This is a genomic window from Paraburkholderia sp. RL17-380-BIE-A (assembly GCF_046028085.1).
In the GTDB taxonomy this organism is placed as follows: domain Bacteria; phylum Pseudomonadota; class Gammaproteobacteria; order Burkholderiales; family Burkholderiaceae; genus Paraburkholderia.
In genome coordinates this window covers 1-170,649 of the sequence record NZ_JARESQ010000019.1, presented here as the reverse complement: position 1 = coordinate 170,649, position 170,649 = coordinate 1, and the positions used below count along the sequence as shown (strand labels likewise).

The window sequence follows — 170,649 nt, the reverse complement described above, 5'->3', positions numbered from 1 at the left end:
TTTTGATCGTTTTCTCGCCACGCTCGGCTATCCGAACTGGGAAGAGACGCAAAACCCGGTGTATCGCCTGTTTCTCGCATCGTAGAGCGGCTCGGGGTTTACCTTGACGTAGTGCGTGCCGCGCGACGAATGAGTCGTGCAGCGAATGCGCCACGAGCCCTGCCTGGACGGCGTTAGAGCCGAATTGTGCCCGCGGCCGTGTGCGGCCAATCAAGCCCTTTATCTCCAAACGCGATACGGCCTATCCACCGTATCGCGTTGCGCGATATAGCGCGTAGTCGCGAAACTGAGTGCAAATCTAACGCCGCATTCAGGAGACAATTCATGCGCACTCAAGTCGGCATCATCGGTGCCGGGCCTGCGGGGCTGCTGCTTTCCCATCTTCTTCAATTGCGTGGTATCGACTCCGTCGTGCTGGAGTCGCGTGCTCGCGATCAGATCGAATCCACCATCCGCGTCGGCGTGCTTGAACAAGGCACGATGGACCTGTTGACCGAAGCCGGTGTCGGCGCCCGCATGAAGGCCGAAGGCGCGCTGCATCACGGCTTCGAGCTGGCGTTCGAAGGCAAGCGGCGCCGCATCGATCTGACCGGACTCACAGGGCATTCGATTACGGTCTACGCACAGCACGAAGTGATCAAGGATCTCGTCGCGGCACGTATGGCCGACGACGGCAAGCTGCGTTTCAGCGTGTCGGACACGTCGATTTACGGCATCGATACCGACCAGCCGTCGATCCGTTATCGCCACGAGGGTGAAGCGTACGAATTGCAATGCGACTCCGTGATCGGCCGCGACGGTTCGCAGGGCGTGTCGCGCGCGTCGATTCCGCAGACATTGCGCAAGGATTTTGAACGTGTGTACCCGTTCGGTTGGTTCGGTATCCTGTGTGAAGCGCCGCCGTCATCGGATGAATTGATCTACGCGCGTCACGAACGCGGCTTCGCGCTGATCAGCACGCGCTCGCCGAACGTGCAGCGCATGTACTTCCAGTGCGACCCGAAAGACTCGGTGGAGAATTGGTCCGACGACCGGATCTGGGCGGAACTGCATGCACGAGTCGATTCGCACGATGGCCGACAAATCGTCGACGGCAAGATCTTTCAGAAGAACATCGTCGCCATGCGCAGTTTCGTGTCGAACACCATGCAACATGGCAGGCTCTTTCTGGCGGGCGACGCGGCGCATATCGTGCCGCCCACCGGCGCGAAGGGTATGAATCTGGCGGTGGCGCGCGCACAAAGCATCCGGCCGTCGCACACTCACGCATAGATGAAATCTTTCCCGGCGAATGCAGCGGGACGAAACGACAGCGGCTTATGTCCGCGCTGTCATTTTGCCGGGGTATGCTCTCCCTTTAGTGTGTTCTTCGAAAAAGGGGCAGAGGCAAATGCGGCGTGTCATATTCAACCAGAAGGGCGGGGTGGGCAAATCGACCATCGTGTGCAACCTGGCGGCCATCAACGCCAGCGAGAACCTGCGTACGCTGGTTATCGATCTCGACCCTCAAGGTAACTCCAGCCAGTATCTGCTTGGCAAAGAGGCCAGCGATCTCAAGCCCAACGTCGCGGACTTCTTCGAAACGGCCTTGAGTTTCAGCTTCAGACCGACGCCGGTCTCGACGTTCATTCACCGCACGCCGTTCGAAAACCTCGACGTGATGCCCTCTCATCCGGATCTCGACACGCTTCACGGCAAGCTGGAGTCGCGCTACAAGATCTACAAGCTGCGTGACGCGTTGAACGAACTGGACGAGTACGACGCGATTTACATCGATACGCCTCCGGCATTGAATTTCTATACCCGCTCCGCGCTGATTGCGGTCGAGCGCTGCCTGATTCCTTTCGACTGCGACGATTTTTCCCGCCGCGCCCTGTATACGCTGCTCGACAACGTCAAGGAGATTCAGCAGGACCATAACGCCGGCCTGGAAGTCGAAGGTATCGTGATCAACCAGTTTCAGCCGCGCGCAAGCCTGCCCCTTCAACTGGTCGAGGAGCTGATCAGCGAAGGCTTGCCTGTGCTGGCGTCGCGATTGTCGACTTCGGTGAAGATTCGCGAGTCGCATCAGTACGCGAAGCCGATGATTCACTTCGACCCGCGTCACAAACTCGCCCATGAATTCATGGCATTGCATCGGGAGCTGATTGGATAGTCTCAGGCATGCCTCGCTAGTCACGCGTGTCCGGATCGCTTTCGCGACTGAGGAATGAATCCGTTGATCATTCCGTTCGGCGGGCTCGTGAATGTGATAATCGGGCACGTTCACTCGCTAACGAGGTAATGCAATGCAGGTCTATGGCAGACGCAGTTCGATCAACGTACAAAAAGTGCTGTGGTGTCTCGCTGAACTGGGTTTCGCAGAAGGGCGGGAATTTTCGCGGATCGATGCCGGGCTCGAGTTCGGCGTGATCGACACGCCGCCGTATCGTGCGCTCAATCCGAACGGGTTGGTGCCCACGCTCGTGGATGGTGAGTGCGTGCTGTGGGAGTCGAATACGATCGTGCGCTATCTGGCCGCGAAATACGACGCGCAAACCTTGTTGCCGTCCGAACCCGCTGCGCGTGCCGATGTCGAGCGCTGGATGGACTGGCAACTCGGCACGCTCTGGGCAACGTTGCGCGTCGCGTTCCTCGGTCTGACGCGAGTGCCGGAGGAGCAACGCGACTATGACGCCATCGAGCGTTCATATCGCGAAGCAACGCGACTTCTAGGCATTGCCGACGCTGTCCTCGCGAAACACGACTATCTCGCGCAGGATCGCTTTACCGTGGCCGATATCGGAGTCGGCCTCGCGGCGCACCGCTGGGTGCATCTCGCTGAACGGTTTCCCAACGTGCTCCAGGCACCGCAGCCTTTGCCTTCGCTGGACCGCTGGCTTCAGGCGGTCAAAGGCAGGCCGGCTTTTTCCGTGGCGGTCGCTCCCTGATTTGGCGTGAGGCGTGGCGCATATGCGCCTCACTCGGTCAAAGCGTCGCGAAAAGGCGCGACCATAATCGCGCCGAACAGAATCCATTCGAATATGTAGTACGTTGGCCGATGCCATGCCTTTAGACGCTTTCTAACCCGTCGCACGGCATACAGATAGTTGAAAATGCGATTCAGAAACCCAATGCGATTTCCCGCTTCGTTCGGCGAGGCTGCCGTGCGAAGCTGAATGGCGGAAAACATCCGATTGAACGCGGCCGCCCAGCGAAAATACATTGTTCGGAGTGGAGAAGCGTTCGGAATGGAGACCGGGGCCGAGCCGCCGCACTCGCTGAAGCGACCGAGCCTGCGTGGTATAGCGCTCTGAATGACTGCTGCTCCGCAAAACAGGCACTGTGCGCGCCATGCAGAACAGTCCCCTCGTCCGAACAGAGAAAGCAGCGTTTTTTCAACAAATGCCTTTAGAAAACACCGGCTGCCCAACCGTTTTTCAATTGTAGTGGCAGCAGCAACAGTGAATTCAGGATTGTCGGATTTATCCGCCCGCGCCGGGCACCTACACTGTATTCACCGCTGCAACAACAGCCCCATCCGCAGCGCGTAGAAAGACAATCTCTGGAGGTGGTTTCATGAAGTCGCTCATTCAAGCTGTTGCTATCGCCGTTGTTCTTGCCGCGCCGGTAGCATCGTTCGCCCAGTCGTCCAATGACGCCGCGTCGCAAGCCGTGCAAGCGCAGGCCTCGGGCCAGCAACAATCGGCTCAAACGGACAAGAGCGGTTATGGCTCAGGCAGCCGTGGCACGTGGCAAGCGGGTTATGGTAACGACACGACGGTGAGTTCGTATTCGCCGCCGATCCGCAACATTCGTTAAGCAAACGACGAAGCGCGCGGCGAACACATCGCCGCGCGGGCGGATTGTTTTCTATGGCGCGCGCAACAGGGTCATTTCGTTGTGCAGCAGCGCCAGCAGATCATCATTACTAGGCCGCGTGCCCCAGTGCCGCGCGCCCGCTACTGACGCAATCGCGATCCACGAGTGAGGTGGAAACCATTCGCGCAGCAGTGTGCCATCCTGACGCAAACACAATTGGCCGGTCTGCTCGCTGTATTCGGCGCAGATCAGCGTGTCGTTGATTTGCGCGGTGACTCGGAGTGGATCGCTGCGTAGCACAATGTTGCTCCCGCGGATTAGGTGGCGCGCATGCGTGCGCGGCACGGTCGCGTCATCAACGCGACCGTGCCGCGTGCATCAATGATCGCCGTGACCGTGACCGTAGCCGCGATCGTCGCCATGGCCATGCCAGCCGTTATCGTGACCGCGCCAGTCGCCGTGCGGACCACGCGCCTCGTGCCATTCGCGTCCGTCGCGGTGACGCTCTTCCCACTCGCGCCGTTCCCAGTAGCGGTGGCCGTCGTAATAGCGCTCGCCGTACCAGCCCGGACTCACCACGACCACCGGCGGAGCCGGAGCATAAACCGGCGGCGGGGGCGGGGCATACACGGGTTCGGGCGCGTAAGCGACGCCGGGAATGCCGATGTTCACACCCACATCGACGTGGGCCAGCGCGACTGACGATGCGCCGATTCCGAGTCCCGCAACGATCGCCATGGACAGCCAGCGGTTTCGTGATTTGTTCATGTTGTATTTCCCGCTTCTACGATAGTGAGTGGAAAGTCTTGTGTGGCTCGCGCTCAATAGCGGTCGCGATCGTGATAGCGATAATGGTCATGATCGTGGTAACCGCCCTCGGGGACGACGATGCAACCGCTCAATGCACCGCCGAACGTGACGGCGAGAATGGCCAGCGCGAAAATTCTTTTCATGACGTTGCTCCTGTTTCCTTGTGACCCGAACTCTACTGACCGGCCGTATTTCCGGTGTGTTTGTGTGTAACAGGACGTGTCGATAGGCGCGTGTGGCGACAACGCGTGTACCGCGTAAGGGGCGCACGCCAGAGCCTGGTGAGAAGAGGGCGGATTATGCGGCGATCGGCGCGCAAGCCATTGAACGCACTGCAAATACAGCGTGATGGTCGACCCTCGCGCAAAGCGCTGCGGGCCGATCGGCGTGTGGATCGGCGGCACCCGGTCTCGTGGCGGGCAGGATTACCGCATCCATGCCGTACGGATACATTCAGTTGCAGACTAAGTTGCTGACCGGCGCTGTTGGCCGATTGAATCGCTCCGGTCGATTGATGATCCGCCGAAACATTGCGCGTGAGTGTCAGGACGTGGACAGTCGCCATTGGCGCCCGGCATGCGTAGCGACACGATTACGTCGATATCGACGCGGTGACGTCCGCGCGCGAACCTGGAACGTCGCGCGTGATAAGCACATGAAAAACAAGTCTTTTACGCGCGTCGCCAAGACTGGTTAGATCACGGGATCGACTGTCCGTCGGTCGATTCTGTTCAATCGCATTTCTTGCCGGTCAGCCATGAGCACACTTACCGAAGCGTTCACGCCGGATGCCGCGGCGCTCGCCGCGCGCCGGATGCCCTCGCGTGCTGTGCCATTGGAGTGGTCGCAGCGCGACGGCCGCAAGCTCGACGCCGATCTGCGCGAGGCGATCCACGCGGCCTTCACCGCGAACCCGTGCCTGAAGAGTTGGCCTGCCCAGGCGATCGACGCGCTGTGCGACGCCGGCCACCTTCGCACGTGGACCAATGGCGAGTTGATTTTCGCGCGCGACGAGCCGTGCGACGACATTCAGGTCGTACTGTCCGGCGCGATCGAAATGAGCTGGACCAACGCGGCCGGCGTCCGCGCGGTGGCGGTGTATATGTGGCCGAACGAGGTCATCAATTTCATTCCGGTTCTGGACCGGCGCGGTTCGATGCATGATCAGCGCGCGCACGGGTCGACCACGCTGTTCCACATTCCCGGTCAAGCGCTGTTCGATCTGTTCGCCCGCGAGCCGGTGCTGTTGCGTAACGTGCTGGATCTGATCTGCCTGCGCAGCCGCGCACTGCACGGCCGCATGAGCAGGGCTGCGCTGGCGGATTTTCGCGCGCGCATGGCGGACCAGTTGCTCGCGCTCGCCGAATGGCATGGCAGACAAACGGAGCGGGGCGTCGAGTTGACGATCAGACTCTCACAGGAGGATCTCGCGGCCTTGCTTGCCGCGTCACGGCAGAGCGTCAACAAGGAACTGCGCTGGCTGGTGCGCAACGGTATCGTCGACGTGCGTTATAGCCGCCTGACCGTGATCGACATGAAGGCGCTGCGCGAACTGAGCGAGGCCGCGTGAGAAGACTGATAACGATATAAAAAGCGCTTCTATCAAGTGTCCAAAGCGCGATAGATTCGCGGCGCCCACCCTGTCGATAATGACTCGTCGATTCAGACCTGTCCTGTCCTCAAACCGGGAGTTGCATCACATGTCGAACCTCAGTCTCGCGACGTCCAACGCACTGGACATTCATCCCGTCACTGGCCGCATCGGCGCGGAAGTTCGCGGCGTACGGCTGTCCGGCCAGCTCGAGCCCGCAACGCTCGAAGCCATTCGCGCGGCGTTGCTGCGTCACAAGGTGATCTTTTTCCGCGGCCAGACGCACTTGCAGGACGCCGACCAGGAAGCGTTCGCCAAGCTGCTCGGCGAGCCGGTTTCGCATCCCACGGTGCCGGTGGTGGACGGCACGGACTATCTGCTCGAACTCGACTCGCATCGCGGCGGCCGCGCGAATTCATGGCATACGGATGTGACCTTCGTCGATGCCTATCCGCAAGCGTCGATCCTGCGCGGCGTGACGATTCCGGAAGTGGGCGGCGACACGGTATGGGCCAACACGGCCACCGCCTATGACGATCTGCCGCCGCCACTCAAAGCGCTCGCCGAACAATTGTGGGCCGTGCACAGCAACGAATACGACTATGCGAACCACGCGAACGTCGGCGAGCGCGGGCGCGATACCGAGGCGTTGAAACGTTACCGCGAGGCGTTCGTGTCCACGCGCTACGAGACCGAGCATCCGGTCGTGCGCGTGCATCCGGAATCCGGCGAAAAGACCTTGATTCTCGGGCACTTCGTGAAGAGTTTCGTGGGCCTCACGCCGAGTGCGTCGGCGCATGTGCTCGAACTGCTGCAAGGCTACGTGACGCGGCTGGAGAACATCGTGCGCTGGCGCTGGCAGACTGGCGACGTGGCGATCTGGGACAACCGCGCGACCCAGCACTACGCGGTCAACGACTATGGCGACGCCCACCGGGTGGTGCGGCGCGTCACGCTGAAAGGCGATGTGCCGGTCAGCGTCGACGGCCGCCGCAGCTTCACGCGCAGTGTCGAACCGAGACCGGCGGCGAAGGCGGCCTGAGGGTCGCGCTCACCTCGATTGCTCGCGAGTGGTTTCGTTCAGCGCGCATGGCGCGGCTATTCAGTGGCGAGCTGCGCCGGCGCGGTTGTTTCCCGATAGCCGAGCCGCGTCGAGATCGCGAGGCCCGACTTTCTGAGCAGCGCGACGTAGTGCGACTTGGTGTCGGCGCCGCAACGCATGGTCGGAAATGAAATGGACAAACCGGCGATCACGCGGCCGAAGCGGTCGAACACCGGCACGGCGAGACACTGCAGGCCTTCTTCCTGTTCCTCGTTGTCCTCGCCGTAGCCTTGCTCGCGCACGCGCGGCAGGATGCTGAGCACGGCTTCGGCGGAGGCGAGCGTCTTTTGCGTCGACTTGCGGAATTCGACGTGGGAAAGCACTTCGCGCGCGTCGGCCGGTTCCATCCACGCGAGCAGCACCTTGCCGATCGCCGTGCTATGCAGCGGATTGCGCCGGCCGATGCGCGATTGCATGCGCAGCCCGTAATCGGCGTCGATCTTGTGAATGTAGATGATGGCGTCTTCGTCGAAAGCACCGAGGTGTACCGCCTCGCGCGTCGCCGCGCCGATACGGCGCATCTCGACGTCGGCCTCGCGGACCAGATCGACGCTTTCCAACGCTTTCGCGCCGAGTTCGAACAGACGGATGGTCAGCCGGTAGCGCTCGGTTTCCACTTCCTGCGTCACGTAGCCGAGCGACTTCAACGTCTGGATCACGCGATGCACGGTGGTCTTCGACATGCCGAGCCGCTGCGACAGTTCGCTAATGCCGATCTGTCCGCTGTCGCCGATCGCGCCGAGAATCGCGAAGACCCGGCCGATCGACGAGGCCGATTCGCCCTTGTCGCAAACCATGCCGCCCATGCCGCCGAAGTCGGCGTTCTCCGCGTCCTGTAGGTGGGCGGGGGCGTCGTCCTTGCGCTGTTTGCCTGTTGCTGCCATTGCCTTCTTCCCTGTCTATGCGTTGCCGCGCCGCCAACGCGCGTGTCGGCGACGCGCCGAGAGCATACCGCGTCCCGCGCGCGCTGCCGAGTCAACGCGCGAGCCAGCCGCCGTCCACCGCCAGTGTATGCCCGTGCACATAGTCCGAAGCGGATGACGCGAGGAACACGACCGGGCCCGCCAGGTCGTCCGGGGTGCCCCAACGGGCGGCCGGAATGCGGCCGAGAATCTCGTCGTTGCGCTGCGCATCGTGGCGCAAGGCCGCCGTGTTCGCGGTCGCCATGTAGCCTGGCGCGATCGCATTCACATTGATGCCTTGCGCCGCCCATTCGTTCGCGAGCAACCGCGTGAGCCCGAGCACGCCGCTTTTCGATGCCGTATAGGAGGCCACCCGTATGCCGCCCTGAAACGACAGCATCGACGCGACATTGATGATCTTGCCGCCGCTTCGCTGCTTGACGAACTGCCGCGCGGCGGCCTGCGAGAGGAAGAACAGGCTCTTCAGATTGACGTCCACGACCGCGTCCCAGTCGGCTTCGGTGAAATCGAGCGCGTTGTCGCGGCGGATGATGCCCGCGTTGTTCACCAGCACGTCGATGCGGCCGAAAGCCTCGACCGCGGCGCGCACGATGTCCTCGACCGGCGCGATCGAGCCGAGATCGGCGCGCACGTCCGCGAAGCGTCGGCCGGTTGCGGCCACGCGCGCGGGCGTGTCGCCGGCGTCGGCCCGGCTCACGCCGACAATGTCGCAGCCGGCGTTTGCCAGCGCGAGCGCCATGGCCGCGCCAAGGCCCGTGTTGCTGCCGGTGACGATGGCGACGCGGCCGGTGAGATCAAAGGTGTTCACGGTATTCATGCCCATGTCGTGCGCCGGGAGTTCCTGGCGCGAGAGAAGCAGTTAAGCGAGCAGCAAAGCGAGCAGTTGAAAATCGGGCGAAGAAAGCGACGAAGAAAGCGGCCCGTCAACGCAAGTCCCCAACGGCGATGTGATCCATGTCGCTGAACACCTGGTTTTCTCCGACCATGCCCCAGATGAACGTGTACGCCTGCGTGCCGACGCCGGAGTGAATCGACCAGCTCGGCGAAATCACCGCCTGCTCGTTGTGCACGAGAATGTGCCGCGTCTCGTTCGGCTCGCCCATCATGTGAAAGACGGCGGCGTCGGCGGCGACGTTGAAATAGAAATAGACCTCCATGCGGCGTTCATGCGTATGGCACGGCATGGTGTTCCACAGGCTGCCCGGTTCGAGCTTCGTCATGCCCATGGACAGCTGGCAGGTGGGCAGCACTTCGGGAACGATGAACTTGTAGATGGTGCGGCGGTTGCTCGTGGCGGGGTCGCCGAGCGTTTGCGGCGAGGCTTGCGCCAGCGTTATCGTGCGGGTCGGATACGACGTGTGCGCGGGGGCGCAGTTCAGGTAGAACTTCGCGGGGCGCGTGGCGTCGTCGCTGCCGAAGGCGACGGCCTGCGCGCCTTTGCCGATGTAGATCGCCTCTTCATTGCGCACCGTATGGCGCGTGCCGTCCACATCGACCCAGCCGTCGCCGCCGATGTTGATCGCGCCGAGTTCGCGCCGCTCCAGCAGATAACTCACGCCGATCGCCTTGCCGAGCGAGCCGGGCACTTCGACCGCGCGCGCCACCGGCGACACGCCGCCGACGATGATCCGGTCGATATGGCTATAGGTGAGTTTCAACGCATCGCGCTCGAACACCTGATCGACCAGAAACGCCTGGCGCAGCCCTGCGGTGTCGAGCGTCTTCGCGTATTCGCTGTTGATGGCCTGTCTCACTTCCATGGTGCTTTCTCCGCTCGGTTGGCGCGCCTTGCCGTCTCTCCAGGCAGGCGCCGTTCTGGGTTCGACTGTAGCGCAGAAATGCGGTCTCGGAACAGTGGTCCGAAAATAGTGCAATGCGTCACCATGACTGGCAAGGGTTTCAGAAGACGCACGGGTAAACGATAAACGCAAATTTCAATAGAAACGGAACGGCGTTCCTGAGGCGGTGCTATATTGCGCCGAAAGGGAGCAGCCCGGCTTAAGAACGGGACATTACCCCGGGTGATCCACCCGATAACTGGACGCAAAGTCCACGGAGGAGGCATGAAGCTCAAGAAGGCCATCGACCGCATTCCTGGCGGCCTGATGCTGGTGCCGTTGCTGCTCGGCGCCTGCGTCCACACGTTTGCGCCGGGCGCGGGCAAGTACTTCGGGTCGTTCACCAATGGGTTGATTACCGGCACCGTGCCGATTCTGGCGGTGTGGTTCTTCTGCATGGGCGCGACCATCGATCTGCGGGCGACCGGCACCGTACTGCGTAAATCCGGCACGCTGCTGGTGACGAAAATGATCGTGGCATGGATCGCGACGATCGTCGCCTCGCACTTCATTCCGATCGACGGCGTCAAGGCGGGGCTCTTCGCCGGACTTTCGGTGCTGGCGATCACGACCTCGATGGACATGACCAACGGCGGACTCTACGCGGCCGTGATGCAGCAATACGGAACCCGGGAAGAGGCGGGCGCGTTCGTGCTGATGTCGGTGGAATCCGGGCCGCTCGTCAGCATGATCATTCTCGGCGCGACCGGCGTGGCGTTCTTCGAACCGCGCCTGTTCGTCGGCGCGGTGCTGCCGTTTCTGATCGGCTTCGTGCTGGGTAATCTGGATGGCGAATTGCGCGAATTCTTCGGCCGTTGCGTGCATCCGCTGATCCCGTTTTTCGGCTTTGCGCTCGGTAACGGCATCGACCTCGGCGTGATTGCGAAAAGCGGCGTGCCGGGAATCGTGCTGGGTCTGGGCGTGATCGTGGTGACCGGTATTCCGCTGATTCTCGCGGACCGCTGGATCGCCGGCGGCAATGGAGCGGCGGGGCTGGCGGCTTCGTCGACGGCGGGGGCCGCGGTGGCCAATCCGGCGATCATCGGCGAGATGATTCCGAGCTTCAAGCCTCTGGTGCCTGCCGCAACCGCGATGGTGGCGACGGCCTGTCTCGTGACGGCGATTCTGGTGCCGATCCTCACGGCGCTGTGGGTGCGCCGGCATCATGCGCGCGACGCGTTGCGCGAGGAGTTCGCGGCCGCAAGCGCGCCGCCGCTCAATGAGCGGGACGTGCATGTGTAGGGCGGGTTGAAGCCGGCTCGCTTGCGTTCCTGATAGACGTAAGCGGGTTCAGGCGTCAGCAGGTCGCGCGATTGGCCTGTGGTTGCTTGCGCTTGCGGGTAGTGGCTGCGGGTTCGCCCGTGCTCATGACAATAAAAAAGGTCCGCGAGCGACGGCTCACGGACCCGGTGCAGTGTAACGAAGCGTTGGCGGAAGGCGGCGAAAACGCCGCCTGCGCGAACCTTAGACCGCCATCACAGATACGGCCTTGGTGACCAGGTAGCCTTCCATCGCTTCAGGGCCGCCTTCCGAGCCGTAGCCCGAATCCTTCACGCCGCCGAACGGCATTTCCGGCGACGGCGTAGCCGGCTGGTTGATCCACAGCATGCCGACTTCCAGTTGCTGCGACAGCAGATGCACATTGGCGAACGACTTGGTGAACGCGTAGCCGGCGAGACCGTACGGCAGACGGTTGGCTTCGGCGATCGCTTCTTCCAGTGTGTCGAAGCCGCGGATCGCGGCGATCGGGCCGAACGGCTCGTTGTTGAACACGTCGGCTTCGAGCGACACGTTGGTCAGCACGGTCGGTGCGAAGAAGTTGCCTTCCGAGCCCACGCGCTCGCCGCCCGTTTCCACCTTGGCGCCGGTTTTGCGGGCGTCGTCGAGCACCTTGCTCATTGCCGTCAGACGGCGCGCGTTGGCGAGCGGCCCGAGAGTCGTGCCCTCGGCAAGCCCGTCGCCCAGCTTGAGGCCTTCAGCGTGCTTGACGAGCGCCGCGGCGAATTCCTCGCGGATGCTGTTGTGCACGAGAAAGCGCGTGGGCGAGATGCATACCTGACCGGCATTGCGAAACTTCGCACCACCTGCGGCCTTCACGGCGAGCGCCACGTCGGCGTCTTCGGCCACGATGACCGGCGCGTGACCGCCCAATTCCATCGTCGCGCGCTTCATGTGTGCGCCGGCCAACGCCGCCAGTTGCTTGCCGACCGGCGTCGAGCCGGTGAACGTGACCTTGCGGATCACCGGATGCGGAATCAGATAGCTGGAGATTTCAGCCGGGTCGCCGAACACCAGGCCGACCGTACCCGCCGGCACGCCGGCTTCGACGAAGGCCTGCAGCAGCGCTGCCGGCGACGCCGGGGTTTCTTCCGGCGCCTTGACGAGGAACGAGCAGCCGCACGCGAGCGCGGCGCTCAGCTTGCGCACCACCTGGTTGACCGGGAAATTCCACGGCGTGAACGCCGCCACCGGGCCGATCGGCTCCTTGAGCACGAGTTGCTGCGCCGCAAGGTTGCGCGACGGCACGATGCGGCCGTAGACACGGCGGCCTTCGTCGGCGAACCATTCGATGATGTCCGCTGCCGCCAGCACTTCGACGCGCGCTTCGGCGAACGGCTTGCCCTGTTCCTGCGTCATCAGGCGGCCGATGTCCGACGCTCGCTCGCGCACCAGCGCGGCGGCGCGGCGCATGGTGTTGGCGCGCTCGTTGGCCGGCACTTTGCGCCAGGCTTCGAAGCCGCGCTGCGCGGCGGCCAGCGCCCGGTCCAGATCGGCAATGCCGGCGTGCGCCACTTTGCCGATGGCCTGGCCGGTGGCCGGGTTGATGACGTCGAGGGTCTTGCCGCTGGCGGCGTCGCACCACTCGCCGTTGATCAGAAGTCGGGTATCGGTATAGCTCGAAATGGCCATGCTGGGGTTCCTGTATAGGGGAAGACGACAGGCCGCGCGCGAGTGAAACATGGGGCTGAATCTGCGCGGGCCCTGGATGGACTGCCGATACCAATCATCTTATCTGATTGTGCAAAATCGCACCGACGGGCGGCCCGGCCGCGCCGCGCGGCACGCGTCTTGCGGCGCGGCTGGCGCGACAGCGGGAAACTGCCCAAAGCGGTGCCGCGCAAAGAAGCGTAGAGTCGAACAGCAGTGGCAGGAACCGGCGCGGACCCGCGGCCGTGGATGGTGCTGGAGGCCGGCTCGGGCAGGCAAAAGCAGAGAAAAGCAGGGAAAAAGCCGGCTCGAGCAGGCGAAAGCAGTACGCAAGGCGGTACGCGAAGCAGCGCGTTAGGCAACGTTCGCAGCGGCGAGCGAAACCCGGCGAATGCAGCCCAATCAACCCAGATGCACGAGGAATCGACATGCCAACCGGTACAGTGAAATGGTTCAATGACGCGAAAGGCTTTGGCTTCATCACCCCCGACGACGGCGGTGAAGATCTGTTCGCTCACTTCTCGGAAATTCGTTCCGAGGGTTTCAAGTCCTTGCAGGAAAACCAGAAGGTCAGCTTTGAAATCAAGCAGGGACCGAAGGGCAAGCAGGCGGCGGATATCAAGCCGGTCTGAACTGAAAGGCCGGTTCGCGCGTGACAGGCGCGCGGCCGGCCGGTATTTTCCTTAAGGTTTCCTTCAGCTTTGCTCCGTAGTATTTGCGCGATTACCCGCCGCCCGGCGGGCAAAATTTCTGATTTTTTGTCGTTACTGAACAGAAAGCGCCGATACGAGGCTTGCTGGAGCATCCATGAAAACCCTGTTCTTGCAGGCGCCGTCGTACGACGGCTTCGATGGTGGCGCGGGTTCGCGCTATCAGGCCAAACGCGAAGTCCGCTCGTTCTGGTATCCGACGTGGCTTGCGCAGCCCGCGGCACTCGTGCCCGATAGCCGAGTGCTCGATGCACCGGCAGATGGTCTGTCGGTGGATCAAACGCTCGACATTGCGCAGCAATACGATCTGGTGGTGATCCACACCAGCACGCCGTCCTTTCCCACCGACGCCCTGTTCGCCGAAGACCTGAAGAAGCGCAAGCCTTCCGTACTGATCGGCATGGTGGGCGCGAAGGTCGCCGTCGATCCTCACAATTCGCTGGTTGCCACCGAGGCGATCGATTTCCTCTGCCGCGAGGAATTCGACTTCACCTGTCAGGAAGTGGCCGAAGGCAAACCGTTCTCGCAGATCAAGGGCCTCAGCTATCGCGCCGCCGACGGTTCGATCGAGCACAACGAAGCGCGCCCGATCCTCGAAAACATGGACGAGCTGCCGTTCGTGGCGCCCATCTACAAGCGCGATCTGAAGATCGACAATTACTTCATCGGCTATCTGAAGCATCCGTACGTGTCGATTTACACGGGCCGCGGCTGCCGCTCGAAGTGCACGTTCTGCTTGTGGCCGCAAACCGTGGGCGGCCACCGCTACCGCACGCGCTCGGTCGAGAACGTGCTGGCCGAAGTGAAGTGGATTCGCGACAACATGCCCGAAGTGAAGGAGATCATGTTCGACGACGACACGTTCACCGATTTCAAGCCGCGCGTTGAGGAAATCGCCCGCGGTCTTGGGAAACTGGGCGTGACGTGGTCGTGCAACGCGAAGGCGAACGTGCCGTATTCGACGCTGAAGATCATGAAGGAAAACGGCCTGCGCCTGCTGCTGGTCGGCTACGAGTCCGGCGACGACCAGATTCTGCTGAACATCAAGAAGGGGCTGCGCACGGATATCGCGCGCCGTTTCAGCGACGACTGCCGCAAGCTCGGCATCAAGATTCACGGCACCTTCATTCTCGGTCTGCCCGGCGAGACGCAGGACACGATCCAGAAGACGATCGAATACGCCAAGGAGATCAATCCGCACACGATCCAGGTGTCGCTCGCCGCGCCGTATCCCGGCACCAGGCTTTACAACGAGGCCGTTGAAAACGGCTGGCTCGAAGAGAACAAGGTGATCAACCTCGTCAGCAAATCAGGCGTGCAGCTCGCGGCGATCGGCTATCCGCACCTGTCGCGCGACGAGATCTACCATCAGCTAGAAAACTTCTATAAGCGTTTCTATTTCCGGCCGTCGAAGATCTGGGAAATCCTGCGCGAGATGCTGACGAGCTGGGACATGATGAAGCGGCGCTTGCGTGAAGGCGTCGAATTCTTCCGTTTCCTGCGCGCCCGCCAGGCGTGAGCGCCGCGCATCTGGCCGCCGTCACGCTCGCCTGCGCGTGCGCGGCGGGCGCGGTCCTCGGCATCGGCTACACCGCGCTCGCCGGTGTGCTGATCGGACGGTTCTTCAAACGCGCGGTGTCCGAGCCGACCGACTTCGTGCCGGTTACCATAGTGAAACCGCTGCACGGTAACGAGTGGGCGCTGCTCGACAATCTCTCGAGCTTCTGCCGGCAGAACTATCCGGGGCCCGTGCAGTTTCTGTTCGGCGTGCACGACTCCGCCGATCCCGCGCTGCAAGCCGTCGACGAATTGCGGCGCCTGCATCCCGAAGCGGACATCACCGTAGTGGCCGATGCGCGCCTCTATGGGCCGAACCGCAAGATCAGCAACATCCTCAATATGCTGCCGCAAGCGCGGCACGACGTGCTCGTCTTCGCCGACAGCGACGTGAGCGTCGGAGCGGACTATCTGCGCCACGTGATAGGCGAATTGCAGAAGCCCGGCGTCGGACTCGTCACCTGTGCGTATCGCGGACAGCCCGATCCCGGTTTCTGGCCGCGCCTGTCGGCCAAGGCGACCAACTATCAGTTCCTGCCAGGCGTCGTGACGGGCCTCGCGCTCGGGCTCGCGCGCCCGTGCTTCGGCCAGACGATCGCGATGCGGCGCGATACGCTCGACAACATCGGCGGCCTGACGCCGTTCGTGCGGCATCTGGCGGAAGATCACGCAATCGGTGAAGCGGTGCGGCTGACCGGCGAGAAGGTGGTGATTCCGCCGTTCACCATCTCGCATGCCTGCGTCGAATCGAGCGCGGCACAGTTGATCGAGCACGAGTTGCGCTGGAGCCGCACGATCCGCCGCATCGATCCGCTCGGCCATCTTGGCTCGGCACTGGTTCATCCGTTCGCGTTCGCATTGCTCGCGGTTATCTTCTCGGCGGGCGGCTGGTGGGCGTGGTCGCTCGCGCTGGCCGCCGTCGGCGCGCGGCTTGCCCTGAAGCTGCTGTCCGATCGCGCGCTGAAGCAGGCGCATCGTGACCTGTGGCTGCTGCCAATATGGGATATCGTATCGTTTGCGATTTTCGTCGCGAGCTTCTGGTCGTCGCGCGTGATCTGGCGAGGCTTCAGCTTCAAGGTGGACGGCGACGGCCTGTTGTCGGCGGCGCAGGACGAATGACGGACGAAGGGCAGCCTGGATCGGCAATGATGAGTCGTATTTTCGAAGCAGATTTCAAACGCGAAGCAACGCGCCTGAAGCGCGCGCACGAGGTGGGCGCGTGATGAAACACCTCGGCCGCGTCGCCGCGCTAGTTGGCCTGCTGGTCTCGCTCTGGCTCGTCTGGCAGGATAATCCCGCCGCCGTGCTCGGCGCGCTGCGCGCCGCCGGCGTGGGACTGCTGCTGGCCGCGCTCGCCCACGTGCTGCCGATGCTCGCCAATGCCTGCGACTGGCGTTCGCTGATTCGCGGCGCGAACCGTCCGGGCGTGTTCCAGATGCTGCACCTCGTGTGGGTGCGCGAATCGGTCAACAGCATGCTGCCGGTGGCGCGCATCGGCGGCGAAGTAGTGTCGTTTCGCATGCTCAGGCGTTGGGGCGTGCGGCCGTCCACGGCGGTGGGCAGCATCATCGTCGACATGCAGCTCACTGTGATCAGCCAGTTGCTCTTCACGATGGTCGGCATCGGCTTCCTGTTCGCGCATGCGCATTCCGATACGCTGCGGCTCGCCGGACAACTGGCATGGGGCGTGGTGGTGCTCACGCCGCTCCTCGTGCTGTTCTCGCTCGTGCAGCACGCCAGTCCGTTCGAGCGCATCACGCGCACACTCAATCATATGACGAGCGGCAAGCTCGCCGCGCTGGTCGGACAGTCGGCGCAGATCGATCAGGCCATCAAGCTGATCTGGCGCAGGCGTGGCGTGGTGGTGCGTTATCTGTTCTTCTGGCAACCGTTGCAGTGTTTCCTCACGTCGCTGGAAATCTGGCTCGCGCTGTACTTTCTCGGCGTGCACGTCACGCTCGTCGAAGCGGTGGTGATCGAATCGCTGATCCAGGCGATCAGCAGCGCGGCCTTCTTCGTGCCGGGCGGGCTCGGCGTGCAGGAGGGCGGCTTCATTCTGATCGGCGGCGCGCTTGGCCTCGATCCCTCCACCTGTCTCGCGCTGGCCGGCGCACGGCGCGTTCGCGACCTCGTGATGTTCGTGCCGGGGCTGGTTGCGTGGCAGTTCGCGGAGTCGTCGAATCGGGCGCCGCAGCGAGCCTTCGAGCGCGCACCTTAGCGAGACGAACGGACAGGGCACGCGGACGGCGTGGCGCGTATAGCGAGCAACTGCGGGTGAGGGGGACGGCGCGCCGTCAGTTCGCGTCGCGATCTTCTCAGCTCACCTGAGCATAGGCGGGAAACGACACCTCGACCGTGAGGCCTCGTTCGCCAATGCCCGCACCCAGACGCAGGCTCGCGCCGAAGTGCTCCGCGATCCGCGCGACGATCGACAGTCCCAGCCCGCTGCCGGTGGCCTGATTGCCGGTCGCGCGAAAGAAACGATTCGTCAGACGGTCGAGATCGTCGGGCGCGACGCCGGGGCCGTCGTCGCGTACGCTCACCTGCACGCGGTCTTCGGCGTGCTGCACGGCTACTTCTATGCTGCCGCCGGCGCGGCCGTACTTGATCGCGTTATCGAGCAGATTGTCGAGCAGGATGCCGATTAGCACGGGCTCCGCGTTGATCTCGGCGCGCATGTCGCCCTTGAGCATGACGTGAATGTTTTTCTGCTGGGCGTTGCGCTCGTTGGCGAGCAGCGCGTCTTTTGCCACCACGGCGGGTTTGAGCGGCGCCGTCGACATGGTTTCATGCGCGTCCAGACGCGCGAGCAGCAGCAATTGCTCCGCGAGCCGCGCGCTGCGATCGACGCCTTGCACCACGCGTTCCATTGCCAGCCGTTGCCGCGCTTCGTCCGTTTCGGCCAGTGCGACCTGTGCCTGCACCTTGATCGCGGCCAGCGGCGTTTTCAGTTCATGAGAGGCGTCGGCGGTGAACGCGCGCTCGCGCTCCAGCGAGTGCAGCAAACGCGAGAGCAGCAGATTGATCGCATCGACGAGCGGTCGCACCTCGGTCGGCGCGCGGCCGATATCGACCGGTTCCAGCCGGTTCACGCCACGAGTACGGATCGCACCCGAGAGGACCCGGAGCGGCGCGAGGCTCCAGCCGATGCTGAACCACACCAGCACCGCCAGCACCGGCAGCGCGATCAACGTGGGGCGGGCGATGCGGCTCGCGACGCCGCTCACCAGGTCGCTGCGCGTGTTGGCCGGTTCGAAGACGCGCACAGTGTGCCCGAGCAGCGTGTCGCGCAAGGTGAACGAGTGATACATCTGGCCGCTGAGCGTGATGTCCCGCGCGCCGCTCGCAGCCGGCACCGGTAGATCCCATGCGTTGAGCGCGCGCAATTGCGGGCTGCCCGCCAGCACCTCGCCGTTCGCGCCGCGCACCTGAAAGAGGGCGTCGCGCGGCAGCGAATCGTCGTCGTCGCTGTCGTTGGCGCCGGGCTCACCGCCTCTTTCTTCTTCGCGCACGTCGATGCGGGCGTTGGCGAGCGTGGTCAGATTGCGCTCATCGAGCAGCGCGAGAATCTGCGCGAGTTCGGCGAGCCGCGCCCCTTCCCATTCGCTCACTTCGCGCACGGCCTGGCGATAGCTGGACACGAGCGCAATGCCCCACATCAGCACGATGCTCGCGAGAACCAGCAGCACGAGCCGCCGGCGGATCGACGCGCCCATCATTCTTTCTCCACCACGTAGCCGATATTGCGCACCGTCTTGATCAGCTTCGCGCCGAGCTTCTTGCGCAGATTGGACACGTGCACCTCGATCGCGTTGCTCTCGATTTCTTCCTGCCAGCCATACAGGCTTTCTTCAAGACGCGAGCGCGACTGCGGTATGCCCTGGTTGGTCAGCAACTGCATCAGGATGGCCCATTCGCGCGAGGTGAGCGGCACGCGTTTCGCGCCCACTTCGACGGTTTGAGCGGCCGGATTGACCGTCAGGTGCTGATAGCGGATCTGCTCGACGCTGCGGCCTTGCGCACGGCGCAGCAGAGCCCGGCAGCGCGCGATCAGCTCGGTCAGGTCGAAAGGCTTGCCCACGTAGTCGTCGGCACCCGCTTCGAGGCCATCGACCCGGTCGACCACCGTGCCCCGCGCGGTCAGGACCAGCACCGGCACGTGCTTGCCCGAATCGCGCAGCCGTTTGAGCAGATCCATGCCCGATACGCGCGGTAACCCGAGATCGAGCACCACCAGCGCGTACGCGGTCGTGTCGAGCGCGAGACCGGCCTTGTGGCCGTCGCGGGCCCAGTCGACCGTGAAGCCGGCTTGGCGCAGTCCTGCTTCGACACCGCAGCCGATCAGATCGTCGTCTTCTACGAGGAGTACGCGCATGGGTCCATTCGTTCCATTCGATGTTTTTTGCATGGCGGCCGGCAGGTCAGGTGTCGAACCGCAGCCCGAAGTTTAACCATGCTGTTCATAACACGCTTTATACGCCTTCTTCCTTAAGGTTTCCTTCAGCTTGAATCGCTACTATCGGCCATCAACAGAACCTTGCCGCGGCGCCATTGCAAGCACGCGGTCTCGCGTCTGTTGCAACGTCTTTGCAGTTCAATCGTAGGCATCTCGATGGAATGGACGGTCGGCCGTTTTTCGGGCCGACGGGTCGCGCCGAGGCAAGGCGCCAGGCATTTCGTCAGGCAACGAGACCGAGTCATGAAGCCAGTCACCCTCGATATGCTGCGCGCCCACCTGCTGGTGGCTTCGCTTACGGCCATGGGCGCGGAGTTGCTCGTGTGCCTCGGGCTGCTGGTGTGGCCGGTTTCGGAGCACGCCTTCGGTTCCACGCCGTTCCGGCTTTTGGCCGTGGCGGTGATTGTCAGCGGTGTGATCGTCACGCGCCAGTTCGCGCACGCCGCTTTCGACTTCGCTCTGCAGGGTCATTACGCCACAGGCGCCGGCCGGCCCGCACGGTCTGTCGCGGTCGCCTCGAACTGTCCGCGGCGCTGGCTCGTGATTCTTCATCTGCGCCTGACCGGCAGACCGTTCGTGCTCGCCGAGCATTGACGGAATGGGACGATGGCGGCGCACGCATTAACAGCATGCCAATGGGTCCTGCTCGGCGGATGCGTCGGCGCTTCGCTGTACGCGCTGCTGGCGGCGGTTGCGATGCCGTTTTTCGCCTCTCGCCGGCGCGTAACGGGTAGTCCTGCTCAAGGCGCTTCGCGCAACGCGCATCCGGTGTATCCCTTCAAACATGTCGGTGTCAGCGTGCTCAAGCCGCTGTGCGGCGCCGAGCCACGTCTCTACGAAAATCTGCGGACCTTCTGCGAGCAGCGCCATGGATACTTCCAGCTGGTGCTCGGCGTGTCCTCGCCCGACGACCCGGCCATTGCCGTGGTCCGACGGCTTCAGGCGGCCTATCCATTGCACGACATCGAACTCGCGATCGATACGCGCGTGCACGGCAGCAATCTCAAGGTCAGTAATCTGATCAACATGGCGGAGCGGGCCCGCCATGAGGTAATCGTGATCGCCGATAGCGACATTGCCGTCGAAGACCATTATCTCGACAGCGTGGCCGCGCCGCTCGCGGATCCGCGCGTGGGCGTGGTCACGTGTCTTTACGTGGCCCAAGGTGTCGGCGGTTTCTGGCCGCGCGTGGGCGCGCTCTTCATCAACGAATGGTTCGCGCCGTCGGTGCGTGTCGCGCACGCGGCCGGTTCGCGCAGTTTCGGCTTCGGTGCGACGCTCGCTTTGCGGCGCGCGACACTCGAGCGCATCGGCGGTTTCGAGGTGCTGAAAAACTGTCTCGCGGACGATTACTGGCTGGCCGAACACGTGCGCGCCCTCGGGCTGCAAACCGTACTCTCTCGCGTGATCGTGGCCACCGATGTGATCGAGCCGACGTTCTCCGCGCTGTGGCAGCGCGAAACGCGCTGGCTGCGCACGATCCGCTCGGTGAACCCGCTCGGCTTCGCGTTCCTCTTCATCACCTTTCCCACGCCCTGGCTGCTAACCGGCGCGTGGCTCACCGCCAGCCTTGCAGCGAATACGTCCCACGCGGCCCACGTGTGGGCCGAGCTCACGTGCGCAACCAGCACGACGATCGGCCTCGCTGCCCGTCTGCTGTTGCATTGGCGCTCCGCGCGCCATGGGCGTACTTTCTGGCGTGATCTGCCGCTCGTGCCCTTGCGCGATGCCTTGCTGGCGTTGCAGTGGCTGGCGGGCGCGTTCGGCTCGCACGTGGTGTGGCGCGGTGCGCGTGTGCCCGTCGAGACTTCCACGTCGAGGGCGGCGCGCGGCGGCGCGATGAACGTGATGGATGTCGCGGAGGCGTCCGATGGTCGCTAAGCCGCGCGGACTCATCGTGACCGCCGACGATTTCGGACTGCACGCGCGCGTGAACGAGGCGGTCGAGCGCGCGCATCGCGACGGTGTGCTGAGCGCCGCGAGCCTGATGGTCGGCGCGCCGGCCGCCTGCGACGCGGTGGCGCGCGCGCGTGCGTTGCCGCAACTGCGGGTCGGTCTGCATCTGGTGCTGGCTGACGGCGTCGCGAGCGCGCCGCGCGAGCGGATTGCGGCTTTGGTCGACGAACATGGCCGCTTTGGCAGCAACATGGCGTGGGACGGCGTGAGGTTCTTTTTCTTGCCGCACGTGCGCAAGCAGCTTGCACGGGAAATTCGCGCGCAGTTCGAGGCCTTCGCGAACACCGGTCTGACGCTCGATCATGTCAACACCCACAAACACTTTCATTTGCACCCGACGGTGCTTGGGCTGATTCTGGACATCGGCCGCGAATACGGAATGAAGGCCATGCGCTTGCCGTTCGAAGCGAATGCGCCGCTATGGTTGCGGCCGTGGATCGCGCGGGTCGAGGCGCGTCTGGATCGCGCGGGCATCGCGCATAACGATTATGTGGTTGGGATCGCGGATAGCGGGCGGATGGACGAGGTGGCGTGGCTTGCGGCGCTCGCCGATCTGCCGCATGGGGTGGGGGAGATTTATTGCCATCCGGCGGTGGCGGGCGAGCGGGCGTTGAGCGACGGCATGCGCGATTACCGGCACGAGGCGGAATTGCAAGCGCTGTTGTCGGCGAAGGTTGCCATGGCGATTCGCGCGGCGGGAGTGCGGGTCGGCGGTTTTGCGGATGTGCTGGCCGGGTAGTTTTGCGGTCGGCGCCGGCACTAGAGGGCCTAATGTTTCCCGGACGAAAGCGCCGGAGGTTTCCTGGCCGAAAGCGCCGGAGGTGGCTCGCTCGACGCATCTCCAGACGGGGGACTCAGCGTCGCGTCCAGTTCCGACGCGCTCGACACCTGGCGCAATTCATCGGCGATGATCGACACCAGCGCATCCGCCGCGGCGCTCAACGGGCGTCGCGGATGGGTCACGCACACGATATGCCGCACGATGCGCGGCGCGAGAATGGGGTAGGCGCGCAGGCTGCCATGGCGCACCCCGCGCTGCACGGCGATACGCGGCAGAATGGTCGCGAAGTGGGTACTCTCCACCAGTTTCACTATCGTGCTCAGCACGTCGATCTCGAAGCGCGGCGCGAGCAGCACGTCTTCATGCTGTGCAGCCGTATCGAGCACGCCCCGCAAGCCATGACGCTTGGTCGGCAGCACCAGTTCCAGTTCCGGCAGTTGCGCGAGTTCGATCGCGTGCGGCAACTCGGGTCCGTGCTCGGCGCTCGTCACCAGCACCATTTCCTCGTCGAGCAAGGGCTGCGCGTCGAGTGAGAGACGTGCGCGCGGTTTGTTGATCAGCGCCGCGTCGAGCTGGCCGCCCGCCACCCAGTCGATGAAAGTCGCGCTGTAGCCGTCCGCCACGGTCACTTCGACATGGGGGTAACGCGCGTGGAAACGCGACAGCGCATCGGCCAGCACGCTTTCCGTGACCGATGCGATCAGCCCGATCGACACATGCCCGGTCACCACCTCGTCGCGCTGCACGAGTTGCTGACGGGCGTGCGCGAGATCGCGCATGATCGGCAGAAACAGCCGGTACATCAGCCGGCCGGCCGCTGTCGGCGCCATGCCGTGCGCGTTGCGCTCGAAGAGCTGCTGATGCAGTTCGTCCTCGAGTTTGGCGATCTGCATGCTGAGCGCGGGCTGCACGATGTTCAGGCGTTTTGCCGCCCGCGTGACCGAACCGTCCTCGAAGAGCGCGATGAAATACTGGATTTGCCTGAGGTCCATGTTGGTATGAATAAAACATCAGCAAACGTAATGAGAACGGCGCGCCGTATCAGATGAAAACGGGAGCCGCGCGCCACCAATGCCTGCAAAGCGTGGCTGCGGCCCTCCGCCATGGTCGGCGACCCGCGCGGTGGCTCGCGGTCTCCATTGATATCCTGCCTACAATTGCCTGTCATTGGTGCTAACACGCATATCATCAGGAATGATCCAGCGCATCAATAATCAATATTAGAAGTTATAAGCCGATCTCGTTACGCTTCCGTCATCAACTGGCCGTCCGGTTCGGACATGAAGCCGGGGCACGGATGGAGACGTAAATGAATACTCGCGATGCCGCATCGCACGGTACTTTCCACCTGACGTGGGGCCGCCCGTCCGGCGTGCTCACGCTGCGTGACTGGCTGGCGCACCTGGCGCATACAGGCCGGCTGGCCACGATCGATCAACCGGTCGCGCTAGAACACGAACTCGCCGCGATTGCGAAGCGCCTCGACGGCACGCAAGCCGCGTTCTTCACGAAGCCGGGCGGTCACGACATGCCGGTGGTCAGCGGTTTCATGTCGCGCCGCGGCTGGATCGCCGAAGCAATGGGCGTGGCCGAGGCCGATCTGCTCGCGCGCTTTCGCGACGCGGCCGATCAGCCGGTTGCCTCGAAGGAAATTCCTCGCGCCGAGGCGCCCTGCCAGCAGGTCGTGCATACCAGCGGCATCGACCTTCACCAACTGCTGCCGATTCCCACGCACAGCGAACACGACAACGGGCCGTATATCACCGCCGGTCTCGTGATTGCGCGTAATCCGCGTACCGGCGTGCAGAACGTGTCGATCAACCGCATTCAGGTGCATGGGCCGGACCGCATGGCGATCCTGCTGCTGCCGCGCCACTTGTACGCCTTCCAGAAAGCCGCGGAAGAAGCGGGTGAGGCCCTCGACGTCGCCATCGCGATCGGCGTCGATCCGCTGACGATGCTCGCTTCGCAAGCCATCTCCCCAATCGATTCCGACGAGCTCGAAATCGCCGGCGCACTGCATGGCGCGCCGCTGCCGGTGGTCAAATGCGTGAGCAACGGCGTCGACGTGCCGGCCTACGCCGAGATCGTGATCGAAGGGCGCATTCTGCCCAACGTGCGCGAACTGGAAGGCCCATTCGGCGAATTCCCGAAGTACTACAGCGCGCAGGAAGCGCGCGAGGTGATCGAAGTCACCGCGGTGACGCATCGCGAGAAGCCGATTTTTCATACGATCGTGCCGGCGGAAATGGAGCATCTGCTGCTCGGCGCGATTCCACGCGAAGCGACGCTGCTCGCGCATCTGCAGCGTAGTCATCCCAACGTGAAGGACGTGCATCTGTCCGTGGGCGGCGTGTGCCGCTATCACCTGTGGGTGCAGTTCGAGAAGAAGCGCGAAGGCGAAGCGAAGAACGTGATTCTGTGCGCATTCGGCGCGCACTACGACATCAAGCAGGTCGTGGTGGTCGACACCGATGTGGACGTGCACGATCCGGCCGAAATCGAATGGGCCATCGCCACGCGCTTCCAGGCCGACCGCGACCTCGTCGTGATCGAAGGCGCGCAAGGCTCGCCGCTCGATCCGTCCACCACCGTCGGTCAGCCCGAGGACGCGCCGCCGCATCTGCAAGGCGTGAGCGCCAAGATGGGATTCGACGCCACGCGGCCCGTGGTGTATCCGTCGCACGTGTTCACGCGGGTGCGCATTCCGGGGCAGGACACGGTGAATCTGGAGACCCTCGTGGCCGCCGACAACGCCGCGTTCGACACGTATCTGGGTGGCGCACATGGCTGAGTACGGACACCAGCCTCAGCGCATCGTCGTCGGCATTTCCGGCGCGAGCGGCGCGCTGATCGCCGTGCGTCTGCTGGCGGCGTTGCGCCGCCTCGGCACGCACGAAACGCATCTGATCGTGTCGGCCTCCGGCGCGGTAACGGCGGCGCAGGAACTCGGCATGACGCGCGGCGACCTCGATCGTCTCGCCGACGTGGTCTACAACGTGCGCGACATTGGCGCGGCAGTGGCAAGCGGTTCGTTCATCACGGCGGGCATGGTGATCGCGCCGTGCTCGATGAAGACGCTCGCGGGCGTGGCCAACGGTTTCGCCGACAACCTGCTCACGCGCGCCGCCGATGTGATGCTCAAGGAGCGCCGCCGGCTCGTGCTGGTCGCACGCGAAACGCCGCTCAATCTCGCGCATCTGCGCAACATGACTTCCGTCACGGAGATGGGCGGGATCGTCATGCCGCCGGTGCCCGCTTTCTACGCTCATCCCAGGACGATCGAGGACGTGGTCGATCACACAGTAGGCCGTATTCTCGATCTGTTCGGGATCGAGCATCGGGAGATCGCGCAGCGTTGGAGCGGACTCGCGGACGAATTCGCGGCGCGCCGCTCGGGAGACGACGAATGAATCAGCGCGACTTGCTCCATTCAGGCGCCGGGTCGACCCACGAACGCCCCGCTGAGCCGGCGTTGGAGAACCGCCCGCAGCGTCATCTAGGCCGCCCGATGGAGCGTCTGGAGGATCCCGCGATTCTCACCGGCCGCGGCCGTTATGGCGACGACATCGGTATCCGGCCCGGCACGCTGCACGCCGCGATCCTGCGCTCGCCGCACGCGCATGCGGAACTGGTGTCGATCGATACCGATGCCGCGTCGAAACTGCCCGGTGTGCACGCAATTCTGACCCGCGACGACCTGCGCGCCTGGTCACGGCCCTTCGTGGTCGGCGTGAAATCGCCGATGGAACAGTGGGCGCTGGCCATGGACCGCGTGCGCTATGTCGGCGAACCGGTAGCGGTGGTGCTGGCGCAATCGCGCGCGCTGGCCGAAGACGGTCTGGATTTGCTCAAGGTCGAGTACGCGATGCTCGAGCCGGTCACGTCGATCGAACAGGCGGCGAGCGATCAGTCGCCGGTCTTGCACGAGAAAGTGGGCAGCAATGTGATCAGCGACCGGCACTTCCGCTACGGCGAGCCGGAAGCCGCGTTCGAGCAGGCGCCGCATCGCGTGAAACTGGTCGCGCATTATCCGCGCAATAGCTGCGCGCCGATCGAATGCGGCGTGGTGATCGCGGAGTATCTGGCAGGCGACGAAGGCTACGACGTCACATCGAATTTCATGGGGCCGTTCTCGCTGCACGCAGTGATGGCGATGGCGCTCAACATCCCGGCCAACCGTTTGCGTCACAAGGCGCCGCGCGATTCGGGCGGCAGCTTCGGCGTGAAGCAGGCCGTGTTTCCGTACGTCGTGCTGATGTGTCTCGCCTCGCGTAAAGCGGGCGCGCCGGTCAAGTGGGTCGAGGATCGACTCGAACATCTGAGCGCGGCGACCTCCGCGACCGCGCGCGTTTCGACGCTCGAAGCGGCCGTGGAAAGCGACGGCCGCATTACGGCGCTCGCCTACGACCAGCTCGAAGATTGCGGCGGCTATCTGCGCGCGCCCGAACCGGCCACGTTCTACCGCATGCATGGCTGCCTGACCGGTGCCTATGCGATCGACAATCTGCTGGTGCGCAACCGCGTCGTGCTGACCAACAAGACGCCGACGGGCCTGGTGCGCGGCTTCGGCGGACCGCAGGTGTACTTCGCGCTCGAACGGCTGATGCAGCGCATCGCGCTCGAACTGAAGCTCGATGTGCTCGACGTGTACCGCCGCAATTTCGTCGCCGCCGATGCGTTCCCGTATCGCGCCGCGGCCGGCGCGCTGCTCGACTCGGGCAATTATCAGGAAGCCTTGCGCCGCGCACTCGCCGAAGGTAACTACGAAGAACTGCGCGCCCGCCGCGACGCGGCACGCCGGCAAGGGCGGCTGTACGGTATCGGCTTTGCGGCGATCGTCGAGCCGTCGGTGTCGAACATGGGCTACATCACGACCGTGATGCCCGCCGAGGCGCGCAAGAAAGCCGGGCCGAAGAGCGGCGCGATCGCAAGCGCGACCGTGAGCGTCGATCTGCTCGGCGGCGTGGTGGTGACGATTGCATCGACGCCCGCGGGCCAGGGGCATATGACGGTGTGCGCGCAAGTGGTCGCGGACGTGCTCGGCGTGTCGCCGCATGACGTCGTCGTCAATGTCGAGTTCGATACGCACAAGGACGCGTGGTCGGTGGCGGCAGGCAATTATTCCAGCCGCTTCGCCGGCGCGGTGGCGGGCACGGTGCATCTCGCGGCCGTGCGCGTGCGTGACAAGATCGCGCGCATCGTGTCGAAGCAGTTGGGTTGCGCGCCGGACGAGATCCGCTTTGAAGAAGGCCGCATCTTTGCGAAGGGCGCAGAAGATCGCGCGCAGCCGTTCGGCCGTGTCGCCGCCAATGCACCCCATTGGGCGCCCGCGCTGTTGCCCGAAGGCGAAGAGCCGGGCTTGCGCGAGACGGTGTTCTGGAATCCGCCGAACATGGCCGCGCCGGACGAGAACGACCGCATCAATACGTCGGCGGCCTACGGTTTCGCTTTCGACATGTGTGGGATCGAAGTGGATCGCGCCACGGGCCGCGTGCGGATCGATCGCTACGTCACCGCGCATGACGCCGGCACGCTGCTCAATCCCGCGCTCGCCGACGGCCAGATTCGCGGCGCGTTCGCGCAAGGGCTCGGCGCGGCATTGATGGAAGAGTTTCGTTACGGCGCGGACGGCAGCTTCCAGTCGGGCACGCTCGCCGACTATCTGATGCCGACCACCTGTGAAGTGCCCGATCCGGTGATCGTGCATCTGGAAACGCCGAGTCCGTTCACGCCGCTCGGCGCGAAAGGACTCGGCGAAGGCAACAACATGAGTACGCCGCCATGCATCGCCAATGCGGTCGCGGATGCGCTCGGGGTCGACGACATTCGCTTGCCGCTGACGCCGTCGAAAGTGATGGCGCTGATCGGCATCGACGACCCGGAGCCGTCGCGTCCCGAGTTGCGTGAAGCGCGCGCGGCCAAACCGGCGACGCCGGGTGGCGGCAAGGCGCTCACCGCGCAAGGCAGCGTGGATTTGCCTGCATCGCCGGAAGCGATTTTTGCCGTGCTGCTCGATCCGAACGCGCTCGCCAAAGTGATACCCGGCTGCCATGCGCTCGAAGCCGAAGGCACGAACCAGTATCGCGCCGACGTGACGGTCGGCGTCGGGATGATCAAGGCGCGTTTCGAAGCGAAGATCGGCCTGTCGGAAATCGACGCGCCGCATCGGCTGCGTCTGGCGGGCGCGGGCATGTCGTCGCTCGGCAGCGCGCGCGGCAGCGGCCTCGTCGAACTGACGCCGATCGAAAACGGCACGCGTCTTTCCTACGACTACGAAGCCCAGGTGTCGGGCAAGGTCGCGGCAGTCGGCGGACGCATGCTCGAAGGCGCGGCCAAGGTCGTGTTGCGGCAACTGTTCGAATCGCTCGGCCGTCAGGCGGCGGGCAAACCGGTTCGCACCGGCGGCTCGTGGCTCTCGCGCCTCTTGGCCCGTTTCAGGAGACAGGCATGAAACCCGCACCGTTCGATTATCTGCGCGCCATAACGACGCAGCATGCGCTCGACACCCTCGCGCAAAGCGGCGAGGACGCTCGCGTGCTGGCCGGCGGCCAGTCGCTGATGGCGGTGCTGAACATGCGGCTCGCGCAACCGCGCGTGCTGATCGACATCTCGCGCACCGACGAGCTGAACTCGGTGCGCGTCGATCACAAGGCCGGCTTGCTGATCGTCGGCGCGGCGGCGACGCAAGGCAGCGTCGAATGGCGCGCGACGCTGCGCGACGAAGTGCCGTTGCTGGCCATGGCGTTCCCGCATATCTCGCACTTCCAGATCCGCAATCGCGGCACGGTATGCGGCTCGGTCGCCCATGCCGACCCGAGCGCGGAACTGCCGCTGGTGCTGGCCGCGCTCGGCGGCGACGTGTTGCTGCGCTCGAAAAGGAAACACCGTGTGCTGCCAGCCCACGAGTTTTTCCAGGGCATGTTGATGACCGCGCGTGAGCCCGATGAGCTGGTGGAAGCCGTGCGCTTTCCGCTCAAGCGGCCGGGCGAGCGCTACGGCTTCACGGAATTCTCCGCGCGCCACGGCGACTTCGCGATGCTCGCCTGCGCGGCGGTCGTCACGAGCGATTCGATCCGCCTCGCGGTCGGCGGCGTCGCGGACCGGCCAGTGGTCGAGCAATGGCCGCGTCTGCGCGACGACGATCTGCGCAGCGCATTGAACGATTTGAGCTGGAAGCTGGGCGCGCAGGACGACGCGCATATCAGTGCGGCGTATCGCCGGCATCTGGTCCGGCAACTGGGATGGCGCGTGATCGAGGAGGCGAAGTGAGCAACACATCGAACGGCAATGTCGTGCACGTGATGCGGCAGGGCGAACGGCAATGCGTCACGCTGACGCTCAATGGCCATGAACGTAGCGGCTATTGCGAGCCGCGTGAACTGCTGTCGGATTTCATCCGTCACGAACTGGGCGCGACCGGCACGCACGTTGGCTGCGAGCACGGCGTGTGCGGCGCGTGCACGGTGCACGTGGACGGCGTGGCGGGACGCTCGTGCCTGATGCTGGCGGTGCAGGCCGACGGCCGCCGCATCGACACGGTGGAGGGACTCGCGCCCGACCTGACACTCGGCGATCTGCAGCAGGCGTTCCAGCGTCATCACGCGTTGCAGTGCGGCTTCTGCACGGCCGGGATACTGATGTCGAGCGCCGACTATTTGCAGCGCGTGCCCGATCCGAGCGAAGCGCAAGTGCGCGACATGCTGTCGGGCCATCTGTGCCGCTGTACGGGCTATACGCCGATCGTCGCCGCAGTGCTCGACGTGGCGGCGCGGCGCCGGCAAGGCAACCCGGCTAGTGAAACCGTAGAGGCCGCTCATGCTTGACCTCGGCCGAACTTTTCTGCAAGCCGTGGAGCGCAGCCCCAACGCGCTCGCGTTGGTCGACGGCGAACTCGCCTTGACGTATGCGCAGTGGCACCGTCTCATCCTGAAGGTTGCCGAAGGCGTGCGCTCGCTCGGTCTCGCGCATGGCGACCGCTTGCTGGTAGTGCTGCAGAACCGCTGGGAAATGGCGACCCTGCATTGGGCCTGTCAGTTCACCGGTGTGGTGATCGTGCCGTTGAACTGGCGCGCCAAACCCGATGAACTCGAGTACTGCGTGATCGATGCCGGGGTGAAGGCCATCGTCTATGAGCCGGTTAGCGCCGAGGCCGTCGCGCAAAGTCCTGCCGCGCAAGCGCTGCCGCGCATCGGTCTCGACGGCGCGCAAGGCGGCACCGCGAGCTTCGAAACGCTGATGGCGCAGAGCACGCAGAACTCGCTGAACGCCGGCCGCACCTGCGCGAATGCCGACGACTATTCGCTGATTCTCTACACGTCGGGCACCACCGGCAAGGCCAAAGGCGTGCCGCGCCGTCATCGTCATGAACGCGCCGCGGCGCTCGCACATGTCGCGCAGAATCTGTACGGACACGGCGAACGCACGCTCGGCGTGATGCCGCTTTATCACACCATGGGCGTGCGCTCGCTGCTCTCGATGGCGCTGGTGGACGGCCTGTTCGTCTGCGTGCGCCGCTGGAATGCGCGCTTCGCACTCGATGCGATCGCGCGGCACGAGCTCACCTGCCTTTATCTGGTGCCGACGCTGTATCACGATCTGCTGGCCGATGCGGCTTTTGCCGCGACGGATACGTCGACGGTGAAGAAGCTGGGTTTCGCCGGCGCGCCGATGAACGACGGTTTGCTCAAGCGCCTCTCGGCGGCGTTTGAACCCGACCTGTTCGTCAATCACTACGGCTCGTCGGAGGTCTACACCTTCAGCATCGATCAGGACGCCACGCGCAAGCCGGGCAGTGCGGGGCGCGCGGGTATCAACACGCGTTTGCGCGTCGTCACGCTCGACGCCCACACGCCCGAAGACCTCGCGCAAGTGGGCGAAGAAGGCCAGATCATCGCCGACCTGCTAGGTGACGAAGCTTTCGAAGGCTACTGGAATCGTCCCGACGCGAACGCCAGGTCGCTGCGCGACGGCTGGTACTTCACCGGCGACACCGGGTTCTTCGACGCCGAAGGCGACCTGTACGTATCGGGCCGCGTCGACGACATGATCATCAGCGGCGGCGAGAACATCTCGCCGGTCGATATCGAGTCGGTGCTGTCGCTGCATCCCGCGGTCGACGAAGTCGCGGTGGCCGGCGTGAAGGACGAGCGGTGGGGCCAGCGCGTCGTCGCTTTCGTCAAACGCCGCGATTACGTCGACGCCGACACGCTCGACGCGCACTGTCGCACCTCCGAGCTCGTCAACTTCAAGCGTCCGCGCGAATACGTGTTCGTGGACGACATACCGAAGTCGCCGGTCGGCAAGATTTTGCGCCGCAAGCTGTCCGCGGGCGAATACCAGCGAGACACGCACGGCGAAGCCATTGCACCTCACACGCAAACCACCAAGGAGTAACTCATGACCGACCTGACCCACCGCGGCCAGAGCCTGCTGCAGGATCTCGACGGCTTTTCCATCGAGATCGACGCGCAACGCGAGCGGGCCGACATCATCCTGCACCGGCCGCCGCTGAATGTGATTTCGATGCACGCGCGCGACCAGTTGCGCGCCGCTTTCGAGGCGCTCGACGAAGATCCGCGCGTGCGTGTGATCGTGGTGCGCGCCAAAGGCGAACATTTTTCGAGCGGCGGCGATATCAAGGGCTTTCTCGAAGCATCGCCCGAAACCGTGTCGAAGCTCGCCTGGAATATTGCCGCGCCCGCACGCTGCTCGAAGCCGGTGATCGCGGCCAATCGCGGCTTTTGCTTCGGGGTGGGTTTCGAGCTGTCGCTCGCGTGCGATTTCCGCATTGCCACCGACACCACGTTCTACGCGCTGCCGGAACAGAAACTCGGCCAGATTCCGGGGTCGGGCGGCTCGGCCCGTTTGCAGCAGATGGTCGGCATCGGCCGCACCAAGGACATCGTAATGCGCTCGCGCCGGATTCCGGGCAAGCAGGCTTACGAGTGGGGCATCGCGGTCGAATGCGTGGCCGACTCCGAACTCGAAGCGACCACCGACGCGCTGGTGGATGAACTGCGCGCGTTCTCGCCGCTTGCGCAACGCACCGCGAAGAAGCTGCTGAACGATACAGAGGACGCGCCGTTGTCGATCGCGATCGAACTAGAAGGGCATTGCTATAGCCGTTTGCGCACCTCTGATGATTTCCGCGAGGGCGTTGAGGCGTTTCATGGCAAGCGCAAGCCGGTGTTTCGTGGGAGTTGAGGCGAACGGCGGGCGTGGTCGGATTCAAATATTGCTTTGCATGGGATCGGAGTAAGCGCTGAAGCGCTAACTCCGGTCGACAGCGTTGCATGGGATCGGAGTAAGCGCTAAAGCGCTAACTCCGGTCGACAGCTTTGCATGGGATCGGAGTAAGCGCTAAAGCGCTAACTCCGGTCGACAGCGTTGCATGGGACCGGAGTAAGCGCTAAAGCGCTAACTCCGGTCGACACAGGAGACAGTCGTATGGAGCGCTTCGATTACGTGATCGTCGGCGGTGGCTCGGCAGGATGCGTGCTCGCGCATCGCCTGTCGGCCAATGCGTCGTTGCGCGTCGCGCTGATCGAAGCGGGCGCGGATACGCCGCCGGGCAAAGTGCCTGCGGCCATCCTCGACAGCTATCCGATGCCCGTCTTCTGCGGCGACCGATACATCTGGCCGGAACTGAAGGCCAGCGCCACGCGCAACGCCGCGCCCCGCGTGTACGAGCAGGGCCGCGTGATGGGTGGCGGGTCGAGCATCAATGTGCAGTCGGCCAACCGCGGCCTGCCGCGCGACTACGACGGCTGGGTCGCCGAGGGTGCGAGCGGTTGGGCATGGCAGGACGTGCTGCCGTATTTCCGCAAACTCGAACGCGATGTGAATTTCCCAGCCGGCGAACTGCACGGCAGCGACGGCCCGGTGCCGATCCGCCGCATTCTCCCGGCCTACTGGCCGGCGTTCTGCGATGCTTTTGCCAGCGGCATGCGGAAAAACGGTTTCGCGGCCTTGCAGGATCAGAACGCCGAATTCGGCGACGGCTATTTTCCCGGCGCGTTTTCGAATCTCGACGACCGGCGCGTATCGACGGCAGCCGCGTATCTGGACGAGGCGACGCGCCGGCGCCGCAATCTGCACATCTATGCGGACTTGCGCGTCGAGTCGATCGTCATGGAAGGGCGTGTGGCTCGTGGCGTGGTCGCGGTGGAACGCAGTGGTGCGCGTATCCGTTTCGACGCCAATGAGGTGGTGGTCAGCGCGGGCGCATTGCAATCCCCCGCATTGCTGATGCGGGCCGGCGTCGGCTCGAAGGCGGAACTCGACGCGCTCGGAATCGGGTGCAAAGTCGATCTGCCGGGCGTGGGCCGCAATCTGCAGGATCATCCGTCGCTCACGTTCTGTCATTTTCTCGAGCGGCGTTTTCGCATGCCGCTTGCGCGCCGCCGCGCGAGTATGACGGCAGCGCGTTTTACCTCGGGTGTCGCGGACTGCGACGAATCCGATCTGTATCTCTCGAGTGCGACGCGTGCTGCATGGCACGCGCTCGGCAATCGGCTTGGATTGTTTTTTCTCTGGTGCAACCGGCCTTATTCGCGCGGCCGTGTGCAACTCGTATCCGCTGATCCGGCGGTGGCGCCGCGGGTCGATCTGAATCTGCTCGACGATCCGCGCGATCTCGCGCGCCTCGCATACGGCGTGCGGATGCTCGCGAAAATCGTCGAAGCTTCGGGTCTCGGCGACAACCCGCGCGACTTTTTTCCGGCCGCGTTCTCACCGCGGGTGAAAGCGCTGAGCCGCGTCAGCAAGGGTAATGCGATGCTGACTTCGCTGCTCGGCGCGTTGCTCGATACGCCCGCGCCAATGCGGCGTCTGTTGATAGAACGTTTCTTCACGCGCGGCCAGCGCATGTCCGCGCTGCTCGCCGAGCCAGCCGCGCTCGACGACTTCATCCGCGCCAACGTGTTCGGTGTCTGGCATGCGAGCGGGACTTGCCGGATGGGCAGCGCGCACGACGTCATGGCGGTCACCGACACGTCGGGCAGCGTGCACGGCGCGCAGGGACTGCGCGTCGTCGACGCCTCGCTGATGCCGCGGCTGCCCTCGGCGAACACGAATATCCCGACCATCATGATGGCCGAAAAAATCGCCGACGCGATGCTCGCGCGGCGCGAGGCCAGTGCTGGATCGAATACGGCGCCGCTTACCGCGGCCTCGTCATAAGGTTTCTCAACACCACCAAGAGCACGCGCATTAGAGCGTGCCTCAAACGCGGACGATCGAAAGACGGCCCGCAGATAGTCAAGGAGATGACGATGTCCGTAGCAGCGCAAAATGGCGCCGCCTTGCCCGCGGTAGATCAGCGGCAAGTGATGGGTGCGGTAATGGCCTCGTGCCTCGGCTGGGCACTGGATCTGTTCGATCTGTTCGTGTTGTTGTTCGTCGCGCCGGTGGTCGGCCGGCTGTTCTTCCCTTCCGAGCACGCGATGCTCTCGCTCGCCGCGGTCTATGCGTCGTTTGCCGTGACGCTGCTGATGCGCCCGCTCGGTTCGGCATGGTTCGGCTCGTACGCGGATCGCCATGGACGCAAGGGCGCGATGATCATCGCGGTGGTCGGCGTAGGGCTTTCCACCGCCGCCTTCGGCCTGCTGCCAACCGTTGCGCAGGTCGGCCTCGTCGCGCCGATCCTGTTCCTCGTGCTGCGGCTCGTGCAGGGCGTGTTCGTGGGCGGTGTGGTGGCCTCGACGCATACCATCGGCACCGAATCGGTCACGCCGAAGTATCGCGGCGCGGTGTCGGGGCTGATCGGCGGCGGGGGAGCCGGCCTCGGCGCGTTGCTCGCCTCGCTCACCTATCTGGCGATGTCGGCGCTGTTCCCCGGCGCGGCGTTCGAGGTATGGGGCTGGCGCTGCATGTTCTTCACCGGCATCATCAGCTCGGTGCTGGGCCTGTTCGTCTTCAGCAGTCTGGAAGAATCGCCGCTGTGGAAAAAGCTCGCCGCCGAAAAGGCCGCCAAGGCCGCGGCGCAGAAGCTCGACGCGCCGGTCGAAATCGTCCGCTCGCCGGTGCGCACGCTGTTTTCCCGCGACTATCGCTCGATCCTGTTCGTCAACCTGCTGCTCACCGTCGGCGGCGGCAGCGGCTATTACCTGACCTCGGGTTATCTGCCGACCTTTCTCAAGGTGGTGAGCCATGCGCCGAACGGCGCCGCGGCGGCGATCCTGCTGATTTGCAGCGTGGCGGTGGTGATCGCGTCGGTGGCGGCTGGGCATCTGAGCACGTTCATCGGCCGCAAGAGCGCTTTCATCTGGCTCGGCGTGATTCGCCTGTTCGCGTTGCCCGCGCTGTTCCTGCTGTTGCCCACGGCGCAAAGCATCACCATGATCGGCGTGTACGCGGTGATTCTCAGCGCGCTCGGCAGCGCGGGCTACGCGCCAATCCTGATCTTCCTGAACGAACGGTTCCCGACCGCGATTCGCGCGACCGGCACCGGGCTCTCGTGGAACATCGGCTTCGCCATTGGCGGGATGATGCCGACCGCCGTCTCGCTGGTCGCCAAAGACGCCAGCGAGTTGCCGATGACGCTGGCGATCTTCGTCGCGGCAATCAGCGTGATTTTCCTGATCGGCGCTTTCGTCGTGCCGGAGACGCTCGGCCGGCTCGAGCAGAGCGCGGTGCGCGACGCGGTCTAGCTCGCGGACGGGTCGGCCGGCACGCCCGTCGTCACGCGCCGGATCTCCTCGCCGATGATCTCGATCAGCGCGTGCGCCGCGGGCCCGATCGGCCGCTTCGGATGGCTCACGCGGATGATGTGCCGGATGATCGGCGGCGACGTGATGGTGCGCGCGCACAGCACGCCTTCGTCGACCTTGCGCTGAACCACCACGCGCGGCAGGATCGTCGCGACGCTGCTCTGTTCGACGAACTGCACGATGGTGTTCAGCAGATCGATCTCGAACTTCGGTTTGATGACCACGTCTTCGGCCAGCAACGCCGCGTCCAGCACGCCGCGCAGGCCGTTGCGACGGGTCGGCAGCACCAGTTCGATGCTGGCCAGCTGCGCGAGATCGACGGCCAGCGGCAGGTCGGGGCCGAGCGCGGCGCTCGTCACCAGCACCATTTCCTCGTCGACCAGCGGCACCACGTCGAGCGTGAGGCGCCCGCGCGGCTTGTTGATGATGGCCGCATCCAGCCGGCCGGCTTCGACCGCGTCGATCAACTGCGCGCTGAAGCCGTCGGCGACCGACACTTCGACCTGCGGGAACATCGCATTGAACCTGGCGAGCGACTCCGGCAGCACGCTTTCCGCCTCCGACGACACCATGCCGAGCGACACGCGCCCCGTCACGATCGCGTCCTGCCGGCTCAACTGGTCGCGCGCCCGTTCGATGTCGCGCATGATCGGCGTGTACAGGCGGTACATCTGGCGCGCGCCGTCGGTCGGCGTCATGCCGTGCGGGCCGCGTTCGAACAGTTTCTGGCGCAATTCGGTTTCGAGCTTCGAAATCTGCATGCTGAGCGCGGGTTGCACGATATTGAGCCGCTTCGCCGCGCGCGTGACGGAGCCGTCTTCGAAAAGCGCGATGAAATACTGGATTTGCTTGAGGTCCATGAAGCGCGGAGGCGGGAAGGGGCGAGATATTGGCGCAAAGCGATTGGCGCAAAGCGCCGCAAACATCGAGTTTAACCGCACCGCGCGGCGCGGCTCGCGGCATCGTCACGAAAGGCTTTCCTTACGCTGCTACAATCTCGTCTTTCTCGATCGATTGTGCGCTATGGGTTTCGAACAACTCGCTGAACTGAAGAAGCAATTGGCCGCGGCTCGCCGCGAGGCTGCGCCTGCCGCGAAATCCGGCGCCAAGCCTGCTTCGAAGGACGCTGCCAGGCCGGCTAAGGAGGCTTCCAAGCCCGCTGCCAAAGACGCGTCCAAGCCGGGCGCGAGGCCTGCCCGCAAGCCCGCGCCGCCGCGCCGTGCCGCGCCCGCAGCCGCTCCCGGCGACAGGCCGGCTGCAGAGGCCAGGCCGGCGGTGGACGCAAAGCCGGTGGACCCGGTGGTGAAATCGATCGGGCGGCTGCAGAAGCGCTTTCCCGTTGCTTTCCCCAAGAATCCGGCGCCCAAGCTGCCGCTCAAGGTCGGTATTTTTGAAGATCTGATGGTGCATGCGAAGGAACTGTCGCTGAGCGAAGCCGAATTGCGTGATGCGATCAAGACCTGGTGCCGTGGCAGCCGTTATTGGAAATGTCTCGTCGAAGGCGCGGCTCGCGTCGATCTGACGGGCGCCGAGGCAGGCAAGGTCACCGCGCAGGAAGCCTCCGGCGCGCAGCGTCTGCAGGCGCATCGGGCGGGCAAGGGCGCGCCGAAGGCGGCCGGCGCGGCGAGCCCGAATGCAAGCGAAACTGCAAACGCAACCGGCGAGGCCGCGGCGGAAGCGGGCGCGCAAGCCACTGCCGAGGCAGCAACCACGCAGGCCGCAGCAGCCTCGCAAGAAGGCGTTGCGGACAAGCCGCAGGCCGGCGCGGCGGATACGACGGCGGATGATCGTGAAGCCACTCACGAAGCAAGTCACGAAGCCGCTACGGAACCGGCCAGCACGCCGGCCACCCGCGAAGCGTAAAACCCGCCACCCCGCCTAGGGGTGGCTGCCTTGCCGCGACGCAGCCCCCAGCCGGCTGCGCACGAATCCGACGTGTTCGCGCAGCACATAGAACGCGTCGGCGTAGGCGAGCGGCATGCGCAGCCGGTTCAACGAGTCCTCGATCCGATCCAGTTCCGCGAAGAGCCGCTTGCGCTCCTCTTCGGTCGAATCGGCGAGCGCGCCGCGTTCGATCGCAATCAGCGAACCATAAAAACGATAGATGCGCGAGCGCACCCGCCAGCGGTAGAGCGCGGGAATCAGCCGCATGGCCGGAAACAGCAGCACCGCCACCGGCAGCAGCAGAACGAGCGTGCGGTCGCCGATGCTCGCCAGCCAGAACGGCAGCGTGCGGTAGAGAAAGCTTTTGCCCGTCCTGTAGTAACGCTGCGCGTCCTCGCTGATCTGATATTCACGCGCAACCGGACTCGGAAATTGCCCCGCGCGCTGCAATAAGCCCGGCATGCCGTGCACTTCCTGCGCTGCTTCGATCAGCAGATCGGAGATGGCTGGATGCAGCGTGTTGCGGGCCACGAGCTCGACAGTCGGACTGATCAGATGCACCGTTTCAGGCGGGATCGTGCGTTTCAGGTCCAGCACGCCCGGCGGCAGGTCGATCTCGTCCAGATAGGGAAAAAGGCGCGTATAGGCGCTCGCCTCGGCAAAATTCATGACCGACACACCGGGCACCTTGAGCAGGCGCAGCATCAGGCCGCGGGTCGCGGAATCGCCGTTCAGGATCGCCGCGTCCACTTCGCCCGTCACCAGTTGGGTGGCGGCCTGCAAGCCGTCGGTCGGCACCAGTACGGTGTCGCCGCCCGGCTCGATACCATTGGCATCCAATAGTTTGAGCGAGAGCAGCCGTGTGCCGCTGCCTTCACGTCCCACTGCGATCCGTTTGCCTTCCAGTTGCGAAAGCTGGCTCAACCCCGAGCCGCGATAAAACACCACCACCGGGATATAGAAGACGCTGCCGAGCGACATTAGCGACGCAGTGTTGAGACCATCGGCCACGCCACCTTGCACGAAGGCGATGTCGACGTGTTGCTTCGGGTCCAGCAGGCGCTGCAGGTTCTGAACGGAGCCGTCGGACTCCAGCACGTTCAGCTTGATGCCGTTGCGAGCAAGGATTTTCCTGTATTGTTCCGCGGCGACGAAAAACGAGCTGTCGTGCGGGCCGGCGCTCATGGTGATCGTCTTGGGCGGCGCCGGATCGACCAGCCAGACGATCAGTGTGACCATCAGCACGACGAGCGCGGCCACGACGATATAAGGCAACGTGTGATCGCGCCACTCGGCGTGGGGTTGAACGCCTGAAAAATGCGGAGGACGCGGGCGCTGCTCTCTCATGGGGACTCGGTGCCGGGGCCGGGATGATTGCATTGTCCACTGTCCGCGCCCTGTTTGCCGTCGGCAGTTTGCTCTATTGACGGGGCGTAGGCAAAGTTTGCACCAGACGTGAATGCAAACGGAATGGCCGGAGCGGGGCGGCCAACGCCAGACGTCCAACGAAGCGCCGCAGCCACGCAGCGGATCGGTGAAATGTCCGGCATAACGGGCGCGCCGGCAAGCGGAAGGCGCGGGTCGTCGTGGCATAATCCGCGACAGCTTCCCCTCGTGTCGCCGGGCGCATCGTGAGTCGTTTCTATCGGAAGATCGGCAGTTGGCTGGGATTGTTCGCGATCCTGATGGCGACGCTCGCCCCGACGATCTCGCACACGCTGGCCGCACGCAGCGCTGAAAGCGCCATGGCGGGCGAGCATTGCGATATGCCTTCGATGGCCTCCATGGGCTCCATGGACACGATGCAGGAAGACGTGCCGCACGCGTCACCAGTCGCATCCAGTACGCCTGACCACCCCGGCAACGACCACACCCAGCACTCCACCCTGTCCGACGGCGACGCCTGCGGCTATTGCAGCCTGCTCGCCCACATGCCCGTCGTGCCGAGCGTCGAGGGACTGTTCGTCGTTACCGTCCGTGCTTTACAGCACACCGTCGCGACCCGCTTCGACAACGTGCGCCGTGTCGAACCGCTCACCTTCGCGCAGCCCCGCGCCCCTCCGTTCGCATCCTGATTCGAGTCTTCACGCGCGATGCATCGAGTGCATCGCGGCTGCCGCCGCACGTCCATCGCGACTGCGCGCGCCGGCCTTGTCACGACCTAGAAACAGGATGAATCATGCTGAACCAGACAACGCGCAGCGGGAAACCGCCGCGCGCGGCGGCGCTTGTCGCTGCCGCCAGCGTTTTGTTGTGCGCGCCTTCGCTCGCCAGTGCCCACGCGATTGCGGGCAATCGCGTCTTTCCGTCGACGATGGCCGTCGACGACCCCGGCGTAGGCGACGAAGCCAACCTCCAGTTCGGCCATCAACGCGTGCCGGGCGACAACGGCGACCAGAGCATCAACACCTTCGACTTCGAGTACGACAAGCTGATCACGTCGCGGCTCGCGGTGTCCGTGGACGGCACCTATGCGATGCAGAACAATCCGCGGGCGCACGGCTTCGACAACTTCGGCGTCGGCCTGAAGTACCTGCTGTATGTCAATGACGCGCACGAGTTCATGACCTCGATCGGCGTGGATGCCGAACTCGGCGGCACGGGCAGCCGCGCGATCGCCGACAACTTCTCGACGATCTCGCCGACCGTGTACGTGGGCAAGGGCATGGGCGATCTGCCCGAGTCGCTCGCGTATCTGCGTCCGCTCGCCATTACCGGTGAAGCGGGACCGGCGCTGACCACTGGCGCGGGACAGCCGAACGCATTCAACTACGGCTTCACGGTGCAATACAGCTTGCCGTATCTGCAGCAGCACGTGCGCGATGTCGGCCTGCCGCAGCCGCTCGCGAACCTGATTCCGCTAGTGGAGATTCCGCTGTCACGCAGCCAGGGGCAGACGACCGGCACAGTCAATCCGGGTTTTATCTGGATCAACCGTTATGGGCAGTTCGGCGTGGAGGCGCAGATCCCGATCAATCATGCAAGCGGCTCGCACGTGGGCATTCTGGTCCAGGCGCACATCTTCTTCGACGATGTTGCGCCGACCACGATCGGCAAACCTTTGTTTCAGTAACGCGGGAGAGTCACGATGATCATGAATGGCACGATCGGCAACCATCGCGGTGACGCGAGGCTCGCTGCCGCGAAACTGGCGGTGTGGTTCGCCGGTCTCGCAGTCGCGAGCGCGGCTTTCGCGCACGTGTTCCCGCAGAAGCAGGAACCCGGAGCCGGTGCGACGGTTGCCTCACCCGCGCAGGTGCGGGTGATTTTTGACGGACCGCTCGAAGCGGCGTTCAGTTCGCTGACGGTGACCGACGCGAGCGGCAAGCAGGTCAACGCGCAGAAAGCCGCGGTCGACGAGCATCAACCGGCACTGATCGCCGTGCCGCTGCCGCCGCTCGAGGCGGGTCACTATACGGTGCACTGGGTGGCCGTGGCGTCGGATGGACATCGCACGCACGGCGACTATGCGTTCAATGTGAAATAGCGGCAAGCGGTGATGCGCTGCGTCATCCGTCGAGGTATGGCGCGCGGTCGGTCGCATCATTCTGTTGCAATGACGCCGACCGCATGCGCATGCCTGGGATATCGCTTGCGGTATCAATGAGACGCGCCCGTCGCTTCGGCCGGAATCCCCGGCGGCAGTCCCGGCGGTGGTCCGCTGTCGGTGAGGGTGAGCATCGGCATCGAACTCGGGCATTTGAACGTTTTCAGCACATCGCTCGTCAGCGGATTGGCAACGCTGCCCGCACCCGCGATATCGAGCACAGCCTTGCGGCCGTCGAAATCGAAGGCTACACGTGTGCGTCCCGGTGTCGCGGTCTCGGCAACCAGGCCTTTCTGAACCAGTCGCATCAGCGCCCACGGTCCGTCCGTTGCGAGCGTCGAAGTCTCCGGCCGGATGCGCGGCTCGGCCGTCACCTCCGCATGCACCCCGCCGCGTGTGCCCGGCCACGTCACCGGGAACGGCGTAACCGGTCCATGCTGATAGAGCGTCGTCTGACCGTCGATATCGATCATCAGTCCGGTAATCGTCGGATCGATCTCGGGAATCCGGATCTCCGCCTTCCATGACAGCTGTTTCCGATCCGGGTCGGCGAAGAAGATGTCGCGGATCGCCTTCGCATGCTGGAACGGTTCGAGCTCCGGCCCCTGGACGGGTTCCGTCGCGCCGGCCAACGTCTTGTAGCGCCACGGTGTTGCCGACGTATCCACGAAGGCCGAGAGTGTCTTCACGAAGAAGTCGTCGATCACACCACCTTGCGCGAAGACACGCGTGAAGTCGTCGATACGCACCTCGCGCTGGCTGCCCGCCGCGAACGGATAGTTGCCTTCGATCGTCAACCGGCAGGTGTCGCCGACTACCGCCTGCATCTGTCGCGAGAGTAACTGGCCGATGCCCTGATTCACCTCGCGCGAGCCGTCCGCCGCCAGCGCCAGCAACACGGCGCGAAGCGGAGGCGGCATGGTGTTGGCGGTCATCTTGAGTCTGGCCGCCGTGTCGCTCGCCGGCGGCATGCTGTTGTTGGCGAGCGCATTGTCGGCGACCGTCAACGTCGTGTAGTAGTCGTTCAGCAGGTTCCCCACGCCGTCGAGCCCCGTCTTGTCCACTTGCGCCGTGCCTGCCTGCACGGCGGCCTGTCCGTCCGCATTGCCCGTAACGACCTCGCGCAGCGCGGCGAAGTGACTATCGACCAGTTCGCGTTCGATGATTTCCGAGGCCCGGATGCCGAGCGCCTTATCCGTTTTCTGGCTCAGCCGGTCGGCGGCCTTTTGCAGCAGGGAGGCGTCCGCTGCCGCGACGGCTTGCGTCAGCGTGGTCTCGCGCACGGCCGCGCGCGCCAGCCGGGCAAGCGGGGAATCGGGTGCTGCGAAGCTGCGCAGCACCTGTAGATCGAACTGCAGACTGGTCCCGTTGACGGTGCGAATGTCGCCGAGAAACGCATCCCACTGTCGCGCGTATTCCGTCAGATATTGGCGGCGGATAGCCTCCGTGAGCGGGTCGTCGGCGCCGCTCGCCGCGCTGACGAACTCAGCCGTTTTTTTTTGAGCCTCGCCCAGATAGGTGCGGCCCATTACCCAGGCGTCGTCGTCGCGCGCGGCCTCGACGAACTCGGGCACACGCTTGTCGAACAGCTGCCGGTAGCCGTCGAAGGTGAAGAGTCCCGGCACGCCGCGCGACAGCGGCGCGCCGCTCGCCCGCGTGAAGACGAGTCCGGCTTGCGGGCCGACCGCGCGGATCAGGGTGAATTCGTCGGGCGCCTCTTTCTGCATCGCCGCTCTGGCCCGTTCATACAGACGCGCGGTTGCATTACTGCCATCGAGAAACGAGCGGGCCTGCTGCACCAGCGAATCGTTTCGGATCAGCGGTGACTGGACCACGCGGCTGCCTGAAAAGAGCTGCTGCACGTGCTCGATCATCGAGGCGCGGCCGCCGAACACCGCTGCGCTATCCGTGTTCGCCCAGTCGTCAAGCACCCAGGCTTTCACGTCGTCGGCGTGGAATTTTGGCTTGTCGTAGAGCATCAGGTAGACGCGTAGCGCGTCGTAGGCGGTCTTCGAATCCTCGTTCGTCACCGCTTGGGAGATGACGTTCTCCATACGCCGCACAATAGGCGGCAGCAGCAGGTTGTCTTCGAGCACGTCGAAGGTGCGGCGGCTCTCGGCGACCACCTCAGGCGCGGTATAAAGACCGAACCGGAACGCGCTATCCGGCTCCGCCATGTCTAGCCCCGGGAAGGTCGGCAGGTAGCGCGCTTCGGTGAGCGTATCGGGGACCGCGTCGGGTTTCGGCTCCTTGTAGAGTTGCGCGACCTTCGCGGCCAGCGCCTGCGACTTGCGGCCGATGAGGGAAAGATAGTCGCTGTTATGCGCGAAGCTGAGCCGCAGGCCGATTGCAAGCCATGCGAAGAGAAGCACGGCGAGCGCATGGCCGGTGAACCGCAGCAAACGGAAACGGAATTCCCAGCGCAGATTGGGACGCACCAGTTGCGCCTCGGCGAACACGACCTTGGTGAGCAGATCGTGCAGGAAGTAGCTTTGATTGCCCGCCGGCCTGGCACCGCGCGTACCGGGCACCCTATCGAGCGATGCCGACAGCCGCCGTGCGATAGTGCGCCGCCCGGCGACCAACGAGTCGCCTGCCTGAATCGCGCTCGTGAAGTAAACGCCGCGCAGGGTGGCGTGAAGTTGCGTGGCGTCGTAACGTGAGTCGAGGAACACGCGTTCGACCAGCTCGCCCAGCGGTTGCGACAGTGCCGCAAACTCTTCGGATAGCGCGACGAGCTGCCGGCGCCGGGCCGGATCGAATTCGTCCTGCAAACGCGTGTTGATGCCGTCGGCGAGGCGGTTTGTCAACAAGCCGAGTTCCTCGTCGCAGCGCGTCCGCATGCCTCGGGCGGCAAGCGACTCCTTGCCGTAGGGCAGCGTAAAGCCCCAAGGTTGGGCTCGTCCCTCGGCCGTCAATGAAGCGAAGTATTCGTTGAAGCCGCTCAGGCGGTCCATCTTGGTCACGACCAGATAGACCGGAAAGCGGATGCCGAGCGTTTCGCGCAATTCCCCAAGACGTGCGCGTAACGCCGCCGCTTCGGCCATGCGCGCGTTGTCGTCGAGACTCGTCAGCGCGGCAAGCTCGACTGTCACTATCGCGCCGTTGATCGGCGCGCGAGGCCGGTGTTTGCGCAGCATCGCAAGAAAGCCGAGCCATTCGTCCGCATCCGTTTTTTCGTGCAACCGGTTCGAGTCCGGATGATTAGCGGCGGGCGACGCGACCGTTTCGCTCGTGGCGGCCGCGTCTTCATGCCTTGATGTGGCCGTCGCCTTGTCGGCAGCCTTGCTCGTCACCGTAGCGAGCGTCGACGCCGGTCGCCCGTTTTGCGAGGTGCCATGACAGGTGTAGTGCCCCGCGGTATCGATCAGCACCGCTTCGTTGGTCAGCCACCATTCGACGGACTCAGTGCCAAGGAGAGCACCGGCAGTGCGCTGCATTTGCGCCGCGAGCGGAAACGGCAGTCCGGCATTGAGCAGGGCGGACGTCTTGCCGGAGCCTTGCGCGCCGAGCGTGATGTACCACGGCAGTTCATACAGGTAGCGTTTGCCCTGAAACAAACGCGCGATCCCACGCGCTCCCGTGCGCATGGCTTTCAAACGCGCGAGCGCCGCCGAGACGATCGCATGCACGTTTTCCAGTTGCGCCGCAGCCGGCGATGCCTCCTTCCTGCGGCCAAATTCGAGCAGGCTTTGGAGGAATTGCGGTTCGCTGCGCATTTTTTGCAAGAGCAGGAACGCCCAATACACGACGGAGATCGCCAGCAATATCGCAATGGCGATCATGCGCGCCGAGGCGGACACAAACGGTTGTTCGCGGCCGACCGTGACGAGTGGCGACGCGTGCCAGATCAGCAGGCACAGCAGCGCCACGAAAAACACACTGGCGGACCAGCCTGCCAGCCACAGCAGCACGCCTGCCAGCATGAGTGCTATCACCAGCACACGCATGCCGACGGGGGCGAGCGGTTTCAAGCCGCCGAACGCCACCAGCGGACCCACAAACCAGATCACCAACGCGATAACCAGCAGCGCGGCGAGAGCGAGGAACTGGCGCGATACCAGAAACGACAACTTCTTCATGCCTGAATTTCCCAAGTGTCCTGGTTGATCCGTCATTGCGCGACCGTGATCTCGACGCGGCGATTTTGCGCGCGGCCCTGTACGGTGGTGTTATCGCCCACTGGATCGGCGGCACCTTTTCCTACGGCTTCGAGGCGCGTCGCCGGTACGCCGGCTGTCTGAAGCAGTTGCATGATCTGCGTGGCGCGCTCCTCCGAGAGGGCTTGGTTCGAGGCGAACTGGCGGCTTCGGATCGGCAGATTGTCGGTGTAACCCAACACGGCGATCTTGCCCGGCACCTTGACGATTTCGCCCGCGAGCCTGGTGATGAGTGGCGTCATCGCGCTCTTCACCGCCGCGGCTCCCGGCGGGAACATGGAATCTCCGCGGAACGTTACCGAGCTGTGATGGTCGTCTTCGTCGACACTCACTGTGCCGGCGGCAATCTCGTTCTTCAACAGTTCCTTGAGGTGCAGTGCGCGCGGGGGAGGCGGGGGTGTCATGCGGCCAATGTCGGCGATCTGCTGTTGCACCTCCGCGCTGTGGTTCAGCAATTCGTATTTGAAGTAGCCGAACAGAGCGATCAGGATGACTGAAAGAACAAAAAGCGTGATCCATACCGGGAAGTCGAAAAACGACACCCGGTTGCCCTTCGCATCCGATTGCCAGTGTGGCGACAGCGCGACGGCCAGACTCCCGTGCCGCGGCATGATCTCGTTATAGATCCGTTGACGCACGGTTTCATGTTTGCGTCGTCCATCGGCCTCGTAGCGGTAGCGGCCTTCGAAGCCCAGACTAAGAATCCGGTAGATGAGTTCGAGCAGGTCGAGATGTTCCTGCGACTCGCTCATCAGCCGCCCGACCAGCAGATAGACCTTGGTGCCGCCTTGCCGATCTTCGTGGAAGAGCGTGGCAAGTCCATGGGTATTCCATTCGACGCCGGTTTCTCCGCCTTTGCCCCATACCGTTTGCATGGCGGCTTCGTCGAGTGCCGTGCACAGGCAATAGCGCGCACCGAGCATATGATCGCGCCGGATGTTGGTCTGATCGCAAAGCTTCTGGAAAGCCCGCACTTCCTGCTCAAGCAGCACTCGCAACTGTTCTATCCCGTCCTGCTGCAACGGGTCGGGCAGGTCCGCCAGCGCGCGCAACAAAGGGCGGGCCGCTTCGAGCAGCGGGTTGCGCGAGGCCCTGATCGCGACAAGGCGCTCCGCGGTCGATTCACCCGGCGGCGCGTCTCGATGAGGCGACGGGCCGGACGCCGCCGCGCTCGCGGCTCGGGAAGACACTTCTGGCTGCGCGAAATGTGAGGCGGCGGCCTGTATGCCGCCCTGATCGCCCGGCCATGGGTCACGCTCGCGCGAGCGGTTTGCTACGTCTGAATGCACTGACTGACCTTTTCTCTCTGGATTGTCGTCGCCCCTTGTTATTCGAGGCGCTAGCGTCTCACGCTGCCTTGTACCCGCTAATGCGTGCTAGCCGCGCACGCCCCACAGTTCGAGCTTCAGCGACGGGAATTCGCCGGCGACATGCAAGGCAAGTCCACCGTGTCGCGCGACTTCGTCCCACAACGGGCCGCCACGGGCGAACTCGTAATAGACAAAGCCCGCGTTAAACGGGATCTGTCGCGGCGGGACCGGCAACGCCTGTAGCGCGATGCCCGGCAGATGTCCCCGCACCAGATCGGGCAGCCGTTCAGAGGGGCCGGCTTTCGCCTGAGCGGCAAACTGTTGCTGGAGCAGGTCGGGCGGCATCGCGGCCTGCACCGCGAGCACCACTGCCGTGAAGCCGCGCATGTCGACGGGATCGACCACCGCGTTGCGCATTCCATGTCCCAGCTCTCTTAGTTCAATGTGCTGTGCGCTGCGCACCAGCACCGCATTGAGCAGTAGATGCGTGTCGTCCACCAACGGCTTCAGACAAAGGTGCGGCGTGGTGTGCTGGTAAGCCGGATGGGAATCGAGCGGCCGCCGGCTATCGGTGCGCACGTAGGTCGACAGTTCTCCCGCCATGCAGAGCAGCAGCGCATAAAGATCGGCCGGGGACGTGGCCGGCACCCGGCGTAGATGCTGGAGCAAGGGCTCGTAACGGTTGAGCGTTTGCAACAGCAGATAGTCGGAGACTTCCGCTGTGGTGCCGGCGTTGCCGTTAGCGCCGGTCAGACGGGTTGCGAGCGCGGTTGCACGCAGGCGCGTGAGTTCGTGAATCTTCGCGAGCCAGCTCGTGAGCAGTTCGCTCGCACCGAAGCCCGCCACCGGCGGAATCAAAGTCTCGTCCAGCGCGATGCTGCTGTCCGCGTGAATCGTCTTGACGCGAGTGAGCGCGAGGCCGATCCATGCATCGGTCAATTCCTTCTCCGGCACGAGCCGCAGGCGCAGATTCGACAACTGCACGGTCTTCGGACCTTGTCCGATCGAATTCGTGTCGCGCAACTCGGTGTCGAATACAGTGTTGCGCGCGAGCGAGTCGGCCGCGTTGTCGAAGGTTGTCTCTTCGCCGTTCGGCACACGCACGGGCACCGCGAGATAGATCACCTGATCCAGGTGCTCCGCGCGGATGGTGAGCGGCGCGGGCGGCGACGTGCTGGCGGGCATATCGAACGGCGTGCCGTCGGCGAACACGCCACTGGCCGACTTCACGATCACCTTGCCGAGCGCCAGCGCTTCGCTATCGAGACTGTAGTGACTGAAGCCGAAGAAAAACGGCGAGAGCGTCGCTGCGCGTTTGTGCGCATAGTGCTCGAGGTATCGCTCCTGTTGCTGAAAAAGCTGCGGGCGCAGAAAGAGCCCCTCGCTCCAGACCACCTTGTTATGCCAGCTCATGCTTTTATTCCACTATTTTCTTTCGGTGATCCTGATTGCGTTCGGTTCAAGATCGATGGTCAGTTTCAATTTCGGCGAGGCGCGATACCACGCCGCATCGGGCGCGGACGGTAGCGGATAGGCCGCGCGCCATACCGAGTTGGGCAGATCCCGATAGGCCGCGAGTATTCCGATCACGGTCGTGGCGGGATCGGTTTTGGTCCGGATAAATTTGCTCTCGCCTGGCCGCAACTGGAATTGCGCGCGCGTGACAAGGTCGTCCGCGAGGGCTGTCCTGTCTTTGTCCTGCAATGAAAAGAAGTCGGCGGAATTGAATGCCGCGTCGGTTTTCAATTCATAAACCCGTATGACGATCGGCGCCGCACGCTTCTGGTCGTCTGGATTGACACCCGACGACGCAACGACCGACAGTTCGAGCTTGACGGGTTCTTTCGCGGTGTTCGGATCGCGGCTGGCGCACGCGGTCAGCGCACATGCAAAGGCGAGGGCAATAACGGTGGCGAACGGGCGCATTGGGCAACGCAAAAATGAGGCACGATAGAAACGCAGCAAGGACGCAACCCGGCGAGGCCAGGGAACTCTAGGACCTACCGGGGACGGGGCTGCGCGTGAACCGGCAACGCGGCTCAAGTTTCCTTATTGCCCTTGATGTCGTAACCGGCTGTCACTGCGCCGCCGCTACCGCCCTGTGCGTTCTGAACGACATACTCCTGCTTGACCTTCGCAAACGAAAGGCGAACATGCTCGTGAATACCGTCGTCGGCGTTGCTGCCGGACGGATGAACCTGGGTGACGATCACATCGTTCATGGTGATCTTCAGATATTCGAGCGGGTTGCCGCCGGCTTTGCGCACAACCAGCACAGCCTGGTCGACGTGCTTACCGGTCAGGCAGTATTTCATCAGGTTCGGGCTCGCCCGATCCACGAGGTGTTCGAACTCGAGGTCGTCCACGGTCGCTTTTCCTGCGCCGCCGCCGGAGCCTGCATGCATATTCGCTTGCTGGGACACTCGCCAGCCCCAACTCCTGACCTCGATTTCGTTCTTGTGCGAAGCATCCGGCGACTCTCCATCAATGCCGTTGATCTTGAGAAAAATGTCTTGTGCCATTTAAAAAAAGCTCCTTGCGTGTTGAATATTGATAGTCTGGTTTTCACTACTTGCTGGCTACATCCGCAATCTCTGCCTGCAGTGCCTCACGAAGACTACGGCGATCGTCGGCGGCCCTGATATCGTCGATAAGCCATTTGCCACGAACCCAAACCAGATCGAACTCCACCTGGTGTGGCTCCTTGAAGTTTGTAAACGACACGACGGCCCTCGCCGTGTGACGCTTCGCGACCGTGACGTCGATGCCGGTCGTCGTGATGTCGAAATCCTGGCAGCGGCAAACCGGATCCATGTCCAGATAGCCGGCCTCTCCCTTCAATGCCCGCTGATCCTTCCTGATGACCCGCATGAGTGAGGGCGACGCAATGGCATGAGAGCCGGACGTATCGATGCCGGGAGGATCGCCGTTGAACGTGTAGGCGCCAAAGACGGTTTGCAGAAACCGCTTCGCCGAATCGACGCTCTGTGCAAGTGCCGGTTGCATGCCCAGAGCAGCCCACGCAACCGCCGCCAAAGTGCAGCTTCGCCATTGCCTCATTGCGCCCCCTGCCAGCGATACACCTTGTACGCCGGCTTCTTTTGACGATAGCCCGGACCGCCCCACATATCGTTCTGGCGAAAATCCGAGACCCACTGCAAGCCGTTGTACATGGTGATATGGCCGGCGATATTGCCGCCGGGATAAGGCTGAATAACGGCCGTGTCGCCTTTGCGCGGCGTAATCAGGTCGCCCACGGATACTTCGACAAACCCATGCGCGCGCAAAACGGGACCATAGTTCCTGGCGAACTCGACCGCCGGTCCCTGAGAAATGACGATTCCGCCGGCCGCAAGCGCTTGCCTCACATAGGTCGCGCATCGGCCATTGGAATCCGCATGGGCGTGAGTATTCAGATGCCTGACCGCCGCATCGACATCGTAATTTTCATCGGACATATCAACGTGTTGAATCGGATCGCAATCGGTTGAAATCACGAACGGAAAGCGGGGCGAGATGCGGACGCACACCTGTTTTCGTAGCGCTAACATGATCTGCATCCAGAAGCCTGCTTCCGGCCGTTTCAGTCAGGCGGCTTCCTTGATGGACGGCAACCGCGCGACGAGGCGCAAGGACACCGTCAGCCCTTCGAGCTGAAAGTGCGGGCGCAGAAAGAACTTCGCCTGGTAGTAGCCGGGGTCGCCTTCCACTTCCTCCACCACCACCTCCGCGGCGGCGAGCGGCCGCCGTGCCTTGGTTTCCTGCGATGAGTTGGCGGGATCCGCGTCGACGTAATGCATGACCCACTCGTTCAGCCAGCGCTGCATGTCTTCGCGCTCCTTGAATGCGCCAATCTTGTCGCGCACGATGCACTTGAGGTAATGCGCGAAGCGCGAACAGGCGAACAGATATGGCAGGCGCGCGGACAGATTCGCGTTCGCGGTGGCGTCCGCGTCGTAGTATTCAGCGGGCTTCTGCAATGACTGCGCACCGATGAAAGTGGCGTGATCGGTGTTCTTGCGGTGGATCAACGGGATGAAGCCGTTCTTCGACAATTCGGCTTCGCGCCGGTCCGAGATCGCGATTTCGGTTGGGCATTTCATGTCGATACCGCCGTCGTCGGTGGGAAACGAATGGCACGGCAGATTCTCGGCCGTGCCGCCCGATTCGACGCCGCGGATCAGCGAGCACCAGCCATACAGCTTGAACGAGCGATTGATGTTCACGCCCATCGCGTAGGCCGCGTTGGCCCATGCATAGCGATGGTGATCGGAGCCGTTGGTGTCCTCTTCGAAATCGAACTCGTCGACGGGGTGGGTTCTCGCGCCATAGGGCAGCCGGGCGAGGAAGCGGGGCATCGCAAGCCCGACATAGCGCGCGTCTTCGCCATTGCGCAACGAGTTCCATGGCGCGTACTCCAGGTTTTGCGTGAAGATCCTGGTCAGGTCGCGCGGGTTGGCGAGCTCCTGCCATGATTCCATTTGCAGGACCGCAGGCGACGCGCCGGAAATGAACGGCGTGTGCGCCGCTGCGGCCACCTTGGCGATCGAGCCGAGCAGATCGACGTCGGGCGGCGTATGGTCGAAATAGTAGTCGGCTACGAGGCACCCGTAAGGCTCGCCGCCAAGCTGGCCGTACTCCTGTTCATAGATCTGCTTGAAGAGCGGGCTCTGATCCCACGCAATGCCTTTGTAGCGTTTCATCGTGCGCCGCAACTCGTCTTTCGACACGTCCATGAAACGGATTTTCAGACGCTCGTCGGTCTCCGTGTTCGAGACCAGATGGTGCATACCGCGCCAGGCGGACTCCAGTTTCTGGAAGTCGTCATGGTGCAGAATCAGATTGATCTGTTCGGAAAGCTTGTGATCGATCTGCGCGATGATCGCCTCGATGCTTTTATACGCGTCGTCGCTGATCGTGGCCGACTGCAGCAGTGCCTGTTCGGCGAGCGTCTGCACCGCGTGTTCGACAGCCACGCGGGCCTGTTCCGTTTTCGGTCTGAATTCGCGGTTGAGCAACTGGGTAAAGTCGGACGGCGTATGCGCTTCCGCAGCCCCCGCGTGTATCTGTTGTGTTGCCATGTCTTGTCCTCCGGATATGTTCTGGCCACTCGGTCAGATGGTCGCGACCGTATCCACCGTGTCGTGGTTCGCGTCTGTCACGTGCGGTTTCGGTGTGGCCGCAAGCGATTTCAACAACGCCGGATCCTGTAGCAAACTGTTGACGAGTGATTCCGCACCGGATTTGCCATCCATATACGTTTGCAGATTCGCGAGTTGCGTGCGGGCTTCGAGCAGTTGGCGCAGCGAATCGACCTTGCGGGCAACGGCCGCTGGCGAGAAGTCTTCAATGCTCTCGAAGGTCATGTCGACCAGCAACTGTCCGTCGCCTGATAGCGTGTTCGGCACCGTGAATGCGACGCGCGGCTCGATCGCCTTCATCCGTTCGTCGAAGTTGTCGATATCGATGTCGAGGAAACCGCGCGCGGCTACCGGCGGCAGCGCCTCGACGGGCGAGCCGGAAAGGTCCGACAGCACGCCCATCACGAACGGCAATTCGACCTTTTTCTCGGAGCCGTAGACTTCGACGTCGTACTCGATCTGCACACGTGGCGCCCGATTGAGCGCGATGAATTTCTGCGAACTGCTGGGAACGGACATGGAGGTCTCCGTGGACGGTGGTGAAGAGTCGGCAGCGGTCAGTCAACCTGCTCGACGGAAAATGTGGGTGACATGGTGGCTGGTGAGGGCTTTTCCGGCGCTGGCGCAAGCGCATACGTGCATTGAAAAGCGAGCGCCGCGATGGGTAGCGCGCTCACGTCGACGAGGTCGATCTCGATGCGGGTGATCGTTTGTTTCGACGCAAAGGCGTCGAGCCAAATCGCGGAAAGGCGCGGCAGCACATGTTGTTCGATGAAGCCGATCAGCACGCGAGCCCCGGTTTCCTGAACAAGGCACCTGCCGACGATGTAGTCCACCACTTGCCGGCTGTACGCGAGCGCCATGTCGTGAACGTCAGCCATGCGTCTGGCAACGCGCTTCAGATGGAGCCGCACGATGCGCGCAAGCGATTCGTGCGCGAGAGGCCGGTACGGCACTACGGTGACGCGGCCGAGAAATGCCGCGGGAAATGCCTTGAGCAATTCGGGTCTGAGGGCTTCGCGCAATTGGTTTGCATCGGGTGAGCGCGACGCATCGGCGCACAGGGTGGCCGTGAGTTCCGAGCCCGTGTTGCTGGTGAGCAGAATCGTCGTATTGCGGAAATCGATGTAGCGGCCGTCTCCGTCTTCCATATAGCCCTTGTCGAAGACCTGGAAGAACACTTCATGCACGTCGCGATGAGCCTTCTCGATTTCGTCGAGCAAGACCACCGAATAAGGGCGGCGCCGCACGGCCTCGGTGAGCACGCCTCCCTCGCCGTAACCGACATAGCCGGGCGGGGCGCCTTTCAGTCCGGAAACGCTATGGGCCTCCTGATACTCGCTCATATTGACGGTGATCAGGTTCTGCTCGCCGCCGTAGAGCGCCTCGGCGAGGGCGAGCGCGGTTTCGGTCTTGCCCACACCGGAGGGTCCGGCAAGCAGGAAGATGCCCAGCGGTTTCTTCGGATCCGTAAGCCCGGCGCGCGCGGTTTGCACCTGTTCGCCGATCTGACGCAAGGCGTCGGACTGCCCGATCACGCGCGCTTCGAGCGTGGCTGGCAGCGACTGCACGGCGGCCACTTCGTCGGTGACCATGCGGCCGACGGGAATGCCCGTCCAGTCCGACACAACCTGGGCGACGATCGCCTCGCTCACGTCCGCGAACACCAGTGGCGCATCGCCCTGCAATTGCGTGAGGGCGTGCTCCAGATCTTTGAGCGTGTGAAGCGATGCGCGCGCCTCCATGCTCGTGTCCGCGCGTGGCACGCCGCTATCGACGCCGAACGCATCACGAGCGGTGAGCAAGGCCTGCGCCGCTGCGAGCTGCGCTTTCCAGCGGGCTTCGATGCTCCCTTCAACGGCGACGAACTCATCGACGCGCGTCTGGGCCGCCGTCAGTGCGCGGCCGGTGTCCAGCCCGATACGCGATTCCGCGGTGAGCAACTCGCTTTCGACGCGTGCCGCCCGTACGCGCTGACGCACGTCCTGCAACTCTCGCGGAGGCGCGTGCTGGGAAAGTGCGACACGCGCGCACGCGGTGTCGAGAAGACTGATGGCTTTGTCCGGCAGTTGCCGTGACGGGAGATAGCGATGCGACAGCGTCACTGCCGCGCGGATCGCCTCGTCGCGCACGACGACATCGTGATGCCGCGAGAAGGTCTTTGCGAGGCCGCGCACCATATCGATAGCGGCCGGTTCTTCCGGTTCCCGCACCTGCAGGACCTGGAAACGCCGGGTGAGCGCCGGATCTGTTTCGATGTGGCGCTTGTACTCCGCCCAGGTCGTGGCGCCGATCGTGCGAATCGCGCCGCGCGCAAGCGCGGGTTTCAGCAGATTGGCAGCGTCGCCAGTGCCTGTCTGACCGCCCGCACCGATCAGCGTGTGGATTTCGTCGATGAACAGGATCACGGGCACCGCCGACTTCAGCGCGGCCTCCAGCACGCCTCTCAAACGGGACTCGAATTCGCCCTTCATGCTCGCGCCGGCGAGCAGCGCGCCCACGTCGAGCGTCAGCAAGCGCACGCCCACCAGTTTGGGCGGCACGTCGCCGGTGGCGATGGCGCACGCAAGTCCCTCCACGACGGCAGTCTTGCCGACGCCCGTTTCGCCAGTCAGCAACGGATTGTTTTGCCGACGGCGCAGCAGCACGTCGATCATCGTGCGAATTTCCAGCTCGCGCCCGATGACCGGATCAATTTCGCCGTTGTGCGCAAGCGCGGTCAGGTCCGTGCAGAACTGTTCGAGCGGCGAAGCTTTTGATTGCGCGGCAATTGCATGCGAGGTCTCGCCTGGCACGGCCGGTGAGAAATCGCTGTTGTCGTAGGGTGCTTCAGCGGTTTCTGGGGATGCGTCTATGGATGCCAGCAGAGATGCGTTCAGACCTTCGGCGGTTAGCCTGGCGAACGCCGGTGAGATGCAAAGCAGCACACGCCGCAATTCCACCGTCTGTACGAGTGCCGCGACGAGCCATGCGCTGCGAATGCGCCGGTCATTGAAGCTGAGCGTGGCCAAGACCCAGGCTCGCTCGATCGCCATTTCGACGTGATGCGAGAAATCGCTGATCGAACTGGCACCTGCGGGTAGCGCGGCGAGCGCGCTCGCCATGTCACGATCGAGCGCTTCCCGGTCGATACCACAGTGCCGCGCAATCCGATGCAGGTCCGAGTCGGGCTGCTGCAGCAGTTGATGCAGCCAATGCACGAGTTCGATATACGGATTGCCGCGCAGCTTGCAGAAGACGGTGGCGGACTCGATGCTTTTGTATAGCGTAGTTCCGAGCTTGCCGAAGAGCGCCTGTCGCGTAGTCGTCATGGGGTTTCTCTGCGTCGCTGTCATGCGTTTTCGTGCTTTCGCTCGTTGTCGGGCGAAGCAATTGCGGATCGGCCAAAATCAATCTGGGATCAATCTGAAAATAGGGCTGCGGGCTATTCGATCCATTGCGGATCAATCAAATTGCCATTCTTAAGTCATGATATTTTTTTAAGTGAAATAAAATCGTCAGGATTGTATTAAGCACCTGACTTGATTCATCCGTCAATTGATGTCTGTCGAAATAGATTGAAAATGGATGACGTTGTGAAAATTCCGAGTCGGATTGGGATTGTTCTTCACGAAAGTGTTATTTTTTGATTCTATTGTGCATATAAGTGATTGTTTTTATGGGGATTGATGGATTTGCACCAATGTCTTGAAATTACGGGAGAGTCGTGAAAATATGTGAAATACCGTGCCCTGAAAGATTTTTATCCTAATTTTTATCAAAAAAATAAGAGGTAGCGGTGAAATAGAATTTCATTCTTTTTGAAATGGACTGATGCCCGGGATTCGTGTTTAGAATGAGACTCCCGCCAATCAGGAAAGCACGGGCAATGACATGTGGGTGAGAAGATTTATCAGGCATGAAGTGAGGGTGTCCCCGCGCGTTGAAGCGGGCCCGACACAAACGGAACGCAAACTGCCTGGAGACGGGCGCCTTGCACATCAGAGCGCCGACGATCATCTGCGCGCCCCCGAATACGATTCCGAGTACCGCAAAGACGAAGATCTGCTTGGAAGCAGCGCAATATTCGGCCTGATCGGCGCCGCCCTGGCGTCTGATACCGGCGAGTCGCGGCGAGATCGCAGCGAAGCAAGCAGCGGTATCAACGATCTGATCGAAACGTTGCACGAGCAGTACCTGCGCGTACTTTGCGATCCCCATGCGTCTCTGTCTGGAGGTTGGGAAGGGCAATCCGCCCTTTCAGCCGGCGTGTATCCGGCTTCGCACTACGAGGCGCAATCCGCTGCACGGACACAGCACATCGCGTCGATCGAAGCACTTCTGTCCGGGGCGCGTTTCATGGAAGACGCGTTCGGCCCGCTCGCCGCGGACCTGGAAGCCGACTTCGGCATGGCGGAGCCGGTGCCCGAAATCCTCGGTCTTTTCGCACCGGAGGCATCCCTCGCCGTGGCCGAACGGCGCGCGCGCGTGTTGCAGCCCGCGCTGGCACGACGGGACCACCATGCGTTGGGTCTGGACAGCCCGTTGCCGGCCCCACGTTCAATGACACACGAAGAGACTCGATGACCGCATATCTATCCCGCAGCAACAAGACAGAGTGGCAGCAAGGCGCCGCCGATGGACAGGCCTAAGGCGCCTGCTTCCGGGGCCGTGAAACGCGAGGCGCGTTCCGCGCGCGAAGGCGCCGCCACGCCCCGACGAGCGAGCGCGCATCTGTTGCCAACGTTGCTCGACCGTCTGCGTGACGATGCGCCGCGCAGGCACACGGAAGCGCCCAGTGAATACACGGTGACCCGTTCGCAGATGCGCGACATCGTGCAGCGCGATCTGGCATTCCTGCTCAATACGACCAGCATGGAGGATCTGATCGATCGCGAGCGATATCCGCATGTGGCTTCGTCGACGGTGAATTTCGGCGTGCCGCCGCTTGCGGGGGCCTTCACGGCAACGCGCAAATGGGAACACATCGAGAAGATCATCCGGTCCGCGATCAACGAGTTCGAGCCACGGCTTATCGCCGAATCACTCAGCATTGCGCCGCTCGCCGGTGTCGATGCCGAGGTTCACTACAACGTGCTGGCATTCGAGGTCCGCGGCATGATTCGCATGGATCCGTATCCGCTCGAATTCATGGTGCAGAGTTCGCTCGACCTGGAAACGAGTCAACTGAACGTCACTGGAATGCGCGCGGGCTGAGCGTGATCCTGTATCGCGGCGGACGCATGAAGAACAACCGCAAGTGCAGATGGGCAAGCCGGATGAAGGTCAATGATGAGCAAAAGCAGAAAACACCTTGTGCAGAGCGCGGGGACAACGAAAGCACCTGTGCCTCACAACTGGATGACCCCGGTCGACTCCGCGGCACCGTGCGGCATCGACCTCGAATACGACCCGGAATTCGTCGTTCTCGCGGCGAAAATCACCACGAGGCCGGACGCGCAATACGGCGATTTCGTGGGATCGCCGGAGCCCGTCAACTGGAGCGACGTCGATCGCGATTGCCGCCGTTTGATGATGCGCAGCAAGGACATGCGTCTCGCCGTGCTGTTCACGCGCTGCCGCACCCGGCTCACCGGTGCGGCGGGACTCGCCGAGGGCGTGGGCCTGCTCGCCGCGTGGCTCGCGGCTTTTGCGGATCAGATTCACCCGCAGCCCGGCGTCGACGCGGATCGCGAGGCCGCGCTCGAAATCCGCATGAACGCATTGCAGGCCCTGACCGACGTGGATGGTCTGCTTGCGGATGTGCGAGAAATCGCGTTGACGAAGTCGACTGCCACGCGCCTTCAGGTGCGCGACATTGAGCGTGCGTTTGCTTATCCCCGTCTAAACGATGCGCTTGCGCCGGAATCGGTGACGCGGCAACTCGACGATCTGCGCTCACAGCAGCAGGGCACGTTGACGGGCTTCGACGAGGCGCTCGTCAGCCTCGCCGCGATCGACGCATGGAGCCGCGAGCACCTTGGTGTCCACGCGCCGGATCTTTCGGCGCTGACCCGGTTGCTCCGGCATGTTGCGCGAGATGGCGCGTACGCGGACAAAAGGAAAGCGGACATCGCTATGAGTGACCCGCCGACCATCGAAGGCAGCGTGGGTGATGCGCATCACGATTCGTTGGCCGCGCACGAAGGGGAGTCGACGCGCGCGAACGTCGATGTGATGGAAGGCGAGAGCGGCGGCACGCCACTTACCGATCGCCAAACCGCTCGCGAACTAATCAGGCAGGCCCGTGAGTGGTTTGAGAAAAACGAACCGAGCAGTCCGGTTGCTTTGCTGCTCGCGCGTGCCGAGCAGCTTGTGGGTAAGCGCTATGCGGAGGTGGTCAAGGCCATTCCCGCTGAACTGCTTGTTCAATGGGAGAGCGAGGGGTGAGCGCCCCACGTGGGAGCGGCGGCGCAGGCCGCCTGAACAAATCAAATAGACATCGGTACGCTTCGCCACGAAGTAGTCGATACGCGAAGCGAATTGATGATAGGTCGCTCCCGTCATGCCCTTCACCGAGCTTCCTTTTGTATAGTCGTATGCGAGTCCGCACCGCCGCCGACACACCGCACGCAACCGTCCGCCCACTAGCATGAGCGGCCACGCCGCACCCATGAAGAAGGCGCGAATCATCGCGCCTTTTTTTCGCCCGTGCATCCGGTGCACTCGGGCCGACCCGTGATCTGTCAACTCCAGTGCGCATTGTCATGCGGCGCGCATCAGTCGCATTGCTTTTCCGACTTATCCCATGTACGCCGCTGCCGGCCTCCACAGATGATTTTGTGCCTGCAGTGGCTAAGCCGCTGCAGCAGCACCGGTGGCTTGGCTCGCCGGTCGCCTTCGTCTATTTCATGGAGTCGTGGAAATGTCGGATCAGGAACGTAAAGGCACGTTTTTATCACTTCGTCACTGTAGGCACGCTCACCGGGCACGGCGGGCGTGTCACCACCGGGCGGTCTATCACGCTGACCGGGCTGCCCCTTGCGTGTGTCGGAGATATCGTGACATACAGCGACGGCGCGCGTGCCGTGATCAACGACAGTCCGCATCGCCGTTGCACACATCCACCCTGTTCGTGCCGCTCGATGAGCATGGCAACCAGCTTCAACTTCAGTGAGGGTGTGCAGGTATGAAACGACGCATAGCAGTTGTGGGCGACACCTTGAGCGGGGGGGGCGAGGTTCTTGACTATGTGCAGGGCACCGGCTTTCGCTTTCACGGCCATAAGGCCGCACTACTCGGCAAGGAAGCATTCTGTCTGACGTGCAAAAGCACGGGGATACTCGCGAAAGCGGGCGGCCCGTATCGGCTTCAATACGAGACGACGCACCATGTGGCACTCGATGGAGATATCGTTTTGTGCCAGTGTTCAACCCCACCGCGCATCACTGCGAGCCTGGCAGGAGAGTCGTGGTGCGAGGACCGCGATTATGAATACGCGCGACGCGTGGAGCTTGATGGTGAGCACGCGTCCCAAGTCGAGTATGCACATCAACGCCACGATGAGCAGTTTGCGTTTGTTGACGCCGCACATAACGTAGTCCCTGACACGCCTTACACCGTGTTTCTGCCTTCGGGCGAACGGATTCACGGCATGACCGATTCGCGCGGACGAACCCGGCGCTATCAAACGGACAGTGCGCAATCCATCAAGATTTACCTTGGACACAGATAGGAGGCTCGATGCCGGATGCACTTGGGACAGCAATAACAAACACCAATCCTAATTCGTGTGTGATCGTACGCACGGATCGGCTTTGCAAGCCGTGGCGAATCTCTCAGGCGGGAATCGGTTTTATTGAAGCATGGGAGGCTTTCCGGCCACATCTATACGACAACGATGGCGGTGGGCGCGGTGGAAATACAACTATTGGCTTCGGGCACCTGGTTCATATGGGTCCGATATCGGGTGTATCCTCTGAAGCCCCTTTTTTGAGGGGTATATCGTTGGAGCGTGCGCACCAATTAATGCATCAGGATTTGATAGACCCTGAACGGATCGTGAATCAACGCATAAATGTTCCGCTCTTTCAATACGAGTACGATGCATTAGTCGATTTTGTTTATAATTTGCGCAGTCACAATGAGGGACTTTTGCATCTCGTAAACACCGGCCACTACGACCAGGTGCCAGCAAAGTTTTTGGAATATTCGTGGGCAGGCGACGTACAACCGCGTGGCATTTTAAGGCGGCGCCGTGCAGAGGGAAACATGTTCAAGGATGGGAATTACGATGCGAGCCATTAAAGCAATCATTGTAGCGACTGGCTTTGCCTTTGCCACGTCTGCATTTGCTGACGCGGCTTGTGAGAAACACGCTAAAAAGCGTAACGATTTTCTCGAATGTACAAAAGCTGACGCAGACAAGATGCTTTTTGACTCGAAAAGTCTATATCTTAGAATTAGAGAGCAAGCCAAAGGAGACAGGCGGGCCGCGATAGACCAAAATTATCAGATATGGAAAGACAAGCTTGAATCAGATTGCACAGTGTTAGGCTATTCATTCAATGGGTGGGGGGGAGACTACACGCCGGATACTGATTTCCAGATTGCAGAATGTCGAAAGACCATCGCGACTCAGGAATTTGAGTTTTATAAACGGCTCACATGCCCCGGCGATATGGAAACGTCTCCAGTTCCAAAGTGCGCGGCCATAAAAAAGGCGCTTGACGAGAGTCGATAGAAAAACACGATCCCCGCTACGGCGGGGATTTTTATTGGAACGAAGACCTGCGTGAAAACCGATGAGGCATGGCATCCCCTTGTCAAATGGAAGTAGTCTTTAGGAGTTCTCTGATGTCATACATGTCTGCCATGGGGATAAGTTTGCATTTGTAGTGAGAGCTACATTTGCAAACGGCGCAAGCCACTCAATCAGAGAAAAACGATGACAAGCAGACGGTTATTTTTGCGTAATAGCGCATTATCTCTCGTGGGAATCACATCGCAAATTGCCCGCGCCACCCCCGAGTCGCCCCAGCTCCCTGCCACGTCGCACCACGGCTATGCGCTAACCAATGGCGCGAGCGCACTGAAGCGCGACGATGGGTCATGGATTTTTTGGGTTCGTATTATCAATTATGATAATCCTGATGATGATATTAACGCAAGTCTAGAGCTGGCAACTGATAGGGCATTCTCGCAAATCATCGAAAACCTTCCTTTTACTCTTACGAATTCACGATCTTTCATTGCCCAGCCGGTATACACGCCAAAATCTGGAACTTCGCAACTCTTTTATCGCTATGTGATCGGATCGAATCCTTCGACTTCTCGTTCGGTAAGTTCGGTCGTTAACTCAATTTCCCCATGGGATACTGAATCAAAGGCTGAATAACAAATGGCAAAAGTAGAGTTGGTGTTGCAATGGGTCGAAACGGGGTCGAATTCGATGGGATCTTATCAGGCGTTCATGTCTGCAGGAAATAGTCCGAGCGACTCGCTGTCAATAATCCAGAACGGCAGCAATCTGATTGCGACCGTATCAAATGTCAGCAATATGCTGAAACCGATCCGCATCATTACTAACGGCTTGTCAGCCACGTCCGCACTAACCCGGATCGTGACTGACTGGAAAGACCCAAATAAAAGGGTTCAACCCGGGGATGTGCTAACTCTTGTCAGTGCGACTGGTACAATCGCCGTTACGCTACTTATATGGGCGGAAATTGGACCCGGCGCGGCAGCGGCAATTGGAGCACTCGCCCTTGCTGCCGACTTGCAGTCTTCGTTTCAACCGTATGTGAGTGCCGCTAAGGTATGGCTTGGAGCTGCATTGTCGAAGACGCTGCAGCTTTCAAAACCAGCATCCATTGCCAGCGCATCGCTTTATTGGGGAAGCGTCAACCACGGGAACGGGTATAACCTTTACACATATGATGAGATAATGTCCGGTAAAGGTCTATTCGTCTATCTGAGTGATAGCATGACAGCGCCGGGTTTGATAAGAATCTCTGGAACCCCAGTGCCGGGTAGTTTTACACCGGTAGCAGACTCCCTATATAAGCAGAGTTACTGCCGGGCGCTGTATGACGAGAGGGGAGGCTCGGACCTTACCAGCTGGATGAATTATTGTCAGAGTACTATGTTCCGATGAAGACGCCTGCAATGCCACTCAGTATTCGAGCTGCCATCGTCGCTTTTTTTCTTGCCTTTCTATGTGAGGTATCGGTAGAAGCTGTTTTGTTATGGAGTCTGCCTTTAAAGCCGACAGGATGGGTCGCTATAATCGCAGGCCTTATCGCTAATCCGTTGGCACTGGTGTTTGCAATGAAACGCAGAAAATGGGCCTTTGATCTTCTCAAGTGGATCGCAGCGTTTAGCATTGTATGGACCGTATCCGGCGGTCCCTATCTTTCGGTATTAGGCGTGTGGTCTATCGCTCTTATTGCGCTTTGCGTATGGCTTCGCGTTCTAGCGTTTATCATGCTACGGCGCGAGTCAGCGAGAGAGTGGATCGACTCCGCTATGGCGGCACTCCACCTGTAGCGCAGGACAAGCGACGAATCTACGCTGCGGATATTGACGCCCGTTTCGTGCGGGCGTCTTTACGCAGTCTCTCGGGGTCGCTTTCGCAGGAGCGGGAATCGATCCGCTCGACACTTAAGGCTTCAGCAGCCTGTAAACAGTCAGGGATTTACGCAACGACAGAAGTGACCACGCATTGAGCAGGCCGACTGAACAAATCCAGAAAATCATCCGGCCTGTACCCGTTTCAGCGCTTACCTGCCTGATGGACAGCAGCACTCCAAGCAGCACACTGAACACGCATAGCGCGATTTGGTGCCCAGGTGAATTGACGCCGCAAATCTCACCCGTTGCGTGATTAAGCCAGCCTACCAACGTTTGCCAGTTTTCCGTATCGCGCAGTACCGCAGTCACCACCATGCCGTTTTCGAGTCGGGGCGCACCGTCTATCTGTACAGCGTAGTGACGTTTTCCCTCGACCGTCACGTTAAAAGCCAGTCTCACTATTCTCGATCCATACCGATCTTTCTCTGCGACTATCCCGCTGATATTTTCAAGTGTGACTGTAATTGCGTGGTAGGTCATAGGCGGGTCATGCTTCAGGCGGATCAGAAGGACACCAAATATAACCCGCTCGCCATCCTGTATTTCCTTCTACTCATCCGCCAATGTCGGATCAAGATCTTCGCGCTAAAGATGTGTTCACCGGCTGGCACGTACAGCCGCACGCGCTCGCTTTGCGCTTCCGGCACCAAAAAATGAGCTATCACGCGTGGTGCCGCCCTGCATCAACAGGCCGCCGCGCGTTTGATGCGATGGAAGTTGCGATCGAAGTAGATCAGTCCGTCGCCATCCGTTCTCACGCTAATGCGCGTGGTCTTCACGAACATCACCGAATGCGAGCCGACTTCCTTCAGATCGACGATCTCGCCTTGCAGGCTGGCCAGCGCGTCACGCAAGACCGGCACACCATGTGCGCCTTCATCCCAGATCGGCCAGCCAAAGCGTTCTTCCATCGGCACCTGGGTCATGCCGGCGAAGTGGCGTGCCAGCAACTCGTGCTCGCCCGGCAGTACGTTGATGCAAACGTGCCGGTTGCGCTGGAAGGTCGCGTGCATCGCGCTCGATCGGTTCAGGCAGACGAGCAGCGTGGGCGGCGTATCGGTAACGGAGCACACGGCGCTCGCGGTCACGCCGCAACGTCCGTGCGGTCCGGCTGTCGTGACGACATGCACGGCCGCGCAGAGATGCGCCATGGCCTGACGGAATTGCTGTCTGGCGTGCAGGTGGGCGTCGGCGTCGGGAGTCGCTTGCTGAGTCGGCGTCATAGGTTGGCGTCCTGATGCGGTTGTCGAGTGATTGGATTCAAGCGTACTCAATCGCGTAGTGAAAAAGAATCCGCGCGAGCGGCAGGCGGACAGGCGTGTTTCCCAGGCTGTCTAAAGGTTTCCCCAGTGCGTCGACTAACGTTGATAACGTTGAGTGAACGGGCCATGATTCACCGGTCTTTTCAGGGTAACTATCGCTTTGCAGCGCCTTTTCCACTGGTTATGATGAACCCGCTTTTACGTGTCGAATCGCCTCCCTACGTCCACATGTCCCAGTCGCCGCAGTCCGCCACTTCACCCGCACCGATCGTCTATATTGTCGACGACGACAGTGGCATGCGCACGTCGCTCGCCTGGTTGCTCGAATCGGTTGGCGTGAAGTCGATGGGCTTCGCCAGTGCCGGCGAGTTTCTCGGTGCGTTCGATCCGGCGGTGCCGGCCTGTCTCGTGCTCGACGTGCGCATGCCGGAACACAGCGGCTTCGATGTGCAAGCGGAATTGAACCGTCGAGGTGCGACATTGCCGACCATTTTCGTCAGCGGTCACGGCGACATTCCGATGTCGGTGCGCGCGTTGCAAAACGGCGCGATCGATTTCGTCGAGAAGCCATATAACTCGCAGCAGATGCTCGATCGCGTGCAACGCGCGCTAAAGCTTGCCGCGCAACGTCATTTCGCCGGCCAGAAGCAGCGCGAACTGCGCAAGCGGATCGACTCGCTCACCGCGCGCGAAAAAGAAGTGCTGCGCGGCGTGATCGACGGCAAAGGCAGCAAGCGCATCGCCGGCGATCTGTCGATCAGCGTGAAGACCGTCGACGTGCATCGCGCGAGCATCAAGGATAAGCTCGGCGCGGCATCGATCGCCATGCTGGTGCGCGAGGTGATGGCAGTGTGGGATCAGGATGCGGCCGCTGTCGGCATGCCGCGTTGATGCATGCCGCTGCGGCGTGAATGGCCGTGAATGGCCGTGAATAGGCGTGAGAGTGTGGCTGAGCCTCAACGCATGAACAGCCCGCCATTCACGTCCCAGCACGCGCCGTTCGCGAAGTAAGCATTGTCCGCGGCGAGCAACACGGCAACGTCGGCGACGTAATCCGCCGAGCCCAGACGTCCTGCGGGAATAGTCGAGATCACCGCCTTCAGTTTGTCGGGCGCGACGCTTTCATGCACGATCGGCAGATCCATCGGTCCAGGCGAGATCGCGTTGACGGTCACACCCGCAGCGCCGAGATCGCGCGCGAAGACCTTGGTGAGCGTGATTACACCGCCTTTCGCAGCCGCATAGTGAGCACCGGTTGCCGAACCGCCATTCTGTCCCGCGAGCGACGCGATGTTGACAATACGGCCCGCGCCCGCGTCGGCGAAATGCTGGCCGAACACCTGGCAACCGAACAGCACGCTGCGCAAATTCACGTTGATGACCTGATCGAATTGCTCCGCGGTAATGTCCATCACAGGCACGACTTTGGAGGCGCCTGCGTTGTTGACCAGCGCGTCGATACGTCCCCAGCGCTCAAGAATCGCGTCGCGCGCCGTGGTGAAAGCGGCTTTCGCGGTGACGTCGAGATTCAACGCGATTGCGGTGGAACCGTCGGCGCTCAGATCGCGCGCAAGGGCTTGCGCTGCATCGAATGCGATATCGCCGATGGCGACCGCGTAGCCAGCAGAATGAAAACGCGTGGCGATCGCCGCGCCCAGACCGCGCGCGGCGCCGGTGACAAGGACAACTCTTTTCTGCATCGCTTCCACTCCTGATAAAACGGCCGCTACTGCAGCGGCCTGACGCTTCGCTCAGGCGGCGAGGGCGGCTTCGAAACGCGCCGCGATCGCGCACACCTGTTCATCCTGCCCCTTGCGTCCGATAATCTGCAATCCCGCCTTGAGTGGCGACCCTTTGACAGGCAGCGGCAGGCTCAACGCGGGATGGCCGCTCAGATTGAACGGCCGGATCAGTGACGACATGGCGATGACCGACTTCCCGCCGCGCGCTTCTTCGAGCGTGATAGGAAGCGCGGGCAGCGTCGGCAGAATCAGCACGTCGGCGTTGTCGAGCGCGCGGTCGACTGCCGCCGTGAACTGGCGGCGCACCTGTTCCGCTGCGTCGAGTTGCGCGGCGGTGGTGTGGGCTGCCGCACGCAGGCGCGCGTCGAGATCCGCGCCGATTTTTCCGGTTGCCACCAGGTGACCGAATGCGCGCGAGGTCTCGGCATTGATCACGGCTAGGCCCGCGTCGAATGCTGCTGCAAGGCCCGCGAGCTGCAGCGTGTGCGCAGTGCAGTTGGCCATATCGGCCGCGCGTGCGACGGCTGCGAGGATATCGGGCGCCGCGTCGACTTGCACGACGCCGACCTTGCACGGGCCTTGCCATGCGTGCGCGGCATTCGCATCGAAGTCCGCAGCGATAGCGAGCATCGCAGCAGCGAGCGTTCGCATGTCGCGTGCGAATGGCCCGACACAATCGAGCGTGGATTCACTCGGCGCGACGCCCAGCCGCGACACTCGCCCGAAGGTGGGCTTCAGACCGATCACGCCGCAACATGCGGCGGGCCCGCGAATCGAGCCGCCGGTATCGGTGCCGAGCGCGGCGTCGACAAGTTTCAGTCCTACCGCGGCGGCCGACCCGCTCGACGAGCCACCCGGAATGCGCGCAGCGTCTTGCGGATTCTGCGGCGTGCCGGTGTAGTCGTTAATGCCGGTCATGCCGAAGGCCAGCTCATGCATGTTTGCCTTGCCGACAATGTGCCAGCCGGCCGCGAGCAGGCGCTCGACCACTTCCGCGTGGCGCTGCGCGGGCGGCGTGTCCGCCAGTGCGCGGCTCGCAGCGGTGGTGCGGTAGCCGGCGATATCGATCGTGTCCTTGATCGCGATGCTGGGACCCGTGTCGCCTAGCGAGAGGGTCTGGATAAACTCGTTCATGGGTTCGGTTTCCTTGCATTGACTTGCCACGGCGCGTCGAACAGGCGCTCCGTGCGAAAGTGCGTGATGAGCCAGTCGCGGCCATTGCCGGCAGGCGCGAAATCCACTTCAAGGCGCGCGGAGATCAGTTCGGCTTGCGCATCGACATAGCCGGACGCTTGCAGCATGATCCAGCGGCCTTTTGCATTCGCGCCCCGCACGTCGATGGTTTCCGATGTGAGGAAGTGCACGTTCACCGAGAAATGCGGCGAGGGCGGCAGGTAGCGCGTGAGCATCGCGAGGATTTCGCCGTGGCCGCTCAGGCGGCCGAACTTGCTCGCATACTGTGGGCCGATGCCTTCCCAGATCGCATCGGCGCTAAAGAGGGCCGCGAGCGTCTCGCCTTCGATTGCGCCGGACGGCACGTCGCACAGCGCCATATAGCGTGTCATCGTGCGGCGTACCGCGGATTCGGCTTCGAGCGCGGCGAGCCGTTGGGTCAACACGGCGAGTGTTTCGGGAATGGCGCTCATCTCGTCACGCTCAGGCTGCATGGGCATGTTGCGGCGGCACCTGCAGCGCACGGCCGACACGCGCTTCGATCTTGCCGTAGCGCCACAGGTTGTATTCGCCCACCGGCGTAGTGCGATACAGATTGCACACTGCCACGGTGGTGTCGAAATCGCGCACGTCGGCCATGATGTAGAAGGTCCACGGCGAGTTGTCGGCATGACCCACGGTGAGGCGGTCGTCGTCCATGATGCCGAGCACCTTGACGCCTTCCATCGATTCGACCGCGGCCAGCATCTTGCCGTAGGCCTGCCAGACTTCACCGATCTGTTCGCGCGGCAGGTCGAAGAAATTCTGCGTGACGCCGCAGCAGAAGAGAACGCGCAGCGGCGGTGTTGAAGTATCGGACATGAGGTGTTGCTCCTTGTAATCGTAGTCGTCTGGATGCTGATCAAGCGGAAAGTGGCCTACAGGTAGCCCGGAATCGGCGGCACGCCCACGAACACCGCGCCGGCGCCGTCGTAGTTGCCTTCGCCGAGAAACGCGTGCTGGGTCACGACCATCGAGTCGCGCATCAGACGTTGCAGCGGATGTGAGCGATAGATCGCCATCGTGCCGCCGAGGCGGTAAGCGCGCTGCACGACCTCGGCGCCTTCGCGCGCGATCTGCGTGGCCGCGAGCCGCAGCAGGCTCACCTGATCCGCACTGACGGCGTTGCCCGCGAGGATCGATTGCCAGACCTGATCGGTCGTGTCGTAGAAGAAGGCGCGCGCCGAGCGCAATTGCGCCTCGGCTTTCGCGAGTTCGATGCGGTAGTAGGCGCGGTCCGCGAGTTGCGGCGCGCCGGTCGTGGTCTTGCGGCCGCCGGCCATGTGGTTGGCGACATCCAGCGCGGCGCGGGCGAGGCCGAGGTTGACCACGGCGAGCACCTGCGCGGCGTAGGCGATCGTCGGGTAGCGATACAGCGGTTCATCCACGCAGGGTGCGCCGCCGCGCACGAAGGTCCAGTCGTCGGCAACGAACTGGTCGACGACGCGCAGATCGTGACTGCCCGTGCCCTGCATGCCGACCACGTCCCAGTTCTCGACGATCTCCACCTGCTGCGGACGGAACACGGCGGTGCGCGGTTTGCCAGCCACGCCTGAGCCGGCCGCACCTAAGCCGGCCGCACCGATACCCACACCAAGCCAGTCGGCGCCCTTGCAGCCGCTCGCGAATTTCCAAGTACCGTTCACGCGCCAGCCGCCTTCAACGGGTTGCGCCGCTTGCACGGGAAAGAGGCCGCCCGCGAACACCTGATCGGGGCCGCCGGCATAGATCTGCGCCTGCGTGTGCAGCGGCAGCGCCGCCAGGTAGACGTTGGCCGAACCGAAGCTCGCGACCCATGCCGCCGAGCCGTCCGCTGCCGCGATGCGCTCGATCATGTCGAGAAACACGGCCGGCGCGAGCGCGTCGCCGCCAAAACGCCGCGGCGTGGCAGCGCGATAGACGCCCGCGCGCTTGAGTTTGGCGATCACATCGCGCGGCACGTGCGAGAGGCGGTCGAACTCGTCGCGGCGCGTGGCGATCTCGGCGATTACTTCGTCGAGCGGCAGCGGCGCGCTGGTCGAAGTGATCGCGTGGTCGGCGGCAAGGGCGGTGGCGGTGTCGGACATGTGGGGGCTTCTCCTTGATTCGTTATCGGCTGAAACTCGCGGTACGTTGGGCGCTAACAAACGAGCACAAGCGAGCACAAACGAGCCGTGCAGGTTCAGACCAGTCTAGAAATGCAAAAAGAACGCTTCAATTGGGACGTGGGACGCTCTTTTAGGTAATGCGCCGGGGGTATCTAAAGAAATCTTCAGGCGCGAAACACGCGCACGGGTGTTATGTTTCTGCCCATACGTGATCGAACCCATCTGCCGTACTGTCCGATGAACTTTCCCGCCGAAGAAGACTTTCACCGCCTGCTCGACGCGCTCACGCTGTGCGTGCTGCTGCACGACGCCCAAACCAAGGCGATCGTGTGGGCCAATCGCGCGGCCTGCGAGGCGCTCGGCTTTACGCTCGCCGAACTGTTGCCGCTCAAGGCGAACGATATGACGCGCCCGGCGCCGAAGTACCGGCGCGAGATCGGCGTCGGCGCAATGGACCGTTCGATTTCCGAAGGCCCGCAGATTTACGAATGGTGTTATCGCTCGCGCACCGGTGCCGATATGTTGTCCGAGGCAATTGCCACTTACGTGCCGCTTCGCGAGCGTGCGGTCGTGATGGTGCAGTTCCGCGATATCAGCGCCGAAGACACGCTCAAGCAAACGCTGCGCCGCTACGAGTCGCGCTTGCGCGAATTCATGCAGGATCTCGGCGAAGGCGTCGCGGTGCTGACGCCCGCGGGCGAGGTGGAATTCGTCAGCGAATCGGGCCGGCGTGTGCTGGGTCTGGAAGAGGGCGCGCCGATGGGCGACGTGCTCGACTATTGCAGTGAGCCGGATCGCCGGCGTCTCGTCGAACAGCTCGCCAATGCGCCGCGGATTCAACCCTCGGCGCCGCAGCGTTATCGCATCACGCGCCGCGACGGCACAGCGGGCTGGTTGCGCATAACATGCCGGCGCATCGAGATCGAGAACGATCTGAATGGCCGCTTGCTGCACTTTCGCGACGTGACGGACGAAGTGGCCGTCGAAGAAGCGCGGCGCAACGAAGCGCGTTTGCTCGAATATGCGGGGCGCTACAACGCCATGGGGGAAATGGCGACCGCGATTGCCCATGAGTTGAGCCAGCCGCTTGCGGCCGTGCGCAACTTCATCGAAGGCGCGATCCGGCGGCTCGCGCAACCCGCATCGATCGACGAAGCCATTTGGGGTCTGCGCAACGCCGATCGCCAGGCCGAACATGCGGCGTTGATCATCAAGAGCGTGCGCGATTACATCGTCAAGCGCGAGCCGAGCGAGACGCAGGCGGATTTGCGCGAGGTCCTCGCGGACGTTGCGTACTTCATTGAATTGCGCGCGCGCGAGGCGGGCGTGACGCTCACGATCGAGCAGTCGCCCGCGCCATTGCCCGTGTATGTCGAGCGTGTGTTGATCGGGCAGGTGGTGTTGAACCTGGCCTTCAATGCGATCGAAGCGCTGGGCGAAGTAGTCAACGAAAACGTTGCACCGCCGCGCCGCGAACTTCGTCTCGTCACGCATTTGCGCGGCAAATCCGCGATCGCCCAGGTCATCGACAACGGTCCGGGCGTTCCCGCCGATGCACACGAGCGTCTCTTCGACGGCTTCTCCTCGTCGAAGGCCGGCGGCAACGGCATCGGTCTTTCGCTGTGCAAAAACATCGTCACGCGGCACGGCGGCGAGATCTGGGCGAAGCCGGCGCGGCACGGCGGGCTCGAATGCAGCTTTTCGCTGCCGGTCGTCGCCGCGCCGCCCGGCTGATCGCAAGTCAATCATGCGTGGTGCTGGTGTTGCGCGGAATCGTCACGAGCGTGAGCGCGGTGATCAGGCCGAAGCCGATCAGCATCAACGCGACAGGCCACGGCGCGCGCACTTTCGCATAGAGGGCGGTGGCGACGAGCGGCGCGAGTCCGCCGGAGAATACCGACGCGATTTCGTGACCGAGCGCCATGCCTGAGTAACGCACTTCGGTCGGGAACAGTTCGCCCATCAACGCGGGCTGCGTGCCGATCATCGCGGCGTGACAGAACGGCAGGCCTAGCGCGAGCGAGAGGAACACGAGCGTCGGCTGGTGCGTATCGATCAGCCAGAACGCGGGAAACGCGATCACCACTAACCCGAGCGCGCCGATCATATACACCGGCCGCCGTCCGATCACGTCAGACAGACGCCCCCACAACACGATCGTCACGAGTTCGAGCAGCATGGCGAGCATCACGCCGCCGAGCATCACCGAAACGGGCACCCCGATCGTTTTGCCATACACCAGCACGAACGAGAGGAAGATATACGTCCCGCCATTTTCGGCGACGCGCAGCCCCATCGCCTGCAATACCTGCTTCGGATGATTGCGCAGTACCGTCAGCACGGGCATGTGCTTCGGTTTGGCAGCGGTGAAGTCGCGGCTTTCCGGCAAGCGCCGGCGAATGTATACGCCGACACCGAAGATCAGCACGCTCGCCAGAAACGGCACGCGCCAGCCCCACGACATGAAACTCTCGAGCGGCAACCGCTGCACCAGATAGAACGCGGCCGCCGACAACACGAAGCCGCCCGCCACGCCCAACTGGCTGAACGCCGCATAATAGCCACGGCGATTGGCCGGTGCGCTTTCGCTGATCAGCAGCACGCCGCCGCCCCATTCGCCGCCTGACGCGATGCCTTGCACGACGCGCAGACACACGAGCGCGGTGGGCGCAAGAAAGCCGATTTGCGAGAACGTCGGCAAGAGGCCGATGCCGAAGGTCGCCACGCCCATCATCATCAGCGTGATGACGAGCGCGCGTTTGCGGCCGTGGCGATCGCCGATATGGCCGAACACGATGCCACCCAGCGGACGCGCCAGAAAACCGATTGCGAAGCCGGCAAATGCGGCTAGCGTGCCCATCAGCGGATCGCCGTGCAGCGGGAAGAACAGCGGCCCGAAGATCAGTGCGGCGGCGGTGCCGTACAGAAAAAAGTCGTACCACTCCAGCGCATTGCCGAGGACCGAGGCGACGATGATCCGCCGCAAGGTCCGCGAGGTGGCCGGCGCGGCGGATGCAGGGGGCGATCCGGCTGTGGGAGAGAGCGTGTCGTTTGGCATCGTCGTGTTCGCAGGTTGTCGGGGATCAGAGCAGGAAACCGATCGCGCTCAACGCTTCGGTCGAATCGATCAGGCGGATGACCTTTTGCACGATGCGCGGCTCGCCGCTCGCGAAACTGATGCGATGCGTGAGGTCCGCCGCGAACAACGTCGACTTGCCACGCTTGTAGGCGACGATGACTTGCGCCGAATTCACCGTGACTTCATCGCTCGCGTCGCTCGTGAGCGTGAAACGCGACACGGTGCGCACGGTGCGGGCGGCATCGGCGGCCGATGCCGAATAGCCGGACATCATGCGTTGCACGCGTTTTTCGCGCATGTCCTGATCGTCGTAAGCATAGTTCAGCGTGGCGGCGAAATCCGTGGTGTCGTGTTCGATCGGCACCACGTAGAAGCCCGCCGGGTCCCACAGCGTCAGCCACTCGCGATAGTCCTTGCGGTCCAGCAGTTCCGCTTCGCGCCAGATGAGTTCGATCGCGCCGGCAAAGGTCTTCTGCGAGAAAAGCGTGTTCCTGTCGTCCATCATGCTTGCTCCATCATCGTGCGCCATTGCGCGTACGCTTCACGCATGCCGGTTTCGTCCGTGGCGTGGGCGGTCTTTTCGCCGTTCGGCGCGGTGCTCTCGCGATTCAGGCCGCGGTTCACGAGAATCGGCAGATCGGGGCCCGCGTGCGAGCCGCGCTGCACGCGCTCCCACGCTTCGGCGTCGTCCGGGCTGCCGAAGCCGAACGGGCCCTGGAAATGTTCGTGAATGCGCAGGCGCACACGGTTCGCTTCTTCGGGGCCGCCATCCATGGCGAGGGCGACATGGCGGATCTCGGTCTCGTTCGCGGAAATGGGCCGCAGGACGCGGAAAAACGCCATCGACAGCGCGAGGTTCGGAAACAGGTTCAGATTGAATCCGACGCCCATCAGCGAGCGCACGATGCGGCGCACCTCGTCCGGCGTGTGATCTTTGGCGAGCGAGGCGGCGAGTTCTTCGAAGCGCTCGGGAATCGGCGCACCGTCGTCCTTGTCGAGATCGACGAGTTCCGGCACCAGCACCGCGAGGCTATGGCCGTTGCCGAGCGAGCGGCAGAAGGCTTCGTCGCTCGTCATGAAGCTCGTGATCGCGGCGGCGGTTTCGTCGTCGATCGATTTCATCCACGACTTGTGGACCACGGGGAAGTGGTACAGGTCGGTGGTGTTCTCGAGCTGGATCTTCCAGTTGCCGTTAAAGCGGAACCGATGTTCGCCGTTGGCCTTGACCGGATAACCCGCGCCTTGCTTCATGAACAGGTCGATCCACGGTTTCGCGCCGCCGAGAAAGTCTTCGAGCGGCTCGATGTCCTGATTGAAGCTCGCGAAAATCAGGCCTTGATAGATGCCCACGCGCAGACTGGCGAGCGGCAGTTCGGTCTTGTCGACCACGCCCTCATAACCGTCGCCGTACGGCAGCGCGCGCAATGCGCCGTCGAGTCCGTAGGTCCAGCTGTGATACGGGCACGTAAAGCCTTTCGCGTTGCCCTTGTGCTGTTCGCAGACGGTCGCGCCACGGTGGCGGCAGCGGTTCTGCAGAACGTTGACCGCGCCGCTCCTGTCGCGCACCACGATGACGGGCTGGCGGCCGATCGTGGTGGTGCGAAAGTCGCCGGGATTCGGCAGCTCGCTTTCGTGGGCGACCCAGATCCACGTCTTGTAGAAAATGCGTTCGAGTTCCGCCTCGAAAACGGCCGGGTCGTAATACAGCGACGGGGCCACGCGATCCGGCTGCGCGCGCTGGTACAACGCGCTCGTGTCGACGGTCTGATACGGAGATTCGCTCATGGCTGTGTAAATGGGGTGGTCGATGAAAGCCAGTCTCGCCGACCTGCTGATATGCGTCAAATTGATCTAAAATGAAATATAAGATCAACCGCATGGATATCTCAATGAATTCGCTGGACCACGTCGACCTCAACCTGCTGCGCGTTTTTCAGGCGATTGTCGAAGAGCGCAGCCTGACCCGCGCGGGCGAGCGGCTGGCGTTGTCGCAGCCCGCCATCAGCTATTCGCTGGGGCGTTTGCGCACGCTGTTCGACGATCCGCTTTTCATCCGCACGCGCGCCGGCATGCAGCCCACGCCGATTGCGCTGGAGTTGTCGACTATCGTGTCGCGCGCGCTGGACACCGTGCGTGAGGCGCTGCGTTACGCGGAACATTTCGACCCGGCGGTGAGCACGCGCACGTTCCGCCTATCGTTATCGGATGCGGGCGAGCTGGCCTATCTGCCACCCATCTGCGAGGCATTGCACCAGCAGGCGCCGCGCGTGAGATTGCGCATCGAGCCGTTGCCGGTCGAGGAAATAGAGGATGCGCTGCGGGCGAGCCGGCTCGATTTCGCCATTGGCAATCTGCCCACGTTGACCGCGCGCACGCGGCATCAGGCGCTGTTCGAAGAGACCTACGTGTGCATGACGAGGAAGCGGCGCGGCTTGCCGCGCACGAAGGAGCTGAGTCTGAATGCCTTTCTGGATGCTTCGCACGTGCAGATCACGTCGGTGGAGCACAGCCACCACGCGCTCGACGACGAATTCCGCACGCAAGGCGTCGGGCGTCATATTGCGCTGGAACTACCGCATTTCGTGGCATTGCCGAGCGTGCTGGCCGTCACCGATCTGTTCGCCACGCTGCCGCGGCGTCTCGCGCATATTTTCAATCGCGACGGCGCTTTTCAGATTTACGAGTTGCCCGTGACCTTGCCGATTGCCGCCGTCACGATGCACTGGCACGAGCATTTCGATCAGGACGAGGGCAACGTGTGGCTGCGCAATCTGATGGCGGATATCGTGCGGCGTTTCGACGAGCGCTGACTGACGGGCGCCGGCCGCTTCAGGCGCGTTTGAACAGGTCTCGTGCGAGCGAACAGAGCAGCGTGGTGGTCGGCGATTCGTCCTGCAAGCGGCGGCTCATGATGATCGGCGAAGCGACGTTGGCCGCGGGAATTGGCCGGTACACCACGCCGTGTGCGCGCAGACCCTCCACGCTCTCCGGCACGAGACATACCCCGACCTGCGCCGCGACCAGACCCAGCGCGGTCTGCAATTCCCGCACTTCATGAATCGCTTTCGGCTCCAATGCATGATCGTGCATGGCCGATAGTTGCTGGTCCGCATAACTCGGCCGCGGCGTGCTCGGATAAACGATCAGGGTTTCCTGCGCGAGCGCAGCGAGGGTCAGTGGCTTCTTCTGTCGCGCGAGAGGATGGTCTTGCGGCAGCGCGGCAATCATCCGTTCTTCGACGAGCACTTCGCGCGCGAGCTGCGCGTCGTCGAAACGCAGTCGGCCGAAGCCCACGTCGATGCGCCCGCCTTTGAGCGCCGCGAGCTGCTCGATCGTGAACATTTCGATCAGCGAGAGTTCGATATGCGGCGCGGCTTCACGGAACGCGCGAATCACCGCGGGCAGCGCGCCATATAGCGTTGACGGCACGAAACCGATCACGATGCGCTCGGCCAGTTGCGCGAGGCGCCGCGTGAGCGGGGCGAGTTCGTCGGCTTCGTCGACGAGCCGCTTCGCCTGCGCATAGAAAATGCGCCCGGCTTCAGTCAGGCGCAATGGCCGTGAGCCGCGTTCAAACAGCGCCAGGCCGACGTTTTCCTCGATCTGCTGGATCTGGCGGCTGAGCGGCGGCTGCGTCATATGCAGGCGGTTGGCGGCCCGCGTGATGTTCATTTCTTCCGCGACGGCGATGAAGTAGCGGAGTTGGCGAAGTTCCATGCATACCTCTAAGGTATGGAAGTAGTCGGAATCGGTGTTGGACTGCTTCGCGGGTTTGTTTCTAATATGGGGGCTCCCGGTCAGGCAGTTCAGGAGAGCAACGAATGATAGCAACACCCGTGAAGATCGAGAGCGTGGAGACGATTCTCGTCGACGTGCCGACGATCCGCCCGCACCGGCTCTCGGTTGCAACGATGAACTGCCAGACGCTGGTGCTGGTGCGCATTCGTTGCGCCGACGGTTTGGCGGGCGTGGGCGAGGGCACCACCATCGGCGGTCTGGCGTACGGCGAGGAGAGCCCGGAAAGCATCAAGGTCAACATCGACACCTACTTCGCACCATTGCTCAAAGGTATGGACGCAACGCGTCCGGGCGCCGCGATGGCGAAACTGCGCGAGCTTTTTCAGGGCAACCGCTTTGCGAAGTCCGCGCTGGAAACGGCGCTGTTCGATGCACAGGCACAGCGCCTTGGCGTGCCGTTGTCGGGGTTGTTCGGCGGCCGTGTGCGCGACTGCGTGGACGTGGCGTGGACGCTCGCGAGCGGCGACACCCAGCGCGATATCGCCGAAGCCGAGCAGGTGTACGAGTCGAAGCGGCATAAGGTGTTCAAGCTGAAGATCGGCTCGCGCGCGGTGGCGGACGACGTGGCGCATGTCGTGGCCATCAGGAAAGCGCTGGAAGGGCGCGGCGAAGTGCGCGTCGATGTGAACCAGGCATGGACCGAATCGGAAGCGATCTGGGCCGCGCGGCGTTTCGCCGATGCCGGCGTGGCGCTGATCGAGCAGCCCATCGCCGCAGGGAACCGCGCCGGCCTCAAGCGTCTGACCGACCTCGCTCAGGTGCCGATCATGGCCGACGAAGCGCTGCACGGCCCGGCCGATGCGTTCGCGATTGCCAGCGCCCGTGCCGCCGATGTCTTCGCCGTGAAGATCGCGCAATCGGGCGGTCTGGTCGGCGCCGCGCAGGTGGCGGCCATCGCCTCGGCCGCGAACATCGACCTGTATGGCGGCACCATGCTCGAAGGCGCGGTGGGCACGATGGCCTCGGCGCAACTTTTCAGCACCTTCGGCGAGTTGAAGTGGGGCACCGAACTGTTCGGCCCCTTGCTGCTCACTGAAGAGATTCTCACCGAACCGCTGCGCTACGAGAATTTTGCGCTGCACCTGCCTCAAGGTCCGGGTCTTGGCATCACGCTCGACTGGGACAAGATCGACCGCCTGCGGCGCGATACGCGCCAGGGCGCCAGCGTTTCCACGCACTGAAGGCTCATCCGTTAGCCATCCAGAACATCATACGAAGGAGATACCCCATGAACAAGCAAGCAATCGACGCGCTGCTCAAGAAGATCAACGACAGCGCCACCCGCGAAGGCAATCCGCGCACGAAGCAGATCGTCAACCGTATCGTGCAGGATCTGTTCTATACGATCGAAGACCTCGATGTGCAGCCCGCCGAATTCTGGACCGCGCTGAACTATCTCAGCGACGCGGGCAAAAGCGGCGAGCTCGGTTTGCTGGCCGCGGGTCTGGGTTTCGAACATTTTCTCGATGTGCGTCTGGATGAAGCGGAAGCCAAGGCCGGCATTGAAGGCGGCACGCCGCGCACCATCGAAGGACCGTTGTATGTGGCCGGCGCGCCGCTCTCCGAAGGCCATGCGCGGCTCGACGACGGCACTGATCCGGGCCAGACGCTGATCATGCGCGGCCGCGTGCTGGGCGAAGACGGCAAGCCGTTGGCGCATGCGCTCGTCGAAGTGTGGCACGCGAATCATCTCGGCAATTACTCGTACTTCGACAAATCGCAGCCGGCTTTCAATCTGCGCCGTTCGATCCGCACCGACGCCGAAGGCAAGTACAGCTTCCGCAGCGTGGTGCCGGTCGGCTATAGCGTGCCGCCGCAAGGGCAGACGCAACTGCTGCTCGATCAGCTCGGCCGTCATGGACATCGTCCCGCGCACATCCACTTTTTTGTTTCCGCGCCGGGTTTCCGCAAGCTGACCACGCAGATCAACATCGACGGTGATCCGTATCTGTGGGACGACTTCGCCTTCGCCACGCGCGACGGACTCGTGCCGGCGGTCAAGCAGGCCGAGGGTGCCGAAGGCAAACCGTATGGCGTGGACGGCAACTTCGCGCTGATCGATTTCGACTTCACGTTGTTCAAGGAACGCGACAATCTGCCGGCCGCCGAAGTGGAGCGCCTGCGCGCCGAAGCCTGATTCTGCGTAGACAACAGTTGGACGTACCGCATGAATCTATCAACCCTGGTTGCGCGGCGAGATCGGCCGGGCCGCCAGGGCTTTTTGCTATCGATCAGGGATGGGAGCAAGCATGCTGTTTCACGTTGAAATGACCGTCAACCTGCCGGCCGACATGGATGCAGAACGCGCCGCGCGTCTGAAGGCCGATGAGAAAGCGATGTCGCAAAGGCTGCAACAGGAGGGCGTGTGGCGGCATTTGTGGCGAATTGCCGGGCGCTACGCGAATATCAGCGTGTTCGACGTGGAGAGCCCCGCGCATCTGCACGACGTGCTGAGCCAGTTGCCGCTGTTTCCGTATATGGATGTCGAAGTGCGCGCGCTGTGCCGGCATGCGTCGTCGATTCGCGACGACGACCGGTAAGAAGAGGCGTTTGAGAAAGGTGCCGCGAGTGCGGCACCTTGTTTGTTACGCGCGCGTCGCCGCTGCGTCAGAAGACTGCATCTGCGGGACGCGCGTCAAAGGTCCAGCACCAGAAGCGGCGACGCGGCGCGCGAAATACAGCAGCAGATCACCTTGCCGCTCGTCCGTTCCGCTTTGCTCAGGCAATGATCGCGATGTTCGGGCGTGCCGCTCACCACGTCCACCATGCAGGTGCCGCACACCCCTTCGCCGCACGACGTATCCACTTCAATGCCGATCGACGCCAGTGCCGCGACGATGGTCGTGTCCTTGTCCACGCGCACGGTCGCGCCGCTGCTCGCGATCCGCACATCGAAGGTATCGAGCGCGGCGGTCTCGTTGTTCGAGACACCGGCCGGTTCAGCGGCAAATCGTTCCAGATGGATCGCTTCCGGCACGACACGCGTTTCGCCGATCGCCACCACACGCTCCATGAAAGGCGCGGGCCCGCAGGTATAGAGGTGCGTGCCTTCGCGCGCATTCGCGAGACAATCGCCGAGCACCGCGTCGAGCCGCTCCCGCGCAACGCCGAAGTGGAGCTTCACGTAATCACTGAACGGCGCGCGTGAGAGCAGCGGCAAGAACGCCGCGTGCTCCGCGCTGCGCGCGAAATAGTGCAACACGAAGCGCCGTTGCTGCTTGAGCAGCCGGTAAGCCATGCTCAGCAGCGGTGTTACGCCGATACCGGCAGCGATCAGAATATGTTCTTCGGCGTTCGGCGCGAGCTGGAACAGATTGCGCGGCGCGCCGATGGTCAATTCGCTGCCCACCGTCACGTCGTCATGCAGCGAGCGCGAGCCGCCGCGCGAGGCGTCTTCGCGCTTCACGGCAAACAGATGGGCTTCTCGATGATCCGGGTCGCCGCACAACGAGTATTGCCGCGTGACGCCGGACGGTCCGGTGACGTCGATGTGCGCGCCGGGTTCGTAGTGAGCGAACGGTCGCCCGTCCAGGCGCGAGACGCTGAATGAGCGCACGCCGTGCGCTTCGTCGCGGACGCTATCGACGCGTACATTGATGGTGGTTCTTTCCATGATCTTGCCGGCAAAAAATGGGGCGGGCGGCGTATGCGGCGTACCGCATACGGTTGTGCGTCAAGGATAAGAAGCCGTGGCAAATCAGGCAAATCGATTAAAAATAGTAAGTTAGATCAGCCGCACTGATAATGGTATGGCCGGGTGCGAAGCGGCGCTGATCCGTTATCTACCCGCCCAGACTGGACATTCAATTGATGCCGCGCGAATTCGTTTAATCAAGCAATGGTGGAAAGCGAATGTGAAAGGAGCGACATCGTGTGGTCTGCAATTCTCGATACGCTCGGCGCGCTGGCGGTGCTCGTCAGCGTCGCCGTGCAAATTGTGTTGATGCTTAAGTGCTGAATTCAAGGCGACTTAAGCTGCGTCATTGGTATTGACCGAGCCGTTCTCGAGAGAACGGCCACGCATTGCAAGCATGCAAAATGCTGTCGGTTCGAGCCGCCTCTGCGGAGCGGCGGCGATCACCGACCGATCTTATGTGCGTGCTTACCGTGCTCCTTCCACTCGCGTCAGCAGATGACGCGGGGTCTTGCATCAAGCCCACCCGCCATACGCATCGCCCGTCTCCCGATTGTTCGGCTCAACCGACGTATCTATTCGCCTTCAGCCGCTTTATCCGCTCGCCCAAGCTCCCTACATTGTCACCAGTGACAGCGCCACGGCAATTTCCAACGCGGCCCGCGAATCTTCGCGGCAGCATTGGCGCCAATCCCATCTAAAGGAATCGATCATGAGCAAGCTCACAGGTAAGGTTGCGGTTGTAACGGGTGCATCGAAAGGTATCGGCGCGGCCATCGCCAAGGCATTGGCGGCACAAGGCGCCTCCGTGGTGGTGAACTATTCGTCGAGCAAGGCGGGCGCGGACAGCGTGGTCGCCGCGATTACCGCTGCGGGAGGCAAGGCGGTGGCGGTGGCCGGCGACGTGTCCAAAGCGGCGGACGCGCAAGGCATTATCGATTCCGCTGTGGAAACGTATGGCCGTCTCGACATTCTCGTCAACAACTCGGGCGTCTATGAATTCGCGCCGATCGAAGAGATTACCGAAGAGCATTTCCATAGGCACTTCAACGTGAACGTGCTGGGTCTGCTGTTGACCACGCAGGCAGCGGTCAAGCACCTCGGCGAAGGCGCGAGCATTGTCAATATCAGTTCGGTGGTGAGCCGCATCACGCCGCCGAACAGCGCGGTCTATACCGCGACCAAGGGCGCCGTGGATGGCATTACGGGTGTGCTCGCGCGTGAACTCGGCCCGCGCAAGATCCGCGTCAACTCCGTGAATCCAGGCATGGTCACCACCGAAGGCACGCATAGCGCAGGCATCGTCGGTTCCGACCTCGAAGCGTGGGCCATCAGCACGACGCCGCTCGGCCGCATCGGCCAGCCTGACGATATCGCCGATGTCGTGACCTTCCTCGCCTCCGACGACGCGCGCTGGCTGACGGGCGAAAGCCTGATTGCAAGCGGTGGATCGCGTTAAGCGGGTCAACGCGAAGGTGGGTGGCGTGGCCGGATAGCGGCGCGCCCCATTACGCAGCACGCGGAAAACCGCTCGCGGGCCACGCCTGAAGGGCGGTTTTCCGCTTTATCCAGCCGGAACGGCCGTCGCCGGGTTCGGCAACTCGACCGCGAACAACGCATCCAGCAGATTCGACCCCGGCCGCTCGGCAAGCCGCGTAAGCGATTCGATCATCTGCACCTGACAGTCTTCCAGCGGAATCATTCTGATCCGTCGCGATTCATTGAATTCGGCGCGTGCAATCACGCCGACCCCCATGCCTTGCGCGACCGCTTCTTCCAACGCCTCGCGGCCATCCACGTACATGATCGGCTCCACTTGCAGCGATTCGCGCACCAGTTCGATCTCCAGCAACTGCTGCGTGACGGATTGCGCCTCGCGGAAAATCATTGGCTGCTGCACGAGTTCCGTGTAGCTCAGCTTGCGTTTCTTGGCCACCGGATAGCTCGCGGGCACCATCGCCACCAGGGGATCGCGCCGCAACACACGCGCTTCCAGCCGGCTGTGCACTTGCGGCGCGGCGGTAATGGCCGCGTCCACGGCGCTCGATAGCACGCGCTGCATGCAATCCGCGGCGTTGGCGATGGACAGCGTCACGACGATCCCCGGATGCAGCTTGCGAAATGCGCTGATCAGCGCGACCGCCAGATCGGGCGCGTCCGCCACCAGCGAGAGCGAGCCGGATTCGAGCCCGCCTGCCGATTCGAGCAGTTGCCGCGCGTCGCGCTCGCAACTGACCATCTGCCGCGTCACGCTGAAAAGGCGCAGACCGAGTTCGGTGGTTTCCACGCCGCGCGGTCCGCGTTCGAAGAGTTTGACACCGTAATCCTGTTCCAGCCGCCGCACGTGGTCCGATACGGCCGGCTGCGAGAGCGAGAGCGCCTGCGCTGCTTTGGAGAACCCGCCATGTTCCGCGACCGCATGAAACGCTCGCAATTGTGCGTATTGCACGTGTGCCTCGTCGCCATATAAGTTATTGCGATACCCGCATCGATTATATCGATTTTACCGATGGCGCGTGTTTCTGTACTGTGTGAGCCACCGCAACAGCGATATCGGAGATTCCGAACATGGACAGCGTGATCGACCGTTCCCCAGCCGCGAGCGCCACCGGGTCGTCCGCGCTCACGTGCGCGCAGCCGCCCAAGGGCGAGCCGTATCTGTTGACGCCCGGGCCGCTCACCACGGCGTTCTCGACCAAAGAGGCGATGCTGCGCGACTGGGGCTCGTGGGACGGCGATTTCCGCGCGATGACCGCGCTCCTGCGCAGCAGCCTGCTGGAAATCGCGGGCGATACGACGGGCGAGTACGACTGCGTGCCGCTGCAAGGCAGCGGCAGCTATTGTGTCGAAGCCATGCTCGGCAGCCTGATGCCACGCGACGCTCATGCGCTCGTGCTCGCCAACGGCGCATACGGCAAGCGCATCGCGACCACGCTCGGCTATCTTGGGCGCGCCTGCACGGTGCTGGACAAGGGCGATTATCTGCCGCCGCGCGCCGCCGAAGTCGAACGCATGCTGGACGCCGATCCGCGCATTACCCATGTGGTCGCCGTGCATTGCGAGACCAGTTCGGGAATTCTCAATCCGATCGAGGAGATCGCCGCCGCCACAGCGAAGAAAGGCCGCAAGCTGCTGATCGATTCGATGAGCGCCTTTGGCGCGGTGCCGCTCGACGTGCGTGAGATTGCCTGCGAGGCTTTCGTGTCGTCGGCGAATAAATGCATAGAAGGTGTGCCCGGTTTCGGCTTCGTGATTGCGCGCAAGAGCGCGTTGCAGGAAGCGAAGGGCCGCAGTCACTCGCTCGCGCTCGACGTCTACGATCAATGGGACGTGATGAACCGCACGGGCCAGTGGCGTTTCACGCCGCCCACGCATACCGTGGCCGCGTTTATCGAGGCGTTGCGTCTGCATAAGCTCGAAGGCGGGCAGGCCGGCCGCCTCGCGCGTTACGCGAACAATCGCGACGTGCTGGTGGCCGGCATGCACGACCTCGGTTTCGAGCCGTTGCTGAACGCGCGCTGGCGCTCGCCGATCATCGTGACGTTTTTTGCGCCGGCGCATCCGTCTTTCAAGTTCGAGACTTTCTATGAGTTGATGAAGCAGCAGGGCTTCATCATCTATCCGGGCAAATTGACGGTGGTGGACAGCTTCCGTATCGGCTGCATCGGCCAGGTGGACGAGCCTGTCATGCGCCGCGTCGTAGAGGCGTGCGCCGAGTCGCTCCGGACGATGGGTGTCGAGCATGCGGCGCCGCCGGCAGCGGCGCTCGAAGAACGCAAGAGATTGGCCGAAGCGGCCTGAAGAAGAAGGCCCGCACGCGTATCGCGTGGACGGCTGGATGGAGCGTGATGAAAAACGCGCGGCACATTGCGCGCGCGATGGAATCTCCCGAGGATCGAAGTAAATGAAGCACGTCAAAGCAGTGATTTTCGATTGGGCCGGCACGGTGGTCGATTACGGTTCGCTGGCGCCGATGGGCGCCTTCGTCGAGACGTTCGAGCAGTTCGGCGTGTCGATCACGATCGATGAAGCGCGGGGTCCGATGGGCATGGCCAAGCGCCCGCATATCGCGGCGCTGATGGCATTGCCGCGCGTCGCGCAAGCGTGGGCCGACAAATACGGTCACGTGCCGGGTGAAGCGGATATCGACGCCGTGTACGACGTGTTCGTGCCGAAGAACATCGCGGTGGCGGCAAGCTACAGCTCGGTGATTCCGGGCGTCGCCGACGTGGCGAGCGCGCTGCGCAGTGACGATATCCGGATCGGCACGACCACGGGCTATACGCGCGAGATCATGGCCGAGATCGTGCCGGGCGCGGCGGCGCAGGGATTCTCGCCGGACAGCATCGTGTGCACCGGCGATACGCCGGAAGGGCGGCCGTCGCCGTACATGATCTACAAGACGCTGCCGGAACTGGGCGTCTGGCGCGCGAAGAATGCGATCAAGGTCGACGACACCGAGGTCGGCATCGAAGAGGGGATCAATGGCGGCACGTGGGCGGTGGGTGTCGCGGTGAGCGGGAACGCGTTCGGCATGGCCGAAGACGACGTCAAGGCGCTCGCGCCGGATGAGTTCGCATGGCGCCGCCAGGCGGCGATCCAGAAGCTGCAGGCGGCCGGCGCGCACTATGTGATCGACAGCGTCGCGGATCTGATGCCAGTGGTGTACGACATCGAGGCGCGGTTGGCGCGGGGCGAGCGGCCGTGACGAGTAGCGTTGTGGCCGGTGGGACTTGACTCACGCCCGTCGCCGTATTGAGGAAGCGCCTGGCACCAGGCGCTTTTTTTATGCAGATGACTCAGGGAGTCGTATCCTGAGCATCTCGCCGCCGGACACATTGCAGTATGACGAGCAGCCGGAGTCGCCGCACTCATCTATACGGAGAGGCAATGCGGATCGCTGCGCCGCATGCACCCCATTGCAAATGCGGGCAGCGGCGCTGAGCGACTGTCAGTGGTTTGCGTGCGCACCGTTGCGAGCGACAACCCGGCCGTTCGATACCACCAGCTTCCTCGGCGGCCGTGCAACGACCGCATGCGCGAGCGTGTCCGCGTCCACCAGCACGAGGTCCGCGCGCGCGCCCACGTGCAGGCCATAGCCGGTGAATCCGCAGGCGCGTGCGGCGGTGGTGCTGATGCAGTCGAAGGCGATGGCGAGGTCGTCGTCGCGGCGCAGGCCGTAACGCATCGCGATCAGCATCGCGCGTTCGAGCATGTCCGGCGAACCATATGGCGTCCACGTGTCACGCACGCCGTCGTTGCCGCCGAACAAGGTCACACCTTTTTCAATGCACGTTTTGAGCGGTGGAACGGTGGTCGAAGGCGGGGCAGTGGTGAGCAGCGCCACGCGCAGGTCGGCGATTCTATCGAGCAGGCTGTCGCGTTCGCGCTCGGGCAGCGCGCCGAGACAGAATGCGTGGCTGACTACCACTTGCCCTTGCATACCGAGCGCGGCAACCCGGTCGAGCAGCAGGCCGAGCGTGAATGCGCCGATTTCGCCCGGCTCGTGCAGATGGATGTCGATGGGTTTGGCATGCCGTTGCGCGAGATCGAAGGTCAGATCGAGCGACGCGACCGGGTCGCCGTCGATCAGCGCGGGGTCGAGCGCGCCGAGCACGTCGGCGCCCGCACTCAGGGCTTCGCCGAGCAACGTATCGGTGCCGGGACGGCCAAGCACACCCGATTGCGGAAACGCGACGATCTGCATGTCGAGCACTTCGCCAAGCGTTTCGCGCGTCGCAAGCACGCCCTCCAGATGACGCAAGCCCGCGTCGGTATCGATATCGACGTGCGTGCGTAGACGCGTCGTACCCGACTGCAGGAACGCGTGGGCCAGCGCGAGCGATTGCTGTCCCGCGTCATGTCCGCTCTGCGCACGCCAGCGCCGTTCGTTTTCAATGCGGTCGGTGAGCTTTGGGCCGACCTCGTTGCGATACCACGGCAAGCCCCAGTTGGTCTTATCCAGGTGTGTATGTCCTTCGACGAAACCCGGCAACAGCAGCGCGCCGCCGCCGTCCTCGACTGCGACGCCCGGCGCGCGCGCGAGGCCCGGACCGAGTGCGGCGATGCGCCCGGCGGCGATCGACACGTCGACGCGCGCGCCGTCCGACAGATGCACGTTGGTAATGAGCAGGTCGTTCGTCGGCAGATGAGGAGCGGTCGTGGTCATGAAAGCAGGGCGGTTGTCGTACGGAAGATCGGCGGCACGTTGCCGGCGGCGCGTCCAATTGTCTGCTGAATAGACGCGTTGCCGGCCTGACAGGCCATGAAGACGGCGCGTGAATTGTACTTCGCGTGGCCGCGCGAACCCGCATGGGTTGATCTGGCTCATGCGCACTCAAGTTTGGTGAGTATCTGCCGTTGACACGAGCTAACCACATTCTGGAACCCTGCCGTGCAACTCGCCTTCAATAACGATCGTCTGTCCAGCCGGATGCAGTTCGATCCGTCCACCACCGGCGAACCCGAGGTGGAATCGTCGGTGATCGAATGGCTGCTGCATGATGATCAGGTGATGCGCGAGTGTTTCACCCACGCCGCGGAGATCCTCAAGAGCGTGACCGGCGCGTCGATCACCGCGATCACGCTGCTCGACGAGGAGTATCAGCATTACCGCGCCGAGGTCGGCATGGCGATGCCGCTCGTCACGCGTGCGCGCTCGCTCGCCGACTATGCGGTGCGCGACGCCGAGCTGTTCGTGATCGAGGATGCGCACGACGATGCGCGTTTCGGCGAATGTATGCTGGTGCAGCGTCATCCGTTCGTGCGTTTCTATGCGGCGATCGCGCTGCGCGCGCCCAACGGCGAGATCGTCGGCGCATTGTGCGCGATGGATCCGTCGCCGGGCCGGCTCGATGCAGGACAACGGGCCGTGTTCTATCACCTGCGCGCAATGATCGAAAACGACCTGAAGATGCGCACGGCGACCGCGATCGATCCGCTGACCCAGTTGTACAACCGCCGTTTCCTGCTGGAAAGCATCACGCGCCGATGGAAGGAGGCGCGCGACGGCGACGTGATGGGTTCGGTCGTGGTCGACGTGGACTGGTTCAAGCAATACAACGACACCTATGGGCATCAGGCGGGCGATCACTGCCTGCGCAAAGTGGCTTCGGTGATGCAGGCGGCGGCCGATGGCGAACGCGTGATCGTCGGGCGCATGGGGGGCGAGGAATTCGGCCTGCTGATGCTGCGAGCCGAACCGGCAGCGCTCGAAAACACGCTCGAAACGCTGCGCCAGGGGGTGGAGGATCTGGCGATCGAGCATCGCGCGTCGCCGCTCGGCATGGTGACGGTGAGCGTGGGCGCGACGCTGACGCGTATCACCGAAACCTCACGGCCCGCGTATCGGGATGGTTTCGCGAGTGCTGACCGGGCGCTGTATCGGTCGAAACATGGCGGTAGAAATCAGGTGACGATGGCGTAGTGAAGGGTCGGGACGCACGCTGCTGAACACGCCGGCAGGCTTCAATGAAATCCCGGCGCCTGAAGATCCTGTCGCGCGATCAAGATCCGCAGGAATCGCAGGAACCCACTTGCGGCGAAAGCGCGCCCAAACGTCGAGCCGCGCCGGTCGCGCATGTTTCAGCTCGCGATCAGTTTTAGCCCTGCCGGTAGCGACTCGCCGAACACGCGGCCTTCGTCCGCGTTATCGAGCTCCACACTCTCGTTCACCATCGTGATCCACGCGCGCGGCGCGTTGGCCGCTTCGAGCCGGCGCACCACCGTGCGGCGCACGTCTTCGGGCAAATCACGCGAGCGGTCGCCGGTCATGCGAGCGATCTGCACGGCGGCAAACGCGGCGGGATCGACCTTCTTCCAGTCGAGCGCGAGGATCGCGTCGAGCCACGCTGAGGCGATCTCCGGTGGCACGACGCTGTGCGCGCTGCCGTAGAAAGGCCGACGCGCACCGATACGCCCGACCGCCCACCAGCTTTGATGATTTTCCGCGGGCTTCTTCAAACGGGCCAGCACCGACTCGCCGAGTTCAATCTTGCGCTCCACAGGAATCCGTTCGAGCGATGCGCTCAGGCGAACCATATCGGTGAAGCCGGTTTTCGCCACGTCGAACGGCAGCTTGTGGCGCGACTGCGCGGCTTTTTGCAGATACGCCATCGCGTCGAGTACACGCAGTTGCGCGCTCTCGTCGAGGCCGCCCGCGGCGCGACGCCAGAGCGTCCACCATTCCGACCAGACCTGGCCTTCGTTGACGTACTGGATGCCGTCGTCGAAGAGCGACCAGAGCTGTTCGACACGCCATTCGTCGAGCGGATAACCGAAGCCCGGCCGCACGCAATAGCCGGCCAGATTCAGCCAGAGCCGTTCGTGATCCGCCGAGCGGCGCCGACGCCGCGCGCGTTCCCACAGCGCCCCGAACAGTTCACGCAGCAACGCGCTGTTCCAACTTTCGCGCGGGCCCAGCAAGTGTTCGAGTTGTGAGCGCAGGCGTTTGACTTCTTTGGGGTCGACCTTCTGCGCGCGCGAACCGAAGCTGCGGTCGATCTGTTCGATCGCCTCGTCGAGCGCGGGATGGCGGGCTTGCGCGGCATCGGCCGTCAAGTTCATCTGCGCCTCTTCGCGGCGCAACTGGAATTCGAGCAGCCAGCGCTGCGCGGGATTACCCAGTTCGATGCAGTGGACTTCGAGCGTGCCCACTTCGGTGAGCGACGTCGCGATCTGCACCGCGGTTTCGCGTGCGGTGCTCGCGCCGCGCGGCTGCACGATGGTCGCGATCGGCGGCAGGCGAACGAAGTCGCCGCTTGCGAGATCGATCAGCTCGCCGGGCTGATACACCGTGTCCGCGCTCGACGAGACCAGGTGAAAACGCACCGGATGTCCGAGGCGCAACGCGAAGGTGCGATCCGCGATCAGGATCTCGTGGCCTTCTTCCGTGCCGCGTGGCAGCAGGCAGATCCCGCGTGGCACCGGTTCGGCTTCGTGCTTGCCGTCGCTGGCTTCGTCGAGTACGAGAAAGTAACTGCGCGGCGAGCCGCCGCCGATTCTCGGCGCGTTGCCCGCGCGCGCGAGTGAATAGGCGACCGCTCCGCGTGCCACGGCCACGTCTGGATTGTCGTTATGCAGCACGTTGAGCGCTTCGCCGCGCCACGCGCCCAGCGTGCTCGCCAGACGCTGCGTGAGCGCATCGGCGCGAAACACGCCGCCGTTCAGAAGCAGCGTGTCGGGCACGGGCAGCGTGTGTTCGTCGGCGAGTTGCGGCGAGGCAAACGACTCCGCGCCCAGCGCTTTACGCGACTGCGCCGCGAAACGGTTCAGAAACGCCGCGATATGACGCGTGACCGCGGCATCGGTCGCATAGGGCAGGCCGAATTCGACGATCGCGCCACGCGGCCTGCCGGGCCGTTCGTGCGACGCCACCGCCGGAAAGAAGCCGTCGACGATGATCCGCTCGACCTCATCGCGCGTGACCTGCACCGTGCGTGCGCCGCCGATCAGCTTCGAGCCCGCGCCGAGCAGTGTGATCGACGTCGAGTCGGGCGCCTGCGGGCCGAGCAGCTGTTCCTTTGCGTTGCGGCAACGCTCGACCAGTTGCGACAGGCTCGCCGCCGACAAACGCGCGCGCCCGCTCGCCTGGTCCGCGCCCGGCAGCCGCGCTTCCACCAGATGCGCGAGCGCCAGATCCATATTGTCGCCGCCGAGCATCAGATGATTGCCCACGCCGATACGCGTGAGCTGCGGCTCGCCGTCTTTCAGGCCGACTTCGATCAGCGTGAGGTCGGTGGTGCCGCCGCCCACGTCGCAGATCAGGACGAGACGGGTGTCCGCGAGCTCGCTTGCAAGCCGCTCGCGATGATGAAACAGCCAGTCGTAGAACGCCGCTTGCGGCTCTTCCAGCAACTTCAGATTGTGCAGGCCGGCCATGCGGGCGGCTTGCACGGTCAGTGCGCGTGCGCCTTCGTCGAAAGAAGCCGGCACCGTCAGCACCACGTCCTGAGTCTCGAGCGGCGCGTCCGGAAAACGGTGGTTCCAGGCCGCGCGCACGTGCGCCAGATAGCTCGCGCTGGCTTCGACCGGCGAGACTTTGAGGACATCGTCGGCGGCGCCCCACGGCAGGATCGGCGCGACGCGGTCGACCGATGCATGCGAGAGCCAGCTCTTCGCGCTCGTCACGAGCCGCCCCGGCACCTGAGCGCCTAGCAGGCGCGCGAGCCGGCCGATCACGACGGGCGGTGGTTCGGCTTGGGCGTTTGCTTGAGCTTCTGCGTGCGCTTTTGTCCGAGCGCCGGTTTGATCCGCACTGGACCACGGCAATTGCAGATCGCCGGGGTTCAGTTCGCCCTGCGCCGCGTGGTAGCGCACCGAGGGCAACAGAGGCCGCGCGGCCACTTCGCCGGGACTTACCAGTTGTTCGATCTCGAAGACGCGAATGAGCTGCGACCCCGCCTCCGCATAGGCGAGCACCGTGTTGCTGGTGCCGAGATCGATACCGACGCTGTACCGCTTCATCTCATTCATGCATTCGCGTTGCCGCGCACGTCGAACTCGACTTTCCAGCGCTCGTCAGTGCCGCGCGGCACGGCTTCGAGTTCGAGTGTGCCCGCTTCGGTGACACGCGCATGCAGCTTCACCGGCACCACTTCGCCGGCGGTGCGGCCAGAGGCGGGCAGCGTTGCCTGAATCTCTTCGAGCTCCTGCAATTCCTCGGGGCCCCAGAAGTCGAGCAGCGTGCCGACCTGATCCTGACGTCGCACCGACGACCCGAAGAAGCGGAAATGCACCGGCTCGCCGACCACCAGGCCGAATTCCTGCGCGGGCAGCTCGGCCTCGGTGCCTTCTTCCATGCCGAACGGCGCGACGCACAGTGCCTGAATAGGCGGTTCGAGACCGGGCACCGCGGGCATCGCCGATTCGATCGCGATGTAGTACGCGCGCGCCGTGCCGCCGCGAATCCGCACGCCCTGGCCGCGTCGCACGTAACCGTAATAGGCCGCGCCGCGCGCAACGGCGAGGTCGAGATCGGCGCCTTCGAGCAGCCGCGCCGGCGCCGCGCCTTCCGCGCCGAGCCAGTTGTTGAGCGTGCCCATGATGCGTTCGACCAGCAGCGGCGACTTGAACACGCCACCGTTGAACAGCACCGCCGTGGGATGCAGGAAACTCGCGTTTTCCGCCGTGGCGATGTCGCGCAGTCCTTCCAGTTCGGCGAGCGCGCCCACCTGACGGCCGAGAAACGCCGCGAGGTGCCGCGTGATGCCAGCGTCCTGCGCATACGGCAGGCCGAGCTGCGTCAGACCGGCGCGCGCGCGGCTCACCGGACGCGCGGCGCTCTCCACTTGCGGGAAGAAGCCTTCGAGAATCGTCTGGGTCAATTCGGCGCGCGTGAGTTCAGTGCGGATCGAGCCGCCGATCAGCTTCGAGCCGCGGCTCGGCACGACGAGCGGCACGGTGTCGGTAGCCGGGTCGCTGAGCAGCGTTTCCTTGGCCGAGCGGCATGCATAGGTGAGGGCGCGCAGTTGCCACGCGTCGGCCTGGGTGCCGGCCGCCGCCAGCTTGCGCGCGACCACGTGCGCAAGCGCGAGGTCCATGTTGTCGCCGCCGAGCAGAATGTGTTCGCCCACCGCGACGCGATGCAGTTCGAGATTGCCTTCGCGCTCGATCACGGCGATCAGCGACAGGTCGGTCGTGCCGCCGCCCACGTCCACCACGAGAATGATGTCGCCGACCTTGACCTGCTTGCGCCACTGGCCGCCGCTTTTCTGAATCCAGCTATACAGCGCGGCTTGCGGTTCTTCCAGCAGCGTCATGCTGCCGTAGCCGGCGGCCTCGGCCGCTTCGGCGGTCAGTTCGCGTGCGGCCGGATCGAACGATGCCGGGATCGTCACCGTAATGTCCTGCTCGCTGAACGGTGCGTCGGGATGCGCGTGGTCCCACGCTTCGCGCAAGTGCGTCAGATAGCGCACCGAGCTTTCGAGCGGCGAGACGCGTGCGACTTCAGGCGGCGCGTCGTTGGGCAGGATCGCGGCGCGCCGGTCGACGCCCGGATGGCACAGCCAGCTTTTCGCGCTCGACACGAGCCGGATCGGCGTGGCCGCGCCGCGGCTGCGGGCGAACTCGCCGACCGCGTATTCGCGCTGGCCCGTCCACGGCAGATAGAGATCGCCCGAGGCGAGTTCGTCCGGATGCGGCAGATAGAGAAACGAGGGCAGCAGATCGAGGTTGTCGATCGCGCCCGGACCCGTGAGCTGGGCGATCGGCAGCACGCCCTGGGTGGTTTTTTCGCCGTCGCTCGCGCTCGTGTCCACATAGGAGAGTGCGCAATGCGTGGTGCCGAGATCGATGCCGATGGCGTAACGTGACTGGCGTGCGTCGCTCATAGCTCCACCTCGGCCGGTGCGATCACCTTGGCGTTGTGACTGTCCGCGAGCTTCGGCAGACGCACTTCCTCGACCCGCCAGCCGCGATGGCTGATGCTGCCGTTAAACGGCGCGCGGCCGACCACATTCCCGGTCAGGCGAATCGAGGCGGCGTCGAAACCTTCGGCCAGCGTGACGCGGCTGCCTTCGGCTTCGTCACGCACCGGGCGGATCGTGAAGTGCTCGCGCAGCGTCGCGCGGCAACCGTCGTGCACGAGGCGCGCGGCCGCGCCGATGTCGGCGTCGCTGTAGCTCTTGATGTCTTCCTCGACGAAATCGATGAAACGCGCGTCGCGTTGCAGCAGGCCGAGCAGTTGCAGGGCGGCGTCGGGGCTGGCTTCTTTCAGCACGGGCGCGGGCTTCGGCGTGGGGGCGGGCGCCGGCGCGGGTGCCGGTACGGGCGCGGCGCTGGCGGCAGCGCCGCCCTCGCGCAAACGCAAGACGCCGGCGGCGAATTCGCCATCGCCGAGAATGCGGAAGAACGTGCTCACGGCCAGGGAAATCCTGCCGAGGAAGGATGGGTTCGAATCGGTCATAAATGCTCCTGAGGTGCTCTGTTAAAGGACGAGCTGTCCTGGCTGCGCCGCACGCGACGGGCCGCGAAGCCGCGCCGGGCCTGCGTGGGCCGTCGTTGTGCAGGTTGGCAAAGGCCGGCGGCGTGCCGGTTGCCGACGTCTGATTGATCGGGGAGCGCGGCGCGGTTGGCGCGCGCAAAACCCGTATTTTGCCTTGTGGCGCGGCTGAATCGGGCAAAGCCGGTCATTCTAGCGGGCAATGCGGCCAGATTGGCGGGTTGTCACGGGCGGTTGTGGGTGGTTGCGGGCGGGCGATGAGCTTGCGGCTGTTCGTCAGTGTGAGGTGTTCGGCGAGGCGGAGTAGCCCTGGCTGGTTAGGTCGTGGGGCAGGGCAAACGGTCTCAGCAGCGCCGATGTCATGGCTTGTCTCCAGTTTTGCCGCGCACGAGCGATTCAGGATGACGCTCCAGATAATCCGCCAGCGCGTTCAGCGATTGCAGCGTGCGGGTCAATTCCTGCAGCGCCTGGTGCACATCCGACTGCAACGGCGAGTCGCGCTGCAAAGTCGCCTCCGCCGAGCCAAAGGTCTGCCTTGCGGCGGCGAGCGTGTCGCGCGCCTGCGGCACGACTTCGGTGTTCAGCCGATTGAACAGCGCGTCGGCGTTTTTCAGCGACGTGTTCAGGTTCGCGCCGATCTGATCGAACGGAACCCGGTCGAGTTTCTTCGCGATATCGGCCACCTGCACCTGTAGCGCGTCGAGCGTATTCGGAATGGTCGGCAGTTCGACCGGCTCGATGCTGCCATCGAACTTGACGGGCGCCGCCTTCGGGAAAATGTCGAGCGCGATATATAACTGGCCCGTCAGCAAGTTGCCGGTACGCAACTGGCCACGCAGGCCCCGCTCGACGAGACGGCGCAGCAGGTCGTGGCTGGCGGTCGAACGGGCCTGCGGCATCGTTTGGCTGCGGGCGCGCCGTCTGAGTCGGTCCGGATACAGGTCCAGCGTCACCGGCATCGTGAAGCTCTGCGTCTGCGGATCGTACTCGACACCAATGTCCGTCACCTGGCCCAGCACGATGCCGCGGAAGTCGACCACCGCGCCCACGGAAAGCCCTCGCAACGACTGGTTGAAATTCATCACGGCGCGCACCGGTACGCCGTCTGGCGCGCGCATGGCGTCCGTCTCGTCGGAGGCGAGGCGGAAGTCGCTCTTCTCCGGTGCTTGCACGCCCATCGGCTGCCCCGGCGGCGTCTGGAATGCGAGGCCGCCGACCAGAATGGCTGCGAGCGACTGCGTGTTGACGACGAAGCCGGACGAGTCGAGCCGGACATTGACGCCGCTTGCATGCCACCAGCGCGAATTGGTGCCGACGTACTGGTCGTACGGCGCGGCGACGAACACCTGCATGGTCACGCCCGTGCCGTCCTTGTCGAGCGCGATGCCGTAGACCTGCCCCACCTGCACGCGCCGGTAAAAGATCGGCGAGCCGATGTCGATCGAGCCGAGCGAATCGCCATGCAGGATGAAGCGGTGGCCTTTCTGGTCGGTGGTGATGGGGGGCGGCGTTTCGAGTCCGACGAAGTGGGTTTGCGTTTGTTTGGAGCGGCCAACGTCCACGCCGATATACGCGCCCGAGAGCAGCGTGCCGATGCCCGACACGCCCGTGGCGCCGACGCGTGGTCGAACGACCCAGAAGCGCGTGTCCTTGACCGCGAAGTTTTCCGCCTGCTTGGTGAGTTGCACGGCGATTTCCACGTGCGTTTGATCCTTCGACAGGGTGATCGCCTTGACCGAACCGATTTCCACGTCCTTATATTTGACCTGGGTTTTGCCGGGTTCGAGACCTTCGGCGTTCTCGAAGACGATCGCGATCGCCGGGCCGCGTTCGGTGACGGACTTGACGACAAGCGCGATACCGATCAACGCCGCGATCAATGGCACGACCCAGACGAGCGAGGGCAGCCAACTGCGCTGCGGCGCAATGTCAGGATCGGGCAAATCGGGAGGGAGGACGGGTTCTTGCGGGCTATTCATGACTGGGCTCCGAAGCGTGACTGGCTGCGTCCTGGCTCCCGCTCGCCACGCGCTCCTGAATGGGATGCGGGGCGAACTGCCGAGCCGCGTTCACCCCGTGTTCGCCGCGAGTTCATCTCGCGTTCACCCCGCGTTCATTCTTCGCCCCGGGCGCGACGCGCGAGGCGCCACACGCTGGGTGGCGCCGGCGACGCAGATGCCCCGTTCAGGGTTGCACGGCCTCCCACGACGGGTCCGGATCGAACGATTTGAGCGCGGTCGCGGTACGTGCCGATTGAGGCCCGAGATTTTTCTGGTAAATCTGCCCGTCCTGATTGACGATAAAACTCATCACGCCCGTCTTGCCATACTCGGCGGGCCACGCGACAAGGCCGTAGCCTTTCGTCATCGTGCCGTTCTCGATGTAGTTCTGGCTGCCGCCTTTCGCATGCGGCCCTTGCGCGCTCAGAATGCGGAAGTGATAACCGTGATAACCCTCCTTCGAAACGGAGCCGCCATGCGGCATTGCCGCGGCAAGCGGGCCAAGCGGGCTTGCCGGTTCACCCTCCGCAGTGGGCCAGTACAAGCCGTCGTGCTGACCCGGCGTGCTGAGAATGTGTTGCGCGTAGTGCTGGTTCAATGCCTGGTAGTCGTGTTGCGCATCGAGATAGGCGAGGGAGGTCAGCATTGCCGCGCGCTCATTGCGGCCAATGCGGCGCGTCATGATTTCGTCGCGGCCGGCAGCGGGATCGAAGCGCCAGCCATTGGCCGCTTGCACGAGCGGAATCGGCAGCGTCCAGCCACTGTTGCCGACCGAAAGATGCTTACTCGCGCGACCGTTGAGCGGCGCCGGATCGTCGACGATCTGGTGTCCTGCTGCCCACGCGCCGAGAAACTCGTATATATCGTCTTCGCCTATGTTTTTGGTGGGAATGAAGTGCGTGAAATCCTTGCCGAGCACATGCTGCATCGCGGTGTCGTCGTTGCTGGAAAGCGCGTTGACGAAAGCGCTGGCCGCGGCCTCCGCTGTCGGATACACGGCTTGCGCGTGCGCCGCCGACGCGCCGAGCATGAGCGCGGCAAGCCCGAGTGCGCTGCCCGCAAAGTGTGGCTTGAGAGCGCCGAAGGCGCGAGGAAGCGTGTCGGCAAGACGTGCGCCGACGGTCTGGAATGTATGGATACGGATCATGAGCGGCTCCTGTGAGATCGGTTCAACGTTGCCGGCCGAGGTGACGCTGGCCGCCGCCACCCGCACCCAACCCGCCGCCGCGCTGCTGCCCACCGCCGCCCGCGCCAAAGCCGCCGCCGGCGCGCTCGCCACCGCCTCCAGCACCGAAGCCGCCGCCGGCACGCTCGCCGCCGCCTCCCGCGCCCAGATTGCCGCCACGCTGCTGACCACCGCCATTCGCGCCGGGACTGCCGCCGCGGTTGTTCGCCAACTGTTGGCGGCTTGCTTGCCCGCGCTGCATGTCCTGCTTCGCGGCGCCGCCGTCGCCCGCGCCGCGCAGCGCGTTGTCGCGGTTCACGTTTTGCGCGTTGTTGCGAACGTTGGCGGCATTGTTGCCGCCATGCTGGATACCCTGCACGCGCTCACTTGCGGTTCCGCCCAGGTTCTGGCCGGTGCGGTTCTGCAGCGTTTGCTGCGCCTGTGCACGCGAGGCCGACGTATCGCGCCCGCGATACGCGTCGCGCTGCGCGCTGCCCAAGTTGGCTGTGGTGTTGCGATTGACAGACGCATTACGGTTCCAGTTCGTCGTGCTGCTGTTCACGTCGAGCCGGCGATTCACATTGATGTTGTTGTACTGATTGACGTTGATATTGACGCTGTGATTGTTCCAGTTGACGTTGCTCCACAGCGAACTGGTGATCGCCACGCCGGCACCGAACGCGAGTCCTGCGGCGAGGCCGCTCGCCACCGCGTAGCCCGGCGGAGGCGGAACATACACAGGTGGATAGGCTGGATACGGCCACGCGCCGTAGACGACCGTGGGGTTGTAGGTCGGCACGTAGACGACCTGAGGGTTCACCGGCACGATCTGGATGGTGCTCTGCTCGACCACCACTTTCTGCTGCTGGTTGGTTTGCAGGTTGCCGGCCTGCTGCGCCTGCTTGCGCAAACGCTGCACCGAGTCCATCACGTCGTTCGGTTGAGCGAGGAAGGCATTGCCCAGTTGCGTGACCCAGTCGGGTTTCGACGCCATGGTGGCCAGCACTTGCGGAAACGCCACCAGCGATTGCACGCTCGGATCCCACGGCTCGGACCCCACTGCCTTCACGGCGTCGTCACCCTTGAGATTCGGATTGGCTTTCGCCCATGCCTCCGCCGCCGGCACGTCTTGCGGAAAGGTGGACGCCATCAGCACCTGGGCGAGCAGGGCGTCCGGATAGAGCGCGATTGGCGCCGTGAGCGAGTCCAGTTGCTGGTTCGAAATTTTTGCCGGCGCCTGTGCGTAGGCGGCAGGCACCGCGACCTCGAGGAACAACGGTGCGCCGGCCAATACGGTGAGTGTGGCTAGAAGAATCCGCGATCTTCTCTGGTATGCCCTGGAGCGATTCACGATCAAGTCTCCCCTGTTGGAAGTTGTATATGGCGCACGGGTGCGGTGCGTGAGACATCCACATCGGAAACCACTGGGAAGCGATCGGCCATGGGTGGCGGTGCTAACCAGTGCAGCGGACTGCTGCTCGAGATCCGCGCAGGTTCCGCGACAATCGCGCTTCGAACGGACTCCGAATCGTCTTGCAGACAGCGCGTGCATGATGGCAAGATTAATAAACCTTTTCCCACGAATTGTGCAATCTTTTGTTCAAGTAAATTCTTGTTGAATTTCTCTTGTTGTTGGATTAACGGCGCAGCGCGGTGTCGCGTATGTGGCGCTTTTGCCGACCTTCAGCCTATCCAACAATGTTCTTGCGTTTCGTGCACAGGTTTCATAGGTTGCTTGAGGAACTGTGAAATCGTCGCCGGGTAGCCAGGCGGGGTCAAGATACATATTGACTCAGCCTGTGCCCGTTTCGTTTGCGGTTTCGATTGCGCGGGACGACGAAATATTAGCGCAGCTCGATATCAATCGATAAATGTGAAAACTCATTTTCGTTGAGCGTTTTCGGCACCCTGTCAGCTAATCTACCGTTCCCTCGCCGCAGATCGGCGAAGTGACCAAGTGGCGACGTATGTGCGGGGTTGCCTGATACATCCGCACGCCGCACGCCGCACGCCGCACGCCGCTCGATCCGCGGCCCGGACTGCTGCTCGAACGCTCAATCCAATGAGAGACCTCTATGAAACGAATCGCCGTGGTGATCATGGCCAGTATGAGCGCGCTCGCACTGGCGCAAAAACCGTCCGTCTATCCCGCGCATGGACAAAGCCAACAGCAGCAGACCTCGGACGATGGAGCCTGCTACTCATGGGCAAAGCAAAGCACCGGCATCGACCCGGCCGTGGTCGCGCAAACACCTGCGCCACAATCGGGGCCGACAGGCGCGCGCGTTCGCGGTGCGGCTCGTGGAGCGGCGGCGGGCGCAATCGTTGGCGACGTGAGTAATAACGACGCAGGACATGGCGCCGCAGTTGGCGCGACCGCTGGTGCGGTGGCCGGTGGCGTGCGCAATCGTCAGCAACAAGCCGCTCAGGCGCAAACGGCGCAGGCTAACCAGCAGTCGGCAATGAGCACGTATTGGCGCGCTTACGACTCCTGCATGCAAGGCAAAGGCTATACGGTTCAGTAGTCGCACGTAAGGTCCTTTTCTTTTGATAGCGGTGAGTGGGTCACCGCATCAACGGAACGATGCTGAGGCTCCCTCGTGCGCCTCTACGGTTCGTCGCCGACGAACCAACGGAAGTAGGGATTGTCCGGTTGCGCCTGCAATGCCTCGCCAATATCGCGAGACCATGCATCACGTTCGCCACGGTATGCGTCGAGGCCCGCGGCATAGAAGCTTTGCAGCGCGCCGCGCTCGGCGTTTAAGGCCGCGCGGAACTTGTCATCGGCGTGCGATAACGGCGGTTCGCCGCGAAGCGCGAGCAGGTGAGCGAGCGTGTCCGGAAAAGCGTCGCGCCGCACCCACGCCGCGTATTCGATGCGTGGCCGGTCGTCGGTCACGGGTAGGGCATCCGCGGTGTAATACGCGAGGCCGGCGCGATCGGTGATCCAGGTCGCGAGCAGCGCCGCCGGCGTGGCCACGCCGACCTCGCGCAGCGACGCCGCCACCTGCGGTTGAGCAAAGCGCGACTCGATGCGCGGCACATCCAGTTCGATCGGCTGCATCGAGCCGATCAGCATCATCTCGTGCAACTCGGTGGTCCATAGCGTGGCATACGGAAACACCTGGATGAAGCTCTGGATCAAGGAGCGCGTGTCGTCTTCGTTCTGGGTCGGCAGCGGCAGCCACTGCGCGACGATACCGTCCGTGCGCAGACGCGAGGCCGCCAGTCGGTAGAAATCCGACGAGTAGAGATTGACCACGCCGGCCGCCGAGGGCGGCGGTGGTTCGAGCGTGATCAGGTCGTAACGTTCGCTGCTGCGTAGCAACTCGCGCCGTCCGTCGCGCAGGCGAATGTCGACGCGCGGGTCAGTGCCGATACCGTAGTTGCCTTTGAACTGCGGCGCGGCGCGTACGACCGCAGGCAGCAACTCGGCGACCACGCGTTGGTCGAGGCGAGGCCACGTGAGCAACGCACCACCGGTGATGCCCGTGCCGAGTCCGATGACAAGCGCGCTGCGCGGCGTATCGCGGTGAATCAGCAGTGGCAGGAGCGCTTGCAGACGCATGTAGCGCAACGAGGTCATCGCGTCGCCGGAATTGGAAACGCCTTGAATGTAGAGGCGCCGGAACTGCTTCTGGCCCGCGCCCTGTGCAACCACAGCCACGGTACCGCCCGCACTCTCCTCGTAGGAGATCAGCGTGCCGCCGCGTGCGGCGGCGAGCAGGCTGGCAAGACGATCCGGCGGCGTCAGCAGCACGGCACACAGGGTGGCCGCGGCCAATACCGGCACGGACCAGCGGGCGCCACGCCGCACGCCCTGGCCGCGCCACACGGCCACGGCGGCCACTGCGCCGGCGAGCACTGCGAGCACCGCGAGCGCACGAACCAGCCCGAGTGCCGGCACGAGCAGGAAGCCGGCGAGCAGCGTGCCCGCGATACCGCCCGCGGTGTTGAGCGCCAGCACTGCGCCGACATCGCGGCCAGTGTGCCGGGCATCCACGCACACGCGCAACGCGAATGGGAACGCCGCTCCAAGCAACAGCGTGGGCACGAAAACGACGCACGCAGCCGCGACCGCAAAGCCCGCGCACATGGCGGCGAGCAGGCTGCCGGTGGCGGAGAAGGTTGCCTCGCGCGCGAGGCTTTGCCATTGGAGCAGCCACCCGCCCAGCGCGGCCACTTGCAGCAGCGCGACGAGTCCGGCGGCCACGATCAGCAGCGCGAACATGCCCCACGGATCGCGCGCGCGATCGACATGGCGCGAACTGAGCGCGCTGCCGAGCGTCAGTCCGAGTAGATACGTGGCGAGCACGATCGCGAAAGCGAAGCTGCGGGTGCTGATGAACTGGACGATCAGTTGGGACCACACGACCTCGTAACCCAGCGCGATGCCGCCGGCGAACGCATAGAGGACGACGGCGAGGCGTGCGCCGGGCGCGGCCCGGTCGACTGCTGTTTCATCGGCAGAGGCCGTTTCGAGCGGTTGTCCATCGACAGATTCGCGTGCAGAAGCGAAACGGCCAATGAGCAGTGCAGCCAATGCGGCCAGCGCGTTCAACCCGGCGGCCGCGAACGCGCTGCCTTGCACGCCAAGTGACGGGATCAACACAAAGGCGGCGGCGAGTGTGCCGGCAATCGCACCACCCGTATTGGCCGCATACAGGCGCGCGCCGGCGCGGCCGAGCCGTGTCGCGCGAGGGCCCAGCGCGCGCATCAGCACCGGCAGCGTGCCGCCCATCAGCACGGCGGGCAGGCCGACCAGCGCAAACGGCAACGCCCAGGCGAGCGGCCCGGCGCGATCCTGCAGCCATGCGAACGGCGCGGCCGCGTGTGCTAGCGCAATGGTGCCGGCTACCGCCAGCAGTAGCGCGCCGCCTTCCAGCGCGGCGTAAAGCAGCAACGGCCGCGAGATGCGATCGGCGAACCTGCCGAGGAGCCAGCCGCCCAGCGCGAGACCGGCGAAGAATGCGCTCACACCGGTCGTGACCGCCTGCACGTCGACGCCCACGACGAGCGCCAATTGCTTGATCCACAGCACCTGGTAAATCAGTGACGCCGCGCCCGATGCAAACAGCAGGAGCATCGGCCACGCAATCGGCAATGCAGGCGAAGCAGGAGAAGCAGAGCGACTGTCCGTGTCGGCCGGCTCATGTTCACGCGGATCGGCGCGGCGCTGTGCGCGTTCTTGTGCGCGACGCTCTCGGCGAGAGTTTTTGGCGCGGTGAGCCAACGTTTGGGTCATCGGATAATGTGCGCGGATGCAGTGCGTCGAGACGAGGTGAATGGACTTGAAAACCGAAGCGTAAACGCGCCGCACATGCCAATGGAAGCCGGCAAGTGCGGCGCCTGCTGAAACGTATTACTCGAGTCCGCGCTTCTTGAACGACTCGTCGATCTTCTTGTCGACCTGCCGGCGCACACCGTCCACGCTAAAGCTCGCGGGCCGCTGGCTCGGCGGGTAATCGACGAAGGTCTGCAGGAATGCCGATGCTTTGAGCGTCGCTATGCCGTTCAGGTAAACGTTCTTCGTCACCCAGTCGTTGTATTGATCCGAGGTGATGTCCGCCCGTTCATAAGGATCCATGCGGAGGTTGAACAGCTTGGGCAACCGCAGGCAGACGAGCGGGTCCTGCCAGATGTCGAGGTTGCCCTTGGCACGCTGCTCGCAAAATACCGCCTTCCAGGCGTTGCCATCCTGATCCCAGCGCATCGCGACCAATTGTCCGTCGTCGTCGAAGTAGAAGAACTCCGTGCGCGGGTCCTGGGTCGTCTGTCCAGTCAGGAAGGGCAACTGGTTGTACCCGTCAAGATGGTTTTTGAAGCTCGTGCCTCCCGCCTTAGGCGCCCATCCTTTCAGCAACCGGTCCTTCACGCCGCCGTCTCCCGCGGCGGCCAGCAGCGTTGGAAACCAGTCGAGGCCGGAGAACATGCCGTTAGAGGTCTCGCCGGGCTTGATATGGCCCGGCCATCGCACCATGGCCGGTACGCGGAACGCGCCTTCCCAGTTGGAGTCCTTTTCGCTGCGGAACGGCGTGGTCGCCGCGTCGGGCCACGAGAACTGATTCGGGCCATTGTCGGTCGTGTAGACGACGATGGTGTTCCTGGAAATGTTCAGGTCATCCAGCAGCTTGAGCAGTTTGCCGACGTCCTGGTCGTGCTCCCACATGCCGTCGGCATATTCATTGCCGGGCATGCCGCTCTTGCCCCTGAACTCGGGGCGCACGTGGGTGAAGACGTGCATGCGCGTGAAGTTCATCCAGACGAAGAAAGGCGTGCCGTTCTTCACCTGCTTGCGGATGAATTCCTCCGCGTGCGCGCCGGTTTCGTCGTCGATGGTCTCCATGCGTTTCGTGGTGAGAGGGCCGGTGTCCTGAACCTTGCCGTCCGAGGTGCTATGAATCACGCCGCGCGGCGAGAAGTTCTTCACGTAGGGATCGTTCTTGTCCTTCGGCCAATAGGGGCGCTCCGGTTCTTCTTCCGCGTTCAGGTGATACAGGTTGCCGTAGAACTCGTCGAAGCCGTGATTGGTCGGCAGGTACTCGTTCTTGTCGCCAAGGTGGTTCTTGCCAAACTGGCCGGTTGCATAGCCGAGCGGCTTGAGCGCCTGGGCGATAGTCATGTCGCCCTTTTGCAAGCCGACTGGCGCGCCCGGCGCGCCGACTTTGGACAGTCCGGTGCGCAACGGCGACTGACCGGTGATGAACGAAGAGCGGCCGGCCGTACAACTGTTCTCGGCGTAGTAATCCGTGAAGATCATGCCTTCATTCGCAATGCGGTCGATATTCGGTGTTCTGTAACCGACCACGCCGCGCGTGTAGGCGCTGATGTTCGCCTGCCCGATGTCATCGCCGAAAATCACGAGAATGTTCGGCTTGGCCGAAGACTTCGCGGCCGGTTGCGGCGCGCTCGTAGGGGCGGGTTTGGCCGCCGGTTGGGTTTGGGCCGGCGCGTTGATGGATGGAAAAATCACCGCACCGAACGCGGCAAGGGCTAATGCGCCAGCCCCCAACGCGTAACGCCCTCGTTTCAACAGGTTTGTCATCGTGTCGCTCCAATGGAGTTGACTCTTATCCACCCGTCACGCATTGCTCCGCGTGACGGGGTCGCCCCTCGTCGTCCGCCGGCAGCCCACGGCCTGAACTTGCCGCGCGCCGCTTCTTGCCGCCGCTCACTGCTGCGGTGCGGGAAAGACGGTTTGCCAATGGTCTTTCATGCTCACCACCGTCCAGCCGTCGGCGACGGCTTCGTCCCACGCCTTGTCCAGCTTGCCGACTTTCGACGCGCGGTCGTAAGCGAATTCCCGCACGGCGTCGTCGTGGTGCAGGAGCAACGCGAGATGCCGGCGAGGGCTCGCGGCCGTGTACTGCAACATCTGCAGATCGCCGTCGGAGTTGCCGAACGCGAGAATGGGCTTGTGTCCAATGTTGCGATAGATGCCGACGGGCTTGCCGGGCCCGTCATCGACGAAATCGAGTTTCGGCTCGCGCACGAGAACGGGCTGGCCGTTGCGCACTTCGTACTGCACGACCTGGCTGGAGCCGATCACCTGCTCGGGCGGAATGCCATAAGCCTTTTCGGCCCAGACCCGCATGAACTCGATCGTGCCGCCCGAAACGATGAAGGTCTTGAAGCCGTTGGCGCGCAGGTAGGCGAGCAATTCCCGTTGCGGCTGATAAACGAGGTCGGTATAGGGCCGGCCGAATTTCGGATGGCGTGCGCTTGCCAGCCACGCGCGGATGGACTTGTCGTAGTCGTCGACGGTCATGCCGCTATTGGCGAGCGCGACCAGTTGCAACAACGCTTTCTGCTGGCTCGCGAGCGCCCCGTAGTCTTTCGCCATGAGCGCCTTGAAGGCCGGGATGTTTTTCCACTCGGGGTGCTGCGGTGCGGCCGCCTTTACCTGTTCCAGCATAAAGACGAACTGAAAATACAGCGGCTGTTCGCTCCACAGCGTGCCGTCGTTGTCGAATACGGCGATACGCTCCGCAGGCGGCACGAACGACGGCGAGCCTTCACGGGTCACGTCGGCAACGAACGACTGGATTGCCTGTCTCGCGGGCGTGTCACGCCATGAGGGCAATGCGGCGGCAGGATTGCTCGCTGTCGTTGGGGAGGGTGCGACGCCGTCGTGCGGCGCGGCGCAGCCCGCGAGACTGAATGCAACGCACGCTACGCGTATCAGGCGCAAGGCACGGCTCGACCACACAGACTGATGGCGCAGGTGCATCCGGGCTCCGGTTCGTTCACACGGTCAATCGCAACGCGCGCCGACAGATCGCAGGCGCGAAACACGGGGTTTCACCAACAGTCCAGTACAACAGTTCAGTACGTTAACCGCCAGGGATGCCGGGCGCGCCGGCGGCTTTTGCCGACGCCTGGCGCGCACCGGCTTCCTTCCAGGTGTCCTCGTCCATCACCAGCCGGAAGCCCAGATGCGACATGCTGTTGTAGGGGTCGGTACCGCGTCGCGCGCTGGGCCGGTAGCTCAGGCAATAGGTTTCGTTGCAGAGGAACGAGCCGCCGCGTGTCACGCGCTTGGGCGCGCCGACGGGTACGCCCGGGTCGGCGGGGTCCCACGAATCGCGCGGACCTGCCGGGTTGTCGATCGCGCTGGTGCTCACCGCCTCGCGTCGGAACTGATCCGCGCGATACCAGTCAGCAACCCATTGCCACGCGTTGCCGGTCATGTCAGAAAGGCCGTAGCCATTGGCCGGAAAAGTGCCTACCGGGCTCGTGCCGAGCGCGCCACCGGCTTTCGGATTGACGACCGGGAAAGACTGCGGCTGCTGGCCTTGCCACACATTGGCCATCTGTTTGCCGTCAGGCGAGAACTGTTCGCCCCAGGCATACGTGGCCTGCTCTAGACCGCCGCGCGCGGCGAATTCCCATTCGGCTTCGGTCGGCAAGCGCTTGCCGGCCCATTTCGCATAAGCCTGCGCGTCTTCGTAGGAGACCTGAACCACCGGATGATCGTCTTTACCGATGATGTTGCTGTCCGGCCCGGTCGGATGACGCCAGTCGGCGCCCGGCACATAGCGCCACCATTGCGAATAATCGTCTAGCGGCACAGGGCGGTTGGTGCCGACGAATACCATGGCACCCGCCACCATCGCACTCTCGGGCGGGCGGGGCGTGCCGGGCGGCAACTGGACTTTCAGCGTGTCCCAGTCGGGTTTCTTCTCTGCGGTGGTGACGTAGCCGGTGGCTTCGACGAAACGGCGGAATTCGGCGTTGGTGACGTGATGGCGGTCCATCCAGAAGCCATGCACCTTGACCTTGTGCGCGGGACGCTCGTTGGGTTGCGCCTGTTTGGCGTCGCTACCCATCAGGAACTGTCCGCCTGGCACCCACGCCATGCCGAGCGGGCCATGCGTGCCATCGCCGAGGACGATGGCCGAATGAGCGGGGGTGTGCGGCGTGAAGGCCCAACTGACTGCGGCGCCGACACAAGCAGGGAGCATGACGAGCAGGGTGCCCCATAGCAAAAGTTTGCGCATGCCACCGGAACGCGAGAGAGTGGTTGCGGCCGCCCCGTGCTGGTGTGACGACAGGCGTGACGACGGGTGTGACAACTTCGCGGGCCCTCGATCTCTTGCACTCGTCATCTTTTCTCTCATGGAGTGAAACGGCCGGGTCGTCGTATATGACGGTCGACTCTTTATTTCAAGCCTAGCATTTCAAGACTGGGACAAGCTTAGCGATACAGAGTAACGATGCTGCACTCGCGCAAACAAGCAGTTGCAGAGTAGCAATTTTTTGACGACATTTCATATCTTTTTTTAACCATGCACGTGAGACACTTTGACGAATGCGGACCATTGCATTAACGTGTCTGACAGCGGGCATGGGCATTCGGGTCGTCCAATCAGATTGACATAAATGACTGGAGAGAGAAAGCACGATGCGCGACACCGTTCTGCAGTTCGAAGCGAGTGTGAATCAGGCGGTCGTGGGCCAGCAGTCCGTGGTTCGGCAGGTTTTGATTGCATTGCTCGCCGACGGTCACGTGCTTCTCGAAAGTCTGCCGGGACTCGCCAAAACGCGCACGGTCAAGGCCATCGCCACACGGCTCGCGGCAACCATGAGCCGGATCCAGTTCACGCCGGATTTATTGCCGTCGGACATTACCGGCGCGGAGACGCTGCTGCAATCGGGCAGCGAACGCACGCTCAGTTTTCAACCGGGTCCCATTTTCGGTAATCTGATTCTCGCGGACGAAATCAACCGCGCACCGGCCAAGGTTCAATCCGCATTGCTCGAAGCCATGGAAGAGCGGCAAATTTCAGTGGCGGGAAAAACGCACCGCATGTCCGCGCTTTTTCTCGTCATGGCCACGCAAAATCCGATTGAACAGGAAGGCACTTATCCATTGCCCGAAGCGCAAATGGACCGCTTTCTTCTCAAAGTGCTGATCGACTATCCGTCGCCGGACAGTGAAGTCGCGATGCTGCGCCTGCTGCGGCAGGAGAGCAATGCGTCCGCCGAGGCGCCGTCCGTGCTGTCGCAGGACATCATCTTCGCGGTGCGCGAGCAAATCAGGCAGATTGTCGTTGCGCCCGCAATCGACGACTATATCGTGTCGATCGTCAATGCAACACGTCACGGCGCGCAACTCGACGCGGACCTCGGCAAGTGGATCGAAGTCGGCGCAAGTCCGCGCGGCGCGATCGGCCTCGACCGCGCGAGCCGCGTGCAGGCGTGGCTGCAGGCACGCAGTTTCGTTACGCCGGACGACGTGCGTGCCGTCATTCATCCCGTGCTGCGGCATCGGCTGATACTGTCCTACGATGCCAACGCGGACAATATCAACGCCGACCGGGTAATCGACCGCCTGATCGAAAAGGTCGCGGTGCCGGCCTGAACCCGGTGTCTTTTGAATGCGCAGGAGTGGCATGGCCGTGCTGTCCTCTACCGACATCGGCAGCGTATATGTCGACGCCGCGCATCTCGCGAAGCTCGAATTTCAGGCGCGCGGGCTGAGTTTCGTCGCGCCCGCGCCGGTGTCGAGCGTGCTGTCGGGCGCGCACGCATCGCGTCTGCGCGGGCGCGGCCTGAACTTCGAAGAGATTCGCGGCTATCTGCCGGGCGACGACGTCCGCCATATCGACTGGAAGGCGTCGTTGCGGCTCGGCAAACCGCAGGTTCGCACCTATACCGAAGAGCGCGACCGGCCGCTGCTGGTCGTCGTCGATCAGCGCATGAGCATGTTTTTCGGCTCGCGCCGCGCGTTCAAATCGGTCGTGGCCGCCGAGGCCGCCGCGCTTGCCGTGTGGATGGGATTCGCGGCGGGCGATCGCGTCGGCGGTGTGCTGTTCAACGACAGCCAGCTCACGCGGATCAAGCCCTTGCGCAGCCGCAGCCGCATCAAGACCCTGTTCGGCGCGCTCGCCGCGATGAACGGCGCGCTGCATGCCGGAAGCGAAGCCAGAACCGCATACGACCAGCTCGACGCCGCGCTCGAAGGCGTGCTTCAACTTGCAGGGCATGACTATCTGATTTGCGTGGTCAGCGATTTCGCCGGGGCGGGCGATCGCACGCGTCGACTGTTGCGGCAACTCGCGGCGCACAACGACGTCGTCGCGGCGATGATCGTCGATCCACTCTGGCAGCAGATGCATGGCCGCCGTACGCTGGTGGTCAGCGAAGGACGCTTGCAGGTCGAATTGCGCATCGAGCAGGAGCGGGTGCGCGAGCCGCTGTCGAGCCTGTTCAGCGGACGCACGGCTGAAGTGGCCGAATTGCTGCGTACGAGCGGCGTGCCGCTCATGGCATTGTCCACCGACGAACCCGCCGTCGATCAGGTTCGCCGTCTGTTCGGCGAACGCGCGCGGCCTGCCAGGGGGAGCGGCATATGAGCGGCACCTCGAACGCTACGCTCGCTCCGGCCGGGTCGTCGGCGGAGCTGCAAGGCTTGCAGGAGTTGCCGCTGCCCGCGCCGGTATCGTACGCACCCCAAACGATTGGCTGGCTGTTCGTCGCAATCGTGCTGCTCGGCGCCGTCCTGCTGATGTCATGGGCTGCCCGGCGGCGCTATCGGCGCGAGCGTTACCGGCGTCACGCGCTAAAGGAACTGGCGGGCATCGAAGCGGGTCTCGCGTCTGTCCACGCGGACCCGATGCAGCGCGCGGCCATGCTCGCCGCGATTCCTCGCCTGCTCAAACGCACGTCGCTCGAAGTCGCACCGCGCGAGCAGGTCGCGTCGCTGACCGGCGACGCGTGGCTCGACTTTCTGCGGCATACGCGTGGCCGGTTCGACGAGCGAACCGGCCCGCTGCTCACCCTCGCAAGCTACGCGCCGCCGCAGCAGGTCGCCAGTGTTTCGCCGGACGACGCCGCCGCGCTGATCCGGCACGCGCGAGACTGGATCGAGCATCATCATGTGGAAGTTTGATTTTCCGTGGATGTTCGCGCTGCTGCCGCTGCCCGTGTTGGTGTGGTGGCTGGTGCCGGCATATCGCAGCACGGCGATGGCCGTGCGCGTGCCGTTCTTCCACGAAATGGCGCAGGCCGCGGGAGAAAAACCGGCGCCCGGCGGCGTGCGCCTGCGCCGCCACTGGCTGTTGCGTTTGCTGCTGCCGGTGCTGTGGATACTGCTCGTGACCGGCGCGGCGAAACCCGTGTTCGTCGAGCCGCCAATCGTGCGCGACGAACCCGCACGCGACCTGATGCTTGCGATCGATCTGTCAGGATCGATGGCCACGCGCGATTTCGTCGATCCGGCCGGCGAGCGCATGGACCGGCTGGGCGCCGTCAAGCGCGTGGTGGCCGATTTCGTGGCGAAGCGCAAGGGCGACCGCATCGGCCTCGTGGTGTTCGGCGACGCGGCTTATCCGCAGGCGCCGCTCACGCTCGATCACGACAGCGTGCGGATCCTGCTCGATCAGATGCAGATCGGCATGGCGGGGCCACGCACGGCAATCGGCGACGCGATCGGCCTGACGGTCAAGCTGATGGCGGATTCGCACGCGCAGGAGAAAGTGTTGATCCTGCTCACCGACGGCAACGACACCAGCAGCGCGATCCCACCCGAGCGGGCCGCCGAGATCGCAAAGCAGCACAAGCTCGTGGTGCATACGGTGGGCATCGGCGACCCGGCCACCACCGGCGAGGATCGCGTCGACCTCGATGCGTTGGCGCACATTGCGAGCATCACAGGTGGCCGCGCATTTCGTGCGCTAGGCCAGGAAAAAGATCTCGCCGATGTGTACGCCACGCTCGACAAACTGACGCCCGAAAAAATCAAACGGGAAATCTACCGGCCGCAGCGCGACTATTTCTGGGTGCCGGTCGCAGCGGGCTTATTCATTCTCGCGCTCTATCACGTGCTGGCGTTGCTGGTCGCGCTGCTGCGCTCGACTGGGCGAGCGCAGCGCGCGCAAGGTGTGCCGGTCAGCGAGGCGCAGCATGGAAATTGACCTCACGGCGTTTCATTTTCTGCGGCCGGCGTGGCTGCTGTTGCTGATTCCGGCGCTCCTGCTGCCGTTCGTCTGGCTGCGCCGCAACGACGTCCGTGCGCGTTGGCGCGGTGTGATTGCGCCGGCCTTGCTCGAACATCTGATTGTCGGTGATGCGAAACGGCGCGTGCTTCAGCCCGTCCATACGTTGGCGCTGCTGCTCGGCATCGGCGCGCTTGCCGCGGCGGGGCCGACGTGGCAACAGGAGCGTCCGCCGTTCAATCAGGACAAGGCGCCGCTCGTGGTCGTACTCGAACTGGCTCGTTCGATGGATGCCACCGACATTGCGCCGACCCGCCTCGAACGCGCGAAACAGAAGGTGCTCGATCTCGCGAGAGCGCGCAAAGGCGCGCGCACCGGACTCGTCGTGTTCGCGGCGACCGCCCACCTCGTGGTGCCGCCAACCGAAGATCCGGCAATGCTCGAACTCTACGTGCCCGCGCTTTCGCCAGCGCTGATGCCGCGTGACGGCAAGAACGCGACGGCCGGCCTCGACGTTGCCGAGCAGCTTCTGGCGAACGACCCGGCGGCGGGCACGATCGTGTTCATGAGCGACGGCTTCGACGCAGACGGTACGGACGCCTTCGTGCAGAAAGCGAAATCGCTGCGGCACCAGTTGCTCTGGCTCGCGGTCGGCACGGAGCACGGCGGTCCGATTCGCGGTCCCGACGGCATGATCCAGATGGACGCCGAAGGCCATCCGCTGCTGGGCACCTTCGACGCCGACGCGATCCGCCACGTCGCGCGCGACGCCGGCATTCCGCTCGCCAGCATGCGCGCGGACAACGACGATGTCTCGTGGGTGCAGCATCGCGCGCAGGCTTATCTCGCGCAAGCGGAGCAAACGAGGATCGAGCCGCGCTGGAAGGAAAGCGGCTACTGGCTCGTGTTGCCATTGCTGCTGCTCGCGTTGTGGAGCTTCCGGCGCGGCTGGACCGTCAAGTGGCTGCCGGTCGTGCTGATCTCGCTTGCCTTCGGCGCGCTGCCGCGTCCGGCGCAGGCGGCGCCGTGGCAGTGGCTCGATCTGTTCGCGACGCACGACCAGCAAGGGCGCTGGCATCTCGAACACGGCAACTACAAGGCGGCTGCGGCGCGTTTCGACGATCCGATGTGGAAGGGACGCGCGCAGTATCTGGCGGGCGACTACGCGGGCGCGCTCGAAGCCTTCTCGCGTCTCAAGTCGGCGCAGTCGTATTTCTATATCGGCAATACGCTCGCGCATCTCGACGACTACGCGGGCGCGATCAAGGCCTACGACAACGCGCTCAAACTGCAACCGTCGCTCGCCCAGGCCGCGGCCAATCGCGCTTACCTGCAAACGCTGCTCGCGCGAGACAAACAGAACGACGCCGATCCCGAGGAAGATCCGCCCGACCAGGTGCAGGTGGACAAGAAGAAGGGCAGGGGCACGACAGCGGTCATCGAAGCGGCGCCGCGTCCCAGCGAGGATGCCTGGATGCGCAATCTGAACACATCGCCCGCTGTCTTTCTGCAACAGCGTTTCGAGCAGGAATCCGCGGCAAAGACGGGTGGTGCGCCATGATGCGGTTTCCACGCAGCGCTGCGCTGCTCGTGACGTTGCTGCTTTCGTCGCTGGTCTCCCTGCTTGCAGCCCGGGCCGCGGCGGCCGATCCCGCGCCGCGCATCATGGCGCGCGCGCATCTCGAACCAGCCGGGCCGGTCGTGGCGGGCAGCGAGGTCAAGCTCGTCGTCGATCTGCTGACCACAACATGGTTTACCGAAGCGCCGAACTGGCCTTTGTTCACCGTCGCCGACGCGATCGTGAACCTGCCCGACGAGCAGGCCGACAACCTCTCGGAGGACATCGACGGCACGCGCTGGTTCGGCGTGAGCCGCGCGTACCGGATCGCGCCGCAGGCCGGCAAAACTTACGAGATCGCGCCGCTGACCATTACGGTGTATCCCGGCGGCATGCAGGGACCGGCCCAGGTGAGTACGCCGGCATTGAAGTTCGTCGCGACATTGCCGCCCGGGGCCGAAGGCATGAGCCCGTTTTTCGCCGCGCCCAAGCTCACCGTCGAACAGAAAATCGAACCGGCGCCGGCGCATCTCGCCGTTGGCGCGCCGCTGACGCGCACGATTACGCAACGGGCCGCCGGCACCGAGTCGATGCTGATTCCACCCGCGATACTCGGGGACGAGCCCGGACTCAAGCGCTATGCGAGACCTTCGGCGACGCGCAACATCGTCGAAGATCGCGCGGGACTCGTCGCCGGCGAGCGCACCGACAGCGCGAGCTACGTGGCCGATCGCAGCGGCACGTTCAGCCTGCCGCCGGTGACGATCGAATGGTGGAACACGACTACGCGGCGCAAGGAAACGATCGTGTTGCCGGCGGTGCGTTTTTCGGCCGCTCCCGTACGGGAAAAGCCGCTGTTCGAGATTCCTCTGGAAGCCATGCGCGAGGGTACGCCGCATAGAATCATCGTGATCCACGCACGCGAAACGATTGCCGGTGGTCTTGTCGTGTTGGGTCTGATCCTTCTGATTTCCTTGCGCACGCGTGTCGCGTCGTTCGTTCGGCGAGGTCAGCGTGCGTTCAGCGAAGCGCGCCAACGCTGGCTGGCAAGCGACGCGCTCGCCTGGCGCAAGCTGGCAACGACCGCGCGTAAGGGCGAGTGGCGGCGGACCATTCCTGCGTTATATGCGTGGATGGACAGAGGGCGCGACTTCGGCCGCCCGGCCCGTTTCGATAATATCGACGCCGCCGGGGATCAGGATGCCGCGAGGCTGATCGCCGCCGTCCGGTCGAACTATGCGGGAGACGCTGCGCCGCGTTTTCCTGTGTGGAAAGAGATCGGCGCGGTGCTTCGCAGGAATGCGGACCGGGCGAGGATAAAACGTGAAGACAAAGCTTTGCCGGGACCGTTGAACAGATTTGAAGAACCGGCGGATTGAAAATGTGCGGAGACAGACGCCACATAAGCAACCGCTTGGGAAGCGCGCTGCCGCTGTCCATGCGACCGTATGATTTTGCAACCTCTTTCGAGCAGGAGTCGCCCATGCATCCACGTGTTCAGTTTCTCTTCATTGTGGCGTTGACCGGTCTGCTGAATGCATGCGCACAAACCGGCCCGGTCGAGTTTTCCGCGTCAGGCGCCGACGCGCCCATGCTCAACCAGGCGAGCGATATGGACTTCGGTCCAATGGACAGGTCGATCGCGCAATGCAAAGCGGTCTCGAAGAACGCTGGCCAGGATCAATGCACGAAAATTCGCGCCTACGAGTCATGCATGAAGAGCCGCGGCTACATTACCGTGCTTGGCCCGGAAAACCCGCAAGGCTGCGGCGATCCGGAGTGGGAAAAGGACGTGCGCAAGTGGCTGCGTTGAGCACGGATTCGCGGCATTGAGGGGCGAACGCGTCGCGAACGCTGAAACCCCCTGGACACATTCGGCCAGCGCCCGCTCAAAGACAACATCCTCGATCGATTGGCGGAGAATGCCAGCAGTAGTCAAGCGCTTTCCGTCTTCGTGCTTTTCCCTCCGGCGCTTTGAAAGCGCAAAAACAACACTTTCCCCACGACAACGTTTGCGCCTATGCGAGCCGACCCTAACGGTATGTTTGCCTATTTACAAAACCGGAAGCCACCCAAATACTCCAGCATCGACTTGAAAGTCGAGTGTCAACGAGAAGTCATGCCAAGCCGTTAAATGGACATCGACCGATAGCAGGTTGAGTTCACTTCCACATCGCTGCGCCCCCATGAACAAAGCGTTTGCCTGACGACCGCACTGGTCCGAGGTAAATATTACGAACGATTACGAGCCGCACGTCGTAGACAGGATAGGTTGCCGTAAGGCAAGTCAGCGAAATGAAAGCATTAAGCGTTCTCCACAGCGAGTCGTCGCGTGGATGGGGAGGTCAGGAGGTTCGCACGCTCAAGGAAATGATCGCGCTGCGCTCGCTCGGCCATAACGTCGAGCTCGTGTGTCCGGAAGACGCGCGCATCGGCATCCGTTCGCGCGCCGAAGGCTTCGAAGTGCATCATGCGCGCATGCGCAGCGGCGGCGACCTGCGCTCCATGCTGACCATCAGGACGCTGCTCGAGCGTCGCCGCTTCAATGTGCTGAACACCCATAGCGGACATGACAGCCTCGTCGCCGGCATGGCGGGGCGGCTGGCGCGGACGCCGTTTATCGTGCGCACGCGGCATCTGGCGTTGCCTATCACGTCGTTGGCCACGTATAACTGGCTTCCGCATCGCGTCGTCGCGGTCAGCCATCATGTGCGGAAGTATCTGATTTCGGCGGGCGTGCATGAAAGCCGCGTGGAGACGATTTACGACGGCATCCTGAAGCCGGAAGCGCTGACACGCTCCACCCTGCGCGACGAACTCGGCCTGGACGCCACGAGCGTGGTTGCCGGAATGGTGGCGATCATCCGCGAGAAGAAAGGTCATGAGGATCTCATCGCAGCGGTTCAGCCGATGCTGGCCGAGCGGCCCAACCTGCATGTCGTGATGGCCGGTGACGGCGTGTGGTTCGACAAGATCAAGGCCATTGTCGATGGCATGGGGTTGGCCCATCGCATCCATCTGCTCGGGTTCCGCACGGACATTGCCAACGTATTGCGCGGATGTGATCTATTCGTTTTACCGACGCATCAGGAAGCGCTCGGCCAATCCTTCATAGAAGCGATGGCGGCAGGTCTGCCGGTGATCGGCACGCGGGTCGACGGCGTGCCCGAGTTGATCGACGACGGCGTGAACGGCCTGCTCGTGCCGCCGCACGATATCGATGCGTTGAGAAGCGCGCTTGCGCGTCTGATCGACGATGCGCCGCTGCGCGAGCGCCTGGGGTTTGCGGCGCGTCTGAAGACCGACAGCCGTTTCACGGTCGACGCCATGGCGAACGAGACCATCGATTGCTATATGCGCGGCATCTATGCCCGGCGCCCTTACTATGGCGAATGGCGGGCGACAGCATGACGAAGTTCGCGCGCGCGGTGCCGGTGCTGATGTATCACCATATCAGTACCGCGCCAGGCATGATCACGGTGTCGCCCGAGCATTTTGCCGAGCAAATGGCGTATCTGGCCGCTGCGGGCTACACGACCATCGGCAGCGCGCAACTGTCGGCCTATCTTGCGGGCGAGCCCTTGCCGAAGAAATCCGTCGTGCTCACTTTCGACGACGGCTACCTCGACAACTGGGTGCATGCGCATCCGGTTCTGCAGGCGCACGGCTTGACCGCGCTGTGCTTTCTGGTGACGAGCTGGATCGGCGAAGGGCCAGTGCGCGCGCATGCGCGCTCGGGTGGCGACGTGCCTGCCTTGCTCAATCACCACGACGGCGAACGGGCGATTGAAAACGGCGAACCCGACCGCGCCATTCTGCGATGGTCCGAGATTCATGCCATGCGTGAAGCCGGCACGTTCGAATTTCACAGTCACACGCATAGCCACGTGAGATGGGATCAGGTGTCCTCTCACGCAGAGGAGAAATGCGCGGGACTGTCAGCCGATCTCGCGAGCGCACGCGCCGCGCTGGAGCAGAAGCTGGGCGGCGTGTCGGATCACCTGTGCTGGCCGCAGGGCTATCACGACGCGGACTATCGGCGCATCGCGGCTCAGGCCGGCTTCCGCCATTTCTACACGTGCGAGCCGGGTTCGAACTATTCGGGCCGCAATGACGGCGCGGCGCGCTCGATCACTCGCCTCGAAGTACGGAACAAGCCGGCTTCATGGCTGGCTTCGCGGTTGTGGGTCCATACACGGCCCACCATCAGCCGTGCGTATCTGAAGATCAAACGTTGATCTGCTGAAGTTGTTTCGCTGAAGTTGAGCCGCTGAATCAGCGCGGTCCCGCGTTACAGCTGCGATTCGATCGGCAGCAAGCCAAGGAACCAGATACCGACGCGCTTCATGCCGGACACGCCGGGTTCGCCACTCTCGGTCACCTTGCCATCCGGCGCGGTGTCGATCCACACGATCCTGCTCGTACCGTTGGGATCGGCGCGGGTTTCGAGCCGCCACGCGATCTGGTCCAGCTTCGGTTCGAGCCCATCGGCGACCTGTGCGGCGAGCGGGGGGCTTTCGCAATACACGCCGATCTCCGTGTTGAGGGTGATGGAACGAGGATCGAGATTCATCGAGCCGATAAAGACGCTGCTCCGGTCGAATACATAGGTCTTTGCATGCAGCGAAGCCTTCGAGGAACCGAGAATCGATTTCTTCTTCCCGCCGCTGTCTTCGCCGGCAGCCGGTTTCAATTCATAGAGGTGTACGCCGGCGTCGAGCAGATCCTTGCGGTAACGCTGATACCCCGCGTGAACGGCGGCAACGTCCGTTGCGGCGAGCGAGTTCGTCAGCACCGTGACACGCACGCCGCGCTGCGTCTGGGCACGCATCCACGCCACGCCTTTTTTGCCGGGCACGAAGTACGGCGAGATGACCAGCACTTCCTTGGCGGGCTCGATACGCAACGCATTGAACTGCGACAGCAAGTGTCCCTGCGGATCGTCCGGCGAGCGGGTGATCTTGGCGGGGTCGTCGTAGAGCAGCGTCGCTTTGCCCCACGAGAAGTCGGTGTCGCGCGCAGCCAGCGTTTCGCCGAGCCTGGCTCTCGCCTGCGTGACGTAGGGCGAATCATGCTCGGATGCGATGAACGCCGTGAGCTTCGCGCGATAGGCCGGCAGCGCGTCCGGCTCGGCGGCATGTCCGGTCAGGCTGACGATCGGATAGGCGGCATCCGAGTTCCAGAATTCGTCGAAGGCGTTGGAGACGCGATGGACCACGGGTCCGAAAGTCAGCACGTCGAGGTCGCCGAAATCGACCTCGCTGGATGCGCCGAAGTACTCATCGCCGATGTTGCGGCCACCCAGAATGGCGGCCTGATTGTCCGCGATCAGCGACTTGTTGTGCATGCGACGGTTGATCCGGCTGAACTCCAGCGCCGTGCCCAGCTTCTTGAAACTGCGATTGGCGACCGGATTGAAGAGGCGTATTTCGATGTTGGGATGCGAGCTGATGGCGAGCAGAACCTTGTCGTCGGCGCCCGTGCCCAGATCGTCCAGCAGAACGCGAACCCTGACGCCGCGATCGGCCGCTTTGAGCACCGCGTTCGCCAGGTGGCGGCCGGTCAGGTCGTCGTGCCAGATGTAGTACTGCAGGTCCAGCGTGCGATCGGCCGCTTCCGCGAGCACGATACGGGCGAGCAGGGCATCGACGCCGTTGGACAACAGGTGAAAGGCGCTGCTGTCGGGGTGCTTGCGCTCCTGCGGTACGAAGGCGGCGGCAAGCCGGGTGTTGTCCGTGTCCGTCAGTGCGTGCGTCTCGGTGCGGCCGGCCTGCGGCGGCAAGCTCGCGCAGGCGCTCAGCAGCGTGAACAGTAAGACTGCCGCAATGCCACGAAACGTCGCCATATTGTGCCCTTCGATCGTCCCAGTCCGTAAGATAGCCGAGAGACATGGGGCGAGTCGAGTGAGCACTGAAGGTTTGGCGGATTTGCGCGCGCCGTGCCTAAGTCATGGCGATGTCATGGCGATGTCCCGCCGATCGCAAGCGCGCGGGGGCGTCCTCAGTTCAAGGCGACGGCCGCGGCGGCGCTGACCGGCGAACCTTCGATCGCCACCGACCGCGCGCCGTCCGGGCCGACGGGCACGTCGCCGACCAGCGTCGTGCGATACAGCTGCCGGTCGAAGTTGAGATCGAAGATATCCGTGGGCGCGAGATGAGCCGTTGCCCGGTTATCCCAGAACGCGACGCTGCCGGCCTCCCATTTGAAGCGCACGGTGAACTCCGGCCGCGTCACGTGTTCCCACAGCAGTTCGAGCAGCACCTGGCTTTCGCGCGGGCTCACGCCGACTATGGATTTCAGGAAGCTCGGGCTGACATACAGCGCCCGCTCGCCCGTTTCCGGATGAACCCTGACAAGCGGATGTTCGGTGACGAGCGCGCGTTGCTCGACGGCCTGGATAAACGCTTGCGTTCCGCTCGCGCCGGCCGGCGGCGTGAACCGGTGAACGCCACGCAGTCCGTCGACGAAAGAACGCAGCGGCGCAGATAGCTTCTGATAGGCGGCGACCAGGTTGGTCCACTGCGTGTCGCCGCCGTAAGGGGGAATCGTCACGCCGCGCAGGATCGACGCCCACGGCGGATTGACCGCGGCCGTGACATCCGTGTGCCAGCCCGTCCAGGGGCGTTGCAGGGTCTGCCCTTCGAAACGCGTGGCCTTGCGGTACTTCGAAATCGAATAGACCTCCGGATGCCCCTCCACGTGGCCGAACACCGGATGTCCCAAGGTCAGTTCGCCGAATTGCGCGGAGAACGCAACATGCTGCTCGTGCGTCAGGAACTGCTCGCGAAAGAACACGACGCGCCACTTCAGAAGCGCCGCGCGAATCTCCACGATCTGGCGCGCATCCAGCTTTTGCGTGAGATCGACACCGTGAATCTCCGCGCCGATATGCGCGGACAGCGGCGTGAGCTGAATCGACTGTACTTCCTGCACTGCGGCTGCACTCATGAAAAACTCCTTGCGAAAGAGAACGGGCGCGACTGTGTGAGCGCCGGCGCTTTATCGGCCGGCTGCGGCCGCGACCTGCTGCGTGGCACTGGCGTATCGGTTAGCGGGGCGCGGCAGCCCGAGATTGCCGCGCAGCGTGACTGCCTCGTATTCCGTGCGAAACAGCCCACGCCGTTGCAACTCGGGCACCACCAGTTCCGCGAATTCCGTCAGTCCGCCTGGCAACCAGGGGGACATGATGTTGAAACCGTCCGCGCCTTCTTCCTCGAACCACTGCTGCAACTGGTCCGCGATGCTTTGCGGCGTGCCGACCAGCTGCTGATGGCCGCGCGCACCGGCAATGCGCAGATACAGATCGCGGATCGTCAGGTTTTCGCGCCGCGCGAGATCGAATAGCAGGCGTTGACGGCTCTTGCCGCCGTTGGTTTCCGGCAGTTCGGGCAGTGGTCCGTCCACGGCGTATTGGGAGAGGTCGACGCCGCCGGACATATTCGACAGCAGCGACAGGCCCACGGTCGGATGAATCAGGTCCTGGAGCGCGGCGAACTTCGCTTCGGCTTCCTCCTGGGTGCGGCCGACCACCGGGAAAATGCCCGGCATGATCTTTAGATGGTCCGGCGCGCGCCCGTATTTCGCCAGACGCCCTTTGACGTCGCGATAGAACGACTGCGCTTCGTCGAGTGTTTGATGCGCGACGAAGATCACCTCGGCGGTTTGCGCCGCGAGCTCACGCCCGGCCTCGGACGCGCCCGCCTGCACGACGACCGGCCAACCCTGCGGCGAACGCGCCACGTTCAGCGGCCCGCGCACCTTGAAGTGCTTGCCCGCGTGGCCGAGCACGTGCAGCTTGTCCGGATCGAAATAGACGCCGCTGTTCTTGTCGCGGATAAACGCGTCGTCTTCCCAGCTATCCCATAGGCCCGCCACCACGTCGTAGAACTCTCTCGCGCGCTCGTAGCGGACCGCGTGCTCCGGATGCCGATCGAAACTGAAATTGAGCGCCTCCGATTCCGTGCTCGACGTCACCAGGTTCCAGCCCGAGCGGCCGCCGCTCAGATGATCGAGCGACGCGAATTTGCGCGCGAGGTTATACGGCTCGTTGAACGTGGTGGACACCGTCGCGATCAGGCCGATATGTTTCGTCACGACCGAAAGCGCCGACAGCAAGGTAAGCGGTTCGAAGTGATCGGCGCGCGCGGTACGCGATAGCGAGGGCAGATTGGTATCGCGCACGCTCACGCTGTCGGCGAAAAAAATCGCGTCGAATTTGGCGCGCTCGGCGATCTGCGCGAGCTCCGCGTAGTGCGCGAAGTCCAGTCCGCCACCCGCATGCGCATCGGGATGCCGCCATGCGGCGATGTGGTGGCCCGTCTCCATCAGGAAGGCGCCCAGTCTGATCTGCCGCTTCGGCTGTTTGTCGCCGCTCATCGTCTGCTCCGTGAAGGGTGGTTGTGCGAATGGGACAGCGGGCGTGTCACCACGCGAGCCGCCATTCGGTGATCGGGGGACTTGCTACCGGAATGCGCGTGCCGTCTTGCGGCGTATCGTCCGTATGGGCCTCGCGTGGCGCGGCGTCAGGCCCGGCAAAGTCGGCCAGCACTTCGTCGCGCAGGCGGATGAAGCGCGGGTCATGGCGCTCGCGCGGACGCGGCAAGGCCACGTCCACGATTCGCTTGATGCGGCCGGGGCGCGGTGCCATCGTGACGACGCGATCGCCGAGGTAAAGCGCTTCGTCGACATCGTGCGTGACGAGGATCATCGTGATGCGTTCGTGTTCCCAGATGCGCTGCAACTCGTTTTGCAAACGGCCGCGCGTCAGCGCGTCGAGTGCGCCGAATGGCTCGTCGAGCAGCAACACGCGCGGGCGATTGACGAGACCGCGCGCAATCGCCACGCGCTGCGCCATGCCACCCGACAGTTGATGCGGGTAGGCATGTTCAAAACCCTTGAGCCCGACTAGCGCGATATGTTCCGCCACGGCTTCGCGTTTTTCGGCGGCGGAAAGCGGCGCATTGCGCAGCGCGGCGAGAATGTTTTGCGAAGCCGTGAGCCACGGAAACAAGCGGTGGTCCTGGAACACGATGCCTCGTTCGAGCGATGTGTCGCGCACCTTGTCGCCCGCGACCACGATGTCGCCGCTATAGTCGGTGTCCAGTCCGGCGATCAGCCGCAGCAACGTGGATTTACCGCAGCCGCTCGAACCGAGCACGCTGACGAACTCACCGGCGCGCACCCGCAGGCTGATGTCGTCGAGCACGGCGAGCGGTGCGCCGCCTTGCTGCGCGTAGCGTTTGCTGACGTGGAGAATGTCGATGCTGTCGGAGAGCGTGGAAGATGTCATGAGCGGTCCGGGCGGTGAGAGTTCAGTTGCGGGTTCATCGAACGGCGGACTGGAGCCGGCGCGCGAAGATCGCGCGTTCCACGGCCCGCGCCAGCGCGTTCAATGCCCAGCCGGTTACGCCGACCACGATCACGCCGAACAGCACCAGATCCATGCGGAACTGCTCGCTGCCGTCGATCAGCGTATTGCCGATGCCGCTGCCGGCCACCAGCAGATATTCGGCGCCGAGCGTGGCGAGCCATGAATAGATCAGCGCGAGATAGATGCCGGTGAAGATCGACGGCAGCGCGGCCGGCAGGGTCACGGCGCGAATGAGTTGCCAGCGCGAGTAACGGAAGGCGCGCGCGACTTCGATATAAGCGCGCGGTACGGCGTGGATGCCGTCGCAGGTGTGCGCGGTGACGGGCAGAAGCGCGGCGAGCGAGAGGAACACGACTTTCGCCGCGTCGCCCAGACCGAACCACACGGAGATCAGCGGAATCCACGCGAACAGCGAAATCTGCTTGAAGGTGTCGAAGCTCGGCCCGATCATGCGTGTGGCAAGCCGCGAGAAGCCGAGCACGCTGCCGAGCAGCAGGCCGCCTAGCGTGCCGATCACAAAGCCGCTCGCTTCGCGTGCTAGCGAGGCCGAGAGCGCCTTCAGCAGCGCGCCGCTGATGATCTGCTGCCATGCGGTGGCAAGCACCTGCGCGGGGCTGACCAGCAGGCCGCTTTTCACCACGTGCGCCTCCGAAACGGCCCACCAGATCGCAATCGCGACGACGGGCAAGACGCTCCCGCGCCAATCGAAGCGCGCCAGCCACGGACGGCGCGGCCGGGCGGCGCGCTGGAAAGCGGCGGGCGCGGCGCAGTCGCAGGCTGCGTCGGCGGACTTGGGCGACGGGGTGGAACGTTTGAAGAGGGCGAGAGTCATTGGGGTGTCCTCACGGGCGGCGCTTGGCGGGCGTGGCTGCCGGTGGTGCGTGGTCGGTGCGTATGGCTGCGCCTGGGGTGTCCGGGTGTGTCTTGGGGTGTCCTGCGGTGTGCTGGTCCGTATCGATGCGTGTTCGTGCGCCTGCATGCCATCACTCGCGGAACGCCGACGGCTGTCCGCGCCGCAAACGCGCTTCGAGTGCGTCCAGCGCCCGATTCACCGCATAACCAATCGCGCCCACCACGACCACCGACGCCATCACCAGGTCGAGCTGAAAAAGCTGCCGCCCGTAGACGATCAGATAGCCGAGTCCTTCGGAAGACGCCACCAGTTCGACGACCACCAGCGCGAGCCATGCCTTGGTGAACGCGAGCCGCACTCCGGTGGCGAGCGTCGGCACGGCCGCGGGCAGAACCAGATAGACAATCCGTTGCCAGCCGTTGTATTCGAACACCCGCGCGACTTCATCGAGCGCGGCGGGCGTTTGCCGGAAGCCTTGCAGCGTGCTCAGCGTGACCGGCACGAGCGCCGCATGCGCGATCAGAATGTATTTGAGCGGTTCGCCCACACCCACCAGCAACAGCAGGAACGGCAGCCAGCCGAGCACGGGAATCTGCACCAAAGCATTGAAGCTCGGCAGCACATAAGCCTCGAGCCTGCGCGACAGACCCAGCGCCGCGCCGAGCGCGAAGCCGAGCAGCGTGCCTGCGCCAAAACCCAGCAGCACGCGTTGCAGGCTGATCAGCGTATTGCGCGCGAGGTCGCCGCTGCGGGCCAGTTCGACGAGCGTGTCGAACACACGCTCGGGCGGCGGCAGGATTTGCGGTGCGATCCAGCCGCGCTCGCAGCCCACGGTCCAGAGCGCGAGCAGCAGGGCGGGCAACACCCAGGGCGCGAGCCGCCACGCTATTGCGCGCAGCCGCGCATCGCGCAATAGCGACGCGTGCGGCACGTTGGCTGAGGCAATCCGTTCACGTTCGACGTGGATTACGGTTTCGCTCATCGTGATCGCTCCGGTGAGGTGGCTGAGCGTTAGCCGAGCGGTTTGCCCGCGGCGTCGTAACGCGTCCAGTAGTGGTCGAGTTTTTGCGTGCGCAGCGCGTTGTCGAGATACTTCGTTTCGAACCAGCCGTCCACTTCGACCGGCTGACGAATCAGCTTGAGTTTCAACGCGTCGTCGGCCACGGCTTTGTAGCGCGCCACGATGAACGGATCGATCAGCGGCGAATTGCGGTCCTTCAGGCTTTGATTCGCGAACTCGGCTTGCCATGAGGAATAAGGCACGCCGCTTTTGGCCCAGAGTTTGAAGAGCGCATCGCGGTTGGCTTCGTCGGAGGACCATTGCGCGCCTTTCACGAACACATTGACGACGCGCTGTACGACATCCGGATGCGCGTGATCGAAGTCGTCGAGCACCAGCAGATGAGACTGACGCGTGAACTGCGGACCGTCGTTCTGCGATTCGTAGACGACCTTCGCGAGTCCCTGGTCGCGCAGCTTGTACACGTGGTAATCGTTGACGGACGCGTCGATACCCTTGGACGCCAGCGCCGCGAGCGAACTCGCGGTATCGAGATTGATCACGCGCAGATCGCGTTCGCTCAACTGATTGGCGGCGAGCGCGTTGTCGGCGACGAGTTGCAGATTGGTGCCGCGAAAGATCGACACGCGCCGGCCTTTGAGGTCCTTGAGCGAGTGCACATCCGAATCCGCGGGCACGGCGACCTTGATGCCGGTGCGTACGCCCGAGGCGAGCAGCAGGTGCGTTTTCAGGCCATTGGCGCGGGCAAGCACGGCGGGCAGATCGCCCTGAAAGGCAAAGTCGAGCGACTTGTCGGCGATCGCTTCGTTGACCGCCGGGCCCGCGCCCTTGAAGAACAGCCATTCGACCTTGATGCCGTCGGCGGCGAATTCCTTTTCGAGCGACTGCTGCAATTGCACGGTCGCCGCCGGCGAGCCGCCAAAAGAGGGCGGGTCGCCGGTGCCTTGTTGCGCGACGCCGATGCGGATCACCGCGGGTTTGTCGGCGTAGGCATGGGTCGCGGCAAGCGAGAGTGTCGCCACCGCGACGAAAGTCTTCAGCAAACGGAAATAGCGCATGCGCAAATACCAATCGAGAGAAGGAAGCGGGTGCGAACGGGTGCGAGTGGGTGTGAAAGCTCAGGTCGGCGCACAGTCGGAACTACACGTTAGATTCGCGTGCGCTCGAATCCAACCAATCATTGCAGATAAGAAAATCTGCAGAAGTGCGAACCGTGCCGGCTGCGCGTGGCTTCAAAGTGGTGCATTGAAGCAAGCGCGGATTTCCCGATTTGCATAGTTAAATTCGTCGTTTTGCCGGCATCGATCGCATGGCTACCATGCAACGCTTCAGCCACTCATGCGAAGTCCGGATCATGTCCACTGTTGCTTTCCCACCCGCCGCCGCCGACTCGCAGGCAAGCGCCGATAGCGCCGCGCGGCCCACTGTCATTCGTAGCGCGCAAGACGTCTCGCGTATCGTCAATGCCGGCGCCGCCAAGGGCAGCAATGCACGCATCGTGATTGCGATCGCGCTCGGCGGCGTCTTTCTCGATGCTTACGACCTCACCTCGCTCGCATACGGGATCAAGGACATTGCGCGCCAGTTCTCGTTGTCGCCGGTGCAGGTGGGCTTCGTTTCATCGGCCATTACGTTCGGCGCGATTCTCGGTGCGCTGTTCGGCGGCTATCTGACTGACCGCATCGGCCGTTATCGTGTGTTCATGGCCGACATGCTGTTCTTCGTGGTCGCGGCGATTGCCGCGGGTCTCGCGCCGAATGCATGGGTGCTCGGCGGCGCGCGGTTTTTGATGGGTTTTGGCGTCGGCCTCGATTTACCGGTCGCGATGGCCTTTCTCGCGGAGTTCTCACGCGTGGCGGGCAAGGGCAACAAGGCAGCCAGCGTCGCGGCGTGGTGCCCCGCCTGGTATGCGGCCACGAGCACCTGCTATCTGCTGATTCTCGGGCTTTACGCGATTCTGCCGGAGCATCAGCTCGGCTGGCTGTGGCGTCTGACGCTGGCCTTCGGCGCGGTGCCTGCGATTGTGATCATTCTGGTGCGCAGCCGCTATATCAGCGAATCGCCGGTGTGGGCCGCGAATCAGGGCAATCTGGAAGAGGCGGCGCGGATTCTCAAGCGCTCGTATGGCGTGGACGCCGTGGTCGAAGCCGGCGCCGCGCCGGTGAACAAGCCGCGCGCCGCATCGTGGCGCAACTACGGCGTGCTCTTCAACGACACTTACCGGCGCCGCACGATTCTCGCCGCGGTGATCGGCAGTGCTTCCTCGTTTGGCTACAACGCAATCATCTTCGGCTTGCCGGTGATCATCACGAGCTTCTTTCACCAGGGCCCGCTCACCACGATCATCGCGGCGCTGTGCCTGAATCTGGCGTTTGCGTTCGTGGGCGGCCTGATCGGCGTGCGCACGGCGCCGACGGTCGGCGCCTGGAAAATGACGGTGCTCGGCCACTCGCTGCAATTCGCCTCGCTCATCGGGCTCGCCCTGATCGGCAAGCCGGGCAGCGGCGCGCTCGTCGTGGTGGCGATCCTGCTGCTCGGCGGCTACCTGTTCGGACAGGGTTTCGGACCGGGCTCGCATTCGATGACGTATGCGTCGCTCAGCTATCCGACGTCCTTGCGCGGCATCGGTGTCGGCTTCAACCAGACGCTGGTGCGCAGCGCCTCGACCGTGTCGCTGTTTCTGTTCCCCGTGCTGGCCGCCGCGTTCGGCACCAAGGTGTTCTGGCTGATCGCGATTGCGCCGCTGACTTCGCTGCTCGTGCTGCTGGTGATTCGGTGGGAGCCGTCAGGCTATGACATCGACGGCGAGGATTACGCGCAGCCAGACCCCGCGTGAAGACGATTTTCAGTATGCGCTCGCGCTAACTCAACAATGCAGGAGGCTGGAACGCTTATGTCCACCCAGTTCGATTCGATTGCGACGCGAGGGCCTGATATCGACGCGGAGTCCGGCGATGCCGGAGGCCTCACAAACAGGCGCGCGCTCCCTCGCGGCGTGCTGATTGCATGGCTTGCCGCGCTCGCGTGGCTGGCCAGCGCGGCGCTGACCCAGTGGTGGCCGAGTCTCGACGACTGGCCGTACACGAACACCTTCATTGCGCTCAAGCTGGTGCTCGCGGCATTCGCGGCTGCGACGGCGCTCGCGGGATGGCGCGCTCCGTCCGGGCGCAAGGCGGCAACCTCCACGCGTATAGGTGCATGGCTCGCGGCAATGCCGTGGCTGCTCGCGCTGGCGCTCGGCGTCAGCGCCTGGGAAGCCGTCACGGCACAGCTCGAATGGTTGCCGCGGCCGTTCTTCGCGCCGCCGCAAGCGTTGATCGGCGTCTATGCCGAAGACTATCCGCGGCTCGGCACGAGCGTCGTGCATTCGTTCGGCCTGCTTGCCTACGGTTATCTGCTCGGCGCGGTCGCAGGTTTCACGATCGGCGTGAGTATCGGCTGGTCGCAGGCCGTGAGTTACTGGGTGCATCCCGTTCTGCGGCTGATCGGCCCGCTGCCAGCCACCGCGTGGCTGCCGCTGGCGTTCTTCTTCTTCCCGTCGAGCTTCAGCGCAAGCGTGTTCCTGATCGCACTGGCGACAGCGTTTCCGGTCGCCGTGCTGACGTGGTCGGGCGTGGCCGGCGTCAATTCCGCGTACTACGACATTGCCCGCACGCTCGGCGCGAGGCCCGCGTTCCTGATCCTGCGCGTCGCGATTCCGGCCGCGTTGCCGTCGGTGTTCGTCGGGCTGTTCATGGGGCTCGGTGCATCGTTTTCGGTGCTGATCGTCGCGGAGATGATGGGCGTGAAAGCGGGGCTCGGCTGGTATCTGCAATGGGCGCAGGGCTGGGCGGCGTACTCGAATATGTATGCCGCGTTGCTGGTGATGGCGCTGATGTGCTCCGGTCTGATCACGCTGCTGTTCCGCGTGCGCGACCGCCTGCTGGCCTGGCAAAAAGGATTGCTCAAATGGTAGCCGTACCCGAGGTATTGAATCAGCCGGCCGCCGCGGCGCCGGTTCGTGACGGCGCGCGCATCGACGTGCGTCACGTCAGCCATCGATTCGCGCTGCGCGGCGCCGCGTTGCCGGTATTGCAGGACGTGAGTTTCGCCGTCGAACCGGGCGAGTTCGTCGCGCTGCTCGGACCGAGCGGTTGCGGCAAGTCCACCTTGCTGCGACTGGTCGCCGGGCTCGATGCGCCGACCCAGGGCAGCGTGCAGGCAGATGGCGCTGCGATCACCGGGCCCGATCCGTCGCGTGTGGTGGTGTTCCAGGATCCGACCTTATACCCGTGGCGCACGGTGCGCGGCAACGTCGGCGTCGGTCCGCAGGCGCAGCGCGGAGGCTTTGCCTGGCGCGGCGGTTCGCAGGACGCGCGGGTGCGGCAACGCATCGATGCCGCGCTGGAGCTGGTCGGCCTGACTGAATTCGCCGAGGCGTTTCCGCATCAGTTGTCGGGCGGCATGGCGCAGCGTGTGGCGCTGGCCCGCGCGCTTGTGAACGATCCGGCGCTGCTGGTGCTGGACGAGCCGTTCGGCAAGCTCGATTCGCTGACGCGCATCCGCATGCAGAACGAACTCGCACGCCTCTGGCAGGACGCGCGCTTCTCCGTGCTGCTGGTCACGCACGACGTGGAAGAAGCGCTGTTGCTGGCGAACCGGGTGATCGTCTTTAGCGAGCGGCCGGCGCGGGTGATCGCCGAGGTGCGCAACGACGCGCCGTATCCGCGCCATCGCGACGACCCGAAACTGGTCGCGTTGCGGCGCGAGGTGCTTGCCCAGCTCGGTCTGGATACCTGAACGAATAGAACCATCGACAGACAACAATCGACCTGAGGAATACTCACCATGAATCCCTTCGATGAAGCCCCGCCAAACCCGGCTCGCCGCGCATGGCTGCGCAAGACGGCGTGGAGCGCGGGCGCCGCGGCGTTAGGCGGTGCGGTGCTGATGCCTGGCCCGCTGACCTTCGCGCAAACGCCGCAGGCTCCGCTCAAGCCGCTCAAGCTTTCGTGGAATGCAGGGGCGATCTGCACCGCGCCCGTCGCCGTCGCGGTGAAGCAGGGCTTTTTCGAGCGTCGCGGCTTGCAGGTCGAGCTGGTGAATTTTTCCGGCTCGACCGATCAGTTGCTGGAGGCGATCGCGACCGGCAAGTCCGACGCGGGCGTCGGCATGGCGTTGCGCTGGATCAAGCCGCTGGAGCAGGGCTTCGACGTGAAACTGACCGCCGGGATTCACGGCGGCTGCATGCGTTTGCTGGCCACGCGGGCGTCGGGCATTGTCGATTTGGGCGGGCTGAAGGGCCGCACGATCGGCGTCAGCGATATGGCGAGTCCGACCAAGAATTTCTTCGCCATCGTGTTGAAGAAAATCGGCGTGGATCCGGAGCGTGACGTGAACTGGCGGCAGTATCCGGCGAATCTGCTGGGCGAAGCGTTGAAAAAGGGCGAAGTGCAGGCTATCGCGGATGGCGACCCGACCATCTGGTCGATCCGCGAGTCCGATCACCTTTATGAAGTGTCGAACAATCTGTGCGGCGAATACCAGACGCGTTCGTGCTGCGTGCTCGGCGTGCGCGGTTCGCTGGTGCGCAAGGATCGCGCGACCGCGCAGGCGTTGACTCAGGCGCTGCTGGAAGCCACCGAGTGGACCGCGAATCATCCGGACGATGCCGCCGCGATCTTCTCGGTCTACACGCCATCCGCGAACGTGGGTCAACTGAGCGCGATGCTCAAGAGCCACACCGATCGTCATCATCCGGTCGGCGATGCGTTCAGGAAAGAAATCTCGCTTTATGCCGACGACCTGAAAGCGGTCGGCGTGCTCAACAGCGGCACCGATTCGAATCGCCTCGCGGACCGGGTGTTCTCGAATGTGCTGGCTTAGCGGCGGGGCATGATGCCGTTACGTCTCCCTGTGCCGGACACGCCGCCGTCGCGCGGCCGCCGTCGGTTGCTTGGCCGTCTGGCGGCCGGCGGTCTCGCCGTGTCCCAAGCCGCGGCCGCGAGTGAACTGCTCAAGCCGCTCGAGGTCGCGCCGTCGAGCCGCGTGCCCGGTGCGCCTATCCTCGACCATCCTTATGGTGTGCCGTCGCCGCACGAAGCAGATGTCGTGCGGCGTAGCGCGCGTGCGTGGCCGCTGCCCGGCGCGGCTTCGTCGATGACGCCGCTCGCCGATCTGCACGGCACGCTCACGCCCAACGGCCTGGTCTATGAACGCCATCATGGCGGCGTACCGGACATCGATCCCGATCAGCACCGGCTGGCGATACACGGACTCGTGCGCACGCCGAAACTCTTCACGATGGACGACCTGCTGCGCCTGCCGTCCGAATCGCGCATTCATTTTCTCGAATGCTCCGGCAATACCGGCAACGAATGGAACGGTCCAAGCGGCATGCCGGTGCAACTCACCCATGGTCTGCTCTCGTGCTGCGAATGGACCGGCGTGCGCCTGTCCACTTTGCTGGAAGAGGTGGGCGGTTTATCCGCGTCCGGTCGCGCAACCGGGGGTGGCTGGTTGCTGGCGGAGGGCGCCGATGCCGCCGCGATGACGCGCAGTTTGCCGCTCGATCGCATCCTCGACCGGGCGCTCGTGGTCTATGCCCAAAACGGCGAGCGCTTGCGCCCGGAGAATGGTTATCCGCTGCGGCTGATCGTGCCCGGCTTCGAGGGCAATACCAACGTGAAGTGGCTGCGCCGCCTGAAGGTGGTCGACGCGCCGCTGCAAACCCGCGAGGAAACCTCGAAATATACGAGCCTGCTCGCGAACGGCACCGCGCGCCAGTTCGCCTTCGAGATGGACGCGAAGTCGGTGATTACGCGACCGTCGCCGGGACATCGCCTCACTACACACGGCTATTACCCGATCAGCGGTCTTGCCTGGTCGGGACGCGGCACGATCCGCAAGGTCGAGGTATCGACGGACGGCGGTGCAACATGGCGTGCCGCGCGCCTTATTGGTGCGATCCACGATCGCGCGCTGACCCGCTTTGAGGCGGACTGGCGTTGGGACGGCGGCGCGGCCGCTATTCTCTCGCGCGCCACCGATTCGACCGGCTACGTGCAACCGACGCGCGCTGAACTCGTCGCGGCGCGCGGCCTGAATTCGCAATACCACTACAACGCGATCCAGCAATGGCGCGTGGACGAAAGCGGCGAGGTGCGCAATGCATGACGGCCATCGCAAGATTACGCCGGCGCGCACGGCGCTGGCCACGCTGCTGTCTCTGGCGATGCTGGCGTCCTGCGCATCGAGCGCGCCGGTCGCGCGGGTCGCACAGCACACCGGCGCGGCTCACGAGATCGGCACGCCGCTCACCGAGCAGGATCTCGCCGCCTGGAACATCGACGTCGCGCCGGATGGACGCGGCTTGCCCGCGGGCAGCGGCGACGTCGCGACGGGCGCGCACGTGTTCGCCGCGAAGTGCGCGGCGTGTCATGGCGCGCAGGGCCAGGGCGGTCTCGGCGACGCGCTGGTGGGCGGCCAGGGCACGCTCGCGAGCGCAAAGCCCAGGCGCACCGTGGGCAGCTACTGGCCTTATGCGACGACGCTCTTCGACTACATCCGCCGCGCGATGCCGTACAACGCGCCCGAATCGCTTTCCGCTGACGAGGTGTATGCGGTGAGCGCGTTCCTGCTCAACCAGAACGGCATCGTGCCGGCGAATACGCGCCTCGACGCGGCGTCGCTGCCGCGCGTGGTGATGCCCAATCGCGGCGGTTTCGTGGCCGATCCGCGTCCGGGGCAGTTGTAGTCCCGGCCTGCGGGCGCCCGCGGGAAATCAGCGCCTCCGCTTAACTCTGTTTAACGCCTGCTGCAGGGCCGATCGTCCGATCGGCCCCCGCGCACCATTGCGCGTGCGATGACCCGACACGGCTATGCCGAGCGTTGGTGTAGCAGTTATTCAGCGCCCGACACGAAGCATGCTCACCCACACTGACCCTGTGCCGCCGAGAGCCATCATCCGCTGGTCAAGCGAAGAACTGGTCCTGATTTCGGCGCCACGTCACCCGTGTCCCTTCTCGTGGGAGAGCCGTATGGAAATCAGTCGCACTAACGTATCGTCCTATCCCGTGGAATCGCGCGATCAGCCGAGCCAGCCTTCGCAACGTAACGATACGGGAACACCATCGCAGGTTGTTTCGCCTGCGCGAGTGCCCAGTCCATCTGGAAACGGTGGCACGAACGCGGCACCCACCTCGACATCCAACTCGACGCTCTCCCGCGTTCGACGCGGCGGGGCACTCGGCAAGTGCGCCGCCGCGTCGGAGTTCCGCGAGTGCCGTGGCGGCGAAGCGCTGAAAGAGACGGCCGCGTCATACCAGAAGTTCGACCAGGCCGATCTCGATCGAAAGCGAGGCAACACGGGGCATGGTGCCTGCGATGGCATCGTCATGGAGGCAATACGCCGCGTCGACCGGAACGCGGACGGGAAAACTCCGGACGTGCCCTCCGCCGTGAAGCGGATCCTGGCCGACGCGGGTCGCAACTCCGTGACCCGCGAGGAGATGTTCGACCGGATCGATCGGTTTCAATACGACACCCGCTCGCTCGGGGTGAGCCGGTACGCGGAAGGCGGTGTCGATCGGCTCGGCGACACGGAAGATCGCACGGAGCGCATCGCCAACCTCATGACACGCATCCGTGACGAGATGCACGCGGGCGACATGGCGCATGTGCGGCTCGACCGGCTATCCACCAGTGACAATGCGCTCCGGGGTGGCCATGCGATGCTGATTGCGAGGCAAGCCGACGACCGTTATGTCCTGTTCGATCCGAACAACGGCGCGTTCGTTTACCGGAACCGGGGCGATATGGAGCCCGCTCTCGGGGGATATCTGGAAACCGCGTACAATGAAGCGGATTTTCATCTCGCGCCCAACAGTATCCAGATCTTTACGGCACCCCAGCCGCGCGGGCGTCCGTCCGGTACGCCGCCACCGCCGCCGGTGCTTTCCGAACCTCCGCCTGCGCAGTCTCGCGAGGGCCTGTATGCGCGCACCGCGGCCGGCGCGAACGGGCTGTCGCAGGACGTGCTTTCGGTCGCCGCGGAAACACCGCGCGCGATGGCCTATTCCGGTGCCGGCATGGCTGTCGACGCGCTCATGAATATTTCCCATGGCCGAGTTGCTGATCTGGCGAGCGCGACGGCCGATCTCAGGGATCGGCTGCGCGATCCGCAGTCGCGACACGCGACGATCGAAGAAATTCACAACCTGCAGGATGCCAACCAGTATTCGACGGTCGCGAATGTGCCGGACCACATCAGGCACGACGGCCGAAGCACGATTCGAAGCGCCGCCGAGTTGGTCGACGATCTCAAACGAAACTTCGGCAGCCCCTATGTTCGCGACAACAGCTTGCGGGGCTATGACAACGACTTCGTTGAGATCCGTCTGAACGCTCCGGCCGACCGCAGCGCCCGCGTCGCCGGCGCACAAGGAGGCGTGCCGCCCGGGCAGGCGCCGGTCATCGTGCAGAGGGTCGAACCGTCCGCGGACTATCGGAACGATGCCTACCAGATCTACGATCCGGCCGTCGGCGTGTACAGCTATCGAAATTTCGACGCTATGTCGGCCGCCATCAGGAGCCGGTACGAGCAGGAGTACGCGCCTGGCCGCCACGACTACGCGACGACGGCGTGGTTCGCCAACCTGAACCGGAGCCAACCGGTGCAAGGCGTCAGCCAGGCCGAATTTGCCGTGGCGCCAGAGTCGCCCATCAACGACATCACGTTGGGCGATATCGCGGAGCCACACCACGTCGCCGTGCCGCCCATCGCTTTACCACCCGAGCCTGACATGGAGCGGCTCGGCGTGCCTCGGGCCGAGTTCAGGAAGCGGTCTACCGATACCTCGGACAACTCAACACAGAATGTGCTGTTCCGGCCTTCGACGGTAACGCCCGAAGCGTTGAAGGCGCAAGGCGGTTTCAGCATCGAGAGCGCGCCGCTAAAAGACGTGAGTCTCGACATGCACAATTTCGACGTGAGTTCGAATCCGTCCGCCGTCGACTCGGCCGGTTACCTCGGCACCTTCGAGCGTGGCGGCACGGCGTTGGAGCGCCTGGCGGCGCAGTCGAAAAACGGCTACATCTACCGTGTAGCGCCGACGCCGAATATGGTGGATGTCAACGGAAGTCTCGGCGCCGGCTCCCGCGACCCGCAAACTCACGAACAGGCGGCGATGGGACGGATCGACTACACGCAGATCGTAGGTTGGCAGCACGTGCAGGACGGCAGATTGCAGCCGGTCGTCGCCAATCCCGATTACCGCTGGGATGTCTATGACCAGACGCAAACGGCCGGCGCCCAACCGCAACTGGCGCGCTTTCCGCTCACCAGTCCCGCGTGGAACGACAGGAGTCATAGCCCGTTCGTGTCCCGCATCTCATACGCCGGCAAGCCCGCGGTGCCGCAACCCGAACAGGATCCGAATCGCACGCAAGCCGAGTTTTACGATCGTGCGAGGTCGCAAGTGGCGCACCTCGTAGACCGGCAAGCCAGGAGGCTCGATTATCGCGGCCCGATGACGATGTGGGGCCACGGAGACGCCAGATGGCAGACCAAGCTCTATGTCGGCGCCAACGGCGAAGTCTGTTTCGATTATTCAGGCAGAGTCGACGTGCCGGGGAACACAAGCCAGTTCGTCATGGGCGAAGACGGACGCTTTCATCTCGCGAACGACAACAAGCGGGTGCTTCGTGTCGGCAGCGACGGCTACCTCTGCGCGGGCGCTGTGCCGTCGGCTCGAACGAACCGCAACGGCGTGTTTGAATACGATGGCAAGCATCTCATTCACGCGGAAGATCGCAAGTTTCTCAGCGTCGGCAAGTACTCGTACTATCCATATGTCTCGCAAGGATCGTTGGGTAGCCGCTCCGAATGGAGTTTGACGGGCTTTGACGGGAAAGTGGTCGTGCCGCCGCCCACCAGCTTGCACACCTTCTGGAAAAGCACCGCGGGCGACCGGTTCCGCCTGTACGAATTCGCGAGGAATCCCGACTCGGCCTTGCCTCCCGGTGCGACGCGATTCGTCACGCAATTGCCAGGCATCGACGCCCGGAATAACTTTCTCGACAATGTCGACAAATGGACGCCGAAACAGGTTGGCAAGGCGGCGAAATGGCTCGCGCGGGGCAATGTCGCGTGGCTCTTCAGGGACGGCTACTATGCGCTCGCCAGTGGGCCCAATCAGCTCGAGGTGCGCAAGCTCGACAGCACACCCGTCTGGCGCGCGGCCATCGACCGGGCGACGCGCAAATGGCGCTGGCAGCCCGTCGGCACACTCGCGTCCGACTACCGGGTTCCCGATCTCACGTGGGACAGGATCAAGGCGGACGAGGACAGAAACCGGCAACTGCAACGGGTGCTCAAGCCTCGTTATAGCCCGCGCGGCCAGGACTGAAGCTGGGTGAAACGTGTGGGCCGGCCGTGACGAACGCCCGCGCACGTGCGCGGGGACGGGCGGCCGCATGAGGCGCCGGTGGTCGCTTCACGGCCGGAATGCGTTAAAGCATCGGCTTTATCACTCCAGCAGATATCCGTATCGGATTTGCTTCGTTGCCGGCGCGCGCGTGCGCCGGTAAATTCGTCTGACTGCGCCCTCGCGGGCGTCTTCCGACCCGATTCGACGACGAGTGTCCTGTGACGACCGCCTTTGCACCTACCGCCGCCAGCATTGCTGGCCATGTTCACCCGACTCGGCACATCGAGATCCGCGCGTTCGACGGCCCCGTCGGCGCCGAAGTGCTCGGCCTCGATCTCGGCAAGCCGCTGGGTCAGGAGGATTTCGACCGCATTCACCGCGCGCATCTGGATCATCACGTGCTGGTGTTCCGCGATCAACGCATTACGCCGGATCAGCAGATTACTTTCAGCCGCCGCTTCGGTCCGCTGCAGATCCACGTGCTGCACCAGTTCCAGTTGCCGGGCCATCCGGAGGTGCTGGTCGTCTCCAACATTGTCGAAAACGGCCAGCCGATCGGTCTGGGCGACGCCGGCCATTACTGGCATTCCGATCTGTCCTACAAGGAGAAGCCGAGCCTCGGTTCACTGCTGCACGCGCAGGAGCTGCCTTCGGAAGGCGGCGACACGTTGTTCGCCAACATGCATCTGGCGTGGGACACGTTGCCGGCGCATTTGCGCGCCGCCGTGGAAGGGCGTTCGGCGGAACACACGTATCTCGCGAAATACGCCGAGCTGCAAAAGCGCAGCCCGTGGCGCCCGAACCTCTCCGCCGAGCAGATCGCCCAGGTGAAGCCGGTGGTGCATCCGGTCGTGCGCACGCATCCGGAAACCGGACGCAAGGCGCTCTTTGTCAGCGAGCATTTCACCACCCGCGTGATCGGCCTGCCGGAAGACGAGAGCAAGTCGTTGCTCGACGAACTGTTCGCGCATAGCGTGCGCCCCGAGCATCTGTATCGGCATCAGTGGGCCGAACACGACATGGTGTTCTGGGACAACCGCTCGTTGATGCACCTCGCGGCCGGCACGCCGGATCATCTGCGCCGCAAACTGTACCGCACGACAATTGAAGGCGACGTGCCGTTCTGACGGCAACGTGGCCCGTTTTCACCACTCTCACACGCTCACCGGAGTTCCGATGCTCGCCATGTTTCGCCCGACCGCCGCGCGGTCGTCTTTTGCTCGCCGTCTGACCGCGGCGCTGCTGACCTTGTCGACGGGCGTGGCTGGTCTCGGCGCGAGCGTGCCCGCGCACGCCGAAGGGCAGATTCGCGTGGCTGAGCAGTTCGGCATCGTCTACCTGCTGCTGAACGTGGCGCGTGACCAGCAGTTCGTCGAGAAAGAAGGGCGTAAGCAGGGGATCGATATCAAGGTCGACTGGGTGAAGCTCTCGGGCGGCGCAGCCGTCAACGACGCGCTGCTCTCCGGCGCGGTGGATATCGCCGGTGCCGGCGTCGGCCCGTTGCTGACCATCTGGGACCGCACGCACGGCAAGCAGAACGTGAAAGGCGTGGCCTCGCTCGGCAATCTGCCGTACTACCTCGTCAGCAACAATCCCAACGTCAAGACGATCGCCGACTTCACCGAAAAGGATCGCATCGCGGTGCCCGCCGTGAACGTGTCGGTGCAATCGCGCGTGTTGCAATATGCGGCGGCGAAACGCTGGGGCGACAAGGATTACAACCGCCTCGACAAGTTCACGCAGGCGCTGCCGCATCCCGACGCGGCCGCCGCGATCATCGCCGGCGGCACCGAAATCACCGGTCACTTCGGTAATCCGCCGTTTCAGGAGCAGGAACTCGCCGGTAATCCGAAGGCGCACATCGTGCTGAATTCATACGACGTGCTGGGCGGACCGAGTTCGGCGACCGTGCTCTACGCAACGGAAAAATTCCGCGACAACAACCCCAAGACCTATCGCGCATTCGTCGACGCACTGGCGGACGCGGCACGTTTCGTGACGGCCAATCCGGATGCCGCAGCCGATATCTATATCCGCACGAATCAGTCGAAGATCGACCGCGCGCTGTTGCTGAAGGTTATCAAGGATCCGCAGGTGCAATACAAGGTCGCACCGCAAAACACGCTCGGACTCGCGCAATTCATGCATCGCGTGGGCGTGATCAAGAACAACCCGCAGTCGTGGAAGGATTACTTCTTCGACGACCCGGCAACCGCGGCGGGAAGCTGAGCGTGAACACCTACCCGAGCTTCGCCCGATTTCTATCGGCCCGCGTGGTCGGCTTACAGGGAGCGATCTGATGGTGGCCAATCCTACCTTGCTGTTTCCGAACCATGGTGAGCAGGTCGCTGCGGCGACCAGCGAAAAACTGCTCGCGGTCGACCGCGTCAACCTCGAATACCGCACACGCGAGCGGATCGTTCGCGCGACCCACGACGTGAGTTTCGACGTCTACGGTGGCGACCGCTTCGTGCTGCTGGGGCCGTCGGGCTGCGGCAAGTCGACCCTGCTCAAAGCCGTCGCCGGCTTTATCGAGCCGACCTCCGGCAGTATCTCGCTCGACGGCCAGATCGTGCGCGGCCCCGGCGCCGATCGGATCGTGGTGTTTCAGGAGTTCGATCAACTGCCGCCGTGGAAGACGGTTGTGCAGAACGTCGCCTTTCCGCTGCGTGTCGCGAAGAAGCTTTCGCGGGCAGAGGCCCACGAGCGCGCGCTGCATTATCTGGAGAAGGTCGGGCTGGCTTCCTTTGCCAACGCGTATCCGCATACCTTGTCGGGCGGCATGAAACAGCGCGTCGCCATTGCCCGCGCGCTGGCCATGCAGCCGCGCGTGCTGCTGATGGACGAGCCTTTCGCCGCGCTCGACGCGCTCACGCGCCGCAAGATGCAGGAAGAGCTATTGCGTCTGTGGGAGGAGGTGAACTTTACGCTGCTGTTCGTCACGCATTCCATCGAAGAGGCGCTCGTAGTCGGCAACCGTATTCTGTTGCTGTCGCCGCATCCGGGGCGAGTACGCGCGGAGCTCAACAGTCATCAGTATTCTCAGGACAGTTTTGGACGCAGCGATTTCCAGCGCAGCGTGGCGCGTATTCATCACCTGCTGTTTGAAGAGACGGAGGCCGTGCAATGAGTTCTCCCGCCACCTTGCTGCCGCCGGTTCGCGAGGAATACGAGCGTCCGCTCGAACCACTCGGCGAACTCGTTCTCGAAGCCCCGCTGCCGCTCGGTAAGCGCATCTTCGCGCAAAGCTGGCTGCGCAAGACGCTGATTGCGCTGGTGTTGATCGGCATCTGGGAAATCGCCGCGCGCGCGATCGACAACGATCTGCTCTTGCCTACTTTCGGCGCGACTTTCAGCGCATTCGTGCAGGGCGTGTGGTCCGGCGAACTGCTGCAAAAAACGGCCGTGTCGATGTCGGTGCTGCTACGCGGCTATCTGCTGGGCGCCGCGCTCGCTTTCGTGCTGACCTCGCTTGCCGTATCCACGCGTTTGGGCCGCGATCTCCTGTCGATGCTGACGGCAATGTTCAACCCGTTGCCTTCCATTGCGCTGTTGCCGCTCGCGTTGCTGTGGTTTGGCCTCGGCACCGGCAGCCTGCTGTTCGTGCTGGTTCATTCGGTACTTTGGCCGCTGGCGCTGAACACCTATTCCGGTTTTCAATCCGTGCCGGCGACGCTGCGCATGACAGGCCGCAACTACGGGCTCACCGGCATGCGCCATGTGCTGCTGATTCTGGTGCCGGCGGCATTGCCGGCGATTCTGGCGGGCTTGCGGGTGGGTTGGGCCTTTGCGTGGCGGACGCTGATCGCGGCCGAACTCGTGTTCGGCGCGAGTTCCGGCAGTGGCGGCCTTGGCTGGTACATCTTCCAGAATCGCAACGAGCTGTACACGGACCGCGTTTTCGCGGGACTCGCCGCGGTGATCGTGATCGGCTTGCTGATCGAACACCTGGTATTCGACACGCTCGAACGCGTGACCGTTCGGCGCTGGGGCGTGCAGCACTAACGGCATACCGAGGGCCACACTAACGCCCGTGCGATGATCCTGTAGAACTATTTGGCTTTGGCGACCAGAATAGGGCGGAAGGACCCTTCGGTAGGGCAACGGCGCAGTGCACAAAGATGGGCGAAACTTCCGGTTGCTCTCGCTGCCGCCGTGGACTACAAATCTAGAGCTATGCCACGGCCTGCCATCGGGCCGCGCATCTCATTGATAACGATGTTTCGTAACGAGTCGCGCGGACTCGCCAAAGCAGGCGGACGCCGGGCGCCTCGGTCCCGAACCAGGCAGACAAGGAGACTTCCGCCATGGGTATGCGTCCGGATCCCACGTTCCATGCATCACCACAACTCGCGATGGATGCGCCGGTTGAGGAATACGCCTACACCGTCCTGCTCAGCCCCGATTTTTCGCAGCCGGACGCGCTTGCCGTCATCGACGTGAAACCCGGTTCGCCGACCTATAGCCAGGTGGTGCACACGGTGCCGGTGCCGTATAAGGGCGACGAATTCCATCACTTCGGCTGGAATGCCTGTTCGTCGGCACTGTCGCCGCTAACCGGACACGCGTTCCTCGAACGGCGCTACCTGATCATTCCGGGTATGCGCTCTTCGCGCATCTACATTGTCGACACGCATCCGCATCCAACCCAGGCGCGCATTCATAAGATCATCGAGCCGGAAGAAATCTTCCGCAAGACGGGCTATTCGCGTCCGCATACCGTCCATTGCGGCCCTGAGGGCATCTACATCAGCACCCTCGGCGGCGCAGGCAAAGATGGCACCGACGGGCCGCCGGGCATTTTCATCATGGACTGCGAAACGTTCGAGGTGCTCGGCCGCTGGGAGATCGACCGCGGATTGCAGGAGAAACACTACGATTTCTGGTGGAACCTGCCGCGCGACTATATGGTGTCGAGCGAATGGGCATTGCCGCCGCAATTCGAGAACGGCATTGTTCCCGAAGACCTGCTGTCGAACAAGTACGGGCACCGCATCCATTTCTGGGACCTGAGCGGCAGGCGCAACGTGCAGACCATCGACCTCGGCGCAAATCATCAGATGGCGCTCGAAGTGCGTCCCGCGCACGATCCGAGCCGGGAATACGGCTTTATCGGCGTCGTGGTCGATACGACGAATCTGGAAGGGTCGATCTGGACCTGGTGGCGGGAAGGTGGCGAGTTTCACATCGAGAAGACCGCGACCATTCCACCCGAGCCCGCAGCCACGGAACTGCTGCCACCCTTGCTGCAGGGGTTCGGCGCGGTGCCGCCGCTCGTCACCGATATCGATCTTTCCATCGACGACAAATTCCTCTACGTGGCCTGCTGGGGAACGGGCGAGTTGCGCCAGTACGACGTGACGGAACCGCGCAAGCCGAAGCTTACGGGTTCGGTTCACATTGGCGGGATTGTGCGGCGTACGCCTCATCCAAGCGGCAAGACCTTCGCGGGTGGACCGCAAATGGTCGAGATCAGCCGCGACGGCAAGCGTGTCTACTGGACCAACTCGCTCTATTCGACCTGGGACAACCAGTTCTACCCGGACGGCGTGCCCGGGGCGCAGGTCATGGCGCGGGCGGCGCCCACGGGCGGCCTCACATTGGCTGACGACTATTGGGTGGACTTTCCCGATGGCTACCGCGCGCATCAGATCCGGCTCGAAGGAGGGGACTGCTCGACCGATTCGTTCTGTTACCCGTCGGTGGGCGTTTGATCGGCGCAGGCTGGTCGCAGACCGGCCTTTGGCTGGCGATTCTCGCGAGCGGTCTCTATCACGGCATCAATCCCGCGATGGGTTGGCCGCTCGCGGTGTCGGGCGGCCTGATGGAAAAACGCGTGCGGGCGCTGTTCCGCGCGCTCCTGTATCTCGCGGCGGGGCACATGCTGGCGGTGTTGCTGGTGATGCTGCCGTTCGCCATGCTGACGACGCTGCTTGCCTGGCAGCGCCAGATCCAGATCGGCGCCAGTGTGCTCGTTATCGGCTTCGGCGGATTTCTGCTGGTCTGGCGACGCCATCCGCGCGTGCTCGTGCGGATTCCCCCGTCGCGCCTCACGCTCTGGTCTTTCGCGATTGCCTTGGCGCACGGCGCCGGGCTGATGCTCGTGCCGATCTACCTCGGACTTTGCCACGCCTACGACGATCAAGGCCACCGGGCTGCGCAGACACTGATCGAGGCCAACCTGGGCATGGCGCTGCTGGTCGCGGGTGTGCATGCCGGCGCGATGATGGTGGTCGGCGGGCTGCTGGCGTGGCTGGTTTATCGCTATCTGGGGCTCAAGTTTGTGTCGCGCAGCTGGTTCAATCTGGACATCGTCTGGGCGGTGAGTCTGGTGCTGGTCGGCGTGCTCTCCCTGGCCATGAATGCCGCTGAGGTCTTTAGTCGTCAGGCATGACGCTTGCGCCACGAATCGTTCTTACCCATGAACGAGGAGCGCAAGATGCAATCGACGAAACAGGACAAGGCGGCGACAGAAGCAGTGCCGCATGATGCCATCGAGCTTCTGGAGGCTGATCACCGGGCAGTCGAAAAACTGTTCACCGCGTTCAAAAAAACCGCGGACGACGATCTGGACGCGAAGGCCACCCTTGCGCAGCGCGCCTGCGAAGAGTTGTCCATCCACACGATGCTCGAAGAGGAACTGCTTTATTCCGCCGCGCAGGCCGCGCTGCCCGCCAGTGACAAGATCGACGTGGAAGAGGCATACATCGAACACTTCCTCGTCAAAACCCTGATTGCGAAGTTCGAAACGCTGAAGGCCGGCGACAAGGGCTTCGATGCGACCTTCAAAGTGATGAGTGAGATGGTGGGGCATCATGTGGAGGAAGAGGAACAGGAGCTGTTTCCGGAACTGCGCAAGTCGAATTGCAATCTCCGCTCGCTGGGCGAGAAGATGGCAAAACGCAAAGCCGAATTGCAGAGCAAGCTGGATGCGGTCGGCAGTAAAGCGGTGGGTGACAAGACTGCCGCGATTTGAGTCTGATGAGTTGAGGGCATATCACGCAGCGCAGCAGACGCAGGAACACGTGGCGTAGGCTGCGCTGCTAGCGCAACGCGGTGCGTGACCTATTTTTTCGCGGGTGCGCTCGAGGTTCCGTACGCTACACGTCCACAAGCGTTTCCGTTAGTTCGCTGACGAATATGGATCTGCCGATTTGTTCGTGGCGCAATGCGGCGAACACATTGAGAATGCAACCGGTTGGCATGCCTTCGCCTGCCAGCGCCGGCAGAATGCCGCGTTGTCCTTTCGACGGACAAAGGCGAAGCAGCGCGCGCTCAACTTACGGCCGGCAGGCGCAGCGCCTCCCTATCCATTCTCGATTCGCGGACTTCCATGAGCAGACGTAGCGGGCACCTGCGCCTCGGCGCCTTCCTTTACCCCTCCGGACATCACATTGCGGCGTGGCGGCATCCCGAGGCGCGAGCCGACGCCGGCGTCGATTTCCGTCATTACGTCCAGCTCGCCAAGGCTGCGGAGGCCGCCAAATTCGATCTGGTCTTTCTCGCCGACGGCGTGGGAACACGCGGTGACAACGTCGACTTTCTTAGCCGCACGGCGCATAGCTACGTGGCGCAGTTCGAACCGATCACCTTGCTCTCTGCGCTGGCGGCCGTGACCGAACGCATCGGCCTGGTCGGCACGGCCTCGACGAGTTTCAACGAGCCGTATCACATTGCCCGCAAGTTCGCGTCGCTCGATCACATCAGCGGAGGGCGTGCAGGCTGGAATCTGGTGACTTCGTCGAGTGAGCACGAGGCGAAGAACTTCAATCGCGACAAACATTTCGATCATGCCGAGCGCTACGCGCGTGCCGCCGAGTTCGCCGAAGTCACCGCGGGGCTGTGGGATAGCTGGGAGGATGACGCCTTTGTTCGCAACAAGGCCGAAGGCCGCTTCTTCGACCCGGCCAAGCGGCATGTGCTGGATCACAAGGGACGTTTCTTCCAGGTCAAGGGGCCGCTCAATGTCGCCCGTTCGCCTCAAGGGCATCCGGTCGTCGTGCAGGCAGGGTCGTCCGAAGCCGGTCGCGATCTGGCCGCAAAAACTGCCGAAGTGATTTTCACGGCGCAGCAGACGTTGCAGGACGCTGTAGATTTTTACGCCGATGTGAAGGGCCGCATGCAGACCTATGGCCGTCATCCCGACGACCTGAAGATCATGCCCGGCGTGTTTCCGATTGTCGGCCGCACCGAAGACGAAGCGAAACAGAAGTTCGAGCAGCTGCAGTCGCTCGTCGACCCGAAGGTGGGGCTCGCGCTCGTGTCCGGACTCACCGGCGGCTTCGATCTGTCCGAGTATCCGCTCGACGGTCCGATCCCGGAGTTGCCCGAGACGAATGCCAGCAAGAGCCGGCAAGTGCTGACCATCGAACTCGCTCGCCGCGAGAATCTGACGATACGTCAACTCTATTTGCGAGTGGCGGGCGCGCGTGGCCATTGGCAACTCGTCGGCACCCCGGCGCAGATCGTCGATCAACTCGAAGAGCGCTTCCTGAACTACGGCGCCGACGGCTTCAACGTGATGCCGCCGTTGCTGCCCACCGGTTTAACCGATTTCGTCGAACTGGTGCTGCCCGAACTGCGGCGACGCGGCCTGTTCCGCGAGGACTACGAAGGCCGCACACTGCGCGAGAATCTCGGCTTGCGACGCCCGGCGCATCGCGTCGGATAGCGGCTGGCGCAACGGCGCCGGCGGCTTGCGAGCAGCCGCGCCGAAGCCGGATTAAACTGGCTCGACCTTGTTCGGGACGGAGATCGTTTCATGTCACGTCAGCTTCGCCTCGGCGCATTCATGCGCCCCACGACCATTCATACCGGCGCATGGCGCTACCCCGGCGCTTATCCCGACGCCAACTTCAATTTCGCGCATCTGAAGCGTTTCGCGCAGACGCTCGAGCGCGGCCGCTTCGACGCATTCTTCATGGCCGACCACCTCGCGGTGCTCAACATGCCGCTCGATGCACTCAAGCACAGCCACACGGTCACGTCGTTCGAGCCGCTCACCTTGCTTCCCGCGCTCGCGGCGGTCACCGATCGGCTGGGGCTCATTGCGACCGCATCCACGACATTCGACGCGCCTTATCATGTGGCAAGGCGTTTCGCCTCGCTCGACCACATCAGCGGCGGCCGCGCAGGATGGAATCTCGTGACCACGTCGAACCCCGACGCCGCGCTCAACTTCGGCCTCGACGAGCATGTCGAACATGACGAGCGCTACCGCCGCGCGCGTGAGTTCTTCGATGTGGTCACCGGACTCTGGGACAGTTGGGCCGACGACGCGTTTATCCGCGACACGGCAACCGGCACATTCTTCGATCCGCAAAAACTGCATGTGCTGAACTACAAAAGCGAGCATTTCTCCGTGCGCGGGCCGTTGAATATCGCGCGCCCTGTGCAGGGTTGGCCCGTTATCGTGCAGGCGGGATCGTCGGAAGCAGGGCGGCAGATCGCGGCCGAAACGGCCGAAGTGGTCTTCACCGCGCAAACGCAACTGGCGGACGGAAAGCGCTTTTATGCCGATGTCAAAGGCCGCATGGAGAAACTGGGGCGGCCACGCGATCATATGAAGATCCTTCCCGCCGCCTTTGTCGTGGTGGGCGATACGCTGGACGAGGCGCTCGAAACGCGAGCGCGACTCGACACGTTCGTTCATTACGAGAGCGGCATTGCTTCATTGTCGATTGCATTGGGACACGACGTGTCGGGCTTCGATCCGGACGGGCCGCTGCCCGACATTCCCGAAACGAATGCGAGCCGGACTGCGCGCCAACGGGTGCTCGAATGGGCGGAGCGCGACGGGCTGACGATTCGCCAACTGGCGCAGCGCATTGGCGGATATGCAGGGCTGGAGATGGTCGGCACGCCCGCCATGATCGCCGATCAGATGGAGCAGTGGCTGGTGGAAGAGGGCTCCGACGGATTCAATGTGATGTTTCCGTATCTGCCGGGTGGGCTCGACGACTTCGTCGACAAGGTCATCCCCGAGTTGCAGAAGCGGGGGCTGTTCCGGCGCGAATACGAAGGCTCCACGCTGCGCGAAAATCTGGGCTTGCCGCGACCGGAAAACCGTTTCTTTCCGGGCTCTCGCCTCTCACGTTAGCCCGTTGGCGAACCCAGGCCGCCGTTCAGGAACCGCCGAACCAGTTATAGCCCTGATCGACCCAATAGCCGCCCGGAAACGTGTTGGTCACGAAAATCTCCATGATGTGCTTGGGGTTCTTGTAACCGAGTTTGGTGGGCATCCTGAGCTTCATCGGATAGCCGTACTTTGCAGGCAATTGCTGACCGTCGTACGTAAAGGTCAATAGTGTCTGCGGATGAAGCGCCGTCGGCATATCGATGCTTTCGTAGTAGTCGTCCGCGCATTTGAAGCCGACGTATTTCGCCGACGTATCGGCGCCGACGCGTTTGAGGAACTCCGAAAACGGTGTGCCGCCCCACCGGCCGATCGCGCTCCATCCTTCGACGCAGATATGCCGCGTGATCTGTTCCGCTTTCGGCAAGGCGTAGAGATCGTCGAGGCTCCATGCTTTTCTTTCCTGCACGAGGCCACTGACCTTCAACCGGAAGTCGCTGCCGTTGACGTGCGGAACCTCGCCGATGCCATAGAACGCGTTAAAGGGAAACGGACGGGTGATGTCCGCCTCCGTGTAGGTCGGCGCGAGACGGTTCGGATCGAACAGCCAGCCCTGCACGCTGTCGTTGAGCTTCGACACGCGCGCGAGGAACGTCTCGACCGATTTGTCGTCCGACAGGCTGCATCCGGTCAGCATCGCGAGCCCGCCGAGCGTAATGATGCGCTTGCCGAAGAGCCGCCGTGACGGCATATCGAGCTCACGACGCACGTCGATACTGAGCGACTCGCGGTCCACGCCCGGCGAGGAAGGTTTGAATAGCTTCACTGTCTTACTCCTCGGTTAGCGGCCACGAATCATCGTGAGCAGCGAGCGCGGCACCAGCGCGACCATCGTCAGGTGGACGACGATAAAGCCGGCCAGCAGCGCCATCGCGCAGAAGTGAACGACACGCGCACGGTCGTATCCGCCCATCAAGTCTCGCAGTAGCGGAAACTGCACCGATTTCCAGATCGCGAGGCCCGATACGATCAGAAGAGCGATGTCGAGCATCACGAACAGGTATGCGAACTTCTGCACCGCGTTATAGCGGCTCGGGTCCGCGTGCGACAAATGACCTCTCAGCGCTTCGCCCAGATCGTGCAGGATCGCGCGCGGCGACAGCGGGAAAAATTTCGCTCTGAGCCGGCCGGTGGCGAGGTTCATCGCCAGATAGAAGACGGCGTTGAAGAACAGCAGCCACATCGCCGCGAAGTGCCATTGCAACGCACCGCCGAGCCAGCCGCCGAGCGTGATGCCGGTCGGAATCCTGAAACCTTCGAATACCGGCGACGCGTCGTAGATTCGCCAGCCCGACAGCATCATCAGCACCGCGGCCAGCGCGTTGAGCCAGTGCGCGATACGCACCCACGCGGGTTGGATCGTGCGCAATGCGTCGTGCGATGCGCCGGATTTGAGGATCGTGTTCATGTTGAATGAGCGCCATGAGAATTCGAAGGTGCATTCGCCGCAGAGATGTCGCGAATGCACCTTGGGGGACTTACTTGCTCATCGCGTCGCCTTTCTTCATCGCGTCGGGTTTCATCTTGCTGCCGTCCTTGCTCATCGAGTCTTTGGCCATCGCGTCCTTGCTCATCGAATCTTTGGACATGGTGCTCTTGGCCATCGAGTCTTTGCTCATGGCGTCCTTCGACATCGAATCACCGGCCATGGCGCCGCTCGCCTGGGCGAACGCCGAACCACCGCTGACGAGCAACGCTGCGGCAAATGCTGCAATTGCAATGCTTTTCATGACAACTCCTTGAGTGTTGTTGATGAGGCCGGTATCGCCTAGGCGGCGTACGGGGCCCATGTGTATGAAGTGAATCTGCTTTCCGGCAACTACCGATGCGTCGTCATCCCGCATCTGTGAGGTAGTTCGCCGGGTGTCCCGACGCGGTTACAGCAGGCGCAAAATTTTTTGCTGAACGGGTGAAGGAGGGGGGCAACGTGCTTGCGACCTCCATTGCGCGGGACGATGGAATAAACTCCTGTTTCCTGTAACCGACGCCCCAGATGAATCGAACTACGGATATCACCGCCGCGCAGGCGAAAGAGGCGCACCTGCGAACCCTGTTCCAGCGTGGGCTGGACGGCGACGGCGCCGCGTACCGGCAATTCCTTATGGAACTTGGCGCGCACTTGCGTGGCTTCCTGCGCAGGCGGCTTTACGATGGCGCGTCCGACGCCGAGGATCTCGTGCAGGAAGTATTGCTTGCGGTGCATAACGCCCGGCATACCTATCGCGTCGAGGAACCGCTGACGGCATGGATTCACGCGATCGCGCGCTACAAGCTGACGGATTACTTTCGGGCGCGCGCGCGGCACGACGCGCTGAATGATCCGCTCGACGACGCGTTCGAGCTGCTCGCCGCGCCCGATCTCGAACCGGCGCAGGCAAAGCGCGACCTTGGGAAACTGCTCGAACAGTTACCGGATCGCCAGCGGCTGCCGATCGTGCATGTGAAGCTCGAGGGGCTGTCCGTGACGGAGACCGCGAGATTGACCGGCTTGTCGGAGTCCGCGGTCAAGATTGGCGTACATCGTGGACTCAAGGCATTGGCTGCAAAGATTCGAGGAACACGATGAAAACGGATGACTTCATTTCCCTGCTTGCCACTGGCGTCACGCCGGTGGACCGCCGCGCGCTCACGAAACGCTTCGGCCTCGCGGTGCTGATCGGCGCGGCCGGCGCCACGCTGATCATGGCGGTGGTGCTCGGCATCCGGCGCGACCTCGCTGAAGTGGCGGTTACGCCGATTTTCTGGGCGAAGATCGCCTTGCCCTTATGTGTGATGATCGGCTCGCTGTGGATGTCGACGCGGCTTGCCCGTCCCGGCGTACGCACGGGCGGCAGCGGATGGCTGATCGCCGCGCCCGTCGCGGCGGTCTGGCTGGCCGGTGCCTATGTATTGATGGCCGCACCGGGCGAAGCAAGGCTCGCACTCGTGCTTGGCAAAACCTGGCGCGTGTGTCCGTTCAATATCGCGATGCTGTCGATTCCCGGCTTTATCGCGGTGTTCTGGGCGCTCAAAGGGCTGGCGCCGACCCGGTTGGCTCTGACGGGCGCGGCGGGCGGTTTGCTGGCTGGGTCGACGGCGACGCTGGCGTACTGCCTGCATTGCCCGGAGATGGGCATTCCGTTCTGGGGTGCGTGGTACGTGCTCGGAATGTTGTTGCCGGCGGTCGTTGGCGCGGTGCTCGGGCCGCGGTTGTTGCGCTGGTAGTTGGATCCGGTTGATTCCACGCAAACTCTCTTACGCGGATTCCTGGGCGGGCCTCGAAGCCACGTTAGTGGTCCGCCGATTTACCCCACACGATAGATCCTGGATGCTGTTTCAGGTAATCCGACAGCGCCGTCAGCGCGGCAAGTGTGCGGCGCAACTCGGTCAACGCCTGACGAATATCGGTGTGCATCGGTGAGTCCTGCTGCAGCGTGGCGGTTGCCGCATAGTCTTCCTCGACGGTATTAGGCACGGTCGGCAGTTCGACCCGCATACCACGTGTATCGATGCTGACAGCGGGCGCGTGCGGGAAGAAGTCCAGCGCCACATAGCGCTGGCCGGTCAGGACGCAACTGTCCGCGCAGACCCTAGGCGACCAGTTGATGCAGCAGCGCCCTGGCCGCCGCGCCGGAGCCTTGGCCGAGCGCCTCCCTGTAGTGTCGTCCGAGGCGATAGCGGTCTCGCGTTTCACTCTCTGTTGGGACTCTCGCCGCTGGAGGATTCGACTCGCGACCGGCTGTTCGATCGTCTCCTCGACGAAGCGAGCTGGCAAGGTTCGCATTCGCAGGCAAAACGTCGCAAACGGACCGCGGGCTGAGCTACGCGGTCACGTCAATCTGCTGTGCGGGTGTCGCGCTGGTTCCATCGTGAACGGCGCGTCGACGCGTGGGCGAGAGCGGGGGGTTTGCCCATCCTTATGTGCGATAGCTTGCGACTCGGCAGAGCGGATTCCGGTCGGTCGACACGGGCTCTTTATCGAACCTGTAAAACGAATGCGGGGTTGAGCACAGGATTGCATCGACGAGCGAGGGCGCAAGACGTAAGTCCAGCAACGCGGAAAGTGTCTGGCTGTAGTCTGTCGCGTGTTCAAACTGCGTGTGTGGCCAATCACTGCCCCACATCAGGCGCTCGGCGCCAAATGCGTCGATCAGTTGGTCCGTGGCTTCGCGCATGAAATTCGAGCCGGGCTTCGCGCAACGGTAAACGCCCGAGATCTTGACCCATACACGACCCGAACAGCCAAGCTCCAACAGGTCCTTGAACCCGCGGTCGCTGGTGCCGCTATCCAGGGCAGGGCGGCCAAAATGGTCGACGACGACCGGCAAGCCCACATCCAGCAAAGCAGTGATGAGTGGCGCCAGGTCCGACGCCTGCCTATGCAACTCAACATGCCAGCCGAGTTTCGATAACCGCCGCCATAACGTCGCGTAGCGCGCCGTGCCGATGTCGGGGAGCGTCTGCCCCACAAGGTTGAGGCGCACGCCGGTAATGCCATCGGCGTTCAGTTGCGCCAGGTCGTCTTCCGAAATATCGGGGGAAACGACCGCCACCCCACGCAGGCGGATCCGGTCCGTGGTCAACGCCTGTAAAAGATAGCTGTTGTCGGTACCGAGAAAACTTGGCTGGACCAGCACGGCATGTCCAATGTCGCTCGCGTCCAGAAGCCTCCGGTAAGCGTCCAGGGTTGCGTCATAGCCGGGTGCGTAGCGCCGTCCGTCCGCGAGCGGCAGTGTTCTTGCAAACACGTGCGCGTGCGTGTCGACGCGGGGCAGGACTCGCCGCGCAATGGGTGGTGCCTGAGTCATCGCTGGCTCCGGGGATGGTCAAGCGCAAACTCGGCATCGGCGACCGGCTGTGAAGACTGCTCGACGCCAGTCGGCCGCAACCGCCTACCGCGCGTTTCGGGAAGCGCCAACACGGCAACCATCGCCAGCCCGTACGCAATGGCCGCGTCGATACCAATCGCTGCTCCGAGCGACATCGAATGACTCATGTACCCGACCAGCACAGGAAAACCCGCCGAGGCGATCCGCCCAAAGTTGTAGCAGAAGCCGACGCCCGTGCCGCGCATGTCTGCCGGATAGAGTTCGTTGAAGAGCGCACCCAGACTGGCCGGAATGCCGGCGGCAAAGAAGCCGAGCGGAAAACCCAGCATGAGCATCTCCGTGTTGCTCAACGGAAGCATGACGTAAGCCAGGACCGTGACAATGCACGCAAAGGCGAAGAAGGCGATGTTGCGGCGGCGACCGATCCGGTCGAGCAGGTAGGCGCTCGCCATGCAGCCGCACCAGAAGGCAACGATGACGACGGCGAGGTATCCACCCGTGTTCAGGACCGACAGATGTCTTTCCTTTGAGAGGAAGGTCGGCAGCCAGGTCATGATGGCGTAGTACCCACCGTGAGCACCTGTACCGAGAATCGCGCCTACCACCGTGGTCTTGATGACGCGTGGCTGAAATACTTGTGCGACCTGTGCCCACACCGAAACGGACGGCTCAGTGGTAGCCGGAGCGATGCGCGCCGGTTCGCGAAGATTGCGGCGAACGTAAAGAACGAGGAGTGCCGGTAGCAGACCGACCCCGAACATGACACGCCACGCGGTGTCCGACGGTAGCCATGAAAACGCTGCTGCATACAGAAGCACGGCACCGGCCCAACCAACGGCCCACGCGCTCTGCACGGCTCCCATGGCCTTGCCGCGGTGTTCGGAACGGATGGTCTCCGCCATCAGCACTGCGCCGGCTGCCCACTCCCCGCCGAACCCAAAACCCTGGAGTGCCTTCAGGACCAGCAACTGGGGAAAACTTTGGGCAAACGCACATAGGAAGGTGAAACTTGCAAACCAGAGGATCGTAATCTGCAGCGTCCGAACCCGACCGATCCTGTCGGACAAGGCGCCCGCCAGCCAGCCGCCCAGCGCCGACGACACCAAGGTCACTCCGCTGATGGCGCCCGCCTGTGTGTGGTCGATGCCGTAGGCTGCAATGATGGCGGGGATTGCCAGGGTGAACATCTGCACGTCGAGGGCATCGAGGCCCCAGCCGGCGAAACAACCCCAGAAGGTGCTGCGTTCGAGGGGTGTCCCTTGTTTGTACCACGTGAGCATCGCTGTCTCCACTTGAATTCATATATTCATGTATATGACTATATGTGTAGTCTAGAGTCGTCCACGAAAATGTCATTGAGGATTTACCCTCGTCTTCACGGGTTGTTGTAAAGTGACCATTCCTGTGAACAACTAGATGAATGATGGATACGCAATCGTTCTCGGGCACGCCAGACGGTCGGTTGCCCCGATACCAGCAACTGCGCGACGACCTGGTGCGTCGCATTGCGGAGGGCGAGTGGGAGCCCGAAAAGGCGATCGCCACAGAGGCGGAGCTTAGCCAGTTCTACGCCGTGTCGACTGGAACCCTTCGCAAGGCGATTGATTTGCTGGTGGCCGACGGCGTGCTCACCCGCACTCAGGGGAAGGGAACCTTCGTGCGGCGTCCTCGCTTTGATTCGTCGTTGTTCCGCTTCTTCCGGTTCAAGTCGGTTGACGGCAAGCCGGTCCGACCGACAGCAAAAGTGCTCCGCCGCGAAGTCGTCAAGCCGGACGAGGGGATTCGCTCCACGTTGCGGATGAAGGCGACCGAGAAGGCGGTTCATCTCTCAAGAGTACGGCTGATTGACGGGCAACCGGTCTTGTCGGAAGAAATATGGCTGCCTCGAAGCCGTTTCGAAGGGCTGGCGACACTCCCCCTCGGCGATTTCGAAGACTTGCTGTATCCGCTCTACGAGCGGCTCTGCCGGCAAATCGTGGCATCGGCCAGGGAAATTCTGAATGTCGAGCAGGCCACAGAAGCCGATGCAGCGCTTTTGCGTATCGATGTTGGCAGCCCGGTCATTCTCGTGCACCGTGTGGCATCCGATTTTGCCGGAACACCTATTGAATGGCGCACCACGCGTGGTGCTGCGTCAGCCTTCCAGTATCAGGTCGACATTCGCTGACAGCGCGACTTCCTTCTTTCCGCTCCGAACATACGAACATAGGCAGGCGGCCTGCTGAAACAGCAGCGCCGCGTGCGTTCGTACGCCCGTCCGTCCGGGTTATACCTCATTGCAGATTGGCGTCAAACATACAAACATATATATGACTATATAAATTTGCTTGTTTTCGTTTGACCGGGCGCTCTGCGAAACGCCAGTCACGGCAGCGGGCATGGACCTTTGGAGCGAACATGTCTACGGCGGTTATACGCGAGCAGCAGGTAATGAGGAAAATGGCATGGCGGCTGATGCCGTTGCTCATCGTCATGTTTCTCATCGCATTCATCGACCGGCAGAATGTCGGTTTCGCGAAACTGGAAATGGTTCAGGCGCTCGGCATGACGGAAGCCGCCTACGGGTTGGGCGCCTCGCTGTTTTTTATCGGCTACCTCCTGTTCGAGGTGCCCAGCACTCTGGCATTGCATCGTTTCGGCGCCCGCACCTGGCTTGCGCGCATCATGATTACGTGGGGCGTCATTACGGTGTTAATGGCGTTCACGAAGTCGCTGCCGGTGTTTTATTCATTCCGGTTCGCACTGGGTGTTGCAGAGGCCGGGTTCTATCCAGGTGTCATTTACTATCTGACGCAGTGGTTTCCTCAAAGCTACCGGACGCGCGTGCTCGGGCTGTTCACACTCGGCAGTTCGCTCGCGAACATGTTAGGTTCGCTGGTTGGAGGCATGCTGCTTTCCTTGGGTGGGACACTGGGACTGGCTGGTTGGCAATGGGTCTTCCTCGCGACCGGCATTCCGGCAATACTGATTGCGTTCGTAGCACTGAAGTTTCTGCCGAGCTCGGTCAAGCAAGCGACTTTTCTCTCCCGGGACGAGCAGGACATTGTGATCGCGGCGCTCGAGCGCGAAGCGTCCCCCGAGGCAAAAGAGTCACGACCATGGGCCGCATTGCTCGATCCGAAGGTGCTTATGTTTGCCGCGACCTACATGATGATGTCGACGTCGCTGTACGGTGTCACGTACTGGATGCCTACGTTGGTCAAGAGCTGGGGCGTTTCTTCGAGCGTCAACGGCCTGCTCAACATGATTCCGTGGGCACTCGCGACACTTCTTCTGCTTTGGCTTCCCGGGAAACTCAAGCGTGAGCAGGTGGTGCTAAAAGCAATGGTCGTGGTGGCAGGCATCGGCGTCGTATGCTTTGCTTCCAGCCTCGTATTGCCGACCGTGCCGTTGCGCTTTATTGCGCTGTGTTTGGGCGGCGCCTGTATTCCTCTGCTGTACCCTTGCTTCTGGTCGCTGCCCCCGCGTTTCTTTTCCGGCGCCCGCGCCGCAGCAAGCGTTGCGGCTATCAACTGCATCGGCAATCTTGGCGGGTTCTTCGGACAGAACCTGATGCCGTACGTTGGCAAAGTCAGTAATAGCCACGTTGCACCAATGCTTGTTCCGACAGCATGCCTGTTGGCTCTCGCAATTGGGACCGCCATTGCATCGGTAGTGGGTGGGCATCGCAAGGCGGCGCTTGCATCTTCAACGGTTTCGCTTTGATTAAATCGCTGCCGCTCGATGCAGTAGCCTCGGACTGAGATTCGGCCACTTCGAGACGCTCGCCTGGGCGGATTCGATGGCCGCTCGATAGCCGCGAGCGGCCGATTGATCTCATCGCGCCGTCGCTCGTTGAAGCGATTAACCCCCGGCCCGCTTAGCGTTATGGCCGTGCTTTTTGAGTGCCTCAATGACCCGCTCGCAATGATCGCCTTGCACTTCAATCACGCCGTCCTTGACCGTCCCGCCAGAACCGCAGACCGTGCGCAGCTGCTTGGCTAGCAACGCCAAAGCGAGCGGCTCGAGCGCCAGCCCTCTTATGAGTGTCACGCTCTTGCCTCCGCGGCCCTTGGTCTCGCGAGACACTCGCACCGCACCGTCACCCGCCTGCGATGTCGCGGCCACTGCCTTGCAGACACAGTCCGCGAGCGGGCGCCTGCACTCGGGGCACATCCGCCCGCCGTCGGTGGAATAGACAAGGCCGCCTTTTGAACTACTCTTCATGATTGGCTTACTCGAAGACGCTTATAATTCGGGAATCGGGGCGAGTTTAGCAGGTGTGCTTCAGTAGCCGACCATGGCCAGGTGAGGTCGCTCGGAGCTTGCGGATAGTGCGAGGGGTGGGCCGCAAAAGAGCGGTGCGTTGAACTCATTCAACCAGCTTTCCCACGGCCGCTATCTGCCATGCTGTCCGCAATCGAAGTCGACTGGCAAGGTGCGTGATCTTTAAGCGCGCCGTGGGCCGCCGCGCACAGGACGGTTCGATCAGATGCATGACGCAAGCGATTGAGTCGATTACGCCTTCTCAGGAATCGACCGCCTTGAACAGCCGATTCTTGTCGAGCGTGGCCGGGTCGAGTGGCTTCTCGGCGCCTTCGGCGGACAGCGGCGGGCTGGCGTCTTCCAGCGCGCGCCCGGTATAGCGGCTTCGTGGCCGTATGACCTTGCCCACCCGCAACTGCTCGATACAATGGGCGAGCAAGCCCACGCTGCGGGCCGTTGCGAACAACGCGAACGACGTATCGCGTGGCAAGGCCAACTGGGCCGCAAGAGCCGCGAGCGCAACGTCGATATTCGGCTGGAGTCCGGTCAGCTCGACCACCTTGTCGATGAACGAGACGAGCTCCCGAGGTGGATTCAACACTTCGAGCAAGGCGGCCGCTCGCGGATCGCCGTCCGGATAGAGATGATGTCCGAAGCCCGGTATCGGAATGGCCGACTGCAAGTGATGAGCAACGACGTGTTCCGCGCCGAGTCGTCCAACGTCGTCGAACACGGCGCGCACGCGGCCCGACGCGTCGCCATGCAGTGGGCCCGATAAGGTCGCGAGTCCCGTGAGCAGGCATCCCGGCAGCGATGCGCCGGTGGAGGCGGTAATTCTGGCGGCGAACGCCGAACTCGTTATCTCGTGGTCGGCCACGAGAACCATCGCACGGCGGATGAGTTCGGCGGCATCGCGGTCCTGGCCCCAACCGAGCGCGAGCCGCTCATGTGTCCCAAGTGCATGCGCGTCACCACGCGCGCCAAACGCTTGCGCGATGAGCGCCACGAGCCGGCCGGCTTCGACATGCAGTGCGCTATCCGTGCGTCCGATGGTCGAGTGCCCGCTGGCCGCGAGTGCCGCCAGCGAAGTGAACGCGCATTGCCTGCCACGCTCGTGGCCCTGCAGCGGCAGACCACCGGCTTCGAACGAAACGGGCGCGCGCGCATTCCAGAGAATGGCCGCTACTTCCTCGAGCGTCGCCGTGTCCGCTAGCCGGATGCTATCGCGTCCCCGGTAGTACGGCCGACCTTTTGAGAACGTGGTGATGCCGCTGTAAATGCAGGGCTCCGCACCGAATATCATTCCGGCGGCGAGCGCCTCGCGCTTACGTCCCACCTGCTTTTTGCGGCACAGACCGGCGACGTCCTCCGCACGATAAAGGCTCTTGCGCGGGTCATGCGGGTCCGGCATGACCGCAATGGTGCCTCGACTGACGTACGCGTAGACAGTCTGCGCCTGCACGCCGAGTTGTCGGGCCGCTTCAGTCAGAGTTATCCAGTTTCGCATGGGATGACAGGCAAGTGATGCAGCACAACGCGGCAGAAGAGGCGTTACGATGCTGGTCGCGCGTTGCCTATGAGCGCGACCAATCCAGCGTCAATAGTGACGTTTTTTCAGGTGAAAGTCATCTCGGCGGGGCGTCGCTCCAGAATCTCGACGAGAATGTCGCCCGGCGCTCGTACGAAGCAGGCTCGGACGCCGGCGCGAACCTGCTTGACCGGCGCGACGATTTCCGCGTCACAGCGCAACAGATGCTCGAACGCGGCGTCGAGATCGTCCACCACCACACCGAAATGATCGATGCCCTGTCTTTGCTCGCCCTGAGGAAGCCGGCCGGCTTGCGCGTTCGCCAGCGGCGTGATGAAAAGATTGATGTTGCCGATGCGCAAATCCACGCGTCCCGGACGTCGCACGATTTCAGCGTTCAGACAACGCGCAAACCATGCGGCGGTCGCTTCGGCGTCTGCCGAGCACAGTTGCAGATGATCCCACTTGAATTCAATCATTCGATTTCTCTGAATAGTCGCAAGCGTCACAGTTCGATGCGGGAAAGCTTGCCCAGCAGCACGGAGTATGAGAACGCGCCGAGCAGGCAGATCGCGCCCATCAGGTTCAGAGCCCAGTAGAAGTGGCCGGTGTGGTGGGTGATATAGCCGATCATGAGCGGCGTGGTAACACCCGCGATATTGGCCGCGAGACTGGTGATGCTGCTCGTCAGTCCCACGTACTGCCGGGGCGCGATTTCGGAGACGGCGGCCCACGACATCGATCCCACGCCCTGCGCGAAGAACGCGATCGTCAGGATCGCGATCACGGCCTCGTTCGACTCGACGAAATTGACGAGCACGATCGAAGCGCCGAGCAGCGTGCCGACGATGAGCGGCGTCTTGCGCGCCGTGGAAATCGACACCCCGCGCCGGATGAAAAAATCCGACAGGGAGCCGGCAAGGAGAATGCCGAGCGTCGCGCCAATGAAAGGGAGCGCCTGGAAGATCCCGACCTTGATCATCGACATGTGGCGCGCTTCGATCAGATAGGTCATGAACCACGTGGTGAAGAAGACCAGCAAGGTGTTATTGCAGAACTTGCCAAGACAGATGGCGAGAATCTGCCGGTAGCTGAGCAGCTTGAGCGCCATGCGCCAGTCGAATTTTTCGCGTGCCTTGCGCGTCGTCGCGCCGTCATTGATGTACTGCAGCTCGGCGGCATTCACGCTCGCGTGTCGATGCGGATCGCGATACACCCGGTACCAGAGAAGGCTGAACAGAATGCCGAAGCCTCCCGTCACGAAAAACACCGCGCGCCAGCCGTACGCGGCGGAGATCCACAGCAACAAGCCGGTAAACAAGGGCGTGCCGATGTATTGGCCCATGACGTAGACGCTGGTTGCGAAGCCGCGCTCCCGCGCGGGAAACCACAGCGTCACGGCGCGTGCGTTCGAAGGGAAGGCGGGCGCCTCCAGTGCGCCAATCGCGAGCCGCGATCCGAGCAGCATGTGATAACCGCTCGCGAGACCCTGCGTCAACGTGGCGAAAGACCAGCCGACTAAAGACAGCGCATAGGCAATGCGCGAGCCCAGAACGTCGGTCAGCACGCCGCCGGGCACGAGAGCAATGGAATAGGCGAGGCCGAATGCTGCGAACAGTTCGCCCATTTGCATCCTGTCGAGCCCGAGCCCCTTCGAGAGACCCGGTGCAACGATGCCCAGCGCCGAGCGGTCCACGTAGTTGAGGATAGTGGCCACGAGCAACATCGAGAGCACGACATACCGGATTCTGGAGCGTTTCGCGGTATCCGCGAAGGCCGCGTTTCGCGGCGGCAAGGTTTTTTCCTCTATGACTTTCATCGGTGTCTCCATAACATTAGCCTGTTGTTTTTTTATTGGCGAAAGGGCGATCTATCCGCGGCCGACGAACGGCATGGCGCTCGCCATGATGGTCATGTTGAGCACATTGGCCTCGAGCGGCAGACTGGCCATGTGCGCGACGGCATTCGCAACGTGCGTCACGTCCATTCTTGCTTCAGGTGCCAGACGTCCGTCCGCTTGCAGTACGCCGCGGTTCATGCGTTCCGTGAGCGAGGTGGCCGCATTGCCGATATCGATCTGACTGCAGGCGATGTTGAACGCTCGTCCGTCCAGCGCAATCGATTTGGTAATGCCGGTGATCGCATGCTTGGTCGCCGTATAGGCGATGGTATGCGGCCGCGGCGAGTGCGCCGAGATCGATCCATTGTTGATGATTCGTCCGCCTTGCGGGGATTGCGCTTTCATCAAGCGATAAGCGGCGCGAGCGCACAGGAACACGCCGGTCAGATTGGTGGCGACGACATCGTTCCAGAATTCGACCTCGTAGTCTTCCAGCGGGACGGCGCCCGCGTTGCGCCCCGCGTTGTTGAAGAGCACGTCGAGGCGGCCGAATGTCTCGGCGATCTGCGAAAACGCGCGCTCGACCGAGGCTGCGTTGGCGACGTCGGTCTGGAACACATGCGCTTGCCCACCGGCGATGCCGATTGCCTCCTTCGTCTCCAGCAGCGGTTCCGCTCTGCGCCCGAGGAGCGCGACGGCGAATCCGGCGTGGGCGAGCGCCATGGCGGCGGAGCGGCCGATGCCGGAGCCGGCGCCCGTCACGGCTGCAAATTTCTTCGATGCAGGCATTTCACTTCCTCTCGACAGGTCAATTGAACATGGGGTGCAGAGTTGCATTCGTGCCATGCGTCGAGCAATCTTGATTCATTGAATCAACATCTGAGCGCTTTGCCGATGGGGATCGCACCAGGGTTTTCCTGAGACGCGCGTTGCGTGCAGCGGCACGGACAAGGGGCTCGAAAGGAAAGGGATCGGGGCATGCAGCGCGCACCGGGACGAATAGGGGGCCCATCATTTCCGAGGAGTTGATTCATCCAATCAACATTGACGGCCCGGTCTGCTGTTTCGTAGTCTCTCGACGTCTGCCTACCCAAGGAAAAACCATGTCGAAAGATAACCGTACCAGGCTGTTGATTGCGCGCAAAGTTCCCATCGCCGTGGCGCAGCGCGCCGTGGCCGATTTTCATGCCTTCGTGACCGAGTCCGATATGGACTCGTGGTCGGTCGTCGACTTCTGCAAGAAGCACGAGGTGCCCGCCGTACTGATCGGCAAGAAATCCGGGTTGCAAGCGGAGCACATCGCCGCGCTGCCTTCGACAGTCAGGATCATTGCGAACGCGAGCGCGGGCTTCGACCACATGGACGTGGCTGCTGCCCGCGAAAGGGGAATCGTCGTCACGAACGCGCCTGATGCGTTGACCGAATGCACGGCCGATTTCTCGATGCTGCTCGTGCTCGCGGCCTGCCGGCGTGCGTCGGAGTACGAACGAATCATGCGCAACGGTTGGGGAAAATCATTCGGCATGACCGAAATGCTGGGGACGCGGGTCAACGGCAAGACGCTCGGCATTGTCGGATTCGGGCGTATCGGACGAGCGGTCGCGAAGCGTGCCCAAGGTTTCGGCATGCGCGTGATCTACACGGACATTAACCGTGCGCCTGAGTCGCTGGAAAATGGCGCGACGTACTACGCCAGCCTCGAGGATATGCTGCCGCACTGCCATGTGCTCACGCTGCACGTGCCAGGCGGCGGCGTCCCGCTAATGACAAAAAATGAGTTTGGGCTGCTGCCCAAGGGCGCGGTCTTTGTCAACGCGGCGCGTGGCGGTCTGGTGGATGAAGATGCGCTTTATGAAGCACTGACTTCGGGACATCTGTTCAGTGCGGGTCTGGACGTGTACCGGAATGAGCCGAATGTCGACAAGCGTTTTGCGGCGCTCGAGAACGTGTTTCTAACGCCGCACATGGCGAGCGCCACGATCGAGACTCGCGACCAGATGGGTTTCACGGCGCTGGATAACGTTGCCGCCGTGCTGGATGGGCGGCCCGCGTTGAATCCGGTGTGAATCCCGGCCTCGCGAATCAGAGCTTGTAAAGCTCGCGTGACGCAGCAGCGGGAGCGTCGCGAGGTCGTCCAGTTCCACCTGTGCTCAGCGGCCAACAGCGCGGCCTTGACCTCGTCATACAGCCCGCTGTGACCCGGCGCGTCGCGCTTCTCGCTGTGGATCAGTGCGATCCGTTTCGAATGGCGCCGAGCACGCGGGCAGGGCACGTGTGAGACGGTCGGCGCGTAGTGCCCGCTGTAGCCCGATGGCAGCGGAATCGATCGGCTGTCCTTTCTCCGTCAGCGAAAGCGCGTTTCACAATGCGGGATTCCGCGAAAATCTCCGGATCAGCATCATTTCGTTGTTTGAAAAGTGGTTTTGCATCGCAAAAATTGCCGCGTATCTATTTGAAATATAAGAGAAAAATATGTCTTATGTCTTATATAAGACTTGGGCCGGGCGGCATTACTATTTAGTCATGCAGCTCGCTTCGAAAGACGCAGCGACGCCGCGCTGAACCACTTAGTTAAACGCGCTTTGCTTTTAGGAGAGTCACATGGCCCAATATCAAGACGACATTCAGGCAGTTGCTGGTTTGAAAGAGAATCACGGCAGCGCCTGGAATGCCATCAACCCCGAGTACGCGGCGCGCATGCGTGCTCAGAACAAGTTCAAGACGGGCCTGGACATCGCCAGGTACACGGCGAGGATCATGCGCGCCGACATGGCGGCTTACGATGCCGACCCGTCCAAATACACCCAGTCGCTGGGCTGCTGGCACGGGTTCATCGGCCAGCAGAAGATGATCTCCATCAAGAAGCACTTCAACAGCACGGAGCGCCGTTACCTTTACCTGTCCGGCTGGATGGTGGCCGCGCTGCGCTCCGAGTTCGGCCCGCTGCCCGACCAGTCGATGCACGAAAAAACTTCCGTCAGCGCGCTGATCCGCGAGCTGTACACGTTCTTGCGCCAGGCAGACGCCCGTGAACTGGGCGGCCTGTTCCGCCAGCTCGACGCCGCCCAAGGCCCTGCCAAGGCCGCCATCCAGGAAAAAATCGACAACCACGTCACCCACGTCGTGCCTATCATCGCCGACATCGACGCGGGATTCGGCAACGCCGAAGCAACGTATCTGCTGGCCAAGCAGTTCATTGAAGCGGGCGCATGTTGCATCCAGATCGAAAACCAGGTGTCCGACGAGAAGCAGTGCGGCCACCAGGATGGCAAGGTCACCGTGCCGCACGAGGACTTCCTCGCCAAGATTCGCGCCATTCGCTACGCCTTCCTGGAACTGGGTGTGGACGACGGAATCATCGTGGCGCGTACCGACTCGCTGGGCGCCGGCCTGACCAAGCAGATCGCCGTGACCAACACGCCGGGCGATCTGGGCGACCAATACAATTCCTTCCTTGATTGTGAAGAATTGTCGGCCGACGAACTGGGCAATGGCGACGTCATCATCAAGCGTGACGGCAAGCTGCTGCGTCCCAAGCGCCTGCCTAGCAATCTGTTCCAGTTCCGCGCCGGTACCGGCGAAGCGCGCTGCGTACTGGACTGCGTCACCGCGCTGCAAAACGGCGCAGACCTGCTGTGGATCGAAACCGAAAAACCGCACATCGCCCAGATCGGCGGCATGGTCAGCGAGATTCGCAAAGTCATCCCGAACGCCAAGCTGGTGTACAACAACAGCCCGTCGTTCAACTGGACCCTGAATTTCCGCCAGCAGGCGTATGACGCGTTGAAGGCCGCGGGCAAGGATGTGTCGGCATACGACCGCGCGCAGCTGATGAGCGTGGAATACGATCAGACTGAACTGGCAAAGCTCGCCGACGAAAAGATCAGGACTTTCCAGGCGGATGCGTCGCGCGAAGCAGGTATCTTCCACCACCTGATTACGCTGCCGACCTATCACACCGCGGCATTGTCGACCGACAACCTGGCCAAGGAATACTTCGGCGACCAGGGCATGCTGGGTTATGTGGCTGGCGTGCAGCGTAAGGAAATCCGTGAGGGCATCGCCTGCGTCAAGCACCAGAACATGTCCGGCTCGGACATCGGCGACGACCACAAGGAGTATTTCAGCGGCGAAGCGGCGCTGAAAGCGGCGGGGAAAGACAACACGATGAACCAGTTCTGATATCGGCATTGTCGTAAGCAAAACGCCAACCCGTCCGGGTTGGCGTTTTTTTGTCATGACGATTCAATCCCGTAGTTTGATGCTTTCCAGGACATCTGACACTCCACATCGGCGCCGACTTTTTTCGACCGAATCGGCCACAACCTGTCATTCAGTGAGCAGGGAAACCCGCCGTTTGACCGGCTGCAGTACTCCGGAAGGTGACTGACGAGCTACATGCACAATTCGGCCTGAGACGCCATTCGCGTGTTGATGCCGGCATGCCCGCTCACTCCAGCACAGCGGTCGTTTGACAGCGGCAATCGCGAATGGATGCTGTGACATCGATGAATGCGTACTGCCGGCCAGGTTCAGACACTCGACGTCGCTGGCTAGATCGTCAACAATCTGTGCATTCAAAACTGCAGCAGTACAAATGCAACCGATTATGGGGCGAATATGGGCTTGCGGGGATTGCTGCTGAAAGGCATCGCTGTCATTGTTGTCGGCGTAATTGGAACCCTTTTTGTCCTGCACGAAGATAGCAGCGTGCATGCTGACATTCTCATCGATCGGCCGCCTGCCGATGTCTGGAACGTCGTATCGAACAGCACCGCGTATCCCGATTGGAACCCCTTCATTACTCGTGTTGACGGCGACTTCAGGGAGGGAGAGACAATCCGCATCGTGCTAGGCATTGGACCGGATTCGATGGTATTCAAGCCGACTGTTCTGGTCGTTCGCCCGGAACAAGAACTTTGCTGGCGTGGCAGTGTATGGATTCGTGGTGTCTTCGACGGCACACATTGCATTCACCTCACGGCCGTAACTGGCGGCACTCATCTTGAGCAAACGGAGTCTTTTTCGGGATTGCTCGTTGGGCGGTTGACGAAAGACGTAACCGAGGAAACTCGGCGGAACTTTCAGGCGATGAATGCTGCGGTTAAGCAGCGCGTGGAAACGAAAACGCCCTGAGCGCCCGCTTGTCGCGCGACACCCAACGGTGTTAATGGCCGCAGTCGCTGGTCGGCCAGTTTCGGCTGGTCGACGCCGACGTGCAAAACGTCGACAATCGCGACTCATAGCGGGTTAAGCGCTTTTTTGCACTTCCTACAAAAAAGGACAGCACAGGTGGGCGAAAACATACAGAGGTCAACCCTAGAGGGCCTGTATTCTGCTGGGATAGCTGCTTGTTATCTTGCCGCTTTTTGGGGGCGCTTCGGCATAAACATCTTCCAGTTTGCAGGACTGAGTGGGTTCGCAAGCTTGGCAATGTATCCGCTAATGACCGCGATCGGAATAAACATCCTGGCGTTTCTTGCGCTCGGAATCGGACGAAAGTCAGAGTCGGCACCAAACACAGACAGAAGTCCTACATTTTTTTGGCGGGTAGCAAATAAATATCTGCACATTTGGGAAACCTTCGGACCGGTTGTCGCGCTCATTCTCGTTGTTGCCATCTCCGCCCCAGAAAAATGGTTTGCCTTGCTCTTCTTACTTGCTCCTTGGATCAGGAGACTCGCGGATCTGCCGTACTTCGCGCAGATTCTTCCTGAATTCAAACTCCGGCTTAGAACTGTCTACTGGCTTGTGGCATTCCCGGTCCTGACTATCGGACTTGGTGCCTCAAATGCGGACCTATATTTCTCAGGCGACGAATCGCGTATCGTAGCGGCGACGGGAGCTGCTACCGGATTGCAGTGGGATCAGGAGCATCCCATCGGATACTTGGGTTTTGCGGGCGGCACGTACTTTTTGTTCGAAGGCAAGACGGGTAGCGTCATTATGTTGAATCAGGCCGTCGCAGGGCCATTGACGATTCAGGTTAATTCACCAAACGGGCGGCAGCGAAAGCCTCCAGAGTGGCGTCGCAACTTGCTTCACAGCCTCGCCAGCGTCCATTTGTGACCTTGTGGGAGACGGCCACCTTAGGGATGCTCGTGTATCCGGCGGAAAACGACTTCGCTCACAAACAAGAACCACGGGGGAATCATGCAAATCAAAACCATACGCCAGCTTATCCGTTGGGTATTTCCGTTGGCCATTGCAGCTTACGGTGCAGCCGCGCAGGCCGAGGACGAGGTGACACTTTTCAACGCGAGGGGCGCAGCCGAGGCGTACATCGCTATAGACGACGGGCTGACCATTTACTTGTGGAGCGGCAAGCCCGTGGCTTACCTCGAGAAGGCTGGCACCGACGAAGGCTACAACGTCTACGGGTTTAACGGAAAGCACCTTGGTTGGTTCGCAAAGGGGGCAATATATGCCCACGATGGGACCGCGGCATGCGCCACAGCTCAGGTCATGACGTCCGCGACCCAGCTCGAACCGCTCAAATCTCTCAAGGAACTCAAGCCCCTTCAGTCATTGACGGAGCTTTCGCCTCTCCAGCCGGTGCTCGCCAGCAGATTCGGTGATACGCCGTGCCGTTTCCTTTTAGGCGCGGGGTCAAAATGAACTGATGTGGAGTGTCGCTACGCGGGAGACTGACAGGGATGGCCGATCACGAGTGGCAGCTTCGGAGAAATGTGAAAGTCCCCTGCGGGTCGATCACAGGCGTCGCCGCTCGGCCCAGAGTAGCACCGCCACGAACACGCACGAAGCCGTCAACGTGTTTGTGGAGAAAGGAGCGCCGACGCGTGTTTGAGACATACCTCCAAGCCCTCATGGGGTCAAATATGAATCCAAGGGGATAAGCTCGACGGCCCATCCGCCTTCTTCGCCCAGCTTGGCCGCCGGGTGCATGGAGGCGATGCGCAACGCCTCGTCATGGGTATCTGCCTCGATGACGAAAAGGCCGCCCACGACTTCCTTCGACTCGGTGTACGGCCCATCGATGACGTGCGTCTTCCCACTGCGCGGGCGGAGCGTCCTCCAGGTGTCCAGATCGCCAAGCGAAGCGGAAATCAGTACCTTGCCGGTAGCTCTCATCTTGTCGTCCAATGCGGGGCATTGGACGACTAATTTCTTGACGTCGTCTGGCGCCATCGCGGCGAATTTTTCGGGGGTAAAGTAGGCCAAGCCGAGGTATTTCATGGGAGATCCTTTGGGTGGGAATATCCTGACGACGAATCTGATGATCGAAAATCGACATCTTTTCTTGGGGAGTCTGTAGCGAGTCTCGCCAGCCTGTCCGCTTTGAGTCCGGAATATGCCGGATGCATGAGGCAGTGGCCGGCCAATCACGGTCGCTCGACACCAGCCCCAAGATAGCTAACAATCGACCAACTCCTCGTCCTGCAGCTCGCAGTGCAGAAGCTACACCTTGCGGCGGATCGGCTTCTCTCAACGGATGCATTGAACCTATTCGGCGATTGGTGCATCGCTGACACCGATTTGGCTTTAATACTAAATCGCCTCGTCATGAATGGCGATGACGTCCCCACAAAGTTGGCATCGTACGCAGCGCATCAATGAGAACGAGCGTCAGTGCAGCAGTAGGGCATGCTGGAGCGGCCTCAGCTGTGTCCATCAACGCAAGCAGCAGGACTTCCGTGTGGGACGACAGTCAGTCAAGGTTGAACGTTCGACAAAGTCGCCTGGATCGTCAACAATCGACGAACGAACACCTGAGAACGACCGTCATCCATGACACCGCCCATGAAAATTGCGTCCCCTGTTGCGCTTATTACCGGTTCGACTTCTGGCATTGGCGCTGCCATCGCTCGGCGGCTCTCAAGCGAAGGATTTTCAATCGTTTTGCATTCGCGCAGTTCGGCGGAAACAGGGCAAGCATTGGCCCGTGAGCTTGGCTCGGCGATCTACGTCCAGGCCGACTTGGCCGATGATATGGACAGGGTGCGCCTGGTACGTGAGTCCGTCGCCGCATGGGGGCGACTCGACGTTCTGATCAACAATGCGGGGATCAGCCGTGTTATCCCGCATGGTGATCTGGCTGCGGCTACGCCGACTGTCTGGCAGGAACTCCACGAGGTCAACGTAATCGCCCCGTTTCGTTTGATAGCTGAAGCGGAACCAGCATTACGTGATGCAGCTCGACGGGGTCGCCCTGGTAGCGTGATCAACATCAGTTCACATGCGGGTGTTCGACCTAAGGGCGCGTCAATACCATACTCGGTCACGAAGGCTGCGCTGAACCACATGACCCGCTTGCTGGCGCTATCACTCGCGCCTGACATCCGGGTGAATGCTGTTGCGCCAGGGCTAGTCGACACTCCATTGACCGCGGATTGGACGCAAGCACAGGAACTGTGGAAAACACGAGCCCCAATGCGGCGGTCGGCTAGCCCCGAAGACATTGCTCAGGCTGTCGCGATGCTGGTCGCATCGGACTATCTGACCGGAGAAATTCTGCTATCGGATGGTGGGTTGAATCTCACGTAGTGAACCGATGTCTTAGCTTCGAACTTCAGAACTCGTCCAATACCGGCCGCTCGACATTAGCAGACACATCGCTGACAATTTCAAGTCTTGCCATTGGGCCGTTCTTCATTCGAATCCGGTTCCTCTCGTGATCTCATTTTCCGATCCTGTCGTGGCACTCGTCCTACGGCGACCGATACTGGGCGGTAAATTCTGACGAGCCACGGGCCATCTACGGCCCGGTCAAAGAAGGGCGTCTGTAAGGAGCACGCGGATGATTCAAGGGCATCGCGACCAGCAAGCAGCGAACGGATTCACGCCTGTCTGGATGGATATCGCGTTCAAGGAACGAGGTGTCAAGCGTTACGGCGCGGGCGAATGCAACCCGAGGATCGCCGAGTATAACGAAAGCACTCAATTGGCAGGCTACGACGACAAGATCGCATGGTGTTCGTCATTCCTCAACTGGTGCATGAAGCAATCGGGCATTGCAGGAACGCGGTCGGCCTTGGCTCGCTCCTGGCTAACTTGGGGAAATGAGCTCGGCGTTCCAATCTACGGCTGCGTTGCAGTGTTGACTGCCGACGATGCCGTCGAATGGAAGGGTCATGTGGGATTCTTTCTGCGATCTGACGCCCAGCACGTTTACTTGTTCGGAGGCAATCAGCTTGAAGAGGTACGCGAATTAGCTTATCCGCTCGACCGTGTGTTGGCATATCGCTGGCCGTGAGTGAAGGCCGCGTTTTCCGCGGCACTTGAACGGGATCGGCAACGCCGCTATCTGAGAAGGACATTCAACCGGCGGTTCCTACCAGGAAGTGGCCTTCGGGTGCACACGAGCTATCAAGATCGCCGCGAAACCTGGCTCGGGCATGGCCCCGTCGACTGGCGAATCTGTAATTGCGCATGCACCTCGTGTCCACGTTGAACTGGCTTGCCGTCGAGTGCGTCGAGCAGGTGTTGCGCCGCAAGCCTTCCAATCTCGGCGGTGTCGACCCGCATGGTCGTGAGCGCGGGACGCATCTCTTTGGCGATCGCGAGATCGTCGAAGCCCGTCACGGACAATTCGCCTGGAACGGCAATCCCCAGATCCTCCGCTTCGCGCAGCACGCCCAAAGCAATGTGGTCGTTGCCGCAGATGATCGCGCTCGGGTGCTCGCCTGCCGATTGCCAGATCGAGCGCAAGCTGCGCCGCCCGAATTCGATCGTCGATTCGCCTTCGAACAGGTGCTCCGGCCTGACGGCGAGGCCGTGGCGTTCGAGCGCCGAGCGAATGCCCGCGAGGCGCGCCTGCACCCGGTCGTTGTCGCGAGTCGGCTGAATGCAGACCGCGAACGAGCGGTGGCCAAGGCCAATCAGATGTTCCGTTATTTCAACGTAGGCCGCGTGATTGTCGAAGCCGATACAGTCGTGCGGGCTGCCCTCGCGATACGCATACGTGACCGCATAAGGCACCCGATAGAGCCGCAATGCATCGAACAGTTCGGCCGGATGCGCCTCGCCGACGATCGCCATCGCCTCGACGCCGCGTGCCAGCATCGCGCGCACCTGCACGATCGCCTGCGCGGGGTCGTAGTTCGAGCAGCCGAGCACGAGCGTGATGCCGCGCGCCGCGAACGCCGCCTGCATGGCGCTCACCTGCGAGGCGAACACCTGATCGTCGAGCGTCGGAATAATGATGCCGGCGATATGGCTGCGCGTGGACGCGAGCGCGCGTCCTGCCGCATTCGGAAACCAGTTGAGCGTGAGCGCGGCGTGCTCGACGCGCTCGCGCACGCTGGCCGAGACTTTGTCCGGCTCGTTGTACACCCGCGACACCGTCGCCGTGGATACCCCCGCGAGCTTCGCGACATCCGAGAGCACGGTGCGTCCTGTGTTGCGGCGAGCGCGGCTCGTCGGCGTTCGGGCCGGGGCCGTATCGGAAGCGGGCGCGGGAGAATCAAAGGAGCGGGGCATCGGATCAGGAAGTGACGGTTGTACGAAGGCGGATGCAGCAAGCGCCGTCATCATACCGTCGCGGCGTTCCGCCGGGTGCGCGCGCGTTTGGGCTCATGCGGGCGCCGAGAGAGCGGCAATACGCGAACGGAAATGTCCGGTGCCGGCGACGATCTTGTCGAGCACCGCATCGAGCGCCCAGAAACGCTCGCGAACGTCGTAGTCGATCACGCGGCAGCGAATCGACTCGAACGTGCCGATGCGCTGATGGTAAATCTTCGCGAGCGCCGGATAGCCCAGCGCTTCAGAAACCGCGGAGACCACGAGAAACGTCGACAGTTCCTCCGCGAGTGCTGGGTCCTGAGCTGCATCGTTGCGCAGCCACTTGTAGAGGTCCGGGTGAAAGTTCGTGAACACGCCGTTGAAACCTGCCGAGCCGGCCTTCATCGCGTTCCACGCGATCGCTGCGTTGGCGTTCAGGATCTTCAGCGGCGAACCCTGCGCCATCGCGACGCGCCGTTTGACGGTCTGGAGATCGCAACTCACGTCCTTTAGCATGATGAAGCGGCCGGTGTCGATGCACATCTTCAGTTCATCATCGGAGAGCAGCCGCCGATACGGCGCCGGGCATTCGTAAAGGCCGAGCGGAATGTCCGACGGAAGGCGCTCGAGAAGGCGCTTGAGATTGGCCGTGAAGACCTCCGTTCCCTCGTGCTTCGGATCGAGCCGGTTCGTCACGAGCACGATGCCTTGTGCGCCCGTCGATGCGGCGACGCCGAGTTCTTCCGCCTGCGCCTCGGGATCGTCGCTGATGTGGCCGGAGACCACGACGGGAATGCGGCCCGCCACTTTTTCCACGACGAACCGGCCGAGTTCGCCACGCTCGGCGAGGCTCAGGAACTGCATCTCGCTCGACTGCGCAACGGCGAAGAGCGCGTCCGAGCCGTGCGCGATGTACCACTCGATCAGACGTTCGAGGCCGGCATAGTCGATCGCGCCGGAAGCGTCGAACGGTGTCAGCATCACGGGAACGATGCCTTCGATCGAAGGGGGGGAGTGCGTGGCACTTGTCATGGTTATCTCTCTGAATGGGTTGAATGGAGCTCGGCGCGCGCTCTCGTCACGCCTGCGCGCTAAAAGCTTCGACGTGTGCGGGCTTGTCCTCGATCGGCTTGCGTACGAGCAGCAAGTAGCTCATTGCACCGATGAACGCGATGCCTGCCGCCGTCAGCAGCGCGGGCACAAAAGACCAGGTCTGCGCGATGTAGCCGGTCAGAATGGGGGCGAGGGCGCCGCCCAGGAAGCCGCCAAAATTCTGGATCGCGCCGAGCGAGCCGACGCGGTTTGGCGGCGCGGCGGCGGTCGCGAGCGCCCAGGAACTGGCTGAAGCGGCGTTGGCCAGGAAGATCACCACCGAGATGCACGCGATCGCGAGCATATTGCTCTCGACGAGCGCCGCCGGAATCGTGAACGCGACCATGCCGAGCATCGCGATCACCACGGCGTTGCGGCGGCTCCCGACCGGATTTGTGCTGCGGCTCGTCATGAGATCCGAGAACCAGCCGGCCGTGAGCGAGCCAAGAAAACCGCAGAAGAAGGGAATCGATGCTGCGACGCCCGTATGCATGAGGCTCATGTGGCGTTCCATCGTCAGGTAGCCTGGCAGCCACGTCAGATACACCCAGTTGAGGTAGACGGAGCCGAAAAAGCCGATCAGCATGCCCCAGGTCGTGCCGTGCGAAAAAAGCGAACGCCATTCGGCGAAGGTGAGCGACTGCGCGGGCCTGCGATCCGCCTCGTCACCTTCGAGATAACGGCGCTCTTCTTGGGTCATCGTGGCCTTCGCCGGATCGCGATACACCGCAAGCCATACGACCGCCACGATCAGGCCGACGATGCCCGTCACGATGAACGCCCAGCGCCAATGGAAATTCACAACGAGAATCGACAGGCAGAGCGGCGCGAGCGCCGTGCCGAGCGGGGACGCCGAGTTGAAGATGCCGGTCGGCTTGCCGCGAGCGCGCAGCGGAAACCAGTTGCTGACGACGCGCGCCGCTGACGGAAACTGCGGCGCCTCGCCGATGCCGAGCACGATCCGCGCAAGGATGAACCAGCCGAAGGTCGAGACGAAGCCCCCAGCGGCCTGCGCGAGCGACCAGACGATCAGACCGAGGCCGAGCAGCTTGCGCGGCCCGACGCGGTCGACGAGACCGCCCACCGGCAATTGAAATAGCGCGTAGCTCCAGGAAAACGCGGAGAGCAGCAGCCCCATCTGACCCAGCGACAAGCCGAGATCATGGCGGATCAGCGGATTGGCCACGGCAAGCGTGCCACGGTCCAGATAGTTGACGATGCCGCTGACCATCAACAGCGTCAGCGCTACGGTCTGGGCGCGGCGAATTCTTGGTGGTGCCGGCTCAGGGCGAGGGGTTGTGCTCATGATCTTTTGTCTCCGGTTCATGTATTCGGTTGAGTTGAGGCGGGCCGCGCCGATGCGTTGTCAGGCGGCTTGGTGTTGCGCGTTCACTCCGGCTCGCATGGGATCGAAGTTTGCGCTCCGCGGCGTATTACGCTATGCGCTCAATCCGTCCTCAAAAAATGGTAGCGCTTACATTTTGTGACGTCGCGCAGATACGGAACTAATCTAAACGGTATTATTTCGCCGAAATCGAAGTGTTAGCGCTTACATTTTGGATCTAACCGGGAGAGATTGCAAGCGCCGGAAGGGCGTCAGCGGGTTAACGCGGATCATCCAAGCGGCCTTGTTCGACATCCTCTATTCTTATATAAGATATAAGAGTTGGCTTTACTGGCTTGTCGAACTTCGTGAAGATGAACCCGCGGGATTTTTCTGGACGCATCATCTCCGTCAGCACGAATGGAACGTCAATTCTCTGCGTAGCACGGGAATGTGGGAGCATGCGGGCAACACACGCCTCAACGAGGAGGGACGAGGGCGCGCGCATCGCGCGCGGGTATTGTGACGTGTGCTGCGCACAGACCTCGTTTAGCGAAAACTCGGGGTGCCTAGACTGCACTGCGCCCCCAGATCGGGATGCACCGGGTAACTGATCCGGACGCTAGAACGATATGACACGCTGCTCGCGCCGCTTGTCTATGGCGAAGGCAGGGCGAGTGAATCCGGCGAGTTGCCGCTATCCCTGGTTGCATTCGGCGTGGCCCGACTTGCCGTACGCAAAAACGCACGTTACTCGCGCCAGTTGCTCTTTGAGACGGGCACGCTGGGATACCGGGCGAACTGTACGATCCTTCGAGTCCTTATCGCTGTTTTGGGGCGGACCGAGATTGCAACTCGTAGCGGGTCGTTCACCTCTTGCCCCCGAGTGAAGATCAGACTGTTTTGCGTATGCTACGGCGAGCACGTCCCGTGGTGTGTTTCTCCGGAAACAGACTGAATGAGACAGTCCCGGATTGACTACCGGAGAGAACGTCGCGGGTGTTCAACGGGAGGGCGACCAGCAAACCAACGGTTCAGACACTCTCATCGTCCGCTCAAGTACATAATTTGACATAAGATAAATTATCACCAATTTGTATGTAGAGGCTAAGTTGTAATGTCCGCTTTTAGCCAAGTTCAAATGTCCGCTTCGAGGCGGCATAAGCTTACCCTGCGTCGATCCTCCGGCGCCGGAGGCTGCGATGGCTGCGACGGACAGGATCACCATGACGATGCGTGAGCTGGACAGGTTCAAGGTCATTCAGGCCGTGGCGGACGATCTGCTCAAACCGTGGCGCGCTGCGCAGCGGCTCGGCCTGACGACGCGACAGATACGACGGCTGGTCGCGCGCCTGCGTGGAGATGGCCCGGCGGGTCTGGTGTCCGGCCGATGCGCGAAGCCGAGCAACAACCGGCTCGATGCCGGCACCGCGGCTCGCGCGCTGGCGATCATTCGCGAGCGCTATGCCGATTTTGGCCCGACGCTGGCGTGCGAGAAGCTTTGGGAGTGTCACGGCATCCGGATGGCCAAGGAAACCGTGCGGCAGTTGATGACCGATGCCGGACTGTGGATTCCACGCCGGCAGCGCCCGCCGAAGATCTACCAGCCGCGGGCGCGGCGCTCGTGTGTTGGCGAACTGGTGCAGATCGACGGCAGCGAACATCCGTGGTTCGAGGAACGGGCGCCCGCTTGCACGCTGCTGGGTGTTCATCGACGATGCGACTGGCAGGCCGATGACGCTGCATTTTACGGCAACGGAATCGACCTTCAGCTATCTTGAGGCCCAGTCGAAGTATCTGATGGCACACGGCAAACCTGTCGCGTTCTATAGCGGCAGGTTTCGTCCGGTTTATCCACGCCTGCCGGGCGTTTGCCGTTTGCCAGCGGGC

149 protein-coding genes and 4 pseudogenes are annotated in these 170,649 nt (G+C 63.0%); 84 read left to right on the top strand and 69 right to left on the bottom strand.

The annotated features are described in order from the left end of the window. Positions 1-324: 324 nt before the first annotated feature. From P0D68_RS28070 to P0D68_RS28055, 4 genes and pseudogenes are all read left to right on the top strand, one after another. Positions 325-1,233: pseudogene (locus P0D68_RS28070) on the top strand (4-hydroxybenzoate 3-monooxygenase); the annotation flags it as partial. Positions 1,234-1,390: 157 nt separating this feature from the next. Further along, positions 1,391-2,155: a ParA family protein gene (locus P0D68_RS28065; RefSeq protein WP_408298131.1), complete on the top strand. Its 765-nt coding sequence runs from the start codon at positions 1,391-1,393 to the stop codon at positions 2,153-2,155. A gap of 133 nt (positions 2,156-2,288) precedes the next feature. Continuing rightward, positions 2,289-2,930, top strand: coding sequence for a glutathione S-transferase family protein (locus P0D68_RS28060; RefSeq protein ID WP_408298129.1), 642 nt, complete (start codon positions 2,289-2,291; stop codon positions 2,928-2,930). Positions 2,931-3,558: 628 nt separating this feature from the next. Further along, the gene (locus tag P0D68_RS28055) at positions 3,559-3,801 is read left to right on the top strand and encodes a hypothetical protein (RefSeq protein ID WP_091793819.1); all 243 of its coding nucleotides are present in this window, start codon (positions 3,559-3,561) and stop codon (positions 3,799-3,801) included. A 51-nt stretch (positions 3,802-3,852) separates the two neighbouring features. On the opposite strand, the gene P0D68_RS28050 is transcribed toward P0D68_RS28055, so the two are convergent. The 3 genes from P0D68_RS28050 to P0D68_RS28040 form a co-directional block, all read right to left on the bottom strand. Then, positions 3,853-4,101: a hypothetical protein gene (locus P0D68_RS28050; RefSeq protein WP_091800458.1), complete on the bottom strand. Its 249-nt coding sequence runs from the start codon at positions 4,099-4,101 to the stop codon at positions 3,853-3,855. Positions 4,102-4,179: 78 nt separating this feature from the next. Further along, positions 4,180-4,569, bottom strand: coding sequence for a hypothetical protein (locus P0D68_RS28045; RefSeq protein ID WP_408187846.1), 390 nt, complete (start codon positions 4,567-4,569; stop codon positions 4,180-4,182). A 53-nt stretch (positions 4,570-4,622) separates the two neighbouring features. After that, a complete protein-coding gene (locus P0D68_RS28040; RefSeq protein ID WP_408298126.1) occupies positions 4,623-4,754 on the bottom strand; it encodes a hypothetical protein in 132 nt (43 codons plus the stop codon). Positions 4,755-5,368: 614 nt separating this feature from the next. On the opposite strand from P0D68_RS28040, the gene P0D68_RS28035 reads away from it, so the two are divergent. Both P0D68_RS28035 and P0D68_RS28030 read left to right on the top strand, forming a co-directional pair. Beyond that, positions 5,369-6,181 carry a Crp/Fnr family transcriptional regulator gene (locus P0D68_RS28035; RefSeq protein ID WP_408298124.1) on the top strand — a complete coding sequence of 271 codons (813 nt, stop codon included), beginning with the start codon at positions 5,369-5,371 and terminating at the stop codon, positions 6,179-6,181. Between the two features lie 130 nt (positions 6,182-6,311). Continuing rightward, entirely contained in the window at positions 6,312-7,244 is a 933-nt protein-coding gene (locus P0D68_RS28030; protein ID WP_408187848.1) for a TauD/TfdA dioxygenase family protein, read from the top strand. A gap of 56 nt (positions 7,245-7,300) precedes the next feature. Here the strand turns inward: P0D68_RS28030 and kdgR are convergent, their stop codons facing one another. From kdgR to kduI, 3 genes are all read right to left on the bottom strand, one after another. Further along, on the bottom strand, positions 7,301-8,188 hold the full coding sequence (gene kdgR / locus P0D68_RS28025) for a DNA-binding transcriptional regulator KdgR (RefSeq protein WP_408298122.1): 888 nt from the start codon (positions 8,186-8,188) through the stop codon (positions 7,301-7,303). A 91-nt stretch (positions 8,189-8,279) separates the two neighbouring features. Beyond that, positions 8,280-9,050, bottom strand: coding sequence for a 2-dehydro-3-deoxy-D-gluconate 5-dehydrogenase KduD (gene kduD / locus P0D68_RS28020; protein ID WP_408298120.1), 771 nt, complete (start codon positions 9,048-9,050; stop codon positions 8,280-8,282). 100 nt (positions 9,051-9,150) lie between these two features. Beyond that, positions 9,151-9,987 carry a 5-dehydro-4-deoxy-D-glucuronate isomerase gene (gene kduI / locus P0D68_RS28015; RefSeq protein ID WP_408298118.1) on the bottom strand — a complete coding sequence of 279 codons (837 nt, stop codon included), beginning with the start codon at positions 9,985-9,987 and terminating at the stop codon, positions 9,151-9,153. A 303-nt stretch (positions 9,988-10,290) separates the two neighbouring features. Here kduI and kdgT point away from each other — a divergent pair, with 303 nt between their 5' ends. After that, on the top strand, positions 10,291-11,307 hold the full coding sequence (gene kdgT / locus P0D68_RS28010) for a 2-keto-3-deoxygluconate transporter (RefSeq protein ID WP_408298116.1): 1,017 nt from the start codon (positions 10,291-10,293) through the stop codon (positions 11,305-11,307). A gap of 222 nt (positions 11,308-11,529) precedes the next feature. On the opposite strand, the gene P0D68_RS28005 is transcribed toward kdgT, so the two are convergent. Continuing rightward, positions 11,530-12,975: an NAD-dependent succinate-semialdehyde dehydrogenase gene (locus P0D68_RS28005; protein ID WP_408298114.1), complete on the bottom strand. Its 1,446-nt coding sequence runs from the start codon at positions 12,973-12,975 to the stop codon at positions 11,530-11,532. A gap of 446 nt (positions 12,976-13,421) precedes the next feature. Here P0D68_RS28005 and P0D68_RS28000 point away from each other — a divergent pair, with 446 nt between their 5' ends. The 4 genes from P0D68_RS28000 (at position 13,422) to P0D68_RS27985 (ending at position 17,478) form a co-directional block, all read left to right on the top strand. Continuing rightward, on the top strand, positions 13,422-13,625 hold the full coding sequence (locus tag P0D68_RS28000) for a cold-shock protein (protein WP_007181784.1): 204 nt from the start codon (positions 13,422-13,424) through the stop codon (positions 13,623-13,625). 175 nt (positions 13,626-13,800) lie between these two features. Beyond that, positions 13,801-15,222, top strand: coding sequence for a hopanoid biosynthesis associated radical SAM protein HpnJ (gene hpnJ, locus P0D68_RS27995; protein WP_408468777.1), 1,422 nt, complete (start codon positions 13,801-13,803; stop codon positions 15,220-15,222). After that, positions 15,219-16,379 carry a bacteriohopanetetrol glucosamine biosynthesis glycosyltransferase HpnI gene (gene hpnI, locus P0D68_RS27990; protein ID WP_091793839.1) on the top strand — a complete coding sequence of 387 codons (1,161 nt, stop codon included), beginning with the start codon at positions 15,219-15,221 and terminating at the stop codon, positions 16,377-16,379. Before hpnJ ends, hpnI (P0D68_RS27990) begins: the two co-directional genes overlap by 4 nt. 103 nt (positions 16,380-16,482) lie before the next feature. Next, positions 16,483-17,478, top strand: coding sequence for a flippase-like domain-containing protein (locus P0D68_RS27985; RefSeq protein ID WP_408298299.1), 996 nt, complete (start codon positions 16,483-16,485; stop codon positions 17,476-17,478). Between the two features lie 97 nt (positions 17,479-17,575). Here the strand turns inward: P0D68_RS27985 and P0D68_RS27980 are convergent, their stop codons facing one another. Together P0D68_RS27980 and P0D68_RS27975 are read right to left on the bottom strand one after the other, a co-directional pair. Then, positions 17,576-18,979 carry an ATP-binding protein gene (locus P0D68_RS27980; protein ID WP_408298110.1) on the bottom strand — a complete coding sequence of 468 codons (1,404 nt, stop codon included), beginning with the start codon at positions 18,977-18,979 and terminating at the stop codon, positions 17,576-17,578. Continuing rightward, positions 18,976-19,635, bottom strand: a complete 660-nt coding sequence (locus P0D68_RS27975; protein ID WP_408298108.1) for a response regulator — start codon at positions 19,633-19,635, stop codon at positions 18,976-18,978. The genes P0D68_RS27980 and P0D68_RS27975 overlap by 4 nt, the downstream gene beginning before the upstream one ends. Before the next feature lie 324 nt (positions 19,636-19,959). On the opposite strand from P0D68_RS27975, the gene P0D68_RS27970 reads away from it, so the two are divergent. From P0D68_RS27970 to hpnK, 3 genes are read left to right on the top strand one after another with little or no spacing between them, the layout of a single operon-like run. Further along, positions 19,960-20,310, top strand: a complete 351-nt coding sequence (locus tag P0D68_RS27970; RefSeq protein WP_091793847.1) for a hypothetical protein — start codon at positions 19,960-19,962, stop codon at positions 20,308-20,310. A 12-nt stretch (positions 20,311-20,322) separates the two neighbouring features. Continuing rightward, on the top strand, positions 20,323-21,597 hold the full coding sequence (hpnI, locus tag P0D68_RS27965; protein ID WP_408298106.1) for a bacteriohopanetetrol glucosamine biosynthesis glycosyltransferase HpnI: 1,275 nt from the start codon (positions 20,323-20,325) through the stop codon (positions 21,595-21,597). Next, entirely contained in the window at positions 21,587-22,411 is an 825-nt protein-coding gene (hpnK, locus tag P0D68_RS27960) for a hopanoid biosynthesis-associated protein HpnK (RefSeq protein ID WP_408298104.1), read from the top strand. The genes hpnI (P0D68_RS27965) and hpnK overlap by 11 nt, the downstream gene beginning before the upstream one ends. A 29-nt stretch (positions 22,412-22,440) precedes the next feature. Here the strand turns inward: hpnK and P0D68_RS27955 are convergent, their stop codons facing one another. Further along, positions 22,441-23,445, bottom strand: coding sequence for a LysR family transcriptional regulator (locus P0D68_RS27955; RefSeq protein WP_408298102.1), 1,005 nt, complete (start codon positions 23,443-23,445; stop codon positions 22,441-22,443). A gap of 317 nt (positions 23,446-23,762) precedes the next feature. Between P0D68_RS27955 and P0D68_RS27950 the strand changes: the two genes are divergently transcribed. The 9 genes from P0D68_RS27950 to P0D68_RS27910 all read left to right on the top strand — a co-directional run bounded on the left by P0D68_RS27950 (position 23,763) and on the right by P0D68_RS27910 (position 36,105). Then, positions 23,763-25,247, top strand: a complete 1,485-nt coding sequence (locus P0D68_RS27950) for a UbiD family decarboxylase (protein WP_408298100.1) — start codon at positions 23,763-23,765, stop codon at positions 25,245-25,247. Continuing rightward, complete coding sequence (locus P0D68_RS27945; RefSeq protein ID WP_408186650.1) at positions 25,240-25,866, top strand: UbiX family flavin prenyltransferase; 627 nt, start codon at positions 25,240-25,242, stop codon at positions 25,864-25,866. The genes P0D68_RS27950 and P0D68_RS27945 overlap by 8 nt, the downstream gene beginning before the upstream one ends. Next, positions 25,863-28,907, top strand: coding sequence for a xanthine dehydrogenase family protein molybdopterin-binding subunit (locus P0D68_RS27940; RefSeq protein WP_408298098.1), 3,045 nt, complete (start codon positions 25,863-25,865; stop codon positions 28,905-28,907). Before P0D68_RS27945 ends, P0D68_RS27940 begins: the two co-directional genes overlap by 4 nt. Further along, positions 28,904-29,725, top strand: a complete 822-nt coding sequence (locus tag P0D68_RS27935) for an FAD binding domain-containing protein (protein WP_408298096.1) — start codon at positions 28,904-28,906, stop codon at positions 29,723-29,725. Before P0D68_RS27940 ends, P0D68_RS27935 begins: the two co-directional genes overlap by 4 nt. Continuing rightward, positions 29,698-30,279 (top strand): (2Fe-2S)-binding protein, encoded by a 582-nt coding sequence (locus tag P0D68_RS27930; protein WP_408298094.1) that lies wholly within the window; start codon positions 29,698-29,700, stop codon positions 30,277-30,279. The genes P0D68_RS27935 and P0D68_RS27930 overlap by 28 nt, the downstream gene beginning before the upstream one ends. Further along, positions 30,272-31,849 (top strand): AMP-binding protein, encoded by a 1,578-nt coding sequence (locus P0D68_RS27925; RefSeq protein ID WP_408298092.1) that lies wholly within the window; start codon positions 30,272-30,274, stop codon positions 31,847-31,849. Before P0D68_RS27930 ends, P0D68_RS27925 begins: the two co-directional genes overlap by 8 nt. Before the next feature lie 3 nt (positions 31,850-31,852). Then, positions 31,853-32,659, top strand: coding sequence for an enoyl-CoA hydratase/isomerase family protein (locus P0D68_RS27920; RefSeq protein WP_310815005.1), 807 nt, complete (start codon positions 31,853-31,855; stop codon positions 32,657-32,659). A gap of 243 nt (positions 32,660-32,902) precedes the next feature. Then, on the top strand, positions 32,903-34,636 hold the full coding sequence (locus P0D68_RS27915) for a GMC family oxidoreductase (protein WP_408298091.1): 1,734 nt from the start codon (positions 32,903-32,905) through the stop codon (positions 34,634-34,636). Between the two features lie 92 nt (positions 34,637-34,728). After that, positions 34,729-36,105 carry an MFS transporter gene (locus P0D68_RS27910; protein WP_408298089.1) on the top strand — a complete coding sequence of 459 codons (1,377 nt, stop codon included), beginning with the start codon at positions 34,729-34,731 and terminating at the stop codon, positions 36,103-36,105. Here the strand turns inward: P0D68_RS27910 and P0D68_RS27905 are convergent. Beyond that, positions 36,102-37,025: a LysR family transcriptional regulator gene (locus tag P0D68_RS27905; protein WP_408298087.1), complete on the bottom strand. Its 924-nt coding sequence runs from the start codon at positions 37,023-37,025 to the stop codon at positions 36,102-36,104. The genes P0D68_RS27910 and P0D68_RS27905 overlap by 4 nt on opposite strands. Before the next feature lie 163 nt (positions 37,026-37,188). Here P0D68_RS27905 and P0D68_RS27900 point away from each other — a divergent pair, with 163 nt between their 5' ends. After that, on the top strand, positions 37,189-38,028 hold the full coding sequence (locus tag P0D68_RS27900; protein WP_408298085.1) for a ProQ/FinO family protein: 840 nt from the start codon (positions 37,189-37,191) through the stop codon (positions 38,026-38,028). 15 nt (positions 38,029-38,043) lie between these two features. Here P0D68_RS27900 and P0D68_RS27895 read toward each other — a convergent pair whose 3' ends face one another. Then, positions 38,044-39,396, bottom strand: a complete 1,353-nt coding sequence (locus P0D68_RS27895; protein WP_408298083.1) for a TAXI family TRAP transporter solute-binding subunit — start codon at positions 39,394-39,396, stop codon at positions 38,044-38,046. A 284-nt stretch (positions 39,397-39,680) separates the two neighbouring features. Between P0D68_RS27895 and P0D68_RS27890 the strand changes: the two genes are divergently transcribed. The 3 genes from P0D68_RS27890 (at position 39,681) to P0D68_RS27880 (ending at position 41,536) form a co-directional block, all read left to right on the top strand. Further along, positions 39,681-40,124 carry a DUF2946 domain-containing protein gene (locus tag P0D68_RS27890; RefSeq protein WP_408298081.1) on the top strand — a complete coding sequence of 148 codons (444 nt, stop codon included), beginning with the start codon at positions 39,681-39,683 and terminating at the stop codon, positions 40,122-40,124. Between the two features lie 104 nt (positions 40,125-40,228). Then, positions 40,229-41,122, top strand: coding sequence for a hypothetical protein (locus P0D68_RS27885; RefSeq protein ID WP_091793880.1), 894 nt, complete (start codon positions 40,229-40,231; stop codon positions 41,120-41,122). A 15-nt stretch (positions 41,123-41,137) separates the two neighbouring features. Next, positions 41,138-41,536 carry a copper resistance CopC family protein gene (locus P0D68_RS27880; RefSeq protein ID WP_408298080.1) on the top strand — a complete coding sequence of 133 codons (399 nt, stop codon included), beginning with the start codon at positions 41,138-41,140 and terminating at the stop codon, positions 41,534-41,536. 113 nt (positions 41,537-41,649) lie between these two features. Here P0D68_RS27880 and tssM read toward each other — a convergent pair whose 3' ends face one another. The 10 genes from tssM to tssH all read right to left on the bottom strand — a co-directional run bounded on the left by tssM (position 41,650) and on the right by tssH (position 55,518). Beyond that, a complete protein-coding gene (tssM, locus tag P0D68_RS27875) occupies positions 41,650-45,678 on the bottom strand; it encodes a type VI secretion system membrane subunit TssM (RefSeq protein ID WP_408298078.1) in 4,029 nt (1,342 codons plus the stop codon). Positions 45,679-45,710: 32 nt separating this feature from the next. Next, a complete protein-coding gene (tssL, locus tag P0D68_RS27870; protein ID WP_408298076.1) occupies positions 45,711-46,946 on the bottom strand; it encodes a type VI secretion system protein TssL, long form in 1,236 nt (411 codons plus the stop codon). 186 nt (positions 46,947-47,132) lie between these two features. Then, positions 47,133-48,479: a type VI secretion system baseplate subunit TssK gene (gene tssK, locus P0D68_RS27865; protein WP_408298074.1), complete on the bottom strand. Its 1,347-nt coding sequence runs from the start codon at positions 48,477-48,479 to the stop codon at positions 47,133-47,135. A gap of 12 nt (positions 48,480-48,491) precedes the next feature. After that, a complete protein-coding gene (gene tssJ, locus P0D68_RS27860) occupies positions 48,492-48,992 on the bottom strand; it encodes a type VI secretion system lipoprotein TssJ (protein WP_408298073.1) in 501 nt (166 codons plus the stop codon). Between the two features lie 113 nt (positions 48,993-49,105). Beyond that, the gene (locus P0D68_RS27855; RefSeq protein WP_091793890.1) at positions 49,106-49,588 is read right to left on the bottom strand and encodes an Hcp family type VI secretion system effector; all 483 of its coding nucleotides are present in this window, start codon (positions 49,586-49,588) and stop codon (positions 49,106-49,108) included. Between the two features lie 46 nt (positions 49,589-49,634). Further along, positions 49,635-50,072 carry a DUF3828 domain-containing protein gene (locus P0D68_RS27850; protein ID WP_408468776.1) on the bottom strand — a complete coding sequence of 146 codons (438 nt, stop codon included), beginning with the start codon at positions 50,070-50,072 and terminating at the stop codon, positions 49,635-49,637. Positions 50,073-50,122: 50 nt separating this feature from the next. Continuing rightward, entirely contained in the window at positions 50,123-50,524 is a 402-nt protein-coding gene (locus tag P0D68_RS27845) for a hypothetical protein (RefSeq protein ID WP_408298069.1), read from the bottom strand. Positions 50,525-50,653: 129 nt separating this feature from the next. Further along, a complete protein-coding gene (tssC, locus tag P0D68_RS27840) occupies positions 50,654-52,147 on the bottom strand; it encodes a type VI secretion system contractile sheath large subunit (protein WP_408298067.1) in 1,494 nt (497 codons plus the stop codon). Between the two features lie 33 nt (positions 52,148-52,180). After that, positions 52,181-52,726: a type VI secretion system contractile sheath small subunit gene (gene tssB, locus P0D68_RS27835; protein WP_408298065.1), complete on the bottom strand. Its 546-nt coding sequence runs from the start codon at positions 52,724-52,726 to the stop codon at positions 52,181-52,183. 38 nt (positions 52,727-52,764) lie between these two features. After that, positions 52,765-55,518 (bottom strand): type VI secretion system ATPase TssH, encoded by a 2,754-nt coding sequence (gene tssH, locus P0D68_RS27830; protein WP_408298063.1) that lies wholly within the window; start codon positions 55,516-55,518, stop codon positions 52,765-52,767. A 598-nt stretch (positions 55,519-56,116) separates the two neighbouring features. On the opposite strand from tssH, the gene P0D68_RS27825 reads away from it, so the two are divergent. From P0D68_RS27825 to P0D68_RS27815, 3 genes are all read left to right on the top strand, one after another. Beyond that, entirely contained in the window at positions 56,117-56,773 is a 657-nt protein-coding gene (locus P0D68_RS27825; RefSeq protein WP_408298061.1) for a TagK domain-containing protein, read from the top strand. A gap of 51 nt (positions 56,774-56,824) precedes the next feature. Continuing rightward, a complete protein-coding gene (gene tssE, locus P0D68_RS27820) occupies positions 56,825-57,403 on the top strand; it encodes a type VI secretion system baseplate subunit TssE (protein ID WP_408298059.1) in 579 nt (192 codons plus the stop codon). Between the two features lie 144 nt (positions 57,404-57,547). Then, complete coding sequence (locus P0D68_RS27815; RefSeq protein ID WP_408298297.1) at positions 57,548-58,576, top strand: type VI secretion system protein TssA; 1,029 nt, start codon at positions 57,548-57,550, stop codon at positions 58,574-58,576. Between the two features lie 39 nt (positions 58,577-58,615). Here P0D68_RS27815 and P0D68_RS35650 read toward each other — a convergent pair. Then, positions 58,616-58,735 (bottom strand): annotated as a pseudogene (locus P0D68_RS35650) (porin); the annotation flags it as partial. Positions 58,736-59,315: 580 nt separating this feature from the next. On the opposite strand from P0D68_RS35650, the gene P0D68_RS27810 reads away from it, so the two are divergent. The 5 genes from P0D68_RS27810 to P0D68_RS27790 all read left to right on the top strand — a co-directional run bounded on the left by P0D68_RS27810 (position 59,316) and on the right by P0D68_RS27790 (position 62,282). Beyond that, a complete protein-coding gene (locus P0D68_RS27810) occupies positions 59,316-59,861 on the top strand; it encodes a PAAR domain-containing protein (RefSeq protein ID WP_408298057.1) in 546 nt (181 codons plus the stop codon). Between the two features lie 8 nt (positions 59,862-59,869). After that, positions 59,870-60,433, top strand: coding sequence for a lysozyme (locus P0D68_RS27805; protein ID WP_091793911.1), 564 nt, complete (start codon positions 59,870-59,872; stop codon positions 60,431-60,433). After that, a complete protein-coding gene (locus P0D68_RS27800) occupies positions 60,420-60,869 on the top strand; it encodes a hypothetical protein (RefSeq protein WP_091793913.1) in 450 nt (149 codons plus the stop codon). Before P0D68_RS27805 ends, P0D68_RS27800 begins: the two co-directional genes overlap by 14 nt. A gap of 204 nt (positions 60,870-61,073) precedes the next feature. Continuing rightward, positions 61,074-61,523 (top strand): hypothetical protein, encoded by a 450-nt coding sequence (locus tag P0D68_RS27795; protein ID WP_408298054.1) that lies wholly within the window; start codon positions 61,074-61,076, stop codon positions 61,521-61,523. Positions 61,524-61,526: 3 nt separating this feature from the next. Beyond that, positions 61,527-62,282 carry a hypothetical protein gene (locus tag P0D68_RS27790; RefSeq protein WP_091793915.1) on the top strand — a complete coding sequence of 252 codons (756 nt, stop codon included), beginning with the start codon at positions 61,527-61,529 and terminating at the stop codon, positions 62,280-62,282. Positions 62,283-62,788: 506 nt separating this feature from the next. On the opposite strand, the gene P0D68_RS27785 is transcribed toward P0D68_RS27790, so the two are convergent. Both P0D68_RS27785 and hpaC read right to left on the bottom strand, forming a co-directional pair. Beyond that, positions 62,789-63,238: a hypothetical protein gene (locus P0D68_RS27785; RefSeq protein ID WP_408298052.1), complete on the bottom strand. Its 450-nt coding sequence runs from the start codon at positions 63,236-63,238 to the stop codon at positions 62,789-62,791. 203 nt (positions 63,239-63,441) lie between these two features. Further along, a complete protein-coding gene (hpaC, locus tag P0D68_RS27780; protein ID WP_408298051.1) occupies positions 63,442-63,981 on the bottom strand; it encodes a 4-hydroxyphenylacetate 3-monooxygenase, reductase component in 540 nt (179 codons plus the stop codon). Positions 63,982-64,248: 267 nt separating this feature from the next. Here hpaC and P0D68_RS27775 point away from each other — a divergent pair, with 267 nt between their 5' ends. Then, positions 64,249-64,911, top strand: a complete 663-nt coding sequence (locus P0D68_RS27775; RefSeq protein ID WP_408298049.1) for a response regulator transcription factor — start codon at positions 64,249-64,251, stop codon at positions 64,909-64,911. Positions 64,912-64,976: 65 nt separating this feature from the next. On the opposite strand, the gene P0D68_RS27770 is transcribed toward P0D68_RS27775, so the two are convergent. From P0D68_RS27770 to P0D68_RS27750, 5 genes are read right to left on the bottom strand one after another with little or no spacing between them, the layout of a single operon-like run. Next, positions 64,977-65,720 (bottom strand): SDR family NAD(P)-dependent oxidoreductase, encoded by a 744-nt coding sequence (locus tag P0D68_RS27770; RefSeq protein ID WP_408298047.1) that lies wholly within the window; start codon positions 65,718-65,720, stop codon positions 64,977-64,979. Between the two features lie 51 nt (positions 65,721-65,771). Further along, complete coding sequence (locus P0D68_RS27765) at positions 65,772-66,896, bottom strand: amidase (RefSeq protein WP_408298045.1); 1,125 nt, start codon at positions 66,894-66,896, stop codon at positions 65,772-65,774. Beyond that, the gene (locus P0D68_RS27760) at positions 66,893-67,408 is read right to left on the bottom strand and encodes a nuclear transport factor 2 family protein (protein WP_408298043.1); all 516 of its coding nucleotides are present in this window, start codon (positions 67,406-67,408) and stop codon (positions 66,893-66,895) included. Before P0D68_RS27760 ends, P0D68_RS27765 begins: the two co-directional genes overlap by 4 nt. A gap of 10 nt (positions 67,409-67,418) precedes the next feature. Beyond that, positions 67,419-67,796: a hypothetical protein gene (locus P0D68_RS27755; RefSeq protein ID WP_007181824.1), complete on the bottom strand. Its 378-nt coding sequence runs from the start codon at positions 67,794-67,796 to the stop codon at positions 67,419-67,421. A 56-nt stretch (positions 67,797-67,852) separates the two neighbouring features. Further along, the gene (locus P0D68_RS27750; protein WP_408298041.1) at positions 67,853-69,040 is read right to left on the bottom strand and encodes an acyl-CoA dehydrogenase family protein; all 1,188 of its coding nucleotides are present in this window, start codon (positions 69,038-69,040) and stop codon (positions 67,853-67,855) included. Positions 69,041-69,298: 258 nt separating this feature from the next. Between P0D68_RS27750 and P0D68_RS27745 the strand changes: the two genes are divergently transcribed. Further along, positions 69,299-70,795 carry a PAS domain-containing sensor histidine kinase gene (locus tag P0D68_RS27745; RefSeq protein ID WP_408298039.1) on the top strand — a complete coding sequence of 499 codons (1,497 nt, stop codon included), beginning with the start codon at positions 69,299-69,301 and terminating at the stop codon, positions 70,793-70,795. Between the two features lie 7 nt (positions 70,796-70,802). Here P0D68_RS27745 and P0D68_RS27740 read toward each other — a convergent pair whose 3' ends face one another. Genes P0D68_RS27740 through P0D68_RS27730 form a run of 3 tightly spaced genes read right to left on the bottom strand, consistent with a single transcriptional unit; the run spans position 70,803 to position 73,925 of the window. After that, on the bottom strand, positions 70,803-72,119 hold the full coding sequence (locus P0D68_RS27740; RefSeq protein WP_408298037.1) for an MFS transporter: 1,317 nt from the start codon (positions 72,117-72,119) through the stop codon (positions 70,803-70,805). 25 nt (positions 72,120-72,144) lie between these two features. Then, positions 72,145-72,645: an aromatic-ring-hydroxylating dioxygenase subunit beta gene (locus P0D68_RS27735; protein ID WP_408185613.1), complete on the bottom strand. Its 501-nt coding sequence runs from the start codon at positions 72,643-72,645 to the stop codon at positions 72,145-72,147. Next, complete coding sequence (locus P0D68_RS27730; RefSeq protein ID WP_408298035.1) at positions 72,642-73,925, bottom strand: aromatic ring-hydroxylating oxygenase subunit alpha; 1,284 nt, start codon at positions 73,923-73,925, stop codon at positions 72,642-72,644. Before P0D68_RS27730 ends, P0D68_RS27735 begins: the two co-directional genes overlap by 4 nt. 104 nt (positions 73,926-74,029) lie before the next feature. On the opposite strand from P0D68_RS27730, the gene P0D68_RS27725 reads away from it, so the two are divergent. Then, the gene (locus P0D68_RS27725; protein ID WP_408298033.1) at positions 74,030-74,950 is read left to right on the top strand and encodes a LysR family transcriptional regulator; all 921 of its coding nucleotides are present in this window, start codon (positions 74,030-74,032) and stop codon (positions 74,948-74,950) included. Between the two features lie 19 nt (positions 74,951-74,969). Here the strand turns inward: P0D68_RS27725 and P0D68_RS27720 are convergent, their stop codons facing one another. Beyond that, positions 74,970-75,857: a LysR family transcriptional regulator gene (locus P0D68_RS27720; RefSeq protein ID WP_408185611.1), complete on the bottom strand. Its 888-nt coding sequence runs from the start codon at positions 75,855-75,857 to the stop codon at positions 74,970-74,972. A 104-nt stretch (positions 75,858-75,961) separates the two neighbouring features. Here P0D68_RS27720 and P0D68_RS27715 point away from each other — a divergent pair, with 104 nt between their 5' ends. The 3 genes from P0D68_RS27715 to catC all read left to right on the top strand — a co-directional run bounded on the left by P0D68_RS27715 (position 75,962) and on the right by catC (position 78,478). Then, complete coding sequence (locus tag P0D68_RS27715) at positions 75,962-77,119, top strand: muconate/chloromuconate family cycloisomerase (RefSeq protein WP_408298031.1); 1,158 nt, start codon at positions 75,962-75,964, stop codon at positions 77,117-77,119. A gap of 47 nt (positions 77,120-77,166) precedes the next feature. After that, on the top strand, positions 77,167-78,075 hold the full coding sequence (gene catA / locus P0D68_RS27710; RefSeq protein WP_408298029.1) for a catechol 1,2-dioxygenase: 909 nt from the start codon (positions 77,167-77,169) through the stop codon (positions 78,073-78,075). A gap of 112 nt (positions 78,076-78,187) precedes the next feature. Continuing rightward, the gene (catC, locus tag P0D68_RS27705; protein WP_408298027.1) at positions 78,188-78,478 is read left to right on the top strand and encodes a muconolactone Delta-isomerase; all 291 of its coding nucleotides are present in this window, start codon (positions 78,188-78,190) and stop codon (positions 78,476-78,478) included. Positions 78,479-78,573: 95 nt separating this feature from the next. On the opposite strand, the gene P0D68_RS27700 is transcribed toward catC, so the two are convergent. Beyond that, positions 78,574-79,551 carry a PDR/VanB family oxidoreductase gene (locus P0D68_RS27700; protein WP_408468775.1) on the bottom strand — a complete coding sequence of 326 codons (978 nt, stop codon included), beginning with the start codon at positions 79,549-79,551 and terminating at the stop codon, positions 78,574-78,576. Positions 79,552-80,284: 733 nt separating this feature from the next. Between P0D68_RS27700 and P0D68_RS27695 the strand changes: the two genes are divergently transcribed. Then, positions 80,285-81,031 (top strand): glucose 1-dehydrogenase, encoded by a 747-nt coding sequence (locus P0D68_RS27695; protein WP_091793950.1) that lies wholly within the window; start codon positions 80,285-80,287, stop codon positions 81,029-81,031. Between the two features lie 105 nt (positions 81,032-81,136). Here P0D68_RS27695 and P0D68_RS27690 read toward each other — a convergent pair whose 3' ends face one another. Continuing rightward, entirely contained in the window at positions 81,137-82,021 is an 885-nt protein-coding gene (locus P0D68_RS27690; protein ID WP_091793953.1) for a LysR substrate-binding domain-containing protein, read from the bottom strand. Between the two features lie 119 nt (positions 82,022-82,140). On the opposite strand from P0D68_RS27690, the gene P0D68_RS27685 reads away from it, so the two are divergent. Next, positions 82,141-83,373: a 2-aminoethylphosphonate--pyruvate transaminase gene (locus tag P0D68_RS27685; RefSeq protein ID WP_408298022.1), complete on the top strand. Its 1,233-nt coding sequence runs from the start codon at positions 82,141-82,143 to the stop codon at positions 83,371-83,373. A gap of 103 nt (positions 83,374-83,476) precedes the next feature. Beyond that, complete coding sequence (phnX, locus tag P0D68_RS27680) at positions 83,477-84,280, top strand: phosphonoacetaldehyde hydrolase (RefSeq protein ID WP_091793957.1); 804 nt, start codon at positions 83,477-83,479, stop codon at positions 84,278-84,280. Positions 84,281-84,523: 243 nt separating this feature from the next. Here phnX and P0D68_RS27675 read toward each other — a convergent pair whose 3' ends face one another. Then, a complete protein-coding gene (locus P0D68_RS27675; protein ID WP_408298020.1) occupies positions 84,524-85,741 on the bottom strand; it encodes an amidohydrolase family protein in 1,218 nt (405 codons plus the stop codon). 225 nt (positions 85,742-85,966) lie between these two features. Here P0D68_RS27675 and P0D68_RS27670 point away from each other — a divergent pair, with 225 nt between their 5' ends. Then, positions 85,967-86,998: a sensor domain-containing diguanylate cyclase gene (locus tag P0D68_RS27670; RefSeq protein ID WP_408298018.1), complete on the top strand. Its 1,032-nt coding sequence runs from the start codon at positions 85,967-85,969 to the stop codon at positions 86,996-86,998. 158 nt (positions 86,999-87,156) lie between these two features. On the opposite strand, the gene P0D68_RS27665 is transcribed toward P0D68_RS27670, so the two are convergent. The 6 genes from P0D68_RS27665 to P0D68_RS27640 all read right to left on the bottom strand — a co-directional run bounded on the left by P0D68_RS27665 (position 87,157) and on the right by P0D68_RS27640 (position 97,028). Next, positions 87,157-90,045 carry an Hsp70 family protein gene (locus P0D68_RS27665; RefSeq protein ID WP_408298016.1) on the bottom strand — a complete coding sequence of 963 codons (2,889 nt, stop codon included), beginning with the start codon at positions 90,043-90,045 and terminating at the stop codon, positions 87,157-87,159. Then, complete coding sequence (locus P0D68_RS27660) at positions 90,042-91,901, bottom strand: Hsp70 family protein (RefSeq protein ID WP_091793959.1); 1,860 nt, start codon at positions 91,899-91,901, stop codon at positions 90,042-90,044. Before P0D68_RS27660 ends, P0D68_RS27665 begins: the two co-directional genes overlap by 4 nt. Further along, a complete protein-coding gene (locus P0D68_RS27655; RefSeq protein WP_408298014.1) occupies positions 91,898-92,476 on the bottom strand; it encodes a DUF2760 domain-containing protein in 579 nt (192 codons plus the stop codon). The genes P0D68_RS27660 and P0D68_RS27655 overlap by 4 nt, the downstream gene beginning before the upstream one ends. Before the next feature lie 395 nt (positions 92,477-92,871). After that, positions 92,872-94,491, bottom strand: a complete 1,620-nt coding sequence (locus P0D68_RS27650; protein WP_408298012.1) for a PqiB family protein — start codon at positions 94,489-94,491, stop codon at positions 92,872-92,874. Positions 94,492-94,696: 205 nt separating this feature from the next. Then, positions 94,697-95,659, bottom strand: coding sequence for a DUF2950 domain-containing protein (locus tag P0D68_RS27645; RefSeq protein WP_408298010.1), 963 nt, complete (start codon positions 95,657-95,659; stop codon positions 94,697-94,699). 22 nt (positions 95,660-95,681) lie between these two features. Further along, a complete protein-coding gene (locus P0D68_RS27640; RefSeq protein ID WP_408298008.1) occupies positions 95,682-97,028 on the bottom strand; it encodes a DUF3300 domain-containing protein in 1,347 nt (448 codons plus the stop codon). 724 nt (positions 97,029-97,752) lie between these two features. Here P0D68_RS27640 and P0D68_RS27635 point away from each other — a divergent pair. Continuing rightward, positions 97,753-98,202: a YMGG-like glycine zipper-containing protein gene (locus tag P0D68_RS27635; RefSeq protein ID WP_408298006.1), complete on the top strand. Its 450-nt coding sequence runs from the start codon at positions 97,753-97,755 to the stop codon at positions 98,200-98,202. 83 nt (positions 98,203-98,285) lie between these two features. On the opposite strand, the gene P0D68_RS27630 is transcribed toward P0D68_RS27635, so the two are convergent. The 4 genes from P0D68_RS27630 to P0D68_RS27615 form a co-directional block, all read right to left on the bottom strand. Beyond that, entirely contained in the window at positions 98,286-100,763 is a 2,478-nt protein-coding gene (locus tag P0D68_RS27630; RefSeq protein ID WP_408298004.1) for a fused MFS/spermidine synthase, read from the bottom strand. A 276-nt stretch (positions 100,764-101,039) separates the two neighbouring features. Continuing rightward, complete coding sequence (locus tag P0D68_RS27625; RefSeq protein ID WP_408298002.1) at positions 101,040-102,722, bottom strand: arylsulfatase; 1,683 nt, start codon at positions 102,720-102,722, stop codon at positions 101,040-101,042. A gap of 126 nt (positions 102,723-102,848) precedes the next feature. Further along, positions 102,849-103,907: an HAD family hydrolase gene (locus P0D68_RS27620; RefSeq protein WP_408298000.1), complete on the bottom strand. Its 1,059-nt coding sequence runs from the start codon at positions 103,905-103,907 to the stop codon at positions 102,849-102,851. Positions 103,908-104,010: 103 nt separating this feature from the next. Further along, positions 104,011-105,177, bottom strand: a complete 1,167-nt coding sequence (locus tag P0D68_RS27615; RefSeq protein ID WP_408297998.1) for a formylglycine-generating enzyme family protein — start codon at positions 105,175-105,177, stop codon at positions 104,011-104,013. 404 nt (positions 105,178-105,581) lie between these two features. Between P0D68_RS27615 and P0D68_RS27610 the strand changes: the two genes are divergently transcribed. The 9 genes from P0D68_RS27610 (at position 105,582) to P0D68_RS27570 (ending at position 114,912) form a co-directional block, all read left to right on the top strand. Beyond that, positions 105,582-106,541 carry an AAA family ATPase gene (locus P0D68_RS27610; protein WP_408297996.1) on the top strand — a complete coding sequence of 320 codons (960 nt, stop codon included), beginning with the start codon at positions 105,582-105,584 and terminating at the stop codon, positions 106,539-106,541. A gap of 31 nt (positions 106,542-106,572) precedes the next feature. Continuing rightward, positions 106,573-107,535, top strand: a complete 963-nt coding sequence (locus P0D68_RS27605) for a DUF58 domain-containing protein (protein WP_408297994.1) — start codon at positions 106,573-106,575, stop codon at positions 107,533-107,535. Further along, positions 107,532-108,071 carry a DUF4381 domain-containing protein gene (locus P0D68_RS27600; protein WP_408297992.1) on the top strand — a complete coding sequence of 180 codons (540 nt, stop codon included), beginning with the start codon at positions 107,532-107,534 and terminating at the stop codon, positions 108,069-108,071. Before P0D68_RS27605 ends, P0D68_RS27600 begins: the two co-directional genes overlap by 4 nt. Next, positions 108,058-109,095 carry a vWA domain-containing protein gene (locus P0D68_RS27595; RefSeq protein ID WP_091793980.1) on the top strand — a complete coding sequence of 346 codons (1,038 nt, stop codon included), beginning with the start codon at positions 108,058-108,060 and terminating at the stop codon, positions 109,093-109,095. The genes P0D68_RS27600 and P0D68_RS27595 overlap by 14 nt, the downstream gene beginning before the upstream one ends. Next, the gene (locus P0D68_RS27590) at positions 109,085-110,677 is read left to right on the top strand and encodes a vWA domain-containing protein (protein WP_408297990.1); all 1,593 of its coding nucleotides are present in this window, start codon (positions 109,085-109,087) and stop codon (positions 110,675-110,677) included. The genes P0D68_RS27595 and P0D68_RS27590 overlap by 11 nt, the downstream gene beginning before the upstream one ends. Further along, positions 110,674-112,053: a hypothetical protein gene (locus tag P0D68_RS27585; protein WP_408297988.1), complete on the top strand. Its 1,380-nt coding sequence runs from the start codon at positions 110,674-110,676 to the stop codon at positions 112,051-112,053. The genes P0D68_RS27590 and P0D68_RS27585 overlap by 4 nt, the downstream gene beginning before the upstream one ends. A 104-nt stretch (positions 112,054-112,157) precedes the next feature. Then, positions 112,158-112,487: a hypothetical protein gene (locus tag P0D68_RS27580; RefSeq protein ID WP_408297986.1), complete on the top strand. Its 330-nt coding sequence runs from the start codon at positions 112,158-112,160 to the stop codon at positions 112,485-112,487. Positions 112,488-112,969: 482 nt separating this feature from the next. Continuing rightward, positions 112,970-114,085 (top strand): glycosyltransferase family 4 protein, encoded by a 1,116-nt coding sequence (locus tag P0D68_RS27575; protein ID WP_408185589.1) that lies wholly within the window; start codon positions 112,970-112,972, stop codon positions 114,083-114,085. Then, positions 114,082-114,912 carry a polysaccharide deacetylase family protein gene (locus P0D68_RS27570; RefSeq protein ID WP_408297984.1) on the top strand — a complete coding sequence of 277 codons (831 nt, stop codon included), beginning with the start codon at positions 114,082-114,084 and terminating at the stop codon, positions 114,910-114,912. The genes P0D68_RS27575 and P0D68_RS27570 overlap by 4 nt, the downstream gene beginning before the upstream one ends. A gap of 53 nt (positions 114,913-114,965) precedes the next feature. Here P0D68_RS27570 and P0D68_RS27565 read toward each other — a convergent pair whose 3' ends face one another. From P0D68_RS27565 to P0D68_RS27535, 7 genes are all read right to left on the bottom strand, one after another. Then, positions 114,966-116,519: a phospholipase D family protein gene (locus tag P0D68_RS27565; RefSeq protein WP_408297982.1), complete on the bottom strand. Its 1,554-nt coding sequence runs from the start codon at positions 116,517-116,519 to the stop codon at positions 114,966-114,968. A gap of 155 nt (positions 116,520-116,674) precedes the next feature. Then, positions 116,675-117,622 carry a TauD/TfdA dioxygenase family protein gene (locus tag P0D68_RS27560; protein ID WP_408297980.1) on the bottom strand — a complete coding sequence of 316 codons (948 nt, stop codon included), beginning with the start codon at positions 117,620-117,622 and terminating at the stop codon, positions 116,675-116,677. 51 nt (positions 117,623-117,673) lie between these two features. Further along, a complete protein-coding gene (locus tag P0D68_RS27555) occupies positions 117,674-119,050 on the bottom strand; it encodes an LLM class flavin-dependent oxidoreductase (protein WP_408468774.1) in 1,377 nt (458 codons plus the stop codon). Between the two features lie 46 nt (positions 119,051-119,096). After that, positions 119,097-119,963 (bottom strand): ABC transporter ATP-binding protein, encoded by an 867-nt coding sequence (locus P0D68_RS27550; protein WP_408297977.1) that lies wholly within the window; start codon positions 119,961-119,963, stop codon positions 119,097-119,099. Positions 119,964-119,997: 34 nt separating this feature from the next. Then, a complete protein-coding gene (locus tag P0D68_RS27545; protein WP_408297976.1) occupies positions 119,998-120,876 on the bottom strand; it encodes an ABC transporter permease in 879 nt (292 codons plus the stop codon). 151 nt (positions 120,877-121,027) lie between these two features. After that, on the bottom strand, positions 121,028-121,879 hold the full coding sequence (locus P0D68_RS27540) for an ABC transporter permease (protein WP_408297974.1): 852 nt from the start codon (positions 121,877-121,879) through the stop codon (positions 121,028-121,030). A 29-nt stretch (positions 121,880-121,908) separates the two neighbouring features. Then, positions 121,909-122,976 (bottom strand): ABC transporter substrate-binding protein, encoded by a 1,068-nt coding sequence (locus tag P0D68_RS27535; protein WP_408297972.1) that lies wholly within the window; start codon positions 122,974-122,976, stop codon positions 121,909-121,911. 296 nt (positions 122,977-123,272) lie between these two features. Here P0D68_RS27535 and P0D68_RS27530 point away from each other — a divergent pair, with 296 nt between their 5' ends. From P0D68_RS27530 to P0D68_RS27455, 16 genes are all read left to right on the top strand, one after another. Then, positions 123,273-124,754 (top strand): MFS transporter, encoded by a 1,482-nt coding sequence (locus P0D68_RS27530; protein ID WP_091800488.1) that lies wholly within the window; start codon positions 123,273-123,275, stop codon positions 124,752-124,754. Positions 124,755-124,811: 57 nt separating this feature from the next. Beyond that, positions 124,812-125,873: an ABC transporter permease gene (locus tag P0D68_RS27525; protein WP_408297970.1), complete on the top strand. Its 1,062-nt coding sequence runs from the start codon at positions 124,812-124,814 to the stop codon at positions 125,871-125,873. Next, entirely contained in the window at positions 125,867-126,697 is an 831-nt protein-coding gene (locus P0D68_RS27520; RefSeq protein WP_408297968.1) for an ABC transporter ATP-binding protein, read from the top strand. The genes P0D68_RS27525 and P0D68_RS27520 overlap by 7 nt, the downstream gene beginning before the upstream one ends. 48 nt (positions 126,698-126,745) lie before the next feature. Beyond that, the gene (locus P0D68_RS27515; RefSeq protein ID WP_408185577.1) at positions 126,746-127,783 is read left to right on the top strand and encodes an ABC transporter substrate-binding protein; all 1,038 of its coding nucleotides are present in this window, start codon (positions 126,746-126,748) and stop codon (positions 127,781-127,783) included. 12 nt (positions 127,784-127,795) lie between these two features. Continuing rightward, a complete protein-coding gene (gene soxC / locus P0D68_RS27510) occupies positions 127,796-129,073 on the top strand; it encodes a sulfite dehydrogenase (protein WP_408298295.1) in 1,278 nt (425 codons plus the stop codon). A 58-nt stretch (positions 129,074-129,131) separates the two neighbouring features. After that, a complete protein-coding gene (locus tag P0D68_RS27505; RefSeq protein WP_408298293.1) occupies positions 129,132-129,653 on the top strand; it encodes a c-type cytochrome in 522 nt (173 codons plus the stop codon). A gap of 283 nt (positions 129,654-129,936) precedes the next feature. Next, positions 129,937-133,305 (top strand): enterotoxin A family protein, encoded by a 3,369-nt coding sequence (locus tag P0D68_RS27500; protein ID WP_408297966.1) that lies wholly within the window; start codon positions 129,937-129,939, stop codon positions 133,303-133,305. A 272-nt stretch (positions 133,306-133,577) separates the two neighbouring features. Beyond that, the gene (locus P0D68_RS27495; protein WP_408468779.1) at positions 133,578-134,453 is read left to right on the top strand and encodes a TauD/TfdA dioxygenase family protein; all 876 of its coding nucleotides are present in this window, start codon (positions 133,578-133,580) and stop codon (positions 134,451-134,453) included. Between the two features lie 49 nt (positions 134,454-134,502). Further along, positions 134,503-135,555, top strand: coding sequence for an ABC transporter substrate-binding protein (locus P0D68_RS27490; protein WP_091794017.1), 1,053 nt, complete (start codon positions 134,503-134,505; stop codon positions 135,553-135,555). A gap of 70 nt (positions 135,556-135,625) precedes the next feature. Further along, positions 135,626-136,456: an ABC transporter ATP-binding protein gene (locus tag P0D68_RS27485; protein WP_408185574.1), complete on the top strand. Its 831-nt coding sequence runs from the start codon at positions 135,626-135,628 to the stop codon at positions 136,454-136,456. Next, positions 136,453-137,331 (top strand): ABC transporter permease, encoded by an 879-nt coding sequence (locus P0D68_RS27480; RefSeq protein WP_091794022.1) that lies wholly within the window; start codon positions 136,453-136,455, stop codon positions 137,329-137,331. The genes P0D68_RS27485 and P0D68_RS27480 overlap by 4 nt, the downstream gene beginning before the upstream one ends. A 302-nt stretch (positions 137,332-137,633) precedes the next feature. Continuing rightward, positions 137,634-139,040 carry a selenium-binding protein SBP56-related protein gene (locus P0D68_RS27475; protein WP_408297961.1) on the top strand — a complete coding sequence of 469 codons (1,407 nt, stop codon included), beginning with the start codon at positions 137,634-137,636 and terminating at the stop codon, positions 139,038-139,040. Then, positions 139,037-139,720, top strand: coding sequence for a hypothetical protein (locus P0D68_RS27470; RefSeq protein WP_408468773.1), 684 nt, complete (start codon positions 139,037-139,039; stop codon positions 139,718-139,720). Before P0D68_RS27475 ends, P0D68_RS27470 begins: the two co-directional genes overlap by 4 nt. A 45-nt stretch (positions 139,721-139,765) precedes the next feature. Then, positions 139,766-140,302, top strand: coding sequence for a hemerythrin domain-containing protein (locus P0D68_RS27465; protein ID WP_408468778.1), 537 nt, complete (start codon positions 139,766-139,768; stop codon positions 140,300-140,302). 357 nt (positions 140,303-140,659) lie between these two features. Continuing rightward, the gene (locus tag P0D68_RS27460; protein WP_408297957.1) at positions 140,660-141,997 is read left to right on the top strand and encodes an LLM class flavin-dependent oxidoreductase; all 1,338 of its coding nucleotides are present in this window, start codon (positions 140,660-140,662) and stop codon (positions 141,995-141,997) included. 90 nt (positions 141,998-142,087) lie between these two features. Then, a complete protein-coding gene (locus P0D68_RS27455) occupies positions 142,088-143,425 on the top strand; it encodes an LLM class flavin-dependent oxidoreductase (protein ID WP_408297955.1) in 1,338 nt (445 codons plus the stop codon). A gap of 25 nt (positions 143,426-143,450) precedes the next feature. Here the strand turns inward: P0D68_RS27455 and P0D68_RS27450 are convergent, their stop codons facing one another. The 3 genes from P0D68_RS27450 to P0D68_RS27440 form a co-directional block, all read right to left on the bottom strand. Next, the gene (locus P0D68_RS27450) at positions 143,451-144,227 is read right to left on the bottom strand and encodes a molybdopterin-dependent oxidoreductase (protein WP_408297953.1); all 777 of its coding nucleotides are present in this window, start codon (positions 144,225-144,227) and stop codon (positions 143,451-143,453) included. A 15-nt stretch (positions 144,228-144,242) separates the two neighbouring features. Beyond that, positions 144,243-144,869: a cytochrome b/b6 domain-containing protein gene (locus P0D68_RS27445; protein WP_408297951.1), complete on the bottom strand. Its 627-nt coding sequence runs from the start codon at positions 144,867-144,869 to the stop codon at positions 144,243-144,245. A 70-nt stretch (positions 144,870-144,939) separates the two neighbouring features. After that, entirely contained in the window at positions 144,940-145,191 is a 252-nt protein-coding gene (locus P0D68_RS27440; RefSeq protein ID WP_091794034.1) for a pentapeptide MXKDX repeat protein, read from the bottom strand. Between the two features lie 263 nt (positions 145,192-145,454). On the opposite strand from P0D68_RS27440, the gene P0D68_RS27435 reads away from it, so the two are divergent. Next, positions 145,455-146,027, top strand: a complete 573-nt coding sequence (locus tag P0D68_RS27435) for a sigma-70 family RNA polymerase sigma factor (RefSeq protein ID WP_408185567.1) — start codon at positions 145,455-145,457, stop codon at positions 146,025-146,027. Further along, positions 146,024-146,665 (top strand): DUF1109 domain-containing protein, encoded by a 642-nt coding sequence (locus tag P0D68_RS27430; protein ID WP_408297949.1) that lies wholly within the window; start codon positions 146,024-146,026, stop codon positions 146,663-146,665. The genes P0D68_RS27435 and P0D68_RS27430 overlap by 4 nt, the downstream gene beginning before the upstream one ends. A 64-nt stretch (positions 146,666-146,729) precedes the next feature. Here the strand turns inward: P0D68_RS27430 and P0D68_RS27425 are convergent, their stop codons facing one another. From P0D68_RS27425 to P0D68_RS27415, 3 genes are all read right to left on the bottom strand, one after another. Next, the gene (locus tag P0D68_RS27425; RefSeq protein ID WP_408297947.1) at positions 146,730-147,134 is read right to left on the bottom strand and encodes a hypothetical protein; all 405 of its coding nucleotides are present in this window, start codon (positions 147,132-147,134) and stop codon (positions 146,730-146,732) included. 223 nt (positions 147,135-147,357) lie between these two features. Beyond that, entirely contained in the window at positions 147,358-148,248 is an 891-nt protein-coding gene (locus P0D68_RS27420; protein ID WP_408297945.1) for an amidohydrolase family protein, read from the bottom strand. Continuing rightward, entirely contained in the window at positions 148,245-149,549 is a 1,305-nt protein-coding gene (locus P0D68_RS27415) for an MFS transporter (protein WP_408297943.1), read from the bottom strand. Before P0D68_RS27415 ends, P0D68_RS27420 begins: the two co-directional genes overlap by 4 nt. Before the next feature lie 143 nt (positions 149,550-149,692). Here P0D68_RS27415 and P0D68_RS27410 point away from each other — a divergent pair, with 143 nt between their 5' ends. Together P0D68_RS27410 and P0D68_RS27405 are read left to right on the top strand one after the other, a co-directional pair. After that, positions 149,693-150,436, top strand: coding sequence for a GntR family transcriptional regulator (locus P0D68_RS27410; RefSeq protein ID WP_091794046.1), 744 nt, complete (start codon positions 149,693-149,695; stop codon positions 150,434-150,436). A 230-nt stretch (positions 150,437-150,666) separates the two neighbouring features. After that, entirely contained in the window at positions 150,667-151,974 is a 1,308-nt protein-coding gene (locus P0D68_RS27405) for an MFS transporter (protein WP_408297941.1), read from the top strand. 138 nt (positions 151,975-152,112) lie between these two features. Here P0D68_RS27405 and P0D68_RS27400 read toward each other — a convergent pair whose 3' ends face one another. The 5 genes from P0D68_RS27400 to P0D68_RS27380 all read right to left on the bottom strand — a co-directional run bounded on the left by P0D68_RS27400 (position 152,113) and on the right by P0D68_RS27380 (position 156,671). Further along, the gene (locus tag P0D68_RS27400) at positions 152,113-152,475 is read right to left on the bottom strand and encodes a translation initiation factor Sui1 (protein ID WP_091794050.1); all 363 of its coding nucleotides are present in this window, start codon (positions 152,473-152,475) and stop codon (positions 152,113-152,115) included. Between the two features lie 301 nt (positions 152,476-152,776). Then, positions 152,777-154,021, bottom strand: a complete 1,245-nt coding sequence (locus P0D68_RS27395; RefSeq protein WP_408297939.1) for a citrate/2-methylcitrate synthase — start codon at positions 154,019-154,021, stop codon at positions 152,777-152,779. A gap of 107 nt (positions 154,022-154,128) precedes the next feature. Beyond that, positions 154,129-154,521, bottom strand: a complete 393-nt coding sequence (locus P0D68_RS27390) for a VOC family protein (RefSeq protein WP_408297937.1) — start codon at positions 154,519-154,521, stop codon at positions 154,129-154,131. Positions 154,522-154,547: 26 nt separating this feature from the next. After that, positions 154,548-155,861, bottom strand: coding sequence for an MFS transporter (locus P0D68_RS27385; RefSeq protein WP_091794056.1), 1,314 nt, complete (start codon positions 155,859-155,861; stop codon positions 154,548-154,550). A 51-nt stretch (positions 155,862-155,912) separates the two neighbouring features. Then, the gene (locus P0D68_RS27380; RefSeq protein WP_408297935.1) at positions 155,913-156,671 is read right to left on the bottom strand and encodes an SDR family oxidoreductase; all 759 of its coding nucleotides are present in this window, start codon (positions 156,669-156,671) and stop codon (positions 155,913-155,915) included. A gap of 314 nt (positions 156,672-156,985) precedes the next feature. Here P0D68_RS27380 and P0D68_RS27375 point away from each other — a divergent pair, with 314 nt between their 5' ends. The 5 genes from P0D68_RS27375 (at position 156,986) to P0D68_RS27355 (ending at position 162,500) form a co-directional block, all read left to right on the top strand. Further along, positions 156,986-157,948, top strand: coding sequence for a 2-hydroxyacid dehydrogenase (locus P0D68_RS27375; RefSeq protein ID WP_408297933.1), 963 nt, complete (start codon positions 156,986-156,988; stop codon positions 157,946-157,948). Positions 157,949-158,483: 535 nt separating this feature from the next. Further along, positions 158,484-160,064, top strand: a complete 1,581-nt coding sequence (locus tag P0D68_RS27370; protein ID WP_408297931.1) for an isocitrate lyase — start codon at positions 158,484-158,486, stop codon at positions 160,062-160,064. A gap of 453 nt (positions 160,065-160,517) precedes the next feature. Next, complete coding sequence (locus P0D68_RS27365; protein WP_408297929.1) at positions 160,518-161,018, top strand: SRPBCC family protein; 501 nt, start codon at positions 160,518-160,520, stop codon at positions 161,016-161,018. A 156-nt stretch (positions 161,019-161,174) separates the two neighbouring features. Further along, positions 161,175-161,951, top strand: coding sequence for a hypothetical protein (locus P0D68_RS27360; protein WP_408297927.1), 777 nt, complete (start codon positions 161,175-161,177; stop codon positions 161,949-161,951). Positions 161,952-162,035: 84 nt separating this feature from the next. Further along, positions 162,036-162,500, top strand: a complete 465-nt coding sequence (locus P0D68_RS27355) for a 4-fold beta flower protein (RefSeq protein ID WP_408297925.1) — start codon at positions 162,036-162,038, stop codon at positions 162,498-162,500. A 207-nt stretch (positions 162,501-162,707) separates the two neighbouring features. On the opposite strand, the gene P0D68_RS27350 is transcribed toward P0D68_RS27355, so the two are convergent. Then, positions 162,708-163,079 (bottom strand): YciI family protein, encoded by a 372-nt coding sequence (locus tag P0D68_RS27350; RefSeq protein ID WP_408297923.1) that lies wholly within the window; start codon positions 163,077-163,079, stop codon positions 162,708-162,710. Positions 163,080-163,283: 204 nt separating this feature from the next. Here P0D68_RS27350 and P0D68_RS27345 point away from each other — a divergent pair. The 3 genes and pseudogenes from P0D68_RS27345 to P0D68_RS27335 form a co-directional block, all read left to right on the top strand. After that, a pseudogene (locus tag P0D68_RS27345) lies at positions 163,284-163,460 on the top strand (glutathione transferase); the annotation flags it as partial. A 183-nt stretch (positions 163,461-163,643) separates the two neighbouring features. Continuing rightward, positions 163,644-164,387, top strand: a complete 744-nt coding sequence (locus P0D68_RS27340) for an SDR family NAD(P)-dependent oxidoreductase (protein WP_408187642.1) — start codon at positions 163,644-163,646, stop codon at positions 164,385-164,387. Between the two features lie 253 nt (positions 164,388-164,640). Beyond that, the gene (locus P0D68_RS27335) at positions 164,641-165,096 is read left to right on the top strand and encodes a TIGR02594 family protein (RefSeq protein WP_408297921.1); all 456 of its coding nucleotides are present in this window, start codon (positions 164,641-164,643) and stop codon (positions 165,094-165,096) included. A gap of 113 nt (positions 165,097-165,209) precedes the next feature. Here P0D68_RS27335 and P0D68_RS27330 read toward each other — a convergent pair whose 3' ends face one another. The 3 genes from P0D68_RS27330 to P0D68_RS27320 form a co-directional block, all read right to left on the bottom strand. After that, positions 165,210-166,322, bottom strand: a complete 1,113-nt coding sequence (locus P0D68_RS27330) for a LacI family DNA-binding transcriptional regulator (protein ID WP_408297919.1) — start codon at positions 166,320-166,322, stop codon at positions 165,210-165,212. A 93-nt stretch (positions 166,323-166,415) separates the two neighbouring features. Then, on the bottom strand, positions 166,416-167,375 hold the full coding sequence (locus tag P0D68_RS27325) for a dihydrodipicolinate synthase family protein (protein ID WP_408297917.1): 960 nt from the start codon (positions 167,373-167,375) through the stop codon (positions 166,416-166,418). Positions 167,376-167,421: 46 nt separating this feature from the next. After that, complete coding sequence (locus P0D68_RS27320) at positions 167,422-168,741, bottom strand: MFS transporter (protein ID WP_408297915.1); 1,320 nt, start codon at positions 168,739-168,741, stop codon at positions 167,422-167,424. Positions 168,742-169,961: 1,220 nt separating this feature from the next. Here P0D68_RS27320 and P0D68_RS27315 point away from each other — a divergent pair. Continuing rightward, positions 169,962-170,649, top strand: a pseudogene (locus P0D68_RS27315) (ISNCY family transposase); the annotation flags it as partial.

What these genes read in the sequence shown, in the direction of transcription:
- P0D68_RS27350 (WP_408297923.1), bottom strand. Translation starts at nt 163,079, where the DNA reads ATGAAATACCTCGGCTTGGCCTACTTTACCCCCGAAAAATTCGCCGCG.
- tssH (WP_408298063.1), bottom strand. Translation starts at nt 55,518, where the DNA reads ATGACGACTACGCGACAGGCGCTCTTCGGCAAGCTCGGAACTACGCTA.
- P0D68_RS27375 (WP_408297933.1), top strand. Translation starts at nt 156,986, where the DNA reads ATGTCGAAAGATAACCGTACCAGGCTGTTGATTGCGCGCAAAGTTCCC.
- P0D68_RS27615 (WP_408297998.1), bottom strand. Translation starts at nt 105,177, where the DNA reads ATGCGCAAACTTTTGCTATGGGGCACCCTGCTCGTCATGCTCCCTGCT.
- P0D68_RS27685 (WP_408298022.1), top strand. Translation starts at nt 82,141, where the DNA reads ATGGACAGCGTGATCGACCGTTCCCCAGCCGCGAGCGCCACCGGGTCG.
- catC (WP_408298027.1), top strand. Translation starts at nt 78,188, where the DNA reads ATGCTGTTTCACGTTGAAATGACCGTCAACCTGCCGGCCGACATGGAT.
- P0D68_RS27955 (WP_408298102.1), bottom strand. Translation starts at nt 23,445, where the DNA reads ATGGACCTCAGGCAAATCCAGTATTTCATCGCGCTCTTCGAGGACGGT.
- P0D68_RS27885 (WP_091793880.1), top strand. Translation starts at nt 40,229, where the DNA reads ATGCTGAACCAGACAACGCGCAGCGGGAAACCGCCGCGCGCGGCGGCG.
- P0D68_RS27910 (WP_408298089.1), top strand. Translation starts at nt 34,729, where the DNA reads ATGTCCGTAGCAGCGCAAAATGGCGCCGCCTTGCCCGCGGTAGATCAG.
- P0D68_RS28030 (WP_408187848.1), top strand. Translation starts at nt 6,312, where the DNA reads ATGTCGAACCTCAGTCTCGCGACGTCCAACGCACTGGACATTCATCCC.
- P0D68_RS27590 (WP_408297990.1), top strand. Translation starts at nt 109,085, where the DNA reads ATGGAAATTGACCTCACGGCGTTTCATTTTCTGCGGCCGGCGTGGCTG.
- P0D68_RS27755 (WP_007181824.1), bottom strand. Translation starts at nt 67,796, where the DNA reads ATGTCCGATACTTCAACACCGCCGCTGCGCGTTCTCTTCTGCTGCGGC.
- P0D68_RS27570 (WP_408297984.1), top strand. Translation starts at nt 114,082, where the DNA reads ATGACGAAGTTCGCGCGCGCGGTGCCGGTGCTGATGTATCACCATATC.
- tssC (WP_408298067.1), bottom strand. Translation starts at nt 52,147, where the DNA reads ATGGCAACACAACAGATACACGCGGGGGCTGCGGAAGCGCATACGCCG.
- P0D68_RS27930 (WP_408298094.1), top strand. Translation starts at nt 29,698, where the DNA reads ATGGCGCGTGATCGAGGAGGCGAAGTGAGCAACACATCGAACGGCAAT.
- P0D68_RS27915 (WP_408298091.1), top strand. Translation starts at nt 32,903, where the DNA reads ATGGAGCGCTTCGATTACGTGATCGTCGGCGGTGGCTCGGCAGGATGC.
- P0D68_RS27370 (WP_408297931.1), top strand. Translation starts at nt 158,484, where the DNA reads ATGGCCCAATATCAAGACGACATTCAGGCAGTTGCTGGTTTGAAAGAG.
- P0D68_RS27660 (WP_091793959.1), bottom strand. Translation starts at nt 91,901, where the DNA reads ATGAGCGACGCACGCCAGTCACGTTACGCCATCGGCATCGATCTCGGC.
- soxC (WP_408298295.1), top strand. Translation starts at nt 127,796, where the DNA reads ATGCCGTTACGTCTCCCTGTGCCGGACACGCCGCCGTCGCGCGGCCGC.
- P0D68_RS27700 (WP_408468775.1), bottom strand. Translation starts at nt 79,551, where the DNA reads ATGGAAAGAACCACCATCAATGTACGCGTCGATAGCGTCCGCGACGAA.
- P0D68_RS27730 (WP_408298035.1), bottom strand. Translation starts at nt 73,925, where the DNA reads ATGAGCGAATCTCCGTATCAGACCGTCGACACGAGCGCGTTGTACCAG.
- P0D68_RS27340 (WP_408187642.1), top strand. Translation starts at nt 163,644, where the DNA reads ATGAAAATTGCGTCCCCTGTTGCGCTTATTACCGGTTCGACTTCTGGC.
- P0D68_RS27380 (WP_408297935.1), bottom strand. Translation starts at nt 156,671, where the DNA reads ATGCCTGCATCGAAGAAATTTGCAGCCGTGACGGGCGCCGGCTCCGGC.
- P0D68_RS27585 (WP_408297988.1), top strand. Translation starts at nt 110,674, where the DNA reads ATGATGCGGTTTCCACGCAGCGCTGCGCTGCTCGTGACGTTGCTGCTT.
- P0D68_RS27985 (WP_408298299.1), top strand. Translation starts at nt 16,483, where the DNA reads ATGAAACACCTCGGCCGCGTCGCCGCGCTAGTTGGCCTGCTGGTCTCG.
- P0D68_RS27815 (WP_408298297.1), top strand. Translation starts at nt 57,548, where the DNA reads ATGACCCCGGTCGACTCCGCGGCACCGTGCGGCATCGACCTCGAATAC.
- P0D68_RS27595 (WP_091793980.1), top strand. Translation starts at nt 108,058, where the DNA reads ATGTGGAAGTTTGATTTTCCGTGGATGTTCGCGCTGCTGCCGCTGCCC.
- P0D68_RS28000 (WP_007181784.1), top strand. Translation starts at nt 13,422, where the DNA reads ATGCCAACCGGTACAGTGAAATGGTTCAATGACGCGAAAGGCTTTGGC.
- hpnK (WP_408298104.1), top strand. Translation starts at nt 21,587, where the DNA reads ATGGTCGCTAAGCCGCGCGGACTCATCGTGACCGCCGACGATTTCGGA.
- P0D68_RS27330 (WP_408297919.1), bottom strand. Translation starts at nt 166,322, where the DNA reads ATGCCCCGCTCCTTTGATTCTCCCGCGCCCGCTTCCGATACGGCCCCG.
- P0D68_RS27940 (WP_408298098.1), top strand. Translation starts at nt 25,863, where the DNA reads ATGAATCAGCGCGACTTGCTCCATTCAGGCGCCGGGTCGACCCACGAA.
- P0D68_RS28035 (WP_408298124.1), top strand. Translation starts at nt 5,369, where the DNA reads ATGAGCACACTTACCGAAGCGTTCACGCCGGATGCCGCGGCGCTCGCC.
- P0D68_RS28005 (WP_408298114.1), bottom strand. Translation starts at nt 12,975, where the DNA reads ATGGCCATTTCGAGCTATACCGATACCCGACTTCTGATCAACGGCGAG.
- P0D68_RS27580 (WP_408297986.1), top strand. Translation starts at nt 112,158, where the DNA reads ATGCATCCACGTGTTCAGTTTCTCTTCATTGTGGCGTTGACCGGTCTG.
- P0D68_RS27950 (WP_408298100.1), top strand. Translation starts at nt 23,763, where the DNA reads ATGAATACTCGCGATGCCGCATCGCACGGTACTTTCCACCTGACGTGG.
- P0D68_RS27845 (WP_408298069.1), bottom strand. Translation starts at nt 50,524, where the DNA reads ATGTCCGATGAAAATTACGATGTCGATGCGGCGGTCAGGCATCTGAAT.
- P0D68_RS27850 (WP_408468776.1), bottom strand. Translation starts at nt 50,072, where the DNA reads ATGCAACCGGCACTTGCACAGAGCGTCGATTCGGCGAAGCGGTTTCTG.
- P0D68_RS27920 (WP_310815005.1), top strand. Translation starts at nt 31,853, where the DNA reads ATGACCGACCTGACCCACCGCGGCCAGAGCCTGCTGCAGGATCTCGAC.
- P0D68_RS27550 (WP_408297977.1), bottom strand. Translation starts at nt 119,963, where the DNA reads ATGACATCTTCCACGCTCTCCGACAGCATCGACATTCTCCACGTCAGC.
- P0D68_RS27935 (WP_408298096.1), top strand. Translation starts at nt 28,904, where the DNA reads ATGAAACCCGCACCGTTCGATTATCTGCGCGCCATAACGACGCAGCAT.
- hpnI (WP_408298106.1), top strand. Translation starts at nt 20,323, where the DNA reads ATGGCGGCGCACGCATTAACAGCATGCCAATGGGTCCTGCTCGGCGGA.
- P0D68_RS27805 (WP_091793911.1), top strand. Translation starts at nt 59,870, where the DNA reads ATGCCGGATGCACTTGGGACAGCAATAACAAACACCAATCCTAATTCG.
- catA (WP_408298029.1), top strand. Translation starts at nt 77,167, where the DNA reads ATGAACAAGCAAGCAATCGACGCGCTGCTCAAGAAGATCAACGACAGC.
- P0D68_RS27540 (WP_408297974.1), bottom strand. Translation starts at nt 121,879, where the DNA reads ATGAGCGAAACCGTAATCCACGTCGAACGTGAACGGATTGCCTCAGCC.
- P0D68_RS27480 (WP_091794022.1), top strand. Translation starts at nt 136,453, where the DNA reads ATGAGTTCTCCCGCCACCTTGCTGCCGCCGGTTCGCGAGGAATACGAG.
- P0D68_RS27630 (WP_408298004.1), bottom strand. Translation starts at nt 100,763, where the DNA reads ATGCTCCTGCTGTTTGCATCGGGCGCGGCGTCACTGATTTACCAGGTG.
- P0D68_RS27650 (WP_408298012.1), bottom strand. Translation starts at nt 94,491, where the DNA reads ATGAATAGCCCGCAAGAACCCGTCCTCCCTCCCGATTTGCCCGATCCT.
- P0D68_RS27400 (WP_091794050.1), bottom strand. Translation starts at nt 152,475, where the DNA reads ATGAAGAGTAGTTCAAAAGGCGGCCTTGTCTATTCCACCGACGGCGGG.
- P0D68_RS27535 (WP_408297972.1), bottom strand. Translation starts at nt 122,976, where the DNA reads ATGCGCTATTTCCGTTTGCTGAAGACTTTCGTCGCGGTGGCGACACTC.
- P0D68_RS27775 (WP_408298049.1), top strand. Translation starts at nt 64,249, where the DNA reads ATGTCCCAGTCGCCGCAGTCCGCCACTTCACCCGCACCGATCGTCTAT.
- P0D68_RS27665 (WP_408298016.1), bottom strand. Translation starts at nt 90,045, where the DNA reads ATGAATGAGATGAAGCGGTACAGCGTCGGTATCGATCTCGGCACCAGC.
- P0D68_RS27635 (WP_408298006.1), top strand. Translation starts at nt 97,753, where the DNA reads ATGAAACGAATCGCCGTGGTGATCATGGCCAGTATGAGCGCGCTCGCA.
- P0D68_RS27500 (WP_408297966.1), top strand. Translation starts at nt 129,937, where the DNA reads ATGGAAATCAGTCGCACTAACGTATCGTCCTATCCCGTGGAATCGCGC.
- P0D68_RS27465 (WP_408468778.1), top strand. Translation starts at nt 139,766, where the DNA reads ATGCAATCGACGAAACAGGACAAGGCGGCGACAGAAGCAGTGCCGCAT.
- P0D68_RS27440 (WP_091794034.1), bottom strand. Translation starts at nt 145,191, where the DNA reads ATGAAAAGCATTGCAATTGCAGCATTTGCCGCAGCGTTGCTCGTCAGC.
- P0D68_RS27490 (WP_091794017.1), top strand. Translation starts at nt 134,503, where the DNA reads ATGCTCGCCATGTTTCGCCCGACCGCCGCGCGGTCGTCTTTTGCTCGC.
- P0D68_RS28055 (WP_091793819.1), top strand. Translation starts at nt 3,559, where the DNA reads ATGAAGTCGCTCATTCAAGCTGTTGCTATCGCCGTTGTTCTTGCCGCG.
- P0D68_RS27760 (WP_408298043.1), bottom strand. Translation starts at nt 67,408, where the DNA reads ATGAGCGCCATTCCCGAAACACTCGCCGTGTTGACCCAACGGCTCGCC.
- P0D68_RS27355 (WP_408297925.1), top strand. Translation starts at nt 162,036, where the DNA reads ATGCAAATCAAAACCATACGCCAGCTTATCCGTTGGGTATTTCCGTTG.
- P0D68_RS28045 (WP_408187846.1), bottom strand. Translation starts at nt 4,569, where the DNA reads ATGAACAAATCACGAAACCGCTGGCTGTCCATGGCGATCGTTGCGGGA.
- P0D68_RS27725 (WP_408298033.1), top strand. Translation starts at nt 74,030, where the DNA reads ATGAATTCGCTGGACCACGTCGACCTCAACCTGCTGCGCGTTTTTCAG.
- P0D68_RS27605 (WP_408297994.1), top strand. Translation starts at nt 106,573, where the DNA reads ATGGCCGTGCTGTCCTCTACCGACATCGGCAGCGTATATGTCGACGCC.
- kdgT (WP_408298116.1), top strand. Translation starts at nt 10,291, where the DNA reads ATGAAGCTCAAGAAGGCCATCGACCGCATTCCTGGCGGCCTGATGCTG.
- hpaC (WP_408298051.1), bottom strand. Translation starts at nt 63,981, where the DNA reads ATGACGCCGACTCAGCAAGCGACTCCCGACGCCGACGCCCACCTGCAC.
- P0D68_RS27795 (WP_408298054.1), top strand. Translation starts at nt 61,074, where the DNA reads ATGACAAGCAGACGGTTATTTTTGCGTAATAGCGCATTATCTCTCGTG.
- tssM (WP_408298078.1), bottom strand. Translation starts at nt 45,678, where the DNA reads ATGAAGAAGTTGTCGTTTCTGGTATCGCGCCAGTTCCTCGCTCTCGCC.
- kdgR (WP_408298122.1), bottom strand. Translation starts at nt 8,188, where the DNA reads ATGGCAGCAACAGGCAAACAGCGCAAGGACGACGCCCCCGCCCACCTA.
- P0D68_RS27645 (WP_408298010.1), bottom strand. Translation starts at nt 95,659, where the DNA reads ATGATCCGTATCCATACATTCCAGACCGTCGGCGCACGTCTTGCCGAC.
- P0D68_RS27335 (WP_408297921.1), top strand. Translation starts at nt 164,641, where the DNA reads ATGATTCAAGGGCATCGCGACCAGCAAGCAGCGAACGGATTCACGCCT.
- P0D68_RS27800 (WP_091793913.1), top strand. Translation starts at nt 60,420, where the DNA reads ATGCGAGCCATTAAAGCAATCATTGTAGCGACTGGCTTTGCCTTTGCC.
- P0D68_RS28060 (WP_408298129.1), top strand. Translation starts at nt 2,289, where the DNA reads ATGCAGGTCTATGGCAGACGCAGTTCGATCAACGTACAAAAAGTGCTG.
- P0D68_RS27320 (WP_408297915.1), bottom strand. Translation starts at nt 168,741, where the DNA reads ATGAGCACAACCCCTCGCCCTGAGCCGGCACCACCAAGAATTCGCCGC.
- hpnJ (WP_408468777.1), top strand. Translation starts at nt 13,801, where the DNA reads ATGAAAACCCTGTTCTTGCAGGCGCCGTCGTACGACGGCTTCGATGGT.
- P0D68_RS27405 (WP_408297941.1), top strand. Translation starts at nt 150,667, where the DNA reads ATGTCTACGGCGGTTATACGCGAGCAGCAGGTAATGAGGAAAATGGCA.
- P0D68_RS27740 (WP_408298037.1), bottom strand. Translation starts at nt 72,119, where the DNA reads ATGCCAAACGACACGCTCTCTCCCACAGCCGGATCGCCCCCTGCATCC.
- P0D68_RS27420 (WP_408297945.1), bottom strand. Translation starts at nt 148,248, where the DNA reads ATGACTCAGGCACCACCCATTGCGCGGCGAGTCCTGCCCCGCGTCGAC.
- P0D68_RS27980 (WP_408298110.1), bottom strand. Translation starts at nt 18,979, where the DNA reads ATGATGGGCGCGTCGATCCGCCGGCGGCTCGTGCTGCTGGTTCTCGCG.
- P0D68_RS27515 (WP_408185577.1), top strand. Translation starts at nt 126,746, where the DNA reads ATGAATCCCTTCGATGAAGCCCCGCCAAACCCGGCTCGCCGCGCATGG.
- P0D68_RS27520 (WP_408297968.1), top strand. Translation starts at nt 125,867, where the DNA reads ATGGTAGCCGTACCCGAGGTATTGAATCAGCCGGCCGCCGCGGCGCCG.
- P0D68_RS27790 (WP_091793915.1), top strand. Translation starts at nt 61,527, where the DNA reads ATGGCAAAAGTAGAGTTGGTGTTGCAATGGGTCGAAACGGGGTCGAAT.
- tssK (WP_408298074.1), bottom strand. Translation starts at nt 48,479, where the DNA reads ATGAGCTGGCATAACAAGGTGGTCTGGAGCGAGGGGCTCTTTCTGCGC.
- P0D68_RS27475 (WP_408297961.1), top strand. Translation starts at nt 137,634, where the DNA reads ATGGGTATGCGTCCGGATCCCACGTTCCATGCATCACCACAACTCGCG.
- P0D68_RS27555 (WP_408468774.1), bottom strand. Translation starts at nt 119,050, where the DNA reads ATGAGCGGCGACAAACAGCCGAAGCGGCAGATCAGACTGGGCGCCTTC.
- P0D68_RS27735 (WP_408185613.1), bottom strand. Translation starts at nt 72,645, where the DNA reads ATGATGGACGACAGGAACACGCTTTTCTCGCAGAAGACCTTTGCCGGC.
- P0D68_RS27750 (WP_408298041.1), bottom strand. Translation starts at nt 69,040, where the DNA reads ATGTCCGACACCGCCACCGCCCTTGCCGCCGACCACGCGATCACTTCG.
- P0D68_RS27390 (WP_408297937.1), bottom strand. Translation starts at nt 154,521, where the DNA reads ATGATTGAATTCAAGTGGGATCATCTGCAACTGTGCTCGGCAGACGCC.
- P0D68_RS27575 (WP_408185589.1), top strand. Translation starts at nt 112,970, where the DNA reads ATGAAAGCATTAAGCGTTCTCCACAGCGAGTCGTCGCGTGGATGGGGA.
- P0D68_RS27410 (WP_091794046.1), top strand. Translation starts at nt 149,693, where the DNA reads ATGGATACGCAATCGTTCTCGGGCACGCCAGACGGTCGGTTGCCCCGA.
- P0D68_RS27925 (WP_408298092.1), top strand. Translation starts at nt 30,272, where the DNA reads ATGCTTGACCTCGGCCGAACTTTTCTGCAAGCCGTGGAGCGCAGCCCC.
- P0D68_RS27625 (WP_408298002.1), bottom strand. Translation starts at nt 102,722, where the DNA reads ATGACAAACCTGTTGAAACGAGGGCGTTACGCGTTGGGGGCTGGCGCA.
- tssE (WP_408298059.1), top strand. Translation starts at nt 56,825, where the DNA reads ATGGACAGGCCTAAGGCGCCTGCTTCCGGGGCCGTGAAACGCGAGGCG.
- P0D68_RS27525 (WP_408297970.1), top strand. Translation starts at nt 124,812, where the DNA reads ATGTCCACCCAGTTCGATTCGATTGCGACGCGAGGGCCTGATATCGAC.
- P0D68_RS27675 (WP_408298020.1), bottom strand. Translation starts at nt 85,741, where the DNA reads ATGACCACGACCGCTCCTCATCTGCCGACGAACGACCTGCTCATTACC.
- P0D68_RS27770 (WP_408298047.1), bottom strand. Translation starts at nt 65,720, where the DNA reads ATGCAGAAAAGAGTTGTCCTTGTCACCGGCGCCGCGCGCGGTCTGGGC.
- P0D68_RS27415 (WP_408297943.1), bottom strand. Translation starts at nt 149,549, where the DNA reads ATGCTCACGTGGTACAAACAAGGGACACCCCTCGAACGCAGCACCTTC.
- tssJ (WP_408298073.1), bottom strand. Translation starts at nt 48,992, where the DNA reads ATGCGCCCGTTCGCCACCGTTATTGCCCTCGCCTTTGCATGTGCGCTG.
- P0D68_RS27620 (WP_408298000.1), bottom strand. Translation starts at nt 103,907, where the DNA reads ATGCACCTGCGCCATCAGTCTGTGTGGTCGAGCCGTGCCTTGCGCCTG.
- P0D68_RS27545 (WP_408297976.1), bottom strand. Translation starts at nt 120,876, where the DNA reads ATGACTCTCGCCCTCTTCAAACGTTCCACCCCGTCGCCCAAGTCCGCC.
- P0D68_RS27945 (WP_408186650.1), top strand. Translation starts at nt 25,240, where the DNA reads ATGGCTGAGTACGGACACCAGCCTCAGCGCATCGTCGTCGGCATTTCC.
- P0D68_RS27895 (WP_408298083.1), bottom strand. Translation starts at nt 39,396, where the DNA reads ATGAGAGAGCAGCGCCCGCGTCCTCCGCATTTTTCAGGCGTTCAACCC.
- P0D68_RS27530 (WP_091800488.1), top strand. Translation starts at nt 123,273, where the DNA reads ATGTCCACTGTTGCTTTCCCACCCGCCGCCGCCGACTCGCAGGCAAGC.
- P0D68_RS27395 (WP_408297939.1), bottom strand. Translation starts at nt 154,021, where the DNA reads ATGCGAAACTGGATAACTCTGACTGAAGCGGCCCGACAACTCGGCGTG.
- kduI (WP_408298118.1), bottom strand. Translation starts at nt 9,987, where the DNA reads ATGGAAGTGAGACAGGCCATCAACAGCGAATACGCGAAGACGCTCGAC.
- P0D68_RS27435 (WP_408185567.1), top strand. Translation starts at nt 145,455, where the DNA reads ATGAATCGAACTACGGATATCACCGCCGCGCAGGCGAAAGAGGCGCAC.
- P0D68_RS27430 (WP_408297949.1), top strand. Translation starts at nt 146,024, where the DNA reads ATGAAAACGGATGACTTCATTTCCCTGCTTGCCACTGGCGTCACGCCG.
- P0D68_RS27905 (WP_408298087.1), bottom strand. Translation starts at nt 37,025, where the DNA reads ATGGACCTCAAGCAAATCCAGTATTTCATCGCGCTTTTCGAAGACGGC.
- P0D68_RS27445 (WP_408297951.1), bottom strand. Translation starts at nt 144,869, where the DNA reads ATGAACACGATCCTCAAATCCGGCGCATCGCACGACGCATTGCGCACG.
- P0D68_RS27485 (WP_408185574.1), top strand. Translation starts at nt 135,626, where the DNA reads ATGGTGGCCAATCCTACCTTGCTGTTTCCGAACCATGGTGAGCAGGTC.
- P0D68_RS28065 (WP_408298131.1), top strand. Translation starts at nt 1,391, where the DNA reads ATGCGGCGTGTCATATTCAACCAGAAGGGCGGGGTGGGCAAATCGACC.
- P0D68_RS27610 (WP_408297996.1), top strand. Translation starts at nt 105,582, where the DNA reads ATGCGCGACACCGTTCTGCAGTTCGAAGCGAGTGTGAATCAGGCGGTC.
- P0D68_RS27505 (WP_408298293.1), top strand. Translation starts at nt 129,132, where the DNA reads ATGCTGGCGTCCTGCGCATCGAGCGCGCCGGTCGCGCGGGTCGCACAG.
- P0D68_RS27720 (WP_408185611.1), bottom strand. Translation starts at nt 75,857, where the DNA reads ATGGAACTTCGCCAACTCCGCTACTTCATCGCCGTCGCGGAAGAAATG.
- P0D68_RS27855 (WP_091793890.1), bottom strand. Translation starts at nt 49,588, where the DNA reads ATGGCACAAGACATTTTTCTCAAGATCAACGGCATTGATGGAGAGTCG.
- P0D68_RS27810 (WP_408298057.1), top strand. Translation starts at nt 59,316, where the DNA reads ATGAAACGACGCATAGCAGTTGTGGGCGACACCTTGAGCGGGGGGGGC.
- P0D68_RS27900 (WP_408298085.1), top strand. Translation starts at nt 37,189, where the DNA reads ATGGGTTTCGAACAACTCGCTGAACTGAAGAAGCAATTGGCCGCGGCT.
- P0D68_RS27975 (WP_408298108.1), bottom strand. Translation starts at nt 19,635, where the DNA reads ATGCGCGTACTCCTCGTAGAAGACGACGATCTGATCGGCTGCGGTGTC.
- P0D68_RS27565 (WP_408297982.1), bottom strand. Translation starts at nt 116,519, where the DNA reads ATGGCGACGTTTCGTGGCATTGCGGCAGTCTTACTGTTCACGCTGCTG.
- P0D68_RS27970 (WP_091793847.1), top strand. Translation starts at nt 19,960, where the DNA reads ATGAAGCCAGTCACCCTCGATATGCTGCGCGCCCACCTGCTGGTGGCT.
- kduD (WP_408298120.1), bottom strand. Translation starts at nt 9,050, where the DNA reads ATGGGCATGAATACCGTGAACACCTTTGATCTCACCGGCCGCGTCGCC.
- P0D68_RS27460 (WP_408297957.1), top strand. Translation starts at nt 140,660, where the DNA reads ATGAGCAGACGTAGCGGGCACCTGCGCCTCGGCGCCTTCCTTTACCCC.
- phnX (WP_091793957.1), top strand. Translation starts at nt 83,477, where the DNA reads ATGAAGCACGTCAAAGCAGTGATTTTCGATTGGGCCGGCACGGTGGTC.
- P0D68_RS27385 (WP_091794056.1), bottom strand. Translation starts at nt 155,861, where the DNA reads ATGAAAGTCATAGAGGAAAAAACCTTGCCGCCGCGAAACGCGGCCTTC.
- tssB (WP_408298065.1), bottom strand. Translation starts at nt 52,726, where the DNA reads ATGTCCGTTCCCAGCAGTTCGCAGAAATTCATCGCGCTCAATCGGGCG.
- P0D68_RS27785 (WP_408298052.1), bottom strand. Translation starts at nt 63,238, where the DNA reads ATGACCTACCACGCAATTACAGTCACACTTGAAAATATCAGCGGGATA.
- P0D68_RS27745 (WP_408298039.1), top strand. Translation starts at nt 69,299, where the DNA reads ATGAACTTTCCCGCCGAAGAAGACTTTCACCGCCTGCTCGACGCGCTC.
- P0D68_RS27655 (WP_408298014.1), bottom strand. Translation starts at nt 92,476, where the DNA reads ATGACCGATTCGAACCCATCCTTCCTCGGCAGGATTTCCCTGGCCGTG.
- P0D68_RS27695 (WP_091793950.1), top strand. Translation starts at nt 80,285, where the DNA reads ATGAGCAAGCTCACAGGTAAGGTTGCGGTTGTAACGGGTGCATCGAAA.
- P0D68_RS27560 (WP_408297980.1), bottom strand. Translation starts at nt 117,622, where the DNA reads ATGAGTGCAGCCGCAGTGCAGGAAGTACAGTCGATTCAGCTCACGCCG.
- P0D68_RS27765 (WP_408298045.1), bottom strand. Translation starts at nt 66,896, where the DNA reads ATGAACGAGTTTATCCAGACCCTCTCGCTAGGCGACACGGGTCCCAGC.
- P0D68_RS27325 (WP_408297917.1), bottom strand. Translation starts at nt 167,375, where the DNA reads ATGACAAGTGCCACGCACTCCCCCCCTTCGATCGAAGGCATCGTTCCC.
- P0D68_RS27880 (WP_408298080.1), top strand. Translation starts at nt 41,138, where the DNA reads ATGATCATGAATGGCACGATCGGCAACCATCGCGGTGACGCGAGGCTC.
- P0D68_RS27600 (WP_408297992.1), top strand. Translation starts at nt 107,532, where the DNA reads ATGAGCGGCACCTCGAACGCTACGCTCGCTCCGGCCGGGTCGTCGGCG.
- P0D68_RS28040 (WP_408298126.1), bottom strand. Translation starts at nt 4,754, where the DNA reads ATGAAAAGAATTTTCGCGCTGGCCATTCTCGCCGTCACGTTCGGCGGT.
- P0D68_RS27715 (WP_408298031.1), top strand. Translation starts at nt 75,962, where the DNA reads ATGATAGCAACACCCGTGAAGATCGAGAGCGTGGAGACGATTCTCGTC.
- P0D68_RS27455 (WP_408297955.1), top strand. Translation starts at nt 142,088, where the DNA reads ATGTCACGTCAGCTTCGCCTCGGCGCATTCATGCGCCCCACGACCATT.